The following is a 227251-nucleotide window of genomic DNA, read 5'->3' on the forward strand; positions in this document are numbered from 1 at the left end:
CGGGTGCGTCGGTGTGCGCGCCGGGGCTGCCCGGGGTGCCGGTCCAGCCCCCACCACCGCCGCCGGTGCGCGGGGTCCCACCGCCAAGCCCGCCACCACCGCTGCCGGGTGTGCCGCCGGGCGGCATCCCACCACCGGCCATGGGTGCGGCGCTTTGCGGTGGGGCACCGTCCCCGCCGCGGGGTGGGGGGACGGTTCCGGGGTCGCTGGTGCGGGGGGTGGTGGGTGCGGTGCCGCTGGCGGAGGTGGTGCCGTCGGTGCGGGGAGGTGCGGCGCTGCTGGGGGTGTCGGTCCCGGCGTGCGAGCCCGGCGAGGGTGCGGTGTGGGTGGATGGACTGTTGCCCCCGGAGTGGCTGGGTGTGCTGTCGCTGCCGCGGGTCGGCGAGGGACCGCTGTCAGCGGCGTGGGAGGGCGTGCTGTCGCTCCCGCGGGTGGGTGAGGGGTTGCTGTCGCTCGCCCGGGAGGGTGTGTTGTCGCTGGCGTGGGAGGGAGTGCCGTCGCTGCCGCGAGTGGGCGACGGGCTGCTATCCCCACCACGGGTCGGTGTGTTGTCCCCGCCATGCGGGGGCGTGCCGTCGCTGCCACGGGTGGGTGAGGGACTGCTGTCGCCCGCGTGCGAGGGCTCGCTGCCGCGGGTCGGCGACGGGCTCGAATCGCCTGCGTGGGAAGGAGAACGCGTCGGCGAGGGACCGCTGTCCCCTGCGTGCGTAGGCGTGCCGTCGCTGCTGCGGGTCGGCGAAGGACTGCTGTCCCCGGCGTGCGAGGGGCTCGAATCCCCGCTGCGGGACGGCGAACCATCGCCCGACCGCGCCGCCGAGGGGCTGCCCTCCGGCGAGCCGTCACCACCGTGCGCCGACGGTGAGCCATCCCCCTCACCCGCGTGTGAGGGAGAACCATCCCCGTCCGGGGAACTGGATCCGTCGCGGCTGCGGCGGGAACCCGCATCGGGCGAGGAGTCGGTATTCATCGGGTCCGAACTCGGCGAATCCCCGTCCGCGTGACCGGAATCCCCGTCCCCGGAGTGCGAACCGTCCCCGCCGGAAGAGCCCTCCCCGTCCGGGGAATCCCCGCCGCCATGCGCACGGGTGTGGACCCCGCCCTCACCCCGGGGGATCTTGTGGACGAACCCGCCCTCCTTCACCTTCAACCCGTCCAGCCCGCTGACCTTGCCCAGGACCTTCCCGAACACCTTCGCGATCTTCTCGAAGATGTCCACCAGCTTCGACAGCAGCGGCGAGACTTTCCGGATCGTGTCGGTCAGCTTCTTGAGCAGCTCCCCGATCTTCTTGCCCCACTTCGCGATCGCCGCCGATGCCTGCGCGACCACCACCGGGGTGCCGAAACCGAGGGAGAAGACCTCCTCCATCACCCACGCGATCAGCTTGCCGACCAGGTCCGCGATCAGCTGCCGGACCGTCTCGCGGACGAACGACACCACCTGGCCCATGATCATCGTGACCGTGCTGATCGCCCCGGCCACCGTCGCCGCACCCGAGAGCGCGTCGCTGTGCTCCGCGGCGAACTTGCGGTACGCGTCCGCTCCCGCGCCGGTCCAGCCGGTGGTGCCGTTCTTGACCGCGTTGTCGAAATCGGTTTTGCGTTCACCGAGTGCCTTGGACACGTTGCCCCACGTGTCGGCGTAGGACTGGATGACCGGCGGGTTCCCGGCCACGGAGTCGAGCATGTCCTTCAGCGGCTGGATGTGTTCCATCAGGAACGACGCGACCGAGGACATCAGGTACCCGAACGGGTCGATCGCGGCGCCCGCTATCTCCCCGGCGAGGGAGAGCATGCCGAGGCCGCCGGAGACCCAGTCGCCGTTTTTGATGCCGTTGAAGGCGTCCATGGAGGATTCGGCGATGCCGATGCCGCCGGCCCAGCCGTAGTCGCCGTTGCCGGCGGTGAACGCGCCGGGGCCGTCCGGGTCCTGCTTCGACTCCGCGACCAGCGGATTCCCCTCCGGCATCAGCACACCCCCCGTTGAAAGCCCCCATACTGACGCCCCGCGGGAGGTCCCGGTTCCGGGAGACCGAGAATTGCGCCGAACGGTCCAGGGATTACAACCAGCCGTTGGTTTCCGCGATGCGCGCCGCTTCGACGCGGGTGCGTGTCTCCGTCTTGCCGATCGCCGCGGAGAGGTGGTTGCGGACCGTGCCGCGGGACAGGCCCAGCGCCGTCGCGATCTCCGCCACCGTGCCGCCGCCCGCCGCGGCTCGGAGGACGTCGGCTTCGCGGTCGGTCAGGGGGCTGGCGCCCGCGGCGAGGGACTCGGCGGCCAGTGCCGGGTCGACGAAACGCAGCCCCGCGTGGACGCGCCGGATCGCGTTGATCAGCTGCTCCGGCCGCGAATCCTTGACGACGAAGCCGGCCGCGCCCGCGGTCATCGCGCGGGAGAGGTAGCCGGGACGGCCGAACGTCGTGCAGATCACCACCCGGCACGCCGGGAGCGCGTGCCGCAGCTGCCCGGTCACCTCGATGCCGTCGCGCCCGGGCATCTGGACGTCGAGCAGCGCGATGTCCGGTGCCGTGCGCCGCGCCACCGCCAGCACCTCGGTGCCCGAACCGACTTCCGCGACCACGTCGAGGTCGGACTCCATCCGCAGCATCGCCGCCAGCGCGCCGCGCACCAGCGCCTGGTCGTCGGCCAGCAGGACCCGGATCACGCCGGCACCTCGGCGTACACCCGGAAGCCGCCGCGGGGGCCGCGGCCGTGTTCGAGCGCGCCCGACACCGCGGTCAGGCGCTCGGTGAGCCCGGTCAGGCCGTGCCCCGGTGCCGCGTCGGCGGTGGCGGTCCCGTCGTCGGTGACCTCCACCCACCCCGGCCCGAGCCGGACCTGGCACCTCGTCGCGTCCGAGTGGCGCAGCACGTTGGTGACGGCTTCGCGCACGACGTACCCGAACACGCCCCGCAGCGCCGGGTCGACGTCGGCGGCGGTGCCCGGCAGCTCGGCCCGCACACCCGCCGCACGCAGGGCCGCCCGCGCGCCGGCGAGTTCGGTGTCCAGCGTGACTTCGCGGTAGCCCGAAACGGTGGCCCGCACGTCGGAAAGCGATTGGTGGCACAGGTTTTCGAGGTCGCGGATCTCGGCGAGTGCGGGCTCGGGACTGCCCGGCGACTCCAGGATCCGCCGGGCCAGCCCCAGCTTCAGGCTCATCGTCGACAGGTTGTGCCCCAGGATGTCGTGCAGGTCGCGGGCGACGCGCTCGCGTTCCCGCGTCACGGCCAGGTTCCGGACCTGTTCGCGCGCGGCCTGCAGGTGCCCGATGGTGAAGATCAGCGCGAACACCGTGCCCAGCGCGATCGTGACCCCGGCGAGGGTGATCGGCCGCGACCAGGTCACGTGCCCGGTCCCCAGCGCCATCCACGTGATCTGCCCGGCCACCGTCGCGAAGCCGAGCGGCAGCGACCAGCGCAGCGGCAGCAGCATCAACCCGAGCGCCACGGCGTAGGTCAGCTCGGTCAGGTAGTCGGGTGAGCCCAGGACGACGGCCGGGACGGCGCCGAGCGCGAACACCGCGGCCACGAGCGTGCCCCGCCGCCGGCGCGACGCCGAAGGTCCGGACCACAAGACGTACAGGTAGCCGGCGGCGTAGCAGCCGAGCGCGGCGAACGCGATGCCGCTGCGCACCCCGCCGTGGTTCGCGTGGCCGATTTCGGCGACCTGAGCGGTCAGGCCGAGGACGGCGGCGGCGTTGACCGCGATCGTGGTGACCCGCTGGCGGCGGGTCCGCCGGAAACTCCAGTCCGGCCACCGGCGCGCCGGGAACCGGTCTTGATCACGTCCACCCACCCCGGTCACCTTACCGATCCGGGAGAAATCGCCCATGACAAATGGCACGGGGTGGGCTCGGCGGGGCGTGGTGTCGTGATCTTGTGCCGATGCGACGAGGAGTTCCGATGCGAAAGTTCTTACCGGCGGCGCTGGTCGCGGTGGCCGTGACGGCGGGAGCGCCGGCCGTCGCTGCTCCGAGAGCCGCTTTGACGTGGGGCGTGTGCCCGGCCGACGTGACCGCACCCGGGCTGCGGTGCTCGACGCTCGACGTGCCGCTGGACTACCGCCACCCGGACGGGCCCACGATCAGCGTCGCCGTCTCGAAGCTGGCGAGCGCCGACCCGGCGAAACGCCGCGGCGTCCTGCTGCTCAACCAGGGCGGACCCGGGCTGACCGGCTTGGACTTCGCGGCCACGCTCGTCAAGCGCGGGCTGCCGCAGGCGGTGCGCGACAGCTACGACCTGATCGGCTTCGACCCGCGCGGCATCGGCCACAGCACCCCGCTGACCTGCGACCTCACGCCCGAGCAGCGGGGGACCGCGCTGAACCCGCCCACCCCGCGCACCGCCGCCGACGTCGTCACGGCGGCCGGGACCGCCGAAACCGTGGCCCGGCAGTGCGCCGGTTCCGCGACCGGCGGCCTCCTGCCGCACATCACCACGGCGAACACCGCGCGGGATGTGGACCGGATCCGGGCCGCGCTGGGGGAGCCGAAGATCTCCTACTACGGCGCTTCGTACGGCACCTACCTCGGCGCGGTGTACGCGACGCTGTTCCCGGACCGCGGCGACCGGATCGTGCTCGACAGCAGCCTCGGTCCCGACGGCTACGACGTCGACGCGCTGCGCAGCCAGGCCCTCGGCTTCCAGACGCGGTTCCCCGACTTCGCGAAGGTCGCCGCGGCCGAGCCGGCGAAGTACGGCCTGGGCGCGACGCCCGCGGCGGTGACCGCGAAGTTCTTCGAGCTCGCCGGGCGCCTGGACAAGTCGCCGGTGCAGGGGATCGACGGCACCACGTTCCGCACGGTGACGGCGTTCTACCTGCGTTCCGAAGCCCTCCTGCCCGGCCTGGCCGAGCTCTGGCACGACCTCGACACGAACCAGCCGGCGAAACCGGCCACCGCGGCCGCCGACACGACCGACAATTTCGCCGCGGGCTACCTCGGCGTCGTCTGCGGTGACTCGAAGTGGCCGGGTTCGGTTCGCACTTACCAGCGCACCGTCGCCGTCGACGGGATCCGCTACCCGATGTACGGCGCGTTCGCGGCCAACATCCGGCCGTGCGCGTTCTGGCCGGCCCCGAGCGAGCCGCGGGTGCGGATCGGCGACCGGGGCCCGTCGGACGTCCTCATGGTGCAGAACCTCCGCGACCCGGCGACGCCGCTGCCCGGCGCGCTGCGGCTGCGGTCCGCGTTCGGCGACCGCGCCCGGCTGGTGACCGTCGACCAGGGCGGGCACGGCGTGTACGTCTTCGCGACGAACAAGTGCGGCAACGACTCGGTGACCGATTACCTGGTCACGGGCCGCCGCGCGGGTCACGACACCTTCTGCGCCGCGGACCAGGGTCTGTATCGAAGTCGGCTACACGGCCCGCCACGAGTAATGCGTGAGTCTGGGTGGTGACCGGCGGCGGACGAAGGGAGGCCCGCCGGCTACGGTTCCTGCCCGGCCAATCCGGCTACAACCGCCGCCTGCGTGCCGCATTGCCACCCATCAAGCTCGTCACGCGCTGGCTGGCGGCCGATACCGACCTGTGGACCCCGGTGGAGTACGGCCGGTCCCGGCCCACGGTCAAGCGTTCGGAGCTGGCCGGCTGGGCCAAGTACGGCTTCTGGCCGTTCACACTCGCGCTGGTTCTGGGGACTGCGGCTGCACCTGGTCCGCACCCCGGCCGGACTGCCGATCGCCTGGGCGCCGGCCGACCCGAAGATCGACGAGCGGCAGGTGCTCATGGCGATCTGCGACCACGAACCCCACCAAGCGCGGGGTCCGGCTGATTCGTCCGTCCTACCGCAACCGCAAGGGCGCATTACTCGGCTAGGCGCAGGGGAGCGTGCCGGTCCGCAGGGCGTGGTCGCCGTCGTTGCCGTCGTCGGCCCACACCACCGCCTTGCGGCCGGACGCGCACGTCGAGCCAGGGGCGATCGCGAAGCCCTCGTTGTTGTAGTTCGGCATCTTCGACGGCCGCGCGTAGGTGGCCGAGACGGTGAACTTGCCGTTGACCAGCTTCAGCGTGGCCGTCTTGCCGGAGCAGGTGTCGTCGCAGACCGACCAGAGGCTGCCGGTCGCCGGCTCGAACTCCAGCTCCATCACCTTCGGGAATCCGGACGCGATGGTCGCCACCTTGGTGAACCCGCCGCCGGCCTGGTCGAGCGCGTAGGCGTAGATCTTGCCTTCGTCCTCGAGCCCGACGAAGTAGAGGCCGGTGCCGTGGCCGGCGTAGGTCGCGGGGTTGTACGCGGCTTTCGTGTGGTCGTCGCGGAAGCCACCCGCGGTCAGGAAGGAGTCCGGGATCCAGGTGATGCCCTCGAAGCCGCCGTTGTCGTCGACGGCGGGCAGGTCGTCGGTGAGGTCCCACTCGGCGGTCGCGTTCAGGGACTTCGCCGAGGACGTCGTGTCGTACCGCAGCACCTTGAGCAGGCTGCCGTCGCCGTCGTTGTCGCGCTCGGTCGCGGCGAAGACGCCGTCGGGGGTGGCCACCACGCCCTCGGCGTCCGGGTCGCCGCTGCCGCCGCGGTAGTGCAGGGCTTTCCCGGACGACCAGCCGTTCGCGGGGTCCGGGCCCCAGGTGGTGCCGGTGCGGACGAGCCGGTACAGCGTGCCCGGGCCGTTCTTGACCGCCCACAGCACGTCGGCGCCCGCGAACGAGAGCCCGCTGAGGTTTTCGCCGAAGACGCCGGCGGCGTCGGCGACCGCGACGGCCGGGTCACCCGGCCACTTCGCGGTGGCGGCGTGGGCGGTGCCGGCCGGGGCGGCGAGGACCGCCGCGAGGAGGATTGTGGGTGCAGTGAACCGGCGGAATGTGCGCACGTGTGCTCCTAAGGCCATGGGGGCTCGGGCGAAACAACGCGGCGTTGCCAAGGAAACCTCTTGACGGACCGGACTGTACCGACTTGATCGACTAGGGGCAACCGTCGGTGTCCGGTCGTGCTCTTGACGTAGTTAGGAAAGTTTCTTAACTTGAGGGCATGGAACTGCGGCTCGCCGAGTGGTACGACCACAACGTCCGGAAGCACACGCGGCGCAGTGTGTTCCGCGGTGCCGCGGCCGGCGGTGCCGCGCTGGCCGCGGGGCGCCTCCTGCTGCCGGGAACCGCCGAGGCCACCCCGGCGCCCCGGCCGGGACCGGCCGTGCTGCTGCGCGCGGAAACCGTGCCGGGCTCGACGCTGCGGCCCTTCGGACGGCACCTCGCCTACGGTGCCGACGCCTCGCGGCAAGTCGTCGTCTCGTGGCAGACGCCGGCCCAGGTGAGCGCGCCCTACCTCCGGATCGGCACGGCCGAAGGGGATTACGGCGCGACCGTGCCCGCCGAGGTGCGCGCGCTGAAGAGCGACTTGTCGTGGCAGACCGCGACGCACACCTTCTCGCCGCACAGCCCGTCCGCGATCACGCAGTACTACCAGCACGTCAAGCTCGACAACCTGGTGCCGAACACGACGTACTACTACGTGCTCGGCCACCAGGGCTACGACCCGGCGACCAGCGGCCGGGCCGGCGAGGTCGGCACCTTCCGCACCGCGCCGGCGGCGGGCCGCACCGAGGGCTTCTCCTTCACGGCGTTCGGCGACCAGGGCGTCGGCTACAACGCGTTGGCCACCAACAGCCTCATCGCCGACCTGGGCCCGCGGTTCCACCTCGCCATGGGGGACATGAGCTACGCGCTCAACGGCGAAGGCGGGCACCCGGACGAAGACAAGTACGACGCCCGCAAGTGGGACTCGTTCTTCGCGCAGAACGAACCCGTCGCGGCCGGGATCCCGTGGATGGTCGCCATCGGCAACCACGAGATGGAGGGCTGGTACGACGACCACGGCTACGGCGGCATGCGCGCCCGGTTCGCCATGCCGGACAACGCGTGGGACGGCTCGACGTGCATCTACTCGTGGCGCTACCAGAACGTCGGCCTGATCAGCCTGGACAGCAACGACATCTGCTACAACAGCCAGTCCAACCTGGACTACACCGAGGGCAGGCAGACGGCCTGGCTGAAGAGCCGGCTCGCGAAGTTCCGCGACGACCCGACGATCGAGTTCATCGTCGTCTACTGCCACCAGTGCACCTATTCCACTTCGGACGCGAACGGCGCCGAGCTCGGCGCGCAGCAGAAGTGGGCCCCGCTCTTCGACCAGTACCAGGTCGACCTGGTGCTCAACGGGCACAACCACCTCTACGAGCGCACCGACCCGATCAAGGCGGACCAGGGCACCAAGCAGGTCGCGCCCGGCGGCACGGTGAACTCGAAGACCGACGGGGTCACCTACATCACCGCGGGCGGTGGCGGCGAGAGCATCAACGACTGGATCGACGAGGCGGCGGGCGACTCCTACCTCGGGCACGTCCACGACGCGACGGTGACCATGCGGTGGGACGACGAAGACGGTGGCGGGCACCGGAAGAAGGTGACCTGGTCGCGGGTGCGCTTCCGTGGCTACAGCCTGGTGCACGTCGACGTCACGCCGGCCGCCGGCGGGAAACCCGGCCGGCTGAAGGTGCGGGCGCTCACCGAAGACAACGTCCTCGTCGACGACCTGACCATCCGCCGCGGCTGACCGGAGGACACGCGATGACCACGAACCTTTCCCGGCGCGCCCTGTTCCGGGCCGCCGCCCCGGCCGCCGGGGCCACGCTGCGCCCGTTCGGCAGGCACCTGGCGTTCGGCGCGGACCCGGCCACGCAGGTCACCGTGTCGTGGCAGGTGCCCGGCAAGGTGACCGGGCCCTACGTCCGCTTCGGCACTTCGCCGACGACGCTGGGGGCGCCGATCGCCGCCGAAGTGCGCCCGCTGGAGAGCAAGCTGTCCTGGCAGCAGCCGGAGGAGCACGACTTCCCGCCGCACGCGCCGGCCACCTCCACGCAGTACTACCTGCACGCGAAGCTGACCGGGCTGGCGCCGGGCACGACGTACCACTACGTGCTCGGGCACGCGGGCTACGACCCCGTCGCCGCGGACCGGCTTGGGGAGGTCGCGAGCTTCCGCACGGCGGGCACTTCCGGCGCGTTCACCTTCACCGCGGCGGGCGAGCAGGGGGTCGGCTACAACGCGATCGCGTCGAACAGCCGGGTCGCGGACCTCGCCCCGGCGTTCCACCTGGCACTGGGCGGCCTGAGCTACGCGATGCACGAGCCCGAGGACAAGCCCGCCTCGGAGGACTTCGAGTACGACGCGCGGAAGTGGGACTCCTTCTTCGCGCAGAACGACCCGGTGGCGTCCGGGATCCCGTGGCTGGTCACGCCCGGCCACCGCGAGTACGAGAAGTTTCACGACAGCACCGGAAACGGGGGCATGCGGGCCCGGTTCGCCATGCCGGACAACGCGTGGAGCGGGTCCACCGGGATCTATTCGTGGCGCTACCACAACGTCGGGTTCCTGAGCCTCGACGCCGGTGATGTCTGCTACCGCTTCCCGGCCAAGCTCGGCTACACCGCCGGTAAACAGCTGAAGTGGCTGGACGCGCAGCTCGGGAAGTTCCGTGCCGACCCGGCCGTCGAGTTCGTCGTGGTCTATTGCAACCACTCCGTGTACAGCACGGGCGACCGCTACGGCGCCGAGCGCGGCGCGCAGGAGAAGTGGGCGCCGCTGTTCGACAAGCACGGCGTCGACCTGGTGCTCACCGCGCACAACCGGCTCTACGAGCGCACCGACCCCATCAAGGCGGGGAAGGGGACCAAGAAGACCGGCGTGGTGAACCCGAAGACCGACGGCACCACCTACGTCACGGCCGGGGGCGGCGGGCAGGCCCTGGACGCGTTCTACCGGAAGGCGCCCGAGAGCTACCTGGGGCACGAGAACGACTCCGCGGCCACGATGAAGTCGTACAAGAAGGGCAGCACGACCCCGACGGTCGCGTTGGTGACGTGGTCACGGGTCCGCTACCGCGGCTACGGGCTGGTGGCGGTGGACGTCACGCCGGGGCAGCTGACGGTGCGCGCGCTCGGCGAAGCCGGCGACAAGATCGACGAAGTGGTGCTGCGGCGCGGGTGATCTACCGGGCGGGCTTGGTCTCGCACCGCACCCGGGGTGCCGCTTCGGTGCCGGATGCGACGCAGTCGACGGTCCGGCCCGGCGCGGGAACGGGGTAGCTGAACACGATCGGCCCGTCGCCGTCCCGTCCGGCCGAGAACTTGACGACGGTCGGCGTCCAGGACCCGGTGCCGTGCACCGTCTTCGAGTAGGACGTCGTGCGCGGCCCGATGGCGGTGCTCGTGCCCTGGCCGTCGTCGTCGAGTTCGTGCACGTTCAGCACGTAGTCCCCGGCGGTGTACTTGCCCTCGTTCTCGTGCCCGGCGTCGGCCGGCGTCGCGCTGACGACCTCGGGCGCGACGGGATCGGCGGCGGCGGCCATCACGGTCGCCCCGATGGCGACCGCCGCGGCCCCGGCGGCGACCACGGCGACCCCGACGCGCTTCGCGGTGAACTCCATGGTCGTCAAGCTAGGGGAGCGCCCCGGCCGGTCACCTCGGCCGAAGGGACAGCGGACCTCGTCCTTTCGGCCGATACCCGCGGGCGGACCTGGTTGGAGCGTCGTACCCCCGTCGAAGATCGAGCCGCGGCGTGGCGGAAGCGACGGATAGGGGTACCCGGCGGTGGACAGGAGCACCGTCGGCGTGTTGGGCTGGAGCCCGGCCGCACTCCGGACGCGGCCGGTGGACCGCCGCCCGCGACGTCGAGGAGCGCAGCCCTGAGCTGGTGGGAGTACCTCCGCGAGAACTGGATCGACGTCGTCAACGACGCCATCCTGCACGTGGACCTCACCCTCGCCGCGGTCGCGCTGGCCGTGGTGATCGGCACCGGTCTCGGCGTGCTGACCTACCGGCGGCGCTGGCTCGGCTCCCTCGCGACCACGACCACCGCCGCCTTCCTGACCATCCCCTCGATCGCGCTGCTGGGCATCCTGATCGGCCCGTTCGGGCTCGGGCTGACGAACGTCCTCTTCGCGCTGGTGCTCTACGCGCTGCTGCCGATCACGCGCAACACGATCGTCGGGCTGCGCGGGGTCGACCCGGCCGTCGTCGACGCCGCGCACGGGATGGGGCTCGGCCGCGTGCGGGTGCTGTGGCGGGTGCGGCTGCCGCTGGCCTGGCCGGTGATCCTGTCCGGCATCCGGGTGTCGACGCAGATCACGATCGGGATCGCCGCCATCGGCGCCTACGTCAAGGGGCCCGGCCTCGGCAACGAGATCTTCGACGGCCTCGGCCGGTTCGGCTCGGTCAACTCCCTCAACCAGGTGCTGACCGGGACGGTCGGGATCATGGTGCTGGCGCTGCTGTTCGACCTGGCGTTCGTGCTCGTCGGCAAGCTGACGGCGTGGCGGCGCCCGCGCGCCCGCCTCGAAGCGGCGCCGGGGGAGCCGACCGGCACCGGCGGCGAGACGATCGAACTGCGCGAGGTCAGCAAGCTCTACCCGGGCCGCGCGGTGCCCGCGGTCGACGGCCTCTCGATGCGGATCCCGGCGGGCGAGATCGTCGTGCTCACCGGCCCGTCGGGCTGCGGCAAGACGACGACCATGCGGATGATCAACCGGCTGGTCGAGCCCACCTCGGGAACCGTCACGATCGGCGGCACCGACGTCTCGGCGCTCGACCTCGACGAGCACCGGCGCCACACCGGGTACGTCATCCAGCAGGTCGGGCTGTTCCCGCACCTGCGGGTCGACGCCAACATCGGCGTGGTGCCGCGGGTGCTCGGCTGGACCCGGCGGCGCATCGCCGGGCGCGTGCGCGAGCTGCTCGACGTCGTCGGGCTGACCGCCGAGCACGGCCTCCGCTACCCGCGTGAGCTCTCCGGCGGCCAGCAGCAGCGCGTCGGCGTGGCGCGGGCGATGGCCGCGGACCCGCCGGTGCTGCTGATGGACGAGCCGTTCGGCTCCACCGACCCGATCACCCGCGCCCGGCTGCAGGACGAGCTCCTGCGCCTGCAGCGGCAGGTGCGCAAGACGATCGTGTTCGTCACGCACGACTTCGACGAGGCCCTCAAGCTCGGCGACCGGATCGCGGTGCTGCGGCCGCGGTCGGTGCTCGCGCAGTACGACACGCCCCAGGCGATCCTGGCCGCGCCGGCCGACGACTACGTGTCGGCCTTCGTCGGCTCGAAGCGGAACCTCAAGCGGCTCGCGCTGATCCCGGTGGCCGACGTGCCGCTCGGACCGGCCGAGGACGGGCTGCCGTCCGTACCCGCCACGGCCACGCTGCGGGACGCGCTGGACACGATGGTCCGCACCGGCAGCACCGCGGTCTCGGTGACCGGGAACGGGGGCGTCTGCGACGTCGCCCGCCTGGTCGCGGCGCTCGAGCCGGCCGTCGGACCGCCGCCTCCCGCGGTGGTCGAGACGCCGGAGAAGACGGCGGCGCCGGAGAAGCGGCGGCGCCGCCGGCTGGGGCTGCTCGTGCGCCCGGTCCTGCTCGCCCTCGCGCTGCTGGCGTTGTTCCTGATCGTGCGCGCGCACCCGATCGACTCGATCGAACAGCGCTACCTCAACCCGGGCGAGATCTTCGCCGAACTCGGCGCGCACCTGCGGCTGACGCTGATCTCGACGGTGTGCACCATCGCCATCGCGCTGCCGCTGGGCATCCTGCTCACCCGCGCGGGCGCGCGCTGGGCCCGGCCGGTCGGGCTGGGCCTGGGCAACCTCGGCCAGGCGATCCCGTCGATCGGGCTCGTCGTCCTGCTCGCGCTGTGGATCGGCACGGGCACCACGACGGCGGTGACGGCGCTGGTCGTCTACGCGACGTTGCCGGTGCTGCGCAACACGATCGTCGGGCTGGACGGCGTCGACCCGACGCTCGTGGACGCCGCGCGCGGCATGGGCATGACGAGGACGGCGATCCTGTGGCGGATCGAACTCCCGCTGGCGGTCCCGGTGATCCTCGCCGGGATCCGGACGGCGCTGGTGCTCACCGTCGCGAGCGCGACGCTGGCGACGTTCATCGACGGCGGCGGTCTCGGCGGCGGGCTCGTCGCCGGGATCGGGCTGTACCGCCCGATGCTGAGCCTGACCTTCGGCATCGTCGTCGCCGCGCTGGCGCTCTTCGCCGACTGGCTGGGCCTGCTCGCCGAGGGAGTCCTGCACCCGCGCGGAATGCAACCCTAGGAGGACCCATGCGACGCACGCTCGCCGCCGTTTCCGCACTCGTCGTGGTGCTGGCCGCCGGCTGCACGATCGGCAAGGACGAGTCCGGCCCCCAAGTGGGTCAGGGGTCGATCAAGAAGATCGACGCGCTGAGCGGCGCGCAGATCCGGGTCAGCTCCAAGGAGTTCGACGAACAGCTGCTGCTGGGCCAGATCGCCGTCGTCGCGCTGCAGGCGGCGGGGGCGAGCCCGCAGGACAAGACGAACATCACCGGCTCGAGCAACGTCCGCCAGGCGCTGACCAGCGGCGCGGTCGACCTGTACTGGGAGTACACCGGCACCGCCTGGATCAGCTACCTCAAGCAGACCAAGCCGATCGCCGACGCGCAGGCGCAGTACGACGCGGTCAAGCAGGCCGACGCCGCGAACAAGGTCACGTGGTGGGCGCGTTCGCCGGCGAACGACACCTACGCGCTGGCCGGCAACCCGGCGGCGATCGCCCGCACCGGCGTCAAGACGCTCTCGGACTACGCGGCACTGGTGAAGCGCGACCCCGCCGCGGCCTCGACGTGCATCGGCCCGGAGTTCAAGAGCCGCGACGACGGCTTCCCGGGCCTGGAGAAGACGTACGGCTTCGACCTGCCGGCCCCGCAGGAGCACCTGCTCAACGACGCGGTGATCTACCCGACGGTCGGCAAGGGCGACACGTGCGGCTTCGGCGAGGTGGCCTCGACGGACGGCCGCGTGGCGGGGCAGAAACTGGTCGTGCTGGAGGACGACAAGCACTTCTTCCCGACGTACAACCCGGCCATCTCGATCGCGTCGGGGGTGGCGCAGAAGTACCCGCAGCTGGAGCAGGTCTTCACGCCGATCGCGGCGAAGCTGGACACGGCGACGTTGACGGAGCTGAACAAGAAGGTGAGCGTGGACGGCCGGAAGCCGGCGGAGGTGGCCCGAGACTGGCTGAAGTCGGCGGGCTTCATCAGCTGAAGCCGGTCACCGCCGGAGGTGGTTCTGGGCCCGTTCCCGGAGGTTGGCCGGGATCGACGGGTCGGTCGCCAGTGCTTCTACCAGGAGCCGGCCACGTTTGGGATCGATGTCCCAGGCCTGTTCGGCGGCGTCCAGCCGGACGGGCGCCCGCTCGCGGCGGTCCTCGGCGATGGTGGCGAGCGCGCCCACCACCGCGGGTCCGGGGAGGCATTTCGCCGCGTCGATCCGGACCCGGCCCGGCGTCGCCCGCTTGACCAGCTGCTCCAAGGCCTTCCGCCCACTGGACCGGTCGATCGTGTACAGCGCCTTGGCCGCGTTGAGCCGCAGGGAGTCGGGACGTCCCTTCTGCGCCAGGCTCAGCAACGCGTTCCTCCCGTGCGGACCTGCCTCGCGTGCCGCGTCGAGCCGGAACTCGGGCTTCTCGTCCGTCCGGTCGGCCACCTTCCCCATCAGCCGCGGGCCGTCGGGGTGGCCCATGGCGATGACCTTCTTCGCGGCGGCCTTGGCGCTCTCGCCATCGGCGGTGGCGACGATCTCGGCGTACAGCCCGATGACGACGGCGGTGCCCAGCGTCGTAGCCACGAGTTCGACTGCGCGCACCCGGGTCGGCCCGGCGACGTGCTTGTCCTTGATCAGCTCCGTGATCGCGCCGACGGCCTGCCTTGAGTCGATCCGGTGGGCCTGTCGCAGGAGGGTGAGCCGGCCGGCGTCGGGCGGCCCCGACTTCGAGATGGTCACCAGCAACCGCGCACTGGTCTCGGGATCGGTTTCTTCGAGCGTCTCGGCGGCCTCGGCCCGGTCCGCCCACGCCAGGCGCGGAGCGTTCGCCAGCGCGACGACCGCGTCGATCGGCCCGCGGTGCTCGGTCACGATCCCCGTGGCGGCCCGGAGCCGGACCCGGAAGGTCGCGGCCTCGCTTTCGGACAGCCGGCGCAACGCGGGAACGGCCTGCGCCGGGTCGATCCCGCCGATCAGGAGAACCGCGCGGTACCGCACTTCACTGTCGGCTCGCTTGTCTTCCCGCTCGGCGGTCCTGGTCGCCATCCGCAGCGCCGCCGGGCCGTCGAACGGCCGGACCAGCTCGGCGATCCGCAGCGGAGTCTCTTCGTCCGCCGCGGTCTCCGCGAACCGTTCGGCGGCCGTGATCGCGGTTCCGGGTTCCACCGGCAGGAGTTCGCCGAGCGCTCGCAAGCGTGCGTCGTCGGACAGGTCGCCTCCACCCGTGACGAGCTCGCTCAGCAGATCGGGGCGGTGGAGGACGATCGCGGCGTCCACGCGCAGATCGCCCATGCCTTCGGTGCCCGCCAGCTGCTGCATGGCCACCACGCCCGCGGCCTCGTCGAGTTCGCCGATGAGGATCGCCGTGTCGAAGCGGTTTTGAGCGGTGCCGGTCGGGTTCCGCGCCAGGATCTTCAGCGCCTTCATGCCCCGCGCCCGGTCGTAGTCGATCAGCGCGACGACGGCGTGGTACCGGCGAAGTGAACTGGCGGTCGGCGCGGCGAAGGTGATCATCGCGTCGAGTTCGTCCGCGGCCACGGCCGGGTCGATCAGCTGGAGCTGCTCGAGGGAGGCCGTCCACCGGTCGTCGTCCAGCTCGTCGTCCCGGACCGCTTCACGCAAGATTGCGATCGTCCGCCGGCGAAGATCACTGCCCGGCACCAGATTTCGGCGGAGCAGGTCGACGACGAACCGGACGTTGGGCTCGCGGTGCCGCTTGTGCAGGAGGTTCCCGAGCCGCCGTTCGACCGCGGGTTTCGCGGGCTGCCACCAGAGCGCGGCCAGGAAGGCCTGCACCCCGGCGTCGGGCCACGGCCAGTTCTTCCGGGGGACGAAGTACTTCCACGTCGCCGGCGCCGCCAGCCGGGGACCACGCGGGTGGCGGCGGACCACGTGGTGCGCGGCCAGGTAGTCCCGGACGTCCGGCCGCGCGAACCGCGATCGCCCGTTCTCGGTGCGGAAGAGGCCGGTGCTGGTGTCGACGGGTTCCGGGCCGATTTCCCCGTCACGGCAACGGTGAGCGAGCTCTTCCAGGAACGCCCGAGCGTCGGGCGGCGGGTGTTCCGTCCGGCTCAGCGTCCGCTCCGCCGATCGGACGATTGCTTCGAGTTCTTCGATTTCCCCGCGCGCCCCGTCCGTCACACATCGGCATGCTAGTTCAGCGATCGCCGCCCGCACAGGTCAAAGACGGGACAGCACCAGGGCGGTTCAGAAGGCGTAGCGCACCCGCAGATAGGGGGCGTGCACGGCGATCAGATCCAGCAGCTCGTCCAGCAAAGCCCGCTTCTGCCCGGCCCGGTACCGGACGTTGACACCGCCGCCTTCGCTGCGCTTGGTCTCCTGGAGGTCGGGACGCCACAGCACCTGCTCGGCCTTCGGGTGCCAGCCGAGGTTGACCTCGTGCAGGGCGCGGTTGTGGGTCAGCATGATGACCTCCGCGGCCAGCTGGGCCTTCGTGGCCGCGTTCGTCGCGTCGCCGAGGTCCTTCAGCAGGGCGGTCCAGTCGTCGAGCCAGCCCGGGTAGACGACGACCGGGCTGAGGTTCACGTGGACCTCGTACCCCGCTTCGACGAAGTCGTCCAGTGCCTGGAGCCGGTCGGTGATCGGGCTCGTGCGCAGGTCCAGCAGCTTCGCCGGCCGCTCGGGCATGAGCGAGAACCGGACGCGGGTGCGGCCGCTTGGGGACAGGCCGAGCAGGCCGCGGTTGACGTACTTGGTGGCGAACGACGCCTTCGCGGTCGGCTGCCCGGCGAACAGCGCGATCAGGTCGCTGACGTTGTCGCTGATCAAGGCGTCGACCGAGCAGTCGGAGTTCTCGCCGATGTCGTAGACCCACGCTTCGGGGTCGCACTGGTTCGGCTCCGGCTTCGGGCCCTGCCTGCCGATGTGGCGGGTCAGGTAGCCGGTGATCTGCTCGATGTTCGCGAAGACCGTGATCGGGTTCGAATAACCCTTGCGCCGCGGGACGTAGCAGTAGGCGCACGCCATCGCGCAGCCGTTCGACGTGGAGGGGGCGATGAAGTCGGCGGAGCGGCCGTTGGGGCGGGCGGTGAGCGACTTCTTGGTGCCCAGCACGAGGGCTTCGCGCTTGATCCGCACCCAGCGCCGGACGTTGGTCTCGTCGCCGTGCAGTTCGGGGATCCGCCAGTGGCTGTCGACCTCGACCCGCGTCGCGTCCGGAAAGCGGTCGAGCACCTGGCGGCCGCGGGGGAGCTCGGCGGCGGCGGGCTCGACGTAGATGCGCGACGGCGCCAGCAGTCGGTCCCGTTCGGCGTCGCGCACCGGACCGAGCTTACCGACCGTAGCCGACGGCGGCTGGTGGTGTGGCCGAGGCCGTCGATCGGTTCTTCCGAACGGAAAGGGGAGCCCGTGCATTTTCGCCCCGCCGCGGGAAGGGCGGAGATTCGCGCACCGGGGTCCGTCCACTCGGGACGCGGCGAAGCCGGGCGGGCGACGCAGTAGGCTGAGGCGAATGAGCGCGGTATCCGGCACGGAGCACTCGATGGTCGAAACCCGGCACCAGACCCGGTTGCTCACCCTGCTCCGGGACGAAGGCCCGATGTCACGGGTCGAACTGGGGGAGCGGCTCGAGCTGCCGCGGGCGCGGGTCGGGGCCGAAGTGGCGCGGCTCGCGGAGGTCGGGCTCGTCGAGGCCGCGGGGCCCTCGGCCAGCCGGGGCGGGCGGCGGTCGACCCTCGTCCGGCTCGCCGGTGACCTCCGGGTGCTCGCGGTGGACGTCGGCGCGACGTCGGTCGGGGTGGCGGTCACCGACGCCTCCTGCGAGGTGCTCGCGCACGCCGTCGAGGACTGCGACGTGCGGCAGGGGCCGCACCCCGTGCTGCGGCGGGTCGCCGCGCTCGCCGAGAAGGTCCGGGACGAGGCGCCCGGGCGGCTGGTCGCCGCCGGGATCGGGCTGCCGGGGCCGGTCAGCTTCGCCGAGGGCATGGCCGTCGCGCCGCCGATCATGCCGGGGTGGGACCGGTTCAGCGTGCGCGACCACCTCGGCGGCCTGTGGGGCTGCCCGGTCGCGGTGGACAACGACGTCAACGCGATGGCGCTCGGGGAGCGGCACGCCGGGGTCGCGCGCTCGACCGACGACCTGATGTTCGTCAAGATCGGCACCGGGATCGGCTGCGGCATCGTGCTCGGCGGCAAGGTGTACCGCGGGGTCGCGGGCACGGCGGGCGACATCGGGCACATCCGGCTCGACGACTTCGGCCCGACCTGCGCGTGCGGCGAGGTCGGCTGCCTGGAGGCCTACTTCGGCGGCGCGGCGCTGGCCCGCGACGGACTGGCGCTGGCTCGCAGCGGCCGGTCGGCGCACCTCGCCGAGGTGGCCGCCGACGGCGGGGCGGTCACCGCGCGTGACGTCGGCCGCGCGGCGGCGGCAGGTGACTTCGGTGCGGTCAACCTCATCCGCGACGGCGGGCGCCGGCTCGGCCAGGTCATCGCGTCGCTGGTCTGCTTCATCAACCCGGGGATGGTCGTGATCGGCGGCGGGGTGGCCCAGCTCGGGCACCAGCTGCTGGCCGAGGTGCGCAGCGCGGTGTACCGGCGGTCGCTGCCGCTGGCGACGGGCAACCTGCCGATCGTGCTGTCCGAGCTCGGCGAGACGGCGGGCGTGATCGGCGCGGCCTGGTCGGCCACCGACCGGGCCTTCACGCTCAGCAGCTGAACCCGCGCGCGGGTTCACGGTCGGTCGCCGAGCAACCTCGCGTAGTAATGTCTGAACCGGACAGACTTTTGTATCGAAAGTGCGAAAGTCTGTCCGGTTTCGCACGTCTATCCGGGTGAAAACCGGGCACAGGGCGCCCATCTCACCTTGACGAGTGATGCGCGCCACCCTACTTTCGCTGCCTGAGAGACAAAGTCCGTTCAGGGCGCAGCACAAGTTGGGGGCACCGTGGCCGTCACCGGGACGAGGCGAGCCGATCCGGCGAGCCCCCGGACCGCGAACCTGGCCGCGGTCCTGCGCGCGCTGCGGACCGGGCCGCTCTCGCGGACCCAGCTGGCCGCCCGGTGCGGGATCGCGAAGTCGGCGGTACCCGGGCTGCTCACCGACCTCGCCGGGCGCGGGCTGGTCCGGCCCGCCGGGGTCCTCCCCGGCAACGGGCGGCCGAGCCGGCTGGTCGAGCTGCACGGCGAAGACGCCTACGCGCTGGCGCTGGGCATCGAGGCCGACCGGCTGTCGGCGGTGGTCACCGACCTCACCGGCCGGGTGCTGGCCGAACGGGCCGAAACCGTCGACGTCGCCGCGCTCGGCCTGCAGAGAGGCATGGACGAACTCGCCCACCTCGCCCACCGGGTGCTGCCCGGGCCGCCGGTCGGGGTGGCGATCGCGGTGCCCGGGCTGGTCGACTCGGCCGCCGCCGTGCTCAGACTCGCACCGGCGCTGCGCTGGCGGGACGCCGAAATCGCCGGCCTGATGGCGGCGCGGCTGGCCGTCCCGGCCGAGGCCATCGCCGTCGACAACGATGCCAACCTCGGCGCGCTCGCCGAATCGGTCGAGGGGCCCGCGGAGCTGTTCTACCTCAGCGGCGGGACGACCGTCGGCGGCGGGCTCGTCTCCGGCGGCGCCATCCTGCGCGGTGCGCGGGGCTTCGCGGGCGAGGTCGGGCACATCGCCGTCGACCCGTCCGGTGAACGCTGCGTGTGCGGCCGGACCGGCTGCCTGGAAACGAAAGCGAACCTGGCCGCGGTCGTGAGAGCCGCGGCCCCGCCCGGCGATCCGCTGCACGACCCCGCCCTCGGCGTCGAAGGGCGGGTCGGCCTGCTCGCCCACCGCATCCGGCGAGGCGACCAGCGCGCGGTCACGGCGGTGCACGAACTCGGCGTCGCGCTCGGCGTCGCACTGTCCACTGTGGTCGACGTGCTCGACCCGGACGTCGTCGTGCTCGGCGGCTACTTCGCCGAACTCGGCGAGTGGCTGGTCGAACCGGTCCGCGTCGAGCTCGCCGCCCGGCCGCTCGGCCACGCCCGGGTCGTGCCGTCGCGGCTCGGCCTGAAGGCCCCGCTGCGCGGAGCCGCCCACCTGGCGGCCGAGCGGCTGTTCGCGAACCCGACGCTCGTCGAGGAGGCCACGGTATGAGTCTGCTTTCGGTCCGCGGGATCGTGAAGAGCTTCCCCGGCGTCCGCGCGCTCGACGGCGTCGACCTCGACGTCGAGCCGGGCGAAGTGCACTGCCTGCTCGGGCAGAACGGCGCCGGCAAGTCGACGCTCATCAAGGTCCTCGCCGGCGCGCACCAGCCCGACACGGGGGAGATCACCTGGCAGGGCGAACCCGTCTCGCTCGGCTCCCCGGTCGACGCCCTGCGCCTGGGCATCGCCACCATGTACCAGGAACTCGACCTGGTGCCCGGGCTTTCGGTAGCGGACAACATCTTCCTCGGCCACGAACGCGCCCGCTTCGGGTTCACGCGCATCTCGCAGGCCCGCGACGAGGCCGCCCGGCTGATGGCCCGGCTCGGCCACCCCGGCATCCGCCCGTCGACCGAGGTCGGCAAGCTCTCCGCCGCCGGGCAGCAGCTGGTGTCGATGGCCCGCGCGCTGGCCCACGACGCCCGGCTGCTCGTGATGGACGAACCCACCGCCGCGCTGGCCGGTGAGGAGGTCGACAACCTCTTCCGCATCGTCGGCGAGCTGACCGCCGACGGCGTCGCGGTCGTCTACATCTCGCACCGGCTCGAGGAACTGCGCCGGATCGGGCACCGGGTGACCGTGCTCAAGGACGGCCGGACCGTCGGCACCGGACTCGACGCCCGCACGACGCCGACCGCCGACCTGGTCGCGCTGATGGCCGGGCGCAAGGTCGAGACCGTCTTCGGCCCGCGTCACGAGGGGCACGCCAAGATCACGCCGGTGCTCGAAGTCGCGAACCTGGCCCGGACCGGCGAGTTCGAGGACGTCAGCTTCACCGTGCACGCCGGCGAGGTCGTCGGCATCGCCGGGCTGGTCGGCTCCGGACGCAGCGAGCTGCTGGAGACGATCTTCGGCGCGCGCAAGGCCGACCGCGGGACCGTGGCCGTGCAGGGGAAACCGCTGCGGCCCGGCAGCGTGCTCAACGCCGTCAAGGCCGGCATCGGCCTCGCGCCGGAGGAGCGCAAGAGCCAGGGCCTGCTCCTGGACCTGCCGGTGGTGCACAACGTGACCCTGGCCAGCCTCGGCCGCTACGCGAAGCTCGGCTTCACCGAGCGGGCCCGGGAACTGGACGACGCCGGCGCGAGCCTGCGGCGCCTCGACCTGCGGCCCGCCGATCCCCGGCGGATCGTCCGCACGCTCTCGGGCGGCAACCAGCAGAAGGCCGTGCTCGCGCGGTGGCTGGTCCGCGGGTGCCGGGTGCTGCTGCTCGACGAGCCGACGCGCGGCGTCGACGTCGGCGCCCGCGCCGAGCTGTACCGGCTGATCGACGAGCTGGCCGCGACCGGCGTGGCGATCGTGCTGGTGTCCAGCGAAATCCCCGAGGTGCTCGGGCTGTCCGACCGGGTGCTGGTGCTGCGCGAGGGCCGCGTCCTCGCCGACCGGCCCTCCGGCGGGCTGACCGAGGCCGAGGTGCTCGACGTGATCCTGGAAGGCAGCGCGGCATGACCGAAACCCAAGCACCACCACAGGAAGCGCTTCCCGCGCAGCGGCGGCGGTTCACCTTCTCCGCCGACCCGCGGCTGCTCGGCCTGGCCGGCGTGCTCGTCGTGCTGTGCCTGGTCGGCCAGTTCACCCGGCCCGAGTTGTTCTTCACCGAAAGCAACATCTCGACGATCCTGCGGCTGGCCGCCGCGATCGGCGTGGTCAGCGTCGGGATGACGTTCGTCATCATCAGCGGCGGCATCGACCTGTCCGTCGGCTCGATGGTCGGCCTGGCCGGCGTCTGGCTGACGACGCTGGCGACGCAGTCCTACGGGCCCTTCGTGATGGTGGTCTGCGGGCTCGCCGTCGGCCTCGGCTGCGGGCTGGTCAACGGCGTGCTCGTCGCCTACGGCAAGGTCGTGCCGTTCATCGCGACGCTCGCGATGTACGTCTCGGCGCGCGGGCTCGCCGAGCGGATCAGCGGCCGGCGCACCCAGGTTGTCGCCGACCAGGGCTTCCTCGCCTTCTTCCGGGGCAGCTTCCTCGGCATCCCGACGCTGATCTGGCTGTTCGCGCTGGTGTTCGCGGTCGGCTGGGTCGTGCTCAACCGCACCACGTTCGGGCGCCGGACGTACGCGGTGGGCGGCAACGCGGAGGCGTCGCGGCTGGCCGGGATCAACGTCAAGCGCCACCTCGCGCTCGTCTACGGCGTGGCCGGGCTGTGCTGCGGGATCGCCGCGCTCATGGTCGTCGCGCGGACGACGGCGGGGGCGTCGACCAACGGCATGTTCTACGAACTCGACGCGATCGCGGCGGTGGTCATCGGCGGCACGCTGCTGACCGGCGGCCGCGGTTCGCTGATCGGCACCCTGATCGGCGTGCTGATCTTCACGGTGCTGTCGAACATCTTCACGCTCAACAACCTGGACACCGACATCCAGAACATCGCCAAAGGCGTGATCATCGTGCTCGCCGTGCTCTTGCAGTTCCGGGCCAGGAAAGCCAGGACCGGTCCGTAGTACCACCTTTGGAGGCCGTCATGACCGAACAACCCTTCCTCGGCCGCCGGGGATTCCTGCTGGGCGGGGCCGCCGTCGGCGCCGGCGCGCTGCTGGCCGGCTGCACGTCGAACACGCCCGCGAACTCGGAGTCCAACGCGCCGGTCGCCAACGCGGGCACCAACGCCCAGCCCGGCAAGCCGGTCACCATCGGCTTCTCCGCGCCGGCCGCCGACCACGGCTGGATCGCGGCGATCACCAAGAACGCCAAGGCGCAGGCGCAGAAGTTCAGCGAGGTGAAGTTCAACGCCACCGAGGGCACCAACGACGTCAACCAGCAGATCTCCCAGGTGGAGACGCTGATCAACGCGAAGGTCGACGTCCTGGTGATCTTGCCCTTCGACGGCAAGGCGCTCACGTCGGTCGGGCAGCAGGCGATGGACGCCGGCATCCCGGTGATCAACCTGGACCGCATCTTCGACACGCCGCTGGCGTACCGGACGTGGATCGGCGGCGACAACTACCGGATGGGCGTCAACGCGGGCAACTACATCGCCGCGGAGCTCAAGAAGAAGAACGTCGCGAACCCGGTCATCGGCGAGGTCGCGGGCATCGACTCGCTGCCGCTGACCCAGGAACGCAGCAAGGGCTTCGCGGACGCGCTGGGGCGCAGCGGGTTCAAGGTCGGCCCGCGGGTTTCGGCGCAGTTCACGTCGGAGTCCGGCGAGCAGCAGACCGCGAACCTGCTCCAGGGTGCGCCCAAGCTGGACGCGCTGTGGAACCACGACGACGACCAGGGCATCGGCGTCAACGCCGCGATCGACACCGCGGGCCGCAAGGAGTTCATCATGGTCGGCGGCGCCGGCTCGAAGAACATGATGAACCTGATCAAGGCCGACTCGTCGCCGATCAAGGCGACCGTGCTCTACAGCCCGTCGATGGCCTCGACCGCGGTGGCGCTGGCCCGGCTGCTCGGGCAGGCCAAGGGGATCGGCGACCTGGCCGAGCACGACATCCCGGCCGAGATCAAGACGTACTCGGCGGTCGTCACCAAGGAGAACGTCGACCAGTACCTGGACGTCGGCTTCGACTCCTGACGCGGACTTTCCAGCTGAACCAAAGGAGGGGTATGAGCCCGGGACGGGAAACCATCGGGATCGGCATGGTCGGCCACGCGTTCATGGGTGCGGTGCATTCGCACGCCTGGCGCAGCGTCCACCGGTTCTTCGATCCACCGCTGGTGCCGAGACTCGCCGTCCTCGGCGGCCGGGACGAGGCCCGGGCCAAGGCCGCCGCGGAAAAGTTCGGCTGGGAGGACGTCGAGACGGACTGGCGGAAGCTGGTCGCCCGGGACGACGTCGGCCTGGTCGACGTTTGCACGCCGGGGGACAGCCACGCGGAGATCGCGATCGCCGCGCTGGAAGCCGGGAAGCACGTGCTGTGCGAGAAACCCCTCGCCAACTCGGTCGCCGAGGCCGAAGCGATGGCGGCGGCGGCCCGGAAGGCCCGGGACCGCGGGGTGCGGGCGATGGTCGCGTTCAACTACCGCCGGGTGCCCGCGCTCGCGCACGCCAGGAAGCTGGTCGCGAGCGGGGCGCTCGGGGAGATCCGGCACGTGCGGTCGGTGTACCTGCAGGACTGGCTTTCCGATCCGGAAGCGCCGATGACCTGGCGGCTGCGGCGCGAGAGTGCCGGTTCGGGTGCGCTCGGCGACCTGGGCGCGCACATCGTGGACGCGGCCCAGTTCGTCACCGGCGACCTGATCACCGGTGTCTCGGCGCTGACGAACACCTTCGTGCAGCAGCGGCCGGCCGAGAACGGCGGCACGGACGACGTGACGGTCGACGACACGGCGTTGTTCCTGGCGCGGCTGGCCGGGGGAGCGGTGGCGACCTTCGAGGCGACCCGGTTCGCGCTGGGCCGCAAGAACGCGATGCGGCTGGAGATCAACGGGTCGAAGGCGAGCCTGGCGTTCGACTTCGAGGCGATGAACGAGCTCCAGTGGTACGAGGGCAGCGGCACCGAAGCCGGGTTCCGGCGGATCCTCGTCACCGAGCCGCAGCACCCGTACGTCGGCGCGTGGTGGCCGCCGGGGCACCTGCTCGGCTACGAGCACACGTTCACGCACGAGGTCGCCGACCTGCTGGACGCCATCGGCGCGGGCACCGATCCGGCGCCGAGCTTCGACGACGGCCTGCGCGTCCAGCGGGTGCTCGACGCCGTCGAGAAGAGCGCGGCGGCCGATGCGGCCTGGACCGCGGTGGAGGAGCGGAAATGAGCCGTCCGGTCACGCTGTTCACCGGCCAGTGGGCCGACCTGCCGTTCACCGAGGTCTGCAAGCTCGCCGCCGAGTGGGGGTACGACGGCCTGGAAATCGCTTGCTCGGGCGACCACTTCGAAGTGGACCGCGCACTGTCCGAAGAGGACTACGTGCCGGCGCGGCTGGCTTTGCTGGCCGAGCACGGGCTCAAGGTGTGGGCGATTTCGAACCACCTCGTCGGCCAGGCCGTCTGCGACGACCCGATCGACGCCCGGCACCGCGCGATCCTGCCGTCCCGGATCTGGGGCGACGGCGAGCCGGAGGGTGTCAGGCAGCGGGCGGCGGCCGAAATGGCCGACACCGCGCGGGCGGCGGCGAAGCTCGGCGTGGACACCGTCATCGGCTTCACCGGGTCGAAGATCTGGAAGTACGTGGCGATGTTCCCGCCGGTCACGCGCGATGACATCGATGACGGTTACGCGGACTTCGCCCGTCGCTGGCACCCGATCCTCGACGTCTTCGACGAGGTCGGCGTCCGGTTCGCGCACGAGGTCCACCCGTCCGAGATCGCCTACGACTACTGGACGACCAAGCGCGCGCTCGAGGCCGTCGGCCACCGGCCGGCGTTCGGGCTGAACTGGGACCCGTCGCACTTCGTCTGGCAGGACCTCGACCCGGTCGGGTTCATCCTCGACTTCGCCGACCGGATCTACCACGTGGACTGCAAGGACACGAGAAAGCGCTTCGACGGCCGCAACGGCCGGCTCGGCTCGCACCTGGCCTGGGCCGACCCGCGCCGCGGCTGGGACTTCGTGTCCGTCGGCCACGGCGACGTCCCGTGGGAGGACTGCTTCCGGGCGCTCAACTCGATCGGCTACACCGGCCCGATCTCGGTGGAGTGGGAAGACGCCGGGATGGACCGGCTCCGGGGCGCGGCGGAGGCGGTGAAGTACCTGCGCGAGCACCTGTTCGACCAGCCGTCGGCGGCTTTCGACGCGGCTTTCAGCAACCAGAGATGAGGGAGTTCCATGTGCGGTCATGAAGCTGAGCAGCACTCCCGACGGACATTCCTGAACGTGGCGACGGCGGCCCTCACGGTGGGTGCGGCGGCCATCGCGTCACCCGGCACCGCGGACGCCTCCCCAGCCCGCCGGCGCGTCCCGCTCGACAAGATCAGCATCCAGCTCTACTCCCTGCGGTCGCTGCTGCAGAACGACCCGGAAGGCACGCTCTCCGCGCTGGCCGACATCGGCTACCGGAAGGTCGAGCTGGCCGGGACGTACGGCCGCAGCGCCACCGAGTTCCGCGCCATCCTCGACCGGTGCCACCTCAAGGCGTCCTCGACGCACGTGGGCATCGACGGCGACCTGAACCAGACCATCGCCGACGCGAAGATCCTCGGCAACCGCTCCGCCGTCGTGCCGTACGCGAACTTCGGCACCATCGCCGAGTGGGAAGCCTTCGCGGGCCGCATGAACACCGCCGCGGCCGCCTTCAAGAAGGCCGGGCTCGCGCTCGGTTACCACAACCACGACCACGAGTTCGCCCCGATCGGCGGCGTCGTGCCCTACGACGTGCTCACCGCGAAGACGGACAAGCGGCTCGTGCACCTGGAGATCGACCTCTTCTGGGCGGTGAACGGCGGCGCGGACCCGGTCGAGCTGTTCCGGCGCAACTACCCGCGCGTGACGCAGTACCACGTCAAGGACCGGACCGCGGACGGGCAGATGGTCGACCCGGGCGCCGGCGTCATCAACTTCCCGCGCATCTTCGCCGCGTCCTGCCACACCATCGGCGAATACATCGTCGAGCACGACCAGCCGGCCGACCCGCTGAGCACCGCCAAGGTCGGGTTCGAGTACCTCCGCACCGTGCGCTTCTGAGACCCCGGGGGAATTTCGCATGCGAGTGTCACGTCGGTCGATGCTGGCCGGAACCGCCGCGGGCGTCCTCGTGCCCGCGGTCGGGATGGCCGATTCGGCCTACGCGGCGGGCTTGAACCGCCAGATCACCCTCTACGCCGAAGCCCTGCCCGGCGGCCTCTACGGCTACGGCCTCGAGCCGGGCAAGGCCACCATCCCCGGGCCGCTGCTGGAGATCTACGAGGGCGACACCCTCGAGATCGAACTGGTCAACCGGACCGACCAGCGGCTCTCGATCCACCCGCACGGCGTCAACTACGACACCGGGTCCGACGGCGCCCCGCTCAACGCGTCGTTCAACAAGCCGGGCGAGACGCGGACCTACACCTGGAAGACGCGGGCCCGGTACGACGCCGGCGGCGGGTTCTGGATGCCGGGCAACGCCGGCTACTGGCACTACCACGACCACGCGATGGGCACCGACCACGGCACCGCGGGCCTCGCGCGCGGGCTCTACGGCGGGCTGATCGTGCGCAAGCGCGGCGATCTGCTGCCCAGCAAGCAGTACACCGTCGTGTTCAACGAAATGATGATCAACCACAAGATGGCACCCGACACGCCGATCCTCGAGGCCCGGCTCGGCGAGCGCGTCGAGTGGGTCTGCATCGGGTACGGCAGTCTGCCGCACACGTTCCACCTGCACGCGCACCGCTGGGCCGACACCCGCACCGGGATGCTCAGCGGCGCCGCTGACAACGCTGCCATCGTCGACAACAAGAACCTCGACCCCGGCAGTTCCTTCGGCTTCCAGGTGATCGCCGGTGAAGGCGTCGGCCCGGGGGCGTGGATGTACCACTGCCACGTCCAGACCCACTCCGACGGCGGGATGGTGGGCCTGTTCCTGGTCCGCAACGCCGACGGCAGCCTGCCCGACGGCGCGCAGGAAGCGATCGACCGGTTCAAGGAGCACGGCCACGCCGGGCACGACATGAACCCCGACGGCCGGACACACGCATGAGGACGGGAGCTATGAAAAGACGATGGTTCGGAAGGCGCGGGGCGCTCGTGCTCGCCATCGGCTCGGTCCTGGCGGCCGGGGCCCCGCTGATCACGATGCCGGTCGCGCAGGCCGCGCCCGCCGCGGTGAACGTGCCGGTCAACGTGCTGGTCTTCCACGGCGCCGCCGCGGACCAGAAGGACCCCGTGCTGCGCGCGGCGGACGCGATCGCGCGGCTGGGCTCGGACAACGGCATCACCGTGACGGCGTCGTCGGATCCGGCCGTGTTCAGCACGGCGAACCTGGCCCGCTACCGCGGTGTCGTGTACCTGTCCGCGCAGGGCGTGACGCTCGCGCGTGAGCAGGAAGCCGCGCTGCAGGCGTACATGAAGGCCGGCGGCGGGTTCCTCGGCATCTCCGACGCCGCCCGCGCGCAGGACTCGTCCCAGTGGTTCACCGGCTTGATCGGCGCGCGCCCGGTCGGCGCCCGCCCGACGCCCGAAGCGGTGGCGTCGGTGACCGCGAGCGCGGACAACCCGCCGAACGAGACCAAGGAGAAACTGGCTGACAACAACGAAAACACCAAGTGGCTGACCTTCGCCACGACCGGCTGGGCCGCCTACAAGATGGCCACCCCGGTCGCGGTCAGCAGCTACTCGCTGGTGTCGGCCAATGACTTCCCCGGCCGCGACCCGAAGAACTGGACCCTGCAGGGTTCGGCGGACGGCAGCACCTGGGTCGACCTGGACACGCGCACCAACGAGGTGTTCACCGACCGGTTCCAGACCCGGACGTTCACCTTCGCCAACACGACGGTGTACCCGAACTACCGGCTGAACATCACCGCGAACTCGGGTGAGCCGCTGATCCAGCTAGCCGACCTCAAGCTGTTCAAGGACACCTCGACGACCCCGCCGCCGCCCGAACCGGCGCCGCAGCAAGCGGTCGTCGACGTCCTCGACGCGCAGCACCCGGCCACCGCCGGGCTGCCGCAGAACTGGACGCGCACCGACCGGTGGCTCAACTGGGAGACCAACCCGGTCGGCACCGTCCACACGGTCGCGCAGGTGGAGGAGAAGGGCTACAACCCGGGCGTCGGCGCGAACGGCGCGTTCCACCCGGTCTCCTGGTGCCGCGACTACGACGGCGGGCGCTCGTTCTACACCGGCATGGGCCGCACCGAGGCGTCCTACGGCGAGGACAAGTTCCGCAGCCACCTGCTCGGCGCGTTGCGCTGGACCACCGGCATGGTGCGCGGCGACTGCCAGGCCGGGATCGCCGCGAACTACAAGGTCGAGAAGCTGACCGGCAAGAACGCCGCCGGGCAGCTCGACCAGATCGGCGAGCCGCACGGGCTCACCATCGCCCCGGACGGCAAGGTGTTCTACATCGGCAAGGCGGCCTGCCCGACCGGGCCGGTCGTGAGCTGGGACGACCCGAACGTCGGCCTCGGCTGCGGCACGATCCACCAGTGGGACCCGGTCAGCAAGAAGCCCAAGCTGCTCACGACGTTGCGCGTGATGGGCAACCGGGGCAGCGGTGACGAGCTCGTCAAGAACGAAGAGGGCCTGCTCGGGCTGACGCTGGACCCGAAGTTCGCCGAGAACGGCTACATGTACGCCTACTGGATGCCGCACGAGTCGATCGACCGCGACAAGCGGATCGGCAAGCGCACGGTCTCGCGGTTCACCTACAACCTGACCGCGCAGACGCTCGACCAGGCCACCCGCAAGGACATGCTGTCCTGGGACGTCCAGATCCACAGCTGCTGCCACGCCGGTGGCGGGATGGCGTTCGACAAGGACGGCAACCTCTACATCGGGTCCGGGGACAACAACTCCTCGGGCGGCTCGAACGGGTACTCGGGCAACAACTGGACGCTCGACTACAAGGGGATCTCGTTCCAGGACGCGCGCCGCACCGCGGGCAACACGAACGACCTGGACGGCAAGATCCTGCGCATCCACCCGGAGGCGAACGGGACGTACACGATCCCGCAGGGCAACCTGTTCCCGAACGGGCCGGCGGACAAGACGCGCCCGGAGATCTACGTGATGGGCGTCCGCAACATCTCGCGGCTGCAGATCGACCCGGTGCACAACTGGATGACCGCGGGCTGGGTCGGTCCGGACGCGTCTTCGCCGAGCCCTGAACTGGGCCCGGCGAAGTACGAGACGGCGACCATCATCACCGAGGCGGGCAACCACGGCTGGCCGTACTGCATGGGCAACCGGCAGCCCTACCGCGACCGCAGCAGCACCAACGCGGCCGAGCTGACCGGCTGGTACGACTGCGACAACCCGGTCAACACCTCGCCGCGCAACACGGGCCTGGTGAACCTGCCGCCGATCAAGGACAACATGATCTGGTACTCGCCCGACGGCGGCGGCCCGGTCTTCCCGAAGCGGCCGGGGTCCTCGATCCCGACGTACGTCGCGGCGGACGCCACCTACACCCAGCCGTACCTGCGGGGCGGCGGCCAGGCGGTCATGTCCGGGCCGACGTACCACCGCTCGCTGGTCAACACGAACAGTGGTGTGGCGTGGCCGGCGTACTGGGACAACAAGTGGTTCATCGGCGACGAGTCGAACGCGCAGAACCGGGTCGCGGTGACCGTCGACCCGGCGGGCGTGCCGACGCACCAGCCGCCGGTGTTCGCCGAGACGTTCCGGCAGATCATCCCCGGCGGCGCGGGGGACACCCGGGTGCAGAGCTGGATGGACGCCAAGTTCGGGCCGGACGGCGCGCTGTACGTCCTGGACTACGGCAACGGGTTCTTCTCGCTCGACGCCAACCAGAAGCTGCTGAAGATCAGCTACACGGGTGGCGCGCCGACCCCGGCGCCCGCGGCGACGTCGACGATGGTGCAGAACAAGGCGCTGACGGCGGCGTTCACCGGCTCGAAGTCCGGCGGGGTGTCCTACCGCTGGGAGTTCGGTGACGGCTCGGTGTCCACCCAGGCCGACCCGCGGCACACCTACCCGCGCACCGGCCTCTTCACCGCCAAGCTCACCGTGACCTACGCGAACGGCGAGGCGGTGACCACCCGGACGTCGGTGAACGTCGGCTGCGTGGTGGCCGATCCGAGCCCGGTGGTGACCTTGGGCGACAGCATCACGAAGGTGGTGAACCGCAACGCCGGCGGTGGCTGCACGGTCGACGACTTCATCGACGACGAGAGCACGTGGAGCACGCACGCGGCGTTCGTCAACCACGTCGAGCAGGCCACCGGGACGCTGTCGGACCTCGGGGTGCTGAACGACGCCGAGGTGGCCGAGCTGAACGCGGCGGCCGAGGCGTCGCCGATCGGGAAACCGGGCACGACGGGCTACGACGCGCTGTTCGACGGCACGGCGGCGTCGCTGCGCGGCTGGGAACAGGCACCATCGGGTCAGTTCACGCTGCAACCCGACGGGTCGATCCGCTCGGCCGGTGGGCTGGGCATGCTCTGGTACGCCCAGCGCCAGTTCGGCGACTTCTCGGTGAAGGTGCAGTTCAAGGACATCGCCCCGGACGGCTTCCGGGCCAACAGCGGCGTGTTCGTCCGGTTCCCGGATCCGCGGACACCGCCGGCCCAGCGGCCGCCGGGCAGCTGCGGCACGGTCGGGTCGGCGCGGGACTCGCAGGCGTGGGTCGCGATCTACTGCGGTCACGAGATCCAGATCTACGACGGCGACTCCGGTGAGCCGCAGAAGACCGGGTCGGTCTACAACTTCGACCCGCGCCCGCTCGACCAGGCGGGCGCCCGGCCGAAGGGCACGTGGAACGAGTACGAGATCAAGGTCGTCGGGCAGCACTACACGATGATCCGCAACGGCGTGGTGATCAACGAGTTCGACAACACGCCGGGCCAGCAGTCGTCGCGCGCGGGTGACCCGCCGACCGACCTGCGGCAGTTCGTCAGCGGGTTCATCGGATTGCAGAACCACAGCGACAACGACCTGATCGAGTTCCGCAACATCCGGGTGCGGCAGCTGTAGCTCCGCCGCGGGTCGTGAGTGGGAAACAGTGTTCCAAACACCGTTTCCCACTCACGACCCCTTCAGGAAGGGTCTTCCGGCGATGTCCCCACGACTGATCACAGTGCTGCTGGCCGGGTTGCTGGCCGTGCTCGGGCTGGCCACCCCCGCGGTGGCGGCGCCGGTCCAGACGCTGACCTGGACCGGGAACAACAGCACCACCGAATACGCGTCCGCGCCCACCGGCGCGCTGCCCGGCGAGACCACCATCGTCTTCGAGAACAGCGAAGCCACCGGCAACACGACCGGGATGTCGCACACGCTGACGTTCGACACCTCGACGCCGGGTTACAACCACGACGTCTCGCTCAACATCCTGGCCAACCCGTTCGACCCGCAGAACGGGCGGCACGAAGCGACCGTGACGCTGACGCCGGGCAAGTACCGGTACTTCTGCACGATCCCGGGCCACACGTCGATGGTGGGGGAGTTCGTCGTCTCCGACGGCACGGGCGACACCACCCCGCCGGTCGTGACGGCCGCCGTGGCCGGTGACCGCGACCCGTCCGGCAACTACATCGAGTCGGCCACGGTCTCGCTTTCGGCGACCGACGCGGGATCCGGGGTGGCCTCCGTCGAGTACCAGCTCGACGGCGGCACGTGGACCGCGTACTCGGCGCCGGTGGTGGTGTCCGCGGTGGGCATGCACATGCTGCACTACCGGGCGACCGACGTCGCCGGGAACGCGTCCGAAGAGGGCATGGCGCACTTCACGATCGTCGAGGGACAGGGCGACACCACACCGCCGACGGTGACCGCGTCCCTCTCGGGTGACCGCGATCCCGCGGGCAGCTACCTCGACGTCGCCACGGTTTCCTTGACGGCGACCGACGCGGATTCCGCGGTCGCTTCGGTGGAGTACCAGCTGGACGGCGGAGCTTGGACCCGCTACACGGCGCCGATCGCGGTGACCGGGGCGGGCGAGCACATGGTCCACTTCCGCGCGACCGACGCCGCCGGGAACACGTCCCCGGAGGGCATGTCCCACTTCACGGTGGTCAAGCGGGACACGACCGCACCGGTGGTCTCGGCTTCGGTGTCGGGTACCCAGGACGTGGACGGCAACTACGTCGGCAAGGCGACGGTCACGGTGACGGCTTCGGACACCGGTTCCGGCGTCGGCGCGGTGGAGTACAAGGTGGACGGTGGGGCGTGGACCGCCTACAGTGCACCGGTTCCGGTGACCGCGGCAGGTGCGCACACGGTGGGCTACCGCGCCCGGGACGTCGCCGGGAACGCGTCTCCCGAGGGTTCGGTGTCGTTCGTGGTGGTCGCGGGCGGGGACACCACGGCACCTGTGGTTTCGCTGCAGGTCACCGGAAAGCAGGACGGCGGCTGGAACTACGTGGGTTCGGCGACGGTCACGGTTCTTTCTTCCGACGCGGAGTCCGGTGTGGACTCTGTCGAGTACAAACTGGACAGTGGCGCGTGGACGCGGTACGCGGCCCCGGTGGTCGTGCCCGCCCTGGGCGCGCACACGGTGCGTTCCCGGGCCACGGACGTCGCGGGGAACACTTCGGCGGAGGTGTCGGGGACGTTCACGGTGGTCGCGGCCCCGCCCCCACCGGACGCGTGCCCGAACTCGGACACCCGCGACACGGTGGTGATCGGCGGCGTCGACAGCCAGGTGGAGAACATCGACACGGGCAACGGCTGCACGATCAACGACGTCATCGACGAGACCGCGGAGTACGCGTCGCACGACCGCTTCGTGAAGCACGTGAAGGCGGTGACGCAGGAGCTGGTGGGCAACGGGGTGCTGTCGTCGGGTGACCGCAACCGGATAGTGACGGCGGCGATCGAGTCGGACATCGGCGGCGCTCCGGCGACGAGCACCGGAACTGGCACCGGTGCCGAGCCCCACGCGAAGCCGGAGGTGAAGAAGCGCCTGTAGGTGCCCTGCCGCAGCGGGTCGTGAGTGGGAAACAGGGTTAGAACACTGTTCCCACTCACGACCGCGGGCGGGTCAGGAGTAACAGCCGTCCTGCCGCGGACGACCTGCGAGTAGCAGCGAAACCGCAGGAGGTCTCCACGATGGCTGAAACACTCGCGCAGCTCGGCATCATGGCCGCGCACGAGGTGCGGGCCGGCACCGAGGTGGACCAGGTGGTGGGGCGGATCCTCCAGGCGGACGACGCCGACGAAGCCGACCTGCAGATCAAGTACGAGACGTTGATCGCCGTCTACAAGCTGAAGCGGCTGCTCACCTGGGCTCTGGTGATCATCCCGCTGCTCCTGATCGGTCTCGGCTTCGTCCTCTACGCCGGAGCGGTGCGCTGAAGCGTCAGGAGTAGGTCCAGTGGCCGAGCCAGGACTCACGCCACGCGACCGTCAGCTCGCTCACCCCGTCCACCCCGGACCGGTCCACCTGGGCCTTCCACGCCTCCTCGACCATCGCGCACAGCTTCGACGCCGGCAGCTCGTTGCCACCTGAGGCGAACTGGCGCAGGACCGACTTCGGGATCGCGAGCTTCGCCTTGCCGCGGATCACCGACTGCTCCGTCGCGCGGCAGATGAGGTACTCGACCGTGGCCAGGTCGCCCGCCGAGGCGACCTGGCTCAGGGCGCGGTACAGGCAGTCCAGGGGAGCGGCCAGGCCGCGGTGCTGGCGGGCGATCTCCCACGAGACCCAGACCGCCAGGCAGTCCGGCATCTGGAACGGGCGGTAGGCGAACGCCGGGCCGGCGAACGTCTGGTAGTCGGCCGTCGGGTCCGCCGTGGTCTCCGCCGGGCCGCCCGGGTCCGGGGGCAGGCCGAGGCGCTTGAACAGCTCGCGCAGCAGCTTGTGCGGGCGGGCCGGGGTCGAGGACTCGGCGAGCAGCTTAGCCAGGATGCGGTTCAGCCGGTCCGCCGCCACGCCGTGGATCGACAGCTGCAGGTGGACGAACGCCACGTCGGACAGCGTCGTGCCCGCGCAGCCGGCCACCCCCACCTGCGGGTAGCGCTGCAGGAACGAGACGATCGCGTGCGTCGAGCCGATGCGGGCCGGGCCGACGAAGGTCACCGGGAGGCACGCGCCGACGCGCTGGCGGGAGCGGAGGTCGCCCTTGTACAGCGGGGAAAACTCGCCGTCGGCGTGGTAGACCTCGAACCAGTTGCCCTGCCGGTGGCCGGGCCGCGTGTCGGCGAGCCAGAAGCTGTAGCCGTGCTTCTCGCACAGCTCGCGGAACCGGTCGGCCAGCTCGAACCGCGCGGCCGCGGACACGTCCCGCAACGCGATCGCGAACCGCACCGCCAGCGACGCGCACGGCGACGCGACCTCCTTGCGCGTGCGCAGGTCGTGGTTGCGGGTCTTCACGACCAGCGGCAGCTGCGCCGGGCACTGCAGCGACAACAGCGGCGCGTCGATGAACGCGGCCGCCGCGTCGGAGATCTCCTTCACCAGGTCCCGCACGGCCAGGCCGTGCCACTCGCAGACCTCGCGCGCCGCCGGGTCGATCGCGATCAGGCCCTCGAAGGTCTGCTCGGACTCGTAGATGAACGTCGGGTTCGGCGACGTCGTCTGGTGGAAGACCCAGCCGCCGTCGTTCTGCTGCGGGGGTTCCGCCGGCCGGCGGCCGTCGACGTGCTCGACGACTTCGGTGCCGTCGAGGGGTTTGCGGGTACGGGTACCGATCACGACGCCGGCGCCGTTCGTGGCCGAGCACAGCGTCTCCAGGAACACGGCGTCGCCGGCGTCCGCGGTCACCAGCTCGCGCAGGTAGCCGTGCCGAGCCATCGCGTGGTGCACCTCGAAGTCCACTTTGGTCACCGGCTGCCGCGTGATTTCGAAGCCCGCGCGCGCCAGGTCGGCGACGTTGCGCACGGAGACCCGTTGGCCGCGCATCCTCACCATCCCCCCGAAGAGTCGAACCGGACGTCGGCTTCCAGCGGTTGACGGCGGTCCCACGCCCCGGTCCCCGCCCACCGCGGTGCGCCGATGCGCGAGAGCGGGATCGCCGATTCGCGCCAGGACGCCTGCCCGAACAGCACGAGCGCGGCGATGACGGGCAGCGCCACCGCGACGGTCAGCGCCACCTGCACGACTTCGCCCCGGCTCTGCGTCGCGACGGTCGCGGCGAACCCGGCGATGGCCGCGATGCTCAGCTGGACCAGCGCCTGCGGCAGCGTTCCGAGGTAGCCGAGCACGGTGCGGCGCGGCGGCAGCGACAGCCGGCTGTAGAGGAAACCGGGCAACAACAGCAGCATGGTGATCACGGACTGGCCGTCGCCGATGTGCCCGAGCGCTTCGGTGGCTTCGCGGCCGTACGGCCACGGGCTGCCGACCAGCAGCCAGCCGAGCACGAACGACACCGTCGCGACGGCGAGCGCGTAGAACGTCACGTTGAGCGGACCGGACTTCGTGGAGTCCTTGAGCACGAGCGTCGCGCGCACGCGGACGTGGTCGCCGCGCGAGTCGCGGCCGCCGGAACGACGCCAGTACGCGCGTGCCTCGTTGTCGGAGATGCCGTTGACCAGCACGAGGTCCTGCCCGAACTCGCGGTCGGTCAGCTCGCGCGCGGCCTCGCGCAGGTTCGCGGCGGTGAACTCCGGGTGCCGCCGCAGCGAGTTGTCCAGCTCGTTGGTGCCCGTCCGCACCGCTTCACCCGTGGTGGCCGCGGCGGCGAGCCGGTGGCTGGCGGGCAGGCTGCGCGGGGAAAGCTCGACGCCGGACTGGCCGGCCTCCCACTTGCGGCGGCGCAGCAGGTCGGCGAGGCGGCGAAGCACGGTCTGCGCCTGCAGCTCCAGGATCTTGTGCCGGGCACCGTCGGCCTCCTGCAGCGGCGCGGCGTCCTGCCGTTCGGCCAGGGACCCGAGGTCCGCGGCGAGGCCTTCGACCTGGTGCTGATCGGCGTCGGTGGACAGGTACATCCGCGAGATCTCGGCTTGCGGCGCGGTCCGGGCCACCAGGTGGTAGGACTTGAGCGTCGCCGGGATCATCGTCTGGTAGCTCACGACGTAGCCGCGCCGGCTCGCCGCCAGCCGTCGCCACTGCTCTTTCGCGACGGGCTGCCGCGCGTCGACGTGCAGCGGCGTTTCGTAGCTGAGCCGGTGTTCTTCGACGGAGTCGTCGAGGGCCACCACGAGCATGTAGTCCCGGACGGCGACGTTGAGCAGGTACGCGTATTCGACCAGCAGCTCGGCACAGCCGTCGAGGATGCCGAGCGCGAGCTCCCGGCACTGCCGCCCGTAGCCGGGCACGGTGCCGCCGGTCGTGGCCAGCGCGAACTCCTCCTCGGGGTGGTTCCGCTCGGTGAGCAGCGTCAGCAGCGCCTGCTGGATGAGCCAGCGCGGTTCGTGCACCTGGAAGAGGAAAGTGTTCAGCTCGTGCTTGGCGGTCTGCGCGTTCTCGTCGCTGCCGAGGATCCCGCGCAGCAACCGGTAGAGCCCGGCGGCGACCAGCCGCGACGCCTCGTGCTGGGTGAGCCGCGGCAGTTTCTGGCCGGAGCTGTCGAAGACGTCGATGGGGGAGACGTCCCGGCGCGGCAGCCGGGCCAGCGGCACCCACAGCGACCGCTGCCGCGCCGGACGGGAGGCGGCCCGCTCGCCGTGTTCCTGGCCGATGAGGTCCTGCAGCTGCGCGGTGGCCTGGCGTTGTCCTTCGTCGAGGAGCTTGAGGCTGACGTCGACTTCGGTGCTGCGCCGCGCGGTCCCGTGCTCGACGACGGTCAGCCGTTCGGTCAGCCGCCGCACGTGGTTGAGCCGCAGCGAGGTGTCGAGGAGCGCGAGCCCGACGGCGGCCCCCTGCCGCGACAGCCGGGGCGGGGCGCCGGGGATGGGGATGGTTTCGATGGCGTGCCGGAGACTGTCGATGCCGTCCACACCACTGAGAGTATGAGGTGAGGGGTCTGGATACGAGCAGAATGAGTCATTCAGGACCTCCGACGACCTGAATGACTCATTCAAGGCGTGCGGGGTGTGCCCGGGCGGGGCGGCGGGCGGCAACTTCCGTGTGCCGCGAATGACTCATTGGCGGCGTTGGTGGTTCCCGATGGGTCCATTCGCGGCGTTCGTAGCCGGGGCAGGTGGGTGGTGCGCGGGGTTCGGTGGCGTGAGGCCGAACGGGGTTGGGTGGTGCGCGAGGAGGGGTGGCTCGAGGCCGACCGGCGATGCTGGGTGCGGTGTGGCCGGTCGCGGTGGCGGGCGGTGGCTTTCGTGTGTCGCGAATGACTCATTGGCGGCGCTCGTGACCGGGTCAGGTGGGTGCCGGCGGGGCGGGCGCGGATGGGTTGGCCGGGTGGAGGCGGCCCGCGTCGGTCCGGCGGTGCTGAGTGCGGTGTGCTCGGTCGCGGCGGCGGGTGGTGGCTTTCGTGTGCCGCGAATGACCTATTGGCGGTGTCGGTGGTTCCCCATGAGTCATTCGCGACGTTCGCCGCCGGGTCAGGTGGGTGGGCCAGGGGGAGGCGGGGCGGAAGCGCGCGCGCAACCGGAGTTCGCCGCTCGCTTCTCCACCTCGTCCGCCGCCGGGTGCAGGCCGCGGGCTCGGTACAGGTCGATCGACTGCTGCCACGCCTCACGCGCCTGGCCCGGGTGGCCGAGGGCGTGGTGCGCGTCGCCCATCGCGGCGAGCGTGCCCGCCTGGCGGTACGTGTTGTCCAGGTGGCGCCACAACGTCAGCGCCTGGTGGGACTGGCCCAGTGCCTCGCCGTACCGGCCGGTCTCCGCCGCGATCGTGGCCAGGCTGTCGAGCGCGTCGGCCTCGCCGTAGACGTCCTCGCGTTCGCGGCACAGGGCCAGGCCGGACTCCGCGTGGCCGCGGGCTTCCTCGTGCCTGCCCAGCCGGCTCAGGCACGCGCCGATCAAGCTGTACGCGCGGGCTTCCCACTTCCCGTCCTCGAGGGTGCGGTACAGCTCGAGCGCGCTCATCGCGTGGCCGAGCGCCCGCTCGTCGTCCTTCTCGTGCGTCCAGTGCAGCGCCAGGACGAAGTGGACGCCCGCCTGGCCGAGCGTGTCGCGGATCTCCTTGGCCAGCGTCAAGGATCGGTTCAGGTGGTGCAGTGCCTCGGAAGCCTGCCCGAACGGACCGTAGACGAGGCCGAGACGGCGGTGGGCGCGCGCCTGGACCGCGAGGTCCTCCAGCCGTTCCGCCGCCGCGAGGCCCGCCAGCCACGACGTGATGTTGGCCTGCAGGTGGCCGCGGCGGTAGTGGAAGTTGTCGAGCGTCCAGGCCAGCTGCCAGACGCACGTGTCCCACCCGGCGTCCTCGGCCGCCTGCCGGGCCGCCAGCACGCATTCGTGGTTGACGTCGAACCAGGTCATCGCGGCGCCGTCGTCGGGGAGCGGGGCCGGGACGCAGCCCTCCGGTGGCTCGCCCACCTCGATCGGCGGGTGCTGCTGGTCGAGCAGGCGGCTGCCGCGGTGGCCGGTGTGCAGGTGGAAGCCGATCAGCCGGCGCAACGCCGCCCGCCGCCCGGGTTCGGGCTCCTCGGTCTGCGCCGTGGTCTGCGCGTGCTGGCGGACCAGGTCGTGGAAGCGGAACCGGCCGGTCACCGGCTGCTGGAGCAAGTGGTCGTCGACGAGGCTTTCCAGCAGCCGCTCGGCTTCGAAGGGGGAGACGGCGGCGAGCGCAGCGGCGACGCTGCGGTCGCCCGCGGACAGCTCGGCCAGCGCCCGGCCCGCCTGGCGCAGCCGGTCGGCCAGGTGCGCCACCGTCCACGCGGGCCGCGTGCGCAGCCGGGCCGCCGCGATGCGGATCGCCAGCGGCAGGTGCCCGCACAGCTCGACGACGTCGAGGACGGCGCCGGGTTCGGTGGCGGGCCGGTCGTCGGCGACGATGCCGGCGAACAGGTCGACCGCGGTCACCTCCGGCAGCACGTCCAGGGCCTTCCGTGCGGGAGCGTGGAGCGCCAACGATGCCATCCCGGCTATCGATGCGCACGCAGCAGGTCTTGGACGGCCCGGCCCGGGTCGTGTTGGCTTCTCGGCAGACGCCGTCCCCGAACTGGAGGATCCGATGGCACCCGCGGGTACCCCTGTCGTGTTCATCCACGGTCTGTGGCTCCACGCCACGTCGTGGACCCCCTGGATCGAGCACTTCCGGGCCGCCGGGTACGCCCCCGTCGCGCCCGGCTGGCCGAACGAGCCCGAAACCGTCGAAGCGGCCAGAGAACACCCGGAAGCGGTCGCGGACATCGGCATCGACGACGCCACGAACCACTTCGCGTCGATCATCGAAGGCCTCGACCGGCCGCCGGTGATCGTCGGCCACTCGTTCGGCGGCCTGATCACCGAGAAGCTGCTCGGCCAGGGCATCGGCGCGGCCGGGGTCGCCATCGACCCGGCGCAGATCAAGGGCGTGCTGCCGCTCCCGCTGGCGCAGCTGCGCGCGGGACTGCCCGCACTGGGCAACCCGGCCAACCTGCACCGGTCGGTGTCGCTGACCGAAAAGGAGTTCCGCTTCGGCTTCGGCAACGCGCTGACCGACGAGGAGTCGGCCGAGCTGCACCGGCGCTGGACGATCCCGTCGCCGGCCCGGCCGCTCTTCCAGGCCGCGGCCGCGAACTTCGTCCTGCACTCCGAGGCGAAGGTCGACACCGGCCGAGCGGACCGCGGCCCGCTCCTGCTGGTCTCCGGCACCGCGGACCACACCGTCCCGGACGTCGTCACCCGCTCGACGCTCAAGCAGTACCGCGACTCCACCGCCGTCACCGAGCTGAAGCAGTTCGAAGGGCGGGGCCATTCGCTCACGATCGACAGCGGCTGGCGCGACGTCGCCGACGCCGTGCTCGCCTGGCTGCGCGAGCACGGGGTCTGAGCCCGTGGAACTGGATCTGGGCGGCCGCGTCGCCGTCGTCACCGGGGCCAGCCGGGGCATCGGCCTGGCCGTCACCCGGACCCTGGTCGCCGAGGGCGTCCACGTCGTCGCCGGCGCCCGCGCGCCCGGGCCCGAGCTGGAGGAGCTTGCGCGGGCCGGGAAGGCGCACACGCTGGCCGTGGACCTCGGCACCGCCGACGGCCCCGGCAAGCTGGTGGAGCTGGCGCTGACCGAGCTCGGGCGCGTCGACATCCTGGTCAACAACGTCGGCGCCGTCAGCCCGCGGCCGAACGGCTTCCTGCTCGTCACCGACGAGGAGTGGACCCGGTCGATCACCCTCAACCTGCTGAGCGCGGTCCGCGCCACGCGCGCGGTGCTGCCGACGATGGTGACCGCGGGCCGGGGCAGCATCGTCACGATCGCCTCGATCAACGCGACCCTGCCCGACCCCGGCGTCATCGACTACAGCGCGGCGAAGGCGGCGCTGGTCAACTTCACGAAGTCGGTGTCGAAGGAGTTCGGCCCCCGTGGGGTCCGCGCCAACGCGATCAACCCAGGCCCGGTCGCGACGGACCTCTGGCTCGGCTCGGGCGGCGTGGCCGAGACCGTCGCGGCGGGCTCCGGCGCGACCCCCGGCGCGGTGGCCGACGAAGCGGCCTCCCACGCCGTGACCGGCCGTTTCACCCAGCCGGCGGAAGTCGCGAACCTGGCGGCGTTCCTGGCCGCCGACCGGGTCGCGGGCAACATCACCGGCGCGACCTTCACCCTCGACGGCGGGTACACCACCGAAACGCACTAAAATTCGTCCGGACCATCGGCGACGGGGGAGCGGTGACGGACGAATCCGACGAATGGTTCGCGGTGCGCTGCCTCTTCCGGTGGACGCACGCGGGCGAAGAACCGTACGAAGAGCGCATAACGCTGTGGCGCGCGGCCGACCTCGGCGAGGCGTTGGCGCTCGCCGAGGCGGAAGCACGCGAGTACGCGGAGCGGGCCGAAGTGAGCTACCTCGGGCTCGCGCAGGGATATGCGACGGGCGAGCAGGAGCTGTCGCCGGGCAGCGAGGTGTTTTCGCTGCTGCGCGACAGCTCCTTGCCGCCGGCGGAGTACCTGGAGCGCCACTTCGACACCGGTGGCGAGCACCAGGACCGCGGCTGAGGCGTCACCGCCGCTTGCCGAGCGCCTCCCGCTTGACGAAGCCGATCACCCCGGTGGCGACGAAGAGCACGGCGCCGACGATGATCAGCCAGAACAGGCTCTTGACGGCGATCCCGAGCACGACGAGGGCCGCCCAGATCACGAGCAGCCCGATGAGAAGTCCCATGGTGGTTTCCCTCCTGGCGGTGCCCGGGGTGATACCCGGTCCCCCGGGCGGCTACACGTGGGTGGGCGGTGCCCGGTCGAGAGCCCGGCTCGCGACAATCCGGCCTGCCGGGTGGCCAGGGCAGTCGTCGCCAGGATCGCCAGGGTGGAAACGATCAGTGCGGCGGCCTGCATGCCACTCTGCTGGCTGCCGCACGACGGGTGTTACTTTCCCGCGCCCGACAGCGATTAGTACGCCTGGCGGGTGAAAGTGTGACTGCCTGTCGGCTCAGAGGTCCAGCACCACGTTCTCGCGCGGCCGCGCGCAGCAGATCAGGGCCTCGCCCTCCGCGGCCGGTTCGAGGGGGTCCGGGTCGTACGACACGCTCCCCGAAAGGACCGGCGTCACGCACGTGTGGCACACCCCCGTCCGGCACGACCACCGCGTCGGCACCTCGCACGCCTCGGCGAACTCCAGGAGGCTCGGATACCCCTCGCCCCACGGCACGGTCAGCCCGCTGCGTGCGAACGTCACCGCCGGTCCGCTTCCCGGCGCTCCCGGTGGAGCGTGCGGGGGAGTCCGCGTGACGCCCACGAGGCCCGGGTTGATCGCCGGCACCCCGCCGAACAGTTCACTGTGGACACGCGAAGCGTCGAAGCCCAGCGATACGAACGCGGTGCGCATGGCCGTCATGAAAGCGTCCGGGCCGCACAAGTAGACGTCCGCATCCGCCGGCAAGTCCAAAGTAGACAAGGAGGAGAGGCTGAGTCGCCCGGTGTCAGCCGTCAAGAACACGTGCTCGCGGCCGTGGCGAAGGCCGGCCAGAAGCGCATGAGCCTCCGCGGCGAACGCCTGCTCGGCAGCGGTCCTGGCCGTGTGCACCCACCGGACTTCCCGCGGCGAACCGCTGGCCGCCAGCGCGTGCAGCATCGCCAGCACCGGCGTGACGCCGATCCCCGCCGAGACCAGCACCACGGGACGCTCGTCGTCGGTCAGGACGAAGTCGCCGCGAGGGCCGGCCACGTCGAGCACCGCGCCCGGAGTCAAGTGCGTCTGCAGGTAGCTGCTCACGACGCCGTCGCGCTTGACGCTGATGCGGTACTCACGCTCCGACGGCGCCGCCGACAGCGAATAGCTCCGCACCGGAGCCGGGTCGCCGGCACCCGGGACGCGCAACGTCACGTACTGGCCCGGCTCGGCGCGGGGCAGCGGCGAGTCGGCCGCCAGGTGGATCGAAGTCACCGTCGAGCTCTCCGGCACCACGCGGGTCACCCGAAGCGGCCGGAACCCACGCTGAACCCGGGGCGCCGGGGCCGCCAGCAGGTCGCGGAACGAGCCCTGCCAGCCGGGGCTGAGCGCCGGGATGTCAAGCGCCTGGCGCACCACCTCGGGGTCACGGTCCGGCAGGTAGAGCAGTGCATCGATGGCCGCGACGCTCAGTTCGTGGCGGCCGGTCCGGGTGCGGACGATCTCGTCGCCGGCCTCGACGTGGCCCTCGGTGATGACGCGCAGGTAGAATCCCGGCCGGTGGTGCGCCACCAGCAGGGACGGCATCCGCGGCTCGCCCAGGCGCATGCCGACGCGGAAGCACGTCACCCGCGGCTGCGTGACCTCGAACTCCGCTTCGCCGATCCGGTACCGGTCGCCGATGTGCACCTCGTCGTCCGGGAGGCCGTCGACGGTGAAGTTCTCGCCGAACTGGCCGTCTTCGAGGTCGTCGCGCCCGAGGAAACGCCGCCAGTGCTCGTACGACTCGCGCTGGTAGACCAGCACCGCGCGGTTCTCGCCGCCGTGGCCACCCAGGTCGCCCTGGCCGTCGCCGTCGACGTTGAGGCGGCGGACCAGCCGCGGTCCCTCGACCGGGTACTTGAAGATCCCCGTGTGGACGGTCCGGTCCTGCCAGGCCACGTCCTTCGGCAGCCCGACGTTGAGCGACACCAAACGCGCCATGGTCGTCTCCTTCATTCCGCCGTGCGTGAGCGCTGGTAGTGCCGCCGGGCCTTCATGCGGTTGCCGCAGACGGCCATCGAACACCAGCGGGCGCTGTTGGGCTTGCTGTGGTCGATCAGGAACAGCCGGCACTCCGGGTTGGCGCACGGGCGCAGCCGGCCGGGGCTCGACTTCGCCAGCGCGTCCCAGGCGAGCACGGCCCGCGCCGCCGCGGACCGGCCCGGTGGCACGTCGAGGACCCACTCGACGCCGTCGCCGAAGGCGGCCCGGTAGGCGACGCCGTCGACGAACCGCGCGGCCGTCGCGGGGGAGGCGTCGCCGCGCACGATGTCCTGCAGGGCGGACCGCGCCTCGACGAGCGCCCGGTGCTCGTCGTCGGTCGCCGGCTGCCCGTGGGCGGCGAGCCACTCCCGGCCGGCGGCGACGTCCGCGAGGTCGTCCTCGGCCCGGCCGTCACGCACCGGGGTGGTGTTCAGCAGGTCGAGCAGCAGCGTCTCGTCCGTCGTGGCCAACCTAACCTCCAAACTCATGGTTGACAGGTTACACCACGGGTGCTTGCATGGCTAACCATCAAACAAACCCAGAAAGGTTAGGCATCATGGGACTGGCCTGGCAGCAAGGACCACTGGCCACCCGGGCGGTGGGGCACTTCCTGGTCGAGCAGCCGCTGCCCGAACGGCTGCTGTTCGCCGAGCCGCTGCGGCGGCGGATGCGCGTGCGGTTCGGCGGCGAGTGGATCGCCGACAGCGAGGACGTCGTCCTCCTGCACGAACCCGGCCGCTACCCGGTGGCGTACTTCCCGCTCGCCGACGTCCGCGAAGACGTCCTGACCGCCGAAGACCGCACGACGACGCACCGCGACCTCGGCCCTACCGGCTGGTACACGGTCCGGGCGGCGGACGAGGAGACACCGCGCGCGGCGTGGCGCCACACCGGGCTGCCCGGCCACGCCGACGTCCTGCGTGACCGCGTCGCGTTCGCGTGGCGGGCGATGGACGCCTTCTTCGAGGAGGACGAGCGGATCGTCGGGCACGCGGCCGACCCCTACCACCGCGTCGACATCCGCCAGACCTCCCGGCACCTGGTCGTGCGCGAGGGCGACCGCGTCGTCGCCGAGACCCGCCGCCCGGTCGTGCTCTACGAGTCGGGTTTCGCGCCGCGCTGGTACGTGCCGCGGGAGGACATCGACCTCACGGCACTGACGCCGGTCGACGGCGAGACGTTCTGCCCGTACAAGGGCCTGGCCGGCTACTTCGACATCGGCGCGGGCAAGCGCGCGGCCTGGTCGTACCCGGAGGCGTGGCCCGAGGTCGCGCGCGTGTCCGGGTTCGTGTCGTTCGAGCCGGACGTCGTCGACGTGACCCTCGACGGCCGGAAGCTGGCGCTCGAACCGGGCCAGACCGTCACCCCGCACGGCGTCGACCGGGGCCTGGACCCCGAAGAGCTGCGTGCGTTCGCCGAGAAGGGGATCTGAAATGAGCGATCGACGGGTGCTCGTCATCGGCCGCGGCAGTGGCATCGCCCGCGCGGTGACCTCGGCGCTGCGGGCGGCCGGAGCCCGGGTCGTGGTGGCCGGGCGCGACCAGGAGGCGTTGGCGAAGGCGTACGACGACCCGGGCGTCGAGGCCGAGTTCGTCGACCTGACCGACGAGTCGTCCATCGCCGCGCTGGCCGGCCGGCTCGGCCAGGTCGACCACGTCGTCTCGACGGCGTCGGCCCGGGCCCGCGGCCTTGTCGGCGACCTGGCGCACGACGTCGTGCTGAAGTCGTTCGACGTCAAGGTGCTCGGCCCGCTGCTGCTGGCGAAACACTTCGCGCCGCGCCTGTCCGAAGATGGCTCGTTCGTGTTCTTCTCGGGGTCGTCGGCGCGGAAACCGGCGGCCGGGATGCTCGCCGTCGGCGCGACGAACGCCGCGGTGGACGCGCTGGTCCGGGGGCTGGCGGTGGAACTGGCACCGCTGCGGGTGAACGCGATCTCGCCGGGCACGGTCGACACCGGTGCCTACGACGGGCTGGGGGAGCGGAAGAAGGCCGAACTGTTCGCCACGCGCGAAGCGACGAGCCCGGTGCGGCGGGTCGGGCGTCCGGAGGAGATCGCCGAGGCCGTGGTGTTCGCGCTGAACAGCACGTTCCTGACCGGGGTCTCACTGGCCGTCGACGGGGGTGAGCCCCTTGTCTGAGTTCCGCGTCGAGGTCCTCACCCTGCCGGTCGCGGACGTCGACCGCGCGGTCGAGTTCTACACGGCGAAAGTGGGCTTCGCCCTGGACGTCGACTACCGGCCGCACGCCGGTTTCCGCGTGGTCCAGGTGACCCCGCCCGGTTCGGCGGCATCCATCCAGTTCGGCGTCGGCCTGACCGGCGCGGCCCCGGGCACGGCGCGGGACCACTACCTGGTGGTGCCCGACATCGAGGCGGCGCGCGAAGAACTCGCCGCCCGCGGGGTGCCGGCCGGGCCGCTGCGGCACAAGAAATCCGCGGACTGGCAGGGCGATTTCGCGCCGGGCCCCGACCCGGAACGCCGCGCCTACGCGAGCTTCTTCGACTTCGCCGACCCGGACGGCAACACGTGGATCATCCAGGAGCGCGCCGAAGGGTGACCCGTCGTATGCTCGGCGCGTGCCGCCGCTGGTCGTGACCCTCGCCGTCGACGAAACCGCCCGAGCGGCGTGGAACGCGCTGCGGCGCCGGTGGTTCCCGCCGGAGCGGCTGGTCGTCGACGCCCACCTCACCCTGTTCCACGCGCTCCCGGGCGAGCACCTGGCGGCGGTGCTCGCCGACGGCGCCGAGGTCGCCGGCGACCTCGAGCCCTTCGAGCTGACGGTCACCGGCGCGCGGTCGCTCGGGCGAGGGGTCGCGCTCGACGTCACCGCCGAACCCTTGCTGCGCCTGCACGCCGGACTGCGGGCGCGGTGGAAGGACTGGCTCACCCGGCAGGACGCGCAGCGGTTCGCCCCGCACGTGACCGTGCAGAACAAGGTGCACCCGGACGTCGCCGCCGCGACGCTCGAAGCGGTGCGCCGCGACCCCGGTCCCCGCACCGCGACCGCGACCGGGCTCGACGTCTGGCGCTACCTCGGCGGCCCCTGGGAGCACCTCGCCGGTGTGCCGCTCGCCGGACGCCGCTGACCATCCACTCCGGACTGTGGGACGGCCCGGTCCCAGCGCGCGGACTCCCGTTGACACCCCCGCGGCTCGCCGGTGTACTCGGGATCATGACCGCGCACCGAAGGGAAAGCCGTTGACGACCAAGGAAAAGACCGGCTGGATCGCGACCGCGAAGGACGTCGCCGCGAAGCTCGCCGTCGACGCCGTCGAGCGCGACCGCCGCAACGCCACCCCGTTCGAAGAGGTCCGGCTGCTCAAGGAGGCCGGCCTGGTCACCCTGCTGGGCCCGCCCGAGCACGGCGGGGGCGGGCAGACCTGGGACACCGCCTACCGGGTGACCCGCGAGATCGCCCGCGCGGACGGCTCGATCGGCCAGCTGCTCGGCTACCACTACCTCTGGGCCTGGGCCGCGCGGCTGGTCGGCACCGACGACCAGATCGCGGCGGTCGAAGAGTTGTACACGAGCAACAACTTCTTCTTCGGCGGCGCGGTCAACCCCCGCGACTCCGACCTGACCATCACCGAGGACGGCGACGAACTCGTCTACAATGGACACAAGTCGTTCTCCACGGGCAGCCGGGTTTCCGACCTGACCGTGCTCGAAGGCGTCCTGGCCGGGACCGGGGACCACGTCTTCGCCATCGTCCCGTCCGCCCAGGAGGGCATCGTCTTCCACGACGACTGGGACAACATCGGCCAGCGCCTCACCGAATCCGGCAGCGTGACGATCACCGGCGTCCGCGTCCCGTGGGCGAGCGCCGCCGGGTACGTCGACCGCGAGTTCCGGCCGCTCACCTACAACACGCTCAACGTGCCGGCGATCCAGCTGGTCTTCACCAACTTCTACCTCGGCATCGCCCAGGGCGCCCTCGACGCGGGCCTGGCGTACACCCGCGAGCGCACCCGCCCGTGGCCCTACGGCGGCGACGACAAGGACGCCGCCGCGGACGAGTGGTACATCCTCGACGGCTACGGCGACCTCCAGGCCAAGCTGTGGGCCGCGGAAGCGCTCACGGACAAGGCGGGCGCGGCGATCTCGGCGGTGCTGCACGCCCCGCGCGAGGACCTGACCCCCGAGGCCCGCGGCGAGCTGGCGGTCCTGGTCGCGGCGGCCAAGCAGCGCGTGATCGAGACCGGGCTGGAGATCGGGACCAAGATCTTCGAGCTGACGGGCGCCCGGGCGAGCGCGTCGAAGCACGGGCTGGACCGGTTCTGGCGGAACCTGCGCACGCACTCGCTGCACGACCCGGTGGCGTACAAGCGCCGCGAGGTCGGCGTCTACGCGCTGCGCGGCGAGCTGCCGGAGCCCACCTGGTACACGTGAGCCGCCGAAAGCGACCACATCGTGACCGAAAACCGGGATGAACCGGACGGAAGGGTACGGGGGCGCGTTACTTGCCGTCCACCTGGTGAGACGGTTGAACGATCACCGGCACACCTCCTTAAAGTCCCCGATCGTCACCCGATCGGCTGAACTTTGAAGGTGTTGTGTCCGCCCCCTCCCTCCCGCCGCTCGCGGCGCGTTCCCTGCCCGCCGCGGTGTGGCGTGCCGTCCGGTCCGGGCGGTGGACGTCCGGCTGCGCGCTGCTCGTCGTCCTGATCGTGCTGCTCGCCGCCGGGGCCGACCTGTTCGCGCTGGCCGAGGGGCAGAGCCTCACCCCGGACATCACCACGCTCGGCCCGACCGGGCTGCCGGCGGGCGCGCTCGGCGGGGTGAGCGGCGCGCACTGGTTCGGCGTCGAGCCCCTCACCGGCGTCGACCTCTTCGCGCTCGTCGCCCACGGCGCGCGGACGTCGCTGCTCGTCGGGCTCGGCGCCACCGCGCTGGGCACCGCGCTCGGCGTCCTCATCGGGGTCAGCGCCGGCTACCTCGGCGGCTGGTGGGACCGGCTGGTCACCTGGACCGCCGACGTCATCCTGGGCTTCCCGTACCTGATCTTCATGATCGCGCTCGGCGCCGTCCTGCCGGTCGACTTCCCGCGCCAGGTCACGCTGATCGTCGTGCTGGGGCTGTTCGGCTGGCCGCGGGTGGCCCGGATCGTCCGGGCGCAGACGCTGACGCTGGCCAAGCGCGACTTCGTCGCCGCGGCGCGGGTGATCGGCGGCGGTCCGTGGCACGTCTTCACCAAGGAGCTCCTGCCGAACCTGTGGGCGCCGGTCATCGTCGTGGCGAGCCTCGCCATCCCGTCGATGATCGGGAGCGAGGCCGCGCTGTCGTTCCTGGGCGTCGGCGTGCTGCCGCCGACCCCGAGCTGGGGCCGCACCATCAGCACGGCGATCGACTTCTTCGAGACCGACCCGATGTACCTCGTCTTCCCCGGGCTCCTGCTGTTCCTCGTCACCCTCGCCTTCAACGTCGTCGGCGACGCGATCCGCGACACGCTCGACCCGCGGTCGGGCGGTGCGGCGTGATGCGCACCGCCCGCTTCGTGGCCACCCGGTTCGCCGGGATGCTGCTCGTGCTCCTGGTCGTCGCCTTCGTGACGTTCGTGGTGTTCTACGTCCTGCCCGCCGACCCCGCGCGGATGGCCTGCGGCCGCCCGTGCACGCCCGAAGGACTCCGGCTCGCGCGCGAGTTCATGGGCTACGACGTCCCCTGGTACCGCCAGTTCTCCGACTTCCTCGGCGGGATCCTCGGCGGCCGGACGTTCGGCACCGGCGCCGCGGCGATCCACTGCACGGCGCCGTGCTTCGGCTGGGACTTCCAGAACAACGTCGACGTGCTCAGCGAGATCGGCGACCGGATCGAGGTCAGCTTCTCGGTCGCGCTGGGCGCGGCGGCGATCTGGATCGTCCTCGGGGTCGGCCTCGGCGTGCTTTCCGCGCTGCGCCGCGGGACCGCGGCCGACCGGATCACCATGGCCGCCGCGATGGCCGGCGTGTCCATGCCCGCCTACCTGGCCGGGATGATCGGCATCACGATCTTCGCCTTCGCGCTCGACGTCGTCCCGAAGAACGGGTACGTGCCGCTGACCGAAGACCCCGCGCAGTGGGCGTGGCACCTGGTGCTGCCGTGGTTCGTGCTGGCGTTCCTGCACGCGGCGATCTACGCGCGGCTCACCCGCGGCCAGATGCTGGAAACCCTCGGCGAGGACTACATCCGCACCGCGCGGGCGAAGGGCCTCACCGAGCGCAAGGTCGTCGGCCGGCACGCCCTGCGCAACGTCCTGCTGCCGGTGGTCACGGTGTTCGGCGTCGACCTCGGCGGGCTGCTCGCCGGGACGGTGATCACCGAGCGGATCTTCGGCATGGCCGGCGTCGGGCGGCTGCTCGTCGACGCCATCGCCTCGCTCAACCTGCCGGTGCTGCTGGGCGTGACGCTGTTCTCGGCCCTGCTGGTCACGGTCCTGAACTTCCTGGTCGATCTCTGCTACGGCGCGCTCGATCCGCGGGCTCGCCTCGTCTGAAGGGGAAACGATGAAACGGGGACACTGGCTCTCGCTCGCCGCGGGGGTGACGGCGGCCGTCACGCTGCTGACGGCGTGCGGCGCCAACGACACACCGGCCGGGCCGGGCGGCACCGTCAAGCCGGGCGGGACGCTGGTGCTGCTCAACGACGCGCCGTCGATCACCTGGGACCCGGCGAAGAGCTCGAACCTCGTCGTCACCACGCTCGGCCTGATCCACCGGCGGCTGACGTCGTGGGACGTCGCGCCGGGCAAGGACACCACGATCGTGCCCGACCTGGCCACCGACACCGGGCGGCCGAGCGACGGCGGCAAGACGTGGACGTTCACGCTCAAGGACGGCCTGAAGTACGCCGACGGGACGCCGATCAAGAGCGAGGACGTCAAGTGGGGCCTCGAGCGTTCGTTCGCGGCCGCGTTCTCCGGCGGCCTGGCCTACCACAAGGACCTGCTTTCGCCGGGACTGGCCTACAAAGGCCCGTTCGACGGTGGCAAGGAGCTCGACACCATCCAGACGCCGGACGCGAAGACCATCGTCTTCCACCTCGCCCGCGCGTACGGCGACTTCAACTGGGTCGCCAGCACGCCGGCGTTCTCGCCGGTGCCGAAGGGCAAGGGCGCCGAGGCCAACTACGGTGACCACCCGGTCGCGTCCGGCCCGTACCAGCTGCAGAGCTACGAGCGTGGCAAGTCGGCGAAGCTGACGCGCAACCCGAACTGGAGCCGGGACGAGGACAAGACGCGGCTGGCCAACCCGGACACCATCGACTTCGAGCTCGGCCAGGACACCGGGGTCATCTCCAAGCGGCTGGTCGACGACACGGGCAAGGACCGCGCCGCCTTCGGCATGTCGTTCGCCTCACCCGCCCAGCTGGCCCAGATCCAGGGCAACGCCTCGGCGAAGTCGCGGCTGGTGACGTCGGAATCCGGGGCGTTGGCCTACCTTTCGCTGAACACCCAGCGCGGCACCCTCACCAACCCCAAGGTGCGCCAGGCCTTCCAGTACGCCGTCGACAAGGCCGCCTACCAGGTCGCCAGCTCCGGCAGCGCGCAGCTGGCCGGCGACGTCGCCACCACGCTCATCACGCCGGGCCTGCAGGGCCGCGAGCAGTACGACCTGTACCCGGCGCCGCCCTCCGGTGACGTCGCGAAGGCCAAGCAGCTGCTCGCCGAAGCGGGCTTCCCGAACGGGCTCGACGGCCTGGTCCTGGCCACCCACAACGAGCGGGGCTTCCCGGAGAAGGCCGCGGCGATCCAGGCTTCGCTGGCGCGGGCGGGCATCAAGGTCTCCATCAAGCCGCTCGACGAGGACACCTACACGTCCGAAGTGGACACCAAGGGCCTGTCCGACTTCGACCTGACGCTCACTTCGTGGCAGCCGGACATCCCGTCGGCCAACGCGAACATCCAGCCGCTGTTCCAGTCCACCGAGATCGGCAACGGCGGGTACAACGAGTCGCGGTACAGCAACCCCGAGGTCGACAAGCTCATCGCCGAAGCACAGGCCACCGTGGACCCGGCGGAAGCGGGCAAGAAGTGGGCGGCGCTAGACAAGAAGATCCTCGCCGACTCGCCGGTCGTGCCGCTGATCTACACGCGCAACTCGTTCCTGCACGGCTCGCAGGTCGGCGGCGTCGAGATCGGGCGGTTCCCGGCCTACGTCGACTACCGCAAGTTCGGGATCGTCCAGTGACCGGAGCCGGGCTCCTGCGGCTGCACGACGTCGCGGTCTCGTTCGGGGACGTCGAAGCCGTCCGCGGGGTCGGCTACGAGGTCCGCGCGGGCGAAGTCGTCGCGGTGGTCGGGGAGTCCGGCTCCGGCAAGACGGTCACCGCGATGTCCCTGCTCGGCCTGCTCCCGCCCACGGCGAAGGTGTCCGGGCGCGCGGAGCTGGCCGGGCGGAACCTCTACGCGCTGGCCCCGGCCGAGCTGCGGGAAGTTCGCGGCGGCGAAGTCGGCATGGTGTTCCAGGAGCCGATGAGCGCGCTGAACCCGGTGTTCACCATCGGCGACCAGCTCGTCGAGGCGATCCGCGCGCACCAGCCGCTCACCGCGGCCGCCGCCCGGGACCGGGCGATCGAGCTGCTCGGCCTGGTCGGGCTGCCGGAGCCGCGTGAGCGGTTCCGGTCCTACCCGCACGAGCTGTCCGGCGGGCAGCTGCAGCGCGTCGTCATCGCCATGGCGGTGGCGAACGAGCCGAAGCTGCTGGTCGCGGACGAGCCGACCACCGCGCTGGACGTCACGGTGCAGGCCGAGATCCTCGAACTGCTGCGCGACCTGCGGTCCCGGCTGGACACGGCGATCCTGCTGATCACCCACGACATGGGCGTGGTCGCCGACCTGGCCGACCGGGTGGTCGTGATGCAGGACGGCCTGGTCGTGGAACAGGGTGACGTCCGCACGATCTTCGCCACCCCGGCCGAGGCGTACACCCGGCAGCTGCTCGGCTCGGTCATCTCGCTTGGCGGGGCCGCCACGGCCGGCCTCGAACGCGCACTGGCCGACGACGTCTCGGTCGGGCCGGCGCACGTCGCCGCGGCCGAGCACCCGGCGTCGGCATCCGTCCCGGACGTGCCCGCCGAGGCCCCGCTGCTGCGGGTGGAAGACCTCTCGGTGACCTACCGCGGCCGGTTCCGCGCGCTGGCGGTCCGGGCCGCCGAGGGCGTGAACCTGCACGTCGAGCCGGGGGAGGTGCTCGGCCTGGTCGGGGAGTCCGGCTCGGGCAAGAGCACGGTCGCGCGGGCCGTCACCGGCCTGCTCGCGCCGTCCGCCGGCACCGTCCGCATCGGCGACACCGACCTCACGCGGGTCCGCGGCCGGGCGGCGAAGGCGTTGCGGCGGCGGATCGGCATGGTGTTCCAGGACCCGCTGTCCTCGCTCAACCCGCGCACGACGGTGGGGGAGAGCGTCGCGACGCCGCTGCGGCTGCACCGCGCGGTCCGGTCGTCCGAAGTGGACGGACGGGTCGCGGAGCTGCTGTCGGCGGTCCAGCTGTCGCCGTCGCTGGCCGCCCGCTACCCGCACGAGCTTTCCGGCGGCCAGCGGCAACGGGCCTGCATCGGGCGGGCCCTGGCCCTGCGCCCGGACCTGCTGGTCGCGGACGAGCCGACGAGCGCGCTCGACGTCACGATCCAGGCCCGGATCCTCGACCTCCTGCGCGACCTGCGGTCCGAGTTCGGCTTCGCCTGCCTGTTCATCAGCCACGACCTCGCGGTGATCGAACAGCTCGCCGACCGCGTCGCGGTGATGCACCGCGGCCACGTCGTCGAGCAGGGCCCGGCCAAGGAGGTCCTGACCGCCCCGGCGCACGCGTACACGCAACGCCTCCTGTCGGCGGCACCGGTCGCCGACCCGGACGCGCAACGCCGTCGCCGCGAGGCTTGGCGTCAGCTGCGCTGAGCAGCGGCCACGGCGAGCCCGGCGAGGTGGCGCAGCGAGTTCTCGAGGTGCCCGGGACCGAACGGCGGGAACCGGATGCCCCGGTCGCGGATGTGCTGGGGCACGGCCGACCAGTCGTAGGACAGCGTGACCTCGGCGGCCTCCGCACCGAGCGGCGCCAGGTCGTACCGCCAGACCCACCCGCCGAACTCGAGCTCGCCGTCCCCCTTCCGGTGCCCGGTCACCCACCCGATGGCCCGCGGCGCCTCGAACACCTCGACGCGGTTGACCACCTGGTACTCCCCGACCGGCCGGCTGCCGTGGAACATGTCCATCCGGAACAGCTGCCCGACCGCGCTCAGCGGCGCCGGATCGACGGATTCCCGCACCCAGCCGGTCCCATCGATGGCGGCGTGCGCCGTCGGGTCCGCCAGCACGGCGAACACCCGCTCGGCGGGCACGGGGAAGGTCAGGGTCGCGTGCACGTTCTCGTGGTCCGGCATGGCGGGTCCTTTCTCGGGGGCTCTCACCTGGACCACGAACGGGCGGGCCGCCGTTCGACACCGGCGCGGCGAAAACCTGCCGGAAGTCGCGATACTGGATCGATGAGTGACCGTGCCGCCGGGCCGTCCGAGGGTGGGCCGGCCAACCACGTGGCCGGCGGCGTGTCCGGGAACCTGGTCCAAGTCCGCGACATCCACGGTGACGTGCACTTTCACCCGCCGTCCCGCCCGGTGGCGTCGCTGCCGTACCGGGCGGGGGTGGCACCGCAGCAGGCGGCGGCCTTCCAGGATCGGGTGGGGACGACGCGCCGGCTGGTGGCGGCGTTGGACACCGCGGTGCCGACCGGTCGGCCGCGGGTGCACACCGGCGTGGTGTCCGGGCTGGGCGGGGTCGGCAAGACACAGGTCGCACTGGACTACGCCCAGCGGCTCTGGGGCGACGGCGAGGTCGACGTGTGGGTGTGGGTGACGGCGGGGTCGCGGGAGGCGATCGTGTCCAGCTACGCCCGGGTGGCCGCCGAGCTGACCGGCCTCGAGGACACCGACCCCGAGCAGGGCGCGCGGCGCTTGCTGGAATGGCTGGCCGCCGGTTCGGCGCGGTGGCTGATCGTGCTCGACGACGTGCAGAACCCGGCCGACCTGCGAGGCCTGTGGCCCCCGGCCACCCCGGGCGGGCGGGCAGTGGTGACCACCCGCCGCCGGGACGCCGCGTTGCGCGGGCCCGGCCGCCGGCTGGTCGAGGTCGACGTGTTCACCCCGGACGAGGCCGAGGCGTACCTGCGGGCCGCGCTGGCCGACCAGCCCCACCTGGCCGAGGGGACGGTCGAATTGGCGGCGCGGCTGGGGCACCTGCCGCTCGCGCTGGCGCAGGCCGCCGCGTACCTGCTGGACCGCGGCCTGACGTGCGGCGACTACCTCGCGCGGTGGACCAGCCGCCGGCGCACCCTCGCGTCACTGCTGCCCGAAGACGACGGGCTGCCGGACGAGCACCGCGCGACCGTGGCCACGACGTGGTCGTTGTCCGTGGAGCAAGCCGACCGGCTGGAACCACCGGGGATCGCGGGCGCCCTGCTCGAGGTGGCCGGCGTGCTGGACCCCAACGGCATCCCGGCCACGCTGTTCACCGCCCCCGCGATCACCGAACTGCTCACCGGCCGCACGGGACGGGACGTCGACGCCGAGCAGGCCCGCGACGGGCTGGGGTGCCTGCACCGGCTGAACCTGATCACCCTGGACCCGCGTTCGGACACCCGGACGGTGCGGGTCCACGCGTTGGTGCAGCGCGCCAACACCGAGGCGTTGACCGAGGCCGCGGGCGAACACCTGTGGGAACCCGGCGCGCACGCCGTACTGCTGCGGGCCGGGTCCAGCCTCGGCGGCAGAGGGCTGGTCACCGAGGCCAAGATCTACCACCTCCGGCTTCAGTTCACCGCGGAACAGCAGCTGGGTCCGGACCACCCCGATACCTTGACCGTCCGCGGCCACGTCGCCCGGTGGCGGGGCGAGGCGGGTGATCCCGCCGGTGCGGCGGCCGCGTCCGGGAAATTGCTCGCCGACATGACGCGGGTGCTGGACCCGGACCACCCCGATGTCTTGACCGCCCGCGGCAACCTCGCGTTCTGGCGGGGGCACGCGGGTGATCCGGCCGGCGCGGTGGCCGCGTTCGAGGAGCTGCTCGCGGACCGGGTGCGGTTGCTGGGTCCGGACCACCCCCACACCTTGGCCGCTCGCGGTAACCTCGCCTACTGGCGGGGGCGAGCGGGTGATCCGGCCGGTGCGGCGGCCGCGTCCGAGGAGTTGCTCGCCGACATGGTGCGGCTCCTGGGCCCGGACCACGCCCACACCTTGATCACCCGCGGCAACCTCGCTCGCTGGCGGGGTGAGGCGGGCGATCCGGCCGGTGCCGCGGCCGCGTTCGAGGGGGTGCTCGCCGACGCGCTGCTGGTGTGGGGCCCGGACCACCCGCACACCTTCGCCACCCGCAACAACCTCGCCTGCTGGCGGGGGGAGGCCGGTGATCCGGCCGGTGCGGTGGCCGCGTTCGAGGAGCTGCTCGCCGACAGCGTGCAGGTGCTGGGCCCGGACCACCCCGACACCTTGACCGCCCGCGGTCACCTCGCTCGCTGGCGGGGCGAGGCGGGTGATCCGGCCGGTGCGGTGGCCGCGTTCGAGGAGCTGCTCCCGGACCGCGTGCGGGTGCTGGGCCCGGACCACCCCGACACGGCGGCCGCCCGCGAGAACCTCGCCCAGTGGCGGAACCCACCCGCCTGAGCGAACTGCGGTTGCACGGCGACCTGCTCGGCGTACACCTCATCCCGTTCGGCGCCGGCCAGCAGGCGGCCGACCACCGGGAACCGCTCGTCGAGGTCGATCAGAGCTTTGGCGATCGGCGGCGTCCGCGGCACCTGGGGACAGTTTCGGAGTGCGGTGCGGGCATCGTGAGCGAGAATGACGGGTATGGGGTACTTCCTGCAGGCGGTCGTTTCGACCGAGCCTGTGCTCCGGACGGTGGCGGGCTCGGTGGAGGGTGCGTGCGTCGTCCCGCTCGGCCAGCACTTGTCGTTGCTGCCGATGACCGACGAATTGTTCGACGCGGTCACCGCCGCCGGAGGGGGCGAACTCGCCGGGTTCTGGAAAGTACCCGCCGGATTCGCAGACACATTGGCCACTTGCTCGGCGGGCGGTCCCATCGCCTACGTCGAGGCTGACTACTTCGGCGGGAGCGGAACCCAGTCCGCGCAGGTGTGGGCCGGCGGTGAAACGGTGCTCGGCCCCCTGCATTCGGCTTCGGAAGAGCCGGCACCGGCCGACGGCAGCCCCATCTCCCAGGCGTTCCGGCGACTCGGCGCGGTCAAGGGCGAGCACTTCGACGAGTTCGACGCCATCGGCCTCGGCCGCCACCGCGACACGGACGACTGGCTTCCGTCCCCGAGCTGACTCGAGGAATTGCGCCCGCGGCGAGGACCGCTCCGGATGACGGCTCCCGAACCACGGCGCCGCTTCGAGCCCGGCTGGGCTCGACGCTGGAGTCGGTGACCGAAGAGTGGCATTGGTACCAAGGCCGACGGAACGCGCTGGTGATGTTCTGGTTGCACTTCGACCGCTTCCCGGTTCTTGCGCTGCGCGGTACGGGCGATCTGCTCCACCTAGGGAATCGGCACCGCGTGGCTCGTACGACATGGGCGAGCACGGCGAAGGCAAGGTCGGTCCCGCCGAGGCGTCAAGCCTTCTTCAGCGGTATGTCGGCTCTCGTCTTCGCGATGCCACCCTGCTCTGGGGATTTCCACGGAACCGGCACCGCATTACCGCATCGAGACAGTGACCATCACGGGCTCTTGATTACAGTCCCTGCGGCGCCTGGAATGCCTGGATCACGTGCGCCGCGAAGCGCTGAGCCGCCGCGGCCTGCGCCGCCGGGGAATCCGCCTCGATGCCGCTGCCGGCCATGATCATCAGGGTCAGGTCGGTCACCTCGACGTCGGGGCGCAGGTGGCCCGTGGCCTTGGCGCGGCGGATCAGCTCGGCCGCCGCGGCCAACGACGAACTGCGCATTGCCGCGAAGTCCAGCGCCTGCGGGTAGGCCGACTTGACCGCCGCGATGAACCCGTGGTCTCGCACCTGAAGCGAGCACAGCTTCTCGACCACGGAACAAAAGCCGCGCCAAGGGTCAGGGTCCGCAAGGCCCTCGCCCAAGATGGAACGCCAAGCACGCGCCTGATCGGCGAACGCCTCGGTGACCAGTGCGGCCTTCGTCGGAAAGTGCCGGTACACCGTCGCCGGCCCGACCTCCGCGCGGCGGGCGATCTCGCGGACCGGGACGTCAAGACCGTCCGCACCGAACGCCGTCCGGGCCGCGGAAAGGATGCGGGCGCGGTTGTCCCGGACGTCGGTGCGAGGCAAGCGGGCGGTCATCCCTCTCACTTTAGGTGACCCGACCCCGAAGCCCGTTAACGTCCGACCGCGGAAGACCTCCGGAAAGCGGGGCAGGACCATGACATCCACCAGGCACGACGGCGACACCTGGGACCCCACCTCCAGCGTCGGCGCGACCGCCACCCTGGCCGCCGTCGCGAGGGCGATCGCGAGCCGTGAAGGGCCCGTCGACGACCCCTTCGCCGAGCCGCTCGTCAAGGCGGTCGGGATCGATCTCCTCACCCGGCTGGCGACCGGCGAAATGGCACCCGGCGACCTCGTCGGCCGGAGCGCCATCGACGGAGCCAAGGTGCGGACCAAGTTCTACGACGACTTCTTCCGCAACGCCGCGAACGCCGGCATCAGGCAGATCGTGATCCTCGCTTCGGGACTGGATTCCCGCGCCTACCGGCTGCCCTGGCCGTCCGGGACCGTGGTGTACGAGGTCGACCAGCCGCAGGTCGCCGAGTTCAAAACGCGCACCTTGGCGGCGTACGTCCCCACAGCCGAGCGCCGGGTGGCCGCGGTGGATCTGCGGGACGACTGGGCCGCCGCGCTGCGGGAAACCGGGTTCGACCCGGGGCAACCTACGGCGTGGAGCGCCGAAGGACTCCTCGGCTACCTCCCGCCGGAAGCACAGGATCGCCTGCTCGACACCGTCACCGAACTCAGCGCGGACGGGAGCCGGGTCGCCACCGAGAGCAGGCCGAACCCGCGGCCGGGCGACGACGAAACCACCAAGAAGAGCCTCGACCGCATTTCCGAACGCTGGCGCGCGCACGGCTTCGACCTCGACCACGCGCGGCTGCGCTACTTCGGTGAGCGCAACGAAGCCGCCCCCTACCTGACCGGCCTCGGCTGGGAAATACACGGCACCAGCGTCCGGGAGCTGTTCGCCGCCTGCGGGCTGCCGCTCGCGGACGACGACCTGCGCATGGGCGGTGTCCACTACGTCAGCGGGACCCGGTAGCGGGCCGCGGGGGCACTTCTCCTACCCGGAGATCAGCGTCGCGGGCTGAGCCTCGCCTCCAGGTGCTCGGCGAGGGCGGCCACCGTCGGGTGGTCGAACAGCGCCGCCGCCGGGAGCTCGATGCCCGCGCGGGCCGTGACGCGGGTGCGGATCTCCAGCGTGGTCAGGGAATCGAAGCCCAGCTCGGTGAACGGCCGGTCGTCCGCGATCGCGTGCGGGTCCGGGTGGCCGAGCACCGCGGCCACCTCCGTGCGCAGGAGGTCGCGGAGCTTGGGCCCGGCGGGCTGCCGGGGCCAGGGGCGGGAACCGGTGGCCGGGCGCGGGTTCACGGTCATCGGCGGCTGGGTGAAGCGCGCCGGGATCAGGACCGGCTCGGGCGAGGCGAGGGCCGCGTCGAACAGCGCCAATCCTTGCCCCGCGATGATCCCCGTGACGCCGGACGCGGTGATCCGGCGGTGGGCGGTCGCGGAGATCCGGTCGCCGAGCCCGGTGCCGACCTCCCACAGGCCCCACGCCAGCGACACCGCCGGGCGGCCCGCCGCGCGCCGGCGGGACGCGAGCGCGTCCAGGAACCGGTTCGCGGCCGCGTAGTTGGCCTGGCCCGCCTTGCCGAAGGTCCCGGCGATCGAGGAGAACAGGACGAACGCCGTCAGCGGCAGGTCGCGCGTGACCTCGTCGAGAACCAGCGCCGCGTCCGCTTTCGGGCCCAGCACCGCGTCGAGCCGCTCCGGCGTCTGGGCGGACAGGACGCCGTCGTCGACCACCGCGGCGGAGTGCACGACGGCGGTCAGCGGCGGATCGCACGCCTCGACCAGGCGCCGCATCTGGGCCGGGTCGGCGGCGTCGGCGGCGACGATCCGGACCCCGGAGCCCAGCTCGGCCAGCTCGGCCGCGCCGGGAGCCGCCGGGCCACGACGGCTCACCAGCACGAGGTGCCGGACGCCGTGGGCGCGGACGAGGTGGCGGGCGACCAGTGCGCCGAGCGCCCCCGTGCCGCCGGTGATCAGCACCGTGCCCGCCGGGTCGATCGGCCGCGCGGCCGACGGCGTGGCCCGCGCGACGCGGAACACGTGGGGCACCCCGCCGTGGACGGCGATCTGCGGTTCCGTGCCGTCGCCGGCCAGGCCCGGCACGTCGGCGGACGCGCCGGGATCGAGGTCGACCATCGTCAGCCGCCCCGGGTACTCCGCGGCCGCCGAGCAGCCGAGGCCCCAGACCGCCGCGGCGGCCAGGTCGGGTTCGGGCCCGGTCGCGTTGCGCGTCACGAGGGCCAGCCGGCCGGGCTCGGCCAGCCGCTGCTGCAGGAGCCGCAACGCGCCGGCGGTCGCCGGGCGGACGGCACCGGACGGCGCTTCGACGACGTTCACCGGCTCGCTCGCCGGAACCGGCGCCACCGGCACCCAGCGCGGGCGGTACAGCATCGTGTCGGCCGGGCTCGCCGGCTTGGTGACCATCGACTCCACGCGCGCGAGCGGGCCGCCGTCCGTGCCGAACACCGTGACGCCGACCGTGCCGGGCCCTTCGGCGGTGACGTGCACCCGCGCCTGCCGGATCTGCGGCCCGAACAGCTCAACGCCGCTCCACAGGAACGGCATCCGCGGTTCGGTGTCCGGGGCCGCGAGCGCCGCCGCGTGCACCGCGGCGTCGAGCAGCACCGGGTGCACCTCGAAGGAGCCGCCCACGCCCGGCGGGAGCTCGATCTCGGCGTACACGTCGTCGCCGGCCCGCCACAACCGGGTCACCGCGCGGAAAGCGGGCCCGTAGGTGTGCTGCTCGTAGGCCGCGGCGACGTCGATCTCGGTCGCTTCCGCCGGTGGCCACTCGGCTTTCCACGGCTCGGGCCGCGGGCCGGGCGGCCGGAGCCGTCCGGTGGCGTGCCGTCGCCACGGCTGATCCGCGTGCGGGCGGGCGTAGGCGTCGAAGCGCGGCCCGTCGACGACGACCTGCAGGTCGTGGTCTTCCAGCGGCAGCGGCGCTTCGAGGACGAGTTCGTCGACGGCGGCCGTGCCCGCGTGCAGCGCGAGCTCGACGAACACCGCGCCCGGGACCACCGGTACGCCGCCGATGACGTGGTCGGCCAGCCAGCCCTGCGCCCGCGGGGTGAGCGCGCCGCCGTGCACGATCCGGGGCGAATCCGGGGCTTCCAGGGGCGGGCCGAGCAGGGCGTGCCCCGGCCCGGCCGGCACCGCCGGGTCGAGCCAGTAGCGCGTCCGGCGGAAGGGGTACGTCGGCAGCGGGACGATCCGGGCGCCGCTGCCGCGGAACACCTTCCGCCAGTCGACCGGGACGCCCGCGGTGTGCAGCGCGCCGAGCGCGGTGAGCACGCCCGCGCCGTCGAGGGTGGTGGTGACGGCGGCGTCGACGACCCGGCTGAGCACCGCGGCCGGGCCGATTTCGAGCGCGGCGCCCGGGGCGGCGGCCGTGACCGCGCCGGCGAACCGCACCGGCTGCCGGACGTGCCGCACCCAGTGCTCCGGCCCGCTCGCCGGGTCGAAGCGCGCGCCGGTCACGGCGGACACGAACGGGATTTCGGGGCGCCGGTGCCGGATCCCGGCGAGCGCGGCCCGGAACCCCGCGAGGATCGGGTCCATCGCGGGGGAGTGGAAAGCGTGGCTGACCCGCAGGCGCGTGCCGCCGCCCAGGCGCTCGGCGACGGCGGTGACGGCCGCCTCTTCGCCGGAGAGAACCACTGACCGTGCTGCGTTGACGGCCGCGATCGCGACCGGCCCGCCGTCGATCGCCGACACCGCCTCGGCTTCGCTCACCGGGACGGCGATCATCGCCCCGCCCGGCGGCAGCGCGGCCATCAGGCGCCCGCGCGCGGAAACCAGCGTGGCCGCGTCCGGCAGTGACAGGACACCGGCGACGTGCGCGGCGGCGATCTCGCCGACGGAGTGCCCCAGCACGACGTCCGGCCGCAGGCCCCACGACTCGAGCAGCCGGAACTGCGCGACCTGGAAAGCGAACAACGCGGCTTGGGCGTGCTCGGTGTGCGCGAGGTCGGCCGAGAGCAGATCGGGACCCGAGGTGCCCAGCTCGTCGCACACCTCGTCGAAGGCAGCGGCGAACTCCGGGAAGGTCCCGGCCAGCTCGCGGCCCATCCCGGGACGCTGGGCACCCTGCCCGGAGAACACGAACGCCAGCCGCGGTTCGTCGCGGACGGTCCGGCCGCGGAGTTCGCCGCCCGCGATCGCGCGCAGCGTTTCGCGGTGACCGGCGAGCACGCGGTGCCGCAGCGCCGGCCGGGCGGCGAGCGTGAAAGCGACGTCGATGCCGTCCGGCGCGTCGGCCAGGGCCGCCGCGACTGCACGTAAGGCGGGTTCGTCGTCGCCGCTGAGCAGCCACGGCGCCGCCGGGAAACCGGGCCGGGCCGCCGGGGTCTCCGGCGGGGCCTCTTCCAGCAGGACGTGGGCGTTCGTGCCGCCGATCCCGAACGCCGACACCCCCGCCCGCCGCGGCCGCCCGCCCGCCGGCCACGGCTGGGCTTCGGCGAGCAACGCCACCTGGCCCGACGACCAGTCGATGCGCGGGCTCGGGTTGTCCGCGTAGCGCGAGGGCGGCAGCTGCCCGTGCCGCAGGGCGAGCACCACCTTGACGATCCCGGCGACGCCCGCCGCGGCCTGCGTGTGGCCGATGTTGGACTTCACCGAGCCGAGCCACAACGGCTTCTCGCGGCCGCCGCCGTACGCGGCGATCAGCGCCTCCGCCTCGATCGGATCCCCCAGCGGCGTGGCCGTGCCGTGGCCTTCCACGGCGTCGACGTCCGCCGGGGCCAGGCCGGCGTCCGCCAGCGCCGCGGCGACCACCGCCCGCTGCGCCCGGCCGCTCGGCGCGGTGAGCCCGTTCGAGGCGCCGTCGGAGTTGACCGCGGACCCGCGCAGCAGCGCCAGTACGGGGTGACCGAGCCGCCGCGCGTCCGAAAGCCGTTCCAGCACCAGCACTCCGGCACCCTCGGCCCACGCGGTGCCGTCGGCGTCGGCGGCGTAGGGCCGGCACCGCCCGTCCGGGGACAGCCCGCGCTGGCGGCTGAAGGCGAGGAACGTCCTCGGCGTGGCCATCACCGTGGCGCCCCCGGCGACGGCCAGGGAACATTCGCCGCCGCGCAGGGCTTTCGCCGCCAGGTGCACCGCCACGAGCGACGACGAGCACGCCGTGTCGACGGTGAGCGTCGGCCCGGTCAGCCCGAACGTGTAGGCGATGCGGCCCGACGCCACCGCGTGCGACGACCCGATGCCCAGCCAGGCCTCGAGTTCGTGGCTGTCGAAGCGGCTGGCGTAGTCCTCGTTCATCACCCCGACGTAGACGCCGGTGTCGCTGCCCCGCAGGGCCGCGCGATCGAGACCGGCGCGCTCGAACGCCTCCCACGTGGTCTCCAGCAGCAGCCGCTGCTGGGGGTCGGTGGCCAGCGCCTCCTTCGGGGAGATCCCGAAGAACCCGGCGTCGAAGTCCCCGGCGTCGTAGAGGAACCCGCCGCGCTTGGTCACCGAAGTCCCGAGCCGGTCGGGGTCCGGGTCGTACAGCCGGCCGGTGTCCCAGCCGCGGTCGGCCGGGAAGTCGCCGGTCGCGTCCACGCCCTCGGAAACGAGCCGCCACAGGTCGTCCGGCGTCCGCACGCCGCCCGGGAACCGGCAGGCCATCGCGACGACGGCGATCGGCTCGTCCGCCGGCGCCGCCGTGGTCACCGGCGCGGCGGTCCGGGTGTCCCTGGCGATTTCCGCGATCACCTGGCGCGGCGTGGGGAAGTCGTAGATCAGCGAGACGGGCAGGGCAGTCCCCGCGTATTCGGCCAGCCGGTGCCGCAGCTGCACCCCGGCCAGCGACGTCAGGCCCAGCTCGGCGAAGGGCCGGTCGAGCCAGCCGTCGCCGACGTCGTGCCCGGCCAGCTCGGCGAGTTCGGCCCGCACCAGCCCGGCCAGGTCGTCCGGCACCGGCGCGGTGACCGCCCGGCGCAACGGCTTGCCCGACGGCGTGCGCGGGATCTCCTCGACCACGTGGAAGGCGACGGGGATCTTGTACGGCGACAGCTTTTCCCGGCACAGCCGGCGCAGTTCGCCGACGTCGAGCACGCCGGTGGGAACGACGAACGCGATGGGGACCTCGCCGACGAGTTCGTCGGGCCGCTTGCCGACGAGCACGTCCCGCACCGACGGCGACTCCGCCAGCACGGCCTCGACTTCGGCCGGGTGCACGTTCTGGCCGCCGCAGACGATGACGTCGTCGACCCGCCCGTCGAGGAAGAGCTTCCCGGCCGCGAACCGGCCCGCGTCCCCGGTGCGGTACCAGCCGTCGCCGAGGGCGGGCCGGCCGTGGTAGCCGAGCATCAGGCCGGGCCCGCGGACGAGGACTTCGCCGGCGTCCACCCGGATTTCGACGCCGGGCAGCGGGGTCAGCCCGGTTTCTCCGGGCTGCCCGAAGGCGATCTTCCCGCTCGTTTCCGTGCTGCCGTAGCCGTCCACGAGCGGGGTGCCGAAGAGGTCGCGCACGGCGGCCCGCGCGACCGGCCCGCAGACCGCGCCCGCGGTGAGGGACAGGCGCGGCGGCACCACCGGACCGCGGATTTCGTGGCGCAGGGCGGCATACGTGGCGGGAACCCCGCCGAGCACGCAGCCCGGGTGTTCGGCCAGCAGCTCGGCGTCGACGCCGGTGGCCAGCCGGGTGTGCGCGCCGATGGCGATCGTCCCGGCCACCGCGAGCGACAGCGCGTAGGCGTGGTGGACCGGCAGCGGCCACAGCACGGTGTCGGCCCGGCTCAGCCCCAGCACGGGGGAGTAGCAGGCGGCGACCGACCAGAGCACGGCCCGCTGCGTGGTCAGCACACCTTTGGGCCGGCCGGACGTGCCGGAGGTGTAGAGCAGCCAGGCCGGTTCGTCGAGCCCGAGGTCGTCGCGGGGTGCGCCGGACGCCTGGGTGTCCTCCACGGCGAGGACGCGCAACCGCGGCCGGTCCGCGGCCAGCGCCCGGACCCGGTCGAGGTGCCGGGCCTCGGTCAGCAGCAGGACGGCGCCGGAGTCGTCGGCGATGGCGGCCAGTTCCGCGTCGGTGGCGCCGACGTTGACCGGCACCCCGATCGCGGCCGCGCGCAGCACGCCCAGCAGGGCTTCGACGTATTCGACCCGGCGGCCGATGTGCAGCAGGACCTTCTCGCCCCGGCCGACGCCGAGCGCGCCGGCGAGCCGCGCGCTCGAATCCGCGAGCTCCCCGTAGGTGACCGAGCGCGTGCCGTCGGAAAACGCCGGGCTGTCCGCCGGGTGCGCTTGGACGAGCGACGGCAACGGGCGCAGCAGATCGGTGTGGACTCTCCCCATGGAACCACCGTAGCGGGATTCGCCCGCGTGCCGGTGGATCAGTCCTTTGTGGACTCACCGGTGGCCGCGGCGGCGATGTCGAGCGCGGCTTCCGCGGGCGTGCGGTCATCGGCGTCGTCGCCGCGTTCGGGGTGGGTGGCCACCGAGCCGGGATCGACCGCCTCGACGTGGATCCCGGCGCCGCGCAGCTCGGCGGCGAGGGCCGTGGTCAGGCCTTCGAGGGCGTACTTGGCCAGCGCGTACCCGGGCGCCCGGACGGTTTCGACGTCGGCGCCGATCTGGGCGGCGGCACCGCTGGAGACGTTGACGATCCGGGCGGCGGGTGCGGCCTCGAGCAGCGGCAGGCAGGCCTGGACGAGTGCCAAGGGGCCGAGGACGACGACGTCGTAGGAGGCGCGGGCCGCGGCGATGTCCGCGTCGAGCAGGGACAGCACGGTGAAGTCGGGCATGTTCGCGGCGTTGTTGACCAGCGCGTCGAGGCGGCCGGCCGTGGCGCGCAGGTGCTCGGCGCACGCCGCGACGTCCGCCGGGTCGGTGATGTCGAGCCGCACGGCCTCGGCGGAGAGGCCTTCGGCGACGAGTTCGGCGGCCCGTTCGCGGGTCTGTTCGAGGTTCCGCCCGGCGAGGACGGCGTGGTAGCCGCGAGTGGCGAGCTCACGGGCGACGGCGAAGCCGAGGCCGTGCGCCCGGCTCGCGCCGGTGACGAGGGCGACCGGTGATTTGTTCATGACACCTACTGTAGGGATCTCCTACAATTGTGCCAACCCGCTTTCCTGGCCTAGGATCGGCGCCATGTCCGATCGCCCCCGTGCTCTGCTGCGCTGGCCCACGTACCTGATGGGCCGCCTCCACCGCGGCGGCGTCGCGCGGATCGACGAGGAACTGGCGGCCATCGGCACGTCGTTGCGCGACTTCTACGTCCTGGTCTGCGTCGGCGAGTACGGCCCGCTGTCCCAGCAGTCCGTCGCCGACCGCCTCGGCCTCGACCGCAGCGACCTGGTCAAGGTGCTCGACCGCCTGGAAGCGGCGGGCTGGGTGATCCGCGAGCGCGACACCGAGGACCGCCGGCGGCACGTGCTGACGCTGACGGAGGACGGACGCGTGATGGTGGCGAAGACGGAGGAGGTCTCGGCCGCGGTGACGGGCGAGCTGCTCGCCCGGCTGACCCCGCGCGAGCAGGACACCCTGCACCGGTTGCTGCTGAAGGCTTCCGGTGATCAGGCCGGCCGGTAGCGGGTGGCGAGGGCGGGGCTCTGCCCGCCGAACGCGGCCAGTTCCGCGCCGAAGACCGACTCCAGCAGCCTCGCGTCTTCCACGCCCGGCGCGCACACGACCTCGCCGAGTTCCAGGCCGCGCAGCGAAGCCGAAACGACGTCGGCCGCGCTCATCCGCGGGACCGCGCTGAGGTCCAGACCTTGCCGCGAGTGGAACTCGGTCGCGACCACCCCCGGGCACACGACCTGCACCCGGACGCCGGTCTCCGCCAGTTCGGCGCTGAGCGCCTGGGACATGGTGACCAGGTGGGCGAGCGTCCCGGCGTAGACGGTCCGCCGCGGCAGCCGGCCCTGCGGGGCGGGTCCGCTGAAGGCGATCATCCCGGCCACGTTGACGATCGCGCCGCGACGGCGTTCGACCATGCCGGCGACCGCCGCGCGGGCGAGCAGCGTCGGTGCGAGGACCTTGACCTTGACCAGTTCGCGGGCCTTCGCCGCGGGCAGGTCGGCCAGCGGCATGTAGTGCGCGACGCCGGCGTTGTTGACCAGCAGGTCGAGCGGCTCGCCGGCGGCGATCTCCGCGACTTCGTCGATGCCGTCGTCGGTGGACAGGTCGGCCGCCACCGTGCGGATCCCGACCTCGGGGTGGGCGGCGGCGAACTCGTCGAGCCGCTCCTGGCGCCGCCCCACGAGCACCAGGTCGTGGCCGTCGGCGGCCAGGCGCTCGGCGAACGCCCGGCCGATGCCCGACGTCGCGCCGGTGACGAGGGCGAGCTTGCTCATGGTCGAACGTCCTTCCGGAGAGGTGGGGCCGGCGCGAGCGCGGCGGAACCGAGGAGAGCCAGCTTGTCCGCGGCGTCGGTGCCGGGATCGGGGTGGTAGACCGCGAGCACGAGCCCGGGTGCGTCGCTCAGCAGCAGCTTTTCCCGGTTCAGCACCAGTTCCCCGACCTGCGGGTGGGCGAAGCGCACGGTCGCGCCGCGCCGGTTCGCCACGTCGTGGCGGGCCCACAGCTCGCGGAACCGCTTGCTGGCCAGGGAAAGCTCGCCGACGAGCTCGATGAACCGCGGGTCGTCGGTCTCGGTCCCGACCGCCTGGCGGAACCCCGCCACCAGCCCTTGGGTGGCGAGGTGCCAGTCGGGGAAGAGGGCCTGCTCGGCCGGGTCGAGGAAGACGTCCCGCAGCCGGTTCGCGCCGGCGACGAGCCGCGGCGAGATCGCCTCGGCGAGCGGGTTGGCCGCCAGCACGTCGAGGTAGCGGCCCTCGACGAACGCGGGCAGCCCGACCGCCGCGAGGAACTTGAGCGTGCCGGGCGGGACCGTCTCCTTCCGGCGCCGCCGCCGTTTCAAGGATCGTGGCCGCTGCTCGGTGAGGCCGATCAGGTACGCCGTGGTGTCGTCGTCGAGCTGCAGCACGCGGGCGATCGCTTCGAGGACCTGCCGCGACGGGTTGCGGTCGCGGCCCTGCTCCAGGCGCAGGTAGTAGTCGGCGCTGATGCCGGCCAGCTGCGCGACCTCTTCCCGGCGCAGCCCCGGCACCCGCCGCACGCCGCCGGCCGGGACGCCGGCCTGCTCGGGTGTCAGCAGCTCCCGGCGGGCGCGGAGGTGATCGCCCAGCAGGTTCGGTTCGTCGGTCACCACTTCACGGTAAGCCGCGCGCGGCGCCGGTGCCTGGTCCTGTCACCCCCAGGGAAGTCGGTCCGGTGTGGACGCCACGCGTCAGCCGACCGGGAACTTGACCCCGGTGAGCTCTTCCGACACCGTCCACAAGCGCCGCTGCACCGCGACGTCGTAGGACTGCGGGCTCGAAGCGACCACCTGCGGGCGCCCGCGGTAGCCGCCGAGGCCGTCGGGGCCGTAGTACTGGCCGCCGAGCGCGGCGGGGTCGGTCGCGGCGCGCAGGATCGGCAGCGCGCCCCGCTCCGAGCTCTGGGTGAACAGCGGCGCGACGGCCGGGAAGAGCGCGCGGGCGATGGCGGGGGAGTTGCGCATCAGCTCGGTGCGCGCGACCCCGGGGTGCGCGGCGACGGCGGCGGTGGTGCCCCGCGGCGCGAGGCGGCGCTGCAGTTCGTAGCTGAACATGAGGTTGGCGAGCTTGGCTTGGCCGTAGGCGGCGACGCGGTCGTAGGAGTTCTCCCACTGCAGGTCGTCGAAGTGGATCGAGGCGCGGATGCGGTGGGCGATGCTGGCGACGGTCACGACGCGGGAGCCTTCGACCGGCAGCAGGAGGTCCAGCAGCAGGCCGGTGAACGCGAAGTGCCCGAGGTGGTTGGTGCCGAACTGCAGCTCGAAACCCTCGCGGGTGGTCTGCCGCGGCGGGTACATGACGCCGGCGTTGTTGATCAGCAGGTCGATCTTCGGCAGCGTCCCGCGCAGCTCGGCCGCGGCGGCGCGGACGGAGTCGAGCGACGCGAGGTCCAGCTCCTGCACGGTGACGTCGGCGTTCGCCCCCAGCTTGGCGGCGGCTTTCTTGCCCTTCTCGACGTCGCGCACGGCCAGCACCAGCGTTGCTCCCCGCTCGGCCAGCACCTTGGCGGTGTCGAAGCCGAGCCCGGTGTTCGCGCCGGTGATCACGGCGACGCGGCCCTGCTGGCCGGGAACGTCGCGGTCGGTCCAGTTCTTGTTCATGGCTGGGGGTCCCTCCGGGTGGCGGCCCTTGCGGACCGGCGGTCTGTTACATCTCCGACGCTAAGGAACCGTCGGTCTGATGTCAAGAGACAACCGGTCTGTAAATTTTCGCGGCGGGCGTTAGGCTGGTCGTATGACGTTCCAGCGGGCGCGCAGCGCGGAGCAGCGAGAGGAGCGGCGGCGCACGATCCTCGACACGGCGCTGGCCATGCTCGACGAGATGCCGGTGGCCGACGTGAGCCTCAACGAGCTCAGCCGCCGGGTCGGCCTGGCGAAGTCGAACGTGCTGCGCTACTTCGAATCCCGCGAAGCGATCCTGCTCGAACTCCTCGACGGCGCCCTGCGGGACTGGCTGACGGAGGTGTCGGCGGAGCTGGCGGCGGGCGTGGACCGCGACCGCCCGGCGTCCGCGCGGGGCGACGCGTTCGCGGCGGTGGTCGCGCAGTCCCTGGCTCGCCGGACGGTCCTGTGTGACCTGATCGGCGCGCAGGCGGGGGTGCTGGAGCACAACGTGTCGGTCGATGTCGTGGTGCGCTTCAAGCAGTCGGCGCTGGCGGGGTTGGAGACGTTGGCCGAGCTGCTGCGGGGGTACGTCCCGGAGGTGGGCGCGGAGGCGTCTTCGGTGTGCTTGATGGCGATGATTTTGACGGGCGGGTTGTGGACGCACTGCCGGCCTTCGCCGAGCGCTTTGGCGGCGTACGAGGTGGACCCGGCGCTGGCGGCGTTGCACTTGGAGCTGGCACCGGCTTTGCAGCAGGGGCTGGCGATGCTGATCGCGGGAGCCATGTCCCGCAACGGCTGAGCCGGCTCGAGGCGGGATCAGGTCTTGATGGTTTGAACCGAGCCGTTGATCACGACGCTCGGATTGGATCTCCCGTCAGGAGCACGCGAGGTCAGGAAATTTTGGACAAGCCTGGCGGTCGGTGTGACGTGGGGCATCAGGAGTACGGCGATGAGGAACCAGGCGGCGGCCTGCACCAGGTCGCCGATGGGGCCGAACAGGGAGAGCCCGAAGATCGGGGGAACCGTGAAGAACAAGATCAGCAACTTGGTGAACGGGGCCACGTGTTCGCGGTCGTCGCGCACCCGTGCGACCTCCCGTGAGTGGAAGCCGACGTCCCCTTCGTCGTTGTGCGCCACCACCGTCCAGTTGCGGGCTTCCTGCCCCGTGGCCAGCAGCCTGACGGTGATCGACGCGCCCTTTTCGATGTGGCCGATCCGGAACACGGCTTCCTGATCCGACTCTTCTTCGGCGGTGTCGCGGGACACTTTCATTTCACGTTGAGGCCGCGGTCGGCAGGCTGCTTCGACGATGACGGCGCCTTCCGGAACCGCGAACCTGATCAGCTCGTTCTTCACGACCCGGTTGCCGGTGTTCGAGATGGTGCAGTCGATCACGGCCAGGTCTTGCACCGGTCTGCCCTTGTAGGTGATACCGAGGTGCTGCGCGATTTCATCTTCTGCTCGCGCCAGGCCGATTTCAGTCCTCGCGTCCCAAGACAATTGCTTGTGCGGATCGTTGCGACGCTTGATGCGGTCGGTCACGAGGGTGACCACGCCGCCGACGACCACGCTGATCGCCGCGAGGGCGATCTTGAACGCGACGCCGTTCGTGTCGATGCCGGCCGAGTCCGCCGCGAGGGTCGTCAACATGATCGGGCAGTCTCCTGTTCGCACCGATGGTGAGCTCGTTCATCACTAGTCGGTGCCCGATCACGTGCTGTTACGGAGATCCGCAGTTGTCGACTTTCAGGTCGTAGACCGCCGCAGTACCAGCCAAGCCGTGCCGCCCAAGGCCGACGCGAGCACCAACGGATAAGCCGCGAACAGCGTCAGCGATGGCTGGTCACCCAGGAAACTCCCGATCGGGCGCCACCAGTTCTGCGTGGTCGCCAGCGCACCCGCCGCCGCGAGGAGGGCCACGCTGGTGAACACCGCGAGGTAGATCCCCGACTGCCGCCAGCGCTGGAACACCACCCCCGCCAGCACGCAGACCGCCGACGTCGCCACGATCGGTCCGGTGAACGCCAGCCACTGCGTGAGCGGGCCGTCCTGGCGCAGCGCGCCGAGCCCGTAGATCCGGGCCTGCCGCCCCCAGCCGCCGGTCAGCCGCTCCACGGCGGCGAAGCCCACCAGCAGCAAGCCGAAGAACAGTGCCTGCCCCACGACCACGAGCGCCGTCGCCGCGGCGAAGCGGCGGCGGGTCACGCCCAAACCCAGCGTGAACGGGAAGACCTGCGTCATCGTCTGCAGGTGCGCCGTCGCGGCCACGCCCAGCAGCATCGGCAGCAGGTACACCTCGTGGTCGCCGACGGCGGTCTGGCCGTTGGAGACGTCGATGCCCCAGCCCAGCAAGGGGAGCGCGGCCGCCGCGGCCAGCGGGTACGCGAGCAGCGCCGGCCAGTTGACCAGCTGGATCCGGGCGACGTCGAGCACGCGCGTCATCGGGCTTCCTTCCCGGCCGCGACCAGCGCGCCGTGGTGCTGGGTGGTGCGGACGACCAGTTGCTGCAGCGAAACCGGCTCGAAGTCCAGTCCGGGGTGGGCCCGGTCCGGGGCGCCGGTGAGGGTGACGCGCAGCGCGCCGCCGATGCGTTCGCGGTGCAGTTCTTCGTACCCGGCCGCGTAACGCTCGACGGCGTCGGCGGGCCCGGTGACCGCGACGGCCTCGCCACGCAACGACTCCGCGTCCGCGTCGATGAGCACCCGGCCCCCATCGAGGAGGACGACGTGCTCGATCAGGTCGCTGACCTCGTCGATCAGGTGTGTGGAGAGCACGATCGTGCGCGGGTGCGCGGCGTAGTCGGCGAGCAGGCGGTCGTAGAACAGCTGGCGCGCGACGGCGTCGAGGCCGAGGTAGGGCTCGTCGAACAGCGTCAGCGGCGCCCGCGACGCCAGCCCGATGATGACCCCGACCGCCGACAGCTGCCCGCGCGAGAGCTTGCCGAGCAGCTGCCCGGACGGGACGGCGAAGTCCGCCAGCAGCTCGGCGGCGAAGGCGGTGTCCCAGTTCGGGTAGAGCAGTTCGGCGGCCCGCAGGGCGTGGCGCACCCGGAACTTCTCCGGGTAGTGCTGGCTTTCCTTGATGAAGCACGTCCGCGCGAGCACGTCGGCGTTTTCGTACGGGTGCTGCCCGAAGACCTCGACCGTGCCGCCGGTTTCGAAGCTCTGCCCGGTGAGGATCCGCATCAGCGTGGTCTTGCCGGCGCCGTTGCGGCCGAGCAGGCCGTGGATCGTGTTCCCGGCGAGCGTCACGCTGACCCCGTCGAGCGCGGCGAGGGCGCCGTAGCGCTTGGTCACCCCGGTCGTGCGCACCACGTTCATCGTTCCGGCTCCCAGACGTCGATCAGCTTCTTGATCTCCTCGGCGTCCATGCCGAGCTTGCCCGCCTCCGCCATCAGCGGGGTGACGAACTGCCGCGTGAAGTCCCGGCGCCGCCGTTCGAGCAGCTGCGCGCGGGCATCGGTGGCGACGAACATGCCGATGCCTCGTCTCTTGTAGAGGATCCCGTCGGCGACGAGCTGGTTGATGCCCTTCGCCGCGGTCGCCGGGTTGATCCGGTGGAAGGCCGCGAGCTCGTTGGTGGACGGCACCTGCGCGTCCGCGGCCAGGCTCCCGTCGACGACCGAGTTCTCGATCTGCTCGGCGATCTGCAGGAACAGCGGCCGCCCGTCGTCTTTCACGCCGACCACCGCGCACGGCGGTTCGTCGGTTCATTACTCATGTAACTAACCATGGAGGCTCGGGTGCCGCCCTGTCAAGCCCGGCCGTGTCAGCGCGGTGTCCGGGTGGTGTCAGGCAGCCCGCCGAAAGTAGCCGTCATGACGCAGAACACGATCTCCTCGCACTGGACCGGCCTGGTGGCCGTCGAAGACACGGCCCTCGCGGTCACCGACACCGGCGGCCCCGGCGTCCCGGTGGTCTACCTCAACGGCCAGTTCGCCACCCAGGGCTACTGGAAGCGGGTCCTCGCCGAACTCGGCGACGGCTTCCGCCACATCACCTACGACGAGCGCGCCCGCGGCAAGTCGAAGCGCTCGGCCGACTACTCCTTCGAAGCCGCGATCCGCGACGTCGACGCCGTGCTCGCCGCCCGCGGGGTGGAGCGCGCGGTGCTGGTCGGCTGGTCCTACGGCGCGGTCGTCGCGGCGCACTGGGCCCATCGCAACCCCGAGCGCCCTCGGCGCGGTCCTGGTCGACGGCGCGTACCCGCACGACTGGCTCGACGACGCCATGGAACTGCGGATCCGCAAGCTGTTCAAGCGGATGAGCTGGTTCCTGCCGCTGCTGCGCCCGACCGGCCTTGCCCCGCGCATGACCGCCGCCCAGCAGGCGGAAAGCAACATCGAACTCGGGAAGCTGTCCCGCGAGCGCGAGCTGGGCCCGGTGCTCGACGGCATCACGGTCCCGGTCCGGTACGTCGTCGCGTCGGGAACTTCCTTCGGCAGCAAGGGCGGCGAACAGGAGCGCATCCGCGCCGGCCTCGACGCGGTGCTCGGCCGGAACCCGAACATCACCCGCGAGAAGGTCGCCGGCAACCACGGCGCGATCCTGCGCAAGGACTTCGGCGCGGTCGCCGGTGCCGTCCGCGGGATCGCCGCCGGGTCCTGACGGCTACAGCAGGGTGTCGTCGAAGCCCAGGGGGTCCTCCCGGGAGCGGTCGAGGACGTGCTGCGCCTCCTTTTCGCGGCCGCACGAATGCAACGCGGCCACGGCGATCTTGCGGCACTGCCGCAGGCGGTCGGGCGATCCCTCCAGCCGCACCGATCCGTACGCTTCGGTCAGCAGCTCCACTGCCTGGTCCCACTCCCTTTGCAGGTAAGCGAAGTACGCCATCACGGAAAGGGTTTCGCTGATCGAGTCGGGGTCGTCCCGCCGGCCCTCCTCGAGGTTGGTCCGCATCACCGCCAGCGCGCCGGGCAGGTCGTCGCGCTTCACCAGCAGCTGGGCCGTGTTGGTGCGGATCTGGCTCCGGTAGCGGAACCCGGCGTCGCGGTCCACGGCCACCCAGCCGTCGTCCGGGATCAGCGCCGCGGCCCGGTCGATGGCGCGCCGGGCGCCGTCCTCGTCTCCCTGGCGGAGGCGGGCCAGTGCTTCGAGGTTGGCGGCCAACGCGCACAAGGTCGACGCGTCGGCGGGGGAGACCCGGTAGCGGCGTTCGGCGTCCCGGGCGTGGGCTTCGAGGCCGGCCAAGCGGACGAGCGCGCCGGCGGGGTCGTTCTTGCGCTTGAGCGCCCACGCGGCGTGGCGCAGCTCGGTGAGCATTCCGTCCACTTCGGATGGTGCGGCGGCGACCGCGCGGCGGAAGAGGTCGCCGGTGTCCAGCGGTGTCGCGGGGTCACCGGCCGCCACGACGGCGCCGATGAGCAAGGCCCCGAACGAATCCGGGACGCGGTCCGCGGCGAAGACGGCGTTCACCAGCACCCGTGCGAGCGGCCACGCGCCGGCGAAACAAACCTGGGCGTCGACCAGCGCGCACAGGTCCCGGTCGTCCAGGTCGCCCCGCGCCCAGTCGTCGGCCCACGTCTCCGCGGAGACGGGTTCGCCGTCGGCGGGCGGCAGTGCCTGGAGGCGAAGGTGCTCGTCCAGGAACAGTGCGGCCTCCGCCAAGCCGCGGACGCCGAGATCGCTGATGTAGTTGGCCTGAACGGGCAGGCGCGTGCGCGGCACGACCGGCAACGCCGCCGGGCGTGCGCGCGCCACCAGCCCGTACTGGGCGACGAGCGTTCCGTCGCCGTCCGCCCGCAGCACGGCGCGGGCCAGCCGCACCGGCTCGTGCACGTCGAGGTTCATCCGCTGCTCCTGAGGTCGGGGCGGGGTCGCTCCCGGGAGCGACCCCGCGGGTGGGTCAGCAGTTGTAGGGGTGCACCCAGCACTTGAGCAGCCCGCTGACGGTGGCGTCCGGGCTCGCCAGTTCCGCCACGACCTGGTCGGTGGTCTGGACCTTGGCCGGCTCGGTCGCCGCCGCGGACGCCCCGCCGACCAATGTCAGCAGGGCCGCGGTGGCCCCGGACGAAACGACGGCGAGCTTCACCAGAAGACGTCGCATGGATCCCTCTCCTTCGTAGGAGGCGCCTCGGCGGCGCCCCGACGGCCCGATCACGGGTGAGGAAGCAACGTGGTTTAGGCCCGAAAGAGTGAATGCCTGGCGAGCGGCCGCCTTGACACGCTCGCCCGTCATTCATACATTCATTGTCACTTTGTATGAATGACGGGAGTTGATCCGCATGCGGCTCGGCCGGACCGCCGTCGTCCTGGGTGGCAGTGCCGCCGGTCTCTGCACCGCCGGTGCCCTCGCGCCCTTCTTCGGGCGCGTGCTCTTGCTGGAGCGCGACCGGCTGCCGGCCGGAGCGGAACACCGGCGCGGGGTGCCGCAGAGCAAGCACCCGCACTTCCTCCTGAACTCGGGGCGGCGGGCGATCGGCGCGCTCTTCCCCGGCTTCGAAGCCGACCTGATCGCGGCGGGCGGGCTGCACCTGATGCCGTCCATGGACGCCGCCTACCTCGACGGCGAGGGCTGGTCGGCGCGCAAGCGCAGCTCGATGACCATGATCTACGGCTCGCGGATCCTCATCGAACGCGTGCTGCGCGACAAGGTGCGCGAACTGCCCAACGTCGTCATCCGCGAAGGGACCACGGCCGGTGGACTGACCTTCGAAAACGGGGCGGTGACCGGGGTCGACGCCGGCGGCGAGCACCTCGACGCCGATTTCGTCGTCGACGCGGCGGGCCGCGGCTCCCCGGTGGCCGGCTGGCTGACCGCGGCCGGGTGGCCCGCGCCCGCGGCGCAGACCCTCGACGCCAAGGTCACCTACACCTCACGCTGGTACGACCTGCCCGGCGAGCGCCCGGCGTCCTGGTGGTGGCGGCACCTGGTGATCATGCCGACGCCGGACAAGGGCGACCACCCGGCCGAGCACGACTTCCTGGTCAACTTCTTCCCCGTCGAGGGCAACCGGGTCATCGCCTGCATGGGTTCGTGGGGCCTGGAAATGCCCCGCACCACCGACGCGTTCGCCGAGGTGGCCCGCCGGGTGCGGACGCCCTTGTTCGCCGCCGCGATGGACCGGTGCAAGCCGGCGTCCGAAGTGCACCTCACCCGTTCGACCGGCAACAAGTGGCGCCGCTACGACCGCCTGCGCACACTCCCGCGCGGCCTGGCGTTCGTCGGCGACGCCATCTGCGCGTTCAACCCCTTCTACGCGCAGGGCATCAGCTCCGCGGCGGGCTCGGCGCTGCTCCTGCGTGAACACCTTTCCCGCGCCGACCGGCTCGACGCGGGCTTCGGCAAGCGCTTCCTCGCCGCGCAGCGCAAAGCGCTCCAGGTGCCGTGGCGGCTCGCGATGGCCCGGGACCAGGGCTACGCGTGCGCCGAGGGCACCGAGCGGCCGCCCGAGTGGAAGCGCCGGATCCTCGCGGGCGTGTCGGCGCCGGCGTTCAGCCTGATCGTCGGCGCGGCCCGGGAGGACGACGTCGTCGACGAGCACTTCGCCAAGGTGTTCAACCTCGACGAGTCGCTGGGGGACATGCTGCGCAACCCGCGCGTGCTGGCGGGGCTCGTGCGCTACCGCGTCCGCGCGGCCCTCGGGCGGCACCGGGTGCCGTTCGGGTTCGACCCGCGCGCCGAGCCGCCGGCCACGGACTATTCGACGGCGACCGCGCGATGAGCCCGGCGTGCGGGCCGGACGCCGAGGCCGTCACCCGCGGGCTCGGCTTCGACTGCCACGACGTCTCGCCGGTGGTGTCGGTCCGCTCCCCGTGGGACCTCGCGAACTGGACGCTGCCGGTGCTCGAACTGCTGATCGTCGCCGGCGCCGTCTTCGCGCTGGTGCACGCCGTGCGCCGGTACCGCGCGGGTGACCCGGTCAACCTGGCGCTGTGGTGCGCTTCCCTGGTCTACCTGTTCGTCACCGAACCGCCGCTGTACTTCCCGGAGTGGTTCGGGCTCGACGAGCTGTACGGCTTCATCTTCGCCCACAACCGGTTCACCGTGCAGTTCATGGGGGACCGGCTGCCGCTCTACATCGTGGCGTTCTACCCGGCGTTCAGCCAGCTCGCGTACGAGGTCGTGCGGTCGCTCGGGATCTTCCGGCGCGGCGCGCTGCGCGGAGCGGTGGCCGTCGCCTTCGTGTGCCAGGTGTTCTACGAGGTCTTCGACCAGATCGGGCCGCCGCTGAAGTGGTGGGCCTGGAACCCCGGCAACGCCGTCGTGAACCACCCGGCGCTGGCGACCGTGCCGATGACCAGCATGCTGCTGTTCGCTTCGGTGTCGATGGCCGCGATGACATACCTGGTCGTGCGGCTGAAAGGCCGAGCCGCGTTCTTGCTGGCCGGCGTGCTCACCCCGTTCGCCATGGTGATCGCGGGCCTCCCGGCGAGCGTTTTCCAGGGGAATTCCACAGCACAGGCCTGGATCCTCGGCGTCGAGCTGGCCGCGGTCTGGCTGGCCGGCGGCTGGATCGTCGCCACCGGCCGGCCGGCCGAGCCGGTGTCCGCCTTCGCGCGGATCTACCCGGCCGCCTACCTGGGCGTCCTGGCGGTCATCTGGCTCTCCGCGCTCCACGAGGTCCCGCTCGAAAGCGGGCTCTACGCGCTCGCCTGCTTCGTCGCGGCCGGGTTGGTGCTGGCCGCGCTGCACCGGGCCCGCCGCCCTGCCCCGGCGTGACCGGGTGCGGTCGGGGAAGATGACGGGCATGGGGCACCACGGATGGCGGGGCAACCCGCCCGGCACGGAGGACGAGGCCCGCCGCCGGATCGTCGAAGCGGCGACGGCGTGCCTCGACCGCGTGGGACTGGCCAAGACGAGCCTGTCCGACGTCGCCGCCGAAGCGGGCGTGACCCGGCAGACCGTCTACCGCTACTTCCCGGGCTTGAAGGACATCCTGCGCGCGGTCGGGCTGGCCGGGGTCGAGGAGTTCGCCGGGCGGATGGAGCGCCACCTGGCCACGTTCGGCACCGCCACCGAGGCCGCGGTGGAATCGGTGGTGTGGGCGGTCCGGACGGTCCCCGCCGAGCCCCACCTCGGCCTCCTCCTGCAGGCGGGTGAGGCCGACTTCTTCACCGACGGCGTCATCTCGCCGCTCGCGTTCTCGTTCGGCACGCGCATCCTGCGCAACCTCCCGGTCGACTGGGCGGCGGCGGGCGTCACGACCGAGGAAGACCTCCGCGGCCTCGCCGAGATCCTGATGCGGCTCTTCATGTCGTTCCTGCAGCACCCGACGACCCCACCCCCGGCGGACGACGAGCTGCGGGCCCTCGTCCGCCGCTGGCTCGGCCCCGCCCTCGGCGGCTAGCGTCAGGGCTTCTTCGGCGGCTTCTGGTACGGCTTCGTCGCGCCGGTCTCCGCGTTGTGCTCGGTGACCTGGATGCCCTGCTCCTCGAGCTTCTTGTACTCGATCGCGTCGAAGATGTTGTCCGGGCGCCGGTACGGGTAGATGTCGCCGTCCGGGTTGGGGATGCCCGTGCTCGTCTGGGCGCCCGGCTTGTCGGGGAAGACGACGTGGGTGTCGGCGTTCGAGTTCTTCGCGAACGTCTCCGACGCGTGGTCCCACTTCTCCTTGACGAAGGTCTTCTGGTCCAGGTTGGACGTTCCGTGGTCGCCGTGCGACCAGTAGCCCTGGCCCGGGTCCTTCATCATCTTGTCGTCGACCCAGCCGGGCATCTTCAGGTGGTTGTCGGCGACCAGCCCTTCGAGGGTGTTGCCGCCGTGCTGCTTGGCGACCGAGTTGGCCTTGAACTCGATCGAGCCCAGGTACGGGTCGTCCGGGGCGCCGTGGCCCTTCTTGTAGCCGCCGGACCAGAAGAAGTGCTTGTCCGCCTTCATCATGTCGTCCAGCTTCGGCTTGAACGCCTCCCACTCCTCGCGCGTCATGCGGTTGACGTCGACGCCGAGGTCGGGCCGCTTCGACGGCGGGGGCTTCAGGTCCGGGTGCTCGTCGAAGTCGTCCGGGCGGGGCCGCTTCTTCGTCGGCGGCCCGGTCTTGCCGCAGGTGCCGACGAGGCCGAGCGGGTCGCCGGTGAGCAGCGGCTCGGCGACGTAGCCCGCCGGGTCGGGGGCGGCCGCGAGGCCGAGCGGGTCCTGGCTGAGGTAGCGCGCGGTTCCGGGGTCGTAGTAGCGGAACACGTTGTAGTGCAGGCCGGTTTCCTCGTCGCGGTGCTGACCGGGGAACGCCAGCGGCACGGCCCCGGTGTCGGCGCCCGGCAGCGGCGCGCCCCAGAACGCGCTGCGGTCGCGCCAGGTCACCGCACCCCGCTCGTCCAGCAGCTCGGTCGGCGTGCCGGCCGGGGTCGTGATCACGCAGCGGAACCGCTCGCCGGCCGCGGTCCGCTCGACCTGCACGACCGGGTGACCGTCGCCGGGGTGCCGCTCCCACGTCAGGGTCCGGCGCGAGCCGTCCGCACCGAACTCGACGCGCTCCACGAGGTCGAAGCCGCTCCAGAGGAAGCGCGTGTCGCCGGCGAGCTCGGGTTCGCCGCCGTCGCCGGTGACCCAGCGGCGCTTGGCGAACCGGCGGCCGAGCGGGTCGTAGTGGTACGTCCAGCGCGCGCCGTCCGGCGTGCGCACACCGCGCAGCCGGTCCAGCCCGTCCCACGAGTACGTCCACGACCGGCCGCCGCGCGAGCGCACGGTGACGCGGCCCTGCGCGTCGCCGGTGTAGCGGATTTCGCCCGTGATGAGCCGGCCCGCGGCGTCGCGGGTGAACCGCTCGGCGCCCCCGGGCCCGTGCGCCTCGCTGACGCGGCCCGCGGCGTCGAAGTCGAGCCGCCACGGCCGGGTGGCGTCCCCGACCGCGGCGAGCCTGCCGTCGGGCCGGTAGCCGTACGTGCGCTGCCCGACGCCCGCGATCTCTTCGGCGGCGACGCGGTCCTCGACGCAGAACCGCCGTCGCAGCACCACTTCGCCGTCGACGCTGCGGGTGACCTCGCGCCCGGCCGCGTCGTGCTCGAACCCGACGTCGTGCCCGGCGATCCGCAGCGACCGCGGCAGCCCATCGCCGTCGAAGCGCCACTCACTGTCCACACCGGACGAAGTGCGGCGCCGGAGGACGGTCTCGTCGTGGTCCCAGGCGACGCCGAGCCCGTTGACCGTCTCGACGATCAGCCGGCCCCGCCGGTCGCGGACGAACTCCACGCGCGCTTCGGCGTTCTCGGCCAGCGACAGCCGCCCGAGCGCGTCGTAGGCGTAGCGGGTGATGTCCTCGGCCGTGCGCCGTTCGACGACGTTGCCGAGCAGGTCGTAGGTGAACTCGGTGACCTCGCCGAGGCCGTTGGTCAGCCGCCGCAGCTGCCCGGCCTCGTCGTAGCCGAAGGTCAGCCGGCGGCCGTCGTAGTCGGTCTCGGCGACCAGGCGCCCGGCGGGGTCGTAGGCGTAGCGCCAGGTCCGGCCGGCCGGGTTCGTCACCGACGTGAGCCGCAGTTCGCCGTCGTAGGTGTACGTCGTGCGCGCGCCGGTCGCGTCGATGTCCGCCACCGGCAGCCCGAACGCGCCGTAGCGGCGGCGCCACACGCCCCCGGCCGCGTCGCGGTGCTCGACGACCTGCCCTTCGGCGTCGTGCAGCCAGGTTTCCCGGTCGCCGTGCGGGCCGATCCGCCAGGCGCGGCGGCCCTCGGCCGTCCAGCCGAGCCGGGCGGCGCCGCCGGACGCGGTGTGCACGAGCTGGGGTCTGCCGAACAGGTCGCGGTCGCCGGGGCGCACCGACGCGTCGGTCACCGGCGCGTCGCCGAGCGGGTCGGGCGCCGCACCCGGCCCGGCCGAGACCGCCGCGCCCGGCAGCACGGTGAACGGATCGGCCGCGGGCACCACCCGCTGCACGGCGGCGTCCCCCTCGCCGACCCGCAGGCGCACCTCGCCCTCGGCGGCGGGCGCCGTGCGGACGACGGAGCCGTCGGGCCGGATGACCGTCGCCAGTTCGCCGTCCCGGTGGTCGTACCGGGTTTCGCGGCCCAGTTCGTCCACTTGGGACAGCAGCTGGTCGTAGCGGCTCCACGTGTACCGGCGGGAGTTCCCGAGCGGGTCGGTCCGGCCGATGAGCTGTCCGGCGTCGTTGAGCCGGTAGGTCCAGGTGTGGCCGAGCGCGTCGGTGTGCCGGGTGGTGCCGGGCGAGTAGGCGAACGCCGCGTTGTAGAAGCCGTTCGCCCCGACGGCGCGGACGCAGCGGCCCTCGGCGTCGTAGACGTAGCGGTACCAGGTGCCGGTGCGGTCCCGCCAGCCGACGAGCCGGTGCTCGTAGTCGTAGTCCAGCGTCATCGGGCGGCCCGCGAAGTCCGCGACGGTGGTCAGCTGCCCGAGCCGGTTGTAGCCGAACCGGACCAGCGGCGCGGCCTCGGGCGCGCCGAGCGCGACCACGCGGCCGCCGTCCGTCCCGATCCGGAGCTCGACGCCGTCGTCGCGGCGCAGCGCGGCGGGCGTTCCGTCGGCGGCGTAGGCGATCTCGGTGCGGCTGCCGTTCCGCTCGATCGCCGCGAGCCGCCCGTCATCGCCGAAGTGCAGCTCGCGGTCGCCGGCGGACAGCCGGTAGCCGCCGGGCGAGCGGTGCAGCGGCAGGCGTGGGCCTTCCAGTGGCAGCACGGGATCGCCGGCGGGCACCGGGTAGACGAGGACCATGCCGTCTTCGGCGTAGAACCGGACCGCAGCGGGACCGAACGCCAGCCGCTGGTCCAAAGTGGACGCCCACGACCGGCCGAACCACCGGCCCGCCCGGTAGGCCGAGAGGTGCGTGCGCGACAGTTCCAGATCGCCCGCGTCGCCCGGCAGGACGAGGTCGACCTGGGTCATCACGACCTCGCCGGTCGCGATGTCCACGGGGTCACCGCAGTAGGTCTTGCTGTCCGACGGCTGGGCCCGGTCGCGCGGCCCGTCCCCCTTCGGCTCGGCCTTGGGGTCGCCCTTCGGCTTGCCGCCGGGCGCCGGCGTCTCGACCTTCGGCGGGGGCGGGCTGACCGGCGGATCGTTCTTGGGCGGCGCGTCCGGCTTGGGCGGCGGGTCGGTCTTGGGCGGGGTGTCGGGCCCCTTGGCACCCGAGGTGTGGGTGCCGTCGTCGGGCTTGCCGTTCGGCCCGTCACCGCCTTTGCCGTGGGGCCCGTCGATGCCCTTGGGGTTGCCGTTGATGTCCGCGTGCTTCGGCGCGGGTGCGGCCTTGCCCGGCTTGATGTTCTTCAACGCCTTCGCCGCATCCGCGAACAAATCCCCCGCCCGCTTCAGCAACGGCACCAACGCCTTCAACGCCGTGACCAGCCGCTTCACCAGATCAGCGATCTTCGACGCCGTCTTCGCCACCGCACCGATCACCTGCGGCACCACCCACGTCAGACCGATACCCAAGGTGAACACCACCTGCAACGCCCAGCTGATCAAATGCCCGATCAGCTCCGCGATGATGTCCCGCACCAGCGCCCGCACCGCCGCGACCACCTCACCGGCGGTCTTCACGCCGCTGGAGGCGCCTTCGCAGCCCTTCTGCGCGGTCTCCAGCAAGGTGACGGTGTCCTGGGCGCGCTGCCGGTAGGTGTCAGCGGCGTTGCCGGTCCAGGACGCGGTGTCGGCCTTCACCATCCCGGTCAGGTCTTCCCCGACGCTGCCCAGCTCCGTGGCGACGTTCTTCCACGTCTCCGACTGCGCCGCGATCTCGTCGGCGTTGCCGGTCAGCCCGTTGAGCGCCTCCTTCAGCGGCCCGACGTGCTCCATCAGCCACCCGACCCCCGCGGCCAGGACAGCACCGAAGGGGTCCATCGCCATCGACAACGCGTCCAGAGCGGTGCCCACGGCACCCATCGCGACCGAAGCCCAGTCGCCTGATTCGATCGCGGACTTCAGGTCGTTCGCCGACTCCAGCAGCGAGATGCCCGAGTACGCCTTGGTCGAGTCCTTGGTCTCCGCGACCAACGGGTTCCCCATGGACGACCTCCGATGACCAGGCCGGACGTTTCGTCAAACTTTCAAGCAAGGTAACAGGAGCTGAACAGTACGTGTCCGCTCCGCTACCCGAATGCCCGAAAATCCGCGAACGTCGGCCCGGCCGGGCAAGGCCGTGTGCTCACACCTCCGTGATGCGCGGCGACTCGAGGTACTTCACGAGGTTCGGGGGCGCGTAGGGCGGAGTCATGGTCTCGTGGCGGTAGCGCGCGCACGACGAGAGCGACTCCGACGGCGGGTCCACCACGCCGATTTCGCGGTGGACCGAGCCGAACCACTTGTAGAGCAGGGTCAGCGAGTCGTGCAGCACGCCGAGGTCGTCGGCGGGCGCCAGGCCGTCGAAGCCGTCCGGGGCGAAGACCAGCCCGCACTTCTCGGCCCTGCTCACCAGCCACTGCCGGGCGAGTGCCGACAGGCCCTGCTCGGGGTAGCCGCCGCCGACGTCGGAGTGCGCCCCGGCGAACCAGACCTGCTCGCGTTCCTGGCCGTTCGCGTCAGGCGAGGGCTGCCAGACGGCCGGGCGGAACGCCTTGCGGTGCTCGTCCACGGCCAGTGCCTGGAAGGCCGACTGCACGATCGACGTCAGCTGCGTGTCGTGGAACTGCCAGCGCCGGTTCAGCAGGTTGAGCAGGCGGCCGCCGCTGAGCGGGATGCCCAGCGCGCCCACGGTGTCCCAGACGCCGATGAACCGGATCGGCGTCACGTCCTCGTGCGAGAAGCTGTCGCGGAACTCCCGCGCCGCGGGGCTCGCCGGGCCGGTCGCCGGATCCCGGTCCCGGTAGAGCCGGTAGGCCTCGTCGACGCGGCTCGCGTGCCGGGGGAGGAGCACCCCGCAGTTGCGGATCATGCCCACGGCGCTGCGGGCGGTGTAGGCGCCGCGGCTGAAGCCGAAGAAGAACAGTTCGTCGCCCGGCTCGTAGTGCTCGACGACGAACCGGTAGGCGTCCCGGACGTTGGCGGACAGGCCCCAGCCGAACGCGCCGCCGGCCAGCCGGTCCCACAGCCGCTTCCCGGTCCCGACGCCCTCGTGGTAGTGCACGAGCTGCCTCGTCCCGGCCGGGTCCACCGCGGCGACGGCGTCCTTGACCTTGACGACGTTCGTCGGTGCCTTCTGGGTGAGTGAGTTCCAGGTGCCGTCACAGCAGACGACCAGTCGTTTCGCCATCGTTGCCTCCCCGGCGCCGGACATGCGTGAGTCGCCGCCGGGTGGGAGCGCGTTACTCGATTGCGTATGGGTAACTCATTCCTTGCGATACTTGCACTTGATGTCAATCGCCCACGTCCCTAGCGTCAGGGGCATGAACCTCACCGTCCTCGCGGCGTCCGGCCGGACCGGCCTCGAGCTCACCCGCGAAGCCCTCCGGCGCGGCCACACCGTCACCGCCGTCGCCCGCGACCCCGCCCGCATCGCCCTCCCCGACGGTCCCGGGCTGCGCAAAGCCGCGGCCGACGTGGCCGACCCGGCGAGCGTCGCCGCGGTCCTCGACGCGGACTCGGTCGTGCTGTCCGGACTCGGCACGGACCGCGCCGGGACGCTGCTGGCCGGGGCGGAGGCCGTGATCGCCGCCGGGCCGAAGCGGATCATCTGGCTGGGCGCGTACGGCACCGGCCCGTCCGCCGAGGTGGCGGGGGAAGCCGCCGGCGTGCTCGGGCAGCTCCTGGGCGACCGGCTCGGCGACAAGGTCGCGGCCGACACCGCTGTGCTCGCCGCCGGCGGCACGGTCTTCCACGCCGGAATGCTCGCCGACGGCCCGGAAGACCCCGAGCGGCGCACGGCGGGACTGGCCGAGGCGCCGCCGTTCGACCTCGGGGCGAAGGTCACCCGGGCGACCGTCGCCGCGGCCATGCTCGACGAGGCGGAAGAACCGCGGTTCGCCGGTGCGGTCGCGTTGCCGCTGGCCGGTTAGCCCGCGACGACCTCTTCGAGCGCCGCCGCCACCTGTTCGCGCAGCCAGGCGTGCGCCGGGTCGGAGTCGTAGCGCTGGTGCCAGGTGCAGCTGATCGGCGCCGCGGGGGCCTCCGCCGGCAGCGGGCGGGTGATCAGCCCGAACGCGTCGATCAGCGGGCGGCCGAGGAGCGCGGTGCAGGTGACCAGCACGTCGCCGCGCGCCGCGGTCTGCAGGGCCGTCGACACGGTGGCCACGGCCGCGACCACCCGGCGCTGCAGGCCTTCCGCGGCCAGCACGTCGTCGATCGGCGCGGTGAGCCGGCCGCGCCGGGAGACCAGGACGTGCGGGAACGCCGCGTACGCGCGCAGGTCGAGGCCTTCGGCGCACGGGTGCCCAGCCCGCATCGCGACGACGAGCGTGTCGTGGCCGAGCACCTCGGACCGGAACTCGGGCAGCTCCGGGCGGCCACCGCCGAGTTCGAGGTCGACGCGGCCGTGGCGCAGGTCGTCGGTGTCGGCGGAGTTCTCGGCCAGCACCCGCAGCCGGACCCCGGGCGCCCGCTCCTGGAACCGGCCGGTGAGCACCGGGACCACGGACGCCGCCAGCGCGTCGTGGCACTGGATCGTGAAGGTGCGGTCCAGCTCCGCCAGGTCCAGCTCGCGGGACGGCGTCAGGACGTCGCGGGCCTGCCGGACCAGCCGGTGCACGTCCTCCCGGACCGCCAGCGCGTACGGCGTCGGCGCCATCGTGTGGCCGGTGCGCACGAGGATGTCGTCGCCGGTCACCTTGCGCAGCCGCCCGAGCGTGCGGCTCACCGCCGGGGACGACAGGTGCAGCCGCTCGGCGGCGCCCATCACGCTGCCCTCCTCGAGCAGCGCGTCGAAGACCGTGAGCAGGTTCAAGTCGAGGTGCACGACCGCAAGACAACCACAGGAGGAACCATGGCCCACGAACTGCTCGCCGCCGCAGTCCGCGAAGCGGGTGCCCGGATCCTGGCGCGCTACGCCGGTGACCCGCGGCCGCCCGGTCTGCCGGAGCTGCTGGCGAACCTGCACGACAACGACGCCGCCGTCGTCGACGTGCTGCGCCCGGCGCTGGCCGGCATCCGGCCGGACGCGCGCTGGCTCGACGACGAACACGGCGCCGGGCCGCTCGAACCGGGCGAGTGGTGGCTCGTCGACCCGGTCGGCGGCAACGTCAACGCGGTGCACGGGATGCCCGACTGGAACATCGGGGTCAGCCTCGTCCGCGACGGGCGCCCGGTGCTGTCGGCGGTGTACGCCCCGGTGCTCGACGAGCTGTTCACCGCGGAAGCCGGCGGCGGCGCGTTCCTGAACGGGGTGCCGCTGCGCGTCTCCGCCAAGACGTCGCTCGACGGCGCGCTCGCCGGCACCGGGCAGGCGAAACCCGGGCACGACGCCGAGTTCTTCGAGCGCATGGGCCGGTCGTTCACCGCGATGTCCGCCGCCGCGCTGTACGTGCGGATCTCGGTGCCGGTCAGCCACCAGCTCGCCCAGCTCGCGGCGGGCCGGATGGACGTGCACTGGCAGCTGGACAACGTCCGCTCGCACGCGGCGGGGGTGCTGCTGGTGCAGGAAGCCGGCGGCGTGGTGACCGACCTGGACGGCAAGCCGTGGGACCTCACGAGCGAGAGCTACCTCGCCGCCGCGCCCGGCGTGCACGCGGCGGCGCTGGCAGTCCTCACGGCGTGACGGGATCCTTGCTCGGTAGTCGTCCGGCGTGCTCACCCGGCTCCTGCCCGGCGCTCCGTCGAGCAGGTCCAGTTCGCGTAGCCGATCTTGAGCTGGTCGAGCGCCCGCCGCCGGTGGACCTTGGTGCGCACGTGCAGGACAGGCCTCAGGCCAGGCTGACCACGACCCCGGTCTGTCCCGAGGGGACCTCGCCGTGCTGGGGGATCACCTTCCCCGCCGCGTAGGTGCTGATGGTCAGCATCGGCAACCCGGGGTTGTCGACGAACGCGCACTCGTCGGCGCGGAGGTGTCCCGGCGGGGCGTACCCCGCGGCGACCACGGCGTCGATCTGCGCGCGAAGGACTTCTCCGGAATCGCCGGTCCGCAGGGTGATGACCCCCAGGCAGAGGGGTCCGTTGGCGCCGCCGCCGGAAAACGCGTCCAGCAAAACGGTGCCGGTGCGGGCCCCGACGCGATCCGCGACCGCGGAGAGGCGCGCGCGGCGTTCCCGTGACTTGCGCCAGAAGACCATGCCCGCACGTTATCCCGTCCGCGGGAGGCTCAGGGGATCCGGAACGCCCGCCGGTACGCCCCGGGCGTAGTTCCCACCTGGTCACGGAACCGCCGGCGCAAGTTCACCGCCGACGTCAACCCGACCCGGGTCGCGATCGACTCCACCGGCAGGTCCGTGTCCTCCAGCAACGCACGGGCCTCCGTCACCCGGCGTGCCAGCAGCCACGCACCCGGGCTCGTCCCCAGCTGGTCGGTGAACCGGCGCGCCAGCGTGCGCGGGGAAACACCCGCCCGCGCGGCGAGATCACCGACCGACAACGCCGTTCCCAGGCGGTCTGCGGCCCAGTCCAAGAGGCCGTCCAACGCATCCGGGGACGCGGCCGGCGGGGCGAACTGCACCTGCCCGCCTTCGCGGTGCGGCGGCATCACCATGTGGCGCGCGACGAGAGCGGCGTGCGCCGCGCCGTGATCCTTCCGGACCAGGTGCAGGCACAGGTCGATCCCCGCGCCCGCGCCGGCGCTCGTGGCCACGTCGCCGTGGTCCACGTACAGCACGTCCGGCTCGACGTGCACCCGCGGGAACTCGCGCCGCAGCTGGTCGGCGCGGGCCCAGTGGGTCGTCGCCGACCGGCCGTCCAGCAGGCCCGTGCGGGCCAGGGCGAACACGCCGGAACAGATGGTCACCAGGCGGGCGCCGCGGGCGTGGGCGCGCAGCAGCGCACGGCGGACGCGCGCCGGCAACGGGGCTTCGAGCGGCGCCCAGCCCGGGATCAGCACGGTGTCGGCGGTGGCGAGCGCCGACAGTCCACGGGGGACGGACATCGCGTAGCCGGCCGTCGTCGGGACCGGGCCGGGGGTCTCCGCGCAGACGTCGAACTCGTAGTGCCGCGGAACGCCCGCCCGCGGTGTGCCGAAGACCTCGGCGGCGATGCCGAGCTCGAACGTCGACTGCACCGGCCGCACCAGTGCCACCACGCGATGCATGGCACGAAAGTACCCCAAGGTGTCTTCCCGGACACTGTCCACGGCCCGCCGCGGCCGGGCAGGGTGGCGGGCATGCACCCCGAGATCCTCGAGCAGGACGGCTACACCTCCGCCGCCGTCACGGAAGCCCCCGTCCGCGAACTGTTCCCCGGCATCCGCTTCCGTCCACTGTGGACCGGGAAGAACGGAGCGCACGCCGGGGTCCTGGAGATGGACGCCGGCACGGGGTGGCCGCGCCGGGACGTCCACGAACCCGGGCCCGAGGAGGTCTACGTCGTCGCGGGCACCTTCCACGACGGTGCCCGCGACCACCCCGCGGGCACCTTCCTGCACGCGCCGGCCGGGTCCTGGCACGTGCCCGCGAGCGCCACCGGCTGCACCCTGTTCCTCTTCTACCCGGAGGGCTAGAACGGGAAGTGGTTGTGCTGCCCGGCCACCGTGATCCACCGCGTGTCGGTGAAGGCTTCGACGCCCCACCGGCCGCCGAAGCGCCCGTAGCCGGTGGACTTCGCGCCGCCGAACGGGGCCTGCGCTTCGTCGTCGATCGTCTGGTTGCCGACGTGGGCGATCCCGGTGCGCAGCCGCCGCGCCAGCGCCAGCCCGCGGCCCGCGTTCTCCGTGATGACGCCGGTCGTGAGCCCGTATTCGGTGTCGTTGGCGATCTCGACCGCCTCGTCGTCGCTGTCGACCGCGAGCACCGTGACGGCCGGGCCGAAGATCTCCTCGCGGAAGATCCGCATGTCCGCGGTGACGTGGTCCAGCACCGTCGGGGCGTACAGCGCGCCGGTCGCCGGACGGCCGCCGGTGCGGACGCGGGCGCCCTGGGAAACCGCTTCCGCGACCAGTTCTTCGACGTGCCGGGCGCCGCGGGCGTCGATCGCAGGGCCGACGACCGTCGCCGGGTCCGCGGGATCGCCGTGCGGGAGCGCGCCGACCTTCGCGGCCAGCTTCGCCGTGAACTCCTCGGCGATCGAGCGGTGCACCAGGATCCGGTCGGTGGACATGCAGATCTGGCCGGCGTTGTGGAACGCGCCGAACGCGGCGGCGTCCACGGCGTAGCCCAGGTCGGCGTCGTCGAGCACCAGCAGCGCGTTCTTGCCGCCCAGCTCCAGCACGGCCGGCTTGAGGTGCTGCGCCGCGGTCGTGCCGATGATCCGGCCGACGCTCGTCGAGCCGGTGAAGTTGACGATCCGGACGCGGTCGTCGGCGATCAGCGCCTGCGCGACTTCGGCGGCGTCCTCGCGGGCGTTGGTGACGACGTTGAGCACGCCCGGCGGCAGCCCGGCGTCGCGCAGGAGGTCGGCGAGGAACAGCCCGCTCGCGATCGGCGCGTCCTCACTCGGCTTCAGCACGACGGTGTTGCCCACCGCGAGCGGCACCGCGATCGACCGCACACCCAGGATCAGCGGCGCGTTCCACGGCGAGAACGCCGCGACCACCCCGGCGGGCTCCCGCACGGCCAGGGACAGCTGCCCGGGCGTGTCGGTGGTCAGCACTTCGCCCAGCGGCTGGGTGATCGAGGCCGCGGCCTCGCGCAGGATGTTCGCGGCCAGCCCGGCGTTGAACCGCGCCCAGGGAGCGGCGCCGCCGACTTCGCCGGCCATCAGGGTGACGGCGTCGGCGGCGCGCGCGTCGAGGAGTTCGGCCGCCTTCAAGAAGATCGTGCGCCGTGCCGAGGGTGCGGTGGCCGCCCAGCCGGGGAACGCGCGGTGCGCGGCCTCGACGGCACGGGCGACGTCGGCGGGCCGCCCGGCGGCCACGGTCGCGTACACCTCGCCGGTGTAGGGGCTGGTGTCCTCGGTGGTGCGCCCGCCCTCGGCGGGCACCTCCTTGCCGTCGATGAACAGTTCGCGGTGCAGGGTCATGCCCCGAGTCTGGTGCGCGTGCGGCCGGGGCCGGGCGGGCGATTCCACTGGGCGGAAGAGTAGTTCAAGGCTCAATCAATGGCGGATCTGGCAGAGTGGCCGCATGGGGGAGAACTTCGCGGCCGCCGTGGCCGCTGCCGTGCCCGTCGTCCGAGCCGCCCTCCCGCCCGCGCCGGCCGCGGCGCTGGGCCGGCTGGCGCTCGAACCGCCACCGCGGTTCCCGGACTGGCCCGAAGCCGAGGTCGTGCGCTCGCTGCGGTCCGTGCCGTCGTGGGTCGTCGAGCGCGTGCACGGGGCGGTCGAGCTGACGCTGGCGTCGCTGACGATCCCGGCGCCCCCGATCACCGGGGAACTCACGCCGCCGCAGTCCGGCTCGTTCGGCTTCCTCTCAAGCGACAGCGAAGCGGAAGCGGTGCGGGAAGCGCGGCTGCTGATCCAGTTCCGGCCCGACCTGATCGACCTCGTGGCGGACCTGACCGCGGGCGTCACGGCCGACGAAGCCCTCGCGCCGTTCCTGACCGCCGAAGGCGACGAAGCGGCGATCGCGGCCGCACACGGCGCTGCCCACCTTTCGATCGCGCTGGTGACGACGGCGATCGCGGCGCGCGAGGCCGGGCAGCCCGGGATCGCGGCCATCGTGGGGATCGCGCTCGGCGTGGCGGCCGGGCGGCTCCGCGCGACGCCGATGCCCGCCGGGTACGCCGCAGCCGTCCGTGAGAAGGAACGCGCCGAGTACCGGCTGCCCCGTTCCGGGACCACGTTCGTGGACGTCCGCGACCACGTGTTCGCCTTGACCGAAGGCGCTTTCCCGGCGTTCGGCGACTTCGCCGAGAACGGCCTGGCGGAAGCCGCCGCCGGGGGCGTGGTGATCCGCGCCGGCACGGAGGCGGGTTCGGTGCGCGTCGGCGTCCGCGTGCTCGCCGAGCCGCCCGCCGAAGCGGAGACGCACGGCTGGGAAGAGGTCGTGGACCTGTCCTGGCGCGCGGAGCACGGCGGGGCGGCGCTGGCGCCGTCGGCGGGGGTGGGCGTGACGACGCCGCCGTGGCCCGGCGAGTACCGCGTCCGCGTGCACGCCTACGGCCGCGACGACCCGGAGGAGGAGAGCTACGACGTCTGGGTCTGGGCGGCGCCCGCGGAACCGCCCCGGGTGCACGCCCGCGCGGACCGCCTCGGTCACCGCCTGCGCGGCGAGCCCGAACCGGCGCTCGCGGACCGGCCGGAGGTGCGCTACCGCTGGATCCGGCGCTCCAATCTGGCGGTGGCGGCGACGGTCACGGTGGTCACCGGCCTGCCCGTCGCCGAGGTGGTGCGCGGCTTCGGCGCGGACCCGGACCGGCCGGAAGCCTTGGCCGAGCTGAGGCCGGCGTACGCCGACCCGTGGCTGGCGGCGCTGGACCTCGGCGGCGTCGTGCTGGTGATCGAGGAGAACGGTTACCTCGGTTCGCACGAAGAGGTCCTGACGGCGGTGTCGAGGACGGGCCGGGCGGCGAGCATGTTCTGGAACGTCAACGCGGTGACGAGGCTGTCCTTCGCCCGCGGCGGCGAGGTGCTGGCGTCGTTCGAGCCGGGACTGGGGGAGCCGGCCGCCGACCCGGAGGTGACGGCGGCGCTCGCGGGCCTCGACCTGGCGGACTACCGCGACCTCGACGAGAAGGGCCTCGTGGCGGTGGAGCGGTTCACCGGCCGCGGACTCCACGCCGAAGACCTGGAGGACATCGAGCGGGCCGGGGTGGCGTACCGGATCCCGGGCTAGGCCGGTCGCACGCCTAGGCGAGCAGGCCCGCCAGCAACACCTCGGTCAACCGCCGGGCCGCCGGCAACGCGCGTGCCGACGTGATCGCCATCAGCGCCACCCGGACGTCGTCGACCGAGACTCGCGGCCGGAGGACTCCCTCGGCGCCGGCTCGCTCGACCAGCCGCGCGAACGCTTCGGCGTGGTCGCGGCGCCGCTCGGCGAAGGCCGCGCCGCCCAGTGCGCCGACGAGTCCGCGCTCCGCGACCTGCCATTCGCCGAAGCGGTGGAACGTCCGGGTCAGCGCGCGGCGGCTGTCGGGGTCGGCGAGCGCCGCTCGCAGCTGCCGCTCGCACCGCCGCACCTGGCCGTCGAGCACGGCCGCGAGGAGATCGTCGCGCGACGGGAAGTGCCGGTGGACCGTCGCCGGCGCGAGGCCGGCGCGCCGGGCGATCTCGCGCACCGGCAGGTCCACGCCGTCCCGCGCGAACGCCGTGTGCGCCACCGACACCAGGTGCCGCCGGTTGTGCTCGGCGTCCGCCCGGCGCTTGTGCGTCAGTTCGTCCCGCACGGCTCTCACTTCCCGTTCGTCACCGGTGATCACTTCTACCGTAGGCGCATCCGAGGTGAGGAGCGCTCGTGTTCGCAGTCCGGTTCGAACGGTTCGGCCCGCCCGAAGTCCTGTCCCTCGGCTCCCTGCCGGAGCCGCACGCCGGCCCGGGTGAGGTCCGGATCCGCGTGCGGGCGGCCGGGGTCTCGCCGGTCGACCTGGCGATCCGCGCCGGGGAGTCGCGCTCGCCGATCGCGTTGCCGCACATCCCCGGCGTCGACGCGGCGGGCGTGGTCGACGAGGCGAACGCCGACGGCGTCGCGGTGGGCGACGAGGTCTTCGGCGCGGTCGACGTCGCCCGGCTCGGCGGGGCGAGCGCCGAGTTCGCCGTCCTCGCGTTCTGGACGGCGAAACCGCCGTCGATGTCCTGGGAGCAGGCCGGCGGCGCCGCGTCCGGCGTCGAGACGGCGACCCGCGCCCTCGACCTGCTCGACGTCCGCGCCGGCTCGACCCTGCTCGTCGACGGCGCGTCCGGCGGGGTCGGCAGCCTCGCCGTCCTCCTGGCGCTGGCTCGCGGCGCCCGCGTGGTCGGCACGGCCGCGCCGGCCGGCCAGGACTTCCTCGCCGAGCTGGGGGCGAGCCCCGTCCCCTACGGCCCCGGCCTGCGCGGACGTGTCCCGGGGCGGGTCGACGCGGCCCTCGACGTCGCCGGCCGGGGTTCGCTGCCGGAGCTGGTCGAGCTGACGGGGACGCCGTCGAAGGTGGTCACGCTGGCCGACTTCAGCGGCCCGGAGCACGGCGTCCGCGTTTCCGTCGGTGCGCTGGGCGGCCAGCCGGACGGGCGCCACGGCCTCCCGCACGCCGCCGCGCTCTTCGAGGAAGGCCGGTTCTCCGTGCCGCTGCAGGCCGTCTTCCCCTGGGCGGAAGCCGCCGCGGCCCACGCCGTCACCGGGCCGCGGCGGGGCAAGATCGTGCTCCGGGTCCAGGCGGGCGCGGAAATCGGTTCGAGCAGCAGCCGCGAGCGGTTCATCTCCGTGGAGACCGGGTCGCTGGGCGCCGACGCCGGTTCATAGCCCGGGTCCGGCTCGATGCGCAGCTCCGGCACCGGGACGAGGGCCCGCGTTCCCTGCGGCGGTTCTCCGCGTCCAGGCGGACTCTGCGCCCAGCGCAGCAGGGCACGCAGCGCCGGTCACCGGGCGGGGCCCGCTCGGTCAGCCGGTAGGCCCTGGCGTCGTCGCGGCCGAGCACGCCTTCCCGCACCAGGGTCCGGCGCGTCACCCGGGCCGGTCGCGGCGATCGGCGGCACGGGAACCGTGAGCCACCCGGAGATCGACGCGACGCTCGAGCGCGCGCCCGGCCGGCCGGTCCGCTCTCAACCGGCCGGCGCGGCGGCGTGGCAGCGGGAGCCGGAGGGGTCCGCGAACCCGGTGAGCACGCGTGAGGTGACGGTCCGCATCCCGGCGGTCGCGGCGACCGCCGGGCCGACGATGCCCGTCGAGCCCGGCGGCTTCGAACGCCTCACCGGCCGGTCACCGCGGCTCCGCGCGGGCAGCCGTCAGCGCGCGATCTCGTCGACCAACGCCGCCAGCTCGGCCGGCCGCGCCAGGAACGGGGAGTGTCCGCCGGGCAGGTGCCGGACCACCTTCACCCGCCCGCCCTCGATGGCGCGTTCGATGATCACCCCGGGCAGGCTCCGGTCGTCGTCGCAGACGATCAAAGCCGACGGGACGTCCCGCCAGGCCGCCCGGGTCAGCTCCTCGGTGAACGCCTTCGCGCTCTGCGGCCGCAGCCGGGCCACCGCTTCGCGCGCCCGATCTGCCGGGACGTCGTGGTAGTACGCCTCCGAAGGCTCGCCGCCCGGTGCGAAGTCCGCGTCCGGTGGGAACCACGGCCCGCCCAGGGGCGAGACCACCGATTCGCCCTCTTCGAGCACGTGCGCCGCGAGGTAGACGAGCTGCCGGACGTTCGGGCCCGCGGCCTCGGTGGCCGGGACGCCGCCGTAGGAGTGCGCGAGCAGCGTCACCGGGCCGTCGAGCTCCGCCAGGTGCGCCCGCACGGCGTCGGCGTCGGCGTGCATCCCGGCCGCCGGGTCGCCGGACGTGCTCGGGAGGTCCACTGTGGACACCGTCCAGCCGCGGTTCTGCAGCTCGGGGACGAGCAGCTCCCAGCACCAGGGTCCGTGCCAGGCGCCGTGGACGAGCACGAGGTTCATGGTTTCCTCTTTCATGCGGTGAACAACGACCAGTTCTCGGCGTGGGCGAAGCCCATGTCCGCGTAGAGGGGCACGCCCAGCGGGCTGGCGTGCAGGAACGCCGTCCGCGCGCCGACGGTGTGCGCCTCGCGCAGCACGGCGGCGGTCGCGGCCCGGCCGTAGCCGCGGCGGCGGTAGCGGGGCGGGACGCCGATGTTGAACACGCCCACCATGTCACCCACCAGCACGCCGAACGACGTCGCCACCGGGGTGCCGTCGAGCTCGGCGACGTAGCCGCGCATGGTCGGGTGGTCGAGCACCGACGGCCGGGCGAAGACGGCGAACAGCGCGTCCGGGCCTTCGTACCCGGCGGCCATCGTGGTCCGGTACCTGTCACTGTCCACACCGGACACGGGCCGCACCTCGAGGCCGTCGGGATCGGTGCCGTGGCCGGCGTCGATGTCCTTCACCATGAAGGGCAGCAGCGACCGCTGGTTCAGGCCGTGGGCGGCCGCGGTGGCGACGATCCGGTCGTCGACCCGCTCGCCGCGCACCTGGACGCTCCACGCCGCGCCCGCCAGCCGCGGTGAGTCCGCGAATTCGGCGATTTCGGCCGGGTCCGGTTCGGCGGCGACGCTGATGACGCCGTTGAGCAGGGGCATCGGCGCCCCCGAAACCAGCTCGGCGGTCCCTGCCGCGCCCTCGCGGAAGGAGCCGCCCGGCTGGGTCCCGGCGAACAGCGCCATGGCGCCGATCCAGGCCCGTGCGGCCCGGTCGGTCGTGCCGTTTTCCATCGTTTTCCTTTTCTCTCGCGGTGACGCCTGATGCGTAACCTGCCAAACTGGTCACATGGAGCACGCGTTCCCCTGCGGCCACCTCGCGCTCGACTTCGCGGGCACGCTGAAGGCGCGGCGCACCGCCGTGCCGCGGGAAGCGCTGCGCACGCCCCGCGACCTCGACGCCTGGTTCACCGGGTCCGGCGTCGCCGATCGCGCCCCGGGCTGCCGTCCCGCCGACCTCGCCGCCGCGGTCGCCCTGCGCGAGGCCGGCTACGCCCTGGTCCGCGCCCGTCTCCTCCGCGAACCCGGCCCCACCGCCGCGATCGGGGTGCTCAACGCGGCGGCGGCGCGGCCACCCGCCGTCCCGCGGCTGGGCCGGCGCGGGCGGACGGTGTCGGCGACGCCGGAGCAGGCGCTGTCCACCGTGGCCCGCGCCGCCGTCGACCTCCTCGGCGGCCCGGAAGCCGAGCTGCTGCGGGAATGCGGCCGTCCCGAGTGCACCCAGGTCTACCTGGACACTTCGCGCGGCGCGCGCCGCGAGTGGTGCGCGATGGCCACCTGCGGCAACAAGATGAAGGCGCTGGCCCACCGCGCCCGGCAGCGCGGCAACCCGCCGTTGAGCCCGGCGCGCCTGGGTGCGTAGGTCATGCCCTCACGCTAGGGCTGCGGTGTGGACGTTCGATCTACGCCGCGGCGGCGGCGTAAACCGCACGTACACACCGCGGGCTGTCACACGGCGCGCCCCACCGGTGTCTTGAGGGCGTCCACCCGACGACACCAGTGAGGACCAAGCCATGGAAACCCGCCTCGACCTGTTCACCACCGAAACCGGCGCCCGGCTCGGCAAGCGGTTCGCCGCGCTCGGCCAGGTGATCGAGCGGTCGCCGCTGCCGGCGGCCACCCGGGAGCTGGTCAGCCTCCGGGCCAGCCAGATCAACGGGTGCGGCTGGTGCATCGACATGCACACCAAGGAAGCGGCGGCCGCGGGGGAGACGGCCGTCCGGCTCAACCTCGTCGCCGCGTGGCGGGAGTCGACCGTGTTCACCGAAGCCGAGCGGGCCGCGCTCGCCGTGGCCGAGGAGGGCACCCGCCTCGCGGACGCCTGCGAAGGCGTGTCCGACGAAACCTGGGCGCGGATGCGCGAGCACTACGACGACGAGCAGGCCGCCGCGCTGGTCGCGTTGGTCGCCCTGATCAACGCGGCCAACCGGCTGGCCGTGCTCGTGCACCAGAAGGGCGGATCCTACGAACCGGGGATGTTCGCCGCGTTCGGTGAGTGACGCTTCAGCAGCGTGGCGAGGACGGTGCCGACCACGACCACGGGGACGATCGCGAGGAACGCCCCGCCGATGTGGCCGGCCACGTCGTCGCCCAGCAGGGTGCCGAAGACGGCCACCCCGAAGGCCGCGCCGATCGACCGGGCGAACGTGACCACCGCGCTGGCGGCCCCGATGTCCGCTGACGGCACCGCGTTCTGCGCCGCCGTCAGCGCGACCATCGGGACCATGCCGATGCCGATCCCGGTGACGAGGAAGTAGCCGAGCACGGCGAGCGGCGCGGTGCCGGGCGCCAGCGTGCTCAGCAGCAGGAGCCCGGCGACGTTCAGCGCGAGCCCGGTCACCAGGACCGGCCGCACCCGCGCCGGGTCCGCCACCCACCGCCCGGCGAAGGACTGGCTGACGACCAGCCCGAGCACCAGCGGCAGCAGGTGCACGCCGGACAGGGTCGCCGACACGCCGTCGACGACCTGCAGGTACGTCGGCAGGTACACCAGGACGCTGAACATCGCGACGTTGGCGATGAACCCGACGAGTGCGGCGATGACGACCGTCCGCGAGGCGAACATCGCCGGCGGCAGCACGGGGGCCGCGGCCCGGCGTTCGACCGGGATCACCAGGGCCACCAAGGCGATCGCCGCGACGACGAGCACCAGGGTGCCCGGCGCGGTCCAGCCCCACCGGGGCCCGAAGGAGGTGATGAGGACCAGCGCGGTGGCCGCGCCGGCCAGCAGCAGCGCGCCGGGGTAGTCGATGCGGGCCGTGGACTTCTTCCGCGCGGGGGCGGGCAGGGCGCGCGCGGCGAGGACCACGGCCACCAGCCCGACCGGCACGTTGACCAGGAACGCCCACCGCCACGAGAGGTGGTCGGTGAACAGGCCGCCCAGCAGCGGGCCGGCGATGCTGGCGACGCCGTAGACCGAGCCGAACCGGCCCTGGTACCGGCCGCGTTCGGCGGGCTCGACGATGTCGCCGACGAGCGCGAAGGTCAAGACGATCATCCCGCCGCCCGCGAGGCCCTGCAGGGCGCGGGCGGCGACGAGCTGCGGCAGGTCCTGGGCCAGGCCGCAGAGCGCGGAGGCGAGCAGGAACGCCGTCGTGGCGACGAGGTACAGGCGCTTGCGCCCGAGCATGTCGCCGAGCTTGCCCCACAGCGGCGTGGCGGCGGTCGAGGCGAGCAGGTAGGACGCGGTGATCCAGGCGATGTCGCGGAACCCGCCGAGGTCGGCGGCGATCTTGGGCAGGGCGGTGGCCACGATGGTCTGGTCCAGCGCGGCCAGCAGGACGGCGAGGAAGAGGGCCGCCACGGCCGGGCGCACCGCGGGTCTGGCGGGGGTGTCGACGCTCATCGGTCTTTCTTTCCCGGAACGGTGATGGTCTTGTATTCGGTGTAGGTGCCGAGCCCGACAGCGCCGTATTCGCGGCCGAGGCCACTGGCCTTGAAGCCGCCGAACGGGCCGTCGAAGCCGATCGGCGCGCCGTTGACGGTGACGGTGCCGGTCCGGATGCGGCGCGCGAAGGCCAGCGCGTGCGCCGGGTCGGCCGACCACACCCCGCCGGAGAGGCCGTATTCGGAGTCATTCGCGATGCGGACCGCGTCGTCCTCGTCGTCGTAGGGGAGGACGACCAGGACCGGGCCGAAGATCTCCTCCTGCGCGATGCGCATCGACGGGTCGACGTCGGCGAACAGCGTGGGCGTCACGTAGTTGCCCGCTTCCAGCCCGGCCGGGACCTCGGCGCCGCCGGTGACGAGCCGGGCGCCCTCCTCGACGCCGGTGCGGACGTAGTCGAGCACGCGCTGCTGCTGGTCCCGGCGGATCATCGGCCCGATGAACGTCTTTTCGTCGGCGGGGTCGCCGACCGGAAGCGATTCGATCAGGTCCTTCAACCCGGCGACCACCTCTTCGTAGCGGCTGCGCGGCGCGAGGACGCGCGTCTGCGCGATGCACGATTCGCCGTTGTTGAGCAGGGAACCGAACTTGACGCCCTGGATCGCCGCGCCGAGGTCGGCGTCGGGCAGGAACACGACGGCGGACTTGCCGCCGAGTTCGAGGCTGACCCGCTTGAGCTGCTCGCCGGCCAGCGACGCGATGCGGCGGCCGGCGCGGGTCGACCCGGTGAACGCGATCTTGTCGATGTCCGGGTGCTTCACCAGGTGCTCGCTGGTTTCGCGGTCCGCGGGCAGCACGCTGACGACGCCCTCGGGCAGCCCGGCGTCCGCCAGCAGGTCCGCGAGCAGGCTCATGCTGAGCGTGTTCTCGGGCGAAACCTTGAGGACGACGGTGTTCCCGGCGAGCAGCGCGGGGATGATCTTGGCCAGCGCCGAGGAGAACGGCGAGTTCCACGGGATGACCGCGGCCACCACGCCGACCGCCTCCCGCCGCACGACCGACCGGAACGGCGCGGCGGGGTCCGACGGCTCGAGCGTCTGCTCCCAGCCGAACTCCTCGGCCGCCTTGAGGTAGGCGTTGGCCTGCCGGGTCAGCCCGGGCTGACCGGCCTGGGTGAACCACAGTGCCGAGCCGTTCTCCGCGGAGATGAGCGCCGCGATTTCGGCGGCGCGCTGCTCGCGCAGGGCGGTCAGCCGCCGGATCACGGCGATCCGTTCCGCGGGCGCGGTTCGCGGCCACGGGCCTTCGTCGAAGGCCAGCCGGGCGGCCGCGACGGCCCGGTCGACGTCGGCGGGCAGCGCCTGCACCGCGTGGCCGAGCACCGAGTTGTCGTGCGGCGAAACGATGTCGAGCGGCTCGGTGCTGCTCGGGGTGGTCCACGCGCCGCCGACGAAGAGCTGGTTCCGGGTGATCACTGGCTTCCTCCTGTGCCGTTTTCTGTCTCATCAATGTAGCACTTAACTCGACGAAGCAGCGCACGTGTGAGACGGTGCACAGACGTACCCGGGTGACGTACACGCACGGCGTCACCCGACGCTCGCGAGCGCGCGCGGCACCGGCTTAACCTCCCGCCCATGCACCGCCGGGCACCCGTGGCCGAACCGAAAGCGCGGCTCACCGTCCTCGGCCCGCCCGGCGCCGTCGACGGGGACGGCACCGGGCTGGACCTCGGTTCCCCGCAACAGCAAGCCGTGCTGCTGGCGCTGCTCGCCGGCGGCGGCCGGTTCGTGCCGACCGGCGAGCTGATCGACGGCCTCTGGGGCGAGCGCGCGCCGGCCACCGGGGAGGCGGTCGTCCGCACGTACATCTCACGGCTCCGGCGCGTGCTCGCCGGGCACGGCCTCGGTGCGGCGATCCACTCCCGGGCCGGCGGCTACCTGCTCGAACCGGCGGCGTTCGCGGTCGACGCCACCGAGTTCACGCGGCTGGCCGAGGCGGCCCGCCGGGACCGCGCGGCCGGGAACGCGGCCGCGGCGGCGGAGCGGCTGGAGGAGGCGCTCGCGCTCTGGACCGGCACCGCGCTGGCCGGGGTCCCCGGCGAGGCGGCCGAACGGGAGCGGGCACGCCTGGAACGGCTCAAGCTGCTCGCCACCCAGGACTTGCTCCGGCTGCGCCTCGACCTGGGCCGGCACGCCGAAGTGGTGGCCGAGGTGCCCGCGCTCATCGAGCTCAACCGGCTCGAAGAACCGCTGTACGAGATCCACCTGCTCGCCCTCGACCGCGGCGGCCGGCGGGCCGAGGCGCTGGCTGTCTACCGCGCGGTCCACGACCTGTTCGGCCGGGAGCTGGGCATCGCGCCCGGACCCCGGCTGCGCGAGATCCACGAAGGGATCCTGCGGGCCGGGGAACCGCGGCGGGCCCCGGCCGGGCGGGCGCGGTGGTTCGTCGGCCGGGACGCCGAGCGCGCCGCCTTCGCCGCCGTGCTGAACCGCGGCGGGACGCTCTTCCTCCGCGGTCCCGCGGGGATCGGCAAGTCGACCCTGCTGCGCCGGTTCGCCGACGACGCCGCGGCCGCCGGGCGCCCGGCGTGGCTGCTCCACGGCCTGACGACCGCCGAACTGCGGAGCCGGCTCGAGCAGGTCGCCCTGGACGCGCCGAGCCCGGTCCTGCTCGTCGACTCGTTCGAGCGGCACCGCGAACTCGAACCCTGGCTGCGCGAGGACTACCTCCCCGGGCTGCCGGGCGACGCCGTCGTCGTCGTGGCCGGGCGGCACGGCCCCGGTGTCGCCTGGCGGACGGACCCGGCGTTCGCCGGCACGCTGACCGTCCGGCACCTGGAAGCCCTCGGCCCGGCGGAATCGGCGGCACTGCTGGAAGCCCGGGGGATCGCGCCCGGGCTCGGTGCGTCCATTGCGGACTTCGCCGCGGGGCACCCGCTCGTGCTCGCGCTGGCCGCCGAGGTCGGCCGGGACCTGACGGGCACCGGGCAGCCGGCCCGGCGTGAGGCCGTGCGGTACGTCGTCGACACCGTGCTGGAGGTCCTGCTCGACGACGTGCCCACCGCCCGCCACTGGCAGGCCCTGTACGTGTGCGCGCACGCCCGCTACACGACCGAAGACCTGCTGCGCGTGGCGATTCCGGACGGCGACGCCGCCGAGCTGTTCGACTGGCTGCGGGCACAGCCCTGCGTCGGGACGCCGGGCCACGGCCTGGACGTCGACGGGGTGCTGCGGGCCGCCTTGGACGCGCACCTGCGCTGGCGCGACCCGGCCGGCTACGCGCGGATGCACCGGCGGATCCGCGACCACGCCTTCACGACGCTCCTGCGTGAGGCCACCGAACCGGAGGCGGCCGTGGCCGTCGTGCGGACCCTCGGTCACCTGTGCGGCGGCGTCCTGCGCCGGTCGGTCTCGGTGGCCGGGGAAGCGGGCGTGCGGGCCTCCGTCGTGACGCCGGCCGAGCACGACGAGCTCGTCGCGCTGGCCCGCGACACCCACGGCGAGGCCACCGCCGCGTCCGTCCGGCGCTGGCTCGACCGCCGTCCCGAAGCGTTCACGGTCCTGCGCGGGGACGGCCGCGTGCGGGCGTTCCTGAGCCGGCTGACGTTCGGCGATCTCGACGAACTGGCCGGCGACCCGGTGCTCGCGGCGATCCGGCGGGACGCGGACTTGCCGGCGGGCAAGCACCTCGCCGTCACGCGGCACCTGATCGGCCCGGCCGGCCCCGGCCCGGTCACCGACGTCCTGCTGGCGCGGTTGCTGCGCGGCTGGCTCCACGACCCCGGGCTGGCGGCCTCGTACGTCGTCGTGCGACGGGAGTGGTGGGAACCGCTGCTGGACCACTTTGGCCACCGCGAGATCGGCGCGCCGCACGCGGAGTTCGCCGTCTACGGGTACGACTGGCTCGCCGACCCGCCCGCTCGCTGGCTGGAGCGCCACGTCGAGGACGAGCTGCGGGACCGCGTGAACCTCTTTCAGCCGAACGTGAAGGAGTAGGCCTGCGTGCCGGGGCTGAGCGACAACGTCAGCTCGCCGGACCCGGACTGCTTGTCCAGCACGGTGTACAGCGTCGGCGGGCCGTCGACCGCGATGGTGCGCGTGCCGTCCACGGTCACCGTTCCCGTCCCGCCGAGGACGAGGTGGACGGACGTCGCGCGGAAGGACAGCCGCAGCCGGGCGCGGGGACCGGCGGTCAGGTGCTCGGGATCCGCCGTCCACGTGCCGTCGAGCGCGAAGGTGTCGCGGTCGACGGCCGCGGGGAAGGTGTAGCCGCGGGTCTGCCCGGTCGCGACGAGGCTGCCGCTGGTCGCGAGGGGAGCGTGTGCGGCGCCGAGGTACGTCTCGGGGGTCAGCGCACCGGCCGGGGTCGTGTCGGGGACGTCGGTGGGCCGGGGGAGCGAGGGCGTTCCGGCGTCGGTGAGCGCGGCGCGGATCTGCTCTTCGAAACCGGCGTACCCGCCTTCGCCGAAGCTGGTGCGCCGGACCTGCCCGGTCGCGTCGACGAGGTAGGCGGCGGGCCAGTACTGGTTGCCGTAGGCGGTCCAGGTGGCGTAGTCGTCGTCGATCGCGACCGGGTAGGTGACGCCGAGGGCTTTCGCCTGGTCGGCGACGTTGGCGGGGTCGTGCTCGAAGGCGAACTCCGGGGTGTGCACGCCGACGACCGTCAGCCCGGCGTCGCGGTAGGCGTCGGACCACCGTTCGAGGTGCGGGAGGGCGCGCTGGCAGTTGATGCAGCTGTAGGTCCAGAAGCTGACCACCACGACCTTCCCGCGCAGCGCCCGCAGTGACACGGGTTGCCCGCCGGGGGTGTTGAGCCAGGTGGTGATGCCGGTGAACTCCGGGGCGTGGGTCAGCCGGTCGAGCTGCTCGGTGCCGACGGCCCGCTGCGCGGCGGCCGTGTAGTCGGGCACGGCGCGCTGCAGCGGCGCGGCGAGGTCGAACGCGGTGACGGCGGCGACCAGCAGCAGAGCGGCCCCGGTGGCGGCGCGCAGCCCGCGCGCGTGCGCCCGCAGGAACCGCGCGCGGCGGGCGAGCGCACCACCGGAGGCGGCGAGCACGAGCAGCGGAATCCCCGTGCCCACACCGAAGGCGGCGGTCAGCAGCAGGCTGTCGAACCCGATCCGGTGCGTCGCCCCGACGACGGCGATGGTGGCCAGCACCGGTCCCGCGCACGGCACGTACACGAGACCCAGCGCGAGACCGGTGGCGAACCCGCCCCGGCCGGGCGCGGCGGCCCGCCCGCGCAGCCGCGCGAACGGCCGTTCCAGCAGCTCGCCGGCGCGTGGGACGAGCAGCCCGATCCCCAGCAGCACCAGCGCCGCGATCCCGGCGTCCCGCACCAGCCCGGTGGGCAACCCGAGTGCGGCGAGCACGAGCGAACCGAAGAGCGTCGTGAGGCTGAAGCTGGTCACCAGCCCGCCGACGACACCCCAGGGCCGGCGCGCACCGGCGGTCAGCACGACGGGCAGGACGGGCAGCACGCACGGCGAGACGCTGGTGACGATCCCGGCGAGCAGGCCGGCGAGCACGAGGGTGGGCACGAGCCGAACTTAGCCGTGTTCGTAACCGGTCTGGCTGGTTACGAATCGACGGTAAGGCTTTTGTCATGGTCTCAGCGGTGTGACGGTTGTCCGTTGGAAGGCGACAGCGGAGAGTATGTTGAGGGGGTGAGAGCCGACGCCGCGCGCAACCTCGAACTCCTCCTGACCACAGGCGCCCGCATGCTCGCCGACGACCCGGCCACGAGCATCGCGGCCATCGCCACGGCGGCGGGCGTGGACCGCCGCACGGTGTACCGCCGTTTCACCGGCCGCGAAGAACTCCTGACGGCGGTGTACGAGGCCCGGTTGGACGCGATCGAGACGGCCATCGAGGCGGCCAGGCTCGAGGAGGCCCCGGTGGCGGTGGCCCTGCACCGGTACGTCGAGGAGATCGTGGGCGTCAACCGCAAGTGGCCGGCGGAGCTGGCGACGATGCGCACGGACCCGGCGATCTGGGAGCGCCGGCTTCGGTCGGTCGAGGCAGTGGACCGGTTCCTGCAGCGGGCGACCGAACAGGGGTTGATCCGGGACGGGGTGCCGGAGCGGTGGCCGGGGAACGTGCTCGGCCAGCTGGTGCACCTGGCGACGCGGGAGATGCCGGGGTTGAGCGACGCTCAGGCGGCGGACGTCATCGTGGACACGTTCCTGCGGGCGTTCGGAACGGAGAGGTAGCCGGCCGCGGCCGAACACTCGCCGGCTCGGTGCTTTGGCGGCCGTACTCGGGCAGCCTCGGGTGCTTGGGCGGTCTCGCCGCCACTGGACCGTTCCGCTGCCTGCTGCCTGCTGCCCGTTCGCCCCAGGCCCAGTGGCTGGCTTCGACGCCTCGCTGCCCCGCCCCGCTGCCGGCCGTACTCGGCCAACTCAGGTGCTTGGCTGACCCTGCCGCCGCTGCCCCGCTGCCCCAGGCCCTGTGACCAGCTTCGCCGGCTGGCCTGCCCGCCGCGCCCGGCCCGCCGACTCCGCCGCGCTGCTGGCCGACTCCGCCGGCCTTCTCTGGCCCGGCCCGGCTGGCTGGCCCGTCGGCCCTGTTCCCTCCGCCAGCCGGTCCGCGCTGCCGACTTCGCCGCGGTGGCCCGGCAGGCCCATCTGGCCGCCCCGCGGACTCCGCCGTGGCCTCTCGGCCGACTCGCCGGCCAGGCCGACTCACTTGGCTGACTTCGCCGCCCTGCCGCCCTATCACCCTGCCGCTCCGACCCACCTGGCGGCTCCGCGGCAGCGGAGCCGACCCGCAACCTCACCGCCGCTTGCCACCCCGCCCCGGTCAGCTCCCGCAACCCCGGCCGACCCCCAAACCCCCAGCGCGTATACCAACTATCGGCACCCCCTCCCTAAACTCCAACGGATGCCCGACCCCACCTACGATCCCGAACTCGCCGCCCTCCTCCCCGCCCTCTCCGGCCAAGTCCCCGTAGGCATGACCGCCGACCAACTCGCCCACTACCGCGCACTCCCGTTCCCCACCATCGACGAGCAGATCGGCGACCGCCCGGTCACCTGGGCCGACCACACCATCCCCGGGTACGGCGGCGCCGACATCACCGTCTCCGTCATCGAACGCGCGGACGGCCGCCGCAGTGGGCTCGGGATCTACCACGCCCACGGTGGGGGAATGGTGATGGCCGACCGGTTCGCCTCCGTCCACCCGCTGATCGACTGGGTTCTGGAGCACGACGCCGTCGCCGTCACCGTCGAGTACCGGCGTGCGCCCGAACACCCCGATCCCGTGCCCGTCGAGGACTGCTACGCCGGTCTAAAGTGGACGGCCGCGCTCGGGTTCGGACGGCTTGTCGTCTTCGGTGGCAGCGGGGGAGCCGGGCTCGCCGCCGGTACGGCCCTGCTCGCGCGGGATCGCGGGGGCCCCGCGATCACCGGCCTGCTGCTCCAGTGCCCGATGCTCGACGACCGGAACGAGACCGTCTCCGCGCGCCAGTACGACGGCGTCGGTGTCTGGGACCGGACCAGCAACCTGACCGCCTGGACGATGGTCCTCGGCGACCGCCGCGGGACCGGCGACGTCTCGCCGTACGCGGCTCCGGCCCGGGCGACCGACCTCGGTGGACTGCCGCCGGTGTTCGTCGACGCCGGGGCCGTCGAGGTGTTCCGGGACGAGGCCGTCGCCTTCGCGAGCGCGGTCTGGGCCACCGGGGGCGAGGCCGAACTGCACGTCTGGGGCGGTGCGTTCCACGGCTTCCACGACATCGCCCCGGAATCGGCCGTCGCCGAGGCGTGCGTGGCCGCGCGGGAGTCGTGGCTGCGGCGGCTGCTCGCGCGGCCCGCCTGAGCGCCGGGGCCGCCGGTCGGTCACCATGGTGCGGTGTCCGAAACCCCCGCGGGCCGGCCCGGGCCCGGCCTGCTGTACCTGGTGAAACAGCTCGAGCTCGTCGTCCGGGCCCGGCTGGACGAGGTGCTGCGCCCGGTCGCGCTCACGCCGTTGCAGTACACCGCGCTCACCGTGCTGGAGCGGCGCTCGGGCCTCACGACGGCGGAGCTGGCGCGCAACTCGTTCGTCACCGACCAGGCGATGGCCGACATGGTGGTCGCGCTCGAACGGCAGGGCTTCCTCGCGCGGGACGGCGACCCGCGCGACCGGCGCCGCCGCGTGCTCCGGCTGACCGGCCCCGGTGCCGACGTCCTCGACCGCGTCCGCGACGACGTGGCCGCGGTCGAAGAACGGATGCTTTCCAAGCTGGACGCCGGTGACGCCGCCCGGTTCCGGGACTACGTCGTCGCCTGCCATTCGGCGCTGTCGGACCGGCCGTCCCACTGAATAAGTACAGGAAACCTGTACATCCCCGCGTCGTCGTGGCACCCTGCCCGCATGAGCATGCGCAGGTGGTACGGCCGCGTGATCGCACTGGCCGCTTCGATCGTGACGGCGCTCGGCCTGACCGCGGGAGCCGCCGCCGCGGCCGGGCACCACACCGGACAGCTGCCGGACGGCGCCACCTGGGTGGCCGACGTGCCGGCCGCCTGGAACGGCACGACCATCCTGTACAGCCACGGGTTCGGCCCGCTCAGCGCGCAGGACGCACCCGACGACGCCACCCGTGACGCGCTCCTCGCCCGCGGGTACGCCCTGGTCGGGTCGTCCTACAGCGGCGCGTCGTGGTGGGCGCTCGCCTCCGCCGTCGACGACCAGTTCGGCGCGCTGGCGGCGCTCGAGCGGGTGACCGGCCACCCCCGGCGCACGCTCGGGTGGGGCACGTCCATGGGCGGGCTCGTCAGCGCGCTCGAAGCCGAAACCCCGCGCCTCGACGGCGTGCTGAGCACGTGCGGTCTCGTCGCCGGTGCGCTCAACCTGAACGCCTACCAGCTGCACGGCGAATACGCGCTCGCCCGGCTGCTCGCGCCGGAGCAGGACGTCAAGCTGGTCCGGTTCGCCGACGCGGCCGAAGCGAGCGCGTCGGCCGCCGCCCTGACCAAGCTGGCGACCGACGGCCAGGCCACCCCGGCGGGCCGCGCGCGGATCGCGCTGGCCGCCGCGTTCCTCAACGAGGCGGGCTGGTTCACCGGCCCGACCCCGCCGGCGCCGACCGACTACCCGGGCCAGGAAGTCCAGCAGCAGCAGGAACTCGCGCAGTTCGTGCTCGGCTTCGTGGTGAGCGGCCGCTACCAGGTCGAGCTGGCCGCGGGCGGCAACAGCGCGGCCACCGCGGGCGTCGACTACCGGGCCCTGCTGGCCGGCAGCAGCCACGCCCGCCAGGTCCGTGCCCTGTACCGGACGGCCGGTCTCGACCTCGACGCCGACCTGGCGGCGCTCACCCGCGACGCGGACATCCGCCCGGACCCGCAGGCGGTCCGCACCCTCGCGCGCACGTCGATGGCGACCGGCCGGCTGCGCGTCCCGACGCTGGACATCCACACCACGGCCGACCAGCTGGTACCGGTCGAGCAGGAGGACTGGTACGCCGGTCAGGTCCACCGGGCCGGGCGCGGGGCGTTGCTGCGCCAGGCGTACGTCGGGGCGACCGGCCACTGCGCGTTCCGGCCGGCCGAGAGCGTCGCGGCCTTGCAGGCGCTCGAATCCCGCGTCGAGTCCGGGCGCTGGGGCGACGTCGCGGAACCAGGGCGCCTGAACGCGGCCGCCGCCGCGCTGGGGGAGGACGGGCGGTACGTCCGGTTCGACCCGCCGCGGCTGACCGGCGGGCTCAGCGCCCGCGGTTGACCGCGCTGATCGTGTCCTGGAGTCGTTGCCGCGCGGTCGAAAGGCCGTCACGCGGGGCCGCCGCCGGTGCGACTTCCGGCTCACCCGCCGGACCCGGAACGGGGAAGACCGCCTTCTCCCCGGGCAGCGGGACACCCGGGCAGATGGTCGCCGCCGGGCGGGCGGCGCCGAGGTAGAACCCGTTCACCAGATCGTCCACACAGGAGTTGCCGCCCACCGCGTACTGGCCGTGGAACGGCGAATCGGCCACCGAGACCATCGGGACGCCGGCCGCCCGCGCCGCCGACTCGGCCTGTTCGTAGCCCGTCTGCGGGTCGAACTCGCCCTGGACGACCAGGACGTTCTTCGCCGCGCTCGGCGGCAGCTTCGGCAACTCGTGGCGGGGGAGCTCGGACCAGTACCCGCACGGCTCGCTGAGGCCGTACGCCCAGCCGAACAGCGGGTACGTCGGCCCCTGCAGGTCGCTGAGCAGCTTGTACCAGCCCGACGTCCGCGACGGCTGGTCCGCGCACGCCACCGCCAGCCGGGTGCCGGGGACGTCGGCGTAGTCCGGTTCGGGCTCCGCCAGCGTCCGCACCACGCCCGCGGGGGTCAACGACGCGGCCGGCACCCCGAACACCGCGCGCGAGACGTCGTCGAGGTCCTCCTCCAGCGCCGCGGGCGGCGGGGCGGCCGGGGTGCCGTCGAGCGCGGCCGCGCCCTTGGTGAGGATCAGCGCGCCGGTCAGCCACTGGCGGGTGCTGCCGTTGCCGACGAAGACGTGGTCGAAGATGTCCGGCGACAGCCCTTCGCGCTTGAAGAACGCGCGCAGCCGTTCCCACTTCGCCCGGACCTGGCCGGCGGTCTTGCCGAGCTGCTCGGGGTAGCGGCGGGCCAGCCAGGGCGCGTAGACGTCGTCGAACTGGCGCTGGTCGATCTTCGGGAACGCCTCGAACGCGGCCTGGAGGCGGCCTTCGAAGTTCACGCTGGAGTCGAGCACGAACTTGCCGGTGCGGTCCGGGAACAGCGACGCGTACTTCGCGCCCAGCCAGGTGCCGTAGGAGAAGCCGAGGTAGTTGAGCCGGTCGTCCTTCAGCAGCGCGCGGATCAGGTCCATGTCGTGCGCGGTCTGCCAGGTGGTGACGTAGGGCGCGACCGCGTCGCTCTGGCACGCCTCGGCCACCGCCCGCGGCGCGCGCTGGTGCTGCGCGATGCTGGCGGCCGAGCGGTCGCGGGCGTCGAGGTCGTCCTCCTCCGGCAGCCGCCCGGTCGGCACGCGGCAGACGAACCCGGCGTCGTCGCCGCCTTCCTGGCCGGTGCCGCGGGGGTCCATGCCGACGACGTCGAAGTGCTCGTTCAACGCCGGTTCCAGCCCGGCCAGCGCGCCGGCGAGCGAGGTGCCCCGGCCACCGGGCCCGCCGGGGTTGACCAGGATCGCCCCGCGCCGGCTCCCGGTGGCGGCGGCCCGGCTGATCGCCACCTCGAGGTCGGTGCCGGCGCCGGGCGCCGCCCAGTCCCGCGGGACGGTGATCCGCGCGCACTGCGCGGGCTGCGCTTCGATCCGCTTGGCGAACGGGCAGCTGCCCCACGCCACCTGCTGCGTCAGGTACGGCGCGAGCGGATCGGGCGTGGTCGCGGCCGCGGGCGCGGTCGTCACCACCAGCACCGAGACGGCCACCGCCAACCCTGCTCGGGACGTTCGCACCGCAGTTCCCTTCGTCGCGCTCCGGCCGGGGAATCCAAGCACGGCGGGCGGGGGCGGAGCAGCGCGAAGACCGCGATTCACCGGGCCGGGGTTCCCCGATCCGGTGAACCGCTCAGGTGCGGTACGGCCCGTGGTGCCCGAGGTCGGGGCTGACCTCCGGGTGCGGGCCGTCCTGGCCGGGCACCGGGGTGACCGTGGTCCGCCCCGGCTGCTCGACGACCACCTCGGGGGCATCGCGGTCCTGGAAATGGGTCTCGACGATCCGGTCCTGGCGGCGGCGGGCCAGCACGGTGAGCGTGAGCACGTGGACGACGGCGAGCAGCAGCAGGAAGACGCCGAGCCGGCCGACCAGCGCGGCCGTCGAGCCCGACCACTGCGGGCCGACCACCGAGAGCAGGGCCAGGACGCCGAACGCGACCAGGTGGAAGACGGTCACCACCAGCCACGCCATCGACCCGGTGCCGTCGCCGTCGTCCGGCCCGCTCAGGTAGCGGCGGCCGCCCCGGTAGAGCACCTGGCCGTCGGCCACCACGATGACCAGTCCGATGATCAGGAAGCCGGTGAGGTCGTTGTCGGGCATGCGCTCCTCCTCGTTTCCGCATCGAGTACCCGCGCCGGACGGCCACCGGCGGCGGTTCACCGGAACGAGCGACCCCGGTCGGCCTGCTCACACCCGGGAATCAATCCCGGCCGCCGGACGCTGGGAAGGGCGTGAAGAACATCGGTTTCCTGTCGTTCGGCCACTGGTCGCCGGGGGCGCACTCCGAGACCCGGTCGGCCGCGGACTTCCTGCACCAGTCGATCGACCTCGCGGTCGCCGCCGAGGAGCTCGGCGTGGACGGCGCCTACTTCCGCGTGCACCACTTCGCGCGGCAGGCCGGCAGCCCGTTCCCGCTGCTGTCCGCGATCGGCGCGCGCACCTCGAAGATCGAGATCGGCACCGGCGTGATCGACATGCGCTACGAGAACCCCCTGTACATGGCCGAGGAGGCCGGCGCCGCCGACCTCATCTCCGCCGGCCGGCTCCAGCTCGGCATCAGCCGGGGATCCCCCGAGCAGGTCATCGACGGCTGGCGCTACTTCGGCTACGCCCCGGCCGAGGGCGAGACCGACGCCGACATGGCCCGCCGCCGCACCGAGCTGTTCCTCGAGGTGCTCGGCGGCGAGGGCTTCGCGGAGCCGAACCCGCGCCCGATGTTCGCCAACCCGCCCGGACTGCTGCGCGTCGAGCCGCACTCGGAGGGGCTGCGCGAGCGCATCTGGTGGGGGTCGGGCTCGAACGCGACCGGCGTCTGGGCCGCGAAGCTGGGCATGAACCTGCAGAGCTCCACGCTCAAGGACGACGAGACGGGCGAGCCGCTGCACGTCCAGCAGCGCAAGCAGATCGAGGCCTACCGCGAGGCGTGGAAGGAAGCGGGCCACACCCGCGAGCCGCGCGTGTCGGTGAGCCGCAGCATCTTCGCGCTGACCACCGACCTCGACCGCGCGTACTTCGGCCGCGACCGCCAGTCACGCGACCAGGTCGGCATGATCGACGAGAACACCCGAGCGATCTTCGGCCGCTCGTACGCGGCGGAGCCGGACGAACTGGTGCGGCTGCTCAAGGAGGACGAGGCCGTCGAGGCCGCGGACACCCTGCTGCTGACGGTCCCGAACCAGCTCGGCGTCGACTACAACGCCCACGTGCTGGAGGACATCCTCACCCACGTGGCGCCGGAGCTGGGCTGGCGCTGATGCCGCGGACGGCCCGGTGGCGGCCGGGCCGTTCTCCGCGGTTGCGTCGCGCCCTCGGTCGCGCTGCTGCATCCCGGGAACTCGTTGCTTCGCTCGTTCCTCATCTGCGAGACTGCGGCCAGATTTCTGACCCGGCCGGCCGCTGGTCGCTCTGAAGAAGAGGTTGAATGCACACCCTCACAAGCAAGCGCGTAGCGAAGTTCGCGCGAGACTTCGGTTTCGGTGGAAGCGAGTCCGAGCAGTTCGAACGGTACGTGGCGGCGAACTACCTTTTCCAGTACGTGGGGGACAGCGTAGAGCTGATCGAAAACTCGGTCCTGGGCGGCGGCTCCGACGAGGGCATCGACATCGCCGCGGTGGTCGTCAACGGCGGTATCGTGTCCGAACCCGCAGAGATCGACGAACTGATCGCGGATCAGGGCGCGAATTCCGCGAAGGTGATCTTCATCCAGGCGAAGACAAGCGAATCGTACGACTCGAAGCTCGTCGCGAAGTTCCTCCACGGAGTGGAGGCTGTGACGAAGTACGCGATGAAGCCGCGGAGCCTGGCACTGCCCCCGCGTTTGGTGGACCTGGCGAACCTGATCGACCGGATCGCGGAGAACGGCGACAAGTTCCAGGACAGCAGGATCCCGTGTGAGCTCTACTACGTGACGACGAGCTCGAACGACGGTGCTGGCGTCCAAGCTGAACTCCAGGTCACGGAGGCGATCTCCCGCATCCGCGAAATCGGTGTGTACTCCGAAGGGGTGAAGCTCCGCACTCATGGGCATGAGGAGCTTTCCGCCAAGCAGAAAGAGCGGCACGGGCCGCAGAAGGTGCAGTTCAACTTCGAGAAGCGCCAGACGATTCCGGCCACCGACCGGGTGAGTGAGGCCTACATCGGGCTCGTCTCCGCGAGCGAGCTCCTGAAGCTCCTCAAGGACGATTCCGGCGAAGTGCGTGCCGGGATCTTCGACGACAACGTCCGTCTCGACCTGGGTTCCCACAACCCGGTGAACAGCCGGATCATGGCGACGTTGCAGTCGGCGGAGCGTGAGCACTTCCCCTTCTTGAACAACGGCTTGACGATCATCGCCACAGAGCTGCGCGGGGCGGGGGACAGGTTCTTCATCTCCGGCTACCAGATCGTGAACGGCGGGCAGACGAGTCACCAGCTCATGCGATGGGCTGAGACGGACGAGGTCAAAAAATCTCGTGAGCTGCTCGCCGACCTCTGGATTCCGGTCAAGATCGTGAGTTCGAACGACGCGACCGTTCGCACGAGTGTGTCGATCGCGACCAACCTGCAGACCGCTATCGGGTCTTCCGACATCCAAGCCAGTTCCCAGATGGCGAAGAACGTCGAAGAGTACTTCGCGCAGTCGGGGCCGGACGGGCTGCGCTACGAGCGCCAGAACCGCGGCACAATACTCGAGTTCGCCCGGACACGTGTGGTGACGACGCCCGAGCTGAACCGCGCCGTCGCTGCCACCCTGTTCGGAGAGTCCTCCCAAGCGATCGGGTCCCCGAAGGACCTCGAGGTGGAAGACGCGTTCGTGTGGGGTGACTACCCCGAGGACACCTACTACTACGCCGCGTGGATCTTGTACCGCATCGACCGGTACTTCGCGCGCACGCCGGAATCGACGACGTTGAAGGCTGCCAAGTACCACATCGCGATGATGGTTTCGGCGATCATCAACCCGGAACTCATCCCGGTCTTCGAGGCGCGGGATGTCGATGTCGTGGCTCAGCGGCTGAAGCGGCCGAAGAGGCTGAGGTTCGGGGTCGCCGAGAGGAAGCTGTCCGAAGAGGTTGAGGGCGCGATCGTGAACGCGGTGGACCTGACCGCCGATCTGTTCCGGGACGTGCTGGAATCCGGCCGGAGCTTGCGAAAGGACGACGTGCGGAGCAGGAAGAGCCAAGAAGCTCTGCTGCACGAGGTGAAAGCGCTCCAGGGCCGCTGAGGATGCGGACAGCCCGGTGGCGGCCGGGCCGTTCGTCGTCAGCCGTGGGTGACCTTCAAGCCGTAGAACGCGACGCGTGCGCCCTTCGTCGTGCTGTCCGAAGAGGACTGGTTGTACGAGCCCGCCTTGAAGTACTGCTTGTACGCCTTGAACGACGACGGGATGCTGTAGTGCGTGGTGGTGCCGTTGACCGTCAGGTCGATCGTGGTGCCGCCGGAAATGCCGATCGTGTACGTCCACGTCTTGCCGAGCGAGACGTGGCCGACGGTGTGCGGCGTCTGCCCGCCGTCGGGTGAGTTCTCCGTGCCCAGTACGATGTCGCCGCTCGCGCGGTAGTACAGCTCCAGCAGCGGTTTCGTGGACGACCCGCCGGTGCCGAGGTGCACCTGGCCGACGCACACGTTCGACGTCACCGACACCACCCGCAGAGTCGCGTTGAGCTTGTGCGACCCGCTCAGGGACCAGTTCGCGGCGGACCCGTCGCGGTTCATCTCGCGCAGCTCCGAGCGCGCGTAGTTCGAATTCGGCGTGGTGACGCCCTTTTCCGGCGCCCAGAAGGTCATCGCGCCGTCACGGGTGTCGGTGTAGAAGTAGCTGTCCTGGAAGCCGTTCGCCCCCTGCAGCCGGGACGAGGAGATCGTGGTCGGGCTCCCGGGGGAGCCGACCGGCTCCTGCAGCTGCCAGACCGACAGGTCGAAGTTGCCGCCCGGGGCCACGGAGGGATCCGCCGCCACGGCGGGCAACGCGGTGGCCGCGGCCAGGGCCGGAACCGCCAGCAGGACGAACAAGGCACGCACGCGCATCGTGGTGTCCTTTCGCGATGAAAACGCTTAACCAGTCGTTCACGGACGTGAATGAATGGTCTGGACAACCCGGCGGCGTGGACCCACCGTAGGTCCGCACTCACCGGTTGTCAAGATCCGCCGCCCGTTTTCGAAGGGATCAGGCAGACCCGGCGGTGCCGCCGGGCAACGCGACGGCGAGCGCGTCAGCCTGGAGTTACGTTCGACCCGTCGGACCGGAGCTCACCGGAAGGAGCAAGGAAAATGGGGAACTGGACCAGAAAAGCCGCGGCGACGGTGTCCGCGGCGGCCGCGCTGACTTCGCTCGGGGTGGCACCGGCGAACGCGGCGGCAGTGCCGAAACACTGCGTGCTGAACGTCGGAACCGGTGTGCAGCACTGCTCTTCGAGCCGCACGGCACTGACCGCGCGGGCCGACGGCGACGTCGTGCAGGGCACTTTCTTCGACGGCCCCGACTACACGGGGAACTCGCTCACGATCACCGGGCCGGAACTGTGCAAGAAGGACGGCTGGGTGAACTGGCAGTTCGACCTCGGCGACGACTGGAAGAACAAGATCTCCTCGGTGCAGCCGTGGGGGAACTGCTGGATCTGGCTCTACCCGGAGCCGAACCTCAGCGGCGACCGCGACGGCCCGTTCAAGGAGAACACCGGCAACGTCGGGTCCTTCATGGACGACCGGACCCAGTCCATCGGCTTCAGCTGAGCCACCCGCGAAAGGGAGTGACCGCATGACCAGCAAGCGCACCACGTGGGTGGCGACGGGCGTCGGCCTGCTGACCGCCGCCGGCCTCGTGCTCACCGCACCGGCCGCGTCCGCCGAAGACCAGCCCACCGCCCGGGAACTGCTCGACAAGTGCGACAACGGCACGGACTCGTGCGTGTTCCACCCGGCGGGCCCGCCGGAGGAGCACACCGGCGCCGGCCACCAGGTCGGCGAGGCGGCCTACAACTGCACACCGGACCTGCAGCGCAGCACGGTGAACTGGTCCGACACGACGGGCGAGTCGAACAGCTTCGGCGTGTCCCTGTCGGCCGAATACGGCTTCTCGGAAGTGTTCAAGGTGTCCATCGAGACGTCGTACCAGCACACCTGGGAGTCGTCGCACACCGAAGGGCAGGCGACCAACGTCGACGTCCGCCCGGGGGAGAAGGGCTGGGTGGAGCGGGCGCCGAAGATGCAGAAGGTGCACGGCACGTACGAGATGCACTTCGGCGACCGCTACTACGGCCACTACATCTGGTACCAGGACTTCGACGCGGACGGCCCGGTTCCCGGTGCGACCGGCGACATCACGCAGCACACCGCGCCGATGACCGACCAGGAACGCACCGAACACTGCGGCTGACGAAGGCGTGAAGGCCACATCCACGGACCGAGTGTCCGTGGATGTGGCCTTCACGGCCCCACGCCGGGACCGAGACGGCCGATTCCCGCCAGCGGTGCGTCCCCCGTGGACGGCAGGATCGAACCCGTGAAGACGGAAACCCTTGCGCACACGGCCATCGAGCCCGGCATCCTCTACTTCGGCACCCCGGTCGTCCTCATCTCCAGCACCAACGAAGACGGCTCCGCCAACCTCGCCCCGATGTCCTCGGCCTTCTGGCTCGGCTGGCGGGCGATGCTCGGGCTCGGAGCCCGCTCGAAGACCACCCAGAACGTCCTGCGCACCGGCGAATGCGTGCTCAACCTGCCCTCCGACGCGCTCGCCGCGGCCGTCGACCGGCTCGCGCTGACCACCGGGTCCGACCCCGTTCCGGACGGCAAGCGCAAGCGCGGGTACTTCCACGTGGCGGAAAAGTTCGCCCGCGCCGGGCTCACCCCGGTGGACTCCGAAACCGTCGCGCCGCCCCGGGTCGCCGAGTGCCCGGTCGCCATGGAGGCCGTCGTCGAGGCCGTGCACCCGCTGGCCGAGGACGACGAGCGGCAGCGCGGCGGGATCGTCGCGATCGAGGTGCGCGTGCAGCGCGTGTTCGTGCACGACGACATCCGCGCGGCCGGCAGCGACGACCACGTCGACCCGGACCGCTGGCGGCCGCTCATCATGAGCTTCCAGAAGCTCTACGGCCTCGGCCCGCAGGTCCACCCCTCGACCCTCGCCCGCATCCCCGAGCGGCTCTACCGCGGCCCGGACATCGACCGCGCCCGCGGGGTCGCGTCGCGTTGAGCCGCGTGAGCGGGGGAGCGAGCGTCTTCACGGCCGCTCGCCCCCTTGGCCGAGGCGATCGACGGGAGCTGCGCCAGCAGCACCACCGCCATGACATCCCGCTCAGGCCGCCGGGGATGCCGAAGTACTGGTCCCAGCCGCCGTCGGCCGGGTTCCGCGCGTTGCCCAGCGCCGCGAGGATCGGCCGCGCGACCTCGTCGGGCACGGTGTCTTCCCGGGGGTCGTGTGCGTCTGGCCGATCAGTGCGGCCGTGCGGGTGCCGACGGCGTCGGCGTCCGGGAACGCCCACGCGCCCGTCTCGTCGCGCACCTCGTCGATGGCGATCAGCAGCTTGACCACCGACGCCGTGTAGTACGCCCGGTCGGCGTCGAGGGCCGCCTGCTCCTCGCCGGACTCGCGGTCGTACCGCACGAATCCCACGTCCGTGCCGGGCGAAACCGCGGTCACCGCGTCCGCGACGCCGGCGGCGACCGACGGCAGGTCCGGGTAGGGCACCTCGGACGTCGACGCCACCGGGCTGATCGCGGTGGTCACCAGCGCCGGGATCGCGGTGCGGCCGCCCGCCGCGACCAGCACCCCGGCCGTCAGCACCCCGGCCGTGAGCCCGCGCTCGCGAGCGTCCACCGCATCCGTGCTCCCATGCCCGTCCCACGGGCCCCGGCCCGGATCGATCTCTCCGCGGGGGAATACCGTGGCCGCCGCCCGGCGTATGTCATGGGGTGAGCGACTTGCGGATTCTGGTGGTGGGCGCCGGTGCGACCGGCGGGTACTTCGGCGGGCGGCTGCTGCAGGCGGGCCGGGACGTCACGTTCCTCGTCCGGCCCGGCCGGGCGAAGGTGCTGAGGGACACCGGCTTGCGGATCGTCGGGCTCGGCGAGGAGACGGTGCTCGAGCCGCCCCTGGTCGAGACCGGAACGCTTCGGGAGACCTACGGCCTCGTGCTGCTGGCGGTCAAGGCCACCGGCCTCGCCCCGGCCATCGACGATTTCGCCCCCGCCGTCGGCCCGGGCACGCTGGTCCTGCCGTTCCTCAACGGACTCGCCCACATCGACGCCCTCGACGCGCGGTTCGGCGCGGACGCCGTGCTCGGCGGTGTCGCGAAGGTGCTGACCACCCTCGACGAAGACGGCGCGATCCGGCGGCTCGGACCGCTGCAGCAGCTGACCTACGGCGCCCGCACCGAGCCCGTCCCGCCCCGGCTGGCCGACGTCGACGCGGCGCTGAGCGGTGCCGGGTTCCCGGCCGCCCTCAGCGGGCGGATCACCGAGGCGATGTGGGCGAAATGGGTGTTCATCGCCGCGATCGGCGCGGTCAACAGCCTGCTGCGCGGCACGATCGGCGAGGTCGTCGCGGTGCCGGGCGGCGCGGAGTTCGCCGAAGCCGTCGTGGCCGAAGCGGCGTCGGTCGCCGAAGCGGCCGGGTTCCCGGTGCCGCCGGCGGACCTCGAAGCGACGCGGAAGACCGTGACGGACCCCGCGATGGGGGGATCTTCGCTGTACCGCGACCTGCTCGGCGGTCACCCGGTCGAGGGGGAGCAGATCTTCGGCGATCTCACCGCGCGTGCCCGGCGGCTGGGCGTCGCCACGCCGCTGCTCGACCTCGTCAGCCTGCAGTTGCGCGTCCACCAGCACCGCATCGGGTGAACCGGTCACCGAGGGCGCTTTGCCCGCGCAGTCCAGGGGATCGTGGTCTTTCGGGCATCGGCGTGGCGGTGCCGTCACGGCCTCTTCCGGCACTGCTACTGTTCGTAAGGGAACTTGCTTGAAGGTTTGACGACGGAGAATCGGCGAGGGGAAATGGCGGAGCGGTTCGAGTTCGTCCTCGAGGTCGTCGAAGCTCTCATAGTGGGCCAAGCGACCGGTGGTGACGTCCGGCGGTACCCGCTGCGAGCGGGCAACCTCCCGGCCGACCCGGTGCGGTTCGTGCGGGTCGCGCGCCAGGTCTACGACGCGCTCGAGGAGCGGCGGCTGTCGGTCTCCGGTGAGCTGCACCCCGGTGTGCGCACGGCGTTCGAGCTGCTCGCCGACCCCCGGGTTTCGGTTGCGGTGAGCGGGATCGACGGCCTCGGCGCCGACGTCGCCGTGCTCGTGGTCACCGACGGCGCCCAGGCGCTCGGGATCACGCAGGCGGCGGACAGCGACGACCTGCTGTTCTCGCTGTTCGCGGACGAGGACCTCGTCGAGGTCGTGACGGGCGTGCTGCCGCCCGCCCCGGCCGCGACCACGGGCAAGCACGTCGTGCACCGCGCCGCCGGGCGCGAAGTCTCGGCCATGGCGGCGAAGCGCATCGCCGACGCCGAGTTCGAGGAAGAGGAAACCGACGCCTTCGGCATGATCGAGGTCAAGGCCGTGGTGCGGCCCGGCCGCCGCCCGCCGGCGCGCAAGACCTCGGACGTCGCCGTCCTCGAGCGGGTGCTCGCCGAACCCCGGCTGGGCGGCGGCCACATCGCCGTCAGCGCGCAGGGGCGCCGCGGCGAGCGGGTCGCCGGTGAACCGCTGAGCTGGCTCGACACCGCCGACGGCCGCTACCTCGTGCACACGACGAGCGGCGAGGCCGGCGAGCTGACAGCGGAATACGTACCGGCCGGGCGGGCCGACCTCGCCCGCGCGATCCGCGACGCCATCGCCGCGGTGTACTGACCGGAAAGGGAACAGTCCTGATGACGGAAGAGACCCAGGCGGTTGCCCAGGCTCTCCAGGCGACGGCGCAGATGCAGACCGCGACCGAACCCGCGCAGAAGGCAATGGCCGCGGTGCGTGTCGGGCTCGCCGGCGCCCAGCTGAAGCGGCTCGCGCAGACCGGCGGCTTCGCCATCGACGACACCACGGGCAACCGGCTGATCGAGGCCCTCGAAGGCGTGCTCGAGTCGCTCGAGCAGCGCTGGGCGAACCTGCAGCGGTTGCACGACGCGCCGGCGATGAGCCGCACCGCGACCGGCCAGTGGGTTTCCGCGCACATGGTGAGCACCGCCGCCGACGAGCACGGCCTCGTCACGCAGCTGCAGGCCGCGCGGCAGGAGTTCCCGACCTACATCGAAGCCATCAAGCTGGCCAAGCAGAACTACAAGTCCCGGGAAGAGACCACGCGCGCGACGCTGACCTCCCTCCCGACCGCCGACCAGAGCTGAGGGAGACCGTGGCACCCACCGCCGAGTCCGTCTCGGACCCGTCGTCCCCGGACTACAACCCGCGCAGTCCCTTGTACGACGTGACGGCCGATTCGTCGTCGAAGTACTTCGTCGGGCCGCTGACCACGGACAAGTCGCCGTCGGGCGACGAAATCCGTGAGATGGCGACCAGGCAGGTCGACGACGAGATCCGGCGCGGCTGGCTCGGCCCGGTCGTCGACCCGGTCCTGCGCGACAAGAAGATCCAGGAGCTGTACCAGCAGCACCTCGACGACGCCAAGCACGGCCTCGACGAGGGCCTCACCATGCGGGAAAACGGTGGTGCCCCGAAGACGCTCTGGGCCAACGCGACCCACGAGCAGATGAACGAGGCCATCACGCAGGACGCCAACCCGGCGACCGTCGCGGAGACGTCGGAGGAGTGGGTGCGGGTCGGCAACGACCTGGGCACGCACCAGAAGACCCTGGCCGACGCGATCAACGCGAGCACCAGCAACTGGCAGGGCGGCGCCGGTGACGCGGTCCGCGAGCACCTCGCCGGCGTCGGCAAGTGGCTGGGCGCGACCGCGCAGGGCGCGACGCTCGCCGGCCGCCAGCAGGAGATCCACTCCCAGGCGCTCAACGAGACCCAGCGGCAGATGGTCGCGAACCCGCCGGTCCAGTTCGACCTGCAGAGCACCAACCAGAAGCTGATGTCGATGACGGACCCGGTGCAGTACGCCGCGGCCGCCGGCGAGGCGATGCAGACCTACCGGGCCCAGACGGCCGCGCGCGACCACGCGGCGCAGATCATGTCCCAGTACGACGAGACCATCGGCGCGGCGGTCGCCACGCCGCGGTTCCCGGCCCCGCCGAAGCTGCCGACCGCCACCGCGACGCGTCAGCTGGCCGGCACCCGGCCCGACGGCAGCGCCGGCGCGGGTGGTGCGCAGCCGCTCATGGCGCGCGACGCGATGGACCAGAACACCGCGGACTGGAAGCCGGCCTCCTTCGACGGCGCCGAGATCGACCCCGCGGGCGGCCCCGGCGGCAGCGGTGCGGGCGGCAGCGGTGCCGGTGGCAGCGGCTTCGGCGGCGCGGGCATCCCGGGCGGCGGCGCGGGCTCGGAAGGCTCCGGCTTCTCCGGCAGCGGTATCCCCGGTGGCGGCAGTGGCAGCGGTGTCCCCGGCGGCGGGGCCGGCGGCTCCGGCTTCTCCGGCGCCGGCATCCCGGCGGCCAGTGGCGGCGGCGCGGGCTTCAACCCGGGGTCGATCCCCGAGATCCCGGGCGGCAGCTTCTCCGGCTCCGGCATCCCCGGCTCGTCGGTCCCCGGTTTCGACGACTCGACGACGTCGTCGGGCTTCTCGCCCTCCGGGATCCCGTCGAGCGGCGGCCCGGGCGGGAGCGGCTTCACCCCGGGGTCGATCCCGAACATCCCGGACATCCCCGGCGGCGGCACCACCACCGGCCGCGGCGTCGGCCCGATCCCCGGATTCACCCCGCCCGGCATCGACCCGATCACCGGCCTGCCCACCGGCACCGGCCCGGGTGGCATCCCCGGCGGCGGTACCGGCAAGATGCCGACCATCGGCCGCGGCGGCGGCATCAACGGCGAGAGCATCGCCAGCCGCCTCGGCGGCATCGGCGGAATCGGTGGCGGCGGCGCCGGGGGCGGGTCCCTCGGCGGAATCGGTGGCGGCTCGGGTGCGGGCGGCGGTGGCGTCGGTGGTGGCGTGCGCGGCACGGGTGCGGGCCTGGGCGGCGGAGCCGCGTCCGGTGCGGCCGCGGAGGCCGAAGCCGCGGCGGCGCGCAACGCCGGCATGGCGGGCAAGGCCGGCGCGGCCGGTTCCCCCGGCATGGGCGGCATGGGCGCCGGAGCCAAGGGCGGCAAGGGCGACAACGACAAGGAACACAAGGCGGCCGACTACCTCGAGAGCGACGACCCGAACTTCTTCGCGGGTGAGCAGGTCGTCGCCCCGCCGGTGATCGGCGACTGGAAGAACCAGGATTGGAAGTGAACGCATGACGGCCGCCGGCTTCGAGGTCGAACCGGACGAACTGGTCGCGCACTCGAGTCACGTCGAGAGCCTGGTCGACCGGCTCAACACCGCGTCCGCGGCCGCCGACACGGCGATGTCGGACCACGCCTACGGACTGCTGTGCGCGTTCCTCCCGCCGATCATCCGGCCGATGGGGGAGAAGGCGAAGGAGGCGCTGACCGCGTCGATGGACGGCGTGCGCGGGCTCGCGGACAACGTCAAGACGGCCGCGCAGTCCTACCGCGACGGTGAAGAGGCCAACGCGCAGCCGTTCGAGAAGCAGCTCACGGCGTCGGCGCGCACAGCGGAAACGAGGACGAAGGCATGACCGGCCCGAACGGGCTCGGGGACCTGATGCGGGACCCCGACGAGGCGATCCGCCGCATGGACGACTGGGCGGCCGGCTTCGCGGCCAAGGCCGAGCGCTACCAGGCGGCCCAGGAGGAGACCGAACGGCTCCGGCTGACGGCGACCAGCTCCGACGGCGCGGTCAGCGTGACCGTCGGCGCGGACGGCACGGTCACCGACCTGACGTTCTCCAACAAGGTCAAGTCGTTCCCGCTGGAGGAGCTGTCCCGGCAGATCCTGACGACCATGCGCCGCGCGCAGTCCGGCATCGCCGAGCGCGTCGCGGGCGTGATGTCGGAGCGCCTCGGCGACGAGGACCGCGAGACCCGCACGGCACTGCTCGACACGCTGCGCGGCCGGTTCCCCGACCCGGACGAACCGGACGAGCCGGCACCGCCGCCCGCGGAGCCGGGCCCGCTCCCGCCGTCCCCCTCGGGCGGCGCGGCGGTCCCACCGTCCCCGTCGGCCCCGCAGGCCTCACCGCCCCCACGGCGCCGGCCGGACCCGGTCGAGGACGACAACAACCCCTGGTGACGCGGGCCGGGTCGGCCGTCGCGTGGCGGCTGACCGGCCCCCGCGCCCGCGTGGGCCGGCTCGGCGTACGCTGCGGCGGGCTGATCGCACGGCGGCCGGGTGGCGGTGACCCGACCCGGCCGGGAACGGTGACATCCCCTGGTGACGTGGGCCGGCGAAACCGCCGAAAGTACTGCTGACCGGCCCCGTTCGGGGCTCGACACCGGACGGCGGGGCGGCGACACTAAGCCGATGACCGGCCTTATCACCGGTAGCCGTGTCCGGCTGCGGCCCGCCGCCGCCCCGGACGCCGCCCGGTTCGAGGAGATCCTGTCGCACCCCGAAGTCGCCCGCTGGTGGGCCGACGCCGAGGAGCCGGTGGCCGCCCAGGTGTCCTACCTGCTGGACCCCGATGAAGGCACCACGACCTACGCCATCGAACACGACGACGTCGTCGTGGGCATCGAGCTCGCGTTCGAGGAAGCGGATCCCCAGTACCGGCACGCCGGCATCGACATCGCCGTGCACCCGGACTGGCAGGGCCGCGGCCTCGGCTCGGCCGCCATCCGCGTGCTGGCCGAGCACCTGTTCACCGTGCGCGGGCACCACCGGGTGGTGATCGACCCCGCGGCGGACAACGAAGCGGCGATCAAGCTCTACCGCTCCCTCGGCTTCCGGCCGGTCGGCCGGATGCGCTCCTACGAACGCGGCCCGGACGGCAGCTGGCACGACGGGCTGCTGATGGATCTCCTGGCCGAAGACCTTGTCCCGACGGCCGCACTCGCCGGGTCGTGAGTACCCCGGCGGTCGCGGCCCGGCAGTTGCGCCGGGTCGCCGTGGCGAGCGCCGTGGGGACCACGATCGAGTGGTACGACTACTTCATCTACAGCACGGCGACGGCCCTCGTGTTCGGCAAGCTCTTCTTCACGACGCTGTCACCCGCTTCCGGTACCCTCGCCGCGTTCGCGACGCTCGGGGTCGGCTTCCTGGCCCGCCCGGTCGGCGGGATCCTCTGGGGCCACTTCGGCGACCGCGTCGGGCGCAAGGCGATGCTGGTGCTGTCGCTGCTCCTGATGGGCGTGGCGACGGTCGGCGTCGGGCTGCTGCCGACGTACTCCGCCATCGGGGTCTGGGCGCCGATCCTGCTGCTGGTCCTGCGGCTCCTGCAGGGCCTGAGCGCGGGCGGTGAGTGGGGCGGCGCCGCGCTGATGGCGGTCGAGCACGCCCCGGAGGGGCACCGCGGGCGCTACGGCGCCTTCTCGCAGATCGGCGTCCCGGCCGGGCTGATCCTGGCGCAGCTGATGTTCTTCGTCCTCGGCCGTTCGCTGACCGACGCGCAGTTCGCGGCGTGGGGCTGGCGGGTGCCGTTCCTGGCGAGCATCGTGCTGGTCGCCGTCGGGCTGGTGATCCGGCTGCGGATCGAGGAGAGCCCGGTGTTCGCGCGGCTGCGGGACGCGGAAGCGCGCAGCAGCCGTCCGATGGCCGACGTCCTGCGCGAGCGGCCGCGGGCGCTGCTCGTGGCCTCCGGCAGCTTCATCGCCAACACCGCGATCGGCTACATCTTCCTGGCGTACCTGCTGTCCTACGGCACTTCGGTGCTGAAGATCGACCGGACCACGCTGCTCGTCGTGGTGATCGTCGGCAGTGTGACGTGGCTGGTGAGCATCCTCGTCACGGCCGCGTGGTCGGACCGCGTGGGCCGCAAACCGGTGTACCTGGCCGGGTCGGTGCTGCTGGTGGTCTGGCCGATCCCGTTCTTCCTGCTGGTCGACACGCGCGCCACCGTGTGGCTGCTGGTGGCGGTGGTGGTGCTCAACGTCGGCCTCGGCGCGACGTACGGGCCGCAGTCGGCGTTGTTCGCGGAGCTGTTCGAGCCGCGCTACCGCTACAGCGGGGCGTCGTTCTCCTACGCGGTCGGCGCGGTGCTGGGCGGCGGCTTCGCGCCGCTGATCGCGACGGCGCTGCAGACGTCCACGGGGACTTCGCTTTCGGTGTCGCTCTACCTGGTGGGGGTGGCGGTGCTGAGCCTCGTCGCGGTGCTGTTCATCCCGCGCTCACAGCCGGTCTAGGCGGACGGCGGCGGCCATCCGCTCGTAGCCCGCGTCGCCGGGGTGCAGGTGGTCGCCGGAGTCGTAGGCCGGCAGCAGGGTGAGCGGGTCGGCCGGGTTGCGCACCGCCGCGTCGAAGTCGGCGACGGCGTCGAAGACCCCGCTGGTGCGGATGAACGCGTTCACCGCCTGGCGGGTCGCCTCGAGCGTGTCGTCGTAGACGCGCCAGCCCTTGAACGGCGTGAGCGTGGCGCCGACGACCCGGATGCCGCGCGCGTGCGCCTGCGCCACCAGCTGGCGGTACGCCGAGGTGATGGCGTCCGGGTCGGTCTGGTGCGGGGCCTGCTGGATGTCGTTGATGCCTTCCAGCACGATGAGCGTCCGCACGCCGCCGACGCCGAGGACGTCGCGGTCGAACCGGGAAAGCGCGTTCTGGCCGGCGCCGGAGCCGGGGACGTCGAGCAGCAGCCGGTTGGCGCTGATGCCCGCGTTCAGCACGCCGAACCGGCCGTGCAGCCGGTCGGCGAGGTAATCCGGCCAGCGGTGGTTCGCGCCGGCCTGCGAGCCGACGCCGTCGGTGATCGAATCGCCGAGCGCGACGATCGAGGCCTCGGCGCCGCCCTGGACGTCGACGCCGGAAACGTAGTGCCACACGGAAGTCTGCTCGGTGTAGGGCGCGCCGGACTCGCTGCCGGCGAAGTCGCCGGCCCGGGTGAAGTACGACGTCTGCGCCGCGGCCGGGTGGTAGGTGACGGGCCCGGACTTCGTGGGCACGTAGGTCGTCACGAGCAGGTTGGCGTCGGCGGGCACCCGCAGTTCGGCCGGGTCGCTGAGCGCTTCGGCGCCCGCGGGCACGACCACGCTCGGCGCACCGCCGAACGTGAGGGTCCGCAGTGAGCCCGGCACTGCGTCCGGGCCGGTGCCCTGCACCGCGATGGTGACGTGCCCGAAGGTGAGGGGAGTGGCCCCGAAGGCGTTGGAGAGGTGGACGCGGGCCCGCCCGCCGCCGGTGCTGCTGTGCACGACGTTGCGGATCGAGAAGCCGGGGTAGCCGTCCGGCGTGTTCGCGACGGCGGACGCGGGCGCCGCGGCCCAGGTCCCGACCCAGCCGCCGACGGCGTGCTGCGCGAGGTTCGGGAGAGCGCTTTCCGGATTCGCGCTGCCCGCCGATGTGAGGAGTCCGAACCCCGCCAGGATCGCCGCGCTCACGGCCAGAAAGCGTCGCATGCACTCACGGTGTCGCCACTGCGCCGAGCCAGGGACCGCTGATCAGGTGAGTGCACCGGACAAGATCCCGGACAGCGAGGGGCGGGCCCGTCCGGGATTCTGGGGATGCCGGACGGGCCCGCGCGAGGTGGCCGTTGCCGCGACGGCCGCTCGCCGGGGTGACCCGGTCCCGATCGGGCGGAGGCTGGCCCGGATCGTTGCATCGTGGCAACCCCGGAGGGCGGTGCGAGACGCCCTCACCCCAAGCACGGCCCCCGGCCCCGCGCGGTTCACCCCGCCCGCCGATTTCTCGCACCGCGCCGCCGGTCCCCGCCGCCGCCCGCTGCCCGGAACGCCGTGAAGGCCACCTTCAGGAACTTTCCCGTTCCTCAAGGTGGCCTTCACGAAGTACGCGCGGGAGCGGTCGAAGCTCAAGCGGCGGCGGGAAAGCCGCCGAGGGCGTGGTGACCGGCGTCGGTCAGTTCCGCCGGGGCCCACTGGCCGGGCGACGGCGTGCCGACCGCGCGGACCAGTCCGGCGTGGGACAGGTCGTGGGCGGTGTTCTGGTCGCAGCACGGCAAACCGTCCACGCGGAGGTCGGGTTCGCAGCTGCAGCGGAGCTCGGCGCGGCCCTGGGCGATCGCCTTGAGCATGGCGATCGCGCGGTGGCTCAGCGCGTTCGGGTAGGGGGACATCGGTCTGGCCTTTCGATGCGGCTGGGTCTCGGCGCGAGTGCTGCAGCTCGTCACTGAGGACTACGCGCCGGACGTGAGCCAGGTTCAGTTCGATCGCCTCTTGACACCGGGAGACCCAGCGAGCAGGGTCAGTCATCGGATGAATCAGCTTCGCCAACGACAGATCGGCCAACCAGGGGCGAACTCTGTCGCAATTCCGCCGTAGTCATCCGATCCCTGGAGGTTCAGTGACGACCTTCCCCCGCCGGCACGCCCTCGGCATCGCCCTGGGTGGTGCCGTGGCCCTGAGTGCCGCCGGCCTGACCCCGGCCGGTGCCGCGATCCCCGTGGACGCCGCACCCGACCGGCCGGACACCCCGATCGTCCCGCCGCCGCCCCCCGTTCCCGTCGCGCTCGACGCGTGGTTCACCAACGACGGCATCGACAGCGCGTCGGCCGCCGGTGGCGACTTCGACGGGTCCGGCTACACCTTTCCGGCCGAGCACGTGCCCGCCGGGCAGACCGCCACCGTCGGCGGGGTGCCGTTCAAGCTCGGCTCCGCGGCCGCCGGCGCGAAGAACAACATCGCCGCCACCGGTCAGCGGCTCGACCTGCCGAAGGGCCGCTACTTCGTCGCGTACTTCCTGGTCGCGGCCAGCTACGGCACCACCGGCGGCACGGCGACCGTGCACTACGCCGACGGCACCACGAGCACCGGCTCCCTCTCCGGCCCCGACTGGTACACCGGCAGCGGCGCGCTCGTCTCGCCGTTCCGCTACGCACCCGGCGGGGTCGTCGACAACAACCCCGTATCGCTCGCTACCGGCCAGGTCTGGGTCGACCCGGCCCGCGAAGCCGTCGCGCTCACGCTGCCCACGACCGCCGACCCCGCCCCGAACGTCGCCAGCCTGCACGTCTTCGCGCTCACCCTGCAGCCGGTCGCCGTGGGCCGCTCGGCCCTCGTCCTCGACGGCCGGTCGAGCGCGAACCTCCTCACCGACGGCGGCCCGCAAGCCGCCGAAGCGACCATCGTCAACGCCGGCACAGTCTGGCTCGGTGCGCGCGACGACGTCACCGTCACCGTCGACGTCCCCGGCGGCCGGACCACCGTGCCGGCGACCATCCGCGCGCTGGCGCCGGGCGAGCAGGCGACGGTCCGGCTCGGCCTCGCGCCGAACCCGTCCGTGCCACCCGGCACGACGACCCACGGCCAGATCCGCGTCACCGCCGGCCGCGGCACCCTCGCGACGCAGCAGGTCCCGATCACCCTCGGCGTCCCGGACTTCCGGCCGACCGACGCCTCCCTCGCCACCCACCGGGCGCCGTACTGGTTCAACGACAGCAAGTTCGGCATCTTCATCCACTGGGGCGTCTACGCCGTGCCTGCCTGGGCGCCGGTCGGCCAGCAGTACGCCGAGTGGTACTGGCAGAACCAGCAGGACCCGAACGGCGCGACCTACGCCTACCACCGGGAGAAGTACGGCGAGAACTTCGCCTACGACGACTTCATCCCGATGTTCACCGCGGCGAAGTTCGACCCGCGCACGTGGCTGAACCTGATCGCCGACGCGGGCGCCGAGTACTACGTCCTGACGTCGAAGCACCACGACGGCTTCGCGTTGTGGGACACCAAGGTCAGCGACCGCAATTCCGTGAAGCTCGGCCCGAAGCGCAACATCATCGACGAGCTCTTCACCGCCTCTCGGAAGTACACCCCGCAGCTGCGCAACGGCCTGTACTTCTCGCTGCCCGAGTGGTTCAACCCGGACAACCCGTGGATGGGTCACGCACCGCGCAACCCGTACACCGGCGCGGCGCTGCCCTACACCGGGTACACCGCGGGCAAGGACTTCGTCCGCGACTACCAGGCGCCGCAGGTGCTCGAGCTGATCTCGGAGTTCGACCCGGACGTGCTCTGGTTCGACATCGGCGGCGTCAACGACAGCCGGGCCGTGCTCACCGAGTACTTCAACCGCGCGAAGAACCGCAAGCGCCCCAAGGACGTCACCTACAACGACCGCGGCGGCATCCCGGATCACGACTTCACGACGCCTGAGTACACGACGTACCCGAACACCGTGGTCGCGAAGTGGGAAGCCAGCCGCGGCCTCGACCCGTTCTCCTACGGCTACAACCGCGCGACGCCGGACGACCGGTACATGACGGCGGCGGAGGTCGTCCGCACGCTTGTCGACATCGTGTCGAAGAACGGCAACTTCCTGCTCGACATCGGTCCCGACTTCGACGGCACCATCCCGGCCGTGATGCAGAAGCACCTGCGTGACGCGGGCGCGTGGCTGAAGGTCAACGGCGAAGCCATCTACGGGACGACGTACTGGTCGCGGATGGCCCAGCTCGGCGACCTGCGGTTCACGGTCAAGCAGAACGAGGCGTTCTACGTCCATTCCCTCGCGGCGCCGGGCAGCAGGCTGGTGGTCGGCGCGCCGGTCCCGATCCGCACCGGCGACCGGGTGACGCTGCTCGGCTACCGCGGGAACCTGCACTGGACGGTGGAAAACGGCTCGCTGGTGATCGACGTCCCGGCCGCGGCGCGGCAAGCCAGCCGCTACGCCTGGGTGTTCAAGATCGCCTGGAGCTAGAGGTCGGCGTTCTTGCCGATGTACAGCTCCGCGAACGCCGCGGCCGCGGCCGGGGAACCCAGCAGGCGACGCATCCGGGCTTCCGCGATGCGCGCCGGGAACGGGTTCTCCGCCGCGGCCGCGGTGTGGTGGAAGATGTCCGACAGGCACAGCGAGAACTCCTGGTACTGCCACACCAGCGGCAGGCACGCGGCGGAATACCCGGCCAGCGGCGCGGAGTCGCCCGCGTAGTGCGCCTGGAAGGCCTCCGCGAGCAGGAAAGCGTCGTGCAGGGCCAGGTTCATGCCCTTGGCTGCGATCGGCGCGACCAGCCGCGCCTGCAGTTCTCGCCGGACGCGTTCGTCGGGCCAGTCCGCTTCCGGCTCGCCCGCGGCCGTCTGGAGGGAGAACCGGGTGACGCCGGGCGTGCGGGCCGTGTGCGCGCCGAAGCCGCGCGGGTGGATGCCGGACAGCACGCCGTCGGCGAGCAGCGCCGGCCAGCCGATTCCGTAGTCGTGGTGGGCTTTCACCGTCGATTCCGCCGGCAGGTACCCCTGGGTGACGCCGCGGGCGCCGTCGCAGCCGGCGACGAAGTCGCACTCGATCCGGTGCTCACCGCCCACGCCGGTGTACTGGGCGAGCAGATCGGTCACCAGGAGCTGGCGCGGGTAAACGAAATGCCGCTGCCCGGTGACGTCGCCGTAGCGGAAGGCGTGCCGCTGCCCGGCGAGCGGAATTCGAACTCCGCGTGCCGCGGCGCTCTCGCGACGAGCCGTTCGCCCAGGCCGCGCCGCTCGAGGAGCCCGCGGACCGCCCGCTCCTCGATGAACCCGGCCCGCGGCCGCTGCTCGACGAACGCCCGGCTTTCCCGCTCCAGCAGCACACCGGCGATCCCCGCGCGCCGCAGCAGGTTCGCCACCGTGAGTCCGGCCGGGCCCGCCCCCACCACGGCCACCGCCGTGCGCCTCGCCGCCATGCGCCCGAGGGTCGCGCGAACCGGACGAACCGTTCAGTAGAACTGGCGCAGGGCCGGCCACGCCGTCGACCACGGCTCGGTCAGGGTGCTGCACAGCGAGAGCACGACGCCGTTCTCGTCGTTGTCCACCCCGTCGTCGGTGAAGTGCTTGGCCACCGGGCGGCACCCGGTGATCAGCCGTGACGCGGGCGAACCGCGTTCGAAGCCGCCGACGAGCAGTACCGGGCCGACCAGTCGGTCCGGCGGTGGCCCCCAATCCGCGTAGGACATGTGCGGGGAGTACGGCTGCGGCAGCCCGAGCCCGGGACCGTAGCGTTCGAGGGCCCCGGCTTCCCCGTAGTTCCCGGTGACGATCACCGCCGTGTCCCGCTCGGCGGCCGGGATCCGCTGCCACGCGACCGCCACGCTGTTCGCGAAACCCGGCCAGCCGACCTGCTCGCCGGGTTCCTTGTTCAGCGCCAGCAGGACGCCGTTCAACGCCGGCGGCGGCACCACCGGGAGTCCGATGAGGACGGACACGACCACGCACACCGCGGTGGCCGCGCCGGTGAGCACGCGCCGGGTCACCCGGCCCCGGCCCAGCCACCGCAGCACCGGCTCCGCGCCGAGCGCGACCAGTGGCAGCAGCAACGGGATCGAGTAGTACGGCTTCCCGCCCGCCGCCAGCAGTTCGAGGCAGACCACGGGGTAGGCGATCGTGAGGGCGCGGGCCCAGCGCAGTGCGGGGTCGCGCCACGGCCGGAGGAGGCCGGCGACCCAGACCGGCACCAGCACCGGCGACAGCAGGACCAGTTGCATCGGCACGAACAGCACGCGGTTCTCGGCGCCGTCGTCCGCGCTGATCCCGCCGGCGACGGTCAGCATCGGCCAGCCGTGCGCGGCTTGCCAGAGAACGACGGGTGCGGCGAGCACGACGGCGATCCCGATCCCGGCCGCGAGCCACCAGGTCCGGAACACCCGGCGCGGCCCGGCGACGGCCGCGCCGGCACCGAGCCCGGAGAGCAGGAGCAGCACCAGCCACTTGTTCGCCAGACCGAGCCCGGCGGCGGTGCCGACCGCGAGCCACCACCGGCCGTCGCCGGTGCGCAGCAGCTTCACGCCGGACAGCGCGATCAGCGACCACAGCAGCAGGTCCGCGGAGTTGGTGGCCAGCATGTGCGACACGACCAGGACGTACGACGACAACGCCGTGGCGAGCGCGGTGAACAGCTGGACCCCGCGGCCGGCGCCGAACTCGCGGGCGAGGAGCGCGGCCACGACGACGGTTGCCACGCCCAGCAGGGTCGCGATGACCCGGAGACCGGTGGGCGTCTCGCCGAACAACACGGTCGACGCGCGGGCGAGCCACGGCGTGATCGGCGGGTTGTCGACGTACCCCCAGTCCGGGCGGCGGCCCGCCGCGACGAAGTACAGCTCGTCGCGGTGGAAGCCGTACCGGCCGGACAGCACGGTCAAGACGACCGCCTGGACGGCGACGACGACCCCCACCGGCAGCGCGGCGAACCGCGGCAGCTCCCGACCTGCCCCCATGGCAGCCTCCCCTCGGCGTGCCGGGGATCGTACGCCGGAGATCACGCGGCGGGGAGCGCTCCGACGTACTCGGCGCCGGCGTCCGCGACCAGCTCGGTCAAGGTCTGCGCGCGGCGGATCGGCGTGAAGCGGACCTCGCCGTGCTCGGACACCGTGAAGCCGTGCACGGCCGGGCGGGGGAGCGTGTTGTAGGCGTAGTGCGCGCCGAAGTAGTACGCGCCGGTGTCGTGGGCGACGACCAGGTCGCCGGGTTCGAGCAGCGGCAGCGGCCGTTCGCGCGCCAGGAGGTCGCCCGCGAAGCACAACGGCCCGGCGACGTCCTGCGGCACCCCGGGGCCGGTCTTGGGCGTGCCGTCGGCGTGGTGCGCGGTCAGCCGCAGCGGCCAGTGCTCCGGCTGCAGCACCGTGCGGGCCGCCACCTGCGCGCCGGCGTGCGTCACGGCGATGGGCCGCCCGCCCGCGACCTTCGTGTACTCGACGGCGCTGACCAGGAACCCGCTTCTCGCCAGCAGGGACCGGCCGAACTCGGTGACGAAGCCGTAGCGCCCGTCGGCGAGGGCCGGGACCCGCGCCAGCAGCGTCGAGACGTAATCGGCGTAGGTCGGCCCCGGTTCGTCGGAGGTGAAGTTCACCGGCAGCCCGCCGCCGAGGTCGAGGCTGGTGACCTGCCGGAACCCGGCCCGGTCGTTGATATCTTCGGCCAGCGCGTGCACGGCGGCCACGCCCTCGGCCATCAGCTCGGGCGGGCAGCCCTGCGAGCCGACGTGGACGTGCAGCCGCGTCAGCCACGGGCGCGCGGCGAACGCCTCTTCGATGCGGGCCCGGTTCTCCCGCAGGGGGATGCCGAACTTCGACGTCGAGGTCGCGGTGCTGGTGTCGCCGATCCGGCCCGCGCCGACCTGCGGGTTGATCCGCAGGCCGAGCACCGAGCGCCGGGCGGTGCCGACCAGGGTGTCGAGCCGGGCCAGCTCCTGGAAGTTGTCCGCGTTGACCGCGGTGCCTTCGGCGAGGGCGTGCGCGAGCTCGGCGGTGGTCTTGGCGGGGGAGTCGAGGACCAGCCGCGAGCCGCGGATCCCGGCGGCTTCGGCGACCGCCGTCTCACCGGGGCTCGCGACCTCGGCGTCGACCCCGAGGTCACCGAGGTAGCGCAGCAGCGGCGCGAGGCCGCACGCTTTGGCGGCGACCGTGTGCTGGACGCGGCCGAGGGGCGCGAAGGCCTTCGTCAGGTCTTCGACGGCTTCGCGGATCGCGGCGAGGTCGACGAACCCGGCCATCGGGTCGACGAGGCGGTGGCCGGCGGCGAGGGCGCGGAGCTTGCGTTCGGTGCGGTTCACGCTCCCAGGACAGCGCGACCGGGTGGGGCCGGTCCAAGACTTCGTCCGACTGGAGTCATAGGCCGGTCCTATAGTGGCTGGGTGGACCTGCGCCGATGGCACTACTTCGCCGTGCTTGCCGAGGAGATGCACTTCACGCGGGCGGCGGCTCGGCTGTTCGTGTCGCAGCCGTCGCTGAGCCAGCAGATCCGCGCGTTCGAAGCGGAGCTGGGGGTGGCGCTGCTCGACCGGTCGGGCCCCCGCTTCGCGCTGACGGAGGCGGGCCGGGTCGCGGCGGCGGAGGCCCGCGACCTGCTCGACCGCCTGGACCGCGCCCGCGGCGTGATCACGGCGACCGGCCGCGGCGACACGGGCCGGCTGCGGATCGCCTACACGCGCTCGGCTCCGGGCCCCTTGGCGGGCGACCTGGTGGCGGCGTACCGCGCGCGGTACCCGGACGTCTCCCTGGCCCTGGAGACGGGCTGGACGAGCCTGAACCTGGCCCGGCTGCTCGCGGGCGAGATCGACCTGGGGTTCGTGCGGCCCCCGGTGGACGCGCCGGGCATCGAGGTCACGGTGGTCGGCTCGGAGGAGGTGCTGATCGCCCTGCCATCGGAGCACGCGCTGGCCCGCCGCCGCGGCCGCCTGCGGCGGGAGTGGATCGCGGCGGAGCCGGTGGTGTTCTGGCCGCGCGACAACGGCCCCGGCCAGTACGACGCGATCAGCGGCCAGGTCTGGCCGGGCGGCCTGCCGCCGATCGTGCGCGAGGAACCGGAGGACGAGCAGCTGATCCGCGCGGTCGCGGAGGGCGCGGGCATCGCGGCGGTCCCGGAACACCGGGCACGCGCGCTGAGGCGGCGAGGGGTGGTCCTGCGTCGGCTGACGGACCCGGCCCCCCGGATCGACCTGGGGCTCGCCCGGCGGGCGAGCGCGGTCCCGGCGGTGGTGCGGGAGTTCGTGGCGCTGGCCGGCGAGCCCGTCGCGGAAAGCCGTGGACGCCGTGGTTAGGGTGAGTCGCATGGGGACGATCAGGCAGGTGCAGATCACCTTCGACTGCGCGGAACCCGAGCGCGTCGCGCGGTTCTGGTGCGAGGTGCTGGGCTACGTGGTCCCGCCGCCTCCGCCGGGCTTCGACAGCTGGGCCGACTTCGACCGTTCGCTCCCACCGGAGCGCCAGGGCGCGGCGTTCGCCTGCGCCGACCCGACCGGCGCGGGCCCGCGGCTGTTCTTCCAGCGCGTCCCGGAAGGCAAGGTCGTCAAGAACCGCGTCCACGTCGACGTCCGAGCGGGCACGGGGCTGAAGGGCGCGGAGCGGCTGGCCGCCCTGGAGGCCGAGCGCGACCGGCTGATCGCGCTCGGCGCATCGCACTTCCAGACGCTGTACGCCGACGAGTACAACGAGTCGTGCATCGTGATGCAGGACGTCGAGGGCAACGAGTTCTGCCTGGACTGAACGGATCAGCGGGCGTCGATCGACGCCCGCTCACCCCTCTGTCAGCGCGCTCCCATTCTCTTTTCCCGCGCTGCCATGAGCATGTCCAGGTAATCCGCTTTGGCCGTCGACGACATCGGGACGGACGCCATCCACCGGATCCGGCTCTCGTTGATCACGATCTTGTTGAACTCGACCTCCGTGGGGGAACCGTCTCCCTCGGCCGGCCGGCTGACCACGGGGTAGTCGAGTACCACGCCCCGGCGTCCCTCCGTACCGGGCTCGTCGGTGAACGAGCCGAGCAGACCTTCCACCACCGACTCGTCCTCGAGTACGGCTTTGATGAAGATCGCCGGCCTGCCGTCATCCCCCGTCGGACCACCGGCCGGGGTGACCGGCAGGTCCGCGTCGTAGTCGACGAGCGTGAACCAGTCGGAGCGGTGACGATGCTCCCCCTGGCCTTCCGGCGATGGGAACCACCGCAACGCCACGCCCCAGGCGGCGGCGATCGTGACGATCATCGCCACACCCACGGTCACCAGCACCTGAACGGGCTGCGCACGCAAGGCGACCGCTTGGTCGGCGATCAGCAATCCCGTGTTCAAATGCCAGGCAAGCCCGGACAGCGCTATCGCGGCCGTGAGGAAAGGCAGGTGGAACACCACGCTGACCACGGCGAGATCCGCCAGTTCACGAAGCGTCGACCTCGACCGTGGCGGGGAACGCCGCTCGCGCACTCGAACCCAGGCCAGGCCAGGGCCGATGACGAGCAGGAACAGCACGAACGGCAGTGGTGACGTCGGCACGGTCAGTGGTCCTGCCGAACCTGTGATTCGTCGCCGGGCTCATCCGAGGGCGCCGGATCGGCATCCTCGACGTCCAAGATGCGGCTGACCCCGGAAGGTGGTGAATCCCGTCTGCTGCCGAACCCGCCGTAATTCGTGATGGCGTGCTCTCCACCCCAGCCCGCGAAGTCCGGCTGCGCCAGGTCGGTCTGATCGCTCTCGTGCTCGGCCATCCGTCAATTGTGCCTCAAGGGCCGTACCGGCCCGGCGGTCATCGACGTCGATATCCGCGGACGCACTCGGCAGCAACGCACTTGGATCGATCATGCCTCCGTAGGAGATAGCGGTCTTGCCGAACCGTTGATCAGCATTCGACGCTGGTGCGGCGTCGGTCCTAGGCGTCGCCGAGGGCGTGGCGGACCGCCGTCACCACCTGCGGGTGGCCCAGCGGGAGCGGCGGCGGTACCCGGTCCTCCTCGGTATCGCTACTCGACCCCACCACCCGCACGACCGTCCCGGCCTCCCGCAGCTTCGCGATGACGCCCTCGTGCTCGGACAGCCACGCTTCGTTCGCCGCCATCGCGTCGGCGGACGGGAGGAACGCGTCCGAGGCCGGGTCGACCAGGAGGAGCTGGGACGCCGCGCCCGGGTGGCGTTCCACCAGCTGGAGGGCCTCCGCCGCGAACGGGCCGCTCGCCACGACCGTGATGTCCGGGTCGGCTGGGCCCTGGTCGCCGAGGAGGTCGTCGGCTTCGGTGAGGGCGCCGCCCGCCGGGAGGCGGCACCAGAAGATCGCGCGCTTGTCCGACAGGGGCCGCCAGCTGCCCGGCAGCTCGTCGTGCCGCCCGGCACCCGCCGGGTCGAGGACGATCACCTTGGCGCCCGAAGGGTCGCCGGCGAGCACGACGGACGGGCCTTCGGAACGCGAGAGTTCGGCGGGCATCAGGAATCCTTTCCACGACGGGGGAGCTCCGGAGAGTCGGTGTCGAGCGGCACGGACCCCGACCGGACGAGTCCCAATTGGACGGTCTGGCGGCCGGTCAGCCGCTCCAGGAGCCAGTCGGCGGCCGTGCGGACCCGGTTCCCCGGCATCGCCATCAGGTGGTACGCGCGCGTCACGGCCTTCGCCGGGAGGCCGGACAAGGGAATGTGCAACGGGTTCGCCGCGGCCGCGCCGGCGCCGAGGTCGACGACGAAGCCGAGGTCGTGGTGGCGGTAGGTGCCGGCGCGGCCGTAGCCGAGCGACGCAGCCACGTTGCGGCCGGCCAGCTTGCCCTGCCGCTCGGCGTGCTGCGCGGTCATCGCGGTGTACTCGCCGGGGCGGGTGAGGTCGGGGACGGCGGCCGCGTCGCCGCAGGCGAACACGTCGTCGCGGCCCGGGACGTTCAGCCGCTCGGTGACGACCAGCCTGCCCTTCGCCGTCTCGAGGCCGATTCCGGCCACCAGCGGGTCGGGCCGCACGCCGACGCACCACACGAGCGTTCGGGTGGGCACCGACTCCCCGTTCGTCAGCGTCACGCCCTTGCCGTCGGCGTTGTCCACCGACGTCTTCATCAGCACTTCGACGTCGCGGGCGCGCAGCACCTGGTCGGCGGTCCGCCCGAGCCGCCGGTCCAGTTCGGGCAGCACCCGCTCGGCGACGTCCAGCAGCAGCCAGCGGATCCGCTGCCCGGCGAGCTCGGGGTGGCGCGCGGCGAGCGCGGCGGTGAACGCGGGGCCCTGCGCGGCCACCTCGGTGCCGGTGTAGCCCGCGCCCACCACCACGAACGTGCAGCGCGCGTCGCGCTCGGCCGGGTCTTCCGCGGCCGCGGCGAGCTCGATCTGCCGCGTGATGTGGTCACGCAGGTACAGCGCTTCGGGCACCCCGCGGAAGCCGTGCGCGTATTCGGGGACGCCGGGGATCGGCAGGAGCTTGTTCACACTGCCCGCGGCCAGCACCAGCCGGTCGTAGCGGATCCGGTGCTCGCCGTCCTCCGGGTCGGTGTAGGCGACCGTGCGGTCGTCGAAGTCGACGCCGGTCGCGGTCCCCAGCACCAGGCGCACCCCGGCCAAGGTCTCGGGGATCGACACCGCGACCCGCCGCGGGTCGAGGATCCCGGCGGCCACCTCCGGCAGCAGCGGCAGGTAGAGGAAGTAGTCCGTCGGGTTGAGCAAGACGACTTCGACGTCTTCGCCGGCTTCCTTCCGGAGGCTCTTCGCCGCGTTGTACCCGGCGAAACCGCCGCCGACGATCACGACACGCATGGATCCCCTTTCTTCGCCCGGATTTCGTCCTTCGTCGATTACCCGAGGCCGGAGCGGGGAAACCCGCGGGGTTGACCTCCCGGCCCAGGGGCGTACGGTCAGGGGGTTGGCTGTTGTTCAGACACGTGCTCCGGTCAGCGCCCCAAGCTGCGAAAGGGAGCGCCATGCACGACATCTTCCGAACCGTTCACGAACCCGGCGGCTTGACCGCCACCATGACCGAGCGCCCGGGCGGGGTCCGCGTCGTCACCCTGGTGGGCGACATCGACGCCGCCACGGTCCACACCCTCGACGAAGCACTGGCCACCGGCGAGCGGGTCGTCGTCGACCTGACCCGGGTGGCGTTCCTCAGCTGCGCCGGCGTCCGTTCGCTGCTGCAGGCGAACGACCGCACCGACCTCGCCCTCGTCGTCGGCGGCCACGCCGTGACGCGTTCGCTGGAAGCGACCGGCGCCGACCTGGTGCTGAAGGTCCACCCCCGCGTGGGGGCCGCGCTCGTCGGCCTCACCCCCGAAGCCGGCCGGGAGGCGTGACCGCCGGACGGCCACCCCTCCCGCCGTCCACTGTGGACTCGGCCGGGACGGGTCAGTCGTCCGGCCATTCGCCGGTCGCCTTGCGGTAGCCGACGGCACCCGCTCGTTCGGTGGCCGCCTTGACGGCGGCGAAGATCGCGCCCTGCACCGCCGCCGCGATGATCACCTGCTGCCAGGTGTAGTCGCGGTCGGTGGCGTCGGGCGCGTCTTCTTCGCCCGCCACGCGCTTCCAGACCTGCTTGAACGCCTGGCCGGCGAGAACGCCGCCGAGCGCGCCGACCATCCAGCTCAGCGGCTTGTACAGCACCTTGTTCACGAGTCGTTCCTCCGTCGCAGGATCAGGCGGATCACGATCACCAGGCCGAGCACGCCGGCGAACACCGGCACCGGGTTGGCGCGGACCGCGTCGGCGCCCCGGCGGAACTTGACGGCGGTCGGCGCGTTCGTCACGTCGGCGACCTTCGCGGTCGCCACGTCGAGCTTCTCGTCGACGTTTTCCTTGACCCGGCTCTTGACGTCGAGCTTGTGCCCGAGCGCTTCCAGCGTTTCGGTGAGCTCTTCCCGGGTGGTGTCCCGGTCGAGCCGCGCCTCTTCGGCGTTCTTCGGGAAGTCGCCGCTCATGCCCGCACCCCCTGCTTCACGGTGTCCACGTCTTCGCGGACGCCGGTGATCGCTTCTTCGGGCACCGGCGGCACCGCCTGCGTCACTTCCTTCTTGCCCACCAGCGCGGCGATCCCGGCGATGACGAACAGCGCGACCGCGACGATCACCGCCGCGAGCCAGCCGGGCACGACCAGTGCGAGCGCCAGCACCGCGGCCGCGACCAGCGTGCCGGCGCCGAACAACGCGAACAGGCCCGCCGCGCCGAACAACCCGGCGCCGACCCCCATTTTCTTGCCCTTGCGCTGCAGTTCGAAGACCGCGAGCCGCATTTCGTCCCGGACCAGCCGCTTGACCTCGTCGGTCAGGTCCGTCACCAGCTGCCCGACGGAACGGTCGGCAGCCGGTTCCTTGTTCACTTCTTCGATCACGGAACACCTCCTTACCTGGCCGCCGTGTACCCGGCCCCGCGCCGGATCAACCACGCCGGGTTTGACCGCGCGAGCGCCGGGTAGCCGATTCGTACCGACCACCGACCAGGAGGAGTGCATGAGCACGATCACCGAAATCGTGGACGTGGAAGTCCCCGTTTCCACCGCCTACAACCAGTGGACGCAGTTCGAGGAATTCCCGCGGTTCATGGAAGGCGTCGAAGAGATCCGCCAGCTCGACGCCACGCACACCCACTGGGTGACGCGGTTCGGTGGCGTGACGCGCGAATTCGACGCGACGATCACCGAACAGCACCCCGACGAGCGGGTCGCGTGGACGTCGGACTCCGGTCCGGACCACGCGGGCGTCATCACGTTCCACCGCTTGGGAGACGCGCACACGCGGGTGACCGCGCAGATGGACATCGACCCGGAGGGCTTCGCCGAGAACGTCGCCGACAAGCTGGGCGTCCTCGACCGCCGGGTGAAGGGCGACCTCAAGCGGTTCAAGGAGTACGTCGAGCAGCACGGCCGGGAGACCGGCGGCTGGCGCGGTGACGTGGAGCGCCCGGGTACGTAACCCGATCGGGGCGAATCACCCGGCGGGGCGGTGCAGTACCGCCCCGCCGGGTTTCGCGTCCGGGAACGACGGGTAGGCCGCCTCCATGACGACCACCACCGCCGACGTTCCCACCGTCGAACTGAACAACGGCGTGCGGATCCCGCAGTTCGGGTTCGGCGTCTTCCAGATCCCGCCGGAAGAAACCGCCCAGGCTGTGCGGACGGCCCTGGAGGCCGGCTACCGCCACATCGACACCGCGCAGATGTACCGGAACGAAGCGGGGGTCGGCGCCGGGATCGCGGACGCCGGCTTGAAACGCGAAGACGTGTTCGTCACCACGAAACTGGCGAACGACGCGCACGGCCACGACAACGCGATCACCGCGCTGGAAGGCAGCCTGCGGCGGCTCGGCTTCGACCACGTCGACCTGTACCTGATCCACTGGCCCTTGCCGCACAAGGAGAACTACGTCCGGACGTGGCAGGGCTTCGAGGACATCCTGCGCGCGGGCAAGGCGCGCGCGATCGGCGTGTCGAACTTCCAGCCGGCGCACCTCGACCGGCTGGCGGAGGAGACTCCGACCGTGCCCGCGGTCAACCAGATCGAGCTGCATCCCGCGCTGCAGCAACCGGAACTGCGCGCCTATCACCGGGAGCACGGCATCGCGACCGAGGCGTGGAGCCCGCTCGCCCAGGGCGAAGTGCTCGACGACCCGGTGCTCACCGAGCTGGCGGGCAAGCACGAGCGCACGGCCGCGCAGGTCGTGCTGCGCTGGCACCTGCAGCTCGGGAACATCGTGTTCCCCAAGTCCGCGTCACCCGAGCGGATCCGGCAGAACATCGACGTCTTCGGCTTCGAACTGGACGACGAAGACATGAAGGCGATCGGCGAGCTCGACGCCGGCCGCCGCACCGGGCCGGATCCGGACGCTTTCACGGGGTGACCGCGGCGTTTCCCTGAGCGACGCGGCGGGTATCCCTCCGGCAAGGTCCCCCTGGAAGGAGTGTCCGGCATGACCACGAACGCGTATCTGTCGTTCCTCGCGATCGGCGTCGCGCTGGTCCTGATCGACGGGCAGATCATCTACCGCAGCGGCCGCCGGTACCTGGAGAACTCCTACGGCGATCCGGCGGCGGGCGCTTCGATGACCCGCCTGGTCACGGTGCTGTTCCACCTGGCGACGCTGGGTGTGCTGGCCTTGATCTCGACCATCGACATGGGCGAAAGCGACTTGCCGGACGTCGTCGGCCGGCTCGGCGTACTGCTGCTGATCCTGGCGATCGCGCACGCGATCACCCTCGGCGTGCTGGCCCGCATCCGCGGCGAGCAGGAGGTCGAGGCGGTCGTCCAGCGCGGCGGCCGGCAGCAGCGGGTGGAGCCGCAGACCCCGACGGTCACGCCGGTGCCGGGCCAGAACGGCCGGTACCCGGACGTCAGCCCTTCGCTGGAGAACAGGTCCCCGTACTCGGCCCAGTAACCGCCCTCAGCCCTCGCGCCCGGCCGCCGGGAGATCGACCTCGGTGTGCCGGGCCGCGAGCGTTCCGGCCAGGTCGGCGAGTTTGACGTTCAGGTCCTGGGACGCGCGCCGCAGCACGTCGAACGCTTCGTCGGCGCTGATGCCGCGGCGCTGCATCAGGATCCCCTTCGCCTGACCGATGACGTCCCGGCTGTCGACCGCGCGGCGCAGGTGCTCGGCCTCCAGCTCGGCCGTGACGACGGCTTCGGTGTGGGCGAGCGCTAGCGAGGCGTGCGTGGCCAGCAGGAGCGCGGTGTCGATGGCCTGACGGTCGAACGCACCCGGCGTCCGCGAATAGATGTTGAGCGCCCCCGACAGGCGCGGCGGGCGGGCGTCCGGCACCAGCGCCGTCGCCAGCACCGAGTGGTAGCCGTGCCGGGCGGCCCCCGGGCCGAACGACGGCCACCGCGGGTCGCGCCCGACGTCCTGCGACCAGCAGAGGGCCGGGCCGTCCGGGCGCGCTGAATCCACGCAGGGACCTTCGCCGTGGTCGTACTGCAGCAGGTCGAGCTCCACGGCCACCGGGTCGGTCTCGATCGGCGTGTGGAACCGGCCGTCCGGGTCGCGCAGGGTGACGCTGACCAGGTCGGCGTCCGGGACGATAGCGACCGCGGCGCCGACGACGAGCCTGAGCACGCCGCCGACGGTGTGCGTCACGTCCAGCAAGGTCCGCGTGAGGTCGGCGAACTGGCTCGCCAAGGGGCCCGGCGCCGGTTCGCCGTCCTGCCCGAACCAGGTCCGGTCCCGGGCCCATTCCTCTTCGCTGACGCTCATCGGTCCTCACTGTGTCGGTGATCGGTGTGGGGCCCATTCAACCCGATGCCGGCGCGTTCTCGCTCGAGCCCGGCCCGCGCAGGGCGTTTCGGGCGCGGTCGACGAACCCCGGGCCCGGCCACAGCTGCTCGGCGGCCGGCACCCGGTCGGCCAGGTCCGGGTGTGGCAGCGTCGCGGCGGCCTCCCGGGCTTCGAGGACCGCCCGGCCCAATGTGGTCCGCCGTTCGGGGGAACAGCGGCGCCGGACCTCGGTCACGGCAGCGGGCCCTTCCTCGCGGACGTGCCGCCGGACCGCGCGGATCAGCCCGCCCAGCAGCCGCTCGAACCGGACCTCCTGCGGCCCGGCGCCCTCCAGCTCCCGCATCAGCCGCTCCGCTTCGGCGAGGTCGCCTTCGCCGTCGAGGAAGGGCTCTTCGGCGACGGCGTGCCGGACCAGCTGCGCGGTCAGGTGGTCCGCGAGGTCCTTGCGGTTCTCCGGGCTGCCCTGGCCGAGTTCGAGCTCGGTGCACAGCCGGTCGAGTTCCCGGTGGTCGCCGGCGAGGACGATCGTCAGGTCGGTTGCGGGGTGGCTGCCGTTCATGCACGCTCCTGGTCCGGCTGGGAATTTCCGAGACGGATACCCGCTGCTCGCGCGCCGAATCCCGTGTCGGCCGCCGGCGAGCCGGGTATGCCACCGGGAGAACCGGCTTCAGGGAGGACGACCATGGCACCGCCGTCGACGGTGATCGAGCGCGAACGCAAGTACGAGATCGCCGCGGGCAGCGGCGTGCCGCGGCTGATCGGCGTGGCCGGCGTCGCGGCGCAGGACGATCCGGTCGAGCAGATCCTCGACGCTTCCTACTACGACACGGAAACCTTCCGGCTGGCGGCCGCCGGCATCACGCTGCGGCGGCGCGTCGGCGGGCACGACGCCGGCTGGCACCTCAAGCTGCCGGTGTCGGCCGACGAACGGCAGGAGATCCAGCTGCCGCTGGGCGGCGACGCCCGGAAGGTGCCGGGCCGGCTCCGCCGCCTGGTGCGCGCGTACACGCTGGGGGAGAAGCTGGTGCCGATCGCGCACCTGCGCACCGACCGGTTCGCCCACCGGCTGGCCGCCGAAGACGGCCGCACGATCGCCACCCTCACCGACGACCACGTGACCGGCGAGGCGGGCGGGACGGCCGCGCACCTCGACGAGTGGCGCGAACTGGAACTGGAGCTCGACCCGGACACCGAACCTGGCCTGCTCGAGGAGTTCGACCACGCGCTGGCCGGCGCCGGAGCCTCGGCCTCGCCGTGGCCCTCGAAGCTGCGCCGCCTGGTCGGCGACCGCGTCCCGGCGACGCCGCGCCCGGGCAAGAAGCCCTCGGCGGGTGACGTCGTGCTGGCGTCGCTGCGCGCGCACTCGGCCGCACTGCGCCGCGCGGACGTCGGGGTGCGCCTCGACGTCGACGATTCCGTGCACCAGATGCGCGTCGCGGCCAGGAAGCTGCGGAGCACGCTTCGCAGCTTCGGCTCGCTCCTCGACCAAAATAAGACCGCGGGCCTGGCGGCCGAGCTGCAGTGGCTCGGACGGCAGCTGGCCCCGGCCCGGGACACCGAGGTCACCGAGGAGCGGCTGCGCGAGCGGCTCGGCGACGTACCGCCGGAGCTGGTGCTCGGGCCGCTGCGCCAGTTCCTCACCCGCTACTTCGCCCGCGAGGCGGAGGAGGCGCGCACGCGGGCGGTGACGGCGCTGACCGGCAAGCGCTACCTCGCGCTCCTGCGGGAGCTGGACGCGGTGGTCACGGACCCGCCGTGGACCGCGAAGGCGCGCAAGCCCGCGAAGGCCGGACTGCGCAAGCCGCTGCGCAAGGCGGCCCGGAAGCTGACCCGCGCCGAGGCGGCCACCCACGGCCTGGCGGACGAGCAACTGGAGCACGCCCTGCACGACGTCCGGAAGAAGGCGAAGCGGGCCCGCTACGCCGCCGACACCGTGAAGCCGGTGTCGGGCAAGAAGGTGAAGAAGTGGCGCCGGAACGTCAAGGCGGTGCAGCAGACGCTCGGTGCGCACCAGGACACCGTGGTCGGCCGGGAAGTCCTGCGCCACCTCGCGATCGCCGGGCATGGCGAGGGGCAGAACACGTTCACCTTCGGAGTGCTGCACGCCCAGGACGCCGAGCGGGCGGAGAAGCTGCGCAAGCGGTTCGCGACGGAGTGGCGGCGGCTCCGGAAGGGCTGACCGCGTCCCGTCCCGGCCGGCTCGGCCGGGACGGGCTCAGCCTTCGTCGGTCAGCTTGCCGCGCAGCTGCTCGAGGGTCTGCGACAGCAGGCGCGAGACGTGCATCTGGGAGATTCCGACGCGGTCGGCGATCTGGGTCTGGGTCAACCCGCCGAAGAACCGCATGACCAGGATCGCGCGCTCGCGCTTGGGCAGTTCCTGCAGGAGCGGCTGGAGGGCCTCGTGGTTCTCCACCATGGCCATCTCGTGGTCCGGTTCCCCCATCGTGTCCGCCAGCGACAGCGCCTCGGCGTCGTCGTGGACGGGCTTGTCGACCGAGAGCGCCTGGTACGCGTTGCCCGCCATCAGGCCTTCGCGGACTTCGTCGACGTCCAGGTTGAGGTGCTCGGCCAGCTCCGTCGGCGTCGGGGCGCGGCCCAGGCGCTGCGAGAGCGTCGCCGAGCCCTGGCTCAGCGACAGGTGCAGTTCCTTGAGCCGGCGGGGGACGCGCACGGACCAGCCGGTGTCGCGGAAGTGCCGCCGCACCTCGCCCATGATCGTCGGCACCGCGAAGGACAGGAAGTCGTGCCCGCGGGTGGGGTCGAACCGGTCGACGGCGTTGATCAGGCCGATCCGCGCCACCTGGACGAGGTCTTCCCGGGGCTCGCCGCGGCCGGAGAACCGCGTCGCGATGTGCTCGGCGAGCGGCAGCAGCTCGGTGACCAGCTTGCTGCGGACCACGTCCCGCCGCGGGTCGTCCGCCTCGAGGCGGCCCAGCTCATCGAACAGCGGCTCGCAGTGGGCGTATTCATCCGGGCGGTGGAGGACGGTTTTGCGCTCGCCGCTCACGCGCTCGTTCCCGGGTTCAGCACCAGCTCGATCGTGACGATCCCCGCGCCTCCTCCGGGAAGGACGTCGCAGTGCGCGGTCACCGATCGGCTGAGGGTGGTCAGGACGTGCCAGCCGAACGTGCGGTCGCTCGGCGGGCGCGGGTCGCTCGACCGGGTCGAGACGACGACGTGCAGCCCGTCGATCGCGAGCCGGAAGCGGCAGTGCAGCTGCGAGCCGAGCTCGGCGAGCTGGACCAGCTGGGCGCACGCCTCGTCGACCGCCATCTTCGCGTCGGCGATCGCGTCCAAGCCGAAGTCCGCGCGCGAGACGACGCCGTGCGTGAGCATGCGTACCAGGGGGATCTGCTCCGCCATGGCGGGGAGCCGCAGCTCGACGAGCTCGTCGAGCATCTCGTCGACGGTGGGTTTACCGCCGAACGAGCCACTTCGTGTTTCTTCCATGCTGGAGGTACTACCCATCCGGGCGAATGCCGACACTTGCTGTTCAGGGGTTTCGGAGTGGTCCATCGGGCTCGACGTCACCGGCCGAGCGCCCGTTCGAGTTCCTTCTTGGTCATCTTCGAGCGGCCGTCGATGTTCTTCTTCTTGGCTTCGTTGTACAACTGGTCCTTCGTGGGGCCGCCGGGGCCCTTGCGGTTGCCGGAACGCTCGCCGCCGCGCTGCTGCGGGGACTTGTCCTTGACCGAGGTCCGGCTGGCTTCCCGGGACTCGCCCGACTGCGCGCGGTTCTTGTTCACGGTGCGGGCCGCGATCTCCTTGGCCCGCCCGGTGCTCGCGCCGCGGTCCTCGGCCGAGTCCTTGATGTGCTCGTACTGGCGTTCACGCTTGCCGCTCCACGACTGAGGCATGGCAGCTCCCTTCCTGGCGCGAGATGGGTACCCGGGTGATCACCGGGTAAACGTCATCTTCGCGTGGTTACCCACCGCATCGGCCGGGTACGCGACGGGCTGACCGAGAGGAGGCGCCGATGCGGATCGGCTACACCCTGATGACCGAGCAGACCGGGCCGAACGAACTGGTCCGGTTCGCCGCCGGTGCGGAAGCGGCCGGCTTCGACTTCGAGGTGATGAGCGACCACTACTCGCCCTGGCTGGCCGAGCAGGGGCACGCGCCCTACGCGTGGAGCGTGCTCGGCGCGGTCACCCAGAGCACCGAGCGCGTCGAGCTGATGACCTACGTGACCTGCCCGATCATGCGGTACCACCCGGCCGTGGTGGCGCAGAAGGCGGCGACCGTGCAGGCGCTCTCGGCCGGCCGGTTCACGCTCGGGCTCGGCGCCGGCGAGAACCTCAACGAGCACGTCGTCGGCCGCGGCTGGCCGCCGGCCAACGTCCGGCACGACATGCTCGCCGAGGCCGTCCAGATCATCGGCGGCCTGTTCGACGGCGGGCACTTCGACTACGAGGGCAAGCACTTCCGCGTCGACTCCGCGAAGCTGTGGGACCTGCCGGAGAAGCGGACGCCGGTCGCCATCGCCGTGTCCGGCTCGCAGTCGGTCCGCCGGTTCGCCCCGGTCGCCGACGCGATGATCGCCGTCGAGCCGAAGGTGGAGCTGTCGCGGGAGTGGGACGCGACCAGGCTCGGGCCGCCGACCCGCAAGATCGCGCAGCTGCCGATCTCGTGGGGTCCCGACCGCGAGGCCGCGGTGAAGCGCGCGCACGAGCAGTTCCGCTGGTTCGCCGGCGGCTGGAAGGTCAACGCCGAGCTGCCCGGCCCGGCCGGGTTCGCCGGGGCGACGCAGTTCATCCGCGAGGAGGACGTCGCCGGCTCGATCGCGTGCGGCCCGGACGTGGAACCGATCGTCGAAGGCGTCCGCGAGTTCGAGAAGGCGGGCTTCACCGACGTGGCGCTCGTCCAGATCGGCGGTGACCAGCAGGAGGGCTTCCTCAACTTCGCCGAGAAGGAACTGCTGCCGGCGCTGCGCGGCTAGCGAGCGGGCTCGGGAGCGGGCGCGGGTCCGGCCTCGGTGAGCCGCCGGTCCGCGCCCGTCACCCGCAGGGCGCGGCGGACCGCCGCGCTGGTCCCGGTGACGACGAGCAGTTCGGTGCCACGCTGCTCGGCCTCGAGCGCGGCGTGGAGCAGCACCCGCACGCCCGCGACGCCGAGGAAGTCCACTTCGGACAGGTCGACGGCGAGCTGCTCCGGCGCCGCCCACAGCCGGTCGGTGAGCAGGGCGCCCAAGTCGCCGGCGGTCGCGCTGTCGAGGTCGCCGCGCACGGTGACGCGGACGGTGTGCGGGGCGGGCCACGTGGTGCGCAGCCGCAGGGCGGGACATCGGGCTCGGGGAGCGTTCATCGCGGTTCGCCGCCGTCCTGGCGCGGCCGGGCGCCGCGCCCTCGAAGGGGTTCGGGGCCGGCTGCTGGTTGAACCGTCCCCGAAGCCTTGACCAGGCGTGAGCGGCCCGCAACCGCCGTTGCTCCGAACGGGCGCGTGCCGCGCCGAGGCGGTGACCGCTCGTGCCCGCGCTGATCGTGATGCAGTAATCTCGCGCTGGACCCGTTAAAGCGCTAGCGGCCCACTAGTGGCGCGCGCCCGGGTCCTCCCTGGTCTTGAGCGCCCTGAACAGAGGATGGGGGGCGTCGACCAGATGACGGGCGGCCACGAGCAGCTCACCGCGCGGCTGGACGAAGTCACGGTCGCGATGGAATCGCTGACCGCGATGCTGGACACCGAGCTCGACCTCGGCCAGATGTTGCAGGCGGTGTGCGACAACGTGGTGCACGTGGTGCCGGGAGCCGACATGGCGAGCATCACCCTGGTGCGCGACGGCGTACCGGAAACGGTGGCCAGCACCGATCAGCGAGCGGTCAACTTCGACCGCGAGCAGTACCGCATCGGCGACGGCCCGTGCCTGCGCGCGGCGGAGACCGGCCAGCCGGTCCGGGTGGGTGTCGGCGCGGTGGGTGATCTGTGGCCCCAGTTCGTGACGTCGGCGGAGCAGCTGGGCGTGGCGAGTTTTCTGGCGGCCCCGCTGACGGTGGACGAGGACATGTCCGGCGCGGTCAACCTCTTCGGCTTCGGCGAGCACGGTTTCAGCGAGCTGGGCACGAAGATCCTGGAGCTGTACACGGCGACGGTGGTGTTCGGCTTGCGCAGCGCGCGCCGGTATTTCGCGGGCCGGGAGCTGGCGGACCAGCTCAACCGGGCACTGGAGACGCGAGCGGTGATCGACCAGGCGAAGGGGATCCTGATGGCGGCGCACCGGATCACCGCGGAGGAAGCGTTCCAGCGGCTGGTGAAGAGGTCGCAGGACGGGAACCGCAAGCTGCACGAGGTGGCGGCGGAGTTCGTGGCAGCGGTGGCAACGACAACGGCTTGAGTGCCGCGCGGCGGTCATGGTTCGGTGGCGGCCGGTGTCCGGCGGGACGGAAGTTGCGGTCCGCGACGTTCCGGCGGGCGGCGGTGGTTCCGGTCGTGTGCGGTGGCAACCGGTGGGTGGCGCTGCCTGGATGGGGTGGATGCCGAGTTTGCGGCGCCCCGGACGGGCACGGGGTTGTTCCCGGCGAGCGGCGATTCCGGCCGTGTGGGGCCGACCGGCAACCCGGCGGGCCGCGGCGATTCCGGCTGTGTGTGGGACCGACCCGGCGACCCAGCGGGCAACGGCGATTCCGGTCGTGTGGGGCCGACCCGGCGGGCGGCGGCGATGGCGACCCGGCGCCCCGGCGAGCGGTGCTGCCTGGGTGGGTGGATGCCGAGTTTGCGGCGCCCCGGACGGGCACGGGGTTGCTCCCGGCGGGCCGCGGCGATTCCGGTTGTGTGCGGGACCGACCCGGCGGGGCGGCGGCGGTTCCGGTCGTGTGGGGCCGACCCGGCGACCCGGCGGGCGGTGCTGCCCGGCTGAGGTGGATGCCCAGTCTGCCGCACCCCAGCAGGCGCGGGTCTGTTCCCGCGGCCTCGCGTCGCTGCGCCGTACGCCCGCGGTCCGCGGCAGCCAAGCGGTCACCGCCGGTGGCCGTCCGCATCGAGTCGCCGGGGACACGTGCCCGCCGACCGAGCCAACAGCGCGTAGTCGCCGCCCCCGGCCCGCTCACCCCGCCGGTACCTCGTCCGGCGGCGCGTCCGGCTCCACCGCCTGCTCCTGGCGGCCTCGGCCCAGCTGGCACGTCGTGCAGACCAGCGTCCGGCCGAGCACCGTGCCGTCGTCCGCGACCACCTGCGCCACGTGCATCGTCGGGAAGCCGCAGACCTCGCAGGGGAGTGAGCCGCTTTCGCGGCTGATGCGGATCTGGGTGCCCATCCGGCCTCCTGGTGTGACGTGGGTCTCAACTACCTTGCCGTCTCCTGGGCCTGAGCCGGGCGATTTCACTCGTTCGGCGCAACGTTCGGTGTCTCCGGAGGGCGTGCCGGCGCCTCCTGTGTTTCAGGGAGTGATCCGGGGTAACCGGCCGGTGAAAACGCACTGGCGGATGCCCGGAGGGGAGCGGAGATGCGAGACAAGCGGAACGACCTGCGACCGGTGGCCGACCTCCTGCTGGAGGGCGGTGACTCCCCGCAGCAGGAGCGCACCCGGCACAAGGCGGCGCTGGCGGTGGCCGCGCAGGCCAAGGATCCGGAGGACTGCGCCCAGTTGCTGGAGATGCTCGGCCTGCACCGCGGTGGCGGGCGCGCCAGCGAAGTCGCCTGAGCGTCGTCACGCTGAGTTTCGGGAGGCCGCCGGACGGGTATCGCTGCCCGTGAGGAGGTCGACATGGCGAGACCGGTGTGGAGCGGCGCGCTGAGCCTGGGGCTGGTCACCGTACCCGTTGAGCTGTACCCCGCGGTGGCGGACCACACGATCCACTTCCACCAGTTCGAACGCGGCACGTCGGACCGAATCCGCAACCGCCGCGTCAACGAGCGGACCGGCGACGAGGTCGACCGGGACGAGATCGTCAAGGGCTACGAGCTCGGCGGCGGCGACCACGTGCTCGTCGAGCCGGACGAGCTGGACGAAATCGCACCCGAACGGTCCCGCCGGATCGACATCGAGCAGTTCGTCGAGCTCGACGACATCGACCCGTGGTTCTTCGACAAGACGTACTGGCTCAAGCCGGCGAAGGACGACTTCGCCAAGGCGTACGGCCTGCTGCTGCAAGCCATGGACCGCAGCGAGAAGGCCGGCGTCGCGAAGTTCGTGCTGCGCGGCAAGGAATACCTCGCGGCGGTCCGCGCCGGCGAGGGCGTCATGGTGCTCAACACCCTGCACTTCGTCGCGGACCTGCGGAAGCCGAAGGACGTCATGGGCGAGCTGCCCAAGCTCCCGAAGGCGCGGCCGAAGGAGCTCGACATGGCGCTCGCGCTGGTCGGCGAGATGACCGCGCCCTGGAAGCCCGAGGACTTCCGCGACGAGTACTCCAAGCGCGTCGAAAAGCTGATCAAGGCCAAGAAAGCCGGCAAGGAGATCACGCACGAGGAGGAGCCGGAACCGTCGGCCGACGTCGTCGACCTGTTCGAGGCGCTCTCGCGCAGCGTGAAGAACCGCAAGAAGCCGGCCGGGAAGGGCCTCGCCGAACTGTCCAAAGCGGACCTGGACAAGCTCGCCCGCGAGCAGGGCGTCAAGGGCCGGTCGAAGATGACGCGCGCCCAGCTCGAGAAGGCGCTGAAGGCCTCGTGACCGGACCCGGCTGGCGCGAGCCCACCCTGGCCACGCTCACCGGCCGCCGGTTCACCGACGCGGACTGGATCTTCGAGCGCAAGCTGGACGGCGTCCGCGCGATCTGCGTCCGCGACGGCGGCTCGCCGACGCTGTACTCGCGCAACCACAAGGTGATGGACAACGCCTACCCCGAAATCGTCGAGGCACTGGCGGCCCAGGGCGGCCCGCGGTTCGTCGCCGACGGGGAGATCGTGGCGTTCGACGGCGCGAACACGAGTTTCGCCGCGCTCCAGCCTCGGATCCACGTGAGCGACCCGGACCGTGCCCGCGCGACCGGCGTGCGCGTCTACTACTACCTCTTCGACCTGCTGTACTTCGACGACCAGGACACGACCGGCCTGCCGCTGCGGCAGCGGAAGGCGCTGCTGCGGGACGCGTTCGGCTTCGAGGGCCCGCTGCGGCTGTCGTCGCACCGGAACACCGAGGGCGAGAAGCTCTTCGAAGAGGCTTGCCGACGCGGGTGGGAAGGCGTCATCGCCAAGCGGGCCGACGCGCCCTACCACCACGGGCGGTCACCCGACTGGCTGAAGTTCAAGTGCGCGCAGGGCCAGGAGCTCGTCATCGGCGGCTTCACCGACCCGCAGGGCTCGCGGCACGGCTTCGGCGCGCTCCTGCTCGGCTACCACGAGGACGGCGGCCTGAAGTACGCCGGCAAGGTCGGCACCGGGTTCGACGAGGAGCTGCTGGCGTCGCTGCACGCGCGGTTGCGGAAGCGGGAGACGCCGGACTCGCCGTTCGCCGGCGCGGTGGGGGAGCGTGGCGCGCACTGGGTCCGGCCGGACCTGGTGGCGCAGATCGACTTCTCCGAATGGACGCGCGACGGGCGGCTGCGGCACCCGCGGTTCGCCGGGCTGCGCGAAGACAAGAAGGCCGGCGACGTCGTACGGGAGCGGGCATGAAGATTTCGCACGCGGACAAGGTGTTCTACCCGGACGACGGCGTGACCAAGGGCGACGTCGCCGAGTACTACCGGACCGTCGCGGATGTCATGCTGCCGCACCTGCGCGGCCGCCCGCTGACGTTGCGGCGCTTCCCCGACGGCATCGCGAAGCAGGGCTGGTTCCAGAAGCACCCGGGCGAGCACTTCCCGGACTCGATCCGCGTCGAGAGCGTTCCCCGCAGCGGCGGCGGCACCGACGACTACGTGGTGTGCGACGACGCCGAAACGCTGGAGTACCTGGCGAACCAGGGAACCGTGGAGTTCCACGTCTGGCTGTCCACTGTGGACGCGCCCGGGCAGCCGGACCGCTTGGTGCTGGACCTCGACCCGCCGGACGGCACCCCCGTCGCCGAGCTGCGCGCGGTCGCCCGGCGCATCCGCGATCAGTACGAGCGTGTCGGGTTGACGGCGTTCGTCCAGGCCACCGGCGGCCGCGGCTTCCACGTGCTCGCACCGCTGGACGCGAAGACGGACACGGAGGTCGTGCTGGAGCTGTCCCGCGCGCTCGCCGGCCGCGTGGCGGAGTCCGACCCGGACCGGCTGACCACGGCCCAGCGCAAGGAAAAGCGCGGCGACCGGATCTTCCTGGACGCCAACCGCAACGGGTACGCGCAGACGTTCGTGGCGCCGTATTCGCTGCGGGCCAGCCCCGGTGCGGCGGCGGCGACACCGCTGGACTGGCGGGAACTCGGCAAGGCCGAACCGGCCGGCTGGAGCCTGGCGAAGGAGAAGCAGCGGCTGGCCCGCAAGGACGACCCGTGGCGCGACCTGGACCGGCACGCGGGGTCGGCCGAGGCGGCGCTGAAGCAGCTGGACTGAGGGCGCGCGGCTCAGCCGAGCAGCTTGCCCGCCGCCTTCAGGTCTGCCACGAAAGCCGCGTACGCTTCGTCCCGGTCCGGTGCCCGCAACACCGCCGACGGGTGCACCGTCGCCACCGCGGACGGCACCAGGTCGGCCAGGTCCTCCGGCGGCTCGACCGGCTCCCCGCGGTGCTGGGTGAGCCGGAACTGGGTGCCCAGCAACGACTGCGCGGCCGTCGCGCCCAGCAGCAGCACCAGGTCCGGGCGGACCGCCCGCAGTTCCGCCAGCAGCCACGGGCGGCAGGCGACGACCTCGGTGCGGCCCGGCTTCCGGTGGATCCGGCGCTTCCCCTCGCGCTTGAACTTGAAGTGCTTGACCGCGTTGGTCACGTACAGCGACCGCCGGTCGAAGCCCGCTTCCTCGAACGCGCGGTCCAGGAGCTTCCCGGCGGGCCCGACGAACGGTTCACCCGCCACGTCTTCCTTGTCGCCGGGCTGTTCTCCGACGACAAGGACCTTCGCCCCGGTCGAGCCTGCACCGAAGACGGTCTGCGTGGCGTCCTGGTACAGCGAGCACCCTTCGCAGCCGGACGCCGCCGACCGCAACCGGGCGAGATCGGTGGTGTCCGGCGGCTCGGCGCGGCGGTGATCCGGCATGGGGCGGGAGATTCCCGTTCGCCGCGCCGAGTAAACCCGGCGACCCCGGGTAGCCGCCGGGTAACCGGATGGAAGGAGTTCACGATGACCACCGCACGCGACATCATGACTCCGGACGCGACCTGCGCCCGCGAGTCGGACACCGTGCACGACGCCGCGGTCACCCTGGCCCGCAAGGGAGTCGGCGCGCTGCCGATCTGCGGTGAGGACGACCGGCTGAAGGGCATGATCACCGACCGCGACATCGTCGTGAAGGTGCTGGCCGAGGGCAAGGACCCGCGGGCGCTGCACGTCGGCGAGCTGGCGGGGGGCGAGGTCGTGACGATCGGTGCCGACGACGACGTGGCGGAGATCCTGCGCACGATGTCCGAGCACCGCGTCCGCCGGCTGCCGGTGATCGACGGGCACGAGCTGGTCGGGATCGTCGCGCAGGCCGACGTGGCCCGGGCGCTGCCGAACCCGAGCGCCGGCGAACTGGTCGAGGCGCTGTCCTACGACTGATCGCCACGCGGCGCGGGGACCCGAGGGGGTATGACGCGCAGCCGGGGAAAGTGGAAGTGGCGACCCGCGTCGCCCTGGACACGCCGGCGGACCTGGCCGAGCACTACCCGCCGGGCGTCGCGGACCAGGCGAAGCGGGTCGCCGGCGACCCGGCGGTGCTCGGGCGCGAGACGGTCAAGGCCAACTCGGTCGCCATCGTCTCCGACGGCTCCGCCCTGCTCGGGCTCGGCGACGCGACCTCGTTCGGCGCGATCAACCTCGAAGACATCGCCGCCCCGCGCTGCTTCACCGTCGAGCGGCGGTTGCACGACGAGCTCGACATCCCCGTCTTCCACGACGACCAGCACGGCACCGCGGTGGTCGTGCTCGGCGCGCTGCACAACGCGCTGAAGCTGACCGGCCGCGACCCGGCCGGGACGTCGGTCGTCATCTCCGGTGCCTGCGCGGCGGGCAGCGCGATCGCCCGGCTGTTGCTGCGCGCCGGCTACCCGGCCCACGGGATCGTCGTCTGCGACCGCGGAGGCGTCCTGCACGAGAACCGCGATCTGATGGGCGAAAAGGGCTGGCTGGCGGCGAACACCAACGCCGGCGGCACCACCGGAACGCTGCAGGACGCCTTGCGCGGCGCGGACGTCTTCGTCGGCGTCAGCGCCGGCGGGACCCTGGCGCCGGCGGACGTGGCGGCCATGGCCGGCCGCGCCATCGTGTTCGCGCTGGCCAACCCGGACCCGGCGGCGGCCGGGCGGCACGCGGGGATCGTCCCAACCGGCCGCAGCGACTTCCCCAACCAGATCACCAACGTGCTGGCGTTCCCGGGGATGTTCCGCGGCTTGCTCGACTCGGGCGCGCCGCGGGTGACCGCGCACATGCTGCTCGCGGCGGCCCGCGCGCTGGCCGACGTCGTGGGGGAGGACCTGGCACCGGGGTGGATCGTGCCGAGCGTGTTCGACGAGGGATTGGTGCCCGCGATGGCCGAAGCCGTGGCGGGCGCGGCGAAGGCCGCCGATCAGTCCACTGTGGACTAGTGGGCGCCCGCGGTCGGGGAGGCGCCGTCTTCGGTGGGCTGGCGCTCCGTCTCGGCGCGGGCGATGTGCCACGCGACCAGCGCGCCGGCGCTCACCGTGCCCCAGAGCACGAGGGCGGCGTCCCTGGCGAACAACCCGACGAGCAGCATGACCACGGCCGTGACGTCGCAGAGGACCAGCAACAGGTTGAACCGCCTGGACCCGCGCAGCTCGCGGCCGCTGAAGGCGGCGGCGAACGCCGGGTCGCTCGCCCGCAGCTCGGCTTCGATTTCGCGCAACGCGTGGTGGTCTCGCTCCGGAAGCATGGGTCCTCCTAGCCTCGGCTACCGGAGTGGTACCCGCTCGCGGCCCGTTCGAAGCGGTCCTTCACCGGAAAGTCAGTGGTTGTCGCGCGGAATGCCCTTCGTCTCGGCGATCCGCTGGTACGCCACGGCCGGGCGCAGCACCATGCCGTCGCAGAGCTGGTCGACCATCGACCGCTGGATCTCCTGCCACGGCGTCTGCGACTCCGGCACCGGGTAGCCGCCCGCTTCGGCGAGCTCCTGGTGGCGCGCCGCGAGTTCGTCGTCCGGGATGAGGACGTCGGCGGTGCCCGCGGCCAGGTCGATCCGCACCCGGTCGCCGGTCCGCAGGACGGCCAGCCCGCCACCCGCCGCGGCTTCGGGGGAGGCGTTGAGGATCGACGGCGAGCCGGAGGTGCCCGACTGGCGGCCGTCGCCGAGGCAGGGCAGCTCGTGCACGCCGCGTTTGATCAGCTCCGCCGGCGGCCGCATGTTCACGACCTCCGCGGAGCCCGGGTAGCCGAGCGGGCCCGTGCCGCGCATGACCAGCAGCGAGTGCTCGTCGACGCCGAGACCGGGTTCGTCGATGCGGGCGTGGTAGTCCTCCGGGCCGTCGAAGACGACCGCGGTGCCCTCGTAGACCCCGCCGGCCAGGTAGCGGCGCCGGAACTCGGGGGAGATGACGCTCGACTTCATGATGGCCGCGTCGAAGAGGTTGCCCTTGAGGACGAGGAACCCGGCGTCGGCGGTGAGGGCGGTGTCGAACGTGCGGATGACGTCCCGGTCGCCGGCCTCGGCGTCGCGGCAGTTGTCGCCGAGCGTGCGGCCGTTGACCGTGCGGGCGTCTTCGTGGATCAGGTGGTGCCGCATGAGCTCGTGCACGACGGCCGGGACACCACCCGCGCGGTGGAACTCCTCGCCGAGGTACTTCCCGGCGGGCTGCAGGTCGACCAGCAGCGGGACGGCGTGGCCGAGCCGCTGCCAGTCGTCGAGGGGCAGGTCGACGCCGATGTGCCGGGCGATGGCCCCGATGTGGATGGGCGCGTTGGTCGAGCCGCCGATCGCCGAGCTCACCACGATGGCGTTTTCGAACGCTTCGCGCGTGAGGATGTCCGACGGCTTGATGTCCTGGTGCACCATCTCGACGATCCGGCGGCCGGTCAGGTAGGCGATCCGCGCGCGATCGCGGTGCGGCGCGGGGATGGCGGCGCACCCGGGCAGGCTCATCCCCAGCGCCTCGGCGAGCGCGTTCATGGTGGAGGCGGTGCCCATGGTGTTGCAGTGCCCGGGCGACGGCGCGGACGACGCGACGAGCTCCATGAACCCGGTGTCGTCGATCTCCCCGGCGGCGAGCAGTTCGCGCGCCTTCCAGATGATGGTGCCGGACCCGGTGCGTTCGCCCTTGTACCAGCCGTTGAGCATCGGCCCGCCGGACAGCACGATGGCCGGGAGGTCCACGGTCGCGGCGGCCATCAGGCACGCGGGCGTGGTCTTGTCGCAGCCGGTGGTGAGGACGACGCCGTCGATGGGGTAGCCGTAGAGCGTCTCGACGAGCCCGAGGTAGGCGAGGTTCCGGTCCAGGGCGGCGGTCGGGCGCTTGCCGGTCTCCTGGATGGGGTGCACGGGGAACTCGATGGCGATCCCCCCGGCCTCGCGGATGCCTTCCCGGGTGCGGTCGGCGAGCTGGAGGTGGTGGCGGTTGCAGGGGGTGAGGTCGGAGCCGGTCTGCGCGATCCCGATGATCGGCTTGCCGGACTGCAGCTCCTCCCGGGTGAGACCCCAGTTCATGTACCGCTCGAGGTAGAGCGCGGTCATCCCGGGGTCGGCCGGGTTGTCGAACCAAGCTTCGCTGCGCAGTCCCATACCGTGCAGTCTGTCAACGGCGGCGCCGGAATGCACGCCCCTCGCGACCACCCCGGCTCCGAAGCCAGGCGGCGCGACCTTGGACGAGCCGCGGACCGCCGGGTGCGGGCGTCCGCCCGGCCCGGATCCCTCGGGCCAGGCGAACGCCCACGGCGCGGGATCGTGGCGGCCACCCGCGCCGGTGGCCGCCACGAATCCCCAGGGCTCAGCCCAGGCCGTTCATCCCGATCACCCGGGAGTACCACTGCGCGCTGCGCTTCAGCGTGCGCACCTGGGTCGCGTAGTCCACGTGCACCAGCCCGAACCGCTTCGCGTACCCCTCGGCCCACTCGAAGTTGTCGAGCAGCGACCAGTAGAAGTACCCGCGCAGGTCCACCCCCGCCGCCAGGGCGTCGTGCGCCGCTCGCAGGTGGGAGTCCAGGAACGTCACCCGGTCGGTGTCGACGATCTCGCCGCCGTCGGCGATGACGTCCGGGTAGGCCGCGCCGTTCTCCGTGATGTACAGCGGCACCCGCCGGTAGCCGCGGTGGACCTGGAGCAACGACTCCGTCAGCCCGGCCGGCTGGACCTCCCAGCCCGAATCCGTGCGCGGGGCCGCCGGGTCCGGGACGAAGTGGACGTCGCCCGCGCCGACCCACTCCGGGCCCGCCGGCTCGCTGCCCGGAACCGGGCGGCCCGCGACGCGGTAGTCGCGGTAGTAGTTCACGCCCAGCCAGTCGACGTGGGCCGCGATGACCGCCGCGTCCTCGTCGCGCACGACGTCGGCGAGCCCGAACGGCGTCAGGTCGGCGACCAGGTCGTCCGGGTAGCCGCCGCGCAGGACCGGGTCGAGGAACAGCCGGTTCTGCAGGCCGTCGATGCGCCGGGCCGCCGCGACGTCGGCGACGTTCGCCGGGTCGTGCGGGGCGACCGGGTACAGGTTCAGCGTGATCCCGGCCGGGACGCCCGGTGCGTGGCGGCGGATGGCGTCCATCGCCAGCCCGTGGCCCAGCAGCAGGTGGTGCGTGGCCGCCACGGCGGCGGGGTGGTCCGTGCGGCCGGGCGCGTGGATGCCGCCCGCGTAGCCCAGCATCGCCGCGCACCACGGCTCGTTCAGCGTCGACCAGCTGGCGACGCGGTCGCCGAGGCGCTCCAGCACCGTCTCGGCGTACTCGGCGAACCGGTAGGCGGTGTCCCGCGAGGTCCAGCCGCCCTTCTCCTCCAGCGCCTGCGGCAGGTCCCAGTGGTAGAGCGTCGCCCACGGCTGGACGCCCGCCTCCAGCAGGCAGTCGACCAGCCGGTCGTAGAAGCCGAGCCCGGCGGCGTTCGGCTCGCCGCCGTCCGGCCGCACCCGCGGCCAGGCCAGCGAAAAGCGGTAGGCGCCGAGGCCGAGACGTCGCATCAGGGCGACGTCCTCGCTGTACCGGCGGTAGTGGTCGGCGGCCGGGTCGCCGGTGTCGCCGCCCACGACCGCACCCGGACGGCGCGCGAAGACGTCCCAGACCGAGTCGGTGCGACCGTCGGCCGAGGTGGCCCCTTCCACCTGGAACGCCGCGGTGGCAGCGCCCCAGACGAACCCGGTCGGGAACATCAGCGCTGTCTCCGCCCGAACGCTGTCGGGATGTACGGACATGTTCACCCTTTCACGGCACCTTGCATGATCCCGGCCACGATCTGGCGGCCGAGGAGGACGAAGACGATGAGGATCGGGATGGTGGCCAGGGTCGTGCCGGCCAGCACCAGCGAATAGTCGACGTAGTAACCGCTCTGGAGCTTCTCCAGCGCGACCTGGACGGTGGGGTTGCCCGCGTCCAGCACGACGAGCGGCCACAGGAAGTCGTTCCAGGACGTCATGAACGTGAACATCGCGAGGATCGCCGCGGCCGGGCGCACGGCGGGCAGGCAGACGTTCCAGAAGATCCGGATCATGCTGCACCCGTCGACGCGCGCGGCCTCGATGAGCTCGTACGGCAGGGCGTCCACGGTGTACTGACGCATCCAGAAGACGCCGAACGCGGTGACCAGGTTGGGCACGATCACCGACTGCAGCCCGCCGGCCCAGCCGAGCTCCGACATCGCGATGAACAGCGGGATGATGCCGAGCTGCGTCGGCACGGCCAGCGTGACGACGATGAACACGAACATCCCGTTGCGGCCCTTGAACCGCAGCTTGGCGAAGGCGAACCCGGCCAGCGACGAGAACAGCACCGTCGTGAGCGTCACCGTGCCGGACACGATGACGCTGTTGGCCAGCGCCTTCCAGAACGGGACGGTGTCGAACACCCGGGCGGCGTTGGCGAAGAAGTTGCCGCCGGGCACGAAGGGCGGGATGCGTTCGGTGAGCATCCCGTTGTCGCGGCTGGCCACCAGGAACGACCAGTAGAACGGGAACAGCGAGCCCAGCACGAAGATCGCGAGCACGATGTACGTCGCCTTGCGCGGTTTCCCGAGCGTGGCGACGGACTTCCGGATGTCCGCGTTGCGGATTCTGCTCTGCAGGGTCGTCATTTCTTCTTCACCGCCGGGGTGCGCGCCAGCCGGCCGGTGAGGAAGAAGTTCACCAGCGCGATGAGCACGATGATCACGAACAGCACCCAGGCGATCGCCGAGGCGTAGCCGAGGTTGTAGTTCTCGAACGCCGACTGGTAGAGGTACAGCGTCACGGTCTGGAACTGGTTGGTGGAGCCGCCGTTGTTCGACCCGGGCATGGCGTCGAACAGCTTGGGCTCGGTGAAGATCTGCAGACCGCCGATCGTCGAGGTGATGGTGACGAAGATCAGCGTCGGCTTCAGCAGCGGCAGGGTGACGGCGGTGAACCGCCGCCACATGCCCGCGCCGTCGATCAGCGCGGCCTCGTGCAGCTCCTTCGGGATGGCCTGCATGGCGGCCAGCACGATCAGCGCGTTGTAGCCGGTCCAGCGCCAGTTCACCATGATCGCGATGGCGACGTGGCTGCCGAAGCGGCTGGCCTGCCAGTCGATCGGGTCCAGCCCGATGGTCTGCAGGACGCCGTTGATCAGGCCGTACTTGGGGCCGAACAGGTTCGCGAAGATGATGCCGATCGCGACGAGGCTGGCCGCGTACGGCAGCAGGATGCCGACGCGCCAGCCGGTCGCGCCGCGCAGCCGGGCCCCGAGCAGGGCCGCCAGCAGCACCGCGATGACGAGCTGCGGGATGCTGGAGAGCAGGAAGATGCTGACCGTGTTGGCCAGCGCGTTCCAGAACTGGCTGTCGGCGAACAGTTCCTTGAAGTTGTCGAAGCCGATGAACTCCGGGTTGTCGTCCCCGGCCTTCCAGTCGAACATCGAGACGTACGCGGTGTAGAGCAGCGGGAACAGCCCGACGATCCCGAACACGATGAAGAACGGCGCGACGTAGAGGTACGGCGATACCTTGACGTCCCACCGGCTCAGCTTGTGCCGGAAGGTGGGCCGGGGAGACGTGCGCTCCCCGGCCTTGCTCCCTTCCGGCGCGACTTTGTCGATGACGGTCATGAGGTCAGCGGGTGATCTTCTTCGCCTGGTCGACCAGTTGCTGCCAGCCGTCCGCCGCCGACTTGCCCTGTTCGACCGCCTGCAGCGCCGGGCTGGAGGCGTTCTCCTGGATCTGGCCGTCGCCCGGGCCCTTGTACTGCGGCTTCTGGACCTTCTTGGCCTGCTCGGCGAACAGCTCGCCGACCTTCGCGCCGCCGAAGTAGGCGTCGGTCTGGCTCAGCAGCGTGGGGTCCGAGAGCGCCTTGACCTGGCTCGGGAAGGTGCCCTTGGCCTGGAACGCCTTGATCTGCTGCTCCGGCGCGGTGAGCCATGCGGCCAGCTCGGCGGCTTCCTTCGGGTGCTTGGACTGCGTCGGCACGGTCAGGTACGAGCCGCCCCAGTTGCCGCCGCCGCCGGGGAAGGCCGCGGTGACGGCCCACTTGTTCGCGTTCTCCGGGCCGGCCTGCTCCTTGATCACGCCGAGCATCCACGCCGGGCACACCTTCGTGGCGAAGGCGCCCTGCTTGAAGCCGGAGTTCCACTCGTTGCTGAACGCGGTCAGCTTGGCCGACTCGCCCTTCGCGACGGCGTCGGTGACCTTGGTCCAGGCGTCCTTGATGCCCTGGTTGCCCTCGACGGCGAGCTTGTCGTCGCTGCCGATGTAGCCCTGGGGGAGCTGGTTGACCATGGCGTTGAAGTTCTGCGCGGCCGAGTCGAACCAGGCCTTGCCCTTGGACTTGGCGACGTAGTCGGCGCCGGCGGCGAAGTAGCTGTCCCACGTGGCGAACAGCGGCTTGACGGCCTCGGGGTCGTCCGGCAGCCCGGCGGCCTTGAACATGTCCTTGCGGTAGCACATGGCGAGCGGGCCGATGTCGGTCCCGTAGCCGATGACCTTGCCGTCCTTGGTCTTGGCGGCGTCGTACTTCCAGCTGAGCCAGCGGTCGGGGGAGGCGTCGGCGGGGCCGATCTTGGTCAGGTCGTTGAACTTCGAGCCCTTGTCGAGCACGTCGGACAGGTGGCCCTCTTCCACCGCGGCGACGTCGGCGAGACCCGAGCCAGCGGCCAGCTTGGTGATGAGGTCCTGGTGGTACGGGCCGCCCTGGCCGGTCTTGCGGTGGGTGACCTTGATGTTGGGGTGCAGCCGCTCGTACTCCGGGATGAGTGCCTCGTAGCCGAACTCGGTGAACGTCGACAGCGTGAGCTCGACGTGCTCGTTCGGGTTCGCGGCGGCCGGCGTCTGGTCACCACCGCCACCGCAGGCCGTGGCGCCGAGCGCCGTCATCGTGATGCCCAGTGCGAGGACCAGGCCGTTCCGAATCGTTCTCACGTGTCCAACCACCTTGTTGACGGGAATGAGCGCTCTCACTGCTGGGAGCCGATCTGGGAGCGCTCCCAGGTGTCGCAGAGTCTGCTGGGGCCCTCCACCGGTGTCAAGGGGTCGTAACCGGAGTGTTTCCTGCGAGGAGCGCTCCCGGACTTCGTCCACGCTTGCCGGTTAAGCTGTCGACGTCCGGGTGGTTGAGGGAGCGAGGGCGGTAGGTGTGGGGCCTCGAGCAGGGGATGAAGAGCGGCCGACGCTGGAGGACGTCGCGGCGTTCGCCGGCGTCTCGCGGTCGACGGCGTCGCGCGCGCTGAACGACGACGCGTACGTCAGCGCGGCGGCGCGCGAGAAGGTCCAAGCCGCGGCCCGTGACCTGGGCTATTCCCCGAACCAGGCGGCCCGTTCGCTGGTCACCCGCCGCACCGGCGCGATCGCCGTGGTGCTCTCGGAGCCGGAAGCCCGGCTCCTCGACGACCCGTACCGGACGTCGGTCATGCGCGCCGGGTACCGCGAGCTCGCCGACATCGGCCGCCAGATGGTGCTGATCTTCAGCGACACGCGCGAAGACCTGAGCAAGACGGTCCGGTTCCTCGAGGGCGGGCACGTCGACGGCGCGCTGGTGTTCGCGCCGCACCGCGCCGACCCGCTCCCCAAGGCACTGCGCCTGCTGCGCATCCCGGTGGTGTTCGGCGGCCAGGCGGCCGGCATCCGCCGCGGCGTCCACGTGGTCGACTTCGACAACGAGGGTGGCGCCCGCCTGGCGGTGGAACACCTGGTCGCGGCCGGGCGGCGGCGCATCTGCACGATCGCCGGGCCCCAGGACCAGAGTGCCTCGATCGACCGCCTCGCCGGCTGGCGCAAGACCCTCCTCGACGCCGGCCTCGACCCCGCCGACCTGGTCGAAGAGGCCGACTTCACGCTGTCCGGCGGCGCGAACGCGATGTCCGCCCTGCTCACCCGCCACCCGGACCTCGACGCGGTGTTCGTGGCGAGCGACATGATGGCGGTGGGCGCACTGCGCACCCTGGACGCGGCGGGCCGTCGCATCCCGGCCGACGTGGCGGTGGTCAGCTTCGACGACAACGCGACCCTCGCCCCGGCGATGGACCCGCCGCTGACGTCGGTGCACCAGGACCCGCGCGAGCAGGTCCACGCGATGGTGGAGACGCTGCTGCAGCTGCTCGACGACCAGAGCCTGAAGCCGCGGCAGCAGGTCCTGCCGGTCTCGCTGGCGGTGCGCGCCTCGAGCTGAGGTTCGGTTGCGCGCGCCTCCAGCTGACGTTCGGGCCGCTCCCGCCGGGCGGTCCTCGGCGGTGCGCGCCTCGGGCTGAATTCCCGCACCGGCGGAGGCGAGGGCCGCAGCCGGCGCCCGCGTCGACCCGCCCTTCGAGTCCGCCCGTTTCACGCGCTGCCGCCGTTCGGGGGTGCGCCGATCTCTCGCGTGCTCAAACCGTGGGTCCGGTCGACGGCGTCGATAGGTGTCACCCTTCCGGCCGAGATGTACGCCTTCGGCGCTAAACAGCGTTTCCTCACCACTCCAAGTCACCAGAAAACTGCGCCGAACGAGTGAGGCACCCACCATCGGGTGGAGCTGTTCAGGAGCGTTCAGCGGACCGTCGTTCGCCCCGTGCGCAGACGTGACGTCGGCGGCCGGGGTGTCCTTCTGACTCGATTCTTTACATCCAGGTTTCCGGCTGGCTACCGTCTGCGCCTGGAAGCGCTCCCAGATCGCTGGCTCCCTACGGACAAAGGAGTTCCGCAGCCATGCGTTCCTCTCCCCGATGGCGCAGAACGCGCCGCTCGCGCGGCTTGGCCCTGGCCACCGCCGTGGTCGCGGCCGCCGCCGCGCTGATCGCCCCACCACCGGCGCTCGGCGCCGATGTCGCCTGTTCCGTCACCTACACCACCAACGACTGGGACTCCGGGTTCACCGCCAACGTCTCGCTGCGCAACGACGGCTCGCCGCTCGACAGCTGGAAGGTCGGCTGGACCTTCCTCGACGGCCAGAAGGTCCAGCAGGGCTGGAGCGCCACCTTCGCCCAGACCGGCGCCGCGGTCACCGCGTCGAACCTGTCCTACAACGGCCACCTCGACACCGGGGCGAGCACCAGCTTCGGCTTCAACGGCTCGAAGGGCTCCGCCAACCGGCCGCCGGCCGACTTCTCCGTCAACGGCACCGCGTGCACCGGCGCCAACAAGGCCCCGACCGTCACCCTGACCGCGCCCACGTCCACCGGCACCTACTACGCCCCCGCGACGATCCCGCTCGCCGCGACCGCCGCGGACAGCGACGGCACCGTCAGCAAGGTCGAGTTCTACGCCGGCGACACGCTGCTGGCCACCGACACGGCCGCGCCGTTCGAGGGCAGCTGGGGCAACGTCCCGGCCGGGACGTACTCGGTCACCGCGAAGGCCTACGACAACAAGGGCGCGAGCACGTCGTCCAGCCCGGTCAGCGTCAAGGTGCTGTCCGGACCCACGATCGTCGCCACCCCGGCGACCGCGCAGGTCAAGCAGGGCGGCACGGCGACGTTCGCCGTCAGCCTCGCCGGCGCGCCGACCGCCCCGGTGACCGTCGCCGTCGCGCGGACGGCGGGCAGCACCGACCTCACCGCGAGCCCCACGAGCGTCACCTTCTCGACGACGAACTGGAACACCCCTCAGAACGTCACCGTGACGAGCGCCGACAACGGGGGAGCGCTGGGCAGCGCCACCTTCACCGCGAGCAGCTCCGGCTACACCGCGGCCACGGTGACGGTGAACGAGATCTCGTCGTCCACTTCGGACTACCAGCTCGCGTTCCTCACGCAGTACAACAAGATCAAGGACCCGAACAACGGCTACTTCCGCAAGTTCGGGAACATCCTGGTGCCCTACCACTCGATCGAGACGCTCATCGTCGAGGCGCCGGACCAGGGGCACGAGACGACGTCGGAGGCGTTCAGCTACTACCTGTGGCTGGAGGCGTCCTACGGCCGGATCACCGGTGACTGGGCCCCGTTCAACCAGGCCTGGACGTCGATCGAGACCTACGCGATCCCGTCCGCGGCCGACCAGCCGGGCAACTCCGGCTACAACGCGAGCAAGCCGGCGACCTACGCGGCCGAGTACCCGAGCCCGAAGCAGTACCCGTCGCAGCTGCAGTCGAACGTCTCGGTCGGGGCCGACCCGATCGCGGCGGAGCTGAAGGCGGCCTACGGCTCGGCGGACGTCTACGGCATGCACTGGCTGCTCGACGTGGACAACATCTACAAGTTCGGCCACTGCGAAGACGGCACGAACACCGCGCCGGCGTTCATCAACACCTTCCAGCGCGGTTCGCAGGAATCGGTCTGGGAAACGGTCACTCAGCCCAGCTGCGACGTGCTGAAGTTCGGCGGCAAGAACGGCTACCTCGACCTGTTCACCGGCGACTCGTCGTACGCGAAGCAGTGGAAGTACACCAACGCGCCCGACGCGGACGCCCGCGCCGTGCAGGTGGCCTTCCAGGCCGAGAAGTGGGCGGCCGCGCAGGGCAAGAGCGCGGACGTTTCGTCGGTCGTCAAGAAGGCGTCGAAGATGGGCGACTACCTCCGGTATTCGCTGTTCGACAAGTACTTCAAGAAGATCGGCAACTGCGTCGGCGCGTCCAGCTGCGCCGCGGGCACCGGCAAGGACAGCGAGCACTACCTCGTCTCCTGGTACTACGCCTGGGGCGGCTCGATGGACTCGTCCAGCGCCTGGGCGTGGCGGATCGGTGACGGCGCGGCCCACCAGGGCTACCAGAACCCCTTGGCCGCGTACGCGCTTTCGGCGGATCCCGGCCTGAAGGTCACCTCGGCCACCGGCGCGAGCGACTGGGCGACCAGCCTCGGCCGCCAGCTGGAGTTCCTGCAGTGGCTGCAATCGTCCGAAGGCGGGCTCGCCGGCGGCGCGACCAACAGCTGGGAAGGCCAGTACGGCACCCCGCCGTCCGGCACGCCGACGTTCTACGGGATGTTCTACGACCAGCAGCCGGTCTGGCACGACCCGCCGAGCAACCAGTGGTTCGGCTTCCAGACGTGGGGCATGGAGCGGATCGCCGAGTACTACCAGGCGACGAACGACGCCCGCGCCAAGAAGATCCTCGACAAGTGGGTGCCCTGGGCGATCGCGAACACCACGGTCGGGGCCGGCGGGAGCTTCCAGATCCCGGCGGACCTGGGCTGGAGCGGCGCGCCGGACACCTGGAACGCGACCAGCCCGGGCTCGAACACGAGCCTGCACGTCACGGTGAAGAACTACAGCAACGACGTCGGGGTCGCGGCCTCGCTCGCCAAGACGCTGCTCTACTACGCGTCCGGGTCGAGCAACGCCCAGGCGAAGACGGTCGGCGAGCAGCTGCTGACCGCGCTGTCGGCGAACACCGACACCCAGGGCATCGCGGTGCCGGAGACCCGGACGGACTACAACCGGTTCGACGACGCCTACAACGCCACCACGGACCAGGGGCTGTACGTCCCCACCGGCTGGACCGGCACGATGCCGAACGGCGACGCGATCAACTCCAGCTCGACGTTCGGATCCATCCGCTCCTTCTACAAGAGCGACCCGCAGTGGCCGAAGGTCCAGGCCTACCTGGACGGCGGCGCCGCGCCGACGTTCACCTACCACCGGTTCTGGGCGCAGTCGGAGATCGCCACGGCGTTCGCCGCCCACGTCGCCCTGTTCGGCTGAAAGGCACTCGATGAAGCGACTGCTCTCGTTGGTGGTCGCCGCACTGGTCGGGGGCGCCGTTCTCACGGCGTCCCCGGCCGCCGCGGCCCCCACCCCCGCACTTTCACGTGAAAGTGCCCACCTGGGAGCGGCACTTTCACGTGAAAGTGCCGCACTGGGAACCGGCACCGGGTTCTGGCACGCCAGCGGTTCCCAGCTCGTGGACGCGACCGGTGCGCCGGTGCGGATGACCGGCGTCAACTGGTTCGGCGCCGAGACCGGCAACTACTCGCCGCACGGCCTGTGGAGCCGCAACTACAAGGACATGCTCGACCAGATGGCGAGCCTCGGCTACAACACGCTGCGGCTCCCGTACTCCAACCAGCTCTTCGACAGCGGTGTCAAGCCGACCAGCATCGACGCCGTCCAGAACCCGGACCTGCAAGGGCTTTCCGGGCTGCAGGTGCTCGACAAGATCATCGCCTACGCCGGCACCAAGGGCATGCGCGTCATCCTCGACCAGCACCGGCCGGACTCCGGCGCGCAGTCCCCGCTCTGGTACACCAGCGCCTACCCCGAGAGCCGGTGGCTGTCGGACTGGACCATGCTGGCCCAGCACTACAAGGGCAACACCACGGTGATCGGCGCCGACCTGCACAACGAGCCCCACGCCGTCCAGGGCGGCGGGGGAGCGTGCTGGGGCTGCGGCGACACCGCGACCGACTGGCGCCTGGCCGCCGAACGCGGCGGCAACGCCGTCCTCTCGGCCAACCCCGACTGGCTGGTCATCGTCGAAGGCGTCGACTGCGTGAGCGGCACCGGCGACCCGCAGTGCGGCTGGTGGGGCGGGAACCTGTCCGGGGCCAAGCAGTTCCCGGTGCGGCTGTCCAAGCCGGACAAGCTCGTTTACTCGGCGCACGAGTACGCGACTTCCGTGTTCGCGCAGCCGTGGTTCTCCGACCCGTCGTTCCCGGCGAACCTGCCCGCGCTGTGGGACCACTTCTTCGGCTACCTGCAGAAGCAGAACATCGCGCCGGTGCTGCTCGGCGAGTTCGGCAGCACGCTGGCCGACCCGCGCGACAAGACCTGGCTGCAGGAACTGATGAAGTACGCCGGCACCGGGCCCACCGGGATGAGCTTCACGTACTGGTCGTGGAACCCGAACTCGGGCGACACCGGCGGGATCCTCAACGACGACTGGACCACGGTCAACCAGGTCAAGCAGGGGATCCTGCAGCCCTACCTGATCCCGCCGGTGGGTTCCGGCGGCGGGACGACCGATCCGCCGCCCGCGGTGAGCTGCGCGGTCACCTACCACGTCGACAACACGTGGCAAGGCGGGTTCGTCGCCTCCGTGACCCTCAAGAACACCGGGACCGCGCCGCTGAAGACTTGGGCGCTCGGCTGGACCGAACCTTCGGGGGTGCAGATCACCGGGGGCTGGGGCGCCACCGTCACCCAGTCCGGGCAGCAGGCGACCGCCAAGGCGCCGACCTGGGCACCCGACCTCGCCGGCGGCGCTTCGACGTCGATCGGCTTCCAGGCGACCGGCGCCTCGACCGGCTCGCCCGGCGGCTTCGCCGTCGGCGCGACCGCGTGCACCACCTGACCCGTCCACCGAACACGAAGGAGCACACTCGATGAGGAGTGAATTCTGGTCCCCGAAGAGGAAAGTGCGGCTCGCCGCGGCTTCCTCGGTGACGGCCGCCGCGGTCGTCGCGGGGCTGCTGGTGGCCGGCGGCAGCCCGGCGACCGCCGCCACCGGGTGCAAGGTCACCTACACCACCAACCAGTGGGACACCGGCTTCACCGCGAACCTCGCGGTGACCAACCTCGGCGACGCCCTCACGAGCTGGGACGTCCAGTGGGACTTCGCCGGCAACCAGCAGGTGCAGCAGGGCTGGAGCGCCACGTTCAGCCAGAGCGGCAAGCACGTGAGCGCGAAGAACCCGTCGTGGGGCGGCGCGCTCGGCTCGAACGCGACGGCGAGCTTCGGCTTCAACGGCTCGTACTCCGGGACGAACGCCGTCCCGGGCACGTTCACGCTGAACGGCGTCGTCTGCGACGGCAGCACGGGCGGCCCGACGACGACGCCGACCACGCCGACAACCCCCACGACGCCGACCACCCCGACCACGCCCACCACGGTGACGACCACGCCGCAGCCGGGTACCCACGTGGACAACCCGTACGTCGGCTCGAAGGGGTACGTGAACCCGGACTGGTCGGCCTCGGTGACCGCGGCCGCCGCGGCCAAGGGCGGCACGCTCGGCGCCCAGATGGCCAAGGTCGCGAACACGTCCACGGCCGTGTGGCTGGACCGGATCGCGGCCATCGAGGGCACGTCGAGCGCGCGCGGCCTGCGCGGGCACCTCGACGCGGCGCTGTCCCAGGCGAGCGGCGGCACGCCGGTGACGATCCAGATCGTCGTCTACGACCTGCCGAACCGCGACTGCGCGGCGCTGGCGTCCAACGGCGAGCTGCAGGCGGGCTCGGGCGGCCTGGCCCGGTACAAGAGCGAGTACATCGACCCGATCGCGTCGATCCTGTCCGACTCGAAGTACGCGCCGCTGCGGGTCGTGGCGGTCGTCGAACCGGACTCGCTGCCCAACCTGGTCACCAACACCGCGACGGCCAAGTGCGCCGAAGCGCAGTCGACCGGGGCCTACACCCAGGGCATCCAGTACGCGCTGAACAAGCTGCACGCGATCTCCAACGTCTACAACTACCTGGACATCGCGCACTCGGCGTGGCTGGGCTGGGACAGCAACTTCCAGCCGTTCGTCAACCTGGTCAAGCAGACGCTGCAGGGCACGACGGCCGGGGTGAACAGCATCGACGGCTTCATCAGCGACACGGCTAACTACACGCCGCTGACCGAGCCGAACCTGCCGGACTCGAACCTCAACGTCGGGGGCCAGCCCCTGCGGTCGGCGACGTTCTACCAGTGGAACCCGTACTTCGCCGAGGTCCCGTTCGCCCTTGCGATGTACAACGCGTTCGTGTCGGCGGGCCTGCCCAGCGGCATCGGCATGCTGATCGACACCTCCCGCAACGGCTGGGGCGGTTCGGCCCGGCCCAGTGGCGCGTCGGGGTCCACTGTGGACAGCTACGTGAACTCCGGCCGGATCGACCGGCGGCTGCACCGCGGCAACTGGTGCAACCAGAGCGGAGCCGGCCTGGGTGTGCGGCCGACGGCGTCGCCCGCGGCGCACTTCGACGCCTACGTCTGGATCAAGCCGCCGGGTGAGTCCGACGGCGCGAGCTCGCAGATCCCGAACGACGAAGGCAAGGGCTTCGACCGGATGTGCGACCCGACCTACCACGGCAGCGACCAGGCGAACGGCGGCAACCTGACCGGCGCCCTGCCGAACTCGCCGCTGTCGGGCAAGTGGTTCCAGGCCCAGTTCGAGGAACTGGTCCAGAACGCCTACCCGGCGGTGCAGTAACGGTTTCCGGGCCGGGCGGTGCCGCGCAGCCGCCGCCCGGCCCGGGCTCCACTCACAGGTCTTTGCGGAAACTCAGCCGGTCCAGGCCCGGCCCGTCGTAGTCGGGCTGGACCGGCAACCCCTCGAACTCCTTCGGCCCTGGTTCGGTGACGAACCCCATCCGGGTGTGGAACGCGTGCGAACCCTTGTTCACCGGCGACGTGATCGCCCGGACGACCGACCGCCCGTTTTCGCGGCTGTGGGCGAAGAAGCGCTCGTACAGCGCCGCGCCCAGGCCGCGCCCGCGTTCGGCGGGATCGACCCCGACGAAGTGGATGTAGCTCTCGGCCGGCCGCGACGGCGAGAGGAACCCGATCAGGAACGCGACGATCCGGTCGTCGCCGGTCACGAGGAAGCTGCTGCCGGTGAAGTGCTGGAACATGAGCTTCGGCAGGAGCAGCGCCCGTTGACGGGACCCTTCCGCACCGCCGAGCCCGCCCCACCAGGTGTCGAGGACGGCGAGCACGGGCAGGTGGTCGTCCGGCCCGGGGCGGCGGACGGCGTGGCCGAGGAGCGGCGCGAGATCGGTCATGGCGCCCACCCTGCCAACCGGCCCGGGCCGAAGCGAGCGGGTTTCGCCTCACGGCACCAGGCGGTGCACCCCCACCAGCACCTGCTGCCAGACCGCGGCCGGGTCGGCGCCCTGCTCGACGGCCTTGAGCCCGGGCGCGATCACCGTCTCCTGGATCTTGCCGTCACCGGGGCCCTTGTACTGCGGCTTCCCGACCTTCTGCGCCTGCGCGACGAAGACCTGCCCGCTCAGTGCCCCGCCGAAGTAGCCGTTCATCTCGCTCAGCAGGTCGGGGGAGGTGAAGGCCTCGACCTGGCTGGGAAAGTTGCCGCTGACCCGGAACGCGTGCAGCTGCTGCTCCGGCGCGGTCAGCCAGGCGGCGAGGGCGGCGGCTTCCTTCGGGTGCGCGCTCGCGGCCGGGACGGTCAGGTAGGACCCGCCCCAGTTGCCACCGCCGTCGGGGAAGGTGTCGGTGATCGCCCACTTGCCCGCGTTGCCCACGCCGGCCTGCTGCTCGATGACGCCGAGCATCCACGAAGGACAGACCTTCGTCGCGAAGGCGCCCAGGCGCAGGCCGTTGTTGCCGTCGTCGGCGAACGCTGTGAGCCCCGCGGACTGGCCCTGCTTCACCGCGGTGGTGACCTGGTTCCAGGCGTCCCGCAGGGCGGTGTTCGTCTCCAGCGTCGAGTGGTCTTCGCGGTCGAGGTAGCCGACGGGGAGCTGGTTGACCATGGCGTTGAAGTTCTGCGCCGCGGAGTCGAACCACGCCTTGCCCTTGGAGCGCTTGACGTACCGCTCGCCCGCCTGGAAGTAGCTGTCCCAGGACTCGAACATCGTCTTCACCGAGCCGGGGTCGGTGGGCAGGCCGGCGGCTCCGAGCAGGTCCTTGCGGTAGCACATGGCGAGCGGGCCGATGTCGGTGCCGTAGCCGACGAGCTTGCCGTCCTTGCTGCGACCGGCTTCGTACTTCCACTCGAGCCACCGGCCGGGCCGGACGTCGGCGGGACCGGCCTTCGCCAGGTCGGTGAACTTCCCCGACTGCGCGAGGACGTCGGCGAGGTGGCCTTCCTCGACCGCCTGGATGTCGGCGAGCTCCTGGCCGTTCTGCAGCTTGGCCAGCAGGTCCTGGTGGTACGGTCCGCCCTGCTCGGTGCGGACCTGCCGCACCGTGATCCCGGGGTGGGTGAACTCGTAGCCGGGGATCAGGTCGTCGTAGCCGAACTGCCCGAACGTCGCCAGCGTCAGCGTGATCTTCTCGGGCGTGGCCGGCCCGCAGCCACCGGTCAGGACCAGCAGGACCACTGCGACGGCGCAGGCCAGCCGTCTTCGGATTTGCTTCATGTGCGCGCACTCCCCGTCCACGATTCACTCCCTCGTGATTGGGAGCGCTCCCGGAGGGGAGTCTCGTTCCGGGTGCGGCGGGTGTCAAGGTGCGCGACGGCGGGTGTCCGGACGGACACCGGGCGAACGGAGGAGCGCGGTGAAGCGGCCGACGATCACTGACATCGCGCGGGAGGCGGGGGTGTCGAAGGGCGCGGTGTCGTACGCGCTCAACGGGCGCCCGGGCGTCTCCGAGGCGACGCGGGCGCGGATCACGGAGATCGCCCGCCGGCTCGGCTGGTCCCCGAGCAGCGCGGCGCGGGCACTGGCCGGCGGCCGGACCGGGGCGATCGGCCTGGTCCTGGACCGCGCCCCGGACGTCCTCGGCGTCGAGCCGTTCCTGGTAGCACTGCTGGAGGGGGTCGAACGCGAACTCGGGCCGGTGTCGTTGCTGCTGCCGGTGCGCGGGGCGGCGCACCGCAAGGTGGACGGCCTGCTGCTCGCGGGCCCGTCGTGCGCGGTGGCCGCCCCGGGCGTACCCGCGGTGCTGCTGGGCGGCCCGCGGCCCGGGCCGCCGGGCGTCCCGTCGGTGTGGGTGGACGACACCGCGGCCGCGGGCGAGGTGCTGGGCTACCTGGCGGCGCTCGGCCACCGCCGGGTGGTCCGGATCGCGGGCCGGGCGGTGTTCGCCGACCCCCGGGCGCGCGCGGAGGCGTTCACTTCGGCGGCGGCCCGCCTGGGTTTCGTGGAGACGGCGACGGCCGACGCGGGCACGGCGGAAGCGGGCGCGGGGGTGGCCCACCGCGTGCTGGCGGTCCCGAATCCCCCGACGGCTTTGGTGTGCGACACGGACGTACTGGCGGTCGCGGCCCTGGCCGCGGCTCGGGAGCTGGGGTTGGCGGTACCGGGCGACGTTTCGGTGGTGTCGTGGGACGACTCGCCGTTGTGCCGTCTGGTCCGTCCGGCTTTGTCGGCGGTGCGGCGGCCGTTGGCGGAGTTGGGTGCTTTGGCGGCGGTGGTGTTGCGGGATTTGCTGGTGGGGGAGGCGGCGGGGGATGTGTGTGCTCCGCGGCCGTCGTTGGTCACTCGGGGGAGTACCGGGCCCGCTCGGCCGTGAAGGCCGCGCCGGTGGACCGGCGCGGCCTTCGTGGACTGTCCACTGCGGATGGTCAGGTGCCCTGGCAGGACAGCGAAGGTTGCGCCGGGTTGGTGCCCGTCGCGTTGACCACCAGGCCGAACGTCGTTTGCCCGTCCGGGGCGATGCGGCCGTTCCAATCGGCGTTGCGGACTGTCACCACCGAACCGGACTGGCTCAGGGTGCCGTTCCAGACGCTGCCGACCGTCTGGCCGGCGGGCAGGGTCCAGCCCGCCTGCCAGCCGTTGTACGCGGACGTGCCGTGGTTCATCACCGTCACCGTGGCCTGGTAGCCGCCGCTCCACGCGTTGGTGATCTCGTACATCGCCATGCACGAGCCGACCGGCGTGGTCGGGGTGGTGGTCGGGGTGGTCGGCGTCGTCGGCGTCGTCGGGGTGGTCGGCGTCGTCGTCGGCGTACCAGGGTCCTTCACGCCGGTGACTTCCCCGTGCCCGCCGTCGAACGTCACGTCCGAGCAGCCGTAGAACGTCTCCGCGCTGTCGGAGCGCTTCCACACCGAATAGATGATGTGCCTACCGGTCTTGTTCGACGGCAGCGCGCCGCTCCACTTGTACTGGCCCTCGACCGTGCCGACCTGGCCGGTGACCGGCGGGTGGTCGATCGTCAGGAACGGCTGGTCCTCCAGCGAGTCCCAGGTCAGCGGCTGGTTCGGGTTCCAGCCGTCCTTCGTGACGTAGGTGTAGAACCAGCCCGGGTGCGCCGCCCACGCGTTGTAGGAGAAGTCGAACGTCGCCCCGGACGTCAGGTGGGTCAGTGGCCAGTCGCCGACCTGGTCGAAGCCGGCGTAGCCCGGGTTGCCGCCGGAGCAGAGCTTCCCGTCCGGGATGAAGCCGCGTGTGCGCCCGGCGCCGTCGGAGCGCAGCACCGCGAACCAGTTGTACAGCGAGTTGGCGCCGCTGGTGTTCACCGCGGCCGAGCAGGCCGGGTTCTGCGGGATGATCTGGCCGGTCGAACTGAGCCCGTCCTGCCAGCACAGGAACGTCCGGCTGCCCGGTTTCATCATCGCGCCGTGCGCCTCGGCCGTGCCGGTGTTCAGCAGGATGGCGGTCAGGCTCGCCAGCAACACGGTGACGGCGGCGAGGATCGTACTTCGTCTCCTGGTCACGTCTGTCCCTTCGTCGGGTAGCGTGCGTCGAAGACTGGGAGCGCTCTCAAGGTCAGGATACGCGGTGGCGGTCACTTCCGGAACAGCCCGCGGTGACCGGGGCGGCCCCCTTGGCCTACGTTGACGGAGGTCGTCGATCACCGAGAAAGGCACAGCGTGGAAAGTCCGTCTCCGGTCCCCGCCTGGGTGCGGGCCGAACCCCTCCGGCTGCTCGGGTTCGCCGCGCACGCGGCCCACCCCGATGGCGGGTTCGCCTGGCTCGACGACACCGGGCGGCCGGTGCTCGACCGGCCCGTCGAAACCTGGATCACCTGCCGGATGACGCACGTCTTCGCGCTGGCGCAGCTGCAGGGCGCCGCGACCGGGGCCCAGGTCGCCCACGGTGTCGAGGCGCTGACCGGCCTCCTCCGTGATCCGCACCACGGTGGCTGGTACGCGACGACAACGTTGTCAGAGAAGCGCGCCTACGAGCACGCCTTCGTGGTCCTGGCCGCGTCGAGCGCGACGGCCGCCGGGGCGGCGGGCGCGGAAGAACTGCTGGCCGAGGCGCTGGACGTCGTCGAACGCCGGTTCTGGGAACCCGGGCCAGGGCTCGTCGCCGACGTCTGGGACCGCGGCTGGACGCGCCTGGAGGACTACCGCGGCGCCAACGCGAACATGCACACCGTCGAGGCGTTCCTGGCCGCCGCCGACGTCACCGGCGACCGGGTCTGGGCCACTCGCGCGCTGTCCATTGTGGACCACCTGGTGCACGGCGAAGCCCGCGCGCACGGCTGGCTGCTGCCGGAGCACTACGACCCGGCCTGGCGGGTGCGCCTCGAGTTCAACCGGGACGAGCCCGCGCACCCGTTCCGCCCGTTCGGCGCGACGATCGGGCACCTCTTCGAGTGGGCGCGCCTGGCCGTGCACCTCAAGCGCGCGCTCGGCGGCGACGCCCCGGACTGGCTGGTCCCGGACGCGGCGGCGCTGTTCGAGACGGCGACCCGGACCGGCTGGGCCGTCGACGGGCACCCCGGCTTCGTCTACACCACGGACTTCGACGGCACGCCGGTCGTGCGCACCCGGCTGCACTGGGTCGTGGCGGAGGCGATCGCCGCCGCGTGGACGCTGCACCAGGAAACCGGCGAGCCGGTCTACCTCCAGCGGTTCGAGGAGTGGTGCGCGCACGCCGAGGCCTGCTTCGCCGACCGGGAACGCGGGTCGTGGCACCACGAACTCGACCCGGAGAACCGCCCGGCCGCGACGGTCTGGGCGGGCAAGCCGGACGTCTACCACGCCTACCAGGCGACGCTGCTGCCCGCGCTCCCGCCCGCCGCGTCGTTCGCCGGCGGGCTCACCGCGCGTCGCTAGACTCCCCACGACCCGCCGACCGAGGAGAACCATGTCGCCTTTCGCCGCCGCCGGGAACCGGTACGCGGACATGCCGTACCGGCGGGCCGGACGCAGCGGGCTGAAGCTGCCCGCCGTGTCGCTCGGCCTCTGGCACAACTTCGGGGACGACAAGCCCCTCGACGTCCAGCGCGCGGTGCTGCGCCGGGCGTTCGACCTCGGCGTGACGCACTTCGACCTGGCCAACAACTACGGGCCGCCGCCCGGCGCGGCCGAGGCGAACTTCGGGCGGCACTACGCCGCCGACTTCCGCCCGTACCGCGACGAGATCCTGGTGTCGTCCAAGGCGGGCTACCTGATGTGGGACGGCCCGTACGGCGAATGGGGCTCGCGCAAGAACCTCCTCGCGAGCCTGGACCAGAGCCTCGCCCGCACCGGACTGGACCACTTCGACGTCTTCTACTCCCACCGCCCGGACCCGGAGACGCCGATCGAGGAGACCATGGGTGCCCTCGACACCGCCGTCCGGTCGGGCAAGGCGCTGTACGCGGGCATCTCGAACTACTCGCCCGAGCAGACCGAGGCCGCGCTGGCCGCGCTTCGCGACCTCGGCACGCCGCTGCTCATCCACCAGCCGTCGTACTCGATCCTCAACCGGTGGGTCGAGGACGGTCTCCTCGACACCCTCGACGAGCACGGCACCGGCTCGATCGCGTACTCGCCGCTGAGCCAGGGCCTGCTGACCGACCGCTACCTCGACGGCGTCCCGGCCGACTCGCGGGCGGCCGGCGCGAGCCCGTTCCTCACCCGCGACCGCCTCACCGAGGAGACGCTGGACAAGATCCGCGCGCTGAACGACGTCGCGAAGCGGCGCGGGCAGACACTGGCCCAGCTCGCCATCGCCTGGGTGTTGCGCCGCGGGCGCGTGACGTCGGCGCTGATCGGCGCCAGCAGCGTCGCGCAGCTGGAGAACACCGTCGCGGCCACCGCGAACCTCGAGTTCACCGACGACGAGCTGGCCGAGATCGACCGGATCGCCGCCCGGTAGCTCAGCAGCCGATCCGCGAGGCGCCCACGGCGACGTCGTCGAACCACAGCGTGTCGGCGTCGCCGGCGTAGCTCTCCCAGCCGAGCCGCAGGTCGGTCACGGCCGGGTGCCAGGATCGCGCGAGCCACTGCTGGTCGACGTCGGCGGTCGGGACGCCGTCGACGACGAGCCCGGGCACTTCGGCCGAACCCAGCCACGTCCGCAGCTGCCCGCCCGCGCCGTCGAGCCGGAACTCGAAGCAGGACCAGGCGCCGGTGGGCAGCGGGACGCTCTGGGCGACCCCGGCCGGGCTCTGCGCGGGCAGGGTGGCGTCGTCGGACTCGCGGTTCCACTGCAGCGCGCGGTTCTGCCCGCCCGCTCGCAGGTCCTTGCCGTCGGTGCTGTCGCGCATCGCGAGGAAGGTGACGTGCCCGGCGGGCAGCGCCGTCGTGTGCCGGACCCAGAACCGCCCGTAGAGCACGCCGGTGCCGCTCACGCTGGTGCCGAGGAACGCGTGGTTGCAGTAGCCGCCCTGGCCGGTGACCTTCACCGAGCGGCTGCCCGAGTGCGCCACCGAGGCGTCGACGGTCACCGTGCCGGTGCCCTGGCAGTTCGCCGCGCCGACGGTCCAGCGGCCGCCCGGGGTGCCGCCGGTCTGCTGCTCGAAGTCGTCGCAGAGCGCGGCGTCCGCGCAGCCCGCGGGCGGGGGCGCCGACGTCGTCGTCGTGGGCAAGGTGATGGGCGTCGTGGCGGTCGTCGTGACCGGGGGAGCGGGGTCGCCGCACGCGACGCCGTTGAGGGCGAAGTCCGTGGGATCCGCGCCGCTCCCGGTGCCCTGCAGGCCGAACGACACCGCACCGCCGGCGGGCAGGGCGGCGTTGTAGGGCATGCTTTCCGCGGTGACGGCGGTCCCGGACTGGCGGACGGTCGCGTTCCACGCCGAGGTGACGGTCTGGCCACCGGGGTAGTGCCACGTGAGGGCCCACGAGGAGAGCGCGGTCGCGCCGTTGGTCACGGTGAGGTCGGCGGTGTAGCCGGTCTGCCACTGGTTCACCCGGTACGCGACCGAGCAGGCGGGCGCGGCGGCGGCCGGGCCGGCGGCGAGGACCGCGGTGGTGCCCGCCGCGGCGAGGCAGAGGGCGGCGAGGGCACCGGCGAACCTGCTGGGCATCGGGATCCTCCCGGGACGCGGACAGGGGCGCCGTGGCCTGCACCACGACGCCCCTGGGTGGTGGCCGCGTTCTGGCGAGGCGACCTGGCATGGGAGCGCTTCCAGCCGCCGAAAAAGTAACCCCCGGATGTCGCTCTTGTAAAGCGGGACCCGGACGCGCCGCGATCCGGTGGTCGGTTTTCCGGCGCCGCCGGGCCCGTGCTCGGCCACTGAACGGTACTGAACGGCCGAACCCGTTGGCGGGCAACGGGTGTGCTGATCGCGCTGCGCTACCGCCCCGCGCCCCGGGATGCCGCCGTTGGGGTGGAATCCGGCAATCCGGTTCAAGATCACGACGGGTCCTCGCCGGAGCCGGAACGGACTCGGTGTCCCGCTTGGGTGGGAGCGCTCTCATTTCCTCCGGGATGGACGGTCGAGTCCTCTGTGGAACGGATCGGCCCGCGCGGGCGTCGAAGCGCCGTGCCCGAAACCGCAGACCGACGTCCGGCCGCACCTTTTCCCCGCCGGGCCCGCCCGGTCCGCCCGGCGCGGAAATCCTTGTTGCGGGCTCAACATCTCGAAAATCACACGGTCCCGGCAGCGGTGACGCCCTGGGCCCCCGCTGTCACGCTGGGGTACTGTCATCCGTGTGCACCAGTACTCCGAACCGCACTGGGTGAACGATGAGCCGACAGGTCAAGCCAGGGAGTAAGCCGTACCGTGCACAACTGCGCGACCGGCTGGCCGCTCTGGGCTTCCCCGAAACGGCGATCCCGGCCCGGGTGGCGGAGAACCTGGTGGTGGAATGCGGGATCCCGCCGCGCACCGCGTGGCGGCTGGCGTCCGAGCTTTCGCTCGACGTGGCGGCGCACCGCTACAACGCCGCGACCGGCGATCCCCGCGCGGGGATGCGCGGGACGCGGATCTGGGAGTACGAGCAGTGGCCCGAACGCGGTGTCCGGCCGACGATCGCGGCACTGCGGGTGCTGGCCGGCGTCTACGGCACCAGCTGGAAATCCCTGCTGGGCCTGCGTGATCTCGAGCAGCTACCGGCCAAGGACCTCGCCGAGTACCACGCGGAAGAAGAACCGGTGGCGGTCGTGCCCGTCTCCGCGCCGCCCGCTCGCGCGGAGGTGCGCGGCGAAGCCCGGCCGGACGAGGAAATCGGGGCAAGCGCACTCGATGACGCGATTCTGCTGACCCAGACCAACGTCGACGACGTCCAGCTCGACGACCTGTGGTCCGACCTGGACTTCCTGGGCGGCGCCTACACCCGCACCGCGCCCGACGCGGTCCTCGGCCAGCTCGCCGTCATCGACGAACGGACGTCGGCGCTGCTGAAGGGCAGGCAGCGGCCGAAGCAGACGCAGGACCTGTTGCTCGTCGGGGCGAAGTGCTCGGCGATGATGGCGTGGATCGCGGGCGACCTCGGCCGGTACCGGCTTTCGCGCCAGCTGAACTCCGCCGCTTGGCTCTACACGCAGTACGCCGACGACTTCCTGGCCCGCCGCTGGGTGCGCACTTCGCAGGCGCGGGTGGCGTTCTGGTCCGGCAACGGCATCGAGTCCGCGCGGCTGGCCGCCGACGGGCTCAGCTACCACGTCGGCCCGCGCCTCACGGACGCGCCGCTGATCCTCGCCGAGGCGCGCGGCTGGTCGTCGGTGCAGGCCGAGCCACAGGTGCTGGACGCGATCGCGCGCTGGACCAGCATCGAAGACCCGGACCTCGGTGCCGGCGGCGAAGACCGGTTCTTCAACATCACCAAGGACCGGCGCCACTACATGGCCGGGACCTCGCTGCTTTCGGTCGGCCAGGCGTCGGCCGCGCTGCGCGAGTTCACGACCGCCCGCGAGGCCTACGAGAAACTGTCCTTGGAACACCGCTGGGAGGCCATGGACCCGATGATCCGGATCGACACGGGCCGCGCGCACCTGAGGCTCGGCGACCTCGACGGCGCCGCCGCGCAGGTGGAGCAGGTGCTGGCCGCGGACGTCGGCAGCCAGCCGGACATGGTGCACTCGATGCTGAAGGTGCTCGCCACCGAGCTGACCGAGCCGCGCTGGCGCGCGGCGGTGACGGCGCGGAACCTGGCCGAGGCGGTCCTGGACGCCCACGCTTCGGCGCGGCCGTGACCGGCGACCCCACCCGGGCGGAGGTGGCGCCGGACGCTCCCGCGCGCCCTGGGACCGGGCACGAGGACGACTGGGCGCTCGAAGGCCGCACCCGCCGGGACGTGGTCGTCGTCGCCGATCGCTTCGCGCGGTTCGCCCGCGGGGAGCGGGTCCTCACCGTGTCCGGCCTGCTGGCCCTGCTCGCCGCCGACGACACCGACCCCGAACCCGCCTCCTGCCACTGGGTCGTCCACCTCGGCCAGGGCATCGACGCCACCGACCACGACCTGCTCGAAGCGGCCCGCGAGAAGAGCGGGGTCACCGTGACCTTTGCGGACCCGCCGGCCTTCCGGCGCGTCCCGGAACGCTCGGTCCTCGTGCACAAGGACCGCTCCGAGAACGTCCTGCTGGCGGGCGTGCACAGCCCGTCGGCCGGGCACTGCCAGGCCGAGCTGCGGATCCACCGGGACAACGAGCTGATCCTCGACCACCACACCGGCGAGCACGTGCAGGGCATCGTGATCGTCGAGGCGATGCGGCAGATCTGCATCGCCCAGTTCGAGACCGCGATCCGGCCCGGCCTGGCCACGCCCGCGTATGCGGGGGTCTGGAAGCGGATCGACCTGTCGTTCCAGGACTTCCTGTTCCCGCTGCCGGCCACGGTCGAGTCGCTCATCGAGGAGTCCGACCTCGGCCGGGAGAGCAACCTGAAGTTCCGCGCCACCACGGCGGTGCGCCAGCAGGGGCGCACGGTGGCCACCGCGAACATCGAGTACTCGATGATCGCGCAGGGGCGCATCGACGCACTGGAACGCCGCAAGGCCGACCAGGCGACCCGCGCCTACCTCGGCTGAGCCGAAACCCACTCCGGAAGGGAAACCACACCACGATGTCCGAAGAGCCGGACCGTTCGGCGTCCTTCGCGCAGGGACTCAAACTCATCCAGCAGCTCGGCGGGGTCGACCGCCCGGCCGTGCTGGACCTGTTCGAGAGCATCGGCGAGGCCGAGTTCGGCGAGCAGTGCGTCGGGTTCATCTACGGCGACGTCTACCACCGGCCCGGGCTCGAGCTCCCGGAGCGGCAGCTGACGACCGTCGCCGCGCTCACCGCGCTCGGCTACGCGGGCTCGCAGCTGCAGTTCCACGCCAAGGCCGCGCTCAACGTCGGCTGCACCCGCCGCCAGCTGGTCGAGGCGGTCATCCACGTCAGCTCGTTCGCCGGGTTCCCCGCCACGCTCAACGCGCTCACGGCGCTCAAGGCGGCGTTCGAGGGCCTGCCCGAGGACGAGCCGGCGGCCGAGCCCGCCGAAGTGCCGTGGGCGGGCATCGAAGACCGCTACGAGCGCGGGCTGGCCGCGATGAAGGCGGTCGACGGCGAGGCGGGGGAGAAGGTCGCCGTCGCACTGGCCGACATCGCGCCCGACCTGGCCACCTACATCATCGAGTTCACCTTCGGCGAGCTCTACACCCGGCCGGGGCTGAGCCTGCGCCACCGCGAGATCGTCACGATCGCCGCGTGCGTCGCGCTCGGCACGGCGCTGCCGCAGCTGAAGGTGCACATCCACGGGCTGCTCAACGTCGGCGGCACCGAGAAGGAGGTCGTCGAGACCGTCCTGCACCTGGCGTTCTACTGCGGGTTCCCGGCCGCGCTCAACGCGATCGGCGCGGTGCGGGAAGTGTTCGCGCAGCGATGAGCGGGTTCGGGAAGCTGCGCGCCGTCGCGCTCGACTGCGACGGCGTGCTCATCGACGACACCTACCTGGCCATGATCGCCCGGTTCGTCACCGCGCACGGCGGGGTCTACGACGCCGCGGCCGAGCGGGACGTGATCGGTCTGCGCGACATCGTCGTCGCCGAGAAGATCACCGCGCTCTGCGGCCTCGACCAGCCGGCCGAAGAGACGCTCAAGCAGCTGTGGGCCGCGCGGCAGGAGTACCTCGCCGAGCACCCGATCCGCGTCGCCGAAGGGGCGCGGGACTGCCTGGAAGCGCTCTCGAAACTGCCCGTGCGGCTGGTCTGCTACGGCGGCCGGACCCGCGAGCACACCTTCGACCGGTACCTCGGCGAGTTCGTGGACCTGTTTGACCCGGCGGTGCCGTACGTGAGCATCAACGAGCACCGCCCCGGCGTCGAGCACATCACCCGGACCGTGCTCGGCGCCGGCTTCGACGAGATCGTGTTCGTCGACGACGTCAGCCGGGTGGCCGAGGACGCCCGCGCGCACGGCGCCGGGTTCATCGGGTTCCCGTCGAGCCCCGCCCACGCGCGGCAGCGGGACTTCATGGCCGGCCACGGCGTCCGCCACTTCGCGGCGTCGCTCGCCGAATTGACCCCGGAACTCCTGGAGATCGTCGACGCGGAGCTCGCGACTTCGACACACTGGCTTCGTTGAGGATTCCCCGCACCCTTGGAGCCGCCGTGAAGTACTTTTCGCTGCCCCGTCCCGGCGCCGGGCTCGTCTCGGGCGAGCGCGACGTTCCCGAACCCGGTCCCGGGCAGGTCCTGGTCCGGCTGCGCGGGTGGGCGGTCAACGCCCGCGACCTGATGATCGTCAAGGGTTTCTACCCGAAGCCGGTGAAACCGGACGTCGTGCCGCTGTCCGACGGCGCGGGTGAAGTCGTCGCGGTCGGCGAGGGGGTGCGTGCCTGGGCCACCGGCGACCGGGTGGCCGCGACCTACTTCCCGGACTGGCTGTCCGGGCCCGGCACGCCGGAGAAGACGGCCGACGACCTGGCCGGCACCCTCGACGGCGTCCTCGCCGAGTACGCCGTCTTCGCCGAGGACGCGCTCGTCGGCGTCCCGGCGCACCTCGACTACGCCGAAGCCGCGACACTGCCCAGCGCGGGCGTCACGGCGTGGCGCGCGGTCGTCGAGGAAGGCGGGCTCGTACCGGGCCAGACCGTGCTCACCCTGGGCAGCGGCGGCCTGTCCACCTTCGCGCTCCAGTTCGCCGCGCTCGGGGGCGCGCACGTCGTGTCGACGTCCGGCTCTGACGAGAAGCTCGAGCGGCTCCGCGAGCTGGGCGCCGCCGAGACGCTCAACCACGCGACGACGCCGGAGTGGGGTGCCGCGGTGGCCGAGCTGACCGGCGGCGGCGTCGACCACGTCGTCGACGTGGGCGGCGGCGGCACGATCGGGCAGTCGATGCTCGCCGCGCGCTACGGCGGGCACGTCAGTGTCGCCGGCGTGCTGACCCACGAAGGCGGCGCCGACCCGATCCTCGTGCTGGTCAAGCAGCTGACCCTGCGCGGTCTGACCAACGCCTCCCGCGAGACGTTCCAGGCGATGAACCGGGCGATCGAGCACACCGGGCTCCGGCCGGTGATCGACCGCCGGTTCGCCTTCGACGAGGTCGAAGAAGCCCTCAAGCACCTCGAGTCCGGCAGCCACGTCGGGAAGGTCGTGCTCGAAAGCGCCTGAGCGGCCGCGGGCCCCGGGTAACTTTTGCCGTCCCGGCTGGGTATTTGTGTACCCCGGATCGTTCTTTTAGCAGGTCAGCGGGGGTGTGCCCGGGCGAAAAAGTCGGGTTTCGGCAGGAATGGCGGCTGTCGGCGGCACCGGGGAGAGTGGTGTTCACCAGGACATCGCCCGAGCAGGCTGCGGCTGCTCAGGCGGAACGTCCGGGACTGGGGGCGCGGGGAGGGGGTTTCAACCGCCTGGGGGTGGGTTGAAACCCCCTTCCCGCCCGTGCCCCCGGCGGGCTCAGGACGTGGTGCAGGCCCGGCCGTTGATCGAGATCGCCGTGGGCCTGGTGTTGGCCGCGCCGGACGTGCCGGTGAACCCGAACTCCGCGCTGCCGCCCGCCGGGATCGTCTTGTTCCAGCCCGCGTCCACCGCCGACACCGCCGTGCCGGTCTGGGTGACCTGCGCGTTCCACGCCTGCGTCACGCGCTGGCCGTCCGCGAACGTCCACGCCACCGTCCAGCCGGTCACCGCGGCCGTGCCGGTGTTGCCCACCTTGACCGAGGCCTGGAACCCGCCCTGCCACTGGTTCGTGACCGTGTAGGCCGCCGTGCACGAACCCGACGGCACCGGGGTGGTCGTCGTCGTGGGCGGTGTGGTCGGCGTCGTAGTGGTGGGCGTGGTGGTGGTCGTCGGCGGTGGCTCGGTGCCCCCGGAGTCGCCCACGATCACGCCGCGCCCGTTCGTGCCGACGTAGACCCGGCCGTACACCCGCGGGTCGCCGCTCAGCGCCGCGCCGATGTTGCCGTACTGGTGCCGGTCGTCGTTGATCCGCGTCCACGAGCCGCCCGCGTCGTCCGACCGGAAGATCCCGCGCACGCCCCCGATCTTCGCGATCGTGTATAACGTCGCATACGTCCGGCCGGTGGCGGCCTTGCCGAACCCGATGTTGTCGGCCTCGGTGACCCCGCTCAGCTTCGTGAAGGACGCTCCGGAGTCGGTCGAGTGCCAGAGGCCGTACGCCGTGCCGGAGCCGCCGGCGAGCCAGACGTCGCCGGTCACCCCGGGCATCGCCTTGAAGTGCGCGGAGCCGGTGGGCAGGCCGGTGGCCGCGGTCGCGGTGAAGGTCGCGCCGCCGTCGGTGCTGACGTAGAACTTCCCGGCGGCGAACCCGTAGAACCGCTTCGGGTCGACGCGGTCGGCCTCGACGACCGCGCCGGCCGGGATGCCCGCGGACGCCGTCCACGACGAACCGAAGCCGACCGAGTAGTTCACCGGGGTGCCGTCCGGGCTCCACACGAACCGGCTGCCGTCGGCGGCCGCGGCGACCGTGCCGCCGCTCGCGCCACCGGACGGCTCCGCGCCCTGGAACCAGTTCTTGCCGCCGTCGGTGGAGAAGGCGATCCGGTTGTCGTTCGGCCGCGCGCCGCGGTCGAGCGTGCCGGCGCGGACGATCGTCGCCGGGGTCAGCTCCGCGTAGTCGAGGCTCGTGGTCGTGGTGAAGACCGGCTGGGTGTACATGGTGGCCGGGACGGCGTCGAGGCTGTCGTGCCGGAACCCGCCGATGTCGCCGAGCCCGGAGAGCAGGGGAGCGCCCGACGGCGGGCTGATCAGGTCGAGCACCGCGGTCTCCTCGAGGCCGCCGACGACCGGTTTGAGCGTGAACTTCCCGCCGCTGTCCCACTTCGTGAGGTCGGTCGTCCCGTAGATCGTCGCGCCGGTGCCGTAGAGGAAGTGGTTCGAGTCGAAGGGGTCGATCTCCGCGGATTCGGTCATCCAGCCGAGCTTCGGCGACGGCACCGGGGGAGCGGCCTGGACGCCGAAGGTCAGCCACGGCACCGAAGAGATGTCCTGGGTGAACCGCTGCGACCGGTCGGGGTAGCTCGTGAAGTCCCAGATCCGCGTCCAGGTGGCGCCGCCGTCGGTGCTGCGGAAGAAGATCACGTCCGGCCACCACGACACCTGCGTGGCGACCATGAGCGTGTTCGGGTGCTGGCGGTCGATCGTCAGTCCGCTGTAGCCGAAGTAGTCGTCGGTGCTGTCGGACGGGATCGGGCTGATCCGCGTCCAGGTACCGGTCTTCGTGGCGTACTTCCAGACGTCGCCCTTGGCGCCGTCGTAGGGGCCGCCGGTGTCGCTGGTCGCGAGGTAGAGGTAGCCGCCGACCGGGTCGAGGACGCCCTTGTGCGCCAGGTACCCGGTGGGCTGGCCGGCCAGCCGCGCCCAGGTCGTGCCGCCGTCGGTGCTGCGGTAGACGGTGTTCTGCTTGTCCGCGACGCCGGCGTAGATGGTCTGCGTGGTGCTGCCGCGGGTGCCGGTCGACGGGTCGAACGTCACCCAGGTGACGCCTTCGTTGTCGCTGGAGTAGCCCGACGGGTCGCTCGGGTCGGGCGCGTAGTTGCCGGGGTTCGGGAAGGCCGTCACCTTCGCCCAGGTGACGCCGGAGTCGGTGCTGCGCCAGAGCCCGTTGCCGCTCGGGGCGCCGAGGTAGAGAACGCTGTCGCGGTTCGGGTCGATCGCGAGGCGCTCGCCCATGCCGCGGCCGGGCATGTTGCCGCCGAGCTTGAAGGGCAGCGCCGCGGCCTGCCAGGTGGCGCCGCGGTCGGCCGAACGGAGGATCGCGCCGTTGTTCGGGTCCCAGCTGTTGGTGTACATCCCGGCGGCGACGTAGACCCGGTCCGGGTCGACGGGGTCGGTGGCGAGGCTGACGACGCCGTTGTGGCCCCAGTCGGTCCAGCCGACGGAGTCCAGCAGCGGGAGCCAGCGCCCGGTCGAGGGGTTCCAGCGGTAGGCGCCGCCGATGTCGGTGCGCGCGTAGACCAGTCCGGGTTCGGTCTGGTTGAAGACGATGCCGGGGACGAACCCGCCGCCGCCGATTTCGGCGTTGCGCCACGTGTAGGCCGCCGCGGCGGCGGGGGCTTCCGGCGCGCCGGCGGTGATCGCGACGGCGGCCGGCAGGAGGAGGGCGAGCGCGGCCGCGAGGAGCCGGCGAGCCCTGGGTGCGCTGGGGGAAAGCAGTCGTCTCACGTCGGCCTCCACGGCTCTGGGAGCGCTTCCAGAGGGACGGTAAACCAGCGTTCGGAACGTTGTAAAGCGTTCGACGATTTCGTCGTCCGAAACTGTCCACAGTGGATTCGAAGGCGCTTGAGAGTGTGTCACGTATGTGAACGACGATCAGGTGACTGAATTGTTATCGCGCACGGCCTTGTCGGGCTTTTTCCGGCGTGTGAGTGTGGTGCCCGCTGGCTGGACTGGACCTACGAAAGAGGCGACCCGGCAATGACGCAGACAGCCCCGGCGCGGCACATCAGCCGGACCACTTTGTACTTCTTCGGCGCGCTCGGCGGCATCCTCTTCGGTTACGACCTCGGCGTCATCTCCGGGGTGCTCCCGTTCATCGGGAAACTGTGGGCGCTGACCAGCTGGGACAAGGGCGTGATCACCGCCAGCCTGTCGGTCGGTGCCATCGTCGGTGCGCTGTTCTCCAGCCGCACCAACGAAGCGCTCGGCCGCCGCCGCACGATCATGGTCGCCGCGGCGATCGTCATCGTGGGCACGCTGGCGGCGACGTTCTCGCCCACGTTCACGCTGCTGGTGCTTTCCCGCTTGATCATCGGCCTCGGCATCGGGCTTTCGTCGTCGACGGTCCCGACGTACTTGTCCGAACTGGCGCCGGCGCGGCTGCGCGGCGCGATGGGCGCGCTGAACCAGATCTTCATCGTCACCGGCATCCTGATCGCGTTCCTGGTCAGCTACTGGCTCGGGCCGATTTCGGCGTGGCGCTGGATGTTCGCCGGCGCGACCGTCCCCGCGGCGATCCTGCTCGTCGGGCTGGCGTTCCTGCCCGAGACACCGCGCTGGCTGGTCAAGAACGGCCGTGAGGAGGAGGCCCGGCGCGTGCTGGCCAGCGCCCACGGCAACTCCGTGAACCTCGACGAGGAGATCACGACCATCCGCGACGTCATCCGGATGGACACCGAGGAGAAGCCGCGCTTCCGCGACCTGTTCGCCGGCTGGGTGCGCCCGATGCTGTTCGTCGCGGTGCTGCTCGCGGTCGGCCAGCAGTTCAGCGGCGTCAACGCGATCAACGCCTACTTCCCGACGATGCTCATCGGCCTCGGCTTCGCCACGCAGGCGGCGCTGCTGTCCGGCGTGCTGCTGGGCGTGACGAAGTTCCTGTTCACCGCGTGGGTCGTGTTCGTGGTCGACCGCTGGGGCCGCAAACCGCTGCTGCTCATCGGCAACGTGATCATGGTGCTGACCCTCACCGCGGCGGGCCTGGTCGTGCTCAACGTCCACGACACGTCTCTGCGCGGCATCCTGATGCTGGTGATGATGGTGCTCTACCTGGTCGGCTACGAACTCGGCTGGGGCGCGGTCGTCTGGGTGATGATGTCCGAGGTCTTCCCGCTCAAGGTCCGCGCGGCGGGCATGGGCGTGAGCAGCGTGGTCCTCTGGGCCGCGACGGGCATCGTGAGCGCGGTGTTCCCGATCATCTCCGACCCGAAGTCCCTCGGCATCGGCGGCTCGATGTTCCTGTTCGCGGGCATCAACGTGGTGCTGTTCGGGCTCACGAAGTGGCTGGTCCCGGAGACGAAGGGCCGCTCGCTGGAGCAGATCGAGCTGGACCTGCGGGCGCGGCAAGGGGTGGCGGCCGAGAGCTGACCCGCCCGGCGGTGCCGCGAATGACTCATCCGGGACCTCTGACGTCCCGGATGAGTCATTCGCGACCTCCGTGAACCGGCTTCAGCCCACGGGTGCGGCCAAGCCCAGCTTGCCGGCGAGGCGGCCGACCCACGCTTCCACTTCCTCCGGCGCCCGGTCCGGCAGCCCGAAGATCGTCTCCGTCACCCCGAGCGCGTCCAGGTGCGCCAGCCGCGAAGGGTCCGGGCGCTCGCCCAGCGCGCAGATCCGCGGCGCTCCCGTGCGTCCCTCCGCGGCCCAGATCTCGTTCAGCAGCGCCACGTGCCCGTCCAGATCGGTGTCCGCCGGGGTCGTGATCCAGCCGTCCGCGTGGCGGGCGATCCAGCGGAACGTCTTCTCCGTCGGGCCCGCCCCGAGCAGCACCGGGACGTGCGCCTGGATCGGCTTGGGCCACGCCCAGCTCGGGCCGAACGACACGAACTCCCCGGCGTAGGCGGCTTCCTCCTCCGTCCACAGTGCACGCATCGCCTCGAGGTACTCGCGCAATGCCGTGCGGCGGCGGTTGCCGGGGACGCCGTGGTCGTTCAGCTCGTCGACGTTCCAGCCGAAGCCCGTGCCGAGCGTGACGCGGCCGCCGGAGAGGTGGTCGAGGCTCGCGATCGTCTTGGCCAGGGTGATCGGGTCGCTCTCCACCGGCAGGGCGACCGCCGTGGACAGCCTGATCCGCGACGTCACCGCCGCGGCCGTCGCCAGTGCGACCCACGGGTCGAGGGTGCGGCTGTAGCGGTCGTCGGGCAGGGACGCGTCGCCGGTGCGCGGGTGCGGTGACTCCCGCTTGACCGGGATGTGCGTGTGCTCGGGTACGTAGAAGGTGGCGAACCCGGCGGCTTCCGCGACACGCGCGGCGGCCGCCGGGGTGATGCCCCGGTCGCTGGTGAACAGCACGATTCCGTAGTCCACGGAGCGAGCGTATTAGAACGTGTTTCAGTTTTCAAGGTTGCCGCTCGCTCGCGGGGGGTCGCCGGTCGAGTACGGTTGGTGACCGGGTCCACGACCGGTCGAGCGGCTCTGGACGCGCGGCGGGTGCGCAGGCGGGGAGCAGTGCGACGGAGGGCGTCACGGGCACGGTGGGTGGGTCCGCGACCGAACGGGGAGGCGACGTGTCAATCCTTTGTGGACGGAGAGTGTCCCAGCCAGTGGACGCCCGGGCGGGGCGGGATGGCGTGCGCGGCCCGGGATCCGATACCGTGGACCACAGGCCGAGAGGCGCTGCAACGGACCACCGGGTCCGCCACGCTCGGCCGGGATTGACCAACCAAGGGCGCCTCCCGACAAAGGGAGGCTGCCGGTGAGTACCCCGCGAGAGTCCGAGGCGCGCCTGCGCGAGCTGTTCGACCAGCGGGTGGCGGTGCTGGACGGCGCCTGGGGCACCATGTTGCAAGGTGCCGGGCTGACCCCCGCCGACTACCGCGGCGACCGCTTCGGCGAGCACACCCACGACGTCACCGGCGACCCCGACCTCCTCAACCTCACCCGCCCGGACGTCATCCTCGACGTCCACCGCCAGTACCTGGCCGCGGGCGCGGACATCACCACGACGAACACCTTCACCGCCACCAGCATCGGCCAGGCCGACTACGGGCTGCAGGACCACGTCCACGAGATGAACGTCCGCGGCGCGCAGCTCGCCCGCCAGGCCGCCGACGAAGCGGGCGGCAAGTTCGTCGCCGGCTCGATCGGTCCGCTCAACGTCACGCTCAGCCTGTCGCCGAAGGTCGACGACCCGGCGTACCGCGCGGTCACGTTCGAGCAGGTCAAGGCCGCGTACGCGGAGCAGATCGCCGGCCTCGCCGAGGGCGGCGTCGACCTGCTGCTCGTCGAGACGATCTTCGACACCCTGAACTGCAAGGCCGCGATCGCCGCCGCCCGCGAGGTGGCGCCGGACCTGCCGCTGTGGATCTCGGTGACCATCGTCGACCTGAGCGGCCGGACGCTCTCGGGCCAGACCGTCGAGGCGTTCTGGAGCTCGATCGAGCACGCGAAACCGCTGGTCGTGGGCGTGAACTGCTCGCTGGGTGCCGAGGAGATGCGCCCGCACGTCGAGGAGCTCGCCCGGATCGCCGACGCCTACGTCGCCTGCCACCCCAACGCCGGGCTGCCCAACGCCTTCGGCGGGTACGACCAGACGCCCGAGGAGACCGCCGGGCTGATCGGCGGGTTCGCCCGCGACGGCCTGGTCAACCTGGTCGGCGGCTGTTGCGGCACGACGCCGGCGCACATCGAGAAGATCGCGGCGGCCGCGAAGGGGATCGGCCCGCGCGAGGTCCCCGCGCCGCGCACGCACACCCGGTTCAGCGGGCTCGAGCCGTTCGGCATCGGCCCGGACACCGGGTTCGTGATGATCGGCGAGCGCACCAACGTCACCGGCTCCAAGCGGTTCCGCCGGCTCATCGAGTCCGACGACCACCAGGCCGCCGTGGACGTCGCGCTGGAGCAGGTCCGCGGCGGGGCCAACCTGCTCGACGTCAACATGGACGCCGACCTGCTCGACTCCGAGCAGGCGATGACCACGTTCCTCAACCTGATCGCCACCGAGCCCGAGGTGGCCCGGATCCCGGTGATGGTCGACAGCTCCAAGTGGACCGTGCTCGAAGCCGGGCTGCGCTGCCTGCAGGGCAAGGGCGTGGTCAACTCGATCAGCCTCAAGGAGGGCGAGGAGCCCTTCCTGGCCCAGGCCCGCACCATCCGCAACTACGGCGCCGGCGTCGTCGTGATGGCCTTCGACGAGCAGGGCCAGGCCGACACCGCTGACCGCAAGGTCGAGATCTGCGGCCGCGCGTACGACATCCTCACGCAGAAGGCCGGCTTCGCGGGCGAGGACATCATCTTCGACCCGAACGTCCTGGCCGTCGCGACCGGCATCGCCGAGCACAACGGCTACGCGAAGGCGTTCATCGACGCCCTGCCCCGGATCAAGGAACGCTGCCCGGGCGTCCACATCTCCGGCGGCATCTCGAACCTGTCGTTCTCCTTCCGCGGCAACGACGTCGTCCGCGAGGCGATGCACTCGGCGTTCCTGTTCCACGCCGTGCAGGTCGGCCTGGACATGGGCATCGTCAACGCCGGCCAGCTCGCGGTCTACCAGGACATCCCGAAGGACCTCCTCGAACTGGTCGAGGACGTGCTCTTCGACCGCCGCGAAGACGCGACAGACCGGCTGGTGGCCTTCGCCGAGAACGTCAAGGGCAGCGGCACCAAGCGCGTCGTCGACCTCACCTGGCGCGAAGGTACGGTCGGGGAGCGGCTGTCCCACGCACTGGTCCACGGCATCGTCGACTTCATCGAGGACGACACCGAAGAGGCGCGGCAGCAGCTGGCCCGCCCCCTCGACGTCATCGAGGGCCCGCTGATGGACGGCATGAAGATCGTCGGCGACCTGTTCGGCTCCGGCAAGATGTTCCTGCCGCAGGTGGTCAAGAGCGCACGCGTGATGAAGCGGTCCGTCGCCTACCTCGAGCCGTTCATGGAGGCGGAGAAGGAGAAGGCGCGCCAGGAGGGCCGGCTCGCCTCGACCGGCGGCCAGGGCAAGATCGTGCTCGCCACGGTGAAGGGCGACGTCCACGACATCGGCAAGAACATCGTCGGGGTCGTACTGGGCTGCAACAACTACGAGGTGATCGACCTCGGCGTGATGGTGCCCGCCGGCAAGATCCTCGACACCGCGGTCACCGAAGGTGCCGACGCCGTCGGGTTGTCCGGCCTGATCACGCCGTCGCTCGACGAGATGGTCGCCGTCGCCACCGAGATGCAGCGGCGCGGGCTGAAGCTGCCGCTGCTGATCGGCGGCGCCACGACGTCGCGCCAGCACACCGCGGTCAAGATCGCCCCGGTCTACGACAACGTGACCGTGCACGTGCTGGACGCCTCCCGCGTGGTCGGCGTGGTGTCGGACCTGCTCGACGCGGACCGGTCCATCGTGCTGGCCGAGAAGAACCGGGCCGACCAGGAGGTGCTGCGCGAGCAGCACGCGAACAAGCAACGCCGCCCGATGCTCACGCTGGAGCAGGCCCGCGCGAACCCGGAGAAGGTGTCGTTCGACGGCCTGCCGACCCCGGCGTTCACCGGCCGCCGCGTCGTCGAGCCGAGCATCGCCGAGCTGCGCGAGATGGTCGACTGGCAGTTCCTGTTCCTCGCCTGGGAGCTCAAGGGCAAGTACCCGGCCATCCTGGAGCAGCCGGTCGCCCGTGAGCTGTTCGACGACGCGAACACGCTGCTCGACGAGATCATCGCGAACGGCAGCTTCCGCGCGAAGGGCGCGTACGCGTTCTGGCCGGCGCACCGCGAAGGCGACGACATCCGGCTCGACGGCGACTACGCGCACGTCGGCTTCCCGATGCTGCGGCAGCAGACGTCGAAGCCGCTGGACCGCGCGAACCGCTGCCTCGCCGACTACATCGCCCCGGCGGGCGATCACCTCGGCGGCTTCGCGGTCACCATCCACGGCGCCGACGAGCTCGCCGCGAAGTACGAAGCCGAGCAGGACGACTACAAGGCGATCATGGTCAAGGCGCTGGCGGACCGGCTCGCCGAGGCCTTCGCCGAGCACATCCACCTGCGGGCGCGCCGCGACTGGTTCGAGCCGGACGCCGAGCCGTTGCTGGCGGACCTGCACGCGGAGCGGTTCCGCGGCATCCGCCCGGCGCTCGGCTACCCGGCCAGCCCCGACCACAGCCAGAAGCGGGAGCTGTTCGAGCTGCTGGAGTCGGACGAGCTGGGCATGGCGCTGACGGAGTCGTTCGCGATGACGCCGGCGGCCAGCGTGTCCGGGCTGATCTTCGCGCACCCGGACTCGAAGTACTTCACCGTCGGGCGGCTCGGCCGCGACCAGATCGAGGACTACGCGCGCCGCAAGGGCGTCGAGGTCGCCGAGGTCGAGCAATGGCTGCGCCCCAACCTGGCCTACGAGCCCGGGGCGTAGTCCTTCAGCTCGATGTCGGTGGCGAACCTGTCGGTCGCCTTGAGCATCAGGCCGAGCAGGAAGCGGGACTTGAACGTCCAGTCCCGCAGCTTGATCCGCAGCGGTGACGGCGGCGCGAGGAACGGGCCCGCGCTGCCGCGTTGCGAGATCTTGGCGTAGCCGCGGAACTGTTCTTCGTAGCGCGCGAAGGCCACGCGGTGGTCGCCGCCGGCGGCGAGGAGCTCCCCGGCGAGGACGTACGCGCCGACCAGCGCCAGCCCGGTCCCGAACCCGCCGAGGGTGTTGCCGTAGGCCGCGTCGCCCAGCAGCACGACGCGGCCGCGGGAGTAGCGGTCGATCGTGACGCGGCTGAGCGAATCCAGGTAGAACTCGCGGGCTTCGGGGACCTTGGCGATCAGTTCGGGCACCCGCCAGCCGGCTCCCCGGTAGGCGTCGGCCAGCAGTTTCCGCTGCCGCGCGGTGTCCGTGCGGTCGTAGGCCGGCTCCGGCGAGGCGAAGACGAAGAACGCCGACGCCTTCGGGCCGCCGACGGCGGTCATCCGGCCCGGCTCGTTGTACATCACCGCGTCGCCGTCGGCGACGTCCTCGCCCAGCTCGGCCAGCGCGTAGTGGTACCCGAGGTACTCGACGTAGTCGCGTTCCGGGCCGAACGCCAGCCGCCGGACGTTCGAGTGGATGCCGTCGGCGCCGACGACCAGGTCGAACCGGCGCGGCTCGGCGGTGGCGAAGGTGACGTCGACGCCGTCCGCGGTCTCGGTCAGCGCCGTGATGGTGTCCCCGAAGAGGTATTCGCAGTCGCTGTGCGCGTAGAGGATTTCGGCCAGGTCGCCGCGGCGGATCTCGATGTCGCCGCCGGTGAACTCGCCGGGGATGACCGCCCGCGGCTTGCCGGCGGCGTCGATGATCGTCTGGTCCTGCCCGCCGGTCTGGCGCGCGAGGACGTCGTCGAGGATGCCCATCCGGTCGAGCACGCTCCGGTGGGTGGCGCCCTTGAAGTCGACCGCCTGCCCGCCGGGCCGCACCGCCGGAGCGCGTTCGACGACGGTGACGGTGCAGCCGTAGCGGGTCAGCCAGTGGGCGAGCGCGGGCCCGGCGATGCTGGCGCCGGAGATCAGGACGGTGAGGTTCTTCATGCCGCCGAGCTTCGCCAGGGACGCTTACCGGTCCCTGACGAAGCGCTGACGGCTATTCGGCGGCGCCGGTCAGCAGCGACTGGTACCAGGCGTCGTACGGGTGGTTCGTCGCCGGGTAGTTCGCCAGCGGCGTCGTCGCCTGGCTCGCCGAGTCGAAGTCCCAGCCGCGGACGAGCTTGCCCGACTGGCGGGCCGAGGTGATGAACGCCGACTCCGTCGCGGGCGCTCCGTAGAACAGCGCGCCCTGCTGCAGCTCCGCGCTGTCGCCCTGCTGGAACTCGTCGAACGCGACCTGCCGGTAGCGGATCCGGTCGCCGGTGACGCTCGCGGTGTCCGCGCGCAGGGTGTTCGACGGCGTCGGCCCGTCGGCGCCGGTCCACACCCGCACGCGCCGGGAGCCGCTGGTGGCGGTGTCCTTGGCGAAGCGCGCGTCGGACGTCTTGGCGTTGCCGGTCCAGGCGACCGTCGTGGCCGACAGGGTGCCGGTCCAGTTCCAGTTCTGGCTGCCGCTCTGGCTCTGGTGGATCTCCCGCAGGTGCGTCGCGTCGGTGAACGCGACGGTCGGCTGCACGCCGTTGTCGTACTGGTGGGACGCCTGCCAGGTGAGCTCGCCGTCCGCGCCGAGCTTGCCGACGTGGTACCAGAGCGTGGTCGCGGTCTGCGACTGGTGGACCTCGACGAGGTCACCGTTGTCGTTCAGCGCGACGGCCGGGGTCTGCCCGCTGTCGTACTTCCCGTGCCGCAGCCAGGTGACCCGGCCGTCGGCGCCGTAGGTGCCCGTCCAGTACCAGAGCGCGCCGCCGCCGGAGTCGTGCACCTCGACGAGCTGGCCGCGTCCGTTGAGCGCGACCGCGGGGTGGTAGCCGACGTCCCTCTTGTACTCGGCGCGGCTGGTGCCGTCGCCGGACAGCAGCGGCAGTACACGCCCGCGCAGCGCGTCCACGGTCGGCTGCCCGGCGGGGTAGTCCTGCGCCCGCAGCAGCCGGCTGCCGAAGACGGACTCCAGCTCCTGGTTGACGGCGGTGAGGTTGCCCGCCGCGAACGAGGGGTTGTCGGTCAGGTTGTCCTTGAGGTCGAGCATGACGACGATCGGCGCGGCGGCCGGGTGCTGCGCCGACCAGGTGTTCACCGCCGTCAGCCAGTCGCGCAGGTCGTTCGACGCCGGGTTGCCGCCGCTGTGGTCGACGAGGTTGCCGGGGGAGTCGTGGCCGACCCCGTAGTCGTGGGTGCTCGCGTAGCCGTTGTCGTGGACGTCGAGCTCGATGAACCGGACGCCGTGGTCGAGCTGGTAGGCGATCGAGTTCTTGGCGCCGTCGACGGTGCCCGAATAGCTGTTGTGCGTCGCCCGGAACACCGAAGCGGTGAACGGCGGGCTCGCGGCGTGGGCCGTGCCGGTCAGCAGCGCGGTGGTGGTGAGCGCGGCGACGGCCAGTGCGGGCAGGCGGATCATCCTCGGGTCCTCACGTCGGGGAACGGGGTGTGCCCATCCTGGCCGTTGTGCGAGTGGTTGTCTTGAATTCCGTGAAAACGGTTGATCACGGTGTCGGGATAATACCCGGAAAATGCTCACGGAATAGCAGATCAAGTGTCCGATGTGTCGGGTTTGTCGAGCCGCTTGGCGAATTATGCCAAATCGCTTCGCGCATTCGGGTACTTGGCGGGCCCCTTCGTTGTCATTATCCGGAGAACAGCTGTGCGCGGGTGGGGAGGCAGTGGGTGTGGCGAACGACTGGCCGCTGGTCGGCCGCGAACAAGAGCTGGCGTTCGCGCGCCGGGCGTTGGCCGACGCCGAGGTGTGCGGCCTGCTGCTGACCGGGCGCGCCGGCGCCGGCAAGACCCGCTTGGCCAAGGTGCTGCTGGCCGAACTGGCCGCCGGCGGAGCGCGCACGCACTGGGTGCGCGCGATGTCGTCGGCGTCGACGATCCCGTTCGGCGCCTTCGCCCACCTCCTGCCAGGCAGCGCCGACGGCACGGCGGACCGCGCGCACCGGCTGAACCAGGTCGCGGGTCACCTCACCCGCGGCGCGGAAGGGCGGCGGCTGGTGCTCTGCGTCGACGACGCGCACCTGCTCGACGACCTGTCCGCGACCCTGGTGCACCAGCTGGCCGCGACGGCGTCGGCGTTCGTCATCGTGATCGCGCCGCACGGCGTGAGCGTGCCCGACCCGGTGTTCGCGATGTGGAAGGACCGCGTCGCCGAGCGCCTCGACGTCGGCGAGCTGAGCCGAGCGCAGACCATCGAGCTGATCACCGCGGCGCTGGGCGGGCGGCTGGAGGACGGCGCGGAGCACCGGCTGTGGCACCTGAGCCTCGGGAACCCGCTGTTCCTGCGCGAACTCGTCCAAGGCGGGCTCGACAGCGGTTCGCTGGCGGCCACGGACGGGCTGTGGCGGTGGAGCGGCGCGCTTACCGCGACCCCGAGGCTGGTCGAGCTGATCGAAACCCGCACCGACCGCGTCGACGCCGACGAACGCCGATTGCTGGAACTGCTGGCGTTCGGGGGGCCGCTGGGCTGCGAACCGCTGGTCCGGCTGGGCGCCGCGAACGTCCTCGCGGCGGCCGAGCGGGCCGGGCTCGTCGTTTCGGAACGCACCGGGCGGCGGCTGAACGTCCGCCTGGCGCACCCGCTCTACGCCGAGGTGATCCGGCGCCGGACGTCGCCGCTGCGGCAGCGCGACACCTACCGCATCCTGGCCAGGACGCTCGACATGACCGGCGCCCGGCGCGCCGAGGACAAGCCGCGGCTGGTCCGCTGGCGGCTGGCCGCCGGGCTGCCGACCGACCCCCAGCTCGTCCGCGCAGCTGCGGAGACGTTGCTGCGCAAGGACTTCCCGCAGGCCGAGCAGCTGGCCGCGGAAGCCGTCCGGCTCGGCGGCGGGTTCGCCGGGAAGTACCTGCTGGCCCAGGTCCGGATCGCGGGCGGGCGGCACGCGGACGCCGACGCGCTGCTGGCGGAGCTCGCCGGTGAGACGGTGTCGGACGCCCAGCACGCGCGGGTCGCCGGGACGCGGGCGCGGAACCTGGCGTTCGGCCTGAACCGCTTCGCCGAGGCGGAAGCCGTCCTGGACACGGCGGAGACGGCGGTGTCCGGCCCGGCCGACGAACTGGTGGTCGCCCGTGCGGCCCTGCGCGCGGCGGAAGGTGCGTGCCGCGCGGCGCTGGACCTGCTCGGCCCGGTGCTGGACCGCAACCCCCGCGGCGACGCGCTGCGCCTCGGCGCGCTGGTCGTGGCGGCCGGGGCGCTGGCCGAGTCCGGCCGCACGGAGGCGTGCCTCGGCGTCGTCGAGGAAGGACTGGCGATCGCGGTCGCCGACGCGTCCGCGCCGGGCGCCCGCGTCCGGCTGGAGCACGCGCGGGTGGTGGCGCTGTGCCGGGCGGGCCGGCTGGAAGAGGCCGAGGACCTGGCGGGCGAGGACTACCGGGACGCGGTCGGCGACCGCTGGGGCCCGGCACTGGCGGCCGCGGCGGCGTCCCTCGGCACGGTCGCGCTGGCGTACGGGAACGTGCGCGGGGCGATCCGGCGGCTGCGCGAAGCCTTGGCGGTGGAGGGACACGACCAGCCGCACGAGTTCCGTCCCGCGGTCCTGGGCGCGCTGGCCCGGGCGTCGGCGATGGCCGGGCAGGTCGTGGAGGCGGACCTGCCGGGCCCGCTCGGCCGCTGGGCGGCGGCCTGGACAGCGGCATCCCGCGGCGAGCTGACCCGCGCGGCGGCACTGGCGTCGGAGGCGGCGGCCGAGGCGGAGTCGACGGGCCGGTCGGCGATCGCGGCCGAGATCCGGCACGACGTGGTCCGCTTCGGCGTCCCTTCGTTCGGTTCGGACCTGGAGGGTCCGCTGGTGGCGTGCTATTCGGCGCACGCACGGGCGCTGTCCTCAGGGGACGCGGTCGCGCTGGACGCGGTGGCGACGGCGTTCGCCGACATCGGGGCGCGCCTGCTCGCGGCGGAGGCAGCGGCGGAGGCGGCCCGGGCCCACCGGGCGGCGGGCAAACTGGGGAGCGCGGTCGGTGCCGCCCAGCGCGCACAGTCGTGGCTGGTGTCCTGTGAGGACGCCGCGACGCCGGCGCTGGCGTCGCTGGACACCCCGCTCGACCTGACGGTCCGGGAGCTGGAGATCGCCCGCCTGGTGGCGACGGGCTTGACGAGCCGCGCGGTGGCGGACCGCCTGGTGGTGTCGGTGCGGACGGTGGACAACGTGCTGCACGGTGTCTACGCGAAGCTGGGTATTTCGGGACGGCGCGAGCTGGCTTCGGTGGTGGGGCAACCGGAGCCGGAGAGTAGCGCTTCGGCCGGCCCGTAGGTAGCCGGCGGTGCGGGGTCCGGTGAAGCCGAGTAGGCCGCTACTCATGACCGGAGCGGTTCCGGGCCCAAGACTGGATGACAACGGAGGGGCACGGGCTTCACCGATCCGAATGTCAGGAGTGCACACGATGACGACTTCATCGGGCGACGTTTTCCAGAACGAGCAGGGCACCGGGGGCGGCGGTCAGTTCAACGAGCAGGCGTCCACGGGCGGTTCGGGGAACATCTTCCAGAACGAGCAGGGGTCCGGGGGTTCCGGGGGCGACCAGTTCAACGAGCAGGCCTCGACGGGCGGTGGTCGTGGGGACATCTTCCAGAACGAGCAGGGGTCCGGGGGTTCCGGGGGCAACCAGTTCAACGAGCAGGCGTCGACCGGCGGTCGCGGGGACATCTTCCAGAACGAGCAGGGCTCCGGCCGCGGCGGCAACCAGTTCAACGAACAGGCATCAGCCGGCCACCACGGTGATGTGTTCCAGAACGAGCAGGGCTCGGGCGGTCACGGCGGCGGTCAGTTCAACGAGCAGGCCTCCACCGGCGGCGTAGGCGACATCTTCCAGAACGAGCAGGGTTCCGATGGCCACGGTGGGAACCAGTTCAACGAGCAGGCGTCGACCGGCGGTCGCGGGGGCGACATCTTCCAGAACCAGCAAGGCGCGGGCCACGGCGGCAACCAGTTCAACGAGCAGGCCTCGACCGGCGGTCACGGGAGCATCTTCCAGAACGAGCAGGGCTCGGGCGGTCACGGGGGCAACCAGTTCAACGAACAGGCGTCGACGGGTGGCCGTGGGGACATCTTCCAGAACGAGCAGGGTTCCGGTGGGCACGGTGGGAGCCAGTTCAACGAGCAGGCCTCGACGGGTGGCCGTGGGGACATCTTCCAGAACGAGCAGGGCTCGGGCGGTCACGGTGGGAGCCAGTTCAACGAGCAGGCCTCCACGGGCGGTCACGGGAGCATCTTCCAGAACGAGCAGGGCTCGGGTGGGCACGGTGGGAGCCAGTTCAACGAGCAGGCCTCGACGGGTGGCCGTGGGGACATCTTCCAGAACGAGCAGGGCTCGGGCGGTCACGGTGGGAACCAGTTCAACGAGCAGGCCTCGACGGGTGGCCGTGGGGACATCTTCCAGAACGAGCAGGGCTCGGGTGGGCACGGTGGGAACCAGTTCAACGAGCAGGCCTCCACGGGCGGTCACGGGAGCATCTTCCAGAACGAGCAGGGCTCGGGTGGGCACGGTGGGAACCAGTTCAACGAACAGGCCTCCACGGGCGGTCACGGGAGCATCTTCCAGAACGAGCAGGGCTCCGGCGGTCACGGCGGCAACCAGTTCAACGAACAGGCCTCGACCGGCGGCCACGGCGGCAACATCTTCCAGAACCAGCAGGGCTCCGGCCACGGCGGCAACCAGTTCAACGAGCAGGCCTCCACCGGCGGCCACGGCAACATCTTCCAGAACGAGCAGGCCCAGGGCCACCACGGCGGGAACCAGTTCAACGAACAGGCCGCCACCGAGCACCACGACCGCGGCCACGAGGAGCACCACCACGGTGGTCACGACCACGACCACCACGCCGACCACCACCACGACGTCGAGCACTACTGAGCCGGCGCGGTAAGCACGAGGAGCGGTCATGCAGGAGCCGAGTGGCGGGGGGCGCATCGCTCTCGACACCCTCGACCTCGCGGTCAAGGGCGCGACGGCCTACGGGCGGGACGACCTCGTCCGGCGCCTCACCGACGCCCGGCGCCTGCTGTCCGAACCGGACGTCACCGTCTACGTCGTCGGGGAATTCAAGCAGGGCAAGAGTTCGCTCATCAACGCGCTGCTGACCGCCAAGATCTGCCCGGTCGACGACGACATCGCGACCGCGGTGCCGACGGTCGTCCGGTTCGCGCCGGAGTCCGGGGCTCTGGCGACCTACGAGCCGGCCGATCCGTCGTCGCCGCCGTGGACCGAGCGGATCTCCCTCGAAGACCTTCCGTCCCACGTCAGCGAAGCCGGGAATCCCGGCAACCTGCGGAAACTCAAGTCCGTCACCGCGTCGATCAGCCGCCAGCTGCTGTCCGGCGGGCTGGTGCTGGTCGACACCCCCGGCGTCGGCGGCCTCGGCTCGCTGCACAACGCCGTCACGGTCAGCTCGCTCCCGCGGGCGCACGCCGTCCTGTTCCTTTCGGACGCCTCCCAGGAACTCACCGCCGCCGAGCTGCGGTTCCTCCGGACGGTGAAGGAACTCTGCCCGAGCGTCTTCTTCGTCCTCACCAAGATCGACCTCTACCCGCAGTGGCGCCGCATCCTCGACCTCAACGCCGGCCACCTCGCGGCGTGCGGCATCAGCATCGACACCGTCGCCGTCTCCTCGGAGCTGCGCACCGTCGCCGCCCGCTCGGCCGATCAGGAGCTGAACGTCGAGTCCGGCTTCCCGCAGCTGGTCAAGTGCCTGCAGGGCGTGGTCGGGGACGCCGAGCGGTCGGCGCTCAACGCCGTCGGCCTGCACGTCGGGTCCGCGGTCGGGCAGCTGCACGCCACCCTGCGCGCCCGCCGCACCGCGCTCGCGCACCCCGAGCAGTCCGCCGCGCTCGTCGCGGAGCTCGGGCGCGTCAACGACCGCGTCGACGCGCTGCGCAGCCAGTCCGCCAAGTGGCAGCAGCTCCTCTTCGACGGCTTCGCCGACATTTCGTCCGATGTGGACTACGACCTGCGCGCCCGCTCTCGCGGGGTGTTGCACGAAGCCGAAGAGGCCATCGAGGACGGTGACCCGGCCAAGAACTGGGCCGAGTTCGAGAAGTGGCTGCGGCAGCGCCTGGCGAACGAGACGCTCGAGAACTACGCGACCTTCGTCAAACACGCCAGGATACTGGCCGGCCGCGTCGCCGACCACTTCGAGCTCGCCGAGTCCCAAGCCGTGCTGCCGCGTGAGATCCAGGCGCCGGTCCGGGTGGTCGAGGAGATCGACATCGACGCGTCCTTCACCGGCGTCAAGACCCGCGGTACCACCGGGATGGCCGCGTTCCAGAAGGCCTACAGCGGCTTCCTGATGTTCTCCATGCTCACGAAGATGGCCGCGCTGGCCATCCCGACGCCGTTCGGGGTGGCGGCCGGCCTGCTCATGGGCCGCTCCGGCTTCCTCGACGAACGCAAGCGGCAGCTGGAAAAACGCCGCGGCCTGGCCAAGACGGCGGTGCGCCGGTTCGTCGACGAGTTCAACCTCCAGGTCGGCAAGGATTCCCGCGACGCGATGCGGACCGTCCAAAGAGAACTCCGCGACGCCTACAGCGCGCGCGTCGAAGAACTCCAGCGGTCCCTCACCGAAGCGCTGGCGAACGCGAAGAAGGCCGTCGTCGACGTCGACACCGAAGCGGCCGAGCTCAAGCGGCTCGAAGCCGACATCGAAGCCCTCGAGGTGCTCGGCCGGCGCGCCGAGGAGCTCACCGTCCGCAGCGCGCCCAAGCCCAAGGCGGTGGCCAGATGATCCCCCTCTACCTCCAGGTCCGCGGGTTCGTCGCCCGCGCGTGCGCCGGTTACGCGGGTACGCCCGCCGAACCGCAGCTGCGGCAGATCGCCGGCCGGCTCGCCGAACCGCTGCGGGTCGCGATCGCCGGGCGCGTTAAGGCCGGCAAGTCCACCCTGCTCAACGCGCTCGTCGGGCAGGAGCTCGCGGCGACCGACGCGGGGGAGTGCACCCGGGTCGTCACCTGGTACCGCAACGGCCCGACCTACCGGATCGTGCTGCACCCCGTCCGCGGGATGCCGCGCCAGCTGCCCTTCGGCCGGCTGTCCGGCACCCTCGGCCTCGAACTCGGCATGGCGCCCGACGACGTGGACCGGCTCGTCGTCGATTGGCCGTCGCCCGCACTGCGCGCGATGACGCTGATCGACACGCCCGGGCTGGGATCGGCCCGCGCGGAGGTCTCCGGGCGCACCGAAGCCGCGCTCGTCCCCGAGGGCGACGGCGTGGGCACCGCGGACGCCGTGGTGTACCTGATGCGCCACGTGCACGGCGACGACGTCCGCTTCCTCGACGCCTTCCACGACGACCCGGCCCAGCGGCGCCCGGTGAACACCATCGGCGTCCTGGCGCGGGCCGACGAGGTCGGGCACGCCCGGCCCGACGCGCTCGATTCGGCGGCGAAGATCGCCGCCCGCTACGCCCGCGACTCGCGCGTGCGCGGGCTCTGCCAGACGGTGGTCCCGGTGGCCGGCCTGCTGGCCAGCTCCGCCGCGACGCTCAAGGAGTCCGAGTTCCGCGCGTTCCGGCGGCTCGCGGCCGCGCCGGAGGCCGAAGTGGCGCGGCTGCTGACCTCGGCCGACCGGTTCGCCGCGGCTGAGTCCGATGTGGACGTCCCGCCGGCCGAACGCGCCGAGCTCCTCGCCCGCTACGGCCTGTTCGGCGCGCGGCTGGCGGTCGAGCTGGTCCGCGACGAGCTGGTGACGGGCGCGCGGGCGTTGTCGGGCGAGCTGCTGGCCCGCAGCGGTCTGCACCGCCTCCGATCGCTGCTGACGACGCAGTTCGCCGCGCGGGCCGACGTGCTCAAGGCGCGGTCGGCGCTGCAGGCGGCGGAACACGTGCTGCGCGCCTACCCGGACCGCACCGGCGGCCTGCTGCACGAATGGGAGCGGATCGTCGCCGGGGCGCACGAGTTCGCCGAGATCCAGCTGATCGACTCGATCCGGCTCGGCGTCGTGCTGTTCACCACCGACGAGGCCCGCGACGCGGAACGCCTGCTCGGCGCGACCGGCGTGGACGTGCCGAGCCGGCTGGGGCTGCCGGGGGACGCGGGCCGCACCGCGATCCGGCAGGCGCTCGGCGCGCAGCTGCTGAGGTGGCAGCGGCGCGCCGAGCACCCCGCCTCCCCGCGCGACGTCCGCGACGCGGCACGCGTGCTCGTCCGCACGTGCGAAGGAATCCTGCTCAGCGAAGCCAGGGCGGAGGTCTTGTCGTGACCGACCAGCCGAAGGGCAAGATCAGGAAGGCCGTCACGGCCGCCGCCGGCGCCGTCGCGTCGGAAGTGGTCGGGAACGCGCTCACCTCCGGTGCTCCGCAGCCGCCCCCGCCACCCGCGTCGCAGCCCGTCGCCGCGGAGACCGCGCACGACGTCCCCGCCCACGAGTACGTCCCCGAGGTGGAGACCAGCACGGTCACCCGCGGCGAGGACGGCCACGTCGAAGCGCGGACCGGAACCGTCTGGCACCCGGAAACCGCCGACGGCGTGCCGCTGGCGGACCTGCCCACCGTCGAGGAGTTCGAGCAGATCGAGGTCCACGAGGACGAGTTCGGCAACTTCGTCATCGACGCGACCGAGCGGTTCGTGGTGCACAACCACGGCCGCGACGAGGTCTACACCGACCACCAGCACCTCGTCGTGCCCGGCGACGGGACTCCCGGGGACACGGACATCGACGTCGTCCAGGACGCCGGCATCGTGATCCACGAGAACCCGGACGGCTCGATCACCGTCGAGCACGAGGGTTCGCTGAGCTACGAGCTCACCCCCGACGCGCCGGGGCACGGCGACATCGAGGTGTTCCAGGAGGAGACCGTCGTCCTTGACGAAGCCGGGACCGGGCCGCCCGGGATCGAGGTCGGGATCACCGTGGAGGAGCAGGCGAAAGCCGACGACCCGTTCGGCGAGCCGGCCGGGCCGGCCATCCACCAGACCGAGGTGGTCACGGACAAGGGACGCGGGGTCACGGTGACCGCGCAGGTCACCGCACCGGCGCCCACACTGCCCGGGACACCGCCCACGCCGGTCGTGACGTTCGCCAGGACGCCGTCCACAGTGGACGCCGCGCCGGCGGCCGCCGAGACCACGCTGGCGGCCTCGGTCTCCCTTGCGGAGCACCCGGTCCCGCGGCACAGCTTCGCCGCCGAACGCGAACCGGCGCACCACGACGCCGGCGAAGTCACGGGCGGTCACGCGCACCCCGCGGCGGCGGAGCACCCGTTCGAGCCGCCGCGGCACTCCGACCCGGATCCCGTGCCGGTGGCGGAGGAGCCGCCCGGCCCGCCGCCGGTGGAGCTGCCCGTGCGGCACGAGGACCAGGCACACGAAGACCACTTGCACGAAGACCACCCGGGTGAACCGGTTCCTGATGAACACGTGGTCCTCGACCACGCGCACGCTGACGGCGGAGGCTGAAATGGGCTACGGACTGGGCATCGACCTCGGCACGACCTTCACGGCCGCCGCCGTCGACCGGGCCGGCCACGTCGAAATGGTGTCACTCGGCGACCGCACGGCGGCCATCCCGTCGGTGGTGCTGCTGCGGCCCGACGGCAGCGTGCTGGTCGGCGACGCGGCGAGCCGGCGCGCGGCGGTCGAACCCGACCGCGTGACGCGGGAGTTCAAGCGGCGCCTGGGCGATCCGACGCCGGTGCTGCTCGGTGGCGCGCCGCACTCGGTGGCGTCGCTGATGGCGCACCTGCTCGGGTACGTGGTCCGGACGGTCGCCGGCCAGCAGGGCGGTCGTCCGGACCGGATCACGCTGACGCACCCGGCGAACTGGGGACCGTACAAGCGGGAATTGTTCGCGCAGGTCCCGAAGCTGACCGGGATCGACCACGTCGGCCTGATCACCGAGCCCGAAGCCGCGGCGGCGCACTACGCGGCCCAGGAGCGGCTCGAGGAGGGTGCCGTCGTCGCGGTGTACGACCTCGGCGGTGGCACGTTCGACGCGACGGTGCTGCGGAAGCGCAACGGGGGTTTCGAAATCCTCGGCACGCCCGAAGGCATCGAGGGCCTGGGCGGGGTCGACTTCGACGAAGCGGTGTTCGGCCACGTCGACCGGGCGCTGGAGGGCCGGCTGTCGCAGATCGACCCGGACGACCCGGGCGCGGTGGCGGCGGTTGTGCGGCTGCGGCAGGAATGCGTGCTGGCGAAGGAAGCCCTGTCGGCGGACACGGAAGTGGCTGTTCCGGTGCTGCTGCCGTCGGTGCAGACGGAGGTCCGCCTGACCCGCGGCGAGTTCGAGGAGATGATCCGCCCGTCCATCACGGCGACGCTGGGTTCGCTGCACCGCGCACTGCGTTCGGCGAACCTGCGCCCGGCCGACCTCGGCACGGTCCTGCTGGTCGGCGGCTCGTCCCGGATCCCGTTGGTGTCCCAGCTGGTTTCGGCGGAGCTCGGCCGCCCGACGGCGGTGGACATCCACCCGAAGTACGGCGTCGCCCTGGGCGCGGCGGCCCTGGCTTCGGGCCGGTCGGCCGTGGTCCAGCCCCCGGTCCCGGCGCCCGTAGTCCCTTTGCCCCGCGAGGAAACTCGTGCGATGGCCGTGCCGGAGTTCGGCGCGGGCGCACCGCCGCCGGCGCTGGGACGCGGGAAGCCCGCCGGCCCCGGCCGCCGAGCCTCCCGCCGCGGCGTGGTGGTGGGCCTGTGCGCGGTAGCGGTGGTGGCGATCGGCGGGGTCGCGGTGGCGGTCAGCAGTTCGGGCGGCGGCCCGTCGGGAAGCACCCCACCACCGTCGACCAGCCCGGCGAGCGACACGGCGTCGCTGGTGACGCTGCCACCCGCGGAGACCCCACAGACGACGCACGCGACGGCAGCGCCGCCACACACGAACCCGGCGGCCACGACGCGCCGGAAGACCCCGCCGAGGACGACCACGCCGACCAAGACGACGACGCCGACGACCACCACGACTCCGACAACGACGGCGACCCCGACAACCTGAGCCCACCCGCCCCGCGGCTTGGCTGCGGCGACCCGGCAGGCGGGCTCGCACGCAGGGGCACGTACGCACGCAGGCGGGCAGGCAGGCACGCAGGCACGGCAGGCGCGCAGGGCGATCCGCAGCCAACGCCGGGCCTGGCCGGTGTCAGGCCCGGCGCCGGGCTTGGCGGCTTGCTGCGTGTGGCCCGCACCGGTGTCTTGGTTGTGGCGATCGGATCGCGGCGGCCGGCCGGGTGGCCCGCCGTCGGCGCTGGGCCTGGCGATTTGCTGCGTGCGGCCCGGACCGGTGCCTTGTGGCGATCGAAGCGCGGCGGCCGGCGGGGCGGTCCGCCGTCGGCGCTGGGCCTGGCGATTTGCTGCGTGCGGCCCGCATCGGTGCCTTGTGGCGATCGGATCGCGGCGGCCCGGCCGGACAACCCGCCGCCTCCAGTCGGGGCTTTGCGACCTTGCCCAGCCTTCCCCCGCCCAGGATGTGAGAGATTTTCCAGCCCATGGAGTGAAGTCCCGCATCCCGCCGTTGACCAGCACCTCTCGCCACCCGCAACTGGACCGGGTGATCTTCCTCCGGTCCGCCCCGCCGCGACCCTCCACCGCGGCCGGGCAGCTCGCGCTCCTCGCCACCGTGCAGGTCTGCGCCATGAGCGTCTGGTTCTCCGCCTCCGCCGTCGTCCCCGCGCTGCGTGCCGAATGGGGGCTCTCGCGCGAGCACACCATCCTGCTGACCGCCGCCGTCCAAGTCGGGTTCGCCGGTGGCGCCGTCGTCTCCGCCGCACTGAACCTCGCCGACCGGATCCCTCCTCACACGCTCGTCGCGGCCGGTGCGGTGCTCGCCGCGCTCGCCACCGCCGTCCTGCCGTGGAGTGCGCACGGGCTCGTCGTCCCCCTCCGGTTCGCCACCGGCTTCGCGCTGGCCGGGGTCTACCCGGTCGGCATGAAGGTCGTCGTGTCGTGGTTCCCCCGGAAGCGCGGGCTCGCGTTGGGTGCACTCCTCGCCGCCCTGACCGTCGGCTCGGCGCTGCCGAACCTCCTCGCACCGCTCGACTGGCGGGCCGTCCTCCTCTGCGCCGCCGCGCTGGCGACGATCGGCGCTGCCGTGTCGGCCCTCTTCGTCCGCGAGGGCCCGGATCGAGCGCCCTCACCGCCGTGGCGCCCGCGGTACCTGCTGCGGATGGTGGCCGACCGGCGGCAACGGCTGGTGTGCCTCGGCTACTTCGGGCACATGTGGGAGCTCTACGCGCTGTGGGCGTGGCTGCCCGCCTACCTCGCCGCGACCGGGAGGCCCAGCGGGGTGACCGCCTTCGTCGTCATCGGCGTCTGCGGAGCGGCCGGGTGCCTGCTCGGCGGCGCGCTCTCGGACCGGTGCGGCCGGGCGGTCGTCGCGATGGGGGCCATGGTCGTCAGCGCCGGCTGCGCCGTGCTCTCCGCCGCCATCGCCGGGACCGTCCTCCTGCTGGTCTGGGGCGTCGCCGTGATCGCCGACTCCGGGCAGTTCTCCGCCGCGCTCGCCGAGACCGCCGATCCGCGGTACGTCGGGACCGCGCTCACCGCCATGACGGCGTTCGGGTTCCTGCTCAGCGCCGGCACGATCCAGCTGCTGCCGCTCCTGGCCGACGCCGTCGGGTGGCGGGCCGCCGTGCCCGTGCTCGCGGTCGGGCCCGCGCTCGGTGCCGCCGCGATGCGGCGCCTGCGCCGGTAACCTCGCGGCATGGCGGCGGAGCACGTGATCGTGACGTCCACGACGGACTCGGAAGCGGCGGCGCGGGAACTCGCCACCCAGGCGGTGGCGGGACGGCTGGGGGCGTGCGCCCAGGTCGTCGGCCCGATCACCAGCGTCTACCGCTGGGAAGGAGCCGTGCAAACGGATCAGGAATGGCGCGTCGAGATCAAGACGACCGCCGCCCTCGTCCCCGCGCTGACCGAACGCCTGCGACAACTGCACGGCTACGACCTGCCGGAGGTAGTCGCCACGCCGATCGTCGGCGGCAGCGCCGAATACCTCGCCTGGCTGACCGCCGAAACCCGTGGCCAGGACCCGGGTTCCTGACTAAAGTCAGGGAATGGAACTGAGCCGGCGCTTCGCGACGCTGACCACCGCCCACCTCGCCGACGCCTGCATCCGCGCCGGGCTGCCGGTGCGCTGCGCCCCGGCGGCGACGCGCGCGGTGGTGCCCGGCGGCCGCCTGTTCGGGCCGGCCGTCCCGGCCCGGCACGTCGGCAGCGTCGACGTCTTCCTGGAAGCCTTCGAGACCGCTGCGGACGGCGGTGTGCTGGTCGTCGACAACGGCGGCCGCCTCGACGAGGCCTGCGTCGGTGACCTCGTCGTGCTCGAGGCCCGCGCCGCCGGGTTGTCCGGGGTGCTGATCTGGGGCCTGCACCGCGACACCGCGGACATCCGGGCCATCGGGCTCCCGGTGTTCAGCCTCGGGTCCCTCCCGACCGGCCCGCTCAACCTCGGCCCGCGCGTCGACGGCGGGCTGGCCGAAGCGATCGTCGGGACCTGGCGGATCGGGCCGTCGGACCTCGTGCTGGGTGACGACGACGGCGTCCTGTTCGTCCCGCTCGACCGCGCCGAGGAGCTGTTCGCGCTCGCCGAGGCGATCCGCGACACCGAACGCCGCCAGGCCGACCGGATCCGGGGTGGCGAGCCGCTGCGGGAGCAGGTGCGCTTCGCCGAATTCCTCGCCGCGCGGGAAGCGGATCCGGGCCTGACGTTCCGCGCGCACCTGCGGGCCGTCGGCGGTGCGATCGAAGAGTGACCACGAAAGTGTGATCGTTCACCCGACGGGGTAACCCGGGCCGGGAGGCGGGACCATGAACGCGCTCATCGGCTTCGGCAAGGACATCGAATACCACTTCGCGCGCGGGTTGCGGACCTACCTGGCCCGGGTCGCCCGCGCCGTCGGCGTCGGGTTCGAGTCGTGTTCGCTCGACCTCGACGTGCCCAGCTCCGGGTACGTCGCCCTCGACCGCACGCTCCCGGACCTGCCCGCGCACGACCTGGCCCTGATCTGGGACGAGGTGCACGGCTGGGCGGCGGAGATCGAACCCGCGAGCGGTGGCACCGGGAAGGTGCTCGGCTACCTCGGCGGCGCCGACGTCGTGCCGCCGCCGCGTGCGGTCGCCGGGTTCCTCGAAGCGCTACGGGTCGCCGGGCCACCCGCAGCCGCGTTCCCGCCGCCGGTGTTCCGGCGGGCCGGGCACCACGAGGACCTCGTCGACCGGCTGCCGGTCACCGGCCCGGAAGGACTGCTGCGGCCGAGCTCCGCTACTTGGTGATCACAGGACGCGACCGCCCCGGGCACCTAGGATGAGGCGGCCGAACCCCGTCCCCCCCCCGGAAGGAAGCCCGTGACCGCCGATGCGCCCCACCCCGTCCGCGTCCTCCTCGTGGAGGACCACGACATGGTGGCGGAGGCGTTGCAGCAGGCCCTCGACCGCGCCGACGGGATCACCGTCGTCGGCCGCGCCCGCTCTCGGACGGAGGCACTGGCGGACGCCCGCGAGCACCACCCGGACGTCGTGCTGCTGGACCGGCGCCTGTCCGACGGCGACGCGCTCGGCGTCATCGCCGACCTCGCGGCCGGCGGTGCCCGCGTCCTGGTGCTGACCGGCGACGCGACGCCGGCGATCGCCGCTCAGGTGGCGAAGGCGGGCGGTGCCGGGCTGCTGTTCAAGTCGTCGCAGCTGGGCGTGCTGGAGTCCGCCGTCCGGGACGTGGCCGCCGGCGCCGTGGTCTTCGAGCCGGCCTGCTGCCCGGTGTCTTCGACCGGCTCACCGGCCGCGTCCCCGCGGTCGGCACGGCCCTGACCGCGCGTGAGCGCGAAACCCTCGACCTGCTCGCCGAAGGCGCGACCACCGACGAGATCGCCCTGCGGCTCGGCGTGTCCCGCAACACCACCCGCAACCACGTCCAGCGCGTGCTGGAAAAGCTCGGGGCGCGCTCGAAGCTCGAAGCCGTCGCCGTGGCCCGCCGGGAAGGGCTCATCGGCTGATGCAGCTGCACTAACCGCGGAGGACGGGTTTGCATCTCGTGCGGGCCCGCGCGGTCGACGAGGCTGGAGGGCGTGGACGTCCATGCCCCCCTCACCGCGGAGTGCGCCGTGACCGGCTCGGCGGGCGGACTGGCCCTCGTGCGCCGGTTCACCCGGCTGACGCTGCGCGCGTGGGCGAGCGGCACCGCCGTCGACGACGCGCAGCTGCTCGTCACCGAGCTCGTGACCAACGCGCTGTGCCACGGCGTCGGCCGCCCGCTCCTGCGGCTGGCGCTGGCCGGCGGGCAGCTCCGCATCGAGGTCTTCGACGACGATCCGGCGCCACCCGTGCGCCGGCCAGCGGGTGCGAACGGCGGCTGGGGCCTCACCCTCGTCGAGCGGCTCTCCTCCGCGTGGGGGACCGCGCGCCACGGCCGCGGGAAGGTCGTCTGGTGCGCGCTGCCAGCGGCTTCGGCCGAACTCGCCGGGTGAGCGCCGCGGGCCGCGCCGTGCCGGGCGGGCGGCGATCCGGCAGAGTTGCGGCATGGACGACGACCGGTTCCGCTTGCTGGTGCAGGGGGTGCTCGACTACGCGATCTTCATGCTGGACCCGCAGGGGCGGATTTCGAGCTGGAACGCCGGCGCCGAGCGGATCAAGGGCTACCGGGCGGACGAGATCATCGGGCAGCACTTTTCGGTGTTCTACCCCGCCGAAGACGTGGCCGCCGGAAAACCGGCCAAGGAGCTGGAGGTCGCGGCCGCGGAGGGGCGGCTGGAGGACGAGGGGTGGCGGATCCGCGAGGACGGCACCCGGTTCTGGGCGAACGTGGTGATCACAGCGCTGTACGACGATCGGGGTGAATTGAAGGGTTTCGGGAAGGTCACCCGCGACGTGTCGGACCGCCGGGCGGCCGAAGTCGCCCTGCGGGAAAGCGAAGAACGGTTCCGCCTGCTCGTGCAGAGCGTGGTCGACTACGCGATTTTCGTGCTGGACCCGCAGGGGCGGATTTCGAGCTGGAACGCCGGCGCCGAGCGGATCAAGGGCTACCGGGTGGAGGAGATCATCGGGCAGCACTTTTCGGTGTTCTACCCCGCCGAAGACGTGGCCGCCGGAAAACCGGCCTGGGAACTGGAGGTGGCGGCCGCGGAGGGGCGGCTCGAAGACGAGGGGTGGCGGGTCCGCAAGGACGGCACCCGGTTCTGGGCCAACGTGGTGATCACCGCGCTGCTGGACGACCGGGGCCGGCTGCAGGGCTTCGGCAAGGTCACCCGCGACATGACCGAGCGCCGCAACGCCGAGCAGGCCCTGCGGGACCGCGGCCGGCTGGTCGGGCACCTCGTGGAGGCCCAGGAGGTGGAGCGGCGCCGGATCGCCTGGGACGTCCACGACGAGTCGATCCAGTCCATGGTCGCCGTCGGCATGCGCCTGCAGCTGCTCGCTTCCCGGCTGCCGGAACCGGCCGCGGCCGCCGTCGGCGGGCTCGACGAGTCCGTGCAGGCCGCCATCGCCCGGCTGCGCGGCCTGGTGTCCCGGCTGCGGCCACCCGAGCTCGACCACCACGGGCTCGTCGAAGCGATCTCGGCCTACGTCGAGGAGGTCGCGGGCCGGTGGGAACTGGCGCACTCGGTGCGCGACGAGCTCACCGACGAGCCGTCCCCGGAAGCGGCGACCACCGCCTACCGGATCTGCCAGGAAGCGCTCAGCAACGTCCACAAGCACGCCCGGGCCACCCGGATCGACGTCACGCTGTCCACAGTGGACAACGGAACCCGGTTGCGGATCGCCGACGACGGGATCGGCGCGGCCGCGGGCGAGGCGGGCTCGGGGCACTTCGGGCTGGTCGAGATGCACGAACGGGCCGAGGCGGCGCACGGCTGGCTTTCGGTGACGAGCACGCCCGGACAGGGCACGACCGTGGAGTGCTGGTTGCCGAAGCTGCCCGACGTGACGGGACTCGAACCATGACCGAGCTGCGGGTGCTGATCTCCGACGACGACGTGATGATCCGCGACGTCCTGAAGGAGGTCCTCGAGGAGGAGCCCGACATCGCCGTGGTGGCGGTGGCGGCCGACGCCGACGAGGCGATCCGGCTCGCCGAGCGGCACCGGCCCGCGGTCGCCGTCCTCGACGTCCGGATGCCCGGCGGGGGCGGCGCGCGGGCGGCGCGGGAGATCGCCCGGTGCAGCCCGGGCACGGCGATCCTGGCGTTCTCCGCCTACGCCGACCGGGCTTCGATCGCGGGACTCGCGGCGGCCGGCGTCACGGAGTACCTGGTGAAGGGCGCGCCCAACACGGCGATCGTCGAGGCCGTCCGGCGGCTGGGCCGTCCGCCGTCGGCTTGAGCGGTCACGGCCGGACGTTCGCCGCGACGCTGTCGAAGTCCGTCGGGAGCAGCGTGAACAACCGCCGCACGGCGCGCGACGGCCCCGCTTCGACGCTGAGGCGCGCGCCGGTCGCGTCGGCGAGCAGCTGAGCCCGCAGCAGGGAGTTCAGGCCGGCGACGGAGAAGAACGTGACCCCGGAGAGGTCGATGACGACCTCTTCGACCGGCACGTGGACGCGGGACTGGAGGACTTCGTCCAATTTCCGCGCGGTGCCGAGGTCGACTTCGCCGGACACCTCGACGAAGACGGTGCGCGCGGCGGGGTGGCGCACGCGCACGGACATGTGGCCGCCGACCGTCAACCGGCCGACGAGCTCGTGGTCGGCCGAGCGTGGTTCGGGAACCATCGCGGCACACCCTTTCCTCGGGCAGCGGGGGCGAACCGGACGTTCGGGACGGGATGCCAAAGGCAGCCTGCCGGCCCGGAGCGCGGGAACGTCCGGCAGCGGCTGACGGCTCAACCGTGAACCCCCAGCATAGTGCATCTGCACTAGACGGGCCACCAGGCATAAACCGGTGGACAGCGTGGTCGTCACGCGGTGTGATGGGCCGCGACCGACCGCCGACGTGGGGGAGTGCCTTGGGCACGGGTGACCTGTCTTCCGGTGAAGCCACCATCACGCTGCCGGTCGTCCGGCAGCTGATCGACACGCAGTTCCCGCGGTGGGCGCACCTCCCGCTCGAGCCGGCGCCGTCGCAGGGCGTGGACAACGCGACCTACCGGCTCGGCCCGGAGCTGTCCGTGCGGCTGCCGCGGTACGCGCGCTGGACCGGGCAGGTGGCGCGGGAACAGGAGTGGCTGCCGAAGCTGGCGCCGCACCTGCCGCTGCCGGTCCCGGTTCCGCTCGCCGAAGGAAAACCGGGAGCGGGCTACCCGTTCCCGTGGTCGGTCCTGCGCTGGCTGCCCGGCGACGCGGTCGACCCGGAGACCGGCACGGCGGGCGAGCTGGCGGGGTTCTTCGCCGCGCTGCAGCGGATCGACGCCACCGGCGGCCCGCAACCCCAGTGGAGCAACGGTTTCCGCGGGGTGGCCATGACCGACGAGCGCGACTCGGCGATCGCCCCCGCCCGCCTCGCCCCGCGGATCGAGGCCCTGGCGGGACTGATCGACCTCGACGCGGTGGCGGCGGTCTGGGAAGCGGCCCGCGCGGCACCGCCGTGGGCCGGCCCGCCGGTGTGGATCCACGGCGACCCGGCCCCGGGCAACCTGCTGGCCCGCGAAGGCCGGGTGAGCGCGGTGATCGACTTCGGCACGCTCGCGGTCGGCGACCCGGCGTGCGACCTGATCGTCGCGTGGTCGGTGCTGTCCGCGGCGGAACGACGGGAGTTCCGCGCGGAGCTGGACATCGACGAAGCCACGTGGGCCCGCGGCCGCGGCTGGGGGCTGACCGCGGTGCTGCCCACCCGCGCGGAGCTGACCGGCCCCACCGCGGCCCGGGCCCGGCGCCGGCTGGACGAGCTGGTGGCGGATCATCGGATGCCGGCGGTCCGGCATCGCGCGTCCGAGGTCCGGTGACCACGGCCCGGCTGCCGAACCACCGGCGACGTGCGAGACCAGCCGCGAAGCCACCCAGGGAGGTCGCATGCCCACCACGGTCGTCAACCTGAAGGGGCACCGGGACGATCCGGAGTACGCCGACGTCGTCTACGTCGGGCGGGCCATGCACCGCGGCGGCTGGCACCTCGAAGGCTCGAAGCTCGCCAGTCCCTTCCGGCCCGGTCCGGACGGCTCGCGCGAAGACGTCGTCGCCCAGTACCGCGAGCACCTGCTGTCGCGGCCGGATCTGTTCGCCCTGCTGCCCGGGCTCCGCGGCTGCCGCCTCGGGTGCTGGTGCGTCCCCGAACCGTGTCACGCCCAGGTCATCGCCGAACTCGCGGATCACGGGGGGTAACGAAACGCACCCCCTCCGCGAGTAACCTGACACGAGGGGGTGATCGATGGTGTCCGCGCGGCGGCACGGGGGCTTCGACGAGGCCGAACTGCCCGAGACCCACCGGATCAGGTGGTGGCTGGCGGCCGGGGCGGCGGGGCTCGTCGCCGCCGGGTTCGCCGTCGTGCCGTACCTGCCGTTCTTCCAGACCTGGACCTTCGTCCGCGACCCGAAGGTCGCGAGCGTTATCACCTGGACCGTCCTGCAGACCTCCGTCGTGCTCGTCTCCGTCGTGCTGACGCTGTACTTCGTCGGCAAAGCGCGGCTCGAAGCCGCCGCCTACCGGGCCAACCAGATCGACATCCGGCTCTTCGCCGACGAACGGCCCGAAGGCAGCCACGACCGCGAGATCGACTCCGCCGTCGAACTGACCGCCACCTTCAAGCGGTTCCTCAACGATTCGCGCCTCTACACGCCGACCCCGGTGCCGGGCGTCGGCAGCTCGTACGACTTCATCCAGATCGTCGAGCACGCCGGCGACTCCGCCGACGGCTGGTGGAAGGCCGCGACGAAGCTGATCCGGCTCGCGCAGCCACCCGCCGCGTTCACCGTCAGCGGCACCATCCGGCCGGGCAACACGAGCGGCCGCTACCAGCTCATCCTCGAGCTCGTCCGCGTCCCGCGCTTCGCCGCGAGCCCGCTCGTCATCGAGGACGAGAACTGGGCGCGCGTGCTGCACCGCGCGGCGAACGCCGTGGCCGCGCTGGTCATCCCGCGCAGCGCGTACGTCCGCACGAACATCCACTGGGTCGCCTGGCGGGACGCGAAGATCCCCTACGAACTCTTCGACGCCTACCAGCGCGCCAACCACTTCATCACCTACCGCCGCTACGACGAAGCCCTCGCCGAGTACTACCGCGCGGTCAGCCTCGATCCGGCGAACGTCTACATCAGACTCGAGATCGCCGCGCTCCAGGAGCAGCTCGACCTCCACCTCGACGCGCTCGCCACGTACGACGACGTCATCACCGTCTGCAGCCGGGGCCACCCGACGCTGGCCCGCTGGTGGATCGGCCCCGACTTCGCGCGCCAGCCCCGGGGCGACACTCGCGGCCGCGAAGTCGCCCTGCTCATCGCCCGCTACCGGCACGCGCTCGTGCTCGGGCACGGCGATTCCGTGGCCGGCTCCTGGTGGGTGCGGCGCACCACCGCGGGCGTCCCGGGTGACGCGCGGGCGCAGCGCCGCACCGAACTGCGGGCCGCGATCGAGCTGCGCTTCCGCCGCTACGTCGACCTCGACGTCCGGACGCAGCGGTACGCGATCCCGCGCGAGAAGCGGCTGGCGCTGCACCGGCGCGTGCTGCGCGTGCCCGTCGAGGAGCTCGTCGTCCAGGAGGCGACCCCGGCACAGCTGGCCGAGTACAACCAGCGCGCCGCGGAAATGCGGTCCTACCTGGGCGCGCTCTCGCAGTACGAAATCGAACGGCTCGTCGAGGACTACCGCCGGTTCGGCAGGCGCTGGCGCCGCAGCTGGCAGCAGCTGACCAACCGCGCGCTCGACCTGTCCCTGGTGTGGGCGGTGCTGCGCCGGGCGATGGCGGACATCGAGCCGGTCACCGGCGCCGTCCCCGAACCGCAGCCCGCCTACCCCGGCAGCCGCGTCCGGCTGGCCGACGTCTGCCCGGACCGGCGCTGGCCGCCGGACCCGCGGGCGCTCGACGCCACCGTCGAGGCCGCCGGGCCGCGCAGTTCGTGGGAGGAGTGCTACAACGCGGCGAGCGTGTACGCCGTCGCGATGCTCGAAGTCGGCCCCCGCGGCGAACGCGACCTGCGCGACCGCGCCCGGAATCCCCGCCTGGAAGGCGAAGCGCGCGACGAAGTGGCCCGGCGCGCGGTGCGCGAGCTCTACCAGGCGGCGACGATCAGCCACAGCGGGCGGCTCCCCGAGCGCCGTTCGTGGGTGATGGGGGAGGACCCCGACCTCGCCGCGCTGCGGGGGCACGAACTGTTCCGCGTCTTCGAGATGGTCACCTTCTCCCCGGACCGCGCCGCGCCGCTGCGCCCGCAACGCGCCCACGTGTGGGAGCAGGTCAGCTACGTCCGGCAGCTGGTCGCCGAGATCGCGGGCTGCCGCGCGCACTTCTGGCGGACGCGGCCCGAGGAGCCGGCACCGGACAGCCGGACCGTCGACCGCCGGCGCGCCGCGGACCGCGACGCCTGGCGGAAGCTGACCGCGCTGGCCACCGGGAAGCAGGACTGGTACACGCGCTACCAGGCGATCTGCGCGTTCCGCGAGTGGTCGGCCGAGTCCGGCTACCCCGGGTCGATCTCGGGTTTCCCGCTCTACAGCGAGGAACGCCTGCACGCCCAGCTGCGCGGCGCGGCGGGCCGGCGCGGGAAGACCGGGCTGGACGCGAACGTCGTCGTCCGCGAATACGTGCGCCTGTGCGACCAGCGCCTCGACCAGCTGGTCGCCGACATCGCGGAACTCGAGCACACTTTGGTCGCGGAGAACGACTACGCCGCGCGTGCCCAGCTGTGGGCGGCGCTGTGCTCGTGGTTCGACGACGACATCGCCGACGGTTCGTCCGCCGGCGAGCGGCGTGAGCGGTTCCGCAAGCTCGCGCGGCCCTAGGACGGCCGCGTGTAGCGGTGCTTCACCCCGACCGGGAAGTACTCGGGATCCCCGGCCGGGCGCAGCACGACGTCGGGCAGCTGCCGCTCCGCCGGGACGTAGTGCGCGAACTCGCTGTTGAGCCGGACCAGTTGCGCGCGCACGGATTCCGCGATCCGGCCCGCGTCGGCGCTCGCGCCCGGCGCCGTCTCGACGGTGATCCGCAGCCGCCGGTCGCGGTCGGCGTCCTCGACCGACTCGATGACGAACTTGCCGGTGACGGTGTCGCTGATGCCCGGCTGCTCCAGGCCGACCGTGACGTTCTCCGGGTAGACGTTCGCGCCGAAGAACGACACCGTGAACAGCGAGCGGCCGAACACGTACACGAACGGCAGCTCCGGCCCGGGTGGCGGCGTGAAGCCGTGGCGCGCGCAGTAGGCGAGCAGCTCGGCGTGCGGCAGGACCCCGCCGTCGTCGGCGATGTGGTAGCGGATCAGCGGGATCCCGCCGTCCGCGCTGAAGACGAGCGTGCCGTCGTGCACCTCGAAGAACCGGCTCGCCGGGTCGTACTGCACGAGGGTGGGGAGCCGGGCGTCGCCGAAGACGTCGCGGGCGAGGTCCGGGTGGCCGGCGAAGAAGCGGCGGATGGCCACGGACACCGGTGTTTCGGTGCCCAGCACACCCGCGTCCGCCGTGCCGTAGAGCGAGGCGATGTCGGTGACGGGGTCGGCGACGCCGGCGCGCCGGGCGACGAGGTCGCGCCACTGCTCGCTGAAGACCTCGCCGGCGAGGACGAGCTTGATCGCGTAGGCGGGCCAGTCGACGCCTTCGGCCAGGCCGGTGTCGACGACGTCCTTGACGAACGGCGGGTAGCCGAGGAGAACGACCTGCTCGAAGTGCGGCGCGAGCTCGGGGAGCACGCGCAGGATTTCGGCCTTGTTGTTGCCGGGCGCGACGACGGTGACCGGACAGCCCTTGGCGGCGAGGTGCCGCACGCACGCCGTGGTGAAGAGGCCGCCGACCCAGGTCCCGAGCGGGAAGCAGACGACGGCGAGGGTCTTCTTGCGGTCGGCGTGGAAACCGTCGACGAGCACCTGTTCGAAGCGGCGGGCGACGTGCAGTTCGTCTTCGAGCGCGCGCGGCCAGATGGTGGGGTGGCCGCTGGAGCCGGAGGAGACGGCGATCATGTCGTTGCCGTCGAAGGTCCCGCCGCGGCACAGCTCGGGCAGCGGGTACTTCCGGTGGTAGCCCGCCTTGTCGACGAGCGGGAGAGTCTTGAAGGCGGCCATCGTTGTGACGGCTTCGGGTGCGATGCCGTGTTCTTCCAGGAACTTCCGGTACGCGGGCACGGTTTCGGCGGTGCGGCGGAAGAGCTCGAGGACGTGCGGCCCGGCGGCCGGTTCCGGGGGCGCGAAGAAGGTGTCGAACGCCTGCCGCACGCGGGTCTGCCGACCGAGGTCCATGATCGGAGCATAGCGGCCGGTGCGTGTCATGATGAGCGCGTGAGCACCTCCGCGGAGCAGCACCCCGCCGGCGCGCCGTTGACCCTCTACCTGGTCAAACGGCTCGAATTGGTGATCAGGGCGCTGCTCGACGACGCGCTGCGCCCGCTGGGGCTCACGACGCTGCAGTACACGGCGCTGACCGTGCTGCAGGCGAGCGGCCCGCTGTCGTCGGCGCAGCTGGCCCGCCGCTCGTTCCTGCGGCCGCAGACAATGCACGAGATGGTGCTGGCGCTGGAGAAGCGCGGGCTGATCGCGCGGACCCCGAAGGCGGGCAACAAGCGCGTCCTGCTGGCCGGCCTGACGGACGCGGGCCAGTCCCTGCTGGCCGGCTGCGCCCCCGCGGTCGGCGAGGTGGAGCACGCGCTGCTGGCCGACCTCAGTCCCGGTCAGCGTGCGACGTTCCGCGAGGGGCTGCAGCACGGGGTGACGGCGCTGGGAGCGCTGTCGGACGTCCGTCGCTCTCAGGAAAGCTGATTCGGTTTCGGACGCACATCTTTGTGGCGACCGGACGATCGCTGAGGGCCGAGTGGAGTCTTCACTCAGGCTTGCTGACACTTCCGGATTAGTCCGGACGAGTGGAAGCGACAAGCGGCGCGTAGCACGGGTGTGATGCGGAACGTTGAAGGGTACGTCCCATGCCAGCGCATTCGCATCTGGAGGTTCGCCGACGTGACCCGGGCTCACGACGTGGCCGGCGCCGCCTCGGTAGCCACGCGCCGGCTACTGCTGGTGGCCGGCACGGCTGTGGGCTTGTGGCTGATCCTGTGGCTGACTTCGGGCGACGCTTCAGCGGCGACGCCGGGTGCTTCGGCGGGGGATGGCCCGGGTGGGCTCGGGGCGGTCACGCAGGTGGTGCGTGCGGCGGCGCGGGATGCGCATTTGCCCGCTCCACTTCCGGCGGCGAAGGTCGTGCCCGACTCGGTGGCGCGGACCGCGCGCCCAGCCGCTCCGGCGGCGCACCTCTCGCGCTCAGCGGGACCGGCCTCACAGGCCGCGCCCCTGGCTGGCCCGGCGGTTCCGCCGGTGGTCGAGGCGGCGGCGAAGGTTGTGCGCGCGCCCGAGGCTGGCGCGCAGGTCACCCGCTCGGCAGGGTCGGTGGCTGGCGGCGTGGTTTCGTCGGTGGTCGAGCGCGCAGGGCAGCCCGCTCGCTCGGCGGGGTCCGCGGCTGCCTCGGTGGTTGAGCCGGGGCCGCGGGGTGCCCGGTCGGCGGGGCCTGTGGCTTCCTCATTGGTTGAGCCAGGGGCGCAGGCTGCCGGCTCGGCTGGTCCGGTGGCTGCCGGTGTGGTTTTGCCAGCGGCGCACGTTGCTCGCTCAGCCGGGTCGGTGGCCGCCGGTGTGGTTTCGCCGGGGGCGCACGTTGCCCGCTCGGCCGGTTCGGTGACTGCCGGTGTGGTTGTGCCGGTGGCTGCGCAGGGAGCGCGGGCTGCCCGCTCGGCTGGGTCGGTGTCTGCTGGTGCGGTTTCGCCAGTGGTTGAGCCGGGGGCGCAGGCTGCACGCTCAGCCGGGTCGGTGGCCGCCGGTGTTGTTTCGCCGGTGGTTGCCCAGGCTGTGCGCTCGGCCGAGCCGCTGGTCGAGCTCACTGGGCAGGCCGCTCGTGCCGCGGAGCCGGTGGCCGCCGCGGTGGTTTCGGTGGTCGGGCCCGTATCCCAGGCCGCCCGCGCTGCCGAGCCGGTGGCCGCTCTGGGGACTGCGCCGGTGGTGCGGTCCGTTGAGGCTGTCACCAAGCCCGTCACACCCGTGCTCGAGCCGATAGCGCGGGTCGTGCGCTCCGCCGAGCCGATTACCAATGCGGCTGCTGCTGTGGTCGGACCCGTTGCCTCGATCGCCGGGCCGGTGACGAGTGCCGTCAAGCCGGTCGGCGAGACCGCAGGTGCCGTCGCGGGGACCTTGCTCGACCCGGTGACCGATGTCGTGCAAGTCGTGGCGAGGCCGGTGACCTCCACCGTCGGTGCCGTGGTGAAGCCCGTCGTGCGCGTGGTCGGGCCGGTGCTGTCGCCCGTGACCAGGACCGCCACCAAAGTTCTCGCGCCGGTGACCGATGTCGTGCAGCCGGTGGTGAACACCGTCGAGCCGATCGTCGCTCCCGTGACCGGCACCGCCGGGAACGGCGGTGAATCGCGGCCCAGGCCCGTGCCCGATGTCGTCGAGCCGCCCGTGTTGCAGGGGAAGTTCACACCGCCGTCGCGGAAAGCCGTTCTCCCAGTGCCCGCGAACGTGACCACGTCTGAACACAGCCGGCTGTACGACGCGGAAATCCAGCGGCCGGGGCAAAAGGCGCACCGGGCACGTCCGGCGCACCAGCCGGACCGGACGTCCCAAGCCGGCCGGGGACCCGCGAAGAACCCGCCCGCGCCGATGGTTCCCGGGGCGCCGGTGCCGTCCGATCTCGCCGGTAGTGGCGGCAGTTCCATTCCGCCCGCGTTCCTGACCTCACACCACGGGACCCGCGACCTGCGGCCCGTTGCGCGGGTGTCCGAGGACTTCGTGCCGCTCTTCCGGCCCTGCGAACCGGGCACCGGTCCCGGCTAGGCCCGTCTCGATCTTCCGCTCCGTCGCGATTCGCGGCGCGATCCGCGCTGCCCGCGACCAGAACTCGAACCGACCAACCACGCGTGGAAGAGGGACGTAATGGAAGCGAACGTGTTCGACCTCGGGAAAGTGCGAAGAGACGCGGTGGTCACCGTCCGCCTGGACGCGATGGCCAACGTCAGGCTCCTGACGGAGGTCAACTTCCAGGCATACCGGCGCCGGCAGTACTACCGGATGCACGGCGGGGTGGCCACCGCACCGATGTTCAAGATCCACATCCCCGCCAACGCCCACTGGTTCCTGGTGCTCGACGTCGAGGGGCTGGAAAACCTGCCCTTGCGCCCGCGGGTGAGCGTCGAGCCGGAACCGGCCGCCGCGGCCAAGGGACGCACGGACCGCCGGTGATCCGGTCCCTCCGCGGCCCCCGGACCCCGGGCCGCGGAGGGATCCACGTGTGGGCGCCCGGCGGCGGGGTAACCCGCGTCCGATGCAGACGTTCCTGCCTTGCGCCGACTTCACGGCCAGCGCCCGCACACTCGACCGGCGCCGGCTCGGCAAACAGCGCGTCGAAGCACTCCAGGTGCTGCGCGCGCTGGTAGTGCCGGGTTACGGCTGGCGCCACCACCCCGCGGCCAAGATGTGGACCGGCTACGAAGAAGCCCTGACCCGCTACGGCTTCGAGGTCTGCGCGGTGTGGCGCGCGCTGGGTGCGGCCGACACGTGCGCGGTGAAGCTCGCCGACGAGTACACGCGATCCCTCGGCGGCACCACGATCCGCACGCAGGCCGAGCTCGCGGCCGCCGGCGAGCTGCCGCCTTGGCTGGGCGACGACGCGGTGCACCGCAGCCACCAGTCCGCACTGGTGCGCAAGGACCCGGACCACTACGGCGCGCAGTTCCCGGACGTGGAGGCGGACTTGCCGTACGTGTGGCCGCCTTCGGACCGCCCCGCGCGCACCGCCTGAGGTCGCGCGCGGCCCGGATGAAGCTGCCCGGCGTTGCCGAAACAGCCTATGGCCGGCCCGGCTTACTACGCCGGAAGCCGGGGCGGGCCAGACCGGGAACACCTGGGACCGACCGGGCTGCCACGAGCGGCTCGCTGCGGCCGGCGCTGCCCGGGGGAGGTGCTGGTCGGGTGCCGCACACCGGCGCCGCCGGCTCTCGACTGGCGCCGCCGGCTCTCGACTGGCGCCGCCGGCTCTCGACTGGCGCCGCCGGCTCTCGACTGGCGGCCGGGCCACTGCCCGGCCAGCGCCCCGCGAGCCTGCCCGCGACCAACGCCCAGCGAGCCGGTTCTCCCGCCGCGCCACCCGACCCGGTCCACCACCCTGTCCGCGACGTCCGAATCGTCCCCGGACCTGCGGCTCCCGTGGTCCGCACCCCGCCTCCCAGCCGACCTTCGGCGGATTTACAACGTTGTACCAACGATGTAAAAGTTGGTCCGCGCCTGTTCGCACGCCGTCGAAGGGGTCACCGATGTCCTCGCCCGCACGTGCTCACCTCACCCGTCGCGACCTGCTCCGGCTCGCCGGGGGAACCGCCGCCGCCGTGGCCGCCGCGCTCTGGTTGCCCGCGACCGTCGCCGTAGCCGGGACCTTCAGCCCGATCCGGCCGCCCGCCACCCCGCTCATCGTCCGGTCGCCCTACCTGTCCACCTGGCAGCCCGTCGACAACCTGCCCGGGACCTGGGCCAGCTTCTGGACCGGGCACGTCACCGCGCTGTGCGGCCTCGCCCGCATCGACGGCGCCGCGTACGTCTTCGCCGGGGCTCCCGGGCTGCCGTCCGGTCCCGCCCTCACCGCCATGACGCAGGTCAGCCTGCAGGTCACCGGCACCCGCTCGACCTACGTCCTCACCGGCGGGGGCGTGAACCTCACCGTCACGTTCTTCTCACCGGTCGACCCGGCGAACCTGCAACGCCAGAGCGTGCCCTTCGGCTACGTGACCGTCCAGGCAGCCAGCGCCGACGGGCGCGCGCACGCCGTCGACCTGCACTTCGACACCTCCGCCGAGTGGGTGCACGGCACCACCGCGACCCCGGTCACCTGGACCCAGCAGCAACGGAACGGCTACACCCTCCTCAGCTGCACCCCCGCCAGCCCGGGCGTCCTCCAGGAGAACGGCGACCAGGCCAGCTGGGGCTCCCTCGTGCTGGCCGCGCCCACGTCCGGGGTGAGCTGGCAGATCGGGCAGGACACCGTCGTGCGCGCCGCTTCGGCCGGTCAAGGTGCCCTCAACAACACCAGCGACACCGCCCAGCCGCGCGCGATCAGCGACCGGTGGCCGGTGCTCGCGTTCAACCGGGACCTCGGCACCATCCCGGCCGGTGGCTCCTCGGCGCCGTTCACGCTCTCGATCGGGCATGTCCGCACGCCCGCCGTCCGCTACCTCGGCACCACCCTGAACCCCTGGTGGACGCACTACTGGGGCAGCTGGCAGGACATGGCCGTCTGGTTCGCGAACGACTACGCGAGCGCGCTGTCCGCCGCGACCGCGATCGACCAGCGCCTGCACGACGACGCCGTCGCCGCGGCCGGGGGCGGGAGCACGGGCGAGCACTGCGCCGCGATCTGCGCGCTCGCGCTGCGCCAGGCGTTCGGCGGCACCGAGCTGGTCGACCGCGGCGGCTCGCCGTGGGGTTTCCTCAAGGAGATCTCCTCCAGCGGCAACATGTCCACAGTGGACGTCACCTACCCGGCGTTCCCGGGTTACCTCTACCTTTCCCCGGCCTACCTGCGGCTGATCCTGGAACCGCTGCTCGACTACCCCGAGCACGGCGGCTGGCCGATGCAGTTCGCCGAGCACGACATCGGCGCGCACTACCCGGACGCGGCCGGGCACAACGACGGCAACGAGGAGAGCATGCCGGTCGAGGAGTCGGCCAACATGCTGATCATGGCGGCCGCGCTCGTGCAGCGGCTCCCGTCGGCCGAAGCCGTGTCCTTCGCCAGCACCCACTACCGGATCCTGCGGCAGTGGGCCGAGTACCTGATCGGCGCGACCCTCGACCCCGGCTTCCAGAACCAGACCGACGACTTCACCGGCTTCATCGCCCACAGCGCCAACCTCGCGCTCAAGGGCATCATCGGCGTCGGGGCGATGGGGATCATCGCCGCCGCCGTCGGCAACACCGCCGACGCCCAGCGCTACCGCTCGACCTCCCGCAGCTACATCAGCCAGTGGGTGACGCTCGCGCAGGACCCGTCGAACCAGCACCTCAAGCTCGCCTACGACCAGGACGGCACCTGGAGCCTGAAGTACAACGGCTTCGCCGACCGCGTGCTCGGCCTCGACCTGGTCCCGCTCGGCGTCGCGGCGCAGGAGGCCGCCTGGTACCAGGCCCGCGCGGGCGCCCACGGCGTCCTGCTCGATCCGCGCAACAACTACACGAAGGCCGACTGGGAACTGTGGACCGCGGCCTGGCTCACCGACCAGCCGAACATCCGCACCACCCTGGTCGAGGGCGTCTACAGCTTCGCGAACAGCACGCCGCAGCGGGTGGCGTTCACCGACTGGTACGTCGTCGCCGACGCGACCCAGCGCGGCTTCCAGGCCCGCCCGGTCGCCGGCGGCTACCTCGCCCTGCTGACCCGCCCGGCCGCGTCGACGACGGTGTGGCGGAAGCTGCAGAACCAGCGTTCGGGCAAGGTCCTCGCCGTCTCGAACATGGCGCTGGCCGACACCGCCGAGGTCACGCAGTGGACGGACAACGGCACGGCCGACCACCTCTGGGCCGTCGTGGACAACGGCGACGGCACCGTCCGGATCGTCAACCGCAACAGCGGCAAGGTCCTCGCGGTGCACGACCAGAGCCTCGACAACGGCGCCCACGTCCAGCAGTACCAGGACAACGGCACGCCGGACCACAACTGGCGGATCGTCGACGCCGGCGGCGGCTGGTCCAAGATCGTCAACGTCCGCAGCGGCAAGGTCATGGCCGTCGACCAGCAGTCCACGGCGGACGGCGCCCAGGTGACCCAGTGGGACGACAACGGGACACCGGACCACCTGTGGCGGTTCGTCTGACGCGGTTTGCGACACTGGCGCCGTGCGCGCCGACCCCATCCGCCGGTTCCTGGCCGAGCAGGACCCGCCGACGCCGTGCCTGGTCGTCGACACCGACGTCGTCGCCGCCCGGGCGCGGGAGTTCCGCGCGGCCTTCCCCGGCGCGCTGATCCGGTACGCGGTCAAGGCCAACCCGGCGCCGCCGGTGCTCGACGCGCTGGTGGCGGCCGGGGCCGGCTTCGACGTGGCCGGCCCCGCCGAACTGGCGCTGTGCCTGGCGCGCGGGGCCGAGCCGGCGGACATCGCCTACGGCAACCCGATCAAGAAGCCGCGGGACATCGCGTTCGCCTTCGAGCACGGCGTCCGGGAGTTCACTTCGGACGCCCCGGACGACGTCGACCACCTGGGCCGCCACGCGCCCGGCTCGGCCGTGTCGATCCGGGTGGTGTTCGACGCGCCGGACTCGGTGACGCCGTTCGGCCGTAAGTTCGGCTGCGAGCCGGCCGAGGCGCTGGACCTGGTGCTGCGCGCGGCCGCGCTCGGGCTGCGGCCCGGCATCGCCTTCCACGTCGGCTCGCAGCAGCCGGACGTCACCGCGTGGGAGATCGGGATCGCGACGGCGGCGAAGCTGTTCGCCGAGGCCGGCGCGCAGGGGGTCGCGATGACGCGGCTCAACCTCGGCGGCGGCTTCGCGACCGCGCACCGGACCGGCGTCCCGTCGCTGGACGCGTACGCGACGACGATCGCGGCGGCCGTCGACACGCACTTCCCGGGGAACCGGCCCGAGCTGCTGCTGGAGCCGGGCCGGGTGCTCGTCGCCGACGCGGGCCTGCTGCGGACCGAGGTCGTGCTCGTCGCGCAGCGGGGCGAGCGGCGCTGGGTGTACCTCGACATCGGCCGCTACAACGGCCTCGCCGAGGCCGAGAACGAGGCGATCGCCTACCGGTTCGAGCCGGTGGACCCGCCCGGCGGCCCGAGCGGCCCGGTCGTGCTCGCCGGGCCGACCTGCGACGGCGACGACGTGCTCTACCAGCGGACGCCGTACCAGCTGCCGCTGGCCTTGCGGACCGGCGACCGGCTCGACGTGCCGGGCACCGGGGCCTACACCGCCAGCTACGCGTCGGTGGGCTTCAACGGCATCGAGCCGCTGCGCACGTACTGCCTCGGGAGGTGGGTGGATGTCTGAGGTCGGCCGGTTCACCGGGCGGCACGTGCTGGCCGAGCTGCACGGCGTCGACCCCGGCCTGCTCGACGACCCCGTGCGGCTGGGGGAGCTGCTGCGCGCCGCGGTGACCGAGGCGGGCGCCACGGTCGTCGACGTCGTCGCCAAGCGGTTCGCGCCGCAGGGCGCCACCGTGATCGCGTTGCTGGCCGAGTCGCACGCGTCCGTGCACACCTACCCCGAGCACGGCTCGCTGTTCGCCGACGTGTTCACCTGCGGCGAGCGCGCCGACCCCGAGCACGCGCTGCGGTTGCTGGCGAAGTCGCTGGACGCCGCTTCGGTCCACCTTTCCGTCCTGCACCGCGGAGAACGCTGATGCCCCAGATCCCCGAACCGGTCGGCCCCGGCCTCACCCGCGTGTGGGAGGTCGGCGACGTCGGGTACGACGAGCGCACGCCGTACCAGCACGTGCTGATCGGCAAGACCGCGCAAGGGGTCTCGCTGTTCTGCGACGGCGAGCGCCAGAGCACCGAGGCGAGCCAGCTCGTCTACCACGAAGCTCTGATGCTGCCCGCGCTGCTGCTGGCCGATCAGGTGCGCCGGGTGCTCGTCATCGGGTCGAGCGAAGGGGTCGCCTCCCAGCTGGCGGTGGCCGCCGGGGCGGCGCACGTCGACCACGTCGACATCGACGAGCAGGCCGTGCGCGCCTGCGCCGAGCACCTGCCCTACGGCTACACGCCAGCGGAGCTGGAGCGGGCTTCGCGGGGCGAAGGCCCGATCCGGGTGTCCTTCGAGGACGGCTGGACGTTCCTGGCCGCGGCGGCGGACCAGGGGCTGACCTACGACGTCGTCGTGATCGACCTGCCGGACGAGAACACCGACCCGGACGCGCAGCACAACCGCTTGTACGGCACGGACTTCCTCACCCGCTGCGCGCGGCTGCTCGCGCCCGGCGGCGTGGTGACCGGCCAGGCGGGCTGCCCGACGCTGTGGCGCAACGAGACGCTGCGGGCGTCGTGGCGCCGGTTCCGCGAGGTGTTCGGCACGGTCCTGTACTTCGGGTCCGACGAGCACGAGTGGGCGTTCCTGTCCGGCCGCGCCGACCAGGTCGACGACCCGGGCGCGCTGGTGGCGCGGCGGTTCGCGGAGCGGGGGAGCGCGGCGGCGACGCTGGACGCCGAGGCGCTCCTCGGCGGCGCGACCCCGCCGTATTCGCTCCGGCACGGGAGTGGTCCGGACCACTCTTGACCTTCGAACATCCGAGTATTCCTCGTTTTTTGCCGTGAAATTGCGGGAAATGGATTTCCCGTACTCTTCGCGGTGGTGTTACTCCGTTCAGTGGCCGTCGAATAGGTTGCGATCGCGCTACGATCTGCTCCGCGCGCGATCGGCTCGATCACCAGGCACCGTGGCCCGTTTGGAGGAGCGTCATGTTCGTTGTTTCGGTCGTCGCCGGAATGGTTCTGTCCGCGCTCGCAGTTCCCGTCGATTCCTCGGCCGCTTCGGCTCCGACCGAAAAGATCACGCTCGACATCAAGACCATCAACGGCTCCGGCTGCCCGGCCGGCACCGCCACCGCGTCGGCGGACGTCGCCTCGGACAACACGTCCTTCACGGTGCACTACACGAACTTCACTGCCAAGGCCGGCGGCGGCGCTCCGGCGCTCGAAGCCCGGAAGAACTGTCAGATCAACGTGCTCGTCCATGTCCCGCAAGGGTTCACGTACGCGATCGCCGAAGCCGAGTACCGCGGCTTCGCGCACATCGAGAGCGGGGCGAGCGCGCTCGAGCAGGCCAACTACTACTTCGCGGGGACGTCGCCGACCGCGCGGGTGCGCCACACCTTCCCCGGCCCGTTCCACGGCGTGTGGCGGGCCTCGGACGTGACCGAGGTCGCGGAGCTGGTGTTCGCCCCGTGCGGGGAGAGCCGCAACCTGAACGTCAACGCGGAACTGCGGGCGGACGCGGGCACCTCGAGTGGTGCGACTTTCATCGAAATGGATTCCGAACACGCGAGCGTGGACACGATTTACCACTTCGCGTGGAAGACCTGCTGAATTCCGCGGGCATTGCCGGAAACGGACCGCTCACCGGGACCCCGCCGGTGAGCGGTCCGCCCGTTCACGCGCTCAGACGTGGGTGACCAGCAGGGTCACGCCCGCTTCGCCACCGCAGTCCACGAAGACCGGGCCCACCCCGTTGCCGATGGTCTGCACCACGGTGGCCTTGGCCACGAAGTGGTCCGGGCCGGCCGACAGGATCCGGATGTTCTCGAGTGCCGGCCGCTCCGGGAAGCCGCCGAGCACGGACTTCAGGCCCGTGCCGCCGCCGCAGTCGCCGGTGATCGTCACCTCTTGGCCGCGGTGGGTGGTCGGGTTGGGGCTCACCTGCACGGTGGCCCGCGCCCCCTTCGGGGGCTGGTTCGCGTTCGTCATCGTCCCCTCCGTGCTCCCCGGTTGCGCCGTCGCGCCCCCGGCCATCCCGATGCTCGCCGCCGTGACCAAGCCGGCCGCGAGGGCCAGGCCGAGTGCGGTGCGAACGGTTTTCGGGTTGCTGCGCATGGTGTTCTCCTCCCTTGAACCCGGTCTCGGTCCGCCGGAT

The 227251-nt window shown here is 72.1% G+C and carries 197 protein-coding genes, 4 pseudogenes and 1 riboswitch; of the genes and pseudogenes, 120 read left to right on the forward strand and 81 right to left on the reverse strand.

The window, feature by feature from the left end:
- The 3 genes and pseudogenes from ACLJQM_RS39740 to ACLJQM_RS39750 form a co-directional block, all read right to left on the reverse strand.
- Positions 1-1966 (reverse strand): annotated as a pseudogene (locus ACLJQM_RS39740) (hypothetical protein); the annotation flags it as partial.
- 91 nt (positions 1967-2057) lie between these two features.
- Positions 2058-2663: a DNA-binding response regulator gene (locus tag ACLJQM_RS39745; RefSeq protein WP_247022818.1), complete on the reverse strand. Its 606-nt coding sequence runs from the start codon at positions 2661-2663 to the stop codon at positions 2058-2060.
- Complete coding sequence (locus tag ACLJQM_RS39750) at positions 2660-3793, reverse strand: sensor histidine kinase (protein ID WP_410635476.1); 1134 nt, start codon at positions 3791-3793, stop codon at positions 2660-2662. Before ACLJQM_RS39750 ends, ACLJQM_RS39745 begins: the two co-directional genes overlap by 4 nt.
- A gap of 107 nt (positions 3794-3900) precedes the next feature.
- Here ACLJQM_RS39750 and ACLJQM_RS39755 point away from each other — a divergent pair, with 107 nt between their 5' ends.
- Positions 3901-5397: an alpha/beta hydrolase gene (locus tag ACLJQM_RS39755; RefSeq protein ID WP_410635478.1), complete on the forward strand. Its 1497-nt coding sequence runs from the start codon at positions 3901-3903 to the stop codon at positions 5395-5397.
- Between the two features lie 414 nt (positions 5398-5811).
- Here the strand turns inward: ACLJQM_RS39755 and ACLJQM_RS39760 are convergent, their stop codons facing one another.
- Positions 5812-6804, reverse strand: a complete 993-nt coding sequence (locus ACLJQM_RS39760; protein WP_410635480.1) for a hypothetical protein — start codon at positions 6802-6804, stop codon at positions 5812-5814.
- Positions 6805-6962: 158 nt separating this feature from the next.
- Here ACLJQM_RS39760 and ACLJQM_RS39765 point away from each other — a divergent pair, with 158 nt between their 5' ends.
- Together ACLJQM_RS39765 and ACLJQM_RS39770 are read left to right on the forward strand one after the other, a co-directional pair.
- Positions 6963-8543, forward strand: coding sequence for a purple acid phosphatase family protein (locus tag ACLJQM_RS39765; RefSeq protein WP_410635481.1), 1581 nt, complete (start codon positions 6963-6965; stop codon positions 8541-8543).
- A gap of 14 nt (positions 8544-8557) precedes the next feature.
- Entirely contained in the window at positions 8558-9976 is a 1419-nt protein-coding gene (locus tag ACLJQM_RS39770) for a purple acid phosphatase family protein (RefSeq protein WP_410635483.1), read from the forward strand.
- A 1-nt stretch (position 9977) separates the two neighbouring features.
- Here ACLJQM_RS39770 and ACLJQM_RS39775 read toward each other — a convergent pair whose 3' ends face one another.
- Entirely contained in the window at positions 9978-10415 is a 438-nt protein-coding gene (locus ACLJQM_RS39775; protein WP_410635485.1) for a hypothetical protein, read from the reverse strand.
- Between the two features lie 321 nt (positions 10416-10736).
- Here ACLJQM_RS39775 and ACLJQM_RS39780 point away from each other — a divergent pair, with 321 nt between their 5' ends.
- Positions 10737-13082 carry an ABC transporter permease subunit gene (locus tag ACLJQM_RS39780; protein WP_410635486.1) on the forward strand — a complete coding sequence of 782 codons (2346 nt, stop codon included), beginning with the start codon at positions 10737-10739 and terminating at the stop codon, positions 13080-13082.
- Positions 13083-13090: 8 nt separating this feature from the next.
- Positions 13091-14050 (forward strand): glycine betaine ABC transporter substrate-binding protein, encoded by a 960-nt coding sequence (locus ACLJQM_RS39785; RefSeq protein ID WP_410635487.1) that lies wholly within the window; start codon positions 13091-13093, stop codon positions 14048-14050.
- Between the two features lie 6 nt (positions 14051-14056).
- Here ACLJQM_RS39785 and ACLJQM_RS39790 read toward each other — a convergent pair whose 3' ends face one another.
- Entirely contained in the window at positions 14057-16189 is a 2133-nt protein-coding gene (locus tag ACLJQM_RS39790; RefSeq protein ID WP_410635488.1) for a hypothetical protein, read from the reverse strand.
- A 66-nt stretch (positions 16190-16255) separates the two neighbouring features.
- Positions 16256-17329, reverse strand: a complete 1074-nt coding sequence (locus ACLJQM_RS39795) for a spore photoproduct lyase family protein (protein WP_410635490.1) — start codon at positions 17327-17329, stop codon at positions 16256-16258.
- Between the two features lie 220 nt (positions 17330-17549).
- On the opposite strand from ACLJQM_RS39795, the gene ACLJQM_RS39800 reads away from it, so the two are divergent.
- From ACLJQM_RS39800 to ACLJQM_RS39855, 12 genes are all read left to right on the forward strand, one after another.
- Complete coding sequence (locus tag ACLJQM_RS39800; RefSeq protein WP_247025107.1) at positions 17550-18722, forward strand: ROK family transcriptional regulator; 1173 nt, start codon at positions 17550-17552, stop codon at positions 18720-18722.
- Between the two features lie 228 nt (positions 18723-18950).
- The gene (locus ACLJQM_RS39805) at positions 18951-20135 is read left to right on the forward strand and encodes an ROK family transcriptional regulator (RefSeq protein WP_360782050.1); all 1185 of its coding nucleotides are present in this window, start codon (positions 18951-18953) and stop codon (positions 20133-20135) included.
- Positions 20132-21631 carry a sugar ABC transporter ATP-binding protein gene (locus tag ACLJQM_RS39810; RefSeq protein ID WP_410635492.1) on the forward strand — a complete coding sequence of 500 codons (1500 nt, stop codon included), beginning with the start codon at positions 20132-20134 and terminating at the stop codon, positions 21629-21631. The genes ACLJQM_RS39805 and ACLJQM_RS39810 overlap by 4 nt, the downstream gene beginning before the upstream one ends.
- Complete coding sequence (locus tag ACLJQM_RS39815; protein WP_360782054.1) at positions 21628-22626, forward strand: ABC transporter permease; 999 nt, start codon at positions 21628-21630, stop codon at positions 22624-22626. Before ACLJQM_RS39810 ends, ACLJQM_RS39815 begins: the two co-directional genes overlap by 4 nt.
- A 20-nt stretch (positions 22627-22646) precedes the next feature.
- The gene (locus ACLJQM_RS39820; protein WP_247022831.1) at positions 22647-23702 is read left to right on the forward strand and encodes a substrate-binding domain-containing protein; all 1056 of its coding nucleotides are present in this window, start codon (positions 22647-22649) and stop codon (positions 23700-23702) included.
- A 32-nt stretch (positions 23703-23734) separates the two neighbouring features.
- Positions 23735-24883 carry a Gfo/Idh/MocA family protein gene (locus tag ACLJQM_RS39825; RefSeq protein WP_360782058.1) on the forward strand — a complete coding sequence of 383 codons (1149 nt, stop codon included), beginning with the start codon at positions 23735-23737 and terminating at the stop codon, positions 24881-24883.
- Positions 24880-25884 carry a sugar phosphate isomerase/epimerase family protein gene (locus ACLJQM_RS39830; protein ID WP_410635493.1) on the forward strand — a complete coding sequence of 335 codons (1005 nt, stop codon included), beginning with the start codon at positions 24880-24882 and terminating at the stop codon, positions 25882-25884. The genes ACLJQM_RS39825 and ACLJQM_RS39830 overlap by 4 nt, the downstream gene beginning before the upstream one ends.
- Positions 25885-25893: 9 nt before the next feature.
- Positions 25894-26748, forward strand: coding sequence for a TIM barrel protein (locus ACLJQM_RS39835; protein WP_410635495.1), 855 nt, complete (start codon positions 25894-25896; stop codon positions 26746-26748).
- 19 nt (positions 26749-26767) lie between these two features.
- Positions 26768-27745, forward strand: coding sequence for a multicopper oxidase domain-containing protein (locus ACLJQM_RS39840; RefSeq protein WP_247022835.1), 978 nt, complete (start codon positions 26768-26770; stop codon positions 27743-27745).
- Positions 27742-31704, forward strand: coding sequence for a ThuA domain-containing protein (locus ACLJQM_RS39845; protein ID WP_410635496.1), 3963 nt, complete (start codon positions 27742-27744; stop codon positions 31702-31704). Before ACLJQM_RS39840 ends, ACLJQM_RS39845 begins: the two co-directional genes overlap by 4 nt.
- A gap of 82 nt (positions 31705-31786) precedes the next feature.
- The gene (locus tag ACLJQM_RS39850) at positions 31787-33637 is read left to right on the forward strand and encodes an OmpL47-type beta-barrel domain-containing protein (RefSeq protein ID WP_410635497.1); all 1851 of its coding nucleotides are present in this window, start codon (positions 31787-31789) and stop codon (positions 33635-33637) included.
- A gap of 140 nt (positions 33638-33777) precedes the next feature.
- The gene (locus ACLJQM_RS39855) at positions 33778-34023 is read left to right on the forward strand and encodes a hypothetical protein (RefSeq protein WP_410635498.1); all 246 of its coding nucleotides are present in this window, start codon (positions 33778-33780) and stop codon (positions 34021-34023) included.
- Between the two features lie 4 nt (positions 34024-34027).
- On the opposite strand, the gene ACLJQM_RS39860 is transcribed toward ACLJQM_RS39855, so the two are convergent.
- The 3 genes from ACLJQM_RS39860 to ACLJQM_RS39870 form a co-directional block, all read right to left on the reverse strand.
- Entirely contained in the window at positions 34028-35569 is a 1542-nt protein-coding gene (locus ACLJQM_RS39860) for a hypothetical protein (protein WP_410635499.1), read from the reverse strand.
- Positions 35570-35571: 2 nt separating this feature from the next.
- Entirely contained in the window at positions 35572-37545 is a 1974-nt protein-coding gene (locus tag ACLJQM_RS39865; RefSeq protein ID WP_360782070.1) for a hypothetical protein, read from the reverse strand.
- A gap of 558 nt (positions 37546-38103) precedes the next feature.
- Positions 38104-39582, reverse strand: a complete 1479-nt coding sequence (locus tag ACLJQM_RS39870; RefSeq protein ID WP_410635500.1) for a tetratricopeptide repeat protein — start codon at positions 39580-39582, stop codon at positions 38104-38106.
- A gap of 94 nt (positions 39583-39676) precedes the next feature.
- On the opposite strand from ACLJQM_RS39870, the gene ACLJQM_RS39875 reads away from it, so the two are divergent.
- From ACLJQM_RS39875 to ACLJQM_RS39885, 3 genes are read left to right on the forward strand one after another with little or no spacing between them, the layout of a single operon-like run.
- The gene (locus ACLJQM_RS39875) at positions 39677-40477 is read left to right on the forward strand and encodes an alpha/beta hydrolase (protein WP_410635502.1); all 801 of its coding nucleotides are present in this window, start codon (positions 39677-39679) and stop codon (positions 40475-40477) included.
- A 4-nt stretch (positions 40478-40481) separates the two neighbouring features.
- Positions 40482-41276 carry an SDR family NAD(P)-dependent oxidoreductase gene (locus ACLJQM_RS39880; protein WP_360782103.1) on the forward strand — a complete coding sequence of 265 codons (795 nt, stop codon included), beginning with the start codon at positions 40482-40484 and terminating at the stop codon, positions 41274-41276.
- A 32-nt stretch (positions 41277-41308) separates the two neighbouring features.
- Positions 41309-41635 carry a hypothetical protein gene (locus ACLJQM_RS39885; protein WP_410635504.1) on the forward strand — a complete coding sequence of 109 codons (327 nt, stop codon included), beginning with the start codon at positions 41309-41311 and terminating at the stop codon, positions 41633-41635.
- Between the two features lie 4 nt (positions 41636-41639).
- Here ACLJQM_RS39885 and ACLJQM_RS39890 read toward each other — a convergent pair whose 3' ends face one another.
- The 3 genes from ACLJQM_RS39890 to ACLJQM_RS39900 all read right to left on the reverse strand — a co-directional run bounded on the left by ACLJQM_RS39890 (position 41640) and on the right by ACLJQM_RS39900 (position 44260).
- Complete coding sequence (locus ACLJQM_RS39890; RefSeq protein WP_360782107.1) at positions 41640-41801, reverse strand: hypothetical protein; 162 nt, start codon at positions 41799-41801, stop codon at positions 41640-41642.
- A 267-nt stretch (positions 41802-42068) separates the two neighbouring features.
- The gene (locus ACLJQM_RS39895; protein ID WP_410635506.1) at positions 42069-43730 is read right to left on the reverse strand and encodes an MOSC domain-containing protein; all 1662 of its coding nucleotides are present in this window, start codon (positions 43728-43730) and stop codon (positions 42069-42071) included.
- Positions 43731-43741: 11 nt separating this feature from the next.
- Positions 43742-44260: a CGNR zinc finger domain-containing protein gene (locus tag ACLJQM_RS39900; protein WP_410635507.1), complete on the reverse strand. Its 519-nt coding sequence runs from the start codon at positions 44258-44260 to the stop codon at positions 43742-43744.
- Positions 44261-44328: 68 nt separating this feature from the next.
- On the opposite strand from ACLJQM_RS39900, the gene ACLJQM_RS39905 reads away from it, so the two are divergent.
- From ACLJQM_RS39905 to ACLJQM_RS39945, 9 genes are all read left to right on the forward strand, one after another.
- Positions 44329-45204, forward strand: a complete 876-nt coding sequence (locus tag ACLJQM_RS39905) for a DUF427 domain-containing protein (protein WP_410635509.1) — start codon at positions 44329-44331, stop codon at positions 45202-45204.
- Position 45205: 1 nt separating this feature from the next.
- Positions 45206-45910: an SDR family oxidoreductase gene (locus ACLJQM_RS39910; protein ID WP_410635511.1), complete on the forward strand. Its 705-nt coding sequence runs from the start codon at positions 45206-45208 to the stop codon at positions 45908-45910.
- A complete protein-coding gene (locus ACLJQM_RS39915; protein ID WP_410635512.1) occupies positions 45903-46328 on the forward strand; it encodes a VOC family protein in 426 nt (141 codons plus the stop codon). Before ACLJQM_RS39910 ends, ACLJQM_RS39915 begins: the two co-directional genes overlap by 8 nt.
- A gap of 19 nt (positions 46329-46347) precedes the next feature.
- A complete protein-coding gene (locus ACLJQM_RS39920) occupies positions 46348-46857 on the forward strand; it encodes a 2'-5' RNA ligase family protein (protein WP_410635513.1) in 510 nt (169 codons plus the stop codon).
- Positions 46858-46969: 112 nt separating this feature from the next.
- A complete protein-coding gene (locus ACLJQM_RS39925) occupies positions 46970-48160 on the forward strand; it encodes an acyl-CoA dehydrogenase family protein (protein WP_410635514.1) in 1191 nt (396 codons plus the stop codon).
- Positions 48161-48324: 164 nt separating this feature from the next.
- Positions 48325-49248, forward strand: a complete 924-nt coding sequence (locus tag ACLJQM_RS39930; RefSeq protein WP_360782122.1) for an ABC transporter permease — start codon at positions 48325-48327, stop codon at positions 49246-49248.
- On the forward strand, positions 49248-50243 hold the full coding sequence (locus tag ACLJQM_RS39935) for an ABC transporter permease (RefSeq protein ID WP_360782124.1): 996 nt from the start codon (positions 49248-49250) through the stop codon (positions 50241-50243). The genes ACLJQM_RS39930 and ACLJQM_RS39935 overlap by 1 nt, the downstream gene beginning before the upstream one ends.
- A gap of 10 nt (positions 50244-50253) precedes the next feature.
- Entirely contained in the window at positions 50254-51936 is a 1683-nt protein-coding gene (locus tag ACLJQM_RS39940) for an ABC transporter substrate-binding protein (RefSeq protein ID WP_247022872.1), read from the forward strand.
- Positions 51933-53642, forward strand: coding sequence for an ABC transporter ATP-binding protein (locus tag ACLJQM_RS39945; RefSeq protein ID WP_410635516.1), 1710 nt, complete (start codon positions 51933-51935; stop codon positions 53640-53642). The genes ACLJQM_RS39940 and ACLJQM_RS39945 overlap by 4 nt, the downstream gene beginning before the upstream one ends.
- Here ACLJQM_RS39945 and ACLJQM_RS39950 read toward each other — a convergent pair.
- Positions 53630-54124, reverse strand: a complete 495-nt coding sequence (locus ACLJQM_RS39950) for a polyketide cyclase (protein WP_360782129.1) — start codon at positions 54122-54124, stop codon at positions 53630-53632. The genes ACLJQM_RS39945 and ACLJQM_RS39950 overlap by 13 nt on opposite strands.
- Positions 54125-54226: 102 nt before the next feature.
- On the opposite strand from ACLJQM_RS39950, the gene ACLJQM_RS39955 reads away from it, so the two are divergent.
- Together ACLJQM_RS39955 and ACLJQM_RS39960 are read left to right on the forward strand one after the other, a co-directional pair.
- Entirely contained in the window at positions 54227-56395 is a 2169-nt protein-coding gene (locus ACLJQM_RS39955) for a tetratricopeptide repeat protein (protein ID WP_410635517.1), read from the forward strand.
- A gap of 186 nt (positions 56396-56581) precedes the next feature.
- Complete coding sequence (locus ACLJQM_RS39960; RefSeq protein WP_410635519.1) at positions 56582-57061, forward strand: hypothetical protein; 480 nt, start codon at positions 56582-56584, stop codon at positions 57059-57061.
- Between the two features lie 402 nt (positions 57062-57463).
- Here ACLJQM_RS39960 and ACLJQM_RS39965 read toward each other — a convergent pair whose 3' ends face one another.
- Positions 57464-58117, reverse strand: coding sequence for a TetR/AcrR family transcriptional regulator (locus ACLJQM_RS39965; protein ID WP_410635520.1), 654 nt, complete (start codon positions 58115-58117; stop codon positions 57464-57466).
- On the opposite strand from ACLJQM_RS39965, the gene ACLJQM_RS39970 reads away from it, so the two are divergent.
- Entirely contained in the window at positions 58116-59006 is an 891-nt protein-coding gene (locus ACLJQM_RS39970) for an SAM-dependent methyltransferase (protein ID WP_410635521.1), read from the forward strand. The two genes, ACLJQM_RS39965 and ACLJQM_RS39970, sit on opposite strands and share 2 nt — an antisense overlap.
- A gap of 32 nt (positions 59007-59038) precedes the next feature.
- Here the strand turns inward: ACLJQM_RS39970 and ACLJQM_RS39975 are convergent, their stop codons facing one another.
- Together ACLJQM_RS39975 and ACLJQM_RS39980 are read right to left on the reverse strand one after the other, a co-directional pair.
- Complete coding sequence (locus ACLJQM_RS39975) at positions 59039-65311, reverse strand: SDR family NAD(P)-dependent oxidoreductase (protein ID WP_410635523.1); 6273 nt, start codon at positions 65309-65311, stop codon at positions 59039-59041.
- Between the two features lie 38 nt (positions 65312-65349).
- Positions 65350-66039 (reverse strand): SDR family NAD(P)-dependent oxidoreductase, encoded by a 690-nt coding sequence (locus ACLJQM_RS39980; protein ID WP_360782151.1) that lies wholly within the window; start codon positions 66037-66039, stop codon positions 65350-65352.
- A gap of 64 nt (positions 66040-66103) precedes the next feature.
- Between ACLJQM_RS39980 and ACLJQM_RS39985 the strand changes: the two genes are divergently transcribed.
- The gene (locus ACLJQM_RS39985; protein ID WP_360782153.1) at positions 66104-66544 is read left to right on the forward strand and encodes a MarR family winged helix-turn-helix transcriptional regulator; all 441 of its coding nucleotides are present in this window, start codon (positions 66104-66106) and stop codon (positions 66542-66544) included.
- Here ACLJQM_RS39985 and ACLJQM_RS39990 read toward each other — a convergent pair.
- The 3 genes from ACLJQM_RS39990 to ACLJQM_RS40000 all read right to left on the reverse strand — a co-directional run bounded on the left by ACLJQM_RS39990 (position 66529) and on the right by ACLJQM_RS40000 (position 69152).
- Positions 66529-67308, reverse strand: coding sequence for an SDR family NAD(P)-dependent oxidoreductase (locus ACLJQM_RS39990; RefSeq protein WP_410635524.1), 780 nt, complete (start codon positions 67306-67308; stop codon positions 66529-66531). The genes ACLJQM_RS39985 and ACLJQM_RS39990 overlap by 16 nt on opposite strands.
- A complete protein-coding gene (locus ACLJQM_RS39995) occupies positions 67305-68162 on the reverse strand; it encodes a helix-turn-helix domain-containing protein (protein ID WP_410635526.1) in 858 nt (285 codons plus the stop codon). Before ACLJQM_RS39995 ends, ACLJQM_RS39990 begins: the two co-directional genes overlap by 4 nt.
- Before the next feature lie 81 nt (positions 68163-68243).
- A complete protein-coding gene (locus tag ACLJQM_RS40000) occupies positions 68244-69152 on the reverse strand; it encodes an SDR family NAD(P)-dependent oxidoreductase (RefSeq protein ID WP_360782158.1) in 909 nt (302 codons plus the stop codon).
- 133 nt (positions 69153-69285) lie between these two features.
- On the opposite strand from ACLJQM_RS40000, the gene ACLJQM_RS40005 reads away from it, so the two are divergent.
- Positions 69286-69954, forward strand: coding sequence for a TetR/AcrR family transcriptional regulator (locus tag ACLJQM_RS40005; protein ID WP_360782160.1), 669 nt, complete (start codon positions 69286-69288; stop codon positions 69952-69954).
- A 17-nt stretch (positions 69955-69971) separates the two neighbouring features.
- Here ACLJQM_RS40005 and ACLJQM_RS40010 read toward each other — a convergent pair whose 3' ends face one another.
- The 4 genes from ACLJQM_RS40010 to ACLJQM_RS40025 form a co-directional block, all read right to left on the reverse strand.
- The gene (locus ACLJQM_RS40010) at positions 69972-70805 is read right to left on the reverse strand and encodes a hypothetical protein (protein WP_410635527.1); all 834 of its coding nucleotides are present in this window, start codon (positions 70803-70805) and stop codon (positions 69972-69974) included.
- A gap of 96 nt (positions 70806-70901) precedes the next feature.
- The gene (locus ACLJQM_RS40015; RefSeq protein ID WP_410635529.1) at positions 70902-71597 is read right to left on the reverse strand and encodes a hypothetical protein; all 696 of its coding nucleotides are present in this window, start codon (positions 71595-71597) and stop codon (positions 70902-70904) included.
- Positions 71594-72475 (reverse strand): ATP-binding cassette domain-containing protein, encoded by an 882-nt coding sequence (locus ACLJQM_RS40020; protein WP_410635531.1) that lies wholly within the window; start codon positions 72473-72475, stop codon positions 71594-71596. Before ACLJQM_RS40020 ends, ACLJQM_RS40015 begins: the two co-directional genes overlap by 4 nt.
- The gene (locus tag ACLJQM_RS40025) at positions 72472-72843 is read right to left on the reverse strand and encodes a GntR family transcriptional regulator (protein ID WP_410635533.1); all 372 of its coding nucleotides are present in this window, start codon (positions 72841-72843) and stop codon (positions 72472-72474) included. Before ACLJQM_RS40025 ends, ACLJQM_RS40020 begins: the two co-directional genes overlap by 4 nt.
- 129 nt (positions 72844-72972) lie before the next feature.
- Between ACLJQM_RS40025 and ACLJQM_RS40030 the strand changes: the two are divergent.
- Together ACLJQM_RS40030 and ACLJQM_RS40035 are read left to right on the forward strand one after the other, a co-directional pair.
- Positions 72973-73269, forward strand: a pseudogene (locus ACLJQM_RS40030) (alpha/beta fold hydrolase); the annotation flags it as partial.
- A 115-nt stretch (positions 73270-73384) separates the two neighbouring features.
- Positions 73385-73762, forward strand: coding sequence for a hypothetical protein (locus ACLJQM_RS40035; RefSeq protein ID WP_410635535.1), 378 nt, complete (start codon positions 73385-73387; stop codon positions 73760-73762).
- A gap of 3 nt (positions 73763-73765) precedes the next feature.
- Here the strand turns inward: ACLJQM_RS40035 and ACLJQM_RS40040 are convergent, their stop codons facing one another.
- Positions 73766-74944, reverse strand: a complete 1179-nt coding sequence (locus ACLJQM_RS40040) for a hypothetical protein (protein ID WP_410635536.1) — start codon at positions 74942-74944, stop codon at positions 73766-73768.
- A gap of 55 nt (positions 74945-74999) precedes the next feature.
- Positions 75000-75200 (reverse strand): hypothetical protein, encoded by a 201-nt coding sequence (locus tag ACLJQM_RS40045; protein ID WP_360782173.1) that lies wholly within the window; start codon positions 75198-75200, stop codon positions 75000-75002.
- A gap of 178 nt (positions 75201-75378) precedes the next feature.
- Between ACLJQM_RS40045 and ACLJQM_RS40050 the strand changes: the two genes are divergently transcribed.
- The 3 genes from ACLJQM_RS40050 to ACLJQM_RS40060 are packed head-to-tail and all read left to right on the forward strand — an operon-like array spanning position 75379 to position 78444.
- Positions 75379-76818, forward strand: a complete 1440-nt coding sequence (locus ACLJQM_RS40050; protein WP_410635538.1) for an FAD-dependent oxidoreductase — start codon at positions 75379-75381, stop codon at positions 76816-76818.
- Positions 76815-77816: a hypothetical protein gene (locus ACLJQM_RS40055; RefSeq protein WP_410635540.1), complete on the forward strand. Its 1002-nt coding sequence runs from the start codon at positions 76815-76817 to the stop codon at positions 77814-77816. Before ACLJQM_RS40050 ends, ACLJQM_RS40055 begins: the two co-directional genes overlap by 4 nt.
- Before the next feature lie 28 nt (positions 77817-77844).
- A complete protein-coding gene (locus ACLJQM_RS40060; protein ID WP_410635541.1) occupies positions 77845-78444 on the forward strand; it encodes a TetR/AcrR family transcriptional regulator in 600 nt (199 codons plus the stop codon).
- Positions 78445-78446: 2 nt separating this feature from the next.
- Here the strand turns inward: ACLJQM_RS40060 and ACLJQM_RS40065 are convergent, their stop codons facing one another.
- Positions 78447-83045, reverse strand: a complete 4599-nt coding sequence (locus ACLJQM_RS40065; protein ID WP_410635543.1) for a DUF6531 domain-containing protein — start codon at positions 83043-83045, stop codon at positions 78447-78449.
- A gap of 139 nt (positions 83046-83184) precedes the next feature.
- Positions 83185-84228 (reverse strand): DUF2235 domain-containing protein, encoded by a 1044-nt coding sequence (locus tag ACLJQM_RS40070; protein ID WP_247022894.1) that lies wholly within the window; start codon positions 84226-84228, stop codon positions 83185-83187.
- Between the two features lie 133 nt (positions 84229-84361).
- Between ACLJQM_RS40070 and ACLJQM_RS40075 the strand changes: the two genes are divergently transcribed.
- A complete protein-coding gene (locus tag ACLJQM_RS40075) occupies positions 84362-84970 on the forward strand; it encodes an NAD(P)-dependent oxidoreductase (protein WP_247022895.1) in 609 nt (202 codons plus the stop codon).
- Here ACLJQM_RS40075 and ACLJQM_RS40080 read toward each other — a convergent pair.
- On the reverse strand, positions 84967-85866 hold the full coding sequence (locus tag ACLJQM_RS40080) for a LysR family transcriptional regulator (protein WP_247022896.1): 900 nt from the start codon (positions 85864-85866) through the stop codon (positions 84967-84969). The genes ACLJQM_RS40075 and ACLJQM_RS40080 overlap by 4 nt on opposite strands.
- Before the next feature lie 27 nt (positions 85867-85893).
- Here ACLJQM_RS40080 and ACLJQM_RS40085 point away from each other — a divergent pair, with 27 nt between their 5' ends.
- Positions 85894-86664 (forward strand): inositol monophosphatase family protein, encoded by a 771-nt coding sequence (locus ACLJQM_RS40085; protein WP_247022897.1) that lies wholly within the window; start codon positions 85894-85896, stop codon positions 86662-86664.
- A 145-nt stretch (positions 86665-86809) separates the two neighbouring features.
- Here ACLJQM_RS40085 and ACLJQM_RS40090 read toward each other — a convergent pair whose 3' ends face one another.
- Both ACLJQM_RS40090 and ACLJQM_RS40095 read right to left on the reverse strand, forming a co-directional pair.
- Complete coding sequence (locus ACLJQM_RS40090) at positions 86810-87175, reverse strand: hypothetical protein (RefSeq protein WP_410635546.1); 366 nt, start codon at positions 87173-87175, stop codon at positions 86810-86812.
- Between the two features lie 29 nt (positions 87176-87204).
- Positions 87205-88140: a GlxA family transcriptional regulator gene (locus tag ACLJQM_RS40095; protein ID WP_410635547.1), complete on the reverse strand. Its 936-nt coding sequence runs from the start codon at positions 88138-88140 to the stop codon at positions 87205-87207.
- A gap of 72 nt (positions 88141-88212) precedes the next feature.
- On the opposite strand from ACLJQM_RS40095, the gene ACLJQM_RS40100 reads away from it, so the two are divergent.
- On the forward strand, positions 88213-88548 hold the full coding sequence (locus tag ACLJQM_RS40100) for a cupin domain-containing protein (protein WP_410635548.1): 336 nt from the start codon (positions 88213-88215) through the stop codon (positions 88546-88548).
- On the opposite strand, the gene ACLJQM_RS40105 is transcribed toward ACLJQM_RS40100, so the two are convergent.
- Positions 88545-90005, reverse strand: a complete 1461-nt coding sequence (locus ACLJQM_RS40105) for an aldehyde dehydrogenase (protein ID WP_410635550.1) — start codon at positions 90003-90005, stop codon at positions 88545-88547. The genes ACLJQM_RS40100 and ACLJQM_RS40105 overlap by 4 nt on opposite strands.
- 103 nt (positions 90006-90108) lie before the next feature.
- On the opposite strand from ACLJQM_RS40105, the gene ACLJQM_RS40110 reads away from it, so the two are divergent.
- On the forward strand, positions 90109-91758 hold the full coding sequence (locus tag ACLJQM_RS40110; RefSeq protein ID WP_410635551.1) for a DUF6461 domain-containing protein: 1650 nt from the start codon (positions 90109-90111) through the stop codon (positions 91756-91758).
- A gap of 13 nt (positions 91759-91771) precedes the next feature.
- Here ACLJQM_RS40110 and ACLJQM_RS40115 read toward each other — a convergent pair whose 3' ends face one another.
- Positions 91772-92308, reverse strand: coding sequence for a TetR/AcrR family transcriptional regulator (locus ACLJQM_RS40115; RefSeq protein WP_410635553.1), 537 nt, complete (start codon positions 92306-92308; stop codon positions 91772-91774).
- 68 nt (positions 92309-92376) lie between these two features.
- Between ACLJQM_RS40115 and ACLJQM_RS40120 the strand changes: the two are divergent.
- Positions 92377-93267, forward strand: a pseudogene (locus tag ACLJQM_RS40120) (NADP-dependent oxidoreductase); the annotation flags it as partial.
- 392 nt (positions 93268-93659) lie between these two features.
- On the opposite strand, the gene ACLJQM_RS40125 reads toward ACLJQM_RS40120, so the two are convergent.
- The 3 genes from ACLJQM_RS40125 to ACLJQM_RS40135 are packed head-to-tail and all read right to left on the reverse strand — an operon-like array spanning position 93660 to position 95272.
- Positions 93660-93809, reverse strand: coding sequence for a hypothetical protein (locus ACLJQM_RS40125; protein ID WP_410635555.1), 150 nt, complete (start codon positions 93807-93809; stop codon positions 93660-93662).
- Positions 93810-93842: 33 nt separating this feature from the next.
- Positions 93843-94499, reverse strand: coding sequence for an alpha/beta hydrolase (locus ACLJQM_RS40130; RefSeq protein WP_410635557.1), 657 nt, complete (start codon positions 94497-94499; stop codon positions 93843-93845).
- Positions 94500-94510: 11 nt separating this feature from the next.
- Positions 94511-95272, reverse strand: a complete 762-nt coding sequence (locus tag ACLJQM_RS40135) for a GNAT family N-acetyltransferase (RefSeq protein ID WP_410635558.1) — start codon at positions 95270-95272, stop codon at positions 94511-94513.
- Positions 95273-95327: 55 nt separating this feature from the next.
- Here ACLJQM_RS40135 and ACLJQM_RS40140 point away from each other — a divergent pair, with 55 nt between their 5' ends.
- Entirely contained in the window at positions 95328-95900 is a 573-nt protein-coding gene (locus tag ACLJQM_RS40140; RefSeq protein ID WP_360770433.1) for a CGNR zinc finger domain-containing protein, read from the forward strand.
- A 151-nt stretch (positions 95901-96051) separates the two neighbouring features.
- On the forward strand, positions 96052-96537 hold the full coding sequence (locus ACLJQM_RS40145; protein ID WP_410635560.1) for a carboxymuconolactone decarboxylase family protein: 486 nt from the start codon (positions 96052-96054) through the stop codon (positions 96535-96537).
- Here ACLJQM_RS40145 and ACLJQM_RS40150 read toward each other — a convergent pair.
- The gene (locus ACLJQM_RS40150) at positions 96501-97883 is read right to left on the reverse strand and encodes an MDR family MFS transporter (protein WP_410635561.1); all 1383 of its coding nucleotides are present in this window, start codon (positions 97881-97883) and stop codon (positions 96501-96503) included. The genes ACLJQM_RS40145 and ACLJQM_RS40150 overlap by 37 nt on opposite strands.
- On the reverse strand, positions 97880-99340 hold the full coding sequence (locus tag ACLJQM_RS40155) for an aldehyde dehydrogenase (protein WP_410635562.1): 1461 nt from the start codon (positions 99338-99340) through the stop codon (positions 97880-97882). Before ACLJQM_RS40155 ends, ACLJQM_RS40150 begins: the two co-directional genes overlap by 4 nt.
- A 159-nt stretch (positions 99341-99499) precedes the next feature.
- Between ACLJQM_RS40155 and ACLJQM_RS40160 the strand changes: the two genes are divergently transcribed.
- Positions 99500-101860 (forward strand): BTAD domain-containing putative transcriptional regulator, encoded by a 2361-nt coding sequence (locus tag ACLJQM_RS40160; protein ID WP_410635565.1) that lies wholly within the window; start codon positions 99500-99502, stop codon positions 101858-101860.
- Here the strand turns inward: ACLJQM_RS40160 and ACLJQM_RS40165 are convergent.
- The gene (locus tag ACLJQM_RS40165; protein WP_410635566.1) at positions 101839-103404 is read right to left on the reverse strand and encodes a cytochrome c biogenesis protein DipZ; all 1566 of its coding nucleotides are present in this window, start codon (positions 103402-103404) and stop codon (positions 101839-101841) included. The two genes, ACLJQM_RS40160 and ACLJQM_RS40165, sit on opposite strands and share 22 nt — an antisense overlap.
- Positions 103405-103530: 126 nt before the next feature.
- On the opposite strand from ACLJQM_RS40165, the gene ACLJQM_RS40170 reads away from it, so the two are divergent.
- The 4 genes from ACLJQM_RS40170 (at position 103531) to ACLJQM_RS40185 (ending at position 107569) form a co-directional block, all read left to right on the forward strand.
- Positions 103531-104076: a TetR/AcrR family transcriptional regulator gene (locus ACLJQM_RS40170; protein WP_410635568.1), complete on the forward strand. Its 546-nt coding sequence runs from the start codon at positions 103531-103533 to the stop codon at positions 104074-104076.
- Positions 104077-104746: 670 nt separating this feature from the next.
- Entirely contained in the window at positions 104747-105685 is a 939-nt protein-coding gene (locus tag ACLJQM_RS40175; RefSeq protein WP_410635570.1) for an alpha/beta hydrolase fold domain-containing protein, read from the forward strand.
- A gap of 33 nt (positions 105686-105718) precedes the next feature.
- Positions 105719-106171, forward strand: a complete 453-nt coding sequence (locus ACLJQM_RS40180) for a MarR family winged helix-turn-helix transcriptional regulator (protein ID WP_247022913.1) — start codon at positions 105719-105721, stop codon at positions 106169-106171.
- 51 nt (positions 106172-106222) lie between these two features.
- A complete protein-coding gene (locus tag ACLJQM_RS40185) occupies positions 106223-107569 on the forward strand; it encodes an alpha/beta hydrolase (RefSeq protein ID WP_410635572.1) in 1347 nt (448 codons plus the stop codon).
- Here the strand turns inward: ACLJQM_RS40185 and ACLJQM_RS40190 are convergent.
- Both ACLJQM_RS40190 and ACLJQM_RS40195 read right to left on the reverse strand, forming a co-directional pair.
- On the reverse strand, positions 107553-109226 hold the full coding sequence (locus ACLJQM_RS40190) for an alpha/beta fold hydrolase (RefSeq protein WP_410635574.1): 1674 nt from the start codon (positions 109224-109226) through the stop codon (positions 107553-107555). The two genes, ACLJQM_RS40185 and ACLJQM_RS40190, sit on opposite strands and share 17 nt — an antisense overlap.
- A gap of 139 nt (positions 109227-109365) precedes the next feature.
- On the reverse strand, positions 109366-109833 hold the full coding sequence (locus ACLJQM_RS40195) for a hypothetical protein (RefSeq protein WP_410635575.1): 468 nt from the start codon (positions 109831-109833) through the stop codon (positions 109366-109368).
- A gap of 131 nt (positions 109834-109964) precedes the next feature.
- On the opposite strand from ACLJQM_RS40195, the gene ACLJQM_RS40200 reads away from it, so the two are divergent.
- Both ACLJQM_RS40200 and ACLJQM_RS40205 read left to right on the forward strand, forming a co-directional pair.
- Positions 109965-110987 (forward strand): LLM class flavin-dependent oxidoreductase, encoded by a 1023-nt coding sequence (locus tag ACLJQM_RS40200; RefSeq protein ID WP_247022918.1) that lies wholly within the window; start codon positions 109965-109967, stop codon positions 110985-110987.
- Positions 110988-111154: 167 nt separating this feature from the next.
- Positions 111155-112936 carry an AIPR family protein gene (locus ACLJQM_RS40205; protein ID WP_410635577.1) on the forward strand — a complete coding sequence of 594 codons (1782 nt, stop codon included), beginning with the start codon at positions 111155-111157 and terminating at the stop codon, positions 112934-112936.
- Positions 112937-112974: 38 nt separating this feature from the next.
- Here ACLJQM_RS40205 and ACLJQM_RS40210 read toward each other — a convergent pair whose 3' ends face one another.
- The gene (locus tag ACLJQM_RS40210; protein ID WP_360770461.1) at positions 112975-113739 is read right to left on the reverse strand and encodes a polysaccharide lyase family 7 protein; all 765 of its coding nucleotides are present in this window, start codon (positions 113737-113739) and stop codon (positions 112975-112977) included.
- A 243-nt stretch (positions 113740-113982) separates the two neighbouring features.
- On the opposite strand from ACLJQM_RS40210, the gene ACLJQM_RS40215 reads away from it, so the two are divergent.
- The 3 genes from ACLJQM_RS40215 to ACLJQM_RS40225 all read left to right on the forward strand — a co-directional run bounded on the left by ACLJQM_RS40215 (position 113983) and on the right by ACLJQM_RS40225 (position 115906).
- The gene (locus ACLJQM_RS40215; RefSeq protein WP_247022921.1) at positions 113983-114444 is read left to right on the forward strand and encodes a hypothetical protein; all 462 of its coding nucleotides are present in this window, start codon (positions 113983-113985) and stop codon (positions 114442-114444) included.
- Positions 114445-114469: 25 nt separating this feature from the next.
- On the forward strand, positions 114470-115087 hold the full coding sequence (locus ACLJQM_RS40220) for a hypothetical protein (RefSeq protein WP_247022922.1): 618 nt from the start codon (positions 114470-114472) through the stop codon (positions 115085-115087).
- A gap of 126 nt (positions 115088-115213) precedes the next feature.
- Complete coding sequence (locus tag ACLJQM_RS40225) at positions 115214-115906, forward strand: flavin reductase family protein (RefSeq protein ID WP_410635578.1); 693 nt, start codon at positions 115214-115216, stop codon at positions 115904-115906.
- 102 nt (positions 115907-116008) lie between these two features.
- On the opposite strand, the gene ACLJQM_RS40230 is transcribed toward ACLJQM_RS40225, so the two are convergent.
- A complete protein-coding gene (locus ACLJQM_RS40230; RefSeq protein WP_410635580.1) occupies positions 116009-116530 on the reverse strand; it encodes a hypothetical protein in 522 nt (173 codons plus the stop codon).
- Positions 116531-116634: 104 nt separating this feature from the next.
- Between ACLJQM_RS40230 and ACLJQM_RS40235 the strand changes: the two genes are divergently transcribed.
- The 8 genes from ACLJQM_RS40235 to ACLJQM_RS40270 all read left to right on the forward strand — a co-directional run bounded on the left by ACLJQM_RS40235 (position 116635) and on the right by ACLJQM_RS40270 (position 123981).
- Entirely contained in the window at positions 116635-117549 is a 915-nt protein-coding gene (locus ACLJQM_RS40235; RefSeq protein ID WP_410635582.1) for a 2-dehydropantoate 2-reductase, read from the forward strand.
- Between the two features lie 153 nt (positions 117550-117702).
- Positions 117703-118545 (forward strand): ESX secretion-associated protein EspG, encoded by an 843-nt coding sequence (locus ACLJQM_RS40240; RefSeq protein ID WP_247022926.1) that lies wholly within the window; start codon positions 117703-117705, stop codon positions 118543-118545.
- Between the two features lie 20 nt (positions 118546-118565).
- The gene (locus tag ACLJQM_RS40245) at positions 118566-119033 is read left to right on the forward strand and encodes a hypothetical protein (RefSeq protein ID WP_247022927.1); all 468 of its coding nucleotides are present in this window, start codon (positions 118566-118568) and stop codon (positions 119031-119033) included.
- 8 nt (positions 119034-119041) lie between these two features.
- On the forward strand, positions 119042-121030 hold the full coding sequence (locus tag ACLJQM_RS40250) for a hypothetical protein (protein ID WP_410635583.1): 1989 nt from the start codon (positions 119042-119044) through the stop codon (positions 121028-121030).
- 4 nt (positions 121031-121034) lie between these two features.
- Positions 121035-121379 carry a type VII secretion target gene (locus tag ACLJQM_RS40255; RefSeq protein WP_410635584.1) on the forward strand — a complete coding sequence of 115 codons (345 nt, stop codon included), beginning with the start codon at positions 121035-121037 and terminating at the stop codon, positions 121377-121379.
- Entirely contained in the window at positions 121376-121933 is a 558-nt protein-coding gene (locus ACLJQM_RS40260; RefSeq protein WP_247022930.1) for a YbaB/EbfC family nucleoid-associated protein, read from the forward strand. The genes ACLJQM_RS40255 and ACLJQM_RS40260 overlap by 4 nt, the downstream gene beginning before the upstream one ends.
- A 231-nt stretch (positions 121934-122164) precedes the next feature.
- Entirely contained in the window at positions 122165-122707 is a 543-nt protein-coding gene (locus ACLJQM_RS40265) for a GNAT family N-acetyltransferase (protein ID WP_247022931.1), read from the forward strand.
- Complete coding sequence (locus tag ACLJQM_RS40270; RefSeq protein ID WP_410635586.1) at positions 122704-123981, forward strand: MFS transporter; 1278 nt, start codon at positions 122704-122706, stop codon at positions 123979-123981. The genes ACLJQM_RS40265 and ACLJQM_RS40270 overlap by 4 nt, the downstream gene beginning before the upstream one ends.
- On the opposite strand, the gene ACLJQM_RS40275 is transcribed toward ACLJQM_RS40270, so the two are convergent.
- Both ACLJQM_RS40275 and ACLJQM_RS40280 read right to left on the reverse strand, forming a co-directional pair.
- The gene (locus ACLJQM_RS40275; protein WP_410635588.1) at positions 123967-125187 is read right to left on the reverse strand and encodes an SGNH/GDSL hydrolase family protein; all 1221 of its coding nucleotides are present in this window, start codon (positions 125185-125187) and stop codon (positions 123967-123969) included. The two genes, ACLJQM_RS40270 and ACLJQM_RS40275, sit on opposite strands and share 15 nt — an antisense overlap.
- 410 nt (positions 125188-125597) lie before the next feature.
- Positions 125598-125861, reverse strand: coding sequence for a hypothetical protein (locus tag ACLJQM_RS40280; protein ID WP_247022934.1), 264 nt, complete (start codon positions 125859-125861; stop codon positions 125598-125600).
- Between the two features lie 227 nt (positions 125862-126088).
- On the opposite strand from ACLJQM_RS40280, the gene ACLJQM_RS40285 reads away from it, so the two are divergent.
- Positions 126089-128440: an alpha-L-fucosidase gene (locus ACLJQM_RS40285; RefSeq protein ID WP_410635590.1), complete on the forward strand. Its 2352-nt coding sequence runs from the start codon at positions 126089-126091 to the stop codon at positions 128438-128440.
- On the opposite strand, the gene ACLJQM_RS40290 is transcribed toward ACLJQM_RS40285, so the two are convergent.
- Genes ACLJQM_RS40290 through ACLJQM_RS40305 form a run of 4 tightly spaced genes read right to left on the reverse strand, consistent with a single transcriptional unit; the run spans position 128437 to position 132259 of the window.
- Positions 128437-129072, reverse strand: a complete 636-nt coding sequence (locus ACLJQM_RS40290) for an FAD-dependent monooxygenase (RefSeq protein WP_410635591.1) — start codon at positions 129070-129072, stop codon at positions 128437-128439. The two genes, ACLJQM_RS40285 and ACLJQM_RS40290, sit on opposite strands and share 4 nt — an antisense overlap.
- Entirely contained in the window at positions 129069-129395 is a 327-nt protein-coding gene (locus tag ACLJQM_RS40295; protein ID WP_410635592.1) for an FAD-dependent monooxygenase, read from the reverse strand. The genes ACLJQM_RS40290 and ACLJQM_RS40295 overlap by 4 nt, the downstream gene beginning before the upstream one ends.
- Positions 129396-129428: 33 nt before the next feature.
- Positions 129429-130925, reverse strand: coding sequence for an ArnT family glycosyltransferase (locus ACLJQM_RS40300; protein WP_410635594.1), 1497 nt, complete (start codon positions 130923-130925; stop codon positions 129429-129431).
- Between the two features lie 41 nt (positions 130926-130966).
- Positions 130967-132259, reverse strand: coding sequence for a diaminopimelate decarboxylase (locus ACLJQM_RS40305; RefSeq protein ID WP_410635596.1), 1293 nt, complete (start codon positions 132257-132259; stop codon positions 130967-130969).
- Positions 132260-132340: 81 nt separating this feature from the next.
- Here ACLJQM_RS40305 and ACLJQM_RS40310 point away from each other — a divergent pair, with 81 nt between their 5' ends.
- Together ACLJQM_RS40310 and ACLJQM_RS40315 are read left to right on the forward strand one after the other, a co-directional pair.
- Positions 132341-133246: a LysR family transcriptional regulator gene (locus ACLJQM_RS40310; RefSeq protein WP_410635597.1), complete on the forward strand. Its 906-nt coding sequence runs from the start codon at positions 132341-132343 to the stop codon at positions 133244-133246.
- 10 nt (positions 133247-133256) lie between these two features.
- A complete protein-coding gene (locus tag ACLJQM_RS40315) occupies positions 133257-133691 on the forward strand; it encodes a VOC family protein (RefSeq protein ID WP_247022939.1) in 435 nt (144 codons plus the stop codon).
- Positions 133692-133732: 41 nt separating this feature from the next.
- On the opposite strand, the gene ACLJQM_RS40320 is transcribed toward ACLJQM_RS40315, so the two are convergent.
- The 4 genes from ACLJQM_RS40320 to ACLJQM_RS40335 form a co-directional block, all read right to left on the reverse strand.
- Positions 133733-134476, reverse strand: a complete 744-nt coding sequence (locus ACLJQM_RS40320; RefSeq protein ID WP_410635599.1) for a DUF6338 family protein — start codon at positions 134474-134476, stop codon at positions 133733-133735.
- 2 nt (positions 134477-134478) lie between these two features.
- The gene (locus ACLJQM_RS40325) at positions 134479-134688 is read right to left on the reverse strand and encodes a hypothetical protein (protein WP_410635600.1); all 210 of its coding nucleotides are present in this window, start codon (positions 134686-134688) and stop codon (positions 134479-134481) included.
- Positions 134689-134849: 161 nt separating this feature from the next.
- Positions 134850-135398 (reverse strand): hypothetical protein, encoded by a 549-nt coding sequence (locus ACLJQM_RS40330; protein WP_410635602.1) that lies wholly within the window; start codon positions 135396-135398, stop codon positions 134850-134852.
- Entirely contained in the window at positions 135398-136699 is a 1302-nt protein-coding gene (locus ACLJQM_RS40335; RefSeq protein ID WP_410635603.1) for an NAD(P)/FAD-dependent oxidoreductase, read from the reverse strand. Before ACLJQM_RS40335 ends, ACLJQM_RS40330 begins: the two co-directional genes overlap by 1 nt.
- A 164-nt stretch (positions 136700-136863) precedes the next feature.
- Between ACLJQM_RS40335 and ACLJQM_RS40340 the strand changes: the two genes are divergently transcribed.
- Positions 136864-137232, forward strand: coding sequence for an STAS domain-containing protein (locus ACLJQM_RS40340; protein ID WP_247022943.1), 369 nt, complete (start codon positions 136864-136866; stop codon positions 137230-137232).
- Between the two features lie 52 nt (positions 137233-137284).
- On the opposite strand, the gene ACLJQM_RS40345 is transcribed toward ACLJQM_RS40340, so the two are convergent.
- Genes ACLJQM_RS40345 through ACLJQM_RS40355 form a run of 3 tightly spaced genes read right to left on the reverse strand, consistent with a single transcriptional unit; the run spans position 137285 to position 138263 of the window.
- A complete protein-coding gene (locus tag ACLJQM_RS40345; protein WP_247022944.1) occupies positions 137285-137548 on the reverse strand; it encodes a DUF4235 domain-containing protein in 264 nt (87 codons plus the stop codon).
- Positions 137545-137853 carry a DUF3618 domain-containing protein gene (locus ACLJQM_RS40350; RefSeq protein WP_247022945.1) on the reverse strand — a complete coding sequence of 103 codons (309 nt, stop codon included), beginning with the start codon at positions 137851-137853 and terminating at the stop codon, positions 137545-137547. The genes ACLJQM_RS40345 and ACLJQM_RS40350 overlap by 4 nt, the downstream gene beginning before the upstream one ends.
- Positions 137850-138263 carry a phage holin family protein gene (locus ACLJQM_RS40355; protein ID WP_247022946.1) on the reverse strand — a complete coding sequence of 138 codons (414 nt, stop codon included), beginning with the start codon at positions 138261-138263 and terminating at the stop codon, positions 137850-137852. Before ACLJQM_RS40355 ends, ACLJQM_RS40350 begins: the two co-directional genes overlap by 4 nt.
- A 118-nt stretch (positions 138264-138381) precedes the next feature.
- Between ACLJQM_RS40355 and ACLJQM_RS40360 the strand changes: the two genes are divergently transcribed.
- The 3 genes from ACLJQM_RS40360 to ACLJQM_RS40370 all read left to right on the forward strand — a co-directional run bounded on the left by ACLJQM_RS40360 (position 138382) and on the right by ACLJQM_RS40370 (position 140302).
- On the forward strand, positions 138382-138843 hold the full coding sequence (locus ACLJQM_RS40360; RefSeq protein ID WP_360770513.1) for an SRPBCC family protein: 462 nt from the start codon (positions 138382-138384) through the stop codon (positions 138841-138843).
- An 85-nt stretch (positions 138844-138928) separates the two neighbouring features.
- Positions 138929-139768, forward strand: coding sequence for an aldo/keto reductase (locus ACLJQM_RS40365; protein WP_410635605.1), 840 nt, complete (start codon positions 138929-138931; stop codon positions 139766-139768).
- Positions 139769-139837: 69 nt separating this feature from the next.
- Positions 139838-140302, forward strand: a complete 465-nt coding sequence (locus ACLJQM_RS40370) for a hypothetical protein (protein ID WP_410635607.1) — start codon at positions 139838-139840, stop codon at positions 140300-140302.
- A 6-nt stretch (positions 140303-140308) separates the two neighbouring features.
- Here ACLJQM_RS40370 and ACLJQM_RS40375 read toward each other — a convergent pair whose 3' ends face one another.
- Complete coding sequence (locus ACLJQM_RS40375) at positions 140309-141115, reverse strand: GAF and ANTAR domain-containing protein (protein WP_410635608.1); 807 nt, start codon at positions 141113-141115, stop codon at positions 140309-140311.
- 37 nt (positions 141116-141152) lie between these two features.
- Positions 141153-141695: a hemerythrin domain-containing protein gene (locus ACLJQM_RS40380; RefSeq protein WP_247022951.1), complete on the reverse strand. Its 543-nt coding sequence runs from the start codon at positions 141693-141695 to the stop codon at positions 141153-141155.
- 123 nt (positions 141696-141818) lie between these two features.
- Here ACLJQM_RS40380 and ACLJQM_RS40385 point away from each other — a divergent pair, with 123 nt between their 5' ends.
- Complete coding sequence (locus ACLJQM_RS40385; RefSeq protein ID WP_410635610.1) at positions 141819-143315, forward strand: CHAD domain-containing protein; 1497 nt, start codon at positions 141819-141821, stop codon at positions 143313-143315.
- Positions 143316-143351: 36 nt separating this feature from the next.
- On the opposite strand, the gene ACLJQM_RS40390 is transcribed toward ACLJQM_RS40385, so the two are convergent.
- The 3 genes from ACLJQM_RS40390 to ACLJQM_RS40400 all read right to left on the reverse strand — a co-directional run bounded on the left by ACLJQM_RS40390 (position 143352) and on the right by ACLJQM_RS40400 (position 144993).
- Entirely contained in the window at positions 143352-144143 is a 792-nt protein-coding gene (locus ACLJQM_RS40390) for a SigB/SigF/SigG family RNA polymerase sigma factor (protein ID WP_410635612.1), read from the reverse strand.
- Entirely contained in the window at positions 144140-144586 is a 447-nt protein-coding gene (locus ACLJQM_RS40395; protein WP_247022954.1) for an ATP-binding protein, read from the reverse strand. Before ACLJQM_RS40395 ends, ACLJQM_RS40390 begins: the two co-directional genes overlap by 4 nt.
- 77 nt (positions 144587-144663) lie before the next feature.
- Positions 144664-144993, reverse strand: a complete 330-nt coding sequence (locus ACLJQM_RS40400; protein ID WP_410635613.1) for a plasmid stabilization protein — start codon at positions 144991-144993, stop codon at positions 144664-144666.
- A 119-nt stretch (positions 144994-145112) separates the two neighbouring features.
- Here ACLJQM_RS40400 and ACLJQM_RS40405 point away from each other — a divergent pair, with 119 nt between their 5' ends.
- The gene (locus ACLJQM_RS40405) at positions 145113-146075 is read left to right on the forward strand and encodes a TIGR03557 family F420-dependent LLM class oxidoreductase (RefSeq protein WP_410635614.1); all 963 of its coding nucleotides are present in this window, start codon (positions 145113-145115) and stop codon (positions 146073-146075) included.
- Here ACLJQM_RS40405 and ACLJQM_RS40410 read toward each other — a convergent pair.
- On the reverse strand, positions 146072-146440 hold the full coding sequence (locus ACLJQM_RS40410; RefSeq protein ID WP_410635616.1) for an STAS domain-containing protein: 369 nt from the start codon (positions 146438-146440) through the stop codon (positions 146072-146074). The two genes, ACLJQM_RS40405 and ACLJQM_RS40410, sit on opposite strands and share 4 nt — an antisense overlap.
- 292 nt (positions 146441-146732) lie before the next feature.
- Here ACLJQM_RS40410 and ACLJQM_RS40415 point away from each other — a divergent pair, with 292 nt between their 5' ends.
- On the forward strand, positions 146733-147464 hold the full coding sequence (locus tag ACLJQM_RS40415) for an ANTAR domain-containing response regulator (RefSeq protein ID WP_247025112.1): 732 nt from the start codon (positions 146733-146735) through the stop codon (positions 147462-147464).
- A 708-nt stretch (positions 147465-148172) separates the two neighbouring features.
- Here ACLJQM_RS40415 and ACLJQM_RS40420 read toward each other — a convergent pair.
- Complete coding sequence (locus ACLJQM_RS40420) at positions 148173-148382, reverse strand: hypothetical protein (protein ID WP_360770540.1); 210 nt, start codon at positions 148380-148382, stop codon at positions 148173-148175.
- A gap of 189 nt (positions 148383-148571) precedes the next feature.
- Here ACLJQM_RS40420 and ACLJQM_RS40425 point away from each other — a divergent pair, with 189 nt between their 5' ends.
- The 4 genes from ACLJQM_RS40425 to ligD (ACLJQM_RS40440) all read left to right on the forward strand — a co-directional run bounded on the left by ACLJQM_RS40425 (position 148572) and on the right by ligD (ACLJQM_RS40440) (position 151539).
- Positions 148572-148769 (forward strand): hypothetical protein, encoded by a 198-nt coding sequence (locus ACLJQM_RS40425; RefSeq protein ID WP_247022959.1) that lies wholly within the window; start codon positions 148572-148574, stop codon positions 148767-148769.
- A 63-nt stretch (positions 148770-148832) separates the two neighbouring features.
- A complete protein-coding gene (locus ACLJQM_RS40430; RefSeq protein ID WP_410635618.1) occupies positions 148833-149738 on the forward strand; it encodes a Ku protein in 906 nt (301 codons plus the stop codon).
- Positions 149735-150679, forward strand: a complete 945-nt coding sequence (gene ligD, locus ACLJQM_RS40435) for a non-homologous end-joining DNA ligase (RefSeq protein ID WP_410635620.1) — start codon at positions 149735-149737, stop codon at positions 150677-150679. Before ACLJQM_RS40430 ends, ligD (ACLJQM_RS40435) begins: the two co-directional genes overlap by 4 nt.
- Entirely contained in the window at positions 150676-151539 is an 864-nt protein-coding gene (gene ligD, locus ACLJQM_RS40440) for a non-homologous end-joining DNA ligase (protein ID WP_410635621.1), read from the forward strand. The genes ligD (ACLJQM_RS40435) and ligD (ACLJQM_RS40440) overlap by 4 nt, the downstream gene beginning before the upstream one ends.
- 11 nt (positions 151540-151550) lie before the next feature.
- Here ligD (ACLJQM_RS40440) and ACLJQM_RS40445 read toward each other — a convergent pair whose 3' ends face one another.
- Entirely contained in the window at positions 151551-152177 is a 627-nt protein-coding gene (locus ACLJQM_RS40445; protein ID WP_410635622.1) for a UdgX family uracil-DNA binding protein, read from the reverse strand.
- 84 nt (positions 152178-152261) lie between these two features.
- Between ACLJQM_RS40445 and ACLJQM_RS40450 the strand changes: the two genes are divergently transcribed.
- Together ACLJQM_RS40450 and ACLJQM_RS40455 are read left to right on the forward strand one after the other, a co-directional pair.
- Entirely contained in the window at positions 152262-152678 is a 417-nt protein-coding gene (locus ACLJQM_RS40450; RefSeq protein WP_410635623.1) for a CBS domain-containing protein, read from the forward strand.
- A gap of 56 nt (positions 152679-152734) precedes the next feature.
- Positions 152735-153703 (forward strand): NADP-dependent malic enzyme, encoded by a 969-nt coding sequence (locus ACLJQM_RS40455; protein WP_410635625.1) that lies wholly within the window; start codon positions 152735-152737, stop codon positions 153701-153703.
- Here the strand turns inward: ACLJQM_RS40455 and ACLJQM_RS40460 are convergent.
- The 6 genes from ACLJQM_RS40460 to ACLJQM_RS40485 form a co-directional block, all read right to left on the reverse strand.
- Positions 153700-154008 (reverse strand): DUF3040 domain-containing protein, encoded by a 309-nt coding sequence (locus tag ACLJQM_RS40460; RefSeq protein ID WP_360770566.1) that lies wholly within the window; start codon positions 154006-154008, stop codon positions 153700-153702. The genes ACLJQM_RS40455 and ACLJQM_RS40460 overlap by 4 nt on opposite strands.
- 72 nt (positions 154009-154080) lie before the next feature.
- Positions 154081-155847, reverse strand: a complete 1767-nt coding sequence (locus ACLJQM_RS40465) for an IlvD/Edd family dehydratase (RefSeq protein ID WP_410635626.1) — start codon at positions 155845-155847, stop codon at positions 154081-154083.
- Between the two features lie 205 nt (positions 155848-156052).
- Positions 156053-157465, reverse strand: a complete 1413-nt coding sequence (locus ACLJQM_RS40470; protein WP_247022969.1) for a GH1 family beta-glucosidase — start codon at positions 157463-157465, stop codon at positions 156053-156055.
- Positions 157462-158334, reverse strand: coding sequence for a carbohydrate ABC transporter permease (locus tag ACLJQM_RS40475; RefSeq protein WP_247022970.1), 873 nt, complete (start codon positions 158332-158334; stop codon positions 157462-157464). The genes ACLJQM_RS40470 and ACLJQM_RS40475 overlap by 4 nt, the downstream gene beginning before the upstream one ends.
- Positions 158331-159320, reverse strand: a complete 990-nt coding sequence (locus ACLJQM_RS40480; RefSeq protein ID WP_247022972.1) for a carbohydrate ABC transporter permease — start codon at positions 159318-159320, stop codon at positions 158331-158333. The genes ACLJQM_RS40475 and ACLJQM_RS40480 overlap by 4 nt, the downstream gene beginning before the upstream one ends.
- Before the next feature lie 4 nt (positions 159321-159324).
- Positions 159325-160626: an ABC transporter substrate-binding protein gene (locus ACLJQM_RS40485; protein WP_410635629.1), complete on the reverse strand. Its 1302-nt coding sequence runs from the start codon at positions 160624-160626 to the stop codon at positions 159325-159327.
- Positions 160627-160876: 250 nt separating this feature from the next.
- Here ACLJQM_RS40485 and ACLJQM_RS40490 point away from each other — a divergent pair, with 250 nt between their 5' ends.
- The 4 genes from ACLJQM_RS40490 to ACLJQM_RS40505 all read left to right on the forward strand — a co-directional run bounded on the left by ACLJQM_RS40490 (position 160877) and on the right by ACLJQM_RS40505 (position 168743).
- Positions 160877-161872: a LacI family DNA-binding transcriptional regulator gene (locus ACLJQM_RS40490; RefSeq protein WP_360771149.1), complete on the forward strand. Its 996-nt coding sequence runs from the start codon at positions 160877-160879 to the stop codon at positions 161870-161872.
- A gap of 512 nt (positions 161873-162384) precedes the next feature.
- On the forward strand, positions 162385-165315 hold the full coding sequence (locus tag ACLJQM_RS40495) for a glycoside hydrolase family 48 protein (protein ID WP_410635630.1): 2931 nt from the start codon (positions 162385-162387) through the stop codon (positions 165313-165315).
- A 10-nt stretch (positions 165316-165325) separates the two neighbouring features.
- Positions 165326-166903 carry a cellulase family glycosylhydrolase gene (locus tag ACLJQM_RS40500; protein ID WP_410635632.1) on the forward strand — a complete coding sequence of 526 codons (1578 nt, stop codon included), beginning with the start codon at positions 165326-165328 and terminating at the stop codon, positions 166901-166903.
- A 31-nt stretch (positions 166904-166934) separates the two neighbouring features.
- On the forward strand, positions 166935-168743 hold the full coding sequence (locus ACLJQM_RS40505; protein WP_410635634.1) for a glycoside hydrolase family 6 protein: 1809 nt from the start codon (positions 166935-166937) through the stop codon (positions 168741-168743).
- 52 nt (positions 168744-168795) lie between these two features.
- On the opposite strand, the gene ACLJQM_RS40510 is transcribed toward ACLJQM_RS40505, so the two are convergent.
- Together ACLJQM_RS40510 and ACLJQM_RS40515 are read right to left on the reverse strand one after the other, a co-directional pair.
- The gene (locus ACLJQM_RS40510; protein WP_247022981.1) at positions 168796-169314 is read right to left on the reverse strand and encodes a GNAT family N-acetyltransferase; all 519 of its coding nucleotides are present in this window, start codon (positions 169312-169314) and stop codon (positions 168796-168798) included.
- Positions 169315-169362: 48 nt separating this feature from the next.
- Positions 169363-170634 carry an ABC transporter substrate-binding protein gene (locus ACLJQM_RS40515; RefSeq protein WP_410635636.1) on the reverse strand — a complete coding sequence of 424 codons (1272 nt, stop codon included), beginning with the start codon at positions 170632-170634 and terminating at the stop codon, positions 169363-169365.
- Between the two features lie 139 nt (positions 170635-170773).
- Here ACLJQM_RS40515 and ACLJQM_RS40520 point away from each other — a divergent pair, with 139 nt between their 5' ends.
- Positions 170774-171730 carry a LacI family DNA-binding transcriptional regulator gene (locus ACLJQM_RS40520; RefSeq protein WP_410635638.1) on the forward strand — a complete coding sequence of 319 codons (957 nt, stop codon included), beginning with the start codon at positions 170774-170776 and terminating at the stop codon, positions 171728-171730.
- Between the two features lie 52 nt (positions 171731-171782).
- Here ACLJQM_RS40520 and ACLJQM_RS40525 read toward each other — a convergent pair whose 3' ends face one another.
- Positions 171783-172874: a lytic polysaccharide monooxygenase gene (locus tag ACLJQM_RS40525; RefSeq protein ID WP_410635639.1), complete on the reverse strand. Its 1092-nt coding sequence runs from the start codon at positions 172872-172874 to the stop codon at positions 171783-171785.
- 156 nt (positions 172875-173030) lie between these two features.
- Here ACLJQM_RS40525 and ACLJQM_RS40530 point away from each other — a divergent pair, with 156 nt between their 5' ends.
- Positions 173031-174224, forward strand: a complete 1194-nt coding sequence (locus ACLJQM_RS40530) for an AGE family epimerase/isomerase (protein WP_410635640.1) — start codon at positions 173031-173033, stop codon at positions 174222-174224.
- A 31-nt stretch (positions 174225-174255) separates the two neighbouring features.
- Entirely contained in the window at positions 174256-175251 is a 996-nt protein-coding gene (gene mgrA / locus ACLJQM_RS40535; protein WP_247022987.1) for an L-glyceraldehyde 3-phosphate reductase, read from the forward strand.
- 1 nt (position 175252) lies between these two features.
- Here mgrA and ACLJQM_RS40540 read toward each other — a convergent pair whose 3' ends face one another.
- Positions 175253-176401 (reverse strand): cellulose binding domain-containing protein, encoded by a 1149-nt coding sequence (locus ACLJQM_RS40540; RefSeq protein WP_410635642.1) that lies wholly within the window; start codon positions 176399-176401, stop codon positions 175253-175255.
- Between the two features lie 662 nt (positions 176402-177063).
- On the opposite strand from ACLJQM_RS40540, the gene ACLJQM_RS40545 reads away from it, so the two are divergent.
- From ACLJQM_RS40545 to ACLJQM_RS40565, 5 genes are read left to right on the forward strand one after another with little or no spacing between them, the layout of a single operon-like run.
- Complete coding sequence (locus ACLJQM_RS40545) at positions 177064-178512, forward strand: hypothetical protein (RefSeq protein ID WP_247022989.1); 1449 nt, start codon at positions 177064-177066, stop codon at positions 178510-178512.
- On the forward strand, positions 178509-179345 hold the full coding sequence (locus tag ACLJQM_RS40550; protein ID WP_410635644.1) for an AfsA-related hotdog domain-containing protein: 837 nt from the start codon (positions 178509-178511) through the stop codon (positions 179343-179345). Before ACLJQM_RS40545 ends, ACLJQM_RS40550 begins: the two co-directional genes overlap by 4 nt.
- A gap of 35 nt (positions 179346-179380) precedes the next feature.
- Entirely contained in the window at positions 179381-180184 is an 804-nt protein-coding gene (locus ACLJQM_RS40555; RefSeq protein ID WP_410635646.1) for a carboxymuconolactone decarboxylase family protein, read from the forward strand.
- Positions 180181-180882 carry an HAD family hydrolase gene (locus ACLJQM_RS40560; protein WP_410635647.1) on the forward strand — a complete coding sequence of 234 codons (702 nt, stop codon included), beginning with the start codon at positions 180181-180183 and terminating at the stop codon, positions 180880-180882. Before ACLJQM_RS40555 ends, ACLJQM_RS40560 begins: the two co-directional genes overlap by 4 nt.
- A 26-nt stretch (positions 180883-180908) precedes the next feature.
- A complete protein-coding gene (locus ACLJQM_RS40565; protein WP_360770608.1) occupies positions 180909-181910 on the forward strand; it encodes a zinc-dependent alcohol dehydrogenase family protein in 1002 nt (333 codons plus the stop codon).
- A gap of 282 nt (positions 181911-182192) precedes the next feature.
- On the opposite strand, the gene ACLJQM_RS40570 is transcribed toward ACLJQM_RS40565, so the two are convergent.
- On the reverse strand, positions 182193-184919 hold the full coding sequence (locus tag ACLJQM_RS40570) for a cellulose binding domain-containing protein (protein ID WP_410635648.1): 2727 nt from the start codon (positions 184917-184919) through the stop codon (positions 182193-182195).
- A 252-nt stretch (positions 184920-185171) separates the two neighbouring features.
- Here ACLJQM_RS40570 and ACLJQM_RS40575 point away from each other — a divergent pair, with 252 nt between their 5' ends.
- Positions 185172-186557, forward strand: a complete 1386-nt coding sequence (locus ACLJQM_RS40575; protein WP_410635649.1) for a sugar porter family MFS transporter — start codon at positions 185172-185174, stop codon at positions 186555-186557.
- Positions 186558-186638: 81 nt separating this feature from the next.
- On the opposite strand, the gene ACLJQM_RS40580 is transcribed toward ACLJQM_RS40575, so the two are convergent.
- On the reverse strand, positions 186639-187496 hold the full coding sequence (locus ACLJQM_RS40580; protein WP_360770617.1) for a TIGR03619 family F420-dependent LLM class oxidoreductase: 858 nt from the start codon (positions 187494-187496) through the stop codon (positions 186639-186641).
- A gap of 295 nt (positions 187497-187791) precedes the next feature.
- A riboswitch (S-adenosyl-L-homocysteine riboswitch) is annotated at positions 187792-187870 on the forward strand.
- 14 nt (positions 187871-187884) lie between these two features.
- Here ACLJQM_RS40580 and metH point away from each other — a divergent pair.
- Entirely contained in the window at positions 187885-191514 is a 3630-nt protein-coding gene (metH, locus tag ACLJQM_RS40585) for a methionine synthase (RefSeq protein WP_360770619.1), read from the forward strand.
- On the opposite strand, the gene ACLJQM_RS40590 is transcribed toward metH, so the two are convergent.
- Positions 191496-192647 (reverse strand): FAD-dependent monooxygenase, encoded by a 1152-nt coding sequence (locus ACLJQM_RS40590; RefSeq protein WP_410635650.1) that lies wholly within the window; start codon positions 192645-192647, stop codon positions 191496-191498. The genes metH and ACLJQM_RS40590 overlap by 19 nt on opposite strands.
- A 52-nt stretch (positions 192648-192699) precedes the next feature.
- Positions 192700-194097 carry a hypothetical protein gene (locus ACLJQM_RS40595; protein WP_410635651.1) on the reverse strand — a complete coding sequence of 466 codons (1398 nt, stop codon included), beginning with the start codon at positions 194095-194097 and terminating at the stop codon, positions 192700-192702.
- A gap of 268 nt (positions 194098-194365) precedes the next feature.
- Here ACLJQM_RS40595 and ACLJQM_RS40600 point away from each other — a divergent pair, with 268 nt between their 5' ends.
- The 14 genes and pseudogenes from ACLJQM_RS40600 to ACLJQM_RS40665 all read left to right on the forward strand — a co-directional run bounded on the left by ACLJQM_RS40600 (position 194366) and on the right by ACLJQM_RS40665 (position 210924).
- Entirely contained in the window at positions 194366-196945 is a 2580-nt protein-coding gene (locus tag ACLJQM_RS40600; protein WP_410635653.1) for an AAA family ATPase, read from the forward strand.
- A 130-nt stretch (positions 196946-197075) separates the two neighbouring features.
- Complete coding sequence (locus ACLJQM_RS40605; protein ID WP_410635655.1) at positions 197076-198545, forward strand: hypothetical protein; 1470 nt, start codon at positions 197076-197078, stop codon at positions 198543-198545.
- A 28-nt stretch (positions 198546-198573) separates the two neighbouring features.
- Entirely contained in the window at positions 198574-200412 is a 1839-nt protein-coding gene (locus ACLJQM_RS40610; RefSeq protein WP_410635657.1) for a dynamin family protein, read from the forward strand.
- Positions 200409-201884, forward strand: coding sequence for a dynamin family protein (locus tag ACLJQM_RS40615; RefSeq protein ID WP_410635659.1), 1476 nt, complete (start codon positions 200409-200411; stop codon positions 201882-201884). The genes ACLJQM_RS40610 and ACLJQM_RS40615 overlap by 4 nt, the downstream gene beginning before the upstream one ends.
- Positions 201881-203080, forward strand: a complete 1200-nt coding sequence (locus ACLJQM_RS40620; protein WP_410635660.1) for a hypothetical protein — start codon at positions 201881-201883, stop codon at positions 203078-203080. The genes ACLJQM_RS40615 and ACLJQM_RS40620 overlap by 4 nt, the downstream gene beginning before the upstream one ends.
- 1 nt (position 203081) lies before the next feature.
- Entirely contained in the window at positions 203082-204611 is a 1530-nt protein-coding gene (locus tag ACLJQM_RS40625; RefSeq protein ID WP_410635662.1) for an Hsp70 family protein, read from the forward strand.
- Positions 204612-205127: 516 nt separating this feature from the next.
- Positions 205128-206306, forward strand: a complete 1179-nt coding sequence (locus tag ACLJQM_RS40630; protein ID WP_410635663.1) for an MFS transporter — start codon at positions 205128-205130, stop codon at positions 206304-206306.
- A gap of 9 nt (positions 206307-206315) precedes the next feature.
- Positions 206316-206654 (forward strand): divalent-cation tolerance protein CutA, encoded by a 339-nt coding sequence (cutA, locus tag ACLJQM_RS40635; protein WP_410635665.1) that lies wholly within the window; start codon positions 206316-206318, stop codon positions 206652-206654.
- 13 nt (positions 206655-206667) lie between these two features.
- The gene (locus tag ACLJQM_RS40640; protein WP_410635666.1) at positions 206668-207366 is read left to right on the forward strand and encodes an RraA family protein; all 699 of its coding nucleotides are present in this window, start codon (positions 206668-206670) and stop codon (positions 207364-207366) included.
- A gap of 55 nt (positions 207367-207421) precedes the next feature.
- The gene (locus ACLJQM_RS40645; RefSeq protein WP_247023008.1) at positions 207422-207886 is read left to right on the forward strand and encodes a DUF6292 family protein; all 465 of its coding nucleotides are present in this window, start codon (positions 207422-207424) and stop codon (positions 207884-207886) included.
- Between the two features lie 126 nt (positions 207887-208012).
- Positions 208013-208602, forward strand: a pseudogene (locus ACLJQM_RS40650) (LuxR C-terminal-related transcriptional regulator).
- A 72-nt stretch (positions 208603-208674) separates the two neighbouring features.
- A complete protein-coding gene (locus tag ACLJQM_RS40655) occupies positions 208675-209073 on the forward strand; it encodes an ATP-binding protein (RefSeq protein ID WP_410635667.1) in 399 nt (132 codons plus the stop codon).
- 52 nt (positions 209074-209125) lie between these two features.
- Positions 209126-210547, forward strand: coding sequence for a PAS domain S-box protein (locus tag ACLJQM_RS40660; protein ID WP_410635668.1), 1422 nt, complete (start codon positions 209126-209128; stop codon positions 210545-210547).
- On the forward strand, positions 210544-210924 hold the full coding sequence (locus ACLJQM_RS40665; protein ID WP_360770664.1) for a response regulator transcription factor: 381 nt from the start codon (positions 210544-210546) through the stop codon (positions 210922-210924). Before ACLJQM_RS40660 ends, ACLJQM_RS40665 begins: the two co-directional genes overlap by 4 nt.
- A 4-nt stretch (positions 210925-210928) precedes the next feature.
- Here ACLJQM_RS40665 and ACLJQM_RS40670 read toward each other — a convergent pair whose 3' ends face one another.
- Positions 210929-211312: an STAS domain-containing protein gene (locus tag ACLJQM_RS40670; RefSeq protein ID WP_360770667.1), complete on the reverse strand. Its 384-nt coding sequence runs from the start codon at positions 211310-211312 to the stop codon at positions 210929-210931.
- Positions 211313-211545: 233 nt separating this feature from the next.
- Here ACLJQM_RS40670 and ACLJQM_RS40675 point away from each other — a divergent pair, with 233 nt between their 5' ends.
- The 3 genes from ACLJQM_RS40675 to ACLJQM_RS40685 all read left to right on the forward strand — a co-directional run bounded on the left by ACLJQM_RS40675 (position 211546) and on the right by ACLJQM_RS40685 (position 215471).
- Positions 211546-212481, forward strand: coding sequence for an aminoglycoside phosphotransferase family protein (locus ACLJQM_RS40675; protein ID WP_410635670.1), 936 nt, complete (start codon positions 211546-211548; stop codon positions 212479-212481).
- A 67-nt stretch (positions 212482-212548) separates the two neighbouring features.
- The gene (locus tag ACLJQM_RS40680; protein WP_410635672.1) at positions 212549-212857 is read left to right on the forward strand and encodes a DUF4326 domain-containing protein; all 309 of its coding nucleotides are present in this window, start codon (positions 212549-212551) and stop codon (positions 212855-212857) included.
- Between the two features lie 46 nt (positions 212858-212903).
- Positions 212904-215471: a hypothetical protein gene (locus ACLJQM_RS40685; RefSeq protein WP_410635674.1), complete on the forward strand. Its 2568-nt coding sequence runs from the start codon at positions 212904-212906 to the stop codon at positions 215469-215471.
- Here ACLJQM_RS40685 and ACLJQM_RS40690 read toward each other — a convergent pair.
- Entirely contained in the window at positions 215468-216913 is a 1446-nt protein-coding gene (locus tag ACLJQM_RS40690) for a phenylacetate--CoA ligase family protein (RefSeq protein ID WP_410635675.1), read from the reverse strand. The two genes, ACLJQM_RS40685 and ACLJQM_RS40690, sit on opposite strands and share 4 nt — an antisense overlap.
- 39 nt (positions 216914-216952) lie before the next feature.
- On the opposite strand from ACLJQM_RS40690, the gene ACLJQM_RS40695 reads away from it, so the two are divergent.
- The 9 genes from ACLJQM_RS40695 (at position 216953) to ACLJQM_RS40735 (ending at position 226707) form a co-directional block, all read left to right on the forward strand.
- Complete coding sequence (locus ACLJQM_RS40695) at positions 216953-217429, forward strand: MarR family winged helix-turn-helix transcriptional regulator (RefSeq protein ID WP_360770678.1); 477 nt, start codon at positions 216953-216955, stop codon at positions 217427-217429.
- Between the two features lie 1035 nt (positions 217430-218464).
- Complete coding sequence (locus ACLJQM_RS40700) at positions 218465-219484, forward strand: hypothetical protein (RefSeq protein ID WP_410635676.1); 1020 nt, start codon at positions 218465-218467, stop codon at positions 219482-219484.
- Between the two features lie 99 nt (positions 219485-219583).
- Positions 219584-219889 carry a DUF1883 domain-containing protein gene (locus ACLJQM_RS40705; RefSeq protein WP_247023020.1) on the forward strand — a complete coding sequence of 102 codons (306 nt, stop codon included), beginning with the start codon at positions 219584-219586 and terminating at the stop codon, positions 219887-219889.
- Between the two features lie 82 nt (positions 219890-219971).
- Positions 219972-220448 carry an MSMEG_6728 family protein gene (locus ACLJQM_RS40710; RefSeq protein WP_360770681.1) on the forward strand — a complete coding sequence of 159 codons (477 nt, stop codon included), beginning with the start codon at positions 219972-219974 and terminating at the stop codon, positions 220446-220448.
- A 511-nt stretch (positions 220449-220959) separates the two neighbouring features.
- The gene (locus ACLJQM_RS40715) at positions 220960-223509 is read left to right on the forward strand and encodes a glutaminase domain-containing protein (RefSeq protein WP_410635678.1); all 2550 of its coding nucleotides are present in this window, start codon (positions 220960-220962) and stop codon (positions 223507-223509) included.
- Between the two features lie 22 nt (positions 223510-223531).
- Positions 223532-224674, forward strand: a complete 1143-nt coding sequence (locus ACLJQM_RS40720; protein ID WP_410635679.1) for a type III PLP-dependent enzyme — start codon at positions 223532-223534, stop codon at positions 224672-224674.
- Positions 224667-225026 carry an adenosylmethionine decarboxylase gene (gene speD / locus ACLJQM_RS40725; RefSeq protein WP_247023024.1) on the forward strand — a complete coding sequence of 120 codons (360 nt, stop codon included), beginning with the start codon at positions 224667-224669 and terminating at the stop codon, positions 225024-225026. The genes ACLJQM_RS40720 and speD overlap by 8 nt, the downstream gene beginning before the upstream one ends.
- Positions 225026-225898, forward strand: a complete 873-nt coding sequence (locus ACLJQM_RS40730) for a spermidine synthase (RefSeq protein ID WP_247023025.1) — start codon at positions 225026-225028, stop codon at positions 225896-225898. Before speD ends, ACLJQM_RS40730 begins: the two co-directional genes overlap by 1 nt.
- Before the next feature lie 182 nt (positions 225899-226080).
- Positions 226081-226707 (forward strand): DUF4360 domain-containing protein, encoded by a 627-nt coding sequence (locus tag ACLJQM_RS40735; RefSeq protein ID WP_410635680.1) that lies wholly within the window; start codon positions 226081-226083, stop codon positions 226705-226707.
- A 72-nt stretch (positions 226708-226779) separates the two neighbouring features.
- Here ACLJQM_RS40735 and ACLJQM_RS40740 read toward each other — a convergent pair whose 3' ends face one another.
- Positions 226780-227211, reverse strand: coding sequence for a hypothetical protein (locus ACLJQM_RS40740; RefSeq protein ID WP_360770696.1), 432 nt, complete (start codon positions 227209-227211; stop codon positions 226780-226782).
- Positions 227212-227251: the final 40 nt, after the last annotated feature.

Source organism: Amycolatopsis sp. cmx-4-83, from assembly GCF_046548815.1.
GTDB classification, from domain to species: domain Bacteria; phylum Actinomycetota; class Actinomycetes; order Mycobacteriales; family Pseudonocardiaceae; genus Amycolatopsis; species Amycolatopsis pretoriensis_A.

Bases quoted from the DNA above. Each gene is read 5' to 3' on its own strand.
- ACLJQM_RS39775 (WP_410635485.1), bottom strand. From the start codon at position 10,415: ATGGAGTTCACCGCGAAGCGCGTCGGGGTCGCCGTGGTCGCCGCCGGG.
- ACLJQM_RS40145 (WP_410635560.1), top strand. From the start codon at position 96,052: ATGGAAACCCGCCTCGACCTGTTCACCACCGAAACCGGCGCCCGGCTC.
- ACLJQM_RS39860 (WP_410635499.1), bottom strand. From the start codon at position 35,569: ATGCGCGGCCAACGGGTCTCCGTGCGCAACGTCGCCGACCTGGCGCGC.
- ACLJQM_RS39835 (WP_410635495.1), top strand. From the start codon at position 25,894: ATGTGCGGTCATGAAGCTGAGCAGCACTCCCGACGGACATTCCTGAAC.
- ACLJQM_RS40590 (WP_410635650.1), bottom strand. From the start codon at position 192,647: ATGAAGAACCTCACCGTCCTGATCTCCGGCGCCAGCATCGCCGGGCCC.
- ACLJQM_RS39765 (WP_410635481.1), top strand. From the start codon at position 6,963: ATGGAACTGCGGCTCGCCGAGTGGTACGACCACAACGTCCGGAAGCAC.
- ACLJQM_RS40385 (WP_410635610.1), top strand. From the start codon at position 141,819: ATGGCACCGCCGTCGACGGTGATCGAGCGCGAACGCAAGTACGAGATC.
- ACLJQM_RS40515 (WP_410635636.1), bottom strand. From the start codon at position 170,634: ATGAAGCAAATCCGAAGACGGCTGGCCTGCGCCGTCGCAGTGGTCCTG.
- ACLJQM_RS40680 (WP_410635672.1), top strand. From the start codon at position 212,549: ATGCCCACCACGGTCGTCAACCTGAAGGGGCACCGGGACGATCCGGAG.
- ACLJQM_RS39855 (WP_410635498.1), top strand. From the start codon at position 33,778: ATGGCTGAAACACTCGCGCAGCTCGGCATCATGGCCGCGCACGAGGTG.
- ACLJQM_RS39970 (WP_410635521.1), top strand. From the start codon at position 58,116: ATGACATCCACCAGGCACGACGGCGACACCTGGGACCCCACCTCCAGC.
- ACLJQM_RS40245 (WP_247022927.1), top strand. From the start codon at position 118,566: ATGACGGAAGAGACCCAGGCGGTTGCCCAGGCTCTCCAGGCGACGGCG.
- ACLJQM_RS40010 (WP_410635527.1), bottom strand. From the start codon at position 70,805: ATGTTGACGACCCTCGCGGCGGACTCGGCCGGCATCGACACGAACGGC.
- ACLJQM_RS39815 (WP_360782054.1), top strand. From the start codon at position 21,628: ATGACCGAAACCCAAGCACCACCACAGGAAGCGCTTCCCGCGCAGCGG.
- ACLJQM_RS40615 (WP_410635659.1), top strand. From the start codon at position 200,409: ATGATCCCCCTCTACCTCCAGGTCCGCGGGTTCGTCGCCCGCGCGTGC.
- ACLJQM_RS40330 (WP_410635602.1), bottom strand. From the start codon at position 135,398: ATGCCCGCCGAACTCTCGCGTTCCGAAGGCCCGTCCGTCGTGCTCGCC.
- ACLJQM_RS39840 (WP_247022835.1), top strand. From the start codon at position 26,768: ATGCGAGTGTCACGTCGGTCGATGCTGGCCGGAACCGCCGCGGGCGTC.
- ACLJQM_RS40000 (WP_360782158.1), bottom strand. From the start codon at position 69,152: ATGAACAAGAACTGGACCGACCGCGACGTTCCCGGCCAGCAGGGCCGC.
- ACLJQM_RS40090 (WP_410635546.1), bottom strand. From the start codon at position 87,175: ATGGTCTTCTGGCGCAAGTCACGGGAACGCCGCGCGCGCCTCTCCGCG.
- ACLJQM_RS40045 (WP_360782173.1), bottom strand. From the start codon at position 75,200: ATGCGACGTCTTCTGGTGAAGCTCGCCGTCGTTTCGTCCGGGGCCACC.
- ACLJQM_RS40005 (WP_360782160.1), top strand. From the start codon at position 69,286: ATGACGTTCCAGCGGGCGCGCAGCGCGGAGCAGCGAGAGGAGCGGCGG.
- ACLJQM_RS39990 (WP_410635524.1), bottom strand. From the start codon at position 67,308: ATGAGCAAGCTCGCCCTCGTCACCGGCGCGACGTCGGGCATCGGCCGG.
- ACLJQM_RS40510 (WP_247022981.1), bottom strand. From the start codon at position 169,314: ATGACCGATCTCGCGCCGCTCCTCGGCCACGCCGTCCGCCGCCCCGGG.
- ACLJQM_RS40040 (WP_410635536.1), bottom strand. From the start codon at position 74,944: ATGAACCTCGACGTGCACGAGCCGGTGCGGCTGGCCCGCGCCGTGCTG.
- ACLJQM_RS40495 (WP_410635630.1), top strand. From the start codon at position 162,385: ATGCGTTCCTCTCCCCGATGGCGCAGAACGCGCCGCTCGCGCGGCTTG.
- ACLJQM_RS40280 (WP_247022934.1), bottom strand. From the start codon at position 125,861: ATGTCCCCCTACCCGAACGCGCTGAGCCACCGCGCGATCGCCATGCTC.
- ACLJQM_RS40690 (WP_410635675.1), bottom strand. From the start codon at position 216,913: ATGGACCTCGGTCGGCAGACCCGCGTGCGGCAGGCGTTCGACACCTTC.
- cutA (WP_410635665.1), top strand. From the start codon at position 206,316: ATGGCGGCGGAGCACGTGATCGTGACGTCCACGACGGACTCGGAAGCG.
- ACLJQM_RS40260 (WP_247022930.1), top strand. From the start codon at position 121,376: ATGACCGGCCCGAACGGGCTCGGGGACCTGATGCGGGACCCCGACGAG.
- ACLJQM_RS39850 (WP_410635497.1), top strand. From the start codon at position 31,787: ATGTCCCCACGACTGATCACAGTGCTGCTGGCCGGGTTGCTGGCCGTG.
- ACLJQM_RS40645 (WP_247023008.1), top strand. From the start codon at position 207,422: ATGAACGCGCTCATCGGCTTCGGCAAGGACATCGAATACCACTTCGCG.
- ACLJQM_RS40445 (WP_410635622.1), bottom strand. From the start codon at position 152,177: ATGCCGGATCACCGCCGCGCCGAGCCGCCGGACACCACCGATCTCGCC.
- ACLJQM_RS39800 (WP_247025107.1), top strand. From the start codon at position 17,550: ATGGTCGAAACCCGGCACCAGACCCGGTTGCTCACCCTGCTCCGGGAC.
- ACLJQM_RS40595 (WP_410635651.1), bottom strand. From the start codon at position 194,097: ATGATCCGCCTGCCCGCACTGGCCGTCGCCGCGCTCACCACCACCGCG.
- ACLJQM_RS40035 (WP_410635535.1), top strand. From the start codon at position 73,385: ATGGAACTGCGGATCCGCAAGCTGTTCAAGCGGATGAGCTGGTTCCTG.
- ACLJQM_RS39895 (WP_410635506.1), bottom strand. From the start codon at position 43,730: ATGGCGCGTTTGGTGTCGCTCAACGTCGGGCTGCCGAAGGACGTGGCC.
- ACLJQM_RS40605 (WP_410635655.1), top strand. From the start codon at position 197,076: ATGACGACTTCATCGGGCGACGTTTTCCAGAACGAGCAGGGCACCGGG.
- ACLJQM_RS39965 (WP_410635520.1), bottom strand. From the start codon at position 58,117: ATGGTCCTGCCCCGCTTTCCGGAGGTCTTCCGCGGTCGGACGTTAACG.
- ACLJQM_RS39960 (WP_410635519.1), top strand. From the start codon at position 56,582: ATGGGGTACTTCCTGCAGGCGGTCGTTTCGACCGAGCCTGTGCTCCGG.
- ACLJQM_RS40075 (WP_247022895.1), top strand. From the start codon at position 84,362: ATGAACCTCACCGTCCTCGCGGCGTCCGGCCGGACCGGCCTCGAGCTC.
- ACLJQM_RS40325 (WP_410635600.1), bottom strand. From the start codon at position 134,688: ATGGCCGAGCACGAGAGCGATCAGACCGACCTGGCGCAGCCGGACTTC.
- ACLJQM_RS40610 (WP_410635657.1), top strand. From the start codon at position 198,574: ATGCAGGAGCCGAGTGGCGGGGGGCGCATCGCTCTCGACACCCTCGAC.
- ACLJQM_RS40015 (WP_410635529.1), bottom strand. From the start codon at position 71,597: ATGACGCGCGTGCTCGACGTCGCCCGGATCCAGCTGGTCAACTGGCCG.
- ligD (WP_410635621.1), top strand. From the start codon at position 150,676: ATGAAGATTTCGCACGCGGACAAGGTGTTCTACCCGGACGACGGCGTG.
- ACLJQM_RS40020 (WP_410635531.1), bottom strand. From the start codon at position 72,475: ATGAACGTGGTGCGCACGACCGGGGTGACCAAGCGCTACGGCGCCCTC.
- ACLJQM_RS40055 (WP_410635540.1), top strand. From the start codon at position 76,815: ATGAGCCCGGCGTGCGGGCCGGACGCCGAGGCCGTCACCCGCGGGCTC.
- ACLJQM_RS39770 (WP_410635483.1), top strand. From the start codon at position 8,558: ATGACCACGAACCTTTCCCGGCGCGCCCTGTTCCGGGCCGCCGCCCCG.
- ACLJQM_RS40395 (WP_247022954.1), bottom strand. From the start codon at position 144,586: ATGGAAGAAACACGAAGTGGCTCGTTCGGCGGTAAACCCACCGTCGAC.
- ACLJQM_RS40070 (WP_247022894.1), bottom strand. From the start codon at position 84,228: ATGGCGAAACGACTGGTCGTCTGCTGTGACGGCACCTGGAACTCACTC.
- ACLJQM_RS40105 (WP_410635550.1), bottom strand. From the start codon at position 90,005: ATGACCCTGCACCGCGAACTGTTCATCGACGGCAAGGAGGTGCCCGCC.
- ACLJQM_RS40150 (WP_410635561.1), bottom strand. From the start codon at position 97,883: ATGAGCGTCGACACCCCCGCCAGACCCGCGGTGCGCCCGGCCGTGGCG.
- ACLJQM_RS40240 (WP_247022926.1), top strand. From the start codon at position 117,703: ATGGCGGAGCGGTTCGAGTTCGTCCTCGAGGTCGTCGAAGCTCTCATA.
- ACLJQM_RS39950 (WP_360782129.1), bottom strand. From the start codon at position 54,124: ATGCCGGACCACGAGAACGTGCACGCGACCCTGACCTTCCCCGTGCCC.
- ACLJQM_RS40540 (WP_410635642.1), bottom strand. From the start codon at position 176,401: ATGCCCAGCAGGTTCGCCGGTGCCCTCGCCGCCCTCTGCCTCGCCGCG.
- ACLJQM_RS40480 (WP_247022972.1), bottom strand. From the start codon at position 159,320: ATGACCGTCATCGACAAAGTCGCGCCGGAAGGGAGCAAGGCCGGGGAG.
- ACLJQM_RS40130 (WP_410635557.1), bottom strand. From the start codon at position 94,499: ATGAACCTCGTGCTCGTCCACGGCGCCTGGCACGGACCCTGGTGCTGG.
- ACLJQM_RS40220 (WP_247022922.1), top strand. From the start codon at position 114,470: ATGACCAGCAAGCGCACCACGTGGGTGGCGACGGGCGTCGGCCTGCTG.
- ACLJQM_RS40340 (WP_247022943.1), top strand. From the start codon at position 136,864: ATGCACGACATCTTCCGAACCGTTCACGAACCCGGCGGCTTGACCGCC.
- ACLJQM_RS40095 (WP_410635547.1), bottom strand. From the start codon at position 88,140: ATGCATCGCGTGGTGGCACTGGTGCGGCCGGTGCAGTCGACGTTCGAG.
- ACLJQM_RS40100 (WP_410635548.1), top strand. From the start codon at position 88,213: ATGCACCCCGAGATCCTCGAGCAGGACGGCTACACCTCCGCCGCCGTC.
- mgrA (WP_247022987.1), top strand. From the start codon at position 174,256: ATGTCGCCTTTCGCCGCCGCCGGGAACCGGTACGCGGACATGCCGTAC.
- ACLJQM_RS40335 (WP_410635603.1), bottom strand. From the start codon at position 136,699: ATGCGTGTCGTGATCGTCGGCGGCGGTTTCGCCGGGTACAACGCGGCG.
- ACLJQM_RS39910 (WP_410635511.1), top strand. From the start codon at position 45,206: ATGAGCGATCGACGGGTGCTCGTCATCGGCCGCGGCAGTGGCATCGCC.
- ACLJQM_RS40140 (WP_360770433.1), top strand. From the start codon at position 95,328: ATGGAGCACGCGTTCCCCTGCGGCCACCTCGCGCTCGACTTCGCGGGC.
- ACLJQM_RS40465 (WP_410635626.1), bottom strand. From the start codon at position 155,847: ATGGGACTGCGCAGCGAAGCTTGGTTCGACAACCCGGCCGACCCCGGG.
- ACLJQM_RS40275 (WP_410635588.1), bottom strand. From the start codon at position 125,187: ATGCGACGCTTTCTGGCCGTGAGCGCGGCGATCCTGGCGGGGTTCGGA.
- ACLJQM_RS40640 (WP_410635666.1), top strand. From the start codon at position 206,668: ATGGAACTGAGCCGGCGCTTCGCGACGCTGACCACCGCCCACCTCGCC.
- ACLJQM_RS40660 (WP_410635668.1), top strand. From the start codon at position 209,126: ATGGACGACGACCGGTTCCGCTTGCTGGTGCAGGGGGTGCTCGACTAC.
- ACLJQM_RS39985 (WP_360782153.1), top strand. From the start codon at position 66,104: ATGTCCGATCGCCCCCGTGCTCTGCTGCGCTGGCCCACGTACCTGATG.
- ACLJQM_RS40460 (WP_360770566.1), bottom strand. From the start codon at position 154,008: ATGCTTCCGGAGCGAGACCACCACGCGTTGCGCGAAATCGAAGCCGAG.
- ACLJQM_RS40300 (WP_410635594.1), bottom strand. From the start codon at position 130,925: ATGGGGGCAGGTCGGGAGCTGCCGCGGTTCGCCGCGCTGCCGGTGGGG.
- ACLJQM_RS40195 (WP_410635575.1), bottom strand. From the start codon at position 109,833: ATGCCCGACAACGACCTCACCGGCTTCCTGATCATCGGACTGGTCATC.
- ACLJQM_RS40405 (WP_410635614.1), top strand. From the start codon at position 145,113: ATGCGGATCGGCTACACCCTGATGACCGAGCAGACCGGGCCGAACGAA.
- ACLJQM_RS40560 (WP_410635647.1), top strand. From the start codon at position 180,181: ATGAGCGGGTTCGGGAAGCTGCGCGCCGTCGCGCTCGACTGCGACGGC.
- ACLJQM_RS40575 (WP_410635649.1), top strand. From the start codon at position 185,172: ATGACGCAGACAGCCCCGGCGCGGCACATCAGCCGGACCACTTTGTAC.
- ACLJQM_RS40740 (WP_360770696.1), bottom strand. From the start codon at position 227,211: ATGCGCAGCAACCCGAAAACCGTTCGCACCGCACTCGGCCTGGCCCTC.
- ACLJQM_RS40375 (WP_410635608.1), bottom strand. From the start codon at position 141,115: ATGAGCGTCAGCGAAGAGGAATGGGCCCGGGACCGGACCTGGTTCGGG.
- ACLJQM_RS40735 (WP_410635680.1), top strand. From the start codon at position 226,081: ATGTTCGTTGTTTCGGTCGTCGCCGGAATGGTTCTGTCCGCGCTCGCA.
- ACLJQM_RS40705 (WP_247023020.1), top strand. From the start codon at position 219,584: ATGGAAGCGAACGTGTTCGACCTCGGGAAAGTGCGAAGAGACGCGGTG.
- ACLJQM_RS39825 (WP_360782058.1), top strand. From the start codon at position 23,735: ATGAGCCCGGGACGGGAAACCATCGGGATCGGCATGGTCGGCCACGCG.
- ACLJQM_RS40475 (WP_247022970.1), bottom strand. From the start codon at position 158,334: ATGACGACCCTGCAGAGCAGAATCCGCAACGCGGACATCCGGAAGTCC.
- ACLJQM_RS39810 (WP_410635492.1), top strand. From the start codon at position 20,132: ATGAGTCTGCTTTCGGTCCGCGGGATCGTGAAGAGCTTCCCCGGCGTC.
- ACLJQM_RS39940 (WP_247022872.1), top strand. From the start codon at position 50,254: ATGAAACGGGGACACTGGCTCTCGCTCGCCGCGGGGGTGACGGCGGCC.
- ACLJQM_RS40625 (WP_410635662.1), top strand. From the start codon at position 203,082: ATGGGCTACGGACTGGGCATCGACCTCGGCACGACCTTCACGGCCGCC.
- ACLJQM_RS40110 (WP_410635551.1), top strand. From the start codon at position 90,109: ATGGGGGAGAACTTCGCGGCCGCCGTGGCCGCTGCCGTGCCCGTCGTC.
- ACLJQM_RS39755 (WP_410635478.1), top strand. From the start codon at position 3,901: ATGCGAAAGTTCTTACCGGCGGCGCTGGTCGCGGTGGCCGTGACGGCG.
- ACLJQM_RS39905 (WP_410635509.1), top strand. From the start codon at position 44,329: ATGGGACTGGCCTGGCAGCAAGGACCACTGGCCACCCGGGCGGTGGGG.
- ACLJQM_RS39935 (WP_360782124.1), top strand. From the start codon at position 49,248: ATGCGCACCGCCCGCTTCGTGGCCACCCGGTTCGCCGGGATGCTGCTC.
- ACLJQM_RS40065 (WP_410635543.1), bottom strand. From the start codon at position 83,045: ATGGGGAACCCGTTGGTCGCGGAGACCAAGGACTCGACCAAGGCGTAC.
- ACLJQM_RS40415 (WP_247025112.1), top strand. From the start codon at position 146,733: ATGACGGGCGGCCACGAGCAGCTCACCGCGCGGCTGGACGAAGTCACG.
- ACLJQM_RS40255 (WP_410635584.1), top strand. From the start codon at position 121,035: ATGACGGCCGCCGGCTTCGAGGTCGAACCGGACGAACTGGTCGCGCAC.
- ACLJQM_RS40365 (WP_410635605.1), top strand. From the start codon at position 138,929: ATGACGACCACCACCGCCGACGTTCCCACCGTCGAACTGAACAACGGC.
- ACLJQM_RS40050 (WP_410635538.1), top strand. From the start codon at position 75,379: ATGCGGCTCGGCCGGACCGCCGTCGTCCTGGGTGGCAGTGCCGCCGGT.
- ACLJQM_RS40350 (WP_247022945.1), bottom strand. From the start codon at position 137,853: ATGAGCGGCGACTTCCCGAAGAACGCCGAAGAGGCGCGGCTCGACCGG.
- ACLJQM_RS40315 (WP_247022939.1), top strand. From the start codon at position 133,257: ATGGGGACGATCAGGCAGGTGCAGATCACCTTCGACTGCGCGGAACCC.
- ACLJQM_RS40500 (WP_410635632.1), top strand. From the start codon at position 165,326: ATGAAGCGACTGCTCTCGTTGGTGGTCGCCGCACTGGTCGGGGGCGCC.
- ACLJQM_RS40265 (WP_247022931.1), top strand. From the start codon at position 122,165: ATGACCGGCCTTATCACCGGTAGCCGTGTCCGGCTGCGGCCCGCCGCC.
- ACLJQM_RS40160 (WP_410635565.1), top strand. From the start codon at position 99,500: ATGCACCGCCGGGCACCCGTGGCCGAACCGAAAGCGCGGCTCACCGTC.
- ACLJQM_RS40410 (WP_410635616.1), bottom strand. From the start codon at position 146,440: ATGAACGCTCCCCGAGCCCGATGTCCCGCCCTGCGGCTGCGCACCACG.
- ACLJQM_RS40715 (WP_410635678.1), top strand. From the start codon at position 220,960: ATGTCCTCGCCCGCACGTGCTCACCTCACCCGTCGCGACCTGCTCCGG.
- ACLJQM_RS40670 (WP_360770667.1), bottom strand. From the start codon at position 211,312: ATGGTTCCCGAACCACGCTCGGCCGACCACGAGCTCGTCGGCCGGTTG.
- speD (WP_247023024.1), top strand. From the start codon at position 224,667: ATGTCTGAGGTCGGCCGGTTCACCGGGCGGCACGTGCTGGCCGAGCTG.
- ACLJQM_RS40730 (WP_247023025.1), top strand. From the start codon at position 225,026: ATGCCCCAGATCCCCGAACCGGTCGGCCCCGGCCTCACCCGCGTGTGG.
- ACLJQM_RS39980 (WP_360782151.1), bottom strand. From the start codon at position 66,039: ATGAACAAATCACCGGTCGCCCTCGTCACCGGCGCGAGCCGGGCGCAC.
- ACLJQM_RS39875 (WP_410635502.1), top strand. From the start codon at position 39,677: ATGGCACCCGCGGGTACCCCTGTCGTGTTCATCCACGGTCTGTGGCTC.
- ACLJQM_RS40420 (WP_360770540.1), bottom strand. From the start codon at position 148,382: ATGGGCACCCAGATCCGCATCAGCCGCGAAAGCGGCTCACTCCCCTGC.
- ACLJQM_RS39820 (WP_247022831.1), top strand. From the start codon at position 22,647: ATGACCGAACAACCCTTCCTCGGCCGCCGGGGATTCCTGCTGGGCGGG.
- ACLJQM_RS40380 (WP_247022951.1), bottom strand. From the start codon at position 141,695: ATGAACGGCAGCCACCCCGCAACCGACCTGACGATCGTCCTCGCCGGC.
- ACLJQM_RS40545 (WP_247022989.1), top strand. From the start codon at position 177,064: ATGAGCCGACAGGTCAAGCCAGGGAGTAAGCCGTACCGTGCACAACTG.
- ACLJQM_RS40210 (WP_360770461.1), bottom strand. From the start codon at position 113,739: ATGCGCGTGCGTGCCTTGTTCGTCCTGCTGGCGGTTCCGGCCCTGGCC.
- ACLJQM_RS39870 (WP_410635500.1), bottom strand. From the start codon at position 39,582: ATGGCATCGTTGGCGCTCCACGCTCCCGCACGGAAGGCCCTGGACGTG.
- ACLJQM_RS39955 (WP_410635517.1), top strand. From the start codon at position 54,227: ATGAGTGACCGTGCCGCCGGGCCGTCCGAGGGTGGGCCGGCCAACCAC.
- ACLJQM_RS40085 (WP_247022897.1), top strand. From the start codon at position 85,894: ATGGCCCACGAACTGCTCGCCGCCGCAGTCCGCGAAGCGGGTGCCCGG.
- ACLJQM_RS40360 (WP_360770513.1), top strand. From the start codon at position 138,382: ATGAGCACGATCACCGAAATCGTGGACGTGGAAGTCCCCGTTTCCACC.
- ACLJQM_RS40185 (WP_410635572.1), top strand. From the start codon at position 106,223: ATGAGCATGCGCAGGTGGTACGGCCGCGTGATCGCACTGGCCGCTTCG.
- ACLJQM_RS40205 (WP_410635577.1), top strand. From the start codon at position 111,155: ATGCACACCCTCACAAGCAAGCGCGTAGCGAAGTTCGCGCGAGACTTC.
- ACLJQM_RS40060 (WP_410635541.1), top strand. From the start codon at position 77,845: ATGGGGCACCACGGATGGCGGGGCAACCCGCCCGGCACGGAGGACGAG.
- ACLJQM_RS39900 (WP_410635507.1), bottom strand. From the start codon at position 44,260: ATGAGTTTGGAGGTTAGGTTGGCCACGACGGACGAGACGCTGCTGCTC.
- ACLJQM_RS40555 (WP_410635646.1), top strand. From the start codon at position 179,381: ATGTCCGAAGAGCCGGACCGTTCGGCGTCCTTCGCGCAGGGACTCAAA.
- ACLJQM_RS40425 (WP_247022959.1), top strand. From the start codon at position 148,572: ATGCGAGACAAGCGGAACGACCTGCGACCGGTGGCCGACCTCCTGCTG.
- ACLJQM_RS39845 (WP_410635496.1), top strand. From the start codon at position 27,742: ATGAGGACGGGAGCTATGAAAAGACGATGGTTCGGAAGGCGCGGGGCG.
- ACLJQM_RS40430 (WP_410635618.1), top strand. From the start codon at position 148,833: ATGGCGAGACCGGTGTGGAGCGGCGCGCTGAGCCTGGGGCTGGTCACC.
- ACLJQM_RS40450 (WP_410635623.1), top strand. From the start codon at position 152,262: ATGACCACCGCACGCGACATCATGACTCCGGACGCGACCTGCGCCCGC.
- ACLJQM_RS40295 (WP_410635592.1), bottom strand. From the start codon at position 129,395: ATGGCGGCGAGGCGCACGGCGGTGGCCGTGGTGGGGGCGGGCCCGGCC.
- ACLJQM_RS40505 (WP_410635634.1), top strand. From the start codon at position 166,935: ATGAGGAGTGAATTCTGGTCCCCGAAGAGGAAAGTGCGGCTCGCCGCG.
- ACLJQM_RS40175 (WP_410635570.1), top strand. From the start codon at position 104,747: ATGCCCGACCCCACCTACGATCCCGAACTCGCCGCCCTCCTCCCCGCC.
- ACLJQM_RS40710 (WP_360770681.1), top strand. From the start codon at position 219,972: ATGCAGACGTTCCTGCCTTGCGCCGACTTCACGGCCAGCGCCCGCACA.
- ACLJQM_RS39975 (WP_410635523.1), bottom strand. From the start codon at position 65,311: ATGGGGAGAGTCCACACCGATCTGCTGCGCCCGTTGCCGTCGCTCGTC.
- ACLJQM_RS40665 (WP_360770664.1), top strand. From the start codon at position 210,544: ATGACCGAGCTGCGGGTGCTGATCTCCGACGACGACGTGATGATCCGC.
- ACLJQM_RS40135 (WP_410635558.1), bottom strand. From the start codon at position 95,272: ATGGAAAACGGCACGACCGACCGGGCCGCACGGGCCTGGATCGGCGCC.
- ACLJQM_RS39785 (WP_410635487.1), top strand. From the start codon at position 13,091: ATGCGACGCACGCTCGCCGCCGTTTCCGCACTCGTCGTGGTGCTGGCC.
- ACLJQM_RS39890 (WP_360782107.1), bottom strand. From the start codon at position 41,801: ATGGGACTTCTCATCGGGCTGCTCGTGATCTGGGCGGCCCTCGTCGTG.
- ACLJQM_RS40400 (WP_410635613.1), bottom strand. From the start codon at position 144,993: ATGCCTCAGTCGTGGAGCGGCAAGCGTGAACGCCAGTACGAGCACATC.
- ACLJQM_RS40215 (WP_247022921.1), top strand. From the start codon at position 113,983: ATGGGGAACTGGACCAGAAAAGCCGCGGCGACGGTGTCCGCGGCGGCC.
- ACLJQM_RS40370 (WP_410635607.1), top strand. From the start codon at position 139,838: ATGACCACGAACGCGTATCTGTCGTTCCTCGCGATCGGCGTCGCGCTG.
- ACLJQM_RS40685 (WP_410635674.1), top strand. From the start codon at position 212,904: ATGGTGTCCGCGCGGCGGCACGGGGGCTTCGACGAGGCCGAACTGCCC.
- ACLJQM_RS39830 (WP_410635493.1), top strand. From the start codon at position 24,880: ATGAGCCGTCCGGTCACGCTGTTCACCGGCCAGTGGGCCGACCTGCCG.